This is a genomic window from Sphingomonas sp. DMC8 (genome assembly GCF_056314185.1).
This window is the reverse complement of record NZ_JBQUYV010000002.1, coordinates 113,097-342,873: the sequence shown is the minus strand read 5'-3', so window position 1 is coordinate 342,873 and position 229,777 is coordinate 113,097. Positions and strand designations below refer to the sequence as shown.

Below are 229,777 nucleotides of genomic sequence, written 5' to 3'. Positions count from 1 at the left end.
CGCGAGCGCGTCCGGATCGAATCCCTTTTCCCGCACCACGCGCCGGGCAATCGGCAGGCCCAGTTGCGCGATGGCATAGATGCCGGCCGCCCGCGGTGCGTAGCCGGTCCAGCCATGCGCATTGGCGCAGGCCAGCGCCGCATCATTGAGCCCGCGCGTGACGCTGGGATCATAATGCGGGCGCTCGCCGCTGGTATTCAGGTTGCGCTCAACGTCTGACTCGAGCTGGGCTTTCACGGCAGAATCCAGCTTCTCGGCAACGCAACCGATCGTAGAAGGATCAGCAGGCCGGGCAGCAGCCGGAGTGGCAAGGGCAAGCGCGGCAGCAGCCGCAACAACGAAACGCATGTTCATCCTACCTCCACGCCCCCCGGCATTCCCGAATCAGAGCATCGCCATTCCGCCGTTAACGTGCAATGTCTGGCCGGTGACATAGGCGGCCTCCTTGCTGGCGAGATAGACGACCGCTGCGCCGATATCCTCGCCCTCGCCCAGCTTTCCGGCAGGAATGCGGCCAAGCAGCGCCTCTTTCTGCGCATCCGGCAGAACGTCCGTCATAGCCGACCGGATGAAGCCCGGCGCCACACAGTTCACCGTGATGTTGCGGCTGGCGAGTTCCTGCGCCAGCGCCTTCGACATGCCGACCAGCCCGGCCTTGGAGGCGGCATAGTTCGCCTGGCCCGGATTGCCGGTCGCGCCGACGACCGAGGTGATAGAGATCATGCGGCCGAAGCGCGCCTTCATCATCGGCTTCGCGGCGGCGCGCATCAGGCGGAAGGCGGCTTCCAGGTTCACGGTGATGACCTGTTCCCACTCCTCGTCCTTCATCCGCATCGCGAGATTGTCGCGCGTGACGCCGGCATTGTTGACGAGGATGTCGAGCTTGCCGCCCAGCGCTTCCGCCGCCTGCGGCACCAGTGCATCGACGGCAGCGCGGTCGGAGAGGTTGCACGGCACGGCAACATGCTCACCGCCGAGTTCGGCACGAAACGCCTCGAGCTTTTCAGCATTGGAACCCGAAACCGCCAGCCTCGCCCCCTGCGCCGCCAGCGCCTTGGCAATCGCCGAACCGATACCCCCAGAAGCGCCGGTAACCAGCGCAGTCATGCCTGTCAGATCGAACATGTTCATCCTATCAATCAAGAAGAAGAAAGTGGTTGGTTCACGCGGAGGCGCGAAGACGCGGAGGGGTGATGGTCGTTGACCACACGTTTCAACCCCTCCTTCAGCGTTTCGCCTCCGAAATTCAGCAGCAGCCCTACGGGCTGCTTCATCAAGCGAAGATATGTCAGGAGCTGCTTGCTATGGACTGGGTTTAGTCGCTCGACTGACTTGATCTCGACGATCAACCGGTTCTCCACAAGCAGATCGATGCGGAAAGCCCCCTCGAACCTCAAGTCCTCGAACGCAATGTCCACCGGCAACTGCCGCTCGACCGAATATCCCATCCTCGCGAGCTTGCTGGCGAGAAGCGCCTCATACACGCTTTCAAGAAGGCCCGGACCGAGCTCACGGTGCAAGCGGATCGCCACATCGATCACATCGCCGCTGATCTGGTCGATATCCATGATGATGAACCAGCCCTCCGCGTCTCCGCGCCTCCGCGTGAACCACTCTATTCCTTTTTAAAGCACCTTAACCAGCGCCTCGATATCGTCCATCGACACCACGCTGGTGATGCCGGCATCGGGCGTGATGCGCTTCACCATGCCGCCCAGCACCTTGCCGCCAAGCTCGACGAAGTCATGGACGCCGCCCTCGAACATCGCCGCGACCGATTCGCGCCAGCGCACCATGCCCGTAACCTGCTCGACCAGCAGGGTGCGGATCGTCGCCGGGTCGGCCACCGGGGCGGCCGTGACATTCGCATAGACCGGCACCAGCGGCGCCTGGATCGCCACCTCGGCCAGCGCAGCCGCCATCGCATCCGCCGCCGGCTGCATCAGCGGGCAGTGGAACGGTGCCGAGACCGGCAGCAGCAGCGCCCGCTTGGCGCCATGTTCCTTGGCAATCGCAACAGCCCGCTCGATCGCGGCACGCGCGCCGGAAATGACGACCTGGGTCGGATCATTATCATTGGCTACGGTGCAGACTTCGCCCTCAGCGGCCGCATCGGCAATTGCCTGCGCCTTCACCAGATCCGCCCCCAGCAGCGCGGCCATCGCCCCCTCGCCTACCGGCACCGCAGACTGCATGGCGTCACCCCGGCGCCGCAGCAATTTCGCCGTCGTAGGCAGATCGAACGCGCCGGCTGCACACAAAGCGGTATATTCGCCCAGCGAATGGCCGGCGACGAAATCGGCCTTGTCGGCCAGGCGGATACCGCCTTCCTTCTCCAGCACACGCAGTACCGCAATGGCATTGGCCATGATCGCCGGCTGCGCATTGGCGGTCAGCGTCAGTTCGTCTTCCGGCCCCTCGGTCATCAGCCGGAACAGATGCTGGCCCAGCGCCTCGTCGACTTCCTGGAAGACTTCGCGAGCGGCAGGGCTCGCCTCGGCCAGCGCCTTGCCCATGCCGACGGCCTGGCTGCCCTGACCGGGAAAAATGAAAGCGCGCATTATCGTTGTCCCTCCTCGCGAGCGCCTTGAATGGGTGCGCGCGTTAGAACCGAAGCTCTGCACAGTGCAAGCCCGTCTCGCTCCTCCGCCGAAGCGTTCCAGCAACGGCTGCGTCGTTTCATTCCGAAACAAGAACCGCGAAAGTTAGTGATTTTATCTCCATTAATACATCGCTAACCAACAAGGCGATTTCTGGACACGGGGGAGTAGAGGCAATGGGTATCAAGACAAAGGTGGCGGCTGCGCTCGCAGCAATTTTCCTGCCGGCGGCAGCGAGCGCCGCCGTTATCGTTCCCGGCAAATGCGCGTCGGTCAACGCACCGGCCGGTTGCCTTTTCCTGGGCAACATCAACGGCAGCACCAACCCGCTCAACATCAACAGCTATGTGAACTCCGAGCTCGTTTACAATCTCTACAACAACTTCGTCACCAGCGCGCAGCCGAACATCAAGCTGAACTATCTGTTCGATACCAGCACCACCTCGGGCCTGATCACGGGCTTCGGCGGAGCCTCGGGCACCTGGTCCACGCCGGGTTATGCAATCGACTATCTCGCGGTGAAGGCGGGCAATTTCTTCGTGCTGTACGGCATCGCCGATGCCTCGTCCGGCACCTGGAACACCAACGACATCCCGCATGGCAAGAACCCGAAGGAACTTTCGCACATCGTCTTCTTCGGGCATGAGGCGGCAGCCGCGGTTCCCGAGCCTGCCATGTGGGGTATGCTGATTGGCGGGATGGGCCTGGCCGGTGGCGCCCTGCGCCGCCGCAAGGGCGCGGCAGCCATCGCCTGAATGGGCTTGCATTCCGGCGCCAGATACAGCATAGGCGACCCTTCGGAGCGGAGCAGCAATGCGTCCGCTCCGTTTGCATTAGGAAGACGACAGCCGGAGGGGCGTCCGCAAGGGGCGGCGTCAGCGATCGGCCAACAGGAAGAGAACGAATGGCTCTGTACGAGCATGTGTTCCTTGCGCGCCAGGATCTGGCACAGGCGCAGGTGGACGCACTGGCGGAAACCGCCACCAAGATCGTCGAAGACAATAACGGTAAGGTCGTGAAGACCGAGACCTGGGGTCTTCGCAGCCTGGCTTATCGCATCGCGAAGAACCGCAAGGCGCACTATGTCATGCTCGAGATCGACGCGCCGGCCGGCGTGGTCGCCGAGCTGGAGCGCCAGACGCAGATCAACGAAGACGTCATCCGCTACATGACCGTCAAGGTCGACGCGCATGAGCAGGGTCCGTCGGTGATGATGCGCAAGGGTGACCGCGAGCGTCGTGGTCGTCGCGAGCGCGACGGCGGTTTCGACGGCGAATAAGGAGCGATAGACCATGGCACGACCGTTTTTCCGCCGCCGCAAGAGCTGCCCCTTCTCCGCGAAGGATGCGCCCCGGATCGATTACAAGGACGTCCGCCTGCTGCAGGGCTTCGTCTCCGAGCGCGGCAAGATCGTCCCCTCGCGTATCACTTCGGTGAGCGCGAAGAAGCAGCGCGAGCTGGCCCAGGCCATCAAGCGCGCCCGTCACCTGGGCCTGCTGCCCTACATCGTTAAGTAAGGAGCGGATCCATGGAAGTCATTCTGCTGGAGCGCGTTGAGAAGCTCGGCCACATCGGCGACGTGGTGAAGGTGAAGGACGGCTTTGCCCGTAACTTCCTCCTCCCGCGCAAGAAGGCACTGCGCGCCAACGAAGCCAACCGCAAGGTCTTCGAAGCCAATCGCGAGCGCATCGAGGCTGAAAACGCCGCCCGCCGCGTTGAGGCCGAGAAGGAATCGAAGACGCTCGAGGGCGTTTCGGTGACCCTGATCCGCCAGGCGTCGAACACCGGCCAGCTCTACGGCTCGGTCGCGGTGCGCGATCTGGTCGATGTGCTGACCGCCGACGGCCACAAGGTCAACAAGGCGCAGATCGTCCTCGACCGCCCGATCAAGGCGATCGGCGTGTACGAAGTGAAGGTTGCGCTGCACCCGGAAGTGGCGGTGACGATCAAGGTCAACGTCGCCCGTTCGCCGGAAGAAGCCGACATGCAGGCGCAGGGCGTCGACGTGATGGCTGCGATGTTCGAACGCGAAGAAGCCGGATTCACCGAGGATTACGATCCGAACGCGGAACCGGGCGAAATCGCGACCGAAGCACCGGCCGAGAACGCCGAGGGCTGATCGCCGCTTCATCGCGACAAGAAAATGGGCCGCCCCGATCCGTTCGGGGCGGCCTTTTTCGTACGCCGCCCACTTCCGGGATCAGGGGCAAACCAGCCAGGCGCCGACCATCACCATCAGCGGCACCGCGGCGAACAAGAGCGATAGTATCTTCATGGTATCCAATCGCTTTTCCGTTTAGCCCGAGCAGGGAACGGGCCGCCGGGCCAATGGTTTCGCCACGGCCGCCGGAATGTGGTTAACGCCCCGCTAGGTATCCGCAGCGATCCCCGATTAACCCCATGGTGCGAGACTTCGCCGTCACTGTTCGGCGAAGGGGCGGGATTTGGTTCGGGCCATACGCATCGCGGCAGCGCTGATCGCAGCCTGCATCAGCGGTATTGCCACCCCGGCACTGGCGCAGACGCTGGAAGGCGCGGTGCTCGAACGGATCAATTTCGCCCGCGAACATCCGCAGGAATATGCGCAGCGGCTCCGTGAATATCGCCGCTATTTCAATGGCCAGATCCTGTACCTGCCCGGCGACGCCAATGGCGTTATCACGCGCGAGGGCCCTGCCGCGGTCGATGAAGCCATCGACTTTCTCGAACATCAGCCGCCGCTGCCGCCGCTGGATATGGGAACCATCCTCGCGCTTGCCGCCCGCGACCATGCTGACGCACAGGGCCGCACCGGCAACCGCGGCCATATCTCGCCCGACGGCAGTTCCCCCGGGGATCGCGTGCGCCGCCACGGCGGCGACATCTATGTCGGCGAGAGCATTTCCTATGGCTTTGCCGAAGCCGATGGTGTCGTCCGCCAGATGATCGTCGACGATGGCGTGCCCGATCGCGGCCACCGCGCGCTGCTATTCGACCGCAGCTTCCACTTTGCCGGCGTGGGCTGCGGCGCCCACCGGGCCTATGGCCATATCTGCGTCGTCGATCTGGCGGATACCCGCGACGGACGTGCAGACATGGCCCGCTGGGCGCAAGCCGCACGCTGACCCGGGATCACTTTCGGCCGAACAGCTTCTCGATATCGCCGTGCGCCAGCTTCACCCAGGTGGGGCGGCCATGGTTGCACTGGCCCGAATGCGGCGTCGCTTCCATTTCGCGGAGCAAGGCATTCATCTCGGCGACAGAGAGGATCCGCCCTGCTCGTACCGATCCGTGGCACGCCATGGTCGCGGCGACATGGTCGAGCCTCTCCTTCAGGCTGAGCGCCTCGTCGAAACTGGCAAGTTCGTCCGCGAGATCGGTAACGAGCCCCTGCACATCCCCCGTCCCCAGCGCCGCCGGCACGGCCCGCACCAGCATCGCGCGCGGACCGAAGCGTTCGAGTTCGAGACCAAAGGCGCGCAACTCGTCCGCACGGGCCTCCAGCCGGTCGCAACCGGGCTCGTCGAGTTCGACCACTTCGGCGAGCAGCAATGCCTGGCTGGGGACCGCCCCGCCCGCCATCGCGCGCCGCATGCGTTCGAGCACCAGCCGTTCGTGCGCGGCGTGCTGGTCCACCAGCACCAGCCCGTCCTCTGCCTCGGCTACGATATAGGTCTTGGCGACCTGCCCCCGCGCGACACCCAGCGGGAAGTCGGTGGCAAGCGGCGCCTCGTGCCGGGCCGGTTCGGCGCGGGCGGCGGGCGGCGCGGTGAAGAAGGTGCCGGAGTCGCGGACGGCGCCGGAGTAGCTTCTTAGCCCCTCCTCCTGGGAGGAGGGGTTGGGGTGGAGGGATTCCAGTCCAGAGGTTGGCCTCGGTGAGGCACCGCCCCACCCCATCGCCTCCCCTGAAGGGGAAGGGCTAACCGCCGGCGAACCCGCCTGCCAAAGCCCCAGCGCCGCCTCACTCGGCCGCTGGACGCTGCGATGCCCAGCCTCGTCGAGCGCCCGCCGCAACCCGCTGACGATAAGTCCGCGCGCCAGCGACGGATCGCGGAAGCGCACTTCGGTCTTGGCCGGGTGGACGTTCACATCGACGGCATCAGAGGGCACGTCGAGGAACAGCGCGACGACCGGATGGCGGTCGCGCGCCAGCATCTCGGCATAGGCGCCACGCACGGCCCCGGCGAGCAGACGGTCCTTCACTGGCCGTCCGTTGACGAACAGATATTGATGGTCGGCCACGCCGCGATTGAAGGTGGGAAGCCCGGCGACGCCGCCCAGCACAATCCCCTCGCGCTCGAAATCGATCGGCACGCAATTTTCCTGAAGCGCCCGGTCGGTCAGCGCAGCGACCCGCGCCGGCCGGCTCTCGCCCGCCTGCACGCTCAGCGCGCGGCGGCCCTCATGCTCAACCGAAAAGGCAATTTCCGGCCGCGCCATCGCCAGCCGCTTCATCACGTCGAGGCTGGCCGCATATTCGGCGCGCGATGAGCGGAGGAACTTCCGTCGTGCCGGCACGCGCGCAAACAGTGCCTCCACTCGCACCCGCGTACCGGGCGGGAGCGCCGCCGGTCCTTCGGCAACCACTTCGCCATTGTCGACCGTGCGCGCCCAGCCCTCCGCGCCGCGCACGCGGCTCTCCAGCGTCAGCCGCGCGACACTGGCGATCGAGGGCAGCGCCTCACCGCGAAATCCCAACGTCGCGACGCGATCGATATCGTCGTGCGGCAGCTTGGAGGTGGCATGCCGCTCCAGTGCGAGGGCCATTTCTGCCGGCGCCATGCCGCAGCCATCGTCGATAACTTCGATCAGGTCGATGCCGCCCGAAGCGAGTTTCACGGTGATGCGTGTCGCGCCTGCGTCGATTGCGTTTTCAACGAGTTCCTTCAACGCGCTGGCGGGGCGTTCGACCACCTCGCCCGCTGCGATACGATTGACAAGATGTTCTGGCAGGCGGCGTATTGACATGGCAATCGCTGTAGCCCAAGCGGCGGCATCCCGCGACCCGCATCCGCAAGGCACCAGGCCGGATTTCTCGTCCGTCCCGGGAGGGTTGGGGCTAAATTCTTGTGCGAACAGCCGGAACGGGGCTTCCTCCGGCAGGGACGGATCATTCAATGGCTTTCTCCCGCTTTTTCAAATTCATGTCCCACGACATGGCGATCGACCTCGGTACCGCGAACACGGTTGTCTATCTGCGCGGAAGGGGCGTGGTGCTGAACGAGCCCTCGGTCGTCGCGGTCGAGACGATCAATGGCGTGAAGAAAGTGAAGGCGGTCGGCGACGACGCCAAGCTGATGATGGGCAAAACCCCCGGCTCGATCGAGGCGATTCGTCCGCTTCGCGACGGCGTGATCGCCGACATCGATGTCGCCGAAGAGATGATCAAGCACTTCATTCGCAAGGTGCACGGCCAGCGCCGCTTCATGCGTTGGCCCCAGATCGTGATCTGCGTCCCCTCGGGCTCGACCTCGGTTGAACGCCGCGCGATCCGCGATGCCGCGTCGAACGCCGGTGCCAGCCAGGTGTGGCTGATCGAAGAGCCGATGGCGGCCGCAATTGGTGCCGACATGCCGGTGACCGAACCGATCGGCAGCATGGTCGTCGACATCGGCGGCGGCACCACCGAAGTCGCGGTGCTGAGCCTGCGCGGCCTTGCCTATTCCACCTCGGTTCGCGTGGGTGGCGACAAGATGGACGAATCGATCGTCTCTTATGTCCGCCGCAACCACAATCTCCTGATCGGCGAAGCCACGGCTGAACGGATCAAGCAGGAAGTCGGCGTCGCCAAGCCGCCGGTCGACGGCATCGGCCAGACGATCCACATCAAGGGCCGCGATCTGGTCAACGGCGTGCCGAAGGAAATCCAGATCAACCAGGGCCAGATTGCCGAGGCGCTGTCGGAACCGGTCAACACGATCGTCGAAGGCGTCCGCATCGCACTGGAAAACACTGCTCCCGAGCTGGCCGCGGACATTGTCGACCAGGGCATCGTGCTCACCGGCGGCGGCGCACTGCTGCAGGGTCTGGACGAGGTGCTGCGCGACGAAACCGGCCTTCCGGTGACGGTCGCGGAGGATCCGCTGACCTGCGTCGCGCTCGGCACGGGCCGGGCGCTCGAAGACCCGGTGTTCCGCGGCGTCCTCATCCAGGTCTAAGCGGGAGCGCAGGCGATGGCGCCGCCACGTAACCGGCGCCCGGGTTTCTCGCGGCGGGCGCAGGTTGGAGTTTTTCTAGGCTATGTGGCGTTGATCGGCGGAGCGCTGATCGGCGCCACATTATATATGCTGTCGACCTTCAACCCGCAGGCCTTCTCCACCCTGCGCCGAACCGTCGCCGAAGTGACGACGCCGGTTTCCACCGGACTCGATTGGATGCGCCGCGGCATTGGCGGCATTCCTGAAGGCATCGGCAGCTATCTGGGCGTTCGGTCGGAAAACCGTCAGTTGAAGGCGCAGCTCGAAAACGAGCGGGCACAGGTCATTCGCGCACAGACCCTGGAGCGCGAGAACAAGCGCCTGCGTGCCTTGCTCAAGCTGCGCGAAGGCGCGACAGATACGGTGGTCGTCGCACGACTGGTCAATTCCTCGATTTCGAGTACGCGCCGCTATGCGACGCTCAATGCCGGGTCGTGGCAGCATGTCGAAAAGGGCCAGCCCGTGCTCGAAGCCGCAGGCCTGATCGGCCAGGTTCTCGAAACCGGCCCCAATACCGCCCGCGTCCTGCTGATCACCGATGCCGAAAGCGTCATCCCCGTCCAGCGCGTAAGCGACGGGATGCCCGCGATCGCCACCGGGCGCGGCGACGGCACGCTCGACATCCGCTCGGCAAATGTATCCCAGTTGATATTCCGCAACGGCGACGCCTTCGTAACATCCGGGACCGGCGGTGTCTTTCCGCCGAACATTCCGGTCGGCCATGTCCGGCATGCCAGCCGCGACTTCGCCATCGCCCAGCCCGACGCCAACCCCGACACGCCCGACTTCGTGACGGTGCTGCGCCTGTTCCTGCCGGAGCCGGCCCCTGCCCCCACGCCGACGCCAACGCCAACGCCGACCGGGCGCAAGGCGAAGAAGTGATGGCTCTCGACCTCGCCCCCCTTGGCGAGACTCAGCCCCGGCCAAGGGCGCGCTGGCTTGCGCCACTCTCGGTGATGTTCGGATCGCTGATGGTGCTGATCCCGATAGTGTCGGTCGTGCCGTTTCTGCCGCCGTGCGGACTGATGATACTGCTCGCCTGGCGCCTGCTGCGGAGCGACGCGATCGCCGTATGGGCTGCCGTTCCGCTCGGCCTGTTCGACGATCTGGTCAGCGGCCAGCCGCTCGGCTCGGCGATGATGCTATGGGCGGCATGCTTCGTGATGATCGATGTGATAGAGACTCGCCTTGTGTGGCGTGATTTCTGGCAGAACTGGCTGATCGCAACCGGCGGCATGGCGTTCGCGCTGATCGCCGGCCGCTTCCTCACCACGCCGTTCGGCGCCAATGTCGATACCGCGATGCTGCTGCAGATTGCAGCTTCGGCTGCCTTGTTCCCCATGGCCTCGCGGTTGGCCGCCTGGCTGGACCGCGACGTCAGGAAACCCTGAGCGATGGCGCGTATCACCGAAGCCACGCAGACCTACAGCTTCTCGCGCCGGGCCGTGGTGCTGGGCGCGGCGCAGGGCGCGATCGGCATGGTGCTCGCCGGGCGGATGACGTGGTTGTCCGTGTTCGAGAACGAACGCTACAAGCTGATGGCGGAGAGCAACCGCGTCAACATGACCCTGATTCCGCCACGGCGCGGCTGGCTGCTCGATCGCGCTGGCAAGCCGTTGGCCAATAACCGCACCGATTTTCGCGTCGACCTGATTCCGGATCGCATCCAGGACAAGGAGAAGCTGCTCGGCACGCTCACCCATCTGCTGCGGCTGACGCCCGAAGATCTGCAGCGGATCGATACCGATCTTGGCCGCTCCAACGGCTTCCGCCCGGTGCAGGTGATGGAAAATCTCGACTGGGACCGCTTTGCGGCCGTGCTCGTCCGCCAGCCGGAGCTGCCGGGCGTGGCGCCGGCGCGGGGCTATGCCCGCAACTATCCGCTGGGCGCCGGCGTCGGCCATCTGATCGGCTATGTCGGCGCGGCGTCGGCCGAACAGTTCAAACAGGAAAAGGACCAGCTGCTCGTCACCCCCGGCTTCAAGCTGGGCAAGGACGGGCTGGAAAAGACGCTGGAGCACCGGCTGCGCGGAAAGCCGGGCGCCAAGCGCGTCGAAGTCACGGCGCATGGCAAGCCGGTGCGGGAACTGGAAACGCGCGCCGACCAGCCGGGCGAGAATATCCGCCTGACCATCGATGCCGGCTTGCAGGAATATACCGCGCGGCGGCTGGGCACCAATTCCGGTTCGGCGATCGTTATCGAAGTGGCGACCGGCGACATCATGGCGATGGTGTCGATGCCCGCCTATGACCCCAACAGTTTTTCCGACGGCATCACCCAGAGCGAATGGAAGATGCTGTCGGAGGACGACCACGTCCCCTTGATGAACAAGGCGCTGCAGGGCCTGTATCCGCCCGGTTCTACGGTGAAGCCGATGAACGGGCTGGCACTGATGCAGGCGGGCGTCGATCCGCACGACCGCGTCGTTTGCACGGGTGCGCTGCGCGTTGGTAACGGCGTGTTCCACTGCCACAAGAAGCATGGCCACGGCGCGCTCGATCTGAAGAACGCCATCATGCAGAGCTGCGACATCTATTTCTACGAAATGGTGCGCCGCATCGGCTATGATAAGGTTGCCCCGCTCGCGCGTCAGCTGGGCCTTGGCCAGAAGTTCGACCTGCCCTTCACCACCCAGCGATACGGCACCGTGCCGGACAGCGCGTGGAAGCTGCACAAGTACAAGCACCCCTGGACGGTGGCCGACTCGCTCAATGCCTCGATCGGGCAGGGATATGTGCTCGCCAATCCGCTCCAGCTGGCGGTGATGGCCAGCCGCCTCGCCTCCGGCAAGGTGCTGGTGCCGCGGCTTATCGCCAGCGATCCGATGCAGCCGGCCCAGCCCCTGCCGGTGACGCCGGAGCAGCTCGCGATCATCCGCGAGGCGATGTATGGCGTGGTCAACGCCGGCGGGACCGGCGGCGCGGCGCGGATGCTCGTGCCGGGCGTTTCGCTGGCCGCGAAAACGGGTACCGCGCAGGTGCGCCGCATCACCATGGCTGAGCGCAAGGTGGGCGTGCTCAAGAACGCCGCCTTGCCCTTCAAGCTGCGCGACCACGCGCTGCTGGTGTGCTTCGCGCCCGCCGACAACCCGAAATATGCCGCCGCGATCGTGCTCGAACATAATGGCCATACCGTGCGCAACCTCGACGCGCCGCTGATCGGCCGCGACATCATGACCTATTTGTTCGACCGGGACCGGGCGATGGCCACGCTCGCCGAAGTGGAGCCGACCTGGGGTGGCGACTATACCACCCGGATGAAGGCGCAGGCCGATGCCTTCCGCGCCGCGCAGGCCGCCCCGCCCCCGCCGGCGCCAGAAGACACCGAAGAGGCAGCCTCGACGCTCGCCTCCGAAGCCGCGAACGCGACCGCCAACACCACGGTGGGCGATGTCGCCCCCGGCGGCAGCCAGGACGGCGACTGATGGCACGCCCCGGCGACGGCATCGTCCCCCGCCAGCTTGCGCAACTGCCCTGGCGCATCCTGTTCCTCGTGACCGGCATCGCCGCCTTCGGCCTGGTCGTGCTCTATTCGGCCGCCGGGGGCCATGTGCAGCCCTGGGCGTTCAACCAGGGAATCAAGTTCGCCATCTTCATGGCCGGCGCAATCGTCATGTCGCGGCTGCCGGAGCGGTTCTGGGCCAATTCGGCCTTCCCCATCTACGTCACGCTGGTGGTGATGCTCGTGGGGGTGGAGGCGCTCGGTAAGATAGCTGGCGGCAGCCAGCGATGGATCAGCCTTGGCGGCTTTCAGCTTCAGCCATCGGAGCTGATGAAGCCGATGATCGTGCTGGCGCTTGCCCGTTTCTATGAAATGCTGCCAGCGAGCGAGATCCGGAAATTCGTTGCGGTGTGGCCCGCCGCGGTGCTGATCGGCGTGCCCGCGCTGCTGGTGATGAAGCAGCCCGATCTCGGCACGGCGCTGATGATCAGCGGCTGTGGCGCGATGGTGGTGTTCCTGGCCGGCGTGCCGCTGCGCCTGTTCATCGGCGGCGGCCTCGCTGCGGCGATCGCCGCGCCGCTGGCGGTCAATTTCCTGCTCCACGATTATCAGCGCAACCGCGTGCTGATCTTCCTCGATCCCGAGCGCGACCCGCTGGGCACCGGCTATCACATCACTCAGTCGAAGATCGCGATCGGGTCGGGCGGCGTGTTCGGCAAGGGCTTCCTGCACGGCACGCAGAGCCACCTCGACTATCTGCCCGAAGGCCAGACCGACTTCGCGCTGGCGACGATGATGGAGGAATGGGGCCTCGTGGGCGGCGTGCTGCTCATCCTGGCGTTCGGCGCGCTGATCTGGTGGGCGATCGGCGTCGGCCTGCGCGCCAAGACCCGGTTCGGGCGCCTGACGGCCGCGGGACTGGCCGGCACGATATTCCTCTATGTCTCGATCAACATGGCGATGGTGATGGGCCTGGCGCCCGTGGTGGGCGTGCCGCTGCCGATGATCAGCTTCGGCGGCACGGCGGTAATGACCTTCATGATCTGCCTCGGCATCCTGATGTCGATCGACCGTGAAAGCCGCGCAACGAGCCACTGGTGATTTTTTTTGAAATAGGGGCTTTACAAGCCGCGAAACGGGAGGCTAAAGGCGCGCCTCCGAACGGGCGGCGCCGCTACCAACGGCCTCGCAGAAACCCCGGAATGGACGCATAGCTCAGTTGGTAGAGCAGCTGACTCTTAATCAGCGGGTCCTAGGTTCGAGCCCTAGTGCGTCCACCATTTTCAATGACTTAACTGGGAAGTTCCCGCGCCGTCTGACTGGGACGCCGAGACCCTCAGGCGCGCGCTGTATCAGCAGATCCTTGAGGTTTTCGCGCCGCTCTCTCCGGATAGGGGCGAAGTCAGGCCAACGGTTGCGGAAATGCTCCGGCCTGTGTCAAAAACTGCTGCAGGCATATTCTCGATGGGAGCGAGTGCGCGTGCTGAATTTCCGCTGCGGAATAGTGGTTGTGGCAGCGGTCGCCCTTTCAGGATGCGCCAAGGAGCATTCGGGAAAGCCGATACTTACCCCCAAAGCCGCCCAACATATCGCCACCAAATAAGCGAATTTCCCCAATACCGCCGAGTAGCGCAGTCAGTCGGCCGGCAGCGGCTTGCTACATGCCGGCGTAACGAGAAAACGGGAGCGTGCGGTAAACGCGGCGGGGCGCTCGCGACGATCCCCGTTGGCGCCTTCCTGCACCGTAAGTTTATGAAGTTTACGGCTTCAGCGCGTTTGTGAAGTTTACGAAGTTTAGGCCTAAAGCACGTTTCTTGGGGCAGAGACTGATCCTCCATCGTCATGCCAGCGCACGCTGGCATCTCCCGCAGCAGCGCTGTTCCGGTTTCGCCGAGCCCCCGGGAGACCCCAGCGTTCGCTGGGGTGACGGCTGTGGAGAGCATCGCAAGGCGCGGATAAGGCCAAGCGTCGACGGGTGAAGTTTAGGAAGTTTACGGTCTCGCGCAGCGTGTGAAGTTTATGAAGTTTACACCCTCGCGCGATTGCGGGGCAGCTGCTGCGTTGACGGGTTCAAAGAGCCGGGCCGCCCGCAGGCGGCATGGAACATATAGCGAACACTTCCACGAAAACAAGGGAATTACAGGCCCCCGCTCCGCCTCGCCCGCTAGAAAAGCGGCTGCTGCTCCGGCGAGCGCGCGGCGGCATGGCGGCTGGGCATGACGGCAAAGGAGAGGCCGGTCACGATGCCCAGCACCAGGCCCGACGCGACGCCGCCCACCAGCCCGCGGAACGCGATCTCCAGCGATCCCGGTGCGCTGCTGCCCACGGACGCTGCGATATAGATGCACGGCAAGGCCGCGCCCCAGCCCACAGCATTGGTCGCCACCCACCAGTGCGCGTTGCGGGCGACGCCGCGCAGTACCAGCGCCTGTGCCGCGCCGAACAACAGCCCCACGCCCAAGCCGAAGCCGGCTGCGGTCAGGGCCGTCTGGAACAGGGTCTGCACCGGCGGCATCAGGTTTTCGCCATCGGCGGGGGGGAAGACCGCATACCAGGCGCCGATCGTCCACAACAGGATTGCAACCAGCGTCGTCACCAAGGCCCAGCGGCCGGGCCGCAACGCCGGGAACTGCCGGCGCAGGGCCCATCCCTGCAGAAACCCGAGCACGACGCCCTGTAGCAGCCCGCTCGCGCTCTTGGCGAGGAACATCGTAATTTCAGCGCCTTGCCCTACCGGGACAGGATCGAACCGGTCGACGGTGGTCCACCACAGCACGGCCGTGGCGATGCCGAGCAATTCACCCGCGGCGCACGCTTCCATCCATCGCGTGAAGCCGTCCTCTTCCTGCATCGTGCCCCTCCCGGTCCGGCAGCACCCGCGCAGGCCCGCCGGTACTTTTTGCCCCGGCCCGTTCTGCGACAATCATGCTTAACTCGGCAATCCCTGAAATAACCAAGAATGCCGAACGAGCTGCCTAAAAGGGCATATCGCGGGGAAGGTTCAGCGAGGGCGCGCGATCCTCATTCGAATTCGAGGATCGCCGCGTCCACCACGAGGCTGTCGCCGGCACCGAAATTCGCCGCCTTCACCACCCCGGCGCGTTCGGCGCGCAGGATATTCTCCATCTTCATCGCCTCGACGACCGCCAGCGGCTGGCCGGCCTCCACCTTGTCGCCGGCCGCGACGTGCAGGCGGGTGAGCAGGCCCGGCATCGGCGCGAGCAGGAACTTGCTCATGTCGGGCGGGATCTTCTCGATCATGTGGCGGCGATAGCCGGCGATATGCGGCGGATAAACTTCCAGCCGGTGGGCGGCGCCGTGGGCGGTCAGCTTCCAGCCCGTGCGTAGCCGGTCGACCGCCACGGCGAAGGGCACGCCGTCGATCGCTGCGGCGAACAGCGGCTCGCCCGGCCGCCAGCTGCCGGTCAGCAGGATCGGCGCGCCGGCACCTTCGACTTGCCAGCCTTCCGTCTGTTCGGTGACGTGCAGCGTCCATTCGCTCTCACCGAGCCGAACAACGCGCGCCGCACCGCTGGAGACGGGGCCGTCGAGCTGGCCGGAGATACCGGCGGCCCGCTCGGCGCGGATCCGGTCGAGCACCGCTGCGACCGCCACCAGCTTGCGCTGAAGCTCCGGCGCGGCCGGCGCGCCGTGGAAGCCCTCGGGATATTCCTCGGCGATGAAGCCGGTGGTGAGTTCGCCCGAGCGGAAGCGCGGGTGCTGCATGATCGCCGACAGGAAATCGATATTGTGGCCGATGCCGTCGATGCGGAACTGGTCGAGCGCCTGAACCTGCAGGTCCGCCGCAGCGTCGCGGGTCGGCGCCCAGGTGATCAGCTTGGCGATCATCGGATCGTAGAACATGCTGATCTCGGAGCCTTCGGTGACGCCGTCGTCCACGCGGATATAGCCCTCGCCCGCTTTTTCGGCCGCAGGTGGCCGGTAGCGCACCAGCCGCCCCGTGCTCGGCAGGAAGCCGCGATACGGATCCTCGGCATAGACGCGGTTCTCGATCGACCAGCCGTGGATCTTCACGTCGTCCTGGCCGAACGCCAGCTTTTCGCCCGCAGCAACGCGGATCATCTGCTCGACCAGATCGAGCCCGGTGATCGCCTCGGTCACCGGATGCTCCACCTGCAGGCGGGTGTTCATTTCGAGGAAGTAGAAGCCCTGCCCGGTCTTGTCGGCGCCCGAGACGATCAGCTCGACCGTGCCCGCGCTGTAATAGCCGACCGCCCGCGCCAGCGCGACCGCCTGCTCGCCCATCGCCTTGCGCATTTCAGGCGTGACGAAGGGCGACGGCGCCTCTTCGACCACCTTCTGGTGGCGGCGCTGGATCGAGCATTCGCGCTCGTTGAGGTAGACGATGTTGCCGTGCTGGTCGCCCAGCACCTGGATTTCGATATGGCGCGGGCTCTCGATGAACTTCTCGATGAACACGCGGTCGTCGCCGAAGCTGGCCAGCCCCTCCCGCTTGGTCGCCTCGAAGCCTTCGCGGACATCCTGCTCGCTCCACGCGAGCCGCATGCCCTTGCCGCCGCCGCCGGCCGAGGCCTTCATCATCACCGGATAGCCAATCTCTCCCGCGATCCGCACCGCATGCTCGGTATCCGCGATCTCGCCGACGAAGCCGGGGACGACGTTCACGCCCGCCTGCTTTGCGAGCTTCTTCGACTCGATCTTGTCGCCCATCGCGGCGATTGCGCCGGGCGGCGGGCCGACGAACGCGATGCCCGCCTCGGCACAGGCCCTGGCGAAGCTCTCGCGCTCGGAGAGGAAGCCATAGCCGGGGTGGATCGCGTCGGCGCCCGTCGCCTTGGCGGCCGCAAGGATCAGATCGGCCTTGAGATAGCTCTCCGCCGCCGGCGCCGGCCCGAGCCGCACCGCCTCGTCCGCCATCCGCACATGCGGCGCGCGGGCATCCGCATCCGAATAGACCGCGACCGTAGCGATGCCCATCTTCCTGGCGGTGCGCATCACCCGGCACGCGATTTCGCCACGGTTGGCGACGAGAATTTTCTTGAACATTAGCGGCTCCGCTGATGTGTAATGCTATTGGCAATCGTCTGCCCCAGCACCATGCTAAGGACAAAATAGGCAAATCCGCCGATTATCAGCGTCATGCCTCTCGCCTCCGGCGACCATCGCTCAAGAATGGTATTCGCCAGCAGGGTCCATATCAGCCAACCGAATACCAACATGGGGAGGGCTACTGCGAATTTGATCCATTTGATCCGATTCACTACTCTGCCGCCTCCAGCTCCACCTTGCACTCCGCTGCCATCGGCGTGAGCCCCAAGCGCGCGAACAGCGCGGCGTCCTTGTCGTCGCCGGCATTGCCCGCGGTCAGCAGCTTGTCGCCGGTGAAGATCGAGTTGGCGCCCGCGAGGAAGCAGAGCGCCTGGGTCGCGTCGCTCATGCTCTCGCGGCCGGCCGAGAGGCGGACCATCGAGCGCGGCATGGTGATGCGCGCCACCGCCACGGTGCGGACGAACTCGATATCGTCGATCTTGGCGAGCGGCGTGTCGGCCAGCATGTCGCCCAGCACCGTGCCCTTTACCGGCACCAGCGCGTTGACCGGCACGCTGCCCGGATGCACCGGTAGCGTCGCCAGCGCATGGATGAAGCCCACCCGGTCGCCGCGCGTCTCACCCATGCCGACGATGCCGCCGCAGCACACATTGATACCCGCCTCGCGGACATGCTCCAGCGTCTCCAGCCGTTCCTCGAAGCTGCGGGTGGTGATCACCTCGCCGTACCGCTCCGGCGAGGTATCGATATTGTGGTTGTAGTAATCGAGCCCGGCATCGGCGAGCGTCTTTGCCTGGCTGTCAGTGAGCATGCCGAGCGTCATGCAGGTTTCCATGCCCATCGCGCGGACGCCCTTCACCATCTCGACAATGGCGGGCATGTCGCGGTCCTTGGGGTTGCGCCAGGCGGCGCCCATGCAGAAGCGGGTCGAGCCATGGTCCTTGGCCTGCGCCGCCGCCTGCAGCACTGTGCGCGGGTCCATCAGCTTGGTCGCCTTCAGGCCGGTATCTGCGTGTGCCGACTGGCTGCAATAGCCGCAATCCTCCGGGCAGCCGCCGGTCTTGATCGACAGCAGCGTCGAGCGCTGGACCTGGTTGGCCGGGTGATTGGCGCGATGCACTTCGGCCGCGCGGAACACCAGTTCGGTGAACGGCAGGTCGAACAGCGCGGCGATTTCCTCGCGGGTCCAGTCGGTACGAATTGGCTGATTTTCAAACACAGATCGATCCATCAAATTGGAGAGGAGGCGCAGAGCGCCAGGCGAATCTCGCCGTCCTTGCGTTTAAGCCGCCTGTTGCATAGCAATTTCTGCACCTTCGCCGTCGACCGTTGCAGCAGGCCCGGGCTCTGCCGGGCCATAGCCGCGCCGGCGCGTTCTCCCTCAAGGCTGGACGGTGCATCGCGCTCGATTACCGGAAAAGGAAAAAGGGCGTATGGCGTCAATCCATTCAGCCAAAAGCGGCCCATTTCGTCATCGACGGGCATATCGATCGATCGAACCGTCGCCAGAAACCGCGCGGCAGCATCTTTTCGAATTAGATAGGCCTGCGTCCCATAGGGGTCGGTGAGGAAGCGGATGACGTTCCGCGTACGCCAAAGACCAAGAAATTCCGAACGCTTCCAGTATTTGGCGTACAGCCGCATGTAACCGATGTCGTTGCTGTCACAAAAGGCGGAAAGCGCTGCGAAGTCGAAAGCGGTATCGACCCAGACGTCATCCTCCAGCACCAAGAGCCATTGCGCGGGTGACGAACGGACAAAGGCATCCAGAACCGACAGATGGCTTTTCGCGCATCCGATTTCGCCGTTTGTCAACGTTCGTCCAAACAACTGCCTCTGGCGATCAACATCCGGTTCGACTGCGCAGGGCGTGTCCTTGTCGCAGGCATCGAAAAAATGCCACGCATGCGGAAATGCTTTGAGGGCATCTTGCACCGCCGAACGGCGCGCAGTTTGATTGCGCAAACTTATGACGCGCACGTCCAGCCCGCTCATTTCACAAGCCTCCGAGTAGTGGCATGTCCCGGTTTTACCGAGTTACGCCACCGGCAGCTAGCAGACAGGTGCGGGAGCGAGCTTGGGGTCACGCCGCCAGTTCCCCGGAGGGGGGCATGTTGTGCCCCAGCAAGCGGAGCACTTCTGCCGCCGCCTTAACGACATTCGTGCCAGGGCCAAAGATGGCCTGTACGCCCGCCGCACGCAGGAACTCATAATCCTGCGCCGGGATAACCCCCCCGGCGATGACGCGAATGTCGCTGCGCCCCGCTTCGCGCAGGCCGCGGATCAGCTCGGGGATCAGCGTCTTGTGCCCGGCGGCGAGGCTGGAGGCACCGACCACGTCGACGCCGCTCTCCAGCGCGAGCACGACGGTTTCCTCCGGCGTCTGGAACAGCGGGCCGCTGACGACCTCGAACCCCATGTCCGAAAAGGCCGAGGCGATGACGTTGGCGCCGCGATCATGCCCATCCTGCCCCATCTTGGCGACGAGCAGGCGCGGCTTGCGGCCGAGGCGGCGCTCGACCGCCTCGACGCCGCGCACCACTTCGGCCCAGCTATCGTCCTCGGCATAGGGGGCGGCATAGACGCCCTTCACCGGGGTGGGGACGGTGGCGTAGCGGCCGAAGGCATCCTCCATCGCCGCGCTGATTTCGCCGAGGGTGGCGCGGGCGCGGGCGGCCTCGACAGCCAGCTCCAACAGGTTCCCGCCAGCCCTGGCCCCGGCCCGGAGCGCGTCGAGCGCCGCCTGGCACGCCGCCTCGTCGCGGCCCGCCTTCACCCGCTGGATGCGGGCGATCTGCGCCTCGCGCACCGCCGCGTTGTCCACCTCGAGCGTTTCGAGCAGTTCCTCGTTCGGCAGCCGGTATTTGTTGACGCCGACGATCACGTCCTCGCCGCGATCGACGCGCGCCTGCCGCGCGGCGGCGGCTTCCTCAATCATCGCCTTGGGCCAACCCGCTGCCACGGCCTTCGCCATGCCGCCCTCGGCCTCGACGCGCTCGATGATCTCCCAGGCCTTGTCGACCAGCTGCTGCGTCAGGCTCTCCACATAATAGCTGCCGCCCAGCGGATCGACGACCCTGGTCATCCCCGTCTCTTCCTGCAGCACGATCTGGGTGTTGCGGGCGATGCGGGCGGAGAAGTCGGTCGGCAGCGCGATCGCTTCGTCCAGCGCGTTGGTGTGGAGGCTCTGGGTGCCGCCCAGCATCGCCGCCATCGCCTCGATCGTGGTGCGGATGACGTTGTTGTACGGGTCCTGCTCGGTCAGCGACACGCCGCTGGTCTGGCAGTGCGTGCGCAGCATCTTCGAGCGCTCGTCCTTCGCGCCCAGCTGCGTCATCACCCGGTGCCACAGCACGCGCGCGGCGCGCAGCTTCGCGACTTCCATGAAGAAGTTCATGCCGATCGCGAAGAAGAAGCTCAGGCGCCCGGCGAACTTGTCGATATCGAGGCCCGAGGCGACACCGTATTTCACATATTCCATGCCGTCGGCGATGGTGAAGGCAAGTTCCTGCACCTGCGTCGCCCCGGCTTCCTGCATGTGATAGCCGGAGATGGAAATGCTGTTGAATTTCGGCATCTTCGCGCTCGTATAGGCGAAGATGTCGGAGATGATCCGCATGCTCGGTTCGGGCGGGTAGATATAGGTGTTCCGAACCATGAACTCCTTGAGGATGTCGTTCTGGATCGTGCCTTCCAGCTTCTCCTGCGGAACCCCCTGCTCCTCGCCCGCGACGATGAAGAAGGCGAGCACCGGAATCACCGCGCCGTTCATCGTCATCGAGACCGACATCTGGTCGAGCGGGATGCCGTCGAACAGGATCTTCATGTCCTCGATCGTGTCGATCGCCACGCCCGCCTTGCCGACATCGCCGACGACGCGGGGATGATCGCTGTCATAGCCGCGATGGGTGGCGAGATCGAACGCGACCGACAGGCCCTTCTGACCGGCGGCGAGGTTGCGGCGGTAGAAGGCGTTCGATTCCTCGGCGGTGGAGAAGCCGGCATATTGCCGGATCGTCCAGGGCCGGCCGGCATACATCGAGGCGCGGACGCCGCGGGTGAAGGGCGCGAAGCCGGGCAGGCCGGGGTCGACATCGGCGACATCCTCGGCGGTGTAGAGCGGCTTGACGGCGATCCCCTCCGGCGTGTGCCACGTCAGGTCGGCGCCCTTCACTTCCTTCGCGGCAGCGGCGGACCATTGGTCGAGGGAGGGTTTGGTCACAACACCTCTCCCTTTGGGAGAGGGAGGGGCCCGCCGCCGCAGGCGGTGGGAGGGTGAGGGTGAAGGGCGAGCGAGAGCGTGCCACCCTCACCCTTCCCATCGCTGACGCGATGGGCCCCTTCCCTCTCCCAAAGGGAGAGGGAGATTTGCTCAATGCTCCCCACGCGGCGTCTCCATGATTTCGGTGAGCACCCCGCCCATGTCCTTGGGGTGGACGAAGAAGATCGGCGTGCCGTGCGCCCCGATGCGCGGTTCGCCGAGCACCTTGCAGCCCTTCGCCTCGAACCAGGCCTTGGCTTCGTGAATGTCCGGCACTTCATAGCAGAGGTGGTGCTGCCCGCCCGCCGGGTTCTTCGCGAGGAAGCCGTGGATCGGCGAGGCCTCGCCCAGCGGCTCGATCAGCTCGATCTGGCTGTTGGGGGTGTCGACGAAACATACCTTCACCCCCTGCGCGGGCAGGTCGAAAGGCTCGCGGATCACCGTCGCGCCCATCACGTCGCGGTAGAAGGCGATCGACGCTTCGATCGATGGCGTGGCGACGCCGACATGGTTGAGACGGCCGAGTTTCATATGCGCTCCCCGCCCGCTTGCGGGAGCCCCTCCCGCAAGCGGGAGGGGAACTCACAGCGGGATGTTGTCATGCTTCTTCCACGGGTTTTCGAGCTGCTTGTTACGCAGCTTGCGCAAGCCCAGCGCGATCCGCCGCCGCGTGGAGTGCGGCATGATGACCTCGTCGACAAACCCCTTGCTCGCCGCCACGAACGGATTGGCGAAGCGGCGCTCATACTCTGCCGTACGCTCGGCGATTTCCTCGGGCGTCTTGCCCCGGAAGATGATCTCCACCGCGCCCTTGGCGCCCATCACCGCGATTTCGGCGGTCGGCCAGGCATAGTTCAAATCGCCGCGCAGATGCTTCGAGCTCATCACGTCATACGCGCCGCCATAGGCCTTGCGAGTGATGACCGTGATCTTCGGCACCGTCGCCTCGGCATAGGCGAACAGCAGCTTGGCGCCGTGCTTGATGATGCCCGAATGCTCCTGGCCGACGCCCGGCAGGAAGCCCGGCACGTCGACAAAGGTGACGATCGGGATCTCGAACGCATCGCAGAAGCGGACGAACCGCGCGGCCTTCTTGGAGGCATTGATGTCGAGACAGCCCGCCAGCACCATCGGCTGGTTCGCCACCACGCCCACGGTGCGCCCCTCGATCCGGCCAAAGCCGATCAGGATGTTGCCGGCATGGCCCGGCTGCAGCTCGAAAAACTCGCCTTCGTCCAGCGTCTTCCGGATCAGCTCGTGCATGTCGTACGGCTGGTTGGCGCTGGGCGGGATCAGCGTGTCGAGGCTCTCGTCGATGCGATCCCAGGGATCGTCGCACGGCCGCTCGGGCGGCGCCTCGCGGTTCGAGGCTGGAAGGAAGTCCACGAAGTCGCGGGCCGCGAGCAGCGCCTCGATATCATTATCGAAGGCCACATCAGCGACCCCCGACTTCGTGGTATGCGTCACCGCTCCACCCAGCTCCTCCTGCGTGACGATCTCGTTTGTAACGGTCTTCACTACATCCGGGCCGGTGACGAACATGTACGATGAATCCTTCACCATGAAGATGAAGTCGGTCATCGCGGGAGAATAGACGGCGCCGCCCGCACACGGCCCCATGATGAGGCTAAGCTGGGGCACCACGCCCGAGGCGAGCACGTTGCGCTGAAACACCTCGGCATAGCCGCCAAGGCTGGCCACGCCCTCCTGAATGCGCGCGCCGCCGCTGTCGTTCAGGCCGATCACGGGCGCGCCGACCTTCAGCGCCATGTCCATGATCTTGCAAATCTTCTGCGCGTGCCGTTCCGACAGCGAGCCGCCGAACACCGTGAAATCCTGGCTGAACACGAACACCAGCCGGCCGTTGATCGTGCCCGATCCGGTGACCACACCGTCGCCGGGGATCACCTGATCCTGCATGCCGAAATCGGTGCAATTGTGCTCGACATACATGTCGAGCTCTTCGAAGCTGCCCTGGTCGAGCAGCACTTCGATCCGCTCGCGCGCGGTCAGCTTGCCCTTGGCGTGCTGCGCATCGATGCGCTTCTGCCCGCCGCCCAGGCGAGCGGCCGCGCGGCGGCGTTCCAGTTCCTCGATCGTCGACGACATCGGCATCTCTCTCCGTGGCCGCGCCTTCTGCAACGGGCCATGCCATGGCGGCAAATGCAATGTTGCAAAGTTGCGTTGATCGAGTTTGCGGAATATCAAGGCACATGGCCAGCAACCCCGCCATTGCGCCCCGCCGCCGCCTGTTCGAAGGCTTTCGCCTGCGCGAATTGCGGCGCCGGCTGGGCATCCCGCAGGCGGGCATGGCCCAGCGGCTGGGCATATCGGTATCCTATCTCTCGCAGATCGAGAATAACGACCGGCCGATCACCGATGTCGTACTGCTCGCGCTCGCCCGCGAATTTCCGGTCGAGGCAGCGGAGATCAACGGCGAGGCCGTGACCGCCGCGCTGCTCCGCGCGATCGACGCGGCGACCGACAGCAGCATTCCTGCCGACCGGATCGAGGAAGCCGATGTCCGCCGCGGCATCGAGCAGCAACCGCTGCTCGCCCGGAGGATGGTGGCGCTGCACGACGCCTGGCGCCGTAGTCAGGAGCAGTTGCGCGTGCTCGATGACCGGTTCGATACCGGCTCAGGCGATGCAGCCCCCCTGCCCTGGGAGGAAGTGCGCGACTGGTTTCAGGCCGAGGGCAATTATATCGACGCGATCGACCGATCGGCGGAAACGCTGGCCGATGCACTGGCGCTCGACGACGACAATATGATCCGCGCGTTCGAGGACCGGCTACGGCTGTGGCACGGCGTCCGCGTGATCGGCAGCACGCCCGAGAGCGGCGACCTGAGCCGGTTCGACGAGGCGACGCGCACACTCGCGCTCGATTATGCGCTGCCGCCCGAAAGCCGCGCGTTCCTGCTCGCGCACCGGCTGGTGCGCTACGAATTTTCGAACGAGATGCGCGCGGTGATCGACGGCGCCGGCCTTGCCTCGCCGGCCGCGCGCGAACTGCTGAGCGTAGGCCTCGCCAATTACGCGGCGGGCGCGCTGCTGATGCCCTATGGCCGGTTCCGCGCCGCCGCCTATGAAGTACGGCACGACATCGACCGACTGCGCCAGCGCTTCGCGGTCAGCTTCGAACAGGCATGTCACCGGCTGTCGACCTTGCAACGACCGGGCGCGCAAGGACTGCCGGTGTTCTTCTGCCGCGTCGACATGGCGGGCAACATCACCAAGCGGCATTCGGCCACGCGCTTGCAGTTCGCGGCCTTGGGCGGCGCCTGCCCCTTGTGGATCGTGCATGAAGCGGTGGCGATCCCCGACCGCATTCTCGTCCAGCTTGCCGAGATGCCGGACGGGACACGCTATGTCTCGATGGCCAAGGGGCTCGTAAAACCTTCAAGCAGCTTCACCCGGCCGCCGCGCCGCTATGCTGTGGCGCTGGGCTGCGAGGAGGAACATGCCGCGGACTTCGTCTATGCCGACGCGCTGCGCACCGGGGGTTCGGCAACGCCGATCGGTGCCTCGTGCCGCATCTGCCCGCGCATGGACTGCGACCAGCGCGCCTTCCCACCGGCGGGATCGGCGATCGAGATCGATCCCGACCGGCGGCGCGCGGTGCCATACGGGTTTCGGTAAGGGCAGCGCGTCACCCTCACCCTTCCCATCGCTTGCGCGATGGGCCCCTTCCCTCTCCCGCCGGGAGAGGGAGCAAGACACCTCTCCCGGCGGGAGAGGGAGGGGCCCGCTGCCGAAGGCAGTGGGAGGGTGAGGGTGACCGATGGCCCAATTGCCCTCCCCCGTCCTTTCATGGCATACCCGCCACTCGAAAATTACAATCCGGAGAGGTTCCATGGCCACCGCCCTTGCCCAGAAGCAGCAGGTCAGCGACGCCGAATGGGAAGCGCGACAGCAGCTCGCCGCCTGCTACCGCGTGTTCGACATGCTCGGCTGGTCGGAGATGATCTACAACCACATCACCGTGAAGCTGCCGGATCAGGAAGGCGCGTTCCTCATCAACCCGTTCGGGCTGCATTTCAGCGAGGTAAAGGCATCCAACCTCGTCAAGATCGACATCGACGGCAACAAGCTGGACGATTCGCCCTATCCGGTGAACCGCGCCGGCTTCGTCCAGCATGCGCTGTTCCACCGCCATTTGCCCGATGCGCATTGCATCATGCACAGCCACACCACTGCCGGCATGGCAGTCGCGTCACTGGAAGGCGGGCTGCGCGCGACCAATTTCTATGCCTGCAATTTCATCGGCCAGATTGCCTACCATGATTTCGAAGGCGTGACGGTGCGCGAGGAAGAGGGCGAACGGCTGCTCGCCAATCTGGGCGACAAAAGAGTGATGCTGCTGCGCAACCACGGCATCCTGGCAATGGGTCGCACTTTGCCCGAGGCATTCATCAAGCATTGGGCGCTCCAACGCGCCTGCGAGATCCAGGTCGCGACGATGGGCATGGGCGCACCGATCGAGATTTCGCCGGAGGTCGTCGCCGTCCACCAGCGCGACCTGCACATGGCACAGGTGCCCGGCGGCCCGGGCACGGCCGACTTTGCCGCGATGGTCCGGCTGGTCGACCGGATCGACCGGAGCTGGCGGGAATAGCCCGCCAGGCGCACGCATGGCGCCTCATCCCCCGGCGTCATGCCAGCGCAAGCTGGCATCTTCTGCAGCAGCACCGTTCCGGTTTCGCCCGGCCCCACGAAGACCCCAGCTTCCGCTGGGGTGACGGCTGGTGGAGAAAACCTCCAGCCGTCAGGCCGCTGTCAGGCTGCCGCCAGCGAATAGTTCTTGTACTGCTCGCGGATCGCCATTTTCAGCAGCTTGCCGGTCGCGGTGTGCGGCAGGCTGTCGACGAAATGGATTTCGTCGGGAAGCCACCATTTGGCGACATGGCGCGCAAGATGCGCCTGGATTTCCTGCGCGGTCACGCTGCTGCCCGGCTTGCGCACGACGAGCAGGATCGGCCGCTCCTCCCAGCGCGGATGATGCACGCCGATGGCGGCCGCTTCGGCCACGCCCGCGCAGCCGACCGCGCAATTCTCCAGTTCGACCGAGCTGATCCACTCGCCGCCCGACTTGATGACGTCCTTGGCCCGGTCAGTGATCTGCATCACGCCGTCAGGATGGAGCACGGCCACGTCGCCGGTGTCGAACCAGTTATCGCCATCGACCGCCGGCTTCTCCTCGCGATAATATTGCCCGATCACCCAGGGCCCGCGCACCTGCAACCGGCCCGAGCTCTTGCCGTCGCGCGGCAGCACATTGCCTTCGTCGTCTACCGTGCGCAGCTCGACGCCGTACGGCACCTTGCCCTGCTTGCTCACCTGATCGACCTGGGCGTCGAAGCTGAGTTCGTCCCAGTCGGCCGAGGGCGCGCCCATCGTGCCGATCGGACTCGTCTCCGTCATGCCCCAGGCGTGGTTGACGCGCATCCCCATGCGCATCAGCCGCTCGATCATCGCGCGCGGCGCCGCCGATCCGCCGATGGTGACGATTTTCAGGTATTTCGGCGCCTCGCCGGTCGCGTCGATATGCTGGAACATCGCGAACCAGACGGTCGGCACCCCGGCCGAATGCGTCACCTTCTCCTGGTTCATCAGCTCGCACAGCACCTTGGGATCGTTGACCGCGGAGAAGACCAGCTTCGCCCCCACCGCCGGCGCCGCCCAGGGCAAGCCCCAGCCGACCGCATGGAACATCGGCACGATCGGCATCGCGACCGACTGGGTCGAAAGATCGAACTCGGCGGGCTGCAACTCGGTGAGCGCGTGGAGCACCGTCGAGCGGTGGGTGTACATCACCCCCTTGGGATTGCCGGTGGTGCCGCTGGTGTAGCAGAGCATCATCGGTTCGCGTTCGTCGCCCTTTACCCAGGCATAGTCGCCATCTTCTTTCGCGATCCATGCCTCGAAGCCGTCGGGGCCGAGATCGTCGAAGCAGATATAGTGCTCGATCGTCTTCCACTGCGGCTTCAGCCGTTCGACCACGGCCGCGAACATGCGGTCGTAGAGCAGCACCCGGTCTTCGGCATGATTGGCGATATAGGCAAGCTGGTCGTCGAACAGGCGCGGGTTGATGGTGTGGATCAGCGCGCCCATGCCGGTCGCGCCATACCAGGCGATGAGATGGCGGCCATGGTTCATCGCCAGCGTGGCGACGCGGTCGCCCTTTTGGATACCCAGCCGCTCCAGCGCCTGCGCCATCCGCCGCGCGTCGTGCGCGATACCCGCCCAGCTGGTGCGGGTCTCGCTGCCATCGGCCCAGCGCGTGACGATCTCGCGCGGCCCATGTTCGCGCGCGGCGTGATCGAGGAGCGTGGATACCCGAAGTTCAAAATCCTGCATGCCGCCCAGCATATGCCTCTCCATTGCGTGGCTGTTTTGGCGGCAGGATACGCCTTCATCGGGGGAAGTCGAGAGGGCGAAGGGTTACATAGCATTTCCCGAAAGTACGTACCGGTTGTTGGATACGCACGCTCGCCCTCACCCTCCCGGCGCTTCGCGCCTCCCTCCCTCTCCCAAAGGGAGAGGGACTTACACACCTCTCCCCTTGGGAGAGGGAGGGGCCCGCCGCCGCTGGCGGTGGGAGGGTGAGGGTGAAAGACTGTGCCTACGCCGCCGCCGCCAGCTTCATGCTCGCCGGCATCAGCGACGCCGCCTTCACTCCCGGCATCGCCTCGATCCGCGCCGCCAGCTCGGTATCCAGCCGGAAGCCGCGGCCCAGCATCACCGTCGCCTCGCCGCCTTCGATCGGCGCGTGGACCAGAATTTCGCCCCTGCCCCCACCGCGCAACTCGCCGACCAGCTCCGCAAGCCGCGCCGGCACTGCCGGATCCTCGATGCGGATTTCCATCACGAGCTGGGTGGTACCGGCCAGCGTGTCGAAGGGCTGCACGCGCTTCACCGCCGCGCGCGGCGTGTCCTCGCCCGGTCGCTTGTCCAGCTCCAGCGTCAGGATCGCGCAGCCCGCGCCCTTGGCGCACTCCTCCATGTCCTTCGCGATCAGCTCGTCGAAGCAAGAGGTCTGTATCTGCGCGCTCCGGTCCGAAATTGACGCCATCAGATAGCGGTTGCCGCGCGCCGAGGTGCGATAGCGGCAATCCTCGATCAGCGCGGCGATCTGGGCGTTCACTCGCGCGCCTTCGGGAATGTTCATCTCCGGCAGCGAGGCGATGTCGCGCACGCCCTGGCCCCGGAACAGATGCTCGTACCGATCGAGCGGATGCGCCGAGAAATAATAGCCAAAGGCATCCTTCTCGGCGTTGATCTTGTCGGACATCGTCCACACCGCGTCGCGCGGTACGGTGACGCCGCCGCCCGCCGGCTCGGCATCGCCGAACAGGCCGCCCTGCCCGCTGACCCGGCTGGCATGGTCGCGCTGCGCAACCGCAAGGATCGTCTCCGCCGCCGCATGGACGCCCGCCCGGTTCGGCTCGATACTGTCGAATGCGCCGGCGGCCGCCAGCGTTTCCAACTGCCGCTTGTTGAGCACGCGCGGATCGACACGCTTGGCGAAATCGTCGAGGCTGGCGAAGCGGCCCTTGGCCTCGCGCTCCTCGACCAGCAGTTCCATCGCCCGCTCGCCCACGCCCTTCAGCGCGCCCAGCGCATAGCGCACCGCCAGCCCCTCGCCCTGCGTCTGCACGGTGAAGTCGGCTTCGCTTTCGTTGATGTCGGGCGGCAGCGCGTCGATGCCCAGCCGCCGCATATCGTCCGCGAACACCGCCAGCTTGTCGGTCTGGTGGATATCGTACGCCATCGACGCGGCGAAGAATTCGTGCGGATGATGCGCCTTCAGCCACGCCGTCTGATAGGCGAGCAGCGCGTACGCCGCGGCGTGCGACTTGTTGAAGCCATAGCCGGCGAACTTGTCGATCAAGTCGAACAGCTCGTTCGCCTTGGCGGCGGAGATGTCGTTCACCTCCTTGCAGCCCTTCACGAAAATGGCGCGCTGCGCGTCCATTTCCGCCTTGATCTTCTTGCCCATCGCGCGCCGCAGCATGTCTGCGCCGCCCAGCGTATAGCCGGCCAGGATCTGCGCGGCCTGCATCACCTGTTCCTGATAGACGAAGATCCCGTAGGTCTCCTTCAGGATCGGCTCCAGCAGGTCGTGCGGATAGACGATCGGCTCCCGCCCGGCCTTGCGCGCGCCGAAGGTCGGGATGTTGTCCATCGGGCCCGGGCGATAGAGCGAGACGAGCGCGACGATGTCGCCGAAATTGGTCGGCCGCACCGCCGTCAGCGTGCGCCGCATGCCTTCGGATTCGAGCTGGAACACGCCCACCGTGTCGCCGCGCTGGAGCAGGGCATAGACGCCCTCGTCGTCCCAATCGAGCCGGTCGAGATTCACGTCCACGCCGCGCTTGGCGAGCAGCACCACCGCCTTTTTCAGCACCGACAGCGTCTTGAGGCCGAGAAAGTCGAACTTCACCAGACCCGCGCCTTCGACATTTTTCATGTCGAACTGGGTGACGGGCATGTCCGAGCGCGGATCGCGGTACAGCGGCACCAGCTGGGCGAGCGGCCGGTCGCCGATCACCACGCCGGCGGCGTGCGTCGAGCTGTGGCGCGGCAGGCCTTCCAGCCGCATCGACAGGTCGATCAGGTTCTTCACATCCTCATTGCCGTTATATTCGGCAACGAACTCGCTGACGCCGTTGAGCGTCCGCTCCAGCGTCCACGGGTCGGTCGGATGGTTGGGGATCAGCTTGGCGAGGCGATCGACCTGGCCATAGCTCATCTGCAGCACGCGGCCGACATCCTTGATCACGGCGCGCGCCTTCATCGTACCGAAGGTGATGATCTGCGCCACATGATCGCGGCCGTATTTCTCCTGCACATAGCGGATCACTTCGCCACGCCGGGTTTCGCAGAAGTCGATGTCGAAGTCGGGCATCGACACACGTTCCGGGTTGAGGAAGCGTTCGAACAGCAGGCCCAGCTTGAGCGGATCGAGATCGGTGATGGTCAGCGCCCAGGCGACTGCCGAGCCGGCGCCCGAACCACGCCCCGGCCCCACCGGAATGTCGTTCGACTTCGCCCACTGGATGAAGTCGGCAACGATCAGGAAGTAGCCCGGGAACCCCATCTGGATGATGATGTCGAGTTCGAACTGCAGGCGCTGGTTATACACCTCCACTTCGGCCGGATCGGTGATGCCGGCGAAATCGAGCCGCTGGCGCAGGCCCTCCCAGCTACGCTCGCGCAGCATCGCCGCCTCGCCCTCGCGGTCGCCGGCGAGGCTGGGCAGGATCGGCTTGCGCTTCGGCGCGGCATAGGCGCAGCGCTGGGCTACGACGAGCGTGTTGGCGATTGCCTCGGGCAGGTCGGCAAAGTCGCGCTGCATCGTCTCGGCCGGCTTCAGCCATGCCTCGGGCGAGGAGCGCGGGCGATCGTCGCTGGCGATGTAGGAGGAATTGGCGATGCACAGCATCGCGTCATGCGCCTCGTGGAACCCGGAATCGGCAAAGCAGGCCGGGTTGGTGCCTACCAGCGGCAGGTTGCGCGCATAGGCAAGGTCGATCAGCTTTTCCTCGGCCAGCGTCTCGGCTTCCACGCCGCGCCGCGACAGCTCGATGTAAAGCCGGTCGGGGAAGAGCGCTTCCAGCGCGACAGCATAGGCCTCTGCGGCGCGATCCTGTCCCTCAGCATAGAGCCGCGCCAGCGCGCCCTCGCCACCGGCGGTCAGGCAGAGCAGCCCATCGGTCCGCCCTTCCAGCGCCGCGAAAGGCACATGCGCATCCTCTTCGATCGGCCGGTCGAGATGCGCCTGCGAGACGAGATGGCAGAGATTGCCATAGCCGGTCTCGTCCTGGGCATAGAGCGCCAGCCAGTCGATCGGCACATTGGCACCTTCGGCCAGGTTCGATCGCTTGACCGCCAGCAAGGTGCCGATGATCGGCTGGACGCCTGCCTTTTTGCAGGCATCCGAAAAGCTCATTGCCGCATAAAGACCGTTGCGGTCGGCAACGGCGATGGCGGGAAAGCCATGGCTTTTCGCGTGCTTGGCGATCGCCTTGGGGTCGATCGCACCTTCCAGCATGGTGAAGGACGAAAAGACCCTGAGGGGGACGAAACCGGAATGCGCCATGCCGGAACCTTGGGGTCCAGCGGGCGATTTGCCAACCCGCAAGCGCCTGCTGTCCACAGAAATTCACGATCGTTACGGGGTTATCCGTAACGCGCAGTAGCGGATGGGAACCCTCCGAACTGGCGACTCGGCGAGCCGCGCGGCACAATTTGGTTAACGGCCGGAAAGCTTTCCCTCCCTCGGCTTTCCGGCCGCCCCCTTCCCGATTTGTGCACGCGGGCACCGATCGTGACGGGTTGTACAAACGTTTGTGCTTCCCTGTCGGGCAGCATGGGTAAAGCGAGTTCGAGCCGATGAACGCCCTCTATCATGGCAGCGCGATTTGCGAAGTCGATGCGGAAGGTAAGGTACCGGTTCCCGACTTCGTCGCCGACGCGCTTCCCGCGGAAGCGGATGGTCTCGTCGTGGCCAAGCATGAGTCCGATCGTTGCCTTGTCGCCTATGGGCGCGGCCAGCTGAAACGCCTGCGGGCACGCGCCGAACGGCGGCGGCGGCTGGAAGAAAGCCGCGGTGATGATGCGCGCAATCACTATCGCCGGATGCGCCGCACCTTCGGCCTTTCCGACCGGCTGTCCTGTGATGCCGAAACGCTGCAAATTTCCCCCGCCATGCGCCATCTCGGCCGGATCGACGGGCTGGCGCTGTTCATCGGCACGGGCGACGGCTTCGAAATCTGGAATCCCGACATCGCGCTACAGAGCGAGGATGAGCAGTTCCGCAGCATCGCAGAATTCCGCCTGCGCACCCGCAGGCCTGTTCAACCGTCCCAAGGAGTATCGTAACATGACGCTGCTGTGCACCATGACCGGGCATGTCGCGGCGAGCGAGCATCGTCGCAATCAGGGCCTGGAATTCAGCCAGTGCCACCATTGCGGATGCGACCTGATCCGCACCGAACATGGCGACTGGACGCAGGTGCCGCGCGGCATGCGGGTGGTGTGGCGCGAAGCCTCGCGGTTCGGGGATTCGGCGGCAGTGGCCGATCGCATGCATCGCCTGTCGCGACCGCCGCGGCGGCGCGTGCCCCGCAACGGCCCTGCGACCAGCTATCGCGATCCGCGTGGCGGCTCGTTCGACGGCGCCACGGCGATGCTGTCGATGCTCGCCCATCTCGGCCGGCTGGTCAGCGGCGACGAGCGCGACGATGCCGCACCGCCGCCACAGCAGCAGCGCCCGATCCAGCTACCCGGCGCACTGCATTGAACGAAGGGGACTATCCCGAGTTGCGTCGATAAGAACCCATCGCTGCTCCGCAAACCGTCGCCCCGGCGAAAGCCGGGGTCCATTGGGACTTCGCTCTCGGCTCTTGCTGAGAACGAGAGGCGAATGGATCCCGGCTTCCGCCGGAGTGACGACGGAAAGCGGGATGAGTCCGGGCCGTTGCGCCTTGGGATTAGCGGCTGAACTTCGCCGCCAGTTCGATATGGGTCGACCAGCGGAACTGCCCCACCGGTTGCACCCAATCCAGCCGATAACCGCCCTTGCACAATGTCTCCGCATCGCGGGCGAAGGTGCTGGGATTGCACGACACATAGGCAATGTGCGGCACGGTGGATGCGGCCAGCGCCTCCACCTGCTCACGCGCACCGGCCCGCGGCGGATCGAGCACTACCGTGTCGAAATTTCCGAGTTCAGCCGATGTCACCGGGCGGCGAAACAAGTCGCGATGGTCGGCGAAGACCGTACGGCCCGCGCGTGCACCTGCCGCCTTCAGCGACAGGATCGCGTCGCGCGCCGCCTCGCCTGCATAGACGCGCGCGCCTTCCAGCGCGAAGGTGAAGGTGCCCAGTCCGGCAAACAAATCCGCCACGTTGCGGGCGCCCCCGACCACCTCGCGTACACAGGCGACCAGCGCCGCCTCTCCCTCTGGCGTCGCCTGCAGGAAGCTGCCGCTCGGCATCGGCACCGGCACGCCCCCCAGCGTGACTGTCACCGGCTCCGGTTCCCAACGCGCGGTGGGGCCGAAGCCTTCGTCGATCGCGAACCGCGCCAGCCGCTCTGCCTGGGCGAAGGCGGTGATCGCTTCCGCAGCGGCGAGGCCATCGGGATCGATGCCTTCGACCAGCACGTCACGGCCCTGATCGGTCTGGGCGAGGTGGACATTCACACGCCGCGCATCAGGCAGCAGCGTCATGAACAGCCGCCGCAGCGGGGCGAGCAGCGCGAACAGGTCCGGCGCCAGAATATGGCATTCAGTCAGGTCGATCAGCTTGTGGCTGCCCGCCTCGGTAAAGCCGATCCGCACCTGCTTGCCGCGCCGTTCGGCATGGAGCGTGGCCCGCCGGCGCGTGCGCGGGGCGGAGAGCAAAGGCGTACGAATCTCCGCCGACAAGCCCTGCGCCGCCAGCGCCGAGCCAACCCGATCGGTGATGAAGCGGCTCCAGGCCGCATCGTCGAGATGCTGGAGCTGGCAGCCACCGCATTGCGAGAAGTAGCGGCAGGGCGGCTGCTGGTGGTGGGGACCGGGCAGGACTTCGCCCGCCGCCGTCACGCGATCCCCCGGCGCCGTCAGCGGGAAATGCCGGCCGTCCGCTGTCACGCCATCGCCACGCGCGGCGACGCGCACCACTTCCACTTCGCTCACAGACATTCGGCAATCGCTTCCGGCAGTTGAGCGACGAGCTGATCGGCGAAAAACGCCGGCCCCGCAAGCTGCGCCGCGCGGCCATGCAGCCATGCCGCCGTCGCCGCCGCGGCAACCCCGCCGGCGCCGCCCGCCACCTGTGCGCCGAGCAGGCCCGCCAGCACATCGCCGGTGCCCGCCGTGGACAGCCAGGAGGACGCGCCCGACAGCACGCGGACCGTGCCATCCGGGCTGGCGATCACCGTGTCGGCGCCCTTGTGGACGACCGTGGCATTGGCGCGCCGCGCCGCCTCCAGCGTGCGATCGATCTTGCTGCCGTCGCCGGTGAACATCCGGTCGAACTCGCCGGCATGCGGGGTGATCCAGGTCGGTCCGGCGCGCCGCGCCAGCCAGTCGGGCGCTGTCGTGGCGAGCAGGCTCAGCGCGTCGCCGTCGAGCACCAGCGGCTTGTCCACCGCCATCGCCGCGCGCAGGAAGGTTTCCGCGCGCCGATCGCGGCCCAGTCCCGGCCCCAGCACCACGGCGTCGATCCGGTCCCAGCCCAGAAATTCGGTGAGATCCTCGACCGTGCCGATGCCGCGCCGCACCAGCGCATCCGGCCCGGGCCCGCCCACATCCGGCCCTGCGAGCACGACATAACCGGCGCCGCCCGCCATCGCCGCCCGCGCCGCCAGCCGCGCCGCCCCCGGCATCGCGCCTTCGACCACTGCGACAAGCCCGCGGCTATATTTGTGGCTTTGCGGCCCCGGCGCCGACAGCTTCGGCCGTGCGACGCTCTGCCACCGGCCGGTGACAGGGATGCCTATGTCCGCGAGCAGCACATGGCCGCACCGTGCCAGCCCCTCGTCGAGCAGGTGCGCGGGCTTGAGCGCGCCCAGCGCCACCGTCACGTCGATGCCGGAGGGGCAGCCGAGATCGGCGCCGGTGTCGGTATCGAGCCCCGAGGGAATATCGATCGCCACGCGAAACGCAGCCGCCCCGCACAACTCGCGGAAGATGGCACCCAGGCTGCGCTCCAGCGGGCGGGCAAGCCCGGTGCCGAACAGCCCGTCGACCAGCACCGGCCGCGCCTTGGCGGCATAGAGCGAGGTCGTCTCGCCGTCCCAGCGCGCGTGCATTTCCGCCGCAGCGCCGGCCTTGGGTGCGCCGGATGCAGCGACCAGCACGTCCAGCCCGGCCGCCTTCAGGTGTCGCGCGGCGACATAGGCATCGCCGCCATTATTGCCGGGCCCTGCGAGCACCAGCACCGGCCGCCCGGTGGCAAAGCGCACTACTTCGCGCGCCACGGCCGCGCCGGCCCGCTCCATCAATTCGGCCTGCGGCACCCCGCGCGCGAACACCGCCTCCTCGGCGGCGCGCATTGCGGCGGCGGTCAGGATGGGGGCGCCTGCGGGGATCATCGGCTCGCTACCGTGCGGATCGTCGCGGGCAGGCGATAGCGCATGTCGCCGATCGCCACTTCAATCTCATGGGGACCAACCGGCGTGACCTGCGCCGGTTCGGCGCCGTCGGCCGCGACCACGCCGCGCCCGTCCTGCGTCACCAGCAGCCGGCGGAACCCGCCGTCGGGGTGGCGCAGCGTCAGGAACAGCCCGTCCTGCGAATAGACCCGGTCGATGGCGCAGACGAAGGCGAATTGCGTGGCACCGGCGGCGGCGCAGGCGATCTTGCCCTCCGCCCGTGCCATCGCCTCGGCATTGGCCCGTTTGCGGGCCTCGGCGACCTTGTCGGTCACCTGGGCGCCGCAACCGGCCAGCAACAGGAGCAAACCTGCGCTAGATGTCCGCGTACACATGGGTTTCGGCGCTGGCTCCGGGGTGCGTCACCGCGCCCTTATACGCCGGGCCGACATTCTGGGAATAGCGCCACAGCGCCCCCGCCTGATAGTCGTTGGTCCGCGGCTGCCACCGCGCGCGGCGCTCGGCGAGCACCGCCGCCGGCACGTCGAGGTCGATGGTACCGGCCTCGGCGTCGATGCGGATCGTGTCGCCATTTTCGACCAGCGCGATCGGGCCGCCCTCGGCTGCCTCGGGCCCGACATGGCCGATGCAGAAGCCGCGCGTCGCGCCCGAGAAGCGGCCATCGGTGATCAGCGCCACCTTCTCGCCCATGCCCAGGCCATAGAGCGCGGCGGTGGTCGACAGCATCTCGCGCATGCCCGGGCCGCCTTTCGGCCCTTCATAGCGGATGATGATGACTTCGCCTTCGTTGATCTGGCGGTGCTCGACCGCCTGGAACGCATCCTCTTCGCAATCGAACACGCGGGCCGGCCCTTCGAACTGGAGCCGCTTCATTCCCGCTACCTTCACGATCGCACCCTCGGGCGCCAGCGTGCCGCGCAAGCCCACCACGCCGCCGGTCGGCGACAGCGGCGTCTTCACGTCGTAGATCACCTTCTGGTCGGGGTTCCAGGTGACCTGGTCGATATTCTCGCCCAGCGTCTTGCCGGTCACGGTCATGCAGCTGCCGTCGAGCAGGCCGTTCGCCAGCATCGTCTTCATCAGCATATAAACGCCGCCGGCCTCGTGCATGTCCTTGGCGACATAGCGGCCGCCCGGCTTGAGGTCGGCGATATAAGGGGTCGACTTGAACGCCTCGGCCACGTCGTGCAGGTCGAATTCGATCCCCGCCTCATTGGCCATCGCCGGCAGGTGCAGCGCCGCGTTGGTCGAGCCGCCGGTCGCCGCCACCACGCGCGCGGCGTTGATGAAGGCGGCGCGCGTCGCGATGTCGCGTGGGCGAATGTTCCTTTCAAGCAGGTCCATCACCTGCACACCCGCCGCAATCGCAATTTCCTCGCGGCTCTTGTACGGCGCGGGCACCATGTTGCTGTTCGGCAGCGAAAGGCCCATCGCCTCGCCGACGCACGCCATGGTGTTGGCGGTGAACTGGCCGCCGCACGCGCCGTGGCCGGGGCACGCAACCTTTTCGAGCGCGGTCAGATCCTTGAGCGGGCAGTTGCCGGCGGCGAACTTGCCCACCGCCTCGAACACGTCGACCACGGTGACGTCGCGGTTCTCATAGCGGCCCGGCAGGATCGAACCGCCATAGACGAAGATCGACGGGATATTGAGGCGCAGCATCGCCATCATCATGCCCGGCAGCGACTTGTCGCAGCCCGCGAACGCGACCAGCGCGTCATAGCAATGGCCGCGCACGCTGAGTTCGACGGAATCGGCAATCACTTCGCGGCTGACCAGCGAGGATTTCATCCCCTGATGGCCCATGGCGATGCCGTCGGTGACGGTGATGGTGTTGAACCGGCGCGGCATGCCGCCGCCGGCGATCACGCCCTGGCGGGCGGCATCGGCCTGGAAATCGAGAGTGGTGTTGCACGGTGCGCTGTCATTGCCGGCGCTGGCCAGCGCGACGAACGGCTTGGCGATATCCTCTTCGGGAATCCCCATGGCGTAATAATAGCTGCGGTGCGGCGCGCGCTCGGGCCCCACGGAGACGTGGCGGCTGGGGAGCTTCGACTTGTCGAATCGGTTGGTCATGGCGCGCAAGCCTATGTCGCGGGAACACCCTTTCGCGCAAGACTATTGCGCAAGAAATTTGCGAGGTCGGCGAGAATTTCGGCCCAGCGGGCAACGCCCCCGGCGTCGCGGATCAGATCGTTGCGGATTTCGATGGCAATCGACGGGATGCCCTGCCCCTCGGCATGGCGGTTGAGCGTCGCATTGAGCAGCCGCCCCGAATAGGGCTCGTTATCGCCGGTCACGAGGCCCCGCCCCCGCAGCCAGTCGATCGCCGGGCGTGCCGCGCGGGTATCGCGGTTATAGAGCACGCCCACCTCCCACGGCCGCGGTGTCCCGCCATGTTCGAGGCACGGCGTGAAGCTGTGGATCGACAGGATCAGCGCCGGCCGCTGGCGCCGCACCTGATCGCGGAGTAGCCGGTGATAGGGCGCGTGGAAGCGGACGATGCGGCCCGCGCGATCCACCGGCGCATTGCCGGGAATGAGGTGCCCGTCGCTGCGGTGGGGGATCAGGCCGCTATGGTCCGGCTCGCGGTGCAGGTCGATCACCAGCCGCGACACGGTGGCGAGGATCGCCGGCGCGTCGAGCCGCGCCGCCAGCGCGCGGGTGACATCGGCCGCGCCGATGTCGATGGCGATGTGCAGATCGAGCAGCGCCGGATCGATGCCCAGGTCGATACCGTCGGGCACGGCGTTCGAAGCATGGTCGCACAGCAGCAGCAGATCCTGCGCGCCGCCGCCCAGTTGTTCGGCGACACTCATGCGAAGCTCGCCGGCCGTCGGGCGCGGAATGCGGCAAGGCCCTCTGCCAGTTCGTCGCCGCCAAAGGCCGCTTCAAATTCGGCATCGAGCGCGGCGGTTGGCGCATGGATCGCCCGCTTGAGTTGCCGGATCGCCTGCGGGGCATTGGCGGCGATGACCTGCGCGCGCTCGGTCGCCGCCGCCAGCGCGTCCGCTGCGCGATGTTCGACCAGACCGATCCGTTCGGCGCGATCGGCATCGATCCGCTCGCCGCTGAACAGCAAGGCTGCGGCATGGCCCGCACCGACCCGAGCGACCAGCCGGGCGACATCGCCGCGCGGATAGCCGAGCCCCAGCTTTGCGGGCGTGACCGCGAACTGGGCGCCCTCGCCCGCAATCCGCAGGTCCGCCGCCAGCACCAGCGCCACGGCCGCGCCGAAACAGCCTCCATCAATCGCCGCGATCACCGGCATCGGCAGCGCAGCGATGGCCTCGATCCCGGCCTGCATCGCCAGGCGAAAGCGAGTCCGCATCGCCGGCTCCGCCTGCAACCGGGCGAACTCACCGATATCGGCGCCCGCAGAGAAAATGCCGGGAACGGCAGAGGCGATCAGCACCACGCGCGCCGCTGCAACCTGTCCGGCAGCCGCGGCAAGTCGGTCCCACCCGGCAATCGATATGGCATTGCGGGCATCGGCGCGCGCAAAGGCAATCGTGGCGACCGGGCCATCCCATCGGACATCAAACATGTCGAAGCTCTGCCCGATCGCGGGCGCCGAGTCACGGCATGGCGCGCGGGCGAGCCGTTTCCGACGCGCCCGCGAGCCACCGGCGAACGATGCTGGCCGGGCATGATCCGCTAGGGTCGGGCATAACGGCCTGCGGTCAAGTATCGCTTAGCAGAGAGGGTAAAGGTCAGCGCAACAGCGTCGCCGCTACCCACCAGCCGGGCCGGGCGACGGCGGCCGCAGCGGCATCCCGCGCGGCGGCACTGTCGAACAGCGCAAAGCAGGTGGCACCCGAACCGGACATGCGCGCCAGCACCACCCCGGGCTGGGCCGCGAGCGCAGACAGAACATCGTCGATCGCCGGCGCAAGCGCACGCGCCGGTGGCTCCAGGTCGTTGCGGCCAGAAAGCGCCACCGCGAGCAGATCGCCCGATCCGATCGGTCCACGATCCACCCCGTCCCATGCGCGGAAAACCTGTGCCGTGGACACCGCAACGCCGGGGTTCACGAGCAGCACGGGCATGCCCGAAAGCCCTTCCACGGCCTGCAATGCCTCACCCCGCCCCGATCCGAACGCCGTGCGCCCCAGCAGACATGCCGGCACATCCGACCCGAGCCCGTCAGCAATGGCGAAAAGGCGCGGATCGTCGCGCGGCACGTCGTGCAACCCGGCCAGCGCCCTGAGCGTGGCCGCCGCATCTGCCGATCCGCCGCCAATGCCAGAGGCGACCGGCAGATGCTTTTCGAGTTCGATCGCGTGGGCGCCCCCGCCAAATGCCTCGCGGAACCGCAGCGCGGCGCGCGTGACCAGATTGTCGCCCTCCCCCGCCAACGCCGACGCGAAGGGGCCGGTCAGCGCGAAACTGTCTTCTGCCGCCGGCGTCAGCCGCACCCGGTCACCATGGTCGACAAAGGCGAACAGCGTCTCCAGCGCGTGATAGCCGTCGGCCCGGCGATGGCGCACGTGCAGCGCCAGGTTGAGCTTGGCGGGGGCGAATTCGGCAATGGTCATGCCACCGCCCCTAGCGCGTTCAGGAGGTGCCCGTCAGCCCCTCTGCCAGCTTGCGTGCAATCCGGCCGGCCGCATCGGGGTCCGCATAGATTGCCGCCGCGCGCCAGGCATAGCGCGCCTCGTACCGGCGGCCGACCTGCCAATAGGCGTCGCCCAGATGCTCGTTCGCCACCGATCCGCCGGGATCGCCCTGCACCGCCTTTTCGAGCAGCGGCACCGCCCGCATCACCTCGCCCTGCTGGAAATAGGCCCAGCCCAAAGCGTCGGCGACACCGGCATCGTCAGGCTTCAGCAGGCGGGCGCGTTCGAGGAGGCGGATCGCCTCGGCCTTGTCGTCCGCGTGATCGAACAGCGCGACGCCCAGATAGCGCAACGGCTCCACCTGATCCGGCGCGAGCTGAACGGCGCGATCCAGTTCGGTTCGTGCCGCCGGCCACTGGCCGGCACGGTCCAGCGCCATGCCGCGCTGGAAATGGAGTTGCCAATCTTCCGCACCGCCATCCGCGATGGCGCTGGCATAGAGTTTGGCGGCGGCCTCGAACTGACGGGTCTGGAGGAGCAGGTCGCCGTAATTCTGCAGGTCGCTGCGGGTTGCGCCCGGCCCCTCTGCAAGCACGCGCGCCGCCGCAACCGCTGCGTCGATCTGCCCGGCATCGGTGAGCACACCCAGCCGCGCAGCAGCAGCACGCCGGCCATAGGGGCTATCCGGCGCAATCGCGTCCAGCGTGGCCAGCGCAAGGCTGGTCGCGCCTTCGCGATCGAGCGCACGCGCCAGGTACAACCGCGCCCGGTCCTCCTGCGGATCGAGCAGCAGCACGGCCCGCGACAGCGAGATCGACAGGTCGGGAAGCTGGTCGTTCGCGAGGTCCGCCGCCAGCATCAGCAGCAGCCGCGAGACGCCATAGCGGGCATCGGCGCGGCGCGGCGCACCCAGCGACTGCCCGATCGCCACCAGTTCCGGCGATCCGCGCCGCAACAGCGCCTGACCGCGCGCACCGCCCAGCAGTCGGGCGATGTCGATGCGTGCATCTTCGTTCGAGGAATCGGCCAGCGCCTCCGGCAGCAGCGCCAGAATCGCGTCGTCGCTGCGGCCGGCGGCAATGGCGAGCAGCACACGCTGCCGGGCGATATAGTGGCGGGACAGCGCGCTGCCCTTTTCACCGTCGAGCAGCGCCAGTCCCTTCTCGCCACGATCCTGTGCCAGCCATGCCGCGAGCACCGGTGTGATGAAGTCGAACGGCCCCTTGTGCAGGCGCGCAAGGGCAGCCTGCGCGCCGGCTGCGTCGCCCGCCTGCATCGCGGCAGTAAAGGCGATCAGCGCGGCGTCGGGCGGTGCCGTGCCCGATTTCTCCAGCACGGCGGCAGCGCGACCGGCAAGGCCGTAATCGCCGGCAACCAGCGCCTCGCGATAGGCCCTGAGCGCGACCACCTCGTCGCCCGGCGCCGCTGCCAGCGCCCGGGCATAACCCTGAACCGCCTGGGCGGAAGCGCCCTCCGCATCGGCGGCACGAGCGCGGACATAATCGCCCAGATCGGCCTGCGCCGCTGCCGGGGCTGCCAGCAGCAGCGCTGCGGCGAGACTACATGTTCGGATAATTGGGACCACCGCCGCCTTCCGGTACCACCCAGTTGATGTTCTGGGTGGGATCCTTGATGTCGCAGGTCTTGCAATGCACGCAATTCTGCGCGTTGATCTGGAACCGCAGATCATCGCCTTCCCCTACGACCTCATACACACCGGCCGGACAGTAACGCTGCGCAGGCTCTGCGTACATCGGCAGATTATAGTCAATCGGAATATCCGGGTCTTTCAGCGTCAGATGGACCGGCTGGTCCTCCTCGTGATTGGTGTTCGAGATGAACACGGAGGAGAGGCGATCGAAGGTAAGCACGCCGTCGGGCTTGGGATAGTCGATCTTGGGTGCCTGATCGGCGCGCAGCAGCTGCTCGTTGTCGCGGTGCAGCTTCAGCGTGAACGGCCAGCGGATGCCGAGATGCTCGCTCCACATCGCTGCGCCCGCGAGCAGCGTGCCCCAGGTGTCGCCGAACTTCTTCACCAGCGGCACCACGTTCCGAACGCCGCGCAGTTCCTTGTACACCCAGCTGGCTTCATAGGCTTCCGGATAGGCGGCGAGTTCGTCGCTGCTCCGGCCTGCCTGGATCGCCGCGAACGCCGCCTCGGCCGCCATCATCCCGCTCTTCATCGCGGTGTGGGTGCCCTTGATGCGCGGCACGTTGAGGAAACCGGCCGAATCGCCGATCAGCGCCAGACCCGGCGCGACCAGCTTAGGCACAGCCTGCCAGCCGCCGTCGGAGATGGCGCGGGCGCCGTAGGATACGCGCTTGCCGCCCTCCAGGATGGCGGCGATCTCCGGATGCGTCTTCCAGCGCTGCATTTCCTGGAACGGCGACAGCCACGGATTGCGATAGCCCAGCCACACGACGAAGCCGAGCGCGACCTGCCCATCTGCCTGATGATAGAGGAAGCCGCCCCCGTTCGCGCCGTCGGTCAGCGGCCAGCCCTGGGTATGGATCACCCGGCCCGGCACATGCTTGGCGGGGTCGATGTCCCACAATTCCTTGATGCCGATGCCATAGACCTGCGGCTGGCTGTCGCGATCCAGCTCGAACTGGCGGATCATTTGCTTCGACAAATGGCCGCGGCAGCCTTCGGACAGGAAGGTGTATTTGGCGTGGATTTCCAGCCCCGGCTGGTAATCGGGCTTGTGCGTGCCGTCCTTCGCCACGCCCATATCGCCGGTGGCGACGCCCTTCACGCTGCCGTCTTCGTTGAACAGCACTTCGGCGGCGGCAAAGCCGGGGAAAATCTCGACGCCCAGTTCGGCCGCCTTCTCGGCCATCCAGCGGCACAGATTGCCGAGGCTGCCGGTATAGGTGCCCTTGTTGTGCAGATAGGGCGGCGTGAGGAATTCAGGGTAAGCCGACTTGCCCTTCTCGCTCAGCACCCAGTGGTGGTTTTCCGTCACCGGCGTGCGCGCCAGCGGGCAGCCATCGTCGCGCCAGTTCGGCAGCAACTCGTCGAGCGACTTCGGATCGATCACCGCGCCGGACAGGATATGCGCGCCGACCTCGGAACCCTTTTCCAGCACGCAAACCGACAGTTCGGCACCCGCCTCGTTCGCCATCTGCTTCAGCCGGATCGCCGCGGAAAGGCCGGCAGGCCCCGCGCCGACGATCACGACGTCATAGGGCATCGACTCCCGTTCGCTCATTGTCAGTCCCCTAAGTCTATCGCCACACCCTCGCAGCCGCCTGTCGTCGCGCGAAGGAAACGTTCTGTCTTTCCCGCGATGAAGCCAGATTGACCCCGCCGTCAACCGGGATTCAAAGGATGGGTATGGGGGTCGAACCAGACAATAGCTGGCATCGCGCGCTCGCCGGTGCGTTGCAATGGTGGGACGAAGCCGGCGTGGACATGCTGGTGGAAGACACCGTGCGCGACTGGCTGGCGCGCCCTGCGCCGCTTCGCGCACCCGAGCCGGCCCAGCCTGCCGTAGCGACCCCGACGCCCGACGCCCTGCCCCAAACACTGGAGGCGCTGTTCGCCTGGCGCACCGGCGCGGCTGCCCCGGAGGCAGCCTGGATGGCGCCGAGCATTCCACCTGTGATCGTGCCGGGCGCCAAATGGGTGGTGATGACCGACATGCCGGAAGCCGAGGATCGCGACACGCTGCTCGGCGGCGCGGCCGGCCGGCTGCTCGACCGGATGCTCGTGGCGATCGGCCTGGCGCGCGAGTCGGTGCAGTTGCTGCCGCTCGCCTTCGCCCGCCCCGTCACCGGCCGCATCGCCCCCGAACAGGAAGCGCCGCTCGCCGATCTGGCACGCCACGCGCTGACGCTGGTGGCGCCCGAACGCCTGCTATTGCTCGGCCAAGCGGCCAGTCGTGCGGTTCTCGGGGCAGAAAGCTGGCCGCCGGCAAATAGTTTACACGTCGTTAACGATTTCGCGGCCAAAACAGCCGTGGTGGCGACATACCATCCGCGCTGGTTGCTGGAGCGACCCGCTGCGAAGAGCGAAACCTGGAAACATCTGTTGTTGCTGAGCCGGGGAACGAACCTGTGACGTTGCGTATCCTGCTTGCCGCCTCGCTGGTGGCGCTTCCGATTGCGGCCCATGCCGATAATCACGCGCCCGCAACCGGCGCAGCGAGCGACGACGATACCGGCGCCGCCGGTCGCCGCGAGGATGACGGCATTCCGCCGCAGCTCGATGCCGGGCAGAAGGCCGATTACCAGTTCGTCTTCGCCGCGATCCGCGCCGGCCGCTGGTCGGACGCGCAGATCAAGCTCGATTCGATGAAGCCCGGGCCGCTCCACGCGATCGCCCGCGCTGAGCTGTACACCGCCAAGGGCTCGCCCCGCGTCGAAGCCGGACAACTCGTCGCGCTGCTCAACGAAGCCCCCGAACTGCCGCAGGCCGAACAGCTCGCGCGACTGGCGCGGGCGCGCGGCATTACCGATCTGCCCCAGCTTCCGGCCGCCCAGCGGCTGGTGTGGTTCGATTCGGCGCCGATCCGCCGCCGCACCCGCTCGATCCGCAGCGACAACGCCGCGACCGAAGTCGCCATCGTCATCCAGCCTTATGTGAAAAGCGACAACGGCCCCGCCGCCGAGGCGGTGGTCGATCGCTTCGCCGCCGATCTGACGCACGAGGCGCTGACCGAATGGCAGCAGAAGGTCGCCTGGATCTATTACACCGCTGGCGACGACCTGAACGCCCGGCGCATGGCCGCCAAGGCGCAGCAGGGCACCGGCGACTGGGTTGCCGCCGCCGACTGGACCGAAGGCCTGGCCGACTGGCGCCAGCAGGATTGCAACAACGCCGCCGCCGCCTTCGACCGCGTCGCCACCCGCGCCGGCGATACCGAGCTTCGCTCCGCCGGTCTCTACTGGAGCGCCCGCGCCGAAATGGCGTGCGGCCGTCCCGACAAGGTCGCGCCGAAGCTGCGCGCCGCCAGCCAATATGGCGAGACCTTCTACGGCCTGCTCGCCCGCACCTCGCTCGGCATCGAGGAAAAGCCGCTGAAGGGCGACCGGCTGGTCAATGACGACTGGAAGCTGCTCGAGCGCCGGCCCAATGTCCGCATCGCGGCGGCGCTTTCCGAAATCGGCGAGGATTCGCTGGCCGATCAGGTGCTCCGCCATCAGGCGAAGTTCTGCAATCCGGGCGAGCACGCCGCGCTGACGCGCCTTGCCGCACAACTCAGCCTGCCCCAGGCCGAATTGTGGCTCGCCCATAACGGACCGCAGGGCGCCAGCCCGATCGTCGCGGCCCGCTATCCGGCGCCGAAATGGACGCCCGCCGGCGGCTGGCGCGTCGACAAGGCGCTGGTCTTTGCCCACACGCTGCAGGAATCGAACTTCCGCACCGAAGTCCGCAGCGCCGCCGGTGCGATGGGGCTGATGCAGGTGAAGACGAGCGCCGCCATCGATGTCGGCCGGCGCCACGGCGTGGCCTATGCCGTGTCCGACCTGACCAAGCCGTCGGTCAATATGGAGATCGGCCAGTCCTATCTGGAGCAGCTGCGCGACATGCCGCTGACCCAGGGGCTGCTGCCCAAGGTGATCGCTGCCTATAATGCCGGGCCCAGCCCGGTCGACCAATGGAACCAGGTCTCGCGCGACGGCGGCGACCCTCTGCTTTATATCGAGAGCATCCCCTATTGGGAGACGCGCGGCTATGTGATGACGGTCCTGCGCAACTACTGGATGTACGAGCTGCACGAGGGCCGCAAATCCGCCAGCCGCACGGCGCTGGTCGGCGGCATGTGGCCGCGCTTCCCCGGCATGCCGGGCGCGGCCGCGGTCAAGATCGCCACGCGCCGCGCTCCCGCGCTCGTTTTCCCGCCGGTGCAACAGTCGCCGCTGATCCAGCCGGCGCCGCAGGCGGGCACGGCAAGCACCGCCGTGACGCTGAGCGCCGCGACGATGCCGCTGGGGATTTCGCGTGGAAATCGATGAGAGCATTGCCTTTCGCCCGGTTCGCATTGCCGTTCTGACCGTCTCCGACACGCGGACGCTGGCCGAGGATCGCTCCGGCGACCGGTTGGTAGAGCGCCTGACCGGCGCCGGCCATCTCCTCACCGACCGCATGGTGGTGCGCGACGATGTCGACGCGATCGTCGCGCAGCTCGAAACCTGGATCGCCGCCCCCGGCGTCGAAGTTGTCCTCACCACCGGCGGCACCGGCGTCACCGGCCGCGACGTCACGCCCGAGGCATTGGCGCGGGTGTGGGACAAGGAAATCCCCGGTTTTGGCGAGCTGTTCCGCTGGCTCAGCTACGCGAAGATCGGCACCTCGACCATCCAGTCCCGCGCCGCGGCCGGTGTGGCCCGCGGTACCTATATCTTCGCACTGCCGGGTTCGACCGGCGCCGTTACCGACGCGTGGGACGGCATTCTCGCGAGCCAGCTCGACATCCGCCACAAGCCTTGCAACTTCGTCGAACTGATGGGGCGTTTGCAGGAACGCTGAGCCGCCCCTGCCCCTGCGCAAGCTGGGCAACGGCAGATCGAAGGCCACTCGTCACGCCTCCATCACCCACGCCGCCAGTTCGTGCCCCTGCGGGTCGCGGAAGTGAAAGCGACGCCCGCCGGGAAAAGAGAAGATCGGTACTGTCACCACGCCGCCGGCCGCCTCCACTGCGGCCAATGTCGCTTCCAGATTCTCCACCGCGATCACCGGCAGCAACAAGGTGCGCCCCTGCGCATCGCCGTCGAGCCCGACATCGGTGTCGCCCGAAGTCGTTGCCGCATAGCCCGGTCCGAAATCGGTGAAATGCCAGCCAAAGGCTTTGGAATAGAAGGCCTTGAGCGCCGGCACATTGCCCACCGGCAGTTCCAGATAATTCAGCCGCGCCATCACTCCCTCCATCAATGTTCTTGCTATGTTCTATCGCACGCACTAGCTTTGCGCAATGGCAAAGAGTCGCCCCGTGCGCGGCGCCACGCACAATGCGGAGAGCAGCCGTTTCAACCTTCCCGCGCGGGAGGCGGATGGCGATTGGCTCGACGCGCAGGACGTGATCGACGGCGCGCCGCCGCCGCTGCGCACCACCGTCACGGTCGAGACGCCACGGACGATCATCACCCGCAACCAGTCGCCCGACATCGGCTTTCAGCAATCGGTGAACCCCTATCGGGGCTGCGAGCATGGCTGCATCTATTGCTTCGCGCGGCCCAGCCACGCCTATCTCGATCTGTCGCCCGGGCTGGACTTTGAAAGCCGGCTGTTCGCCAAGCCCGATGCCCCCGCCCTGCTCCGCGCCGAACTCGGCAAACGCGGCTATGTCTGCCAGCCGCTGGCATTCGGCACCAATACCGATCCCTATCAGCCGATCGAGGCGAAATGGCGGATCATGCGGGGCTGCCTGGAGGTGCTTGCAGAATGTCACCATCCGGTGATGATTACCACCAAGTCGAACCGCGTTACGCGCGACCTCGATCTGCTCGCGCCGATGGCGGCGCAGGGGCTGGCGGTGGTGATGCTGTCGGTCACGTCGCTCGACCCGCGCATCGCGATGACGGTGGAGCCCCGCGCGCCCTATCCCGAACGCAGGCTCGCGGCAATCCACAGCCTGACCCAGGCGGGGATACCGGTATTCGTCTCCGTCTCGCCGGTCATCCCGCACGTCACCGATCACGAGCTGGAACATATCCTCGAACGCGCGGCGGAAGCCGGTGCGCGGGGCGCCTTCTTCCTGCCGGTGCGGCTGCCCTGGGAAGTCGCGCCGCTGTTTCGCGACTGGCTCGATACCCATTTTCCCGAACGCGCAGGCAAGGTGATGGCAACGATCCAGTCGATCCGCGGCGGGCGAGACAATGATCCGGGCTTCTTCAGCCGGATGCGCGGCCAGGGCCCGTGGGCGGATCTGCTCCGCACGCGCTTCACCCGCGCAGTAAAACGCTATGGCCTTGAAGGCGAACGCATTCGCCTGCGCACGGACCTGTTCCGTCCGCCGGCCGGAGCGCAGGGGGAACTGTTTTGAGCGGCAGGCTGGCCTGGAAATGCGAAAGCCCGGCCGCCTCGCCTGTTCGGCGGCGGCGCGAACGCGCAGGCGAGGGTCGCGCGCGCACGCGAGTCACCCTAAACTTCCTAAACTTCGCACTGTGCGTGAACGCGAAAAACCCGCCGCTGCCGGCGGCAGCAGAGCGCGTGCGGCCCCCGTTATCGCAGCAGCGCCAGCGGTACCGCCGCCGCCATCGCGGCATAGCCAGCCACCGACGGATGCAGGCCATCGCCGCTGTCATAGTCCTTACGCAACCGCGCCGGGTCGGCAGGGTCGCGCATCGCTGCGTCGAAATCCACCACCGCATCGAAATGCCCCGGCGTTCGGATCCAGCGGTTCACAGCCTGTCGATCCGCCTCATTCTGCGCATCGGGATGATAATAGCCCGATCCGCCATAGGGCATGATCGTCGCGCCGATCACGCGAATGCCATGGGCATGGGCACGGGCGATCATCTGGCGATAGGCGCCGATCATCTGCTCGACCAGCGCGCGGTGGGCCTCCGGCGTCGCCGGTGCCTCGCGGGTGAGCGTGCCAAGATCGTTCACCCCTTCCAGCACCAGCACATGGCTGACGCCCGGCTGGCTCAGCACGTCGCGGTCGAACCGCGCCAGCGCATTGGGGCCCAGCCCGTCGTTGAGCAGCCGGTTCCCGCCAATGCCCGCATTCAGCACTGCCACATTGCCCAGGCCGGGGGCGCGGCGCAGCCGCTGCTGCAGCGCATCGGTCCAGCGCAGGTTGGTGTTGGGCTTCACGCCATAGCCATCGGTGATCGAATCGCCGAACGCCACGATGGCGCGCGCGCGGGGCGCCACGGCTTCGATTCCCGCGATCTGAAACCAGTGGTCGGCAGTCTTGGCCCCGCTCAGGTCCGCATCGGCGAGATGATTGCCATGGACGAGATAGGAGGTGGCGCGCGATCCCGGATGGCCGGTCTGCTGCGCGGGGGGCTGCGCGAAGTAAAGCGACACCGCCACGTCGGCGCCGGCAGGCAGTGCGAGCGACACCGGATCGCTCCAATATTCGGCGCCGGCCGGAATGGTGACGGCAGCAGCGCCGCCGAACTGCAGGCTGCGGGCACTGTTGGCCTCGATCCGCGCGCCGGCCGCATCGCTCGCGCGGGCGATACCGGCACCATCGATCCGCAGCGGCGCATTGCCGAAGCAATTGGAGATGCGCACCCGCAGGCGCGTAGTCGGCAGTTGCACGCGGACGATCTGGCGCAGAGTTGCATCGGTAAGGTCCGCCGTCGCAAGCGCGTTCTGCCCGTCAACGGCCAGTTGCGACGTCGACCATATGGCCACCCAGCGTTCGCCCGGCGCAGCCTGCGCGGTGGCGGCAAACAACAGCGCCAGCAGCGCCCAGCGCAACGTCCGCACCATCGTTCCTCTCCCTTTGCTTATGGTATCGTTACCATAGCCATTCATGGCCTTGCGGCAAGGAGAACTGGCGATGTGGATACAGTGTACCATTGCAATAGGGCAGCTGGCACCATAAGCATCGCCAGTCTTCAAGAGGAACCCTGATGCGCGCCATTCTCTTCGCTTCCAGCGCCCTGCTCATTCCTGCCGCGGCGCTGGCCCAGACGCCGCCGCAGCCCACCGGCAAGCTGCCCGACGCGGCGACACCGGTTGCCTATCGGCTCGACTTCACGATCGTGCCGGAACAGGATCGGTTCAGCGGCCATACCGAAATCGATGTCGATCTGAAGCAGGCGGCGAGCGCGGTGTGGATGCACGGCCGCGGGCTGCATGTCAGCAAGGCGGTGGCGCGTGTCGGCGGCCAGCAGTTTGACGTGACGTTCACGCAAAAGAGCCCGACCGGCCTCGCGCAGGTGGATTTCGGCAAGACGGTCCCTGCGGGCCGCGTGACGCTGGCATTCGATTATGATGCGCCTTTCGGCCAGAGCACCCAGGGCATGTATCACCTGAACATCGCCGGTGCCTGGTATAGCTGGACGCAGTTCGAATCGATCGATGCGCGCGCCGCATTCCCGGGCTTCGACCAGCCGGGCTACAAGACGCCCTTCACGGTCTCGATCACCACCAAGCCCGGCTTCACCACCGTCAGCAACGCGCCGGAAACCGCCGTCACCAAGATCGGTGATCTGGAAAAGCACCAGTTCGCCCCCACCAAGCCGCTGCCGACCTATCTGGTCGCGCTGGTCACCGGTCCGTTCGCGACCGCCAGCACGACGGTCCCCGCCACGCCGCAGCGCGCCGAACCGCTGCCGCTGCGTGTCGTCGGCACCCAGCCCAATGCCGGCCAGCTCGCCTTTGCCCGCGACGAATCGGGCAAGATCGTATCGCTGCTCGAAAACTATTTCGGCCAGTCCTTCCCCTTCCCGAAGCTCGACCAGATTGGCTCGCCGATCATGCCGGGCGCGATGGAAAATGCCGGTGCCGATATTTATGGCGACGGCATCCTGTTCCTTGACGAAAAGGCCGCGTCGGAGCGCAAGCGGACCTTCGGCATGGTCGTCGCGCACGAGCTGGCGCACCAGTGGTTCGGCGACCTCGTCACCCCCGCCTGGTGGGACGACATCTGGCTGAACGAAAGCTTCGCCAACTGGATGGGCTATCGCATCGGCAATGAATGGCGGCCGGGCCTGCAGATCGAAGTCGATGCGATCGAGGAAGGCTTTCAGGCGATGGGCATCGACGCACTCGTCGCCGGTCGGCCGATCCACCAGCCGATCCTGAACGATGGCGATGTCGATGCCGCCTTCGACCAGATCACCTATGGCAAGGGCGGTCAGGTCGTGGCGATGATCGCCGCCTATATGGGCGACACCAAGTTCCGCGACGGCGTGCGCCTGCACATGAAGCGGCACGCCTATGGCAATGCCAGCACCGATCAGTTCTTCGCCTCGCTGGCCGATGCGGCGCACGATCCGCGCGTGCTCGCCTCGCTCAAGAGCTTCGTCGACCAGCAGGGCGTGCCGCTGGTGACGCTGCATCATGAAGGCGACAAGCTGGTCGCCACCCAGTCGCGCTACAGCTTCTTCGGCACCAATGCTCCGGCCGAGCAATGGCTGGTGCCGCTATGCCTGCGCCGCGGCGAAACCAAGAGCTGCACGCTGGTCGACAAGCCCAGCATGACGGTGGAAGCCAAAGGCAACGGCGCGATCATGCCGAACGCCGGCGGCTGGGGCTATTATCGCTTCGAGCTCGATCCCGCCGACTGGGATGCGCTGATCGCCGCAGGCCCCAGCCTGCCCGCGGGCGAAGCGCTGGCGCTCGACGACAGCGTCTGGGCCAGCTTCTATGCCGGCCGCAGCAGCATCGCCCGCCCGCTGGCGCTGGCGCGGGCAATGGCGAAGCACCCCTCGACCAAGATCATCTTCGATAATGCCAAGCGGCTGCGCGGCCTCGAGGGCCGCGGCCTGATCAGCGCAGCGGCGCTGCCCGCCTATCGCAAGCTGATCGTCGACCTGTACGGCCCGATGCTCGCCAAGCTCGGCTTCGACCCCAGCAACAACGCCTATGCGTCGGAAACCGCCGATCAGCGCGACCTGCGCGACGAGCTTGTGGAGCTGCTGGCGGTCACCGGGCACGACACTGCGCTGCGGACCAAGCTGACCGCCGCGCTCGACGCGCATCTCGCCGGCGACGCCAAGGCGATGGACTCGAACTATGCGTCGCTCGCCGCCCAGATCGCCGTAAACGAGCGCGGCGCACCTTTCGCGCAGCAACTGCTCGACAAGGCCTTGAGCAGCCACAATCCTGCGGCGATCGGTGCGACCTTGCAGGGCATCGGCGAATCGAACAATCCGGACGTGGCCCGCTGGTTCCTCAACGACTATAAGGATCCGCGGCTCGACTTCCGCACGCGCATGTTCACCGTTGCCACGCTGTTCCGGTCGCCCGCCACGCGCGATGTGGCGAGCGACTTCATGATCACGAACTTCGATCAGTTCGTGCAGGCCGGCGGCGGCGGCGGCGTATTTTCGGGCCGCGCGGCGCAGATGTTCGGCGCGCTCTGCTCGAATGCGCAGGCCGATGCCGTCGACGCGAAGCTGCGTCCGGCCACCAAGGGCAGCACGCTGAGCCTGGATCGCGCGGTGGAAACGATCCGCACCTGCGCGCGCTTCCACGACGCAAAGGCAGGCGAAGTCAGCGCGGGGCTGATCGGCGCCAAGTAACCGGGGTGCGCGGCGGCCGGTCCTTCCCGGCCGCCGCGCCCTTAACCGAAGCGGAAACCGCTGACGGCCCAACCCATCACATGGTCGCGATAGTCGCAGATGGCGGGCCCATCGCCGCCCGCGCCCAGCGCGACCATCAGCGGCAGCAGATGCTCCTCACGCGGATGCGCGAACTCGGCATAGGGCAGGCTGCGCCAGTCGGCGATCCGGGCCGCTCGACGCACCGGGTCGGGGTCGGTAGCGGCATCGACCAGCGCGGCGTCCCAGACATCGGCATAGGGCGTAACCTGCGGCCCACGCGCCCGCAGATTGTGGAAGCTCATGCCCGATCCGACGATCAGCACCCCCTCGTCGCGCAGCGGTGCCAGCGCCCGGCCGATCGCGATATGGGCCTCCGGATCGAGATCGCTGCGCAGCGACAATTGCGCCAGCGGGATGTCGGTACCCGGCACCGCGACCATCATCGGAATGAAGACGCCATGGTCCCAGCCGCGCTCGTGCTCCTGCGCCGTGGCGAAGCCGGCAGCGTCGAGCAGCGCCTGGGCCCGCAGCGCCACCTCGGGCGCACCCGGCGCATCCCAGCACAGGTGATAGGTATGGTCGGGAAAGCCATAATAATCGAACAGCAGCGGCTGACCGGTGCCGACATGCACCGTCACCTCCCGCGCCTCCCAATGGCCGGATACCAGCAGGATCGCGCGCGGCCGCTCGGGCAGAGCGTCGATCAGCCCGGCCAGATAGGCTTGCATCGGCCGCCACATCGGATCGGGCGGACCGCCCTGCGGATCCATGAAGAAGCAGGGGCCGCCGCCATGCGGAATGAACAATGCCGGTATCGTCATGGCGGAGATGTCGCGCCGGCAAGCGCCGTGCGCAATGGCGGTTTCGGAAACATGCCGTTTCCCGCTAGGATCGGGGCATGACTCGTTTCACCGTCAACAACCAGCCGGTGCATTACCGCATGGACCCGCAGACGCCGTTGCTATGGGCGCTGCGCGATGCCTCCAACCTGACCGGCACCAAATATGGCTGCGGCACCGGCGATTGCGGTGCCTGCACGGTCGATGTCGACGGCAGTGCGCGGCTTGCCTGCCAGGAACGGATCGGCGCGCTGGAAGGCACCTTCGTCACGACGATCGAGGGCCTTTCGCACGACCGCAGCCACCCCGTGCAACAGGCGCTGCTCGCCGCGAACATCGTCCAGTGCGGCTATTGCATTCCGGGCATGGTGATGGCCGCCGCCATATTGATCCGCGACAATCGTAATCCTTCGGAACAAGACGTGAAGGATGCGATTCCGAATATCTGCCGATGCGGCATTTATCCGCGACTTGTTGCTGCAGTGCAGGACGCCGCACGCATCGCCCGCGGTGATGCGCCGCTGCCCGATACAGCGCCGGAGGAAGATAAGGACAAGGACGACAACGCCACGTGATTCTTTCAATTGGCTGTCGATGGAGTTCAGCACAGACTCACGCGCGTTCGACTAGACCCGTTTTACTGGCGGGGCATTATGCCGGCGCGAACGGAGAGTTGAGACAATGAAGAGGATGCTCCTGGCGGCACTGGCCGCAGCGACAGCACTGGTCCCCGCCGCAATGGCACAGGACCGGGATCATGGCGGCGAACGCGACCATGGCGGCTGGTCCCGCCCGGCTCCGCCGCAGCGTCCATGGAATGGCCCGGGCGCTGGCGCGCCCGCGCCCCAGCAGCCGCAGGGCTGGAATCGCCCTGCCCCTCCCCAGATGCCCAATCGCGGCTGGGGGCAGGATCGCTCCCAATCGCCGACACCGCCGCCCCAGTTGGGGGTGCAGCCGGAGCAGTGGCGCGGCGGCCGCGACTGGAATCGGGGCCCGCGCCCCGGCTGGGGTCAGGACCGCCCGCAGCCGCCGCAGGCACAGCCGGGTGCGCGGCCCGAGCAATGGGGCGGTGGCAACTGGAATCGGGGGCCCCGTCCCGATGGTGGCCTGCGCCCCGATGGCGGCCCGCGCCCGGACTGGCGCCGCGACTGGGGCCGCGATCGCGACTGGAATCGCGACCATGGCTGGGACCGTGGCGGCGACCGCTGGGGCAACAACGGGCGCTGGGACAATGGCTGGCGCAGTGACCGCCGCTATGACTGGCGGGCCTATCGCGACTATAACCGCAGCCTGTACCGCCTGCCGCGCTATTACCCGCCCTATGGCTGGGGCTATGGCTATCGCCGCTTCTCAATCGGCGTGCGGCTGAACACGGTGCTGTTCAGCTCCAGCTACTGGATCAGCGATCCCTATTCGTACCGCCTGCCCGAGGTGTGGGGGCCGTATCGCTGGGTCCGCTATTATGACGACGCGCTGCTCGTCGACATCGAAACAGGCCAGGTGGTCGACGTGATCTACGGCATTTTCTGGTAAGAGACGGAGGAAGGCCGGTGCTGCGGCACCGGCCTTATCCGTACAACGCCGTCTTGCAATCGGCCTTCGCCTTGGCAATGGACAGGCGGTGAGCAAGAACCAGGGCAATATCTCCGGTCAGCCGTCGCAGCGCCGTGCGCAGATCGGCGTCGAAGTGGCGGCGCGGCTGGACGCCAATCCGAACGTCAAGCGGGCCAAGGTCGATCTGGCGCAGATCTATACCTATCCCGACTTCCTGACCGATGCCGAATGCGACACGCTGATCGCGCTGATCGATTCGAATTCGCGCCCCTCAACCCTGCTCGCCACCACCGACGATCCCGAATATCGCACCAGCGACAGTTCGGACCTCTATCGCTGGTCCGACGAGGTGAAGGCAATCGACGACCGCATCGCCCATCTGCTCGGCATCCCGCCCGAACATGCGGAAACGATGCAGGGGCAGCGCTATGCGCCCAACCAGCAATTCCGCGCACATTGCGACTATTTCCACGAACATAGCGGCTATTGGCAGCAGATGCTGGAAACCGGCGGCCAGCGCACCTGGACGGCGATGGCGTTCCTGAACGATGTCGAGGAAGGCGGCGCCACCTGGTTCCCGCGCGCCGGCATCCGCTTCAAACCGAAGCGGCGGACGCTGGTAATCTGGAACAATATGAGCGCCGACGGCAGCCCCAACTACGACACGCTGCACGAAGGCACGCGTGTGGTGGAAGGCACCAAATACATCATCACCAAGTGGTTCCGGGAGGAAGCCTGGATCAAGGCGCCGATCACCACCTATCGCTCCGGCGTAGTCGACACGGACGCCGACGCCGATTGACGCGGGGCCCTGCCCCGCGCACATCCGGACCATGTCTTCAGCCCTGAATGTTCACCGCTCGATCCTGGGCCAGCCGTGGCGCTGGCGCGGGCTGGCGGCGGATGCCCGCGATCCGAATTTCGCGCCCGACGATCTCGTCACCCAGTTGTTGCTCACCCGCGGCGTAGAACGCGACGATCTGGAACGGCACCGCACTCCCAGCATCCGCGCCTTCATGCCGGACCCGTCGATCTTCCGCGACATGGACAAGGCGGCCGAACGGCTCGCAGACGCGGTGGTCGAGCGCCAGCAGATTGCTGTGTTCGGCGACTATGACGTTGATGGCGCCACCTCTGCCGCACTGCTGATCCTGTTGCTGCGCGATCTGGGCATCGAGGCACGACCCTATATCCCCGACCGGCTGATGGAAGGCTATGGTCCCTCGGGCGAGGCGCTGGTGCGGTTGAAGGCCGAGGGGGCCGATCTGATCATAACCGTCGATTGCGGCGCCCAGGCGTTCGAGGCGCTCGAGATGGCTCGGGCCGCAGATGCGGACGTGATCGTCGTCGACCATCACAAATGCGCAACAGAATTGCCGGTCGCCCATGCGCTGGTAAACCCGAACCGGCTGGATGAGGATGAAGGCGCCGCGCACGGTCACCTCGCAGCCGTCGGGGTCGCCTTCCTGCTCGGCGCGGCACTGGTCCGCACACTTCGCGCCCGCGGCTATTTCGCCAGCCGGGCGGAACCGCGCCTGCTCGATTTGCTCGACATTGTTGCTCTCGGCACCGTCGCCGATGTCGCGGCGCTGAAGGGCCTCAACCGCGCCTTTGTCGCCCAGGGGCTGAAGGTGATGGCGGGGCGACGCAATATCGGCCTCAACGCGCTGATCGAAGCCTCGCGCCTCACCCGCGCGCCGACCTGTACCGACCTCGGCTTTGCGCTGGGGCCCAGGATCAATGCCGGCGGCCGCGTCGGGCGCTCCGACCTAGGCGTACGGCTGCTTACCACCCGCGACCCGGCCGAGGCGCGTGCAATCGCCGAGGAGCTCAGCCAGCTCAACGAGGAACGCCGCGCGATCGAGGCGGAGGTGCAGGCCGCCGCCGAACAGATGTGTCTGATGGGCGGCGACCGTGCCGTCGCGCTGGTCGCGGGCGACGGCTGGCACCCGGGTGTTATCGGCATCGTTGCCGGACGCCTGAAGGAACGGCTGGGCCGCCCGGCCATCGTGATCGCACTGGGGGAAGACGGCATCGGCAAAGGGTCAGGCCGCTCGATCCCCGGCGTCGATCTGGGCGCGGCCGTGCTGGCGGCGAAGGATGCCGGACTGCTGATCGCCGGCGGCGGCCACGCCATGGCATGCGGCGTTACCGTGGCGGCAGAACAGGTCGAGGCGCTTGCAGCCTTTCTGGAAGAGCGTTTGGCCGAGCGAATCACGCAGGCCCGCGGCGAACGGGCGCTGCTGCTCGACGCCGTGGTGTCCGCAGCCGGGGTGAACCCGCAACTGGTGCAGGCGATGGAAGCCGGCGGTCCCTATGGCATGGGCTGGCCTGCCCCCAGGATCGCTGCGGGCCCGGTGCGAATCATCAAGGCCGATCTGGTCGGCACCGGCGGCCATGTCCGCGCCATCGTGGCGGGCGAAGACGGCCGCGCAATCAAGGCGGTAGCATTCCGCCAGGCCGGCACCGAACTCGGCCAGGCGCTGCTCTCCACCCCTTCCCACAGGCGGCTGTGGCTGGCCGGACGCGCCAAGATCGACGACTGGGGAAGCCGCCCTGCAGCAGAATTGCACATCGAAGATGCCGCATGGGCAGATTGAGTGCTTGACCGCAGCCGAAACATCTCCTAACCGGCCGCTCCACGCAGTTGCATGGCCCCTTCGTCTAGCGGTTAGGACGCGGCCCTTTCACGGCTGAAACACGGGTTCGATTCCCGTAGGGGTCACCAAGTCTTTTCAAAGACTTAGGCGACGTTGCTACCAACGTTTCTGGCGATTTCTCTAAAATTTCTCTAATAAAGGTTCCGGGATTTCCGGGGACTGCCTCGGAAACGTGCTCAGCTCCGCGACCGCCGGGAATCAGAGCGCAATCCCAGCGGAGGGATTTGCGGTTCCTTCGTGCGCTTCAGCCTCGGTCATCAGTTGCTCGTAGCCGCGCAGAAAAATCTCATCGGCATGATGCTCAACAATGTCGAAAATCTGCTGCCAGACCGCGGCGAGCTCCGGAAAGCGCTGGCGCGCTGCCTCAGGGCCCGATGTCTCAGCAAGCAACTGAAGGAATTTCTCGAGGATTTCGGCTTTGCCCTCTACCTCGCCTTGGTACTTTCCCGCGCCGGCCATATAGCCGGCCCATCGGACCGGGCGCAGTTGCTCCGCCAGGGTGAGCGCTTCGCGTCCGAGATAAAGCTCAATCCCCGCAGCGCTACCGTTCACATCGACAGTGGCAGCTCCGGAGGGGCCGATGGTGGGGTACTGCCGCGCGAGATCGGTATCGGGTAGATGGGTGAGGAGGAAATTGCCGGGGAGCTTTAGCGCCATTGCCTGCACGTATGCCAGCAGACCGGCCGTGTCGTTATCGAAGACCGCTACCATCCGAGCGGTCATCCGGGCGCCGGCGAATGCCTTAAGAAATTTTACAAGGTACGCCGTTCCGCCGTCGACGCTAAACTCCGCGTGGTCGAAGAAGGAGAAATAGTCGACTAGCGCCGGATGCATCGTGGTCAGAGCACTGCGGAGAACGCGCAGATCGGTGCTGCCCTCGCCAAGGATGATGGTAGGGCCCAGCGAATCCGAACTGAATGGAATCCGCTTCCGCGCATCTTCGCAGATTTTCGTTTGCTCATCGTAATAGCCGGCATCGACCAGTTCACCGACATCAAGCCTGACTATCTCGACATCAGGGCAGGCCTCAAGCAGCGCGCGCAGCCCCACCAGGGACCCGTAACCCTCGAAGAAGAGAAAGCTGTCACCGTAATCGTAGAAGTGCCGCTCGAACCCGTCCCGTGGGCTCTCCACATCAAACTGGTAGCGGGTGTGTAGCGCCTCACAGGCGAGCCGTTTCCATTCGCCGAAGTCCAGCGCCATCAACGCGTCATAGGTCTGTTGCGCGCTCTCTCGGCTGCTATCAGACCAAGTCTGCGCATAGTGCCGCCAGTCTCCGCGCTGCCGTTCTAGCCAATGGATGAAGCTGGCCTGCATCGCCCATTCGCTCGCACCAAGCAGCGTCAGTCTCCGCAGCAACGTCGCGCGATCTGTGCGATATTCGATAATCCGGCGCGGAGGATCATCCGGCTCGGCATCCTCATCCGCCTGCAACTCCTCGTGACGATCGCTCTCTTGGAACAGCACCGCCCATTCTTCGGGAACATAAGATTTGGCGTCACAAATGCTCAGCGCATCAAAATGAAGTCCGCAGCTGCTTCCCATAGGCTCCAACCGTGCGGCAAGCATCAGCAATGATCAACCTATGTTCTCCGGCCGCGTCGGGATCAGATCGGCAGCGCCAGCTGATCCGTATCCACATCGGGCTCGGCGTGGTGCAATCGATCGACGATCGCGCGTGCCAGCTCCTCAGCGGCTTCCTCGCGCAATCGGTCATTCGGCATGGTGATGCCGACGCGCGCCCAACCTGGCGCATCGAGGATGGCGGAGGAGATGGCGGCGCGCGAGGCTTCGGGGGCGAATCGTTCCATGCTGCAGGAATGGCACAAAACAAGAACATGTGAAATGAGGGTCTCGCTCTGGACCCTCCCGGGATGCGATGAGTTGAGGCCGCTACTCGGACAGCAGATCCCGATCTACAATCCGCCTACGTACCGTTTCCCGCAAACTGGCGACGATGATCAGCGTGCTCCGGCGGTCCTTCGCGATCTGGATTTCACCGCAAGCGATCAGCTCGTAGATCCTCGATCGGCTTAGCCCGGTCATGGCGACGGCGGTGGGGATACGAACGCTGATCGGCTCGATCGAACCACTGGCGGTGCATTCCTCGTCCAGCTTGGGAGCGCCCATGGCAGTCACTTTCCACCAGACCGGGCTTTCGCAAAGGCCCGGTCGCTGTCGAGGAAGGAGGTCAACATGGATGGGATCAGGTCGGCGACCGCCTCTTCCTGACCATAGGCCTCCTTGTAAAGCGCTACGTATCGCGTGAGATCGGCGAAGAGCTGGGGGGTCACCTGGATGCTGATCTTCACCGGGGTGCGGTCGGGAAGCCGCGGAAGACGTAGGTCGGCCATCGCCATTACTCCATCCAGGGTTTGAGGATCAGGTCGTGATGCACCAGCAGCCGGACGGGTGCGCCGGGGCGAATGGTGATCGTCGGTTGAACTTGCAGATTCCGCGAGGTGAGCTGATCGCCAGCGCGCGAGACGCTTTGCTGGGTCGACTGCCTGACGGCCTGAACGAGATCGCTCTCGCCGGTGAACTGCAGTTCCGAACCGACGCCCAGTAGGGTCGATAGCACGACGCCCTTGAGCAGCGCCCAGGTATGGAAATCGACCTTGTCGGCCAGCCCGGCATAGCCAGAGGGATCGGCGGCCGGCGCGTTGTTCAGGCGGAGGGAGCTGCCGTCGGGGAAAAGAATCCGCTGCCATACGACGAGCGCCCGCCGTTGCCCGAACGCGACCACGCTGTCGTATGTGCCGATGAGCCGGGCACCTTGGGGGATCAGCAGGATGCCGCCGGTCGCGCTGTCGAAGACGCGTTCGGTCACCTGCGCGGTCACGAGGCCCGGCAGGTCCGACCTCAGCCCAGTAATCAGGCTCGCCGAGATCACGCTACCCGCGGACAAGGTGAACGGTGATGGCCGGGGCGTTACCGTATGCGGGTTGATGTCGCCCGCCTTGTCGGTGGCGCTAACAAAATCGGCTTTGCGCGCCTGACCGTTGGGATCGCGCTCGCCATCGATCGCGACCTTGGCGGCCTGATCGCCAGATACCGTCGATCCCGGCGTCGGACTTGCTGGCATCGCTCCGCCCTGCACCTGCTGGCCAGCGGTCTGGATCAGCAATCCGGATTCACGCGCCGCCTTGAGTTCCGCGGCGCGGCGTTGGCGGGCGTCCGTCGCGGCCTGCTGCGCTGTCGATACCGGCGGAACCGGCGGCATCCCCTCGCCGGCAAGCTGGCGCTGACGATCGAGGATGGGCTTGCCCAGATCGCCCGGCAGGGGCGGCCCCAGCTTCGGCACCGAACCGTAGCTCGCTGGGAGCGCGCCCAGTGTATCGGTCGGCGCCTTGGCCGCGAGGTTCTTGTCCTCGCCGTCCGCGGCGAGATGCAGCGCCCGAGGCTCGAGCGCGAACCAGGCGGTGCCGACGACACCGGCCGCAGCGATCGCGGCGAGCGATACGATCACGCCGCGCTTGAAGCGGATCGCGCGTCCGGGTCGGGCGCGCAGCACCAGGGTCTCGGGATCAACCTTCGGCGACGACAAGGGAGCGGCGCCGTCTTGCGCCTCGGGGTTTTCCGCGGTCACGACGCCTTCCCCTTCGCCCGGCCGCGGCGCCCGGCTTGGTCGATGCGGGTAAGCCGGACGATCTCCTGGCGCTTCGCGCCGAGGCGGAGCTCGGCAACGTCGAAAATCCTGTCGACCACATAATAGCGTCCGCGCAGGCGGTAGTTGACCAGCTGCGCCTCGCCCTTCGCGCCGACGAGGAACAGCGGCGGCGCTTCGCCGACCGCCAGGCTGGCAGGAAACTCGATATAGGTCTGCCTGCCGTCGTCGAACGCGCGCAACGGCCGCCATCGCGGCGTATCGCCGGAGATGGTGTAGTTGAAATGGAGCTGGTCGACGTCGAGCCCAGCCGCCACCGGCGCGGCGGCGGCCGCAGCTTCCTCGGATCGCTTGATCGCCAGCAACGCATCCTGCGGATAGGTCCAGCTCAGCGCCGACATGCCGACGCTCCGCACGCTGGCCAGCGCGACATGATAGGTGCGCCGATCGGTGGTGATGACGAGATTGGTGGAGAGACCCGCGGCAAAGGGCTTCACAAGGATATGGACGCGCTTGCCGGCCCCTGTTCCGCTAGTGGTATCGCCGATCACCCAGCGGGCGGTGTCGCCGCTCGCCACCGCACCCAGCACCTCACCCGGCTCGAGCGCGATGTCGGTCACGCGTTCGGGTGTGGTGTAGACTTGATAGATCGCGCCTTCGGCATAGGGCATGACCGCGGCGGCATTGAGAAAGGCCGGCGGCGATGGCTCGAGTGTGGCGGCGCGGTTTGCCGCGGCGATCGTCGACGTCGTCCGACGGACGCCATCTGCGTCGCGTGAACTCTGCGCAAAGGCGCTGGCGGGCACGATCAGCGCAATCGCCGTCGAAGACAGCGTAGACAAGATGCTGGGGCGTTTCATTGCCGGTTCTCCGGATTGGTGGGGATCGGGCGCGCGGAGGCAGCGCTATCAGGGGTGGCGGCGATCGGAATTTCGGGGCCAGGTGGTACCGCACGCGGCGGTGCCGGCGGCGCCGGATTGGCCGCGGGCTCGATCTCGCGGCTCCAGTCGATCGCATCGACATAGAGGCCGAGCGGGTTCTTCCGCAGTACCTCCGCCGAGGTGGGCGGCCTGAGCTTGACGGTCAGGATCCCGGTCCAGTGCGAGGTTCCCGTCTGCGCGCGCCGGTCGAAAGCGGTCTCGATCCATTTCACCTGAAACGACTGATCCGAGGCGCGAACCACGCTGGTGACCTGGACCGACACCGTCTTCTGGCCAATTGCGCCGAACGGGTTCGCCGATCGCGCATAGTCGCCGAGGAAAACCGCGCCGCGCTGGGTGGCGAAATCATAGGCCGATAGCCAGTCGCGCCGCATCAGCACCGGATCGAGCGAGACTGATCGCACCTTCTCGATGAAGCGGGCCAGATGCCAAGCGATCTGGGGGTCGGTGGGATGATAGCCGGCCTCGGCTTCGCTGATCGCGCGTGCCTCGCCGAGCCGGTCGACCTCCACGACATAGGGCGTCACGCGGCTCTGCAGCGACTGCCATATCAGCGCGCCCGACATGGCCGTGGTGAGCGCAAGCCCGCCAAACGCCATCAGCCGCCAATTGCGCGCCTGGACCCGCGCCGATCCAATCCGCTCATCCCAGAGCTGACCGGCACGATGAAAGGGCGTGTCGGGTTCAGGGGTCCGCCCGTAACGCTGGACGCTTCGCTTGAAGGGCATCGCTCAGTCCTCCTTTTCCTTGATGTCGGGTGTTGCGGACGCACCGCCGCGATCGCCCTCGCGGAGCGTATGGGCGACGACCTGGCGATGATGGCGCGCGTCCTGCTGGCGGCGCAGCGCCTCCGCCCAGGCCGGCTGTTGCTCGGTCGCCTGGCCGGATCCGCTGGCGGCGGGCGCCTGACGGTTGGTGAGTGCGTCAAAGGCGGCCTGGCGGCCCGAAGCTGCGGCCTCGCCGATGCCGAAAGCGCCGGCGGCGCGATTGCGCAACGCACTGCCCGCCGCGCTCGCGACGCCTTTGAGGCCCGCGCCGATGCTGGTGGAGCCCGCGCCCTCCTGACCGAGCTTATAGGCAGTCGATGCGGCAGAGCCCATCGCCGTGCCGGCGCGGACGGCGCCCAGAGCTGCTCCTCCGATGGAACGCCCACCGGCAAGGGCGGCACCACCGCCCAACGCAGCGATACCGGCAGCACCGAGCGCCGTTCCCGCGACCGCGCCGGCGCCGAGCTGCGGCGCGCCGGATACCAGGCCGGTCGCGATGCCCGGTCCGAAGATGCCGAGCCCGAATAAGGTGAGCGCGGCGAGCGCCAGGCTCATCGCCTTGCCGATGTCGGGTTCCTGTCCTTGCAGCGAGCCGACGAAATCGTTGAAATAGTTCGAGCCGATTCCGACGATGACGGCGAGCACCATCACCTTGATGCCGGAGCTGACGACGCTGCCCAATACGCGCTCGGCGAGGAAGCTGGTGCGGTTCCACAAGGCGAACGGCACCAGTACGAAGCCGGCAAGCGTGGTCAGCTTGAACTCGAGGATGGTAATGAACAGCTGGATCGCGAGGATGAAGAAGGAGAGGATCACCAGCGCCCAGGCGAAGAGCAGCACCGCGATCGTCAGGAAGTTGGAGAAGAAGGTGGTGAAGCCGAGCAGCTGCGAGACCTGATCGAGCAGCGGCCAGGCGGCCGAGAAGCCCGTGCCGGCAAGCCTGCCTGGTTTGAGCAGATCATCGGCCGAGATCGTGCCGCCGCCCGCGGTCAGTCCCGCCGCGGCGAACGAGTTGAAGACAATGGTCGCGAGCGTCGAGAAGCTGTTGAGGATGAAGGCGAAGGCGCCGACATAGAGGATCTTCTTGAGGAAGCGCCCCATCACATCCTGTTCGCCGCCCAGCGCCCAGAACAGGCCGGCCAGCGTGACGTCGATACCGATCAGCGTCGCCGCCAGGAAATGGACGTCGCCGCCCAACAGGCCGAACCCGCTGTCGATGTAGCGAATGAACGCCTGCATGAACTGGTCGATGACGTTGAGGTCGGTCATGGTCGTTCCCTGTCGGTGGGAAGAAGTCCCGCGGGGCGCGCTCGGGGAGCGGGGGACGCGCCCCGCGGGGTGGCGGCGGACCGGGGGCGATGCCCGCCGTCACGCTCGGACGGGAGGCCCCTAGCGAGGGTGGTAGGCCGTGCCGTCGCCGAGGAACTTCCGGGTAGCTGCCTGCGCCTCGGCCTCCGCCTGGGCGCGGCGGGACGCTTCGAGCGTCTCGGCCCGGTACTGTGCCGCCATCATGTTCTGGATCTGGAACTGCTGCTTGGCGGTGAGAGCGAGCAATTGGTTGGTGGCCTGCTGCGCCTGGAGGCCGCCCTCGGCGCCCTGGCTCTTCGCCACGATCGCGGCGAGCGCCTGTGCGTCGGCAGCGACATTGCCGACGACCTGCGCCTGCACCTGCATCGTCTGGTTGAACGCGGCGACCGAGGTATCGAGGCGCGCCCTGGCGCCGACGACTAGATCGTTGGTGGTCAGTGCCTGGTTGAAGCTCTGCGGAAACAGCCGCCGGAATTCGCTGTCGACCTGATCGACCCGGAAGCTGATCCCCTGCGCCTGGCCCATCAGCCCGTCGATCTGCTGGAGCGTTTGGGTCAGCGCCTGCAGTTCCGGAAAGTCGATCCGGGTCAGGTTCTTCGCCTGGTTGATCAGCATCGTCGCTTCGTTCTGGAGCGACTGGATCTGGTTGTTGATTTGGGTGAGCGTCCGCGCCGCAGTGAGCAGATTCTGCGAATAGTTCGACGGATCGAACACCGTGATCTGCGCCGACGCCGGCGACACGTACAGGGCCATGCCGAGCGAACCGGCAGACCCGAGCGCCAGCGCGGTCGCGACGAGATATTTCGAGAGGTGTCGGCGGAGGTTTCGCTGGGACATGGGGGTTCTCCTTTCGGCTAGAGGGTCAGCGAACCGGGGGAATGAAGTCGCCGAGCAGCGCAGCCGCCCAGGCGAGGTCGCGCGCGGCGAGGAATTCGGCGGCGAAGGCGCCCGCGCCATGCTCAGCGAGCAGGGCGTCGATCTGCTGCTGGCTGGCCGGATCGGAGGCGCCGCAGAGGGCAAGAGCGATCGGCCCCAGGCCTAGCTCGAACAGGCGATTTCCGCGGGCGGACTGGAGATAATAATGCCGCTTGGGCGTCGCCCGGGCGACGAGCTCGATCTGCCGCGCGTTGAGGCCGAAGCGCTGATAGGCGGCCTGGCTCTGCGGCTCGATCGCGCGGTCGTTGGGAAGCAGGATGCGCTGCGGACAACTCTCGATAATTGCAGGCGCGATGCTGCTGTCGGCGATATCCGCCAGGCTCTGGGTCGCGAACAGCACCGCTACGTTCTTCTTGCGAAGCGTCTTCAGCCATTCCCGGATGCGTGCGGCGAACAGCGGATGGTCGAGGAATATCCAGGCCTCGTCGAGGACCAGTAACGTCGGGCGACCGTCGAAGCGCTCCTCGAGCCGGTGGAACAGATAGGTCAGGACCGGCGCGACCACGCCGGACTGCGCCATCAGCGCCTCGGTCTCGAAGCACTGGATATCGGAAAGCGCGAGCGCCTGTTCGGCCGCGTCGAGCAGCCGGCCATAGGGTCCATCGAGCGTATAGGCGGTCAGCGCCGTCCGCAGCGCGTTCGACTGGAGCAACAGCGTGAGCCCTGTCAGCGTCCGCTCCTCGACCGGTGCCGAGGCGAGCGAGCCCAGCGCCGACCAGACCGCTTCCTTCACCTCCGGGGTGACGAGCACCTTCTCGTGCGCGAGCAGCGCCGCAATCCACTCCGCCGCCCAGCTACGCTCCTCGGTATCGCCGATATTTTGCAGCGGCTGGAAGGCGAGCCCGCTTCCCCCCTCCTGCCCCGCGCCGCTTCCCAAGCCGAGAGCGTGATGCGCACCGCCCATGGCGAGCACCGCGGCACGCGCGGAGAAGCCCTTGTCGAAGATGTAGATCTGAGCGTCCGGGTAACGGCGGAACTGCAAGGCGATCAGCGCCAGCAGCACCGACTTGCCCGCGCCGGTCGGGCCGACCACCAGCATATGGCCGACGTCGCCGACATGGGTCGACAGGCGGAACGGCGTCGACCCCGCGGTCTGGGCGACCAGCAGCGGCGGCCCGCCGAGATGGGCATTGGTGGCCGGACCTGCCCAGATCGCCGAGAGCGGCATCAGATGGGCGAGGTTGAGGGTGTGGACCAGCGGCTGGCGGACATTGGCATAGGCATGGCCGGGCAGCGACGACAACCATGCCTCGACTGCGTTGACGCCTTCGCGCACGCAGGTGAAGCCGAGGCCGTTGACGATCCGCTCGACCGCGCGGACCTTCGCGTCGGCGCGGGCACGGTCCACGTCCGCAACGGTGATCGTGACGGTCAAATAGCCGAACGCGACATGATCGGCGCCGAGCGCCTGCAGCGCCTGGTCGGCATCGACGACCTTGTTGTCCGCGTCGCTGTCGAGCAGCTGCGCCGGCTGGTTGTACATCACCTCGCGCAGCATCGCGGTGATCGACTTGCGCTTGTTGAACCATTGGCGCCGGATTTTCGTCAGCGCCTGGGTCGCATCGGTCTTGTCCAGTGCGATGAAACGCGTGACCCAGCGATAGCCGAAGTCCGACGCGTTGAGCGCATCGAGGATTCCAGGCCGGCTCATATTGGGGAAGCCGAGCACCGTGACGGTGCGCAGATGCCGGTCGCCGAGCTTCGGCTCGAGGCCGCCGACCAGCGGCGTGTCGGCGAGCAGCCCGTCAAGATACATCGGCGTCTCGGGTACCGCGACCGGATGGTGGCGGGTCGAGACGCGACCGTGGAGATAGGCGAGCGTCTCCTCGGAGGACAGACCGCGCACCTCGGGCATGAAGCCCGCGAAGAGATCGAGCACACGGTCCGTCTCGGCGACGAAACCGGCCAGCGCCGTGCGCCAGTCGCGGCCGCCGGCGTCTTCGCTGCGCTCGACCAGCGAACGGCCGGCGGCGTCGCTCGCGTCGGCCGGCGGCAGGAAGGTGAGCGTCAGATGATAGCGGCTCTCGTAATGCGCGCCCTCTGCTTCGAACGCGGCGCGACGCTCCTCGTCGACCAGCCAGGAAGCGGCATCGGGGAAGGTACTCGCCGGATAGCCGAGCGCCTCGACACGCTCGGCCTCGAAGAACAAGGCCCAGCCCGATCCGAACCGCTTGAGCACATTGTTGGCGCGGGCGCAGGCACCGACCAGTTCGGCCTCGGTCGCGCTTTCCAGATCCGGCCCGCGGAAGCAGAGCGTGCGCTGAAAGCTGCCGTCCTTGTTGAGCACCACGCCCGGTGCCACCAGCGCTGCCCAAGGGAGATGATCGGCGAGCCGGTCGGCGCGCTGGCGATATTCGCGCAAGCTCAGCATGCGAGATAACTCCTCTGACGGAGGTGGCGGAGAAGGACGGGCGCGAAGTCCGGGTCGCGGCGTGCCGCGAATACCGCGACGCTGTGCCCGACCGCCCAGAGGACCAGGCCGACCAGCCATTGCTGAAGGCCGAGCCCGACCGCCGCGGCGATCGTGCCATTGACGATCGCCAGCCCGCGCGGCGCACCGCCCAGCAGGATGGGCTGTCCGAGGCTGCCATGGATCGGGGCCTCGAACCCTTCGATGTGATGGCCGGCGGGCGTCGACATCAGACCAGCGCCCCGCCGCCAAAGCTGAAGAAGCTCAGGAAGAAGGAGGAGGCGGCGAACGCGATCGACAGGCCGAACACGATCTGGATGAGCCGGCGGAAGCCGCCCGAGGTCTCGCCGAAGGCGAGCGTCAGGCCGGTGGTGATGATCACCATCACCGCGATGATCTTGGCGACCGGCCCCTGGACAGATTCGAGCACCTGCTGGAGCGGCTGCTCCCAGGGCATGCCCGAGCCGCTCGCGAAGGCCGGCGCGGAAACGGCGAGTGCCAGCCCGAAAGCGAGCGCGGCCAGGGGAAGCAGAGGACGGCAAGGCACGGACAGGCGCATGATCAATCTCCTTGAGGTGCGCGGGTGAAATCGAGCGGGAGGTCGAGGAAGGCGTAGTTGCCATCGGGATCGAGGCCAGCGACCCGCGCGAGCGTGTCCACACGACGCGCCGAACCCCGGCCGGCGATGAACACGACCAGGTCGATCGCATCGGCGATCAGCCGGCGCGGTACGGTGACCACCGCTTCCTGGATCAGCTGCTCGATGCGCAGCAGCGCGGAGGCCGCGCTGTTGGCATGGACGGTCGCGATGCCGCCGGGGTGGCCGGTGTTCCAGGCCTTGAGCATGTCGAGGGCCTCGCCGCCGCGCACCTCGCCGACGATGATGCGGTCGGGGCGAAGGCGCAGTGTCGAGCGGACGAGGTCGGCCATGGTGACGTGGCCGGCGCGGGTGCGCAACGCGACGGTATCGGGCGCCGGGGACTGCAGCTCGCGCGTGTCCTCGATCAGGATCACCCGCTCATCGAGATGCGCCATCTCGGCGAGCAGCGCGTTCGCCAGCGTCGTCTTGCCCGAGCTGGTCCCGCCGGCGACGAGGATATTGCGACGTTCGACCACCGCCAGCGACAGCAGGCGCGCGACGTCGGCCGACATGATCCCGTCGGCGACATAGTCGAGCAGCGTGTAGATGCGGGTCGCGGGCTTGCGAATCGAGAAGCAGGGCGCGACGCTGACCGGGGGCAGCACGCCCTCGAACCGCTCCCCTGCCCCGCCTCCATGCGGCGGCAGTTCGGCCGAGACGATCGGCGAGGCAGCATGGACTTCGGTGCGTGCGTGACTGGCGACGAGCCGGATGATCCGCTCGACCTGGTCCGGATCGAAACGGGTGCCGGTATCGGTCCTTCCCTCGCCCAGCCGGTCGAGCCGCAGCGCGCCGTCCGGATTGATCATCACCTCGAGCACCAGCGGGTCAGCCAGCGCAGCGGCGATCATCGGTCCCATTGCGGTGCGCAGCATCGCGCGGCGCCGGCTTTCCGATACGGTATCAGCGCCGGCGCTCACGACCGTGCCTCCACCGGCTCGATCGGACCGAGGGTACGCTTGCCGCTGGCGAGTTGGCGTCCGACCTGCCCGACGAACTTCTCGAACCGGTCGAGCCCGACCGCGAGCGCGGCGCTGTCGGCCTCCGGCAAGGGGGCCGTCACTAACAGCTGATAGCGAACGAACAGCGCCAGGCTCTCGAGCACCACGTCGATGTCGCGGCGGACCAGGCCTATCTCGCGCGACATGCGGTCGAGCCGAACCTTGAGGAGGTCGTCGACCTCCTTCGAACCGCGCCGCGCGAGCCACGCGGCAACGGCATCGTTGACCAGCCTCGACTTGTTGGCGCCGGGACCGGCGGCGAGCGCTTCGAGCGCGTCGCTTAGCTCGCGGTCGATATAGAGGTTCTGGCGGACCTTCATCGCTCACAGCCCCGGGATGAGGTCGCCGTGTCCGGCGCCCTCGTTGATGCCGAAGCCGCGGACCGCCGGGGTCAGGTTGCGCGCCTGATCCATGGCACGCTGGTCCGCAGCGACATTGTCCTCATCGTCGAGCGCGACCTGTCCTGTGGCGTCGACCTCGGCCGGGCGCGCCGCCGCCTCTTGGGCGAGACCGGGATGACGCTGCTGCTGCATCCCGCCATCTTCCTCGCCGCCGTCCAGATCGGCGGCGCGCTCGAGCCTGACATCGGGCAGCCGCGCGAACCGGCCCCAATCGTTGGACCGCTGGCGCGGACGGTCCCCATAGACGCCCTCGCCCAGAACCGGTGCCGGCATCACCCGCCCGCTGAAATTGCGGTCCTCGAAATAGCGCAGCTTGGTGGCGCGGATCGGCGCAAGCCCCGAGACCAGCACCAGCTCATCGGTCGCCGGTAGCTGCATCACCTCACCAGGGGTCAGCAGCGCGCGCGCAGTCTCCTGGCGGCTGACCATGACATGGGCGAGCCAGGGGGCGAGCCGATGCCCGGCGTAGTTGCGCATCGCTCTCTGCTCGGTCGCGGTGCCGAGCGCGTCGGAAATTCGCTTGGCGGTACGCTCGTCATTGGTCGCGAAGGCGACGCGGACATGGCAGTTGTCGAGGATCGAGTTGTGCTCGCCATAGGCCTTCTCGATCTGGTTGAGGCTCTGGGCGATCAGGAAGGCGCGGATGCCGTAGCCAGCCATGAAGGCGAGACTGGTCTCGAAGAAGTCGAGGCGCCCGAGTGCCGGGAACTCGTCGAGCATCATCAGCAGCTGGTGCCGGCGCGGCGCGGTGCCGGCCCGCTCGAGCCGCTCGGTTAGGCGGCGGCCGATCTGGTTGAGCACCAGGCGGACCAGCGGCTTTGTCCGGCTGATGTCCGATGGCGGGATGACGAGGTAGAGCGAGACCGGCCGCTCGCCCTCGATCAGGTCGGCGATCCGCCAGTCGCAGCGCGAGGTGACCTCGGCGACGGTCGGGTCGCGGTAAAGGCCGAGGAACGACATCGCGGTGGACAGCACGCCCGAACGCTCGTTTTCGCTCTTGTTGAGCAGCTCGCGCGCGGCCGAGGCGACGACCGGATGGACCCGCGGCGCCTCCGGCGTGCCGAGATGGTTGGTCGACATCATCCGCTTGAGCGTCGCGACGAAGCTGCGCTGCGGATCGGACAGGAAGGTCGCGACGCGGGCGAGCGTCTTCTCCTCCTCCGCATAGAGGATGTGAAGGATGGCGCCGACCAGCAGCGAATGGCTGGTCTTCTCCCAGTGATTACGGCGTTCGAGCGCGCCCTCGGGATCGACCAGGATGTCGGCGATGTTCTGGACATCGCGCACTTCGTCGGCGCCGCGGCGAACCTCGAGCAGCGGATTGTATCGCGCCGAGCGCGCGTCGGTCGGATTGAACAACAGGCAGTGCGAGAAGCGCGACCGCCACCCGGCGGTCAGCGTCCAGTTCTCGCCCTTGATGTCGTGAACCACCGTCGAGCCGGTCCACGAAAGCAACGTCGGCACGACCAGGCCGACGCCCTTGCCCGAGCGGGTCGGCGCGAAAGCCATGACATGCTCCGGACCGTCGTGCCGGAGATACTGGCCGCCGAGCCGGCCGAGCAGCACGCCCCGGTCGCGGTGCAGCCCTGCCCGCTCGATCTCGTTGGGCCTTGCCCAGCGTGCCGAGCCATAGGTGGTGACGTTGCTGCGCTGGCGGGCGCGCCATAGCGACCCGGCGATCGCCGCGCCGCAGCCGAGAAAGCCCGACGCACCGGCGAGCATCCCCGCCTTGTCGAAGACGTGCGGCGCATAGGCGTCGTAATGATACCACCAGGAGAACAGCGCCCAGGGCCGGTAGACGGGAACCTGACCGACGATCAGCCAGGGCTGGCCAAGTTCGGGCTGATAGGCCAGCATCGCCGCCGCCCATTGCGTCGCAGCCCACAGCCCCGCGATCACAAGTCCGAAGACGATGAGGATCTGTCCGATCAGCAGCTTGGTGGGGGTCACGAAAAGGCTCCCGCCGGGGGAAATCCCGACGGGCAATGACTCTTCCAACCGAGCCGGAAATCACATGGTGCCCAGCGGCGCTGTAGAGCTTGTTGCGGCCATCTCGGCGATCCGACCAGGCGAGACTCGGCTCGCCCAGATCAGTGCGCGGGCGTTGGCGGGATCAGCGGCGGCATGGTGTGCGACGCCCGGACCGGCGCCGTGCTGGGGATGGTCACGAGCGCCTGACAACCGCGGAAGGAGTCAGCCTCCCCGATCACCTATGCGATTCCAAGGAAGGTGCTACGTCCCTTTTGGGACGCGATGAGCTTCGACGCTACCGATGGGACGCGCTCGAGATAGGCTCGGATGACCACGGCGACTTGTATTCACCGGCCGTTTCGCCCAAATTGCAGGCATGGCAACGCCCCCCGAAACCGTAGCGCCCAAGAAGCCCAAAGCCGTTGTGCTTGGCCGCAGCGCCGCGACGGGACGAGTCGTGCTGGCACCGGCCGTCACCAAGAAGGGGACGGTATCCGTGCAGCGCATCGAGGCCGCGGTCAAATCCGCGCTGTCCAAGAAGAAGTAAGCTTCGATGGCGGTTGAGGCGTCGGTGGACGACGTCTTCATCAATTGTCCGTTCGACGATGAGTTCGCGCCAAGCTTTCGTGCGCTCCTGTTCGCGATCATGTCATGCGGCTTCCGTCCGCGCTCCGCACGCGAGCTCGACGATGGCGGCCAGACTCGTATCGACAAGATCTACGGTCTGATCGAGGCGTGCCGGTACGGCATCCATGATCTTTCCAGAACCGAGCTGGACGCCGTCAACAACCTGCCGCGCTTCAACATGCCGCTCGAACTAGGGCTGTTCCTCGGAGCGAAACGCTTTGGCAACAAGACGCAGAAGCTGAAACGGGTGCTGATCCTCGATGTGGAGCAGCACCGCTATCAGCGGTTCATCTCGGATCTGGCCGGCATGGACATCCACGGGCATGGCGGCGATCCGATGCGCGCGCTCCGCGAAACGCGCGACTGGCTCGCCAACGTGTCCCGCCGCGAACTGCCGAGCGCAGAACGGGTGCAGAGAATCTATCAGGCCTTTCTTGAATCGCTGCCGGAGATCGCAGCGGCACTCGAATTCGACCCCGATCATATCCCGTACGTGGATTTCGAGCGCATTGCCGGGCAGTGGCTGATCTCGGCGCCAGAAGCGGTCGCGGAATGACGCGATGGGCCGCCGCCAGACCTATGTTTCCTGGTTTCGCACCAAAATCCGCGAAGCGCTGACGGACGATCGACCCGATATCCCAAGCGAGGATGCGGAAGCGGAGTTCGCCAAGCGGCGCACGATTTCGACTATACAGAGGCAGAAGCGGGTCTGGCCGGAAGCGTCCGACGCCTAAGCTTATTATGCCGCCGCGTGTAACTGCTCGAGGCGCTCGCGAGAGACCTGCTCGACAATGTTGCGCAACGACCGCACGCACGCCAGGATCGCGTTCAGTTCCTCGACCGTGATCTCGTAGGCGCTGGAATAGCGGGCCTCGACATAGGCGCGCTTGAGCAGCTGGAAGCGCCTGCGGTCGATGCGGGTGTCGCGCGGCCAGGCCTCGATCAGCCGGGGCTCGTTGTCCTCGGCGAGCGAGCGCAGGAACTTGATGTTGTGCGAGCGTGGGAAATAGAGGGTCCGCACCAGCAGGAAGCAGATGTACGCACGTTCGGTGGCTTGGTGGAGCGTGAAGGCAGAGTCCTTGAACTTGCCCTTCCCCATGTAGAATTCGGCACCCATCAGCGAGGTGTCGATCTTATCGATCCATTCTTCGTAATAGGCCTTCGCCATCTGGTAGGCATCGGCTTGCGTGAGCGGCATCGGCGTTGCCAGCGGATGGCAAGGCAGCTCGTATAGGACGATCCCGTCCCGGGCGATGTCGACCCAGAAATACTCGCCACGCTTGAGCGACTGGTTCACCTCGTCGAGCGAATGGACGATGATGTTGACCGGCCGCGCGATCGCCGCGTCGCGCAGGATGCGATCCTCCGCGACGTACCAGTAATGAGCAATGTCGGTCAGGTCGTCGTGGTTGACGATCACCAGCAGGTCGAAATCGGATTGATAGCCGTTCTCGGGTTCGTCGACCCAATCCTGTCGCGCATAGGATCCGAACAGGATGATTTTGAGGATCTTGCCATTCTTGCGGCTCGGCGTCGTTGCCCTGGAGATCGCTTCGGCAAACTCTTCCATCAGGACGCGCTGGACCCGCTCCAGCTCACCGCGTTGCACCTCAGGCAGATGGTCCAGATCGTTCTTCATCAAGGGAATCTTCGGCGAGCGCGGGCGGAATGGCAAGCGGGTTGGCACAACAAGCATTTCAGCGATAGGAAGAGCGCGTTCGGCGGCGTCGGATGGCCCTCACGGGCGTGCGTCTCAAGCGCAATTCTCAACTTCCGGGGCCGCCGGACACCCCAGCCGGGTCGCGCGAACGCGGTGGCGACTTTTGGGCCGATTGCGGCTAGTCAGCTTTTGGAAATCGAGGATCGCCAAGCGGACGCGCGTAAGCCACCTAAGTTTTGAACAGCGGGCTCGGCTTGGCCTTCGATACGACCAGCAGGAGTGATGTCGTCGCGCGGCTGAGCGCGACGTAAAGCTTCGCACGCGCCGCCTTGGTGTCCCCGAAATTCGCCCGGTCGCAGGGCAATAACATCACGTTGTCGAACTCGAGGCCCTTGGCCTTGTGGATCGTGCTAATCGCCTTAGCCGGGAGCTTCGGTCGCGCATGGGTCCGGCGGCGAGCGATCTCTGCAAAGCCGTCATCGGGGTCGTCGTATCGCCCAAGCTGGATCGCCTCGGCGAACTCGCGACCATGATCGAACTTCACATCGGAGAATGCCGGTTCGTTGGCGACGAGCCCGCGTAGATAGTCGAGCGCACGCGCGACCCCCCGGTGGTCCGGCGTCTCGACGATATGCCGTGCCATTGCCTGCAAATGGTGTGGCTTCCCGCTACAGGGTTTCGCGCATCCCTGCTGCGCCTCTGCTACGAACCGGTTGCCGAACGCGGTCGGTGAGAAGCCGGTGGCGACGCTGCCCATGAACGTGACCGTACTCTGTGCCAGCCCGGCGGCATTTCCCTGCTGGTTGCGAGCATCGGCGACCAGGCCGCTGAGACCGTCGCGAACATGCCCCTCCCAGATTGGCATGCGCCGGTTGAAGAAGGCCCGCAGCGCCATAACGCGATCATTGTGCCCGGTAAGGACGAGCATGGATTGAAGGTTCGCGCGTGCGTATATCGGCTGGCTCAGATTGCCCGCCACCCTGAACCCCATATTCTGCTGGGCGACATTGTCGGCGTAGTGAACGGTCAGGCCGGCCGGCAAGGCGCCGGTCAGGTCGATCTGGCCTCCGTCACGAAGTGCCGCCCGCACCTCCAGGATCCAAGCCCCCAGCGCCGGTTGCGCATTCGCCCAGCGGTGCGGGGTATCGAGCTCCTCGAAGCGATCGGCCGCGTTCTTCAGATCCGCCCAACGCTGCTCCGCTGCAGCCGTCTCGGCCGCCGTGCCGGTGAAGATCATCTGCATCGGATCGGCGAATACCCGGAGCATCGACCCTGCCTTGTGCAGGCTCATGACGACGGTATGTCGGTCGGCGCAGGCATCCTGATGCTCGTCGCAGATGATGATCGGATAACGCCGCGCGACGCACGATGCGATCATGGGATATCGAGCCAGCAGCCGCGCCGTGCGATCGGCGAGGACGGCATAGCCATTCGGATCGCGGCGCGCCCAGGCCCCGACATCGGCGGGCAGGCCGAGCGCCTGGTGATAGGCGCTGGCGATTTCGATGATCAGCCCGTCGATCGTGCGGATCTCAACCCGCCGGCTGAGCCCGCGGGTCCGCTCGGCGAAGACGTCGCACGCCGCATTCGTATGCGTGACGATGAGGAGCCGCCCTTCTCCCAGGCGGGGTGCCACGTCACGGGCATAGCTCGCGCCCTGATAGGTCTTGCCACACCCGCCCGGCGCTTCGACCACGACCAGCGGCGCGGCCGACCGTAAGGCTTCCGCGACCGTGGCGTCACTCATCAGTTGACCGTCTGCACCGTGGCGAGGCCGACCGCGGTTCGCACCGCATTGACGAACGGGAGCAACTGCGGCGACAAGTTCGGCCAGAGCCCGAGCGCAAACATTTTTTCCGCAAGCTCAGCGCCACCGGCGGTCGATTTGAACCAGCGCTGGCCGTGCTTCTTCCATTCCTTCTTCTGGTCGTTCGGGGCGTCGGGATCGGCGGGCGGGCTGCCACAAGCCGCCCCAACGATCAGTTGGCGGACATCGTCGGTCGCGGCGAGGATGGCCGCGAGCGATTTGTCCTGAATGCCAAGCCGATCCGCGAGAGTCCTAAGGCGCTCGCCGGCGTCGCCCTCGGGATCGGTAATGAAGGCTTCGATCTGATCGTCGCCGAGGTGCGGGACGACGTTGGTTTCGAGACAGCCAATGGGCCAGCGCATGAGGAGTTCGCCCAGCTTATCCTTGACCTGTTGCCACAAGCCCTCTTGGGTCCCTTCATTGTCGGCAAAGCCAGCGACCGCCAGTCCGCTCGCCGCTAGGCCACGCAAAACCGTCAGGGCTTCGGAATTGCTGCCCCCGTCGCTCACCCGGATGCCGTGCCGCCGGATGTCCTCGCCGATCGATCGCGTTAGCAAGGTCGTCACGAACCCGACCTCGGTTGCGCCCTCGGCGATCACTGCAAGCCGCGCGAGGAAGGTTTCGGGATCGCGCTTCTGCTGGGCCGCAACCGAGGCGGGCAAGCTGCCGACCTTGCCGCCGGCATCGACATACCAAAGCGCGGCACCGACCGCGGCGTTGACCGCGGGCGCGCTATGGGTGGTGACGAACACCTGGGACGGGTTCGCGATCAGCTCTTCCATCAGGATGCGCTGGCGATAGGATTCGAGTCCCCGTTCGATTTCATCGACGACGATGATCGGATGGTCGACCTGATGCAGGGCGGCGACCTCGAACGCCGCCAGCCGGCGTGTTCCCGCACCCCAGCTGGAGAGCGGCAGTTTCGTCCCGTCCTTGGTCGCCATGAGGCCGATCAGGGCATTCAGGGAAAATCCCGGCCCGCCGACCAGGCCAAGGCCGAGCTGGCTCGGGAGCAGCCGGAAGACAAATCGCTCATTGAGTGTGGCCAGCGCCGCTTTTGCCTCCACCTTGAGCTCGCCATCGACGTCGGTTTCGCCGAGCTTATCCGCGAGCCGCGAGCGCAGCGTCCGATCGCTCAGCAATCGGTCCAGCGCAGATCCCTGCAGCAGGCGCAGGTCGCGATCGTTGCGATCATCGCCGCTCAACCGCACCACGCCGATATTGCGGCGGACCGACACGGGGAAATGGTCGAAACTCTCGTCGGGCTGGCAGATTTCATGCTGGAGATCGAAATCGGTCGTGCCGCAGACCCGCACGCAGAACACCGGATCGTGCGGTTGCCCGTCATTGGCCTCGAGATCGGGCAGTTTGGCCCCGTCCCCACCCCATTCCCACGGCCAGACCGACTTACGCTGCTCGACGATACCGCAGGACAGCGGTAGCGCCATGACAGCCGAAATCTCGAACCCATCTTCGTGACGGCGCTGCCAATAATCGGCGTCCGACAAGGTCGTCGCATTGGTCGGGTTCAAGAGCAAAGCGATCGCTTCGAGGATCGTCGTCTTGCCGACATCGCCGCCGCCAAGCAGGACATTGACGCCCTTGGCGGGAAGCCAGGTCAGGTCTTCGATTCCCCTGAATCGCTTGATGCTCAGAAGCCGGATATAGGGCGCCTCGTCGGCGGGTTGCTGCGCATCTTCTGGCATAACGCTAAATTACGGCTCGGCGAGACGCTGGTCCAGCAACAGTTTGGTTCAAACGGACTAGGACCGATCATCCTCCTCGCCGAACTCCTGCGGCTGGATGAGCGGCCAAGGCGCCGATCGAAACGTCATGAGCGCCGCCGCGCCGAATGCCGGCTCGACCTGCGTTGCCCAGGCGATCAGCCCACGAACGTGATGGTAGAGGCTCGACGTCCCGGTCTTGCGAGCGAGCGCATGTTTGGCCGGCCCGTGATCCGGCGAAGTCAGATAATAGAGATGAAGCCGGATATTGTCCTTGAATTCGCGCGACAGGCGCGGTGTCGGACCATCGACCAGCAAGCCGAGGATAACCCGACGGGTACCGGGTCCGCGGATGACGGTCTTCCGGTGATTTGGACGGAAGCCCGCCTCATTCAGAATGCGGCAGACCTCGCGCTGCAGGCCGCGCATCTCGGCGATAGTGCGGGGCTTGTCCGACGAGAAGGCAAGATCATCGGCGTAGCGCGAATAGCGAAAACCACGGGCCTCAGCGAGCGCCGCTAGAAACGTATCGGTCCGAACCATGGCGAGATTGGCGAGCATGGGACTGGTCGGGGCCCCTTGCGGCAGGAAACCTTCGAAATTGCTCTGATAGAATGTGATGGGTCCGGGATGCGGCGCTGGATTGCGCCCCGGCCCGCGATCGAGGCCGATGGTGCACAGCCGCGCGAACTCGAATGCCAACAACCTGGGGAACCCGAGGCTCGAGAAGATCGCCGAGACCCGCCCTTCGCTGACGGAATGGAAGAAGTCCTCGATGTCGACCTTGAGCAACCACTGCGTATCGGGATGCTGCTCGGCCGCGAGAACCGGCGACGAGTCGGGATGAAAGGCGAAACTCGCCGGATGGGGCTCGACGTAGCGCAGGACATTATCGACCAGCCAGCGCTGGGCGGCTGCCAGACTTGGTGGCGGAATGGAGATCATCCGCATCGACGATCGGCCGGGAATGCGCTTGCGCAAGTAGACGAAGCGGTATCCGATGTGCGCGCGGCGAGCGACGGTCCGACGCAGGAACAAATAAGGGAGGCCGGTCACGACCGAGAAATGGCGCAGCGTCAGCACCGGCGTGATTCGCGGATCGGTTTCACGGATCCGGGCAAAAGCGGCGAGCGCGTTATCGACCGTAACCTTGGCGACTGCTTGCCGCCGACCGCCGGACAGATAGCGTTGAGGGCTCGGCGCTGGCATCTACTTCGGCCCACCGGGGTGGGTGGGACAGCAAGTCTCGTCCAAGACTCCGCCAGCCGAGACTTGCTGTCTCGCGCAGCGCGAAGGTCCTGCTCCAATACGCGGACTCAGGGAATCCCGAGCCCCAGGTCCCCAAGGGACCAGTCGCCGCTTGCGCGGCGCATTTCTAAATGCCCTCACCGGGCCCTCAACTGGGTCGGATAGTAATAGGGTTGCTCGGTCGAGGGAAGCACGACCGTGCGCGCGCGGCGCAATTGCAGACGGCGCAGCTCGCGTCGTCCCAGGGCGGTCAGCGTGCGGCGCGGGGACGTCCAATGGGCGATCTCTGTAAAGACGAGGATCTGCTCGACATCGGCGATTGGGAGCCGCGTGCGGGCCGACGCCGCAGCGGCGCTGCGCGCACCGTCGAGCAACGCGGCCAGCACAAGCATGGTCTCGACCCAGCGCCGTTTCAGCGGATCATCGAGAAACCTCTTGGCGGCGCGTAGCCGCAACATGCTCCGCGCCCGTTCGGCGAGCGCGTCGGCATTGTCAGCCGGAAACTGCTGGTCCGCCGCCAGGGCACTGCGATTGACGAACAACGGGAGCCAGCCGCCCTTGCGACTATGCAGGACCGGCGGCGCATTGTTCGGCATGCCGTGCCCGAACGCGATCAACGCGCCGCCATTGCCGTAGCCCAGCGGCGTTTGATGCTTCCTGGGATGTGCCCGACAGAGTGTCACAACATCCCTTTGTTCCTGACCTCCGAAAGAGCTCCACAAGGTCGGGCAGGCGTGAACAACGCGCACGCTTGGCTGGCTACGGTGCGATCGGACACGATCGAGCCCGGCTTCGGTCCCGGAATAGGCGACGACCGCCAATCGAATCCGACCATAGGAATCCCAGCTGCGAATGGTTGCGACGCGCCAGAACGCCTCGATCATCTCCCACACGCGCTGTCCCGACCCGATGAAGTCGGTGACGATAACGATATGGCTGGCCCGCCGCTCGCGCAGCGTATCGGGTCCGGGATGACTGATCACTAGGTCGCGATGCAGCCGCTGATAGCCGGTGATGAAGTTCGCGATCGCGCCTTCGCTGCCGACTTCCTGATCCTTGGGATCGATGACGATCGGTGGCACGCCCGGGCCCGCCGCCCGCCCCTCCTCGGTCCCCGGAAAAAAGGGAAGAACCTCGCTATACTCCAGCCCGTAATCGCCTTCGGCGTCGCGCGTTTCGACCTCGCGTTCGGCATAGAGCGCGATCGGGCGATCCATGTCGCTGTCGGGACGCGTCGCCAGAGTTTTGTCGAGCAACGTGCGCAAGCCACGATACAGAGCGTCGTGGCTAACCAGCATTACCGCGTCTGCCAGTCGCGCTGCGGTGCCGCGCTCGCTGCCCGGAAACTGCTCAAGCCAGGTGCGGGCAAATTCAGACTGAGAGACTGTCATATTGCACAGCATACCGCAACGAGCGAAGCTGCAAACTTATTCAGGCTGTGGAATAGGTCCAGAACCACCGTGATCACCAGCGCCGACCCGCCAGATCGCGTGCTGGCACTGCCACGACCGCAAGGCGCGGGGCGCTCTCACCGCCGCGGCTGGCGAGACGAACGAATGACTGCTTTCCGGATTAATTGCTCTCCAGTCGAATGACCGGGACTAGGGCGCGAGGCGGATAGAAAGAATGCGCCGAACCGCCCCCCCCCCCGTGAACGCCAACCGACTTCTGTCTACTTTCCAGCCTCCGCAGCGGTCAATCCGCAGTATCCCGCTGGCATCTCAGTCAATCATTGGCCCCTGTCGCCCCCTTCCAATCGACCAGTTGACCCCATCGCCGCGAAGGATCCCCGACACCGTCTTGCCGATCTGCCGCTCCAGCACCGGCCGCCAAGGCACCAGCGTGAATTCGCGCGACTTCTCGATGAGCGCGAACCGCCCGCTGACCAGGTCGATCCGGCGCCGCACCACGCCCTCGATCCGTGCACGCGCCGCGGGTTCGTCGAACGACAGCCCCAACTCCTCCGACAGCTGCCCGGCGACCCGCAGAAGCTCGCGCCGCTGCAGGGTCAAGAGCAGATCGGGGCCATAGGTCGTTGCAGCGCCGGCCTGCTCGGCCAGCCCCTGCGCGATCAGCCATTGCCGGCGGCGATCCTGCGCGTCGCGAACCTCGGCACCGAACCCCGCGTCGCGCAGCACCATGGGCTCGGCGGCGACCAGACTGCGATCGAGCCAACCCGCGGCGTCAACCTCGACCAACCGGGACAGCGGCTGCGAGGTCAGGATCTCAACCGCCACCGGCCGATCTCGCAACAGCCGCGCCTCATGCGCCGCGGCGCGCTCGAGATGATCGTTCGCGATGATCCATTGTCCGGAAGGCTCGCGGGTCACATTTCGGCTCAGCCGCCGCATCGCCTCAAGCCGCCGGACATGGGTCTCGGCGAAGGCCTGGGTCGCGCTCGGATCGTGACGAAGATGTGCGTCCGCATCGTAGCGCCCGCCATTGGCCGCAGCGACTGCCACGATGGTGCGGTCGGCCTCACGCACTACCGCGCGCAGAGGATCGATCCGCACCACCGCGCCCTCGGGCACGATATCGAGATCAGCGCCCTTGCCGATTGCCACGTAATGGCTGCGCCCATCGATCCCGTCGACGATCAGATAATGGTGATCGGCATGTTCATCGGCGAGGCCCCGTCCGACTATCCGCCCGACCAACGGGCGTGCGTCAGGCGATGACGGATCGTAGATCGCCTGGTCGGCGCCTGCCCGTTTCAGCCCGCGGCGGGTGAATTCGCGCTGCATCGTGCGGACGATGTCGCCGCGCTCACCCAGGCGCCGAAGCGTGTTGTCAAGTCCGGGCGCGAGCCGCCAGCTTGCGCCACCGATCGGCTCGGCGAGGCCGAGCCGCCGCAGCTTGGCCAGCCGGCCAGCGCGGAGCGCCTGATCGAAGGCATCGCCACGCGCGGCCGACACGATCCCGGCCTGCGCGTCGCGCAGCAACGACCGGTCGAGTGAGGTCAGCCGTTCCTGCTCGACCTCGGCGCACAGGCCCGCCTCGATCTCGCGGGTCGAGTGCGGCCCGAGATCGAGATCGACGAGCTCGCACGCCCGCTCCCGCATGCCGGTCGTCAGATAGTCGCGCGCGATGACGAGATCGGCGCCGAACTGATCCTTGCCGCGCACGACGATATGGGTGTGCGGATGACCGGTGTTGAAGTGGTCGACCGCGACCCAGTCGAGCCTGGTACCGAGATCCTCCTCGACGCGCGCCATCAGACGGCGCGTGAGTGATTTGAGGTCCTCATATTCGGCGCCGTCCTCGGCCGAGACGATGAAGCGGAATTGGTGTCGATCTTCATCCCAGCGCTCGCGGAAAGCCTTGCCGTCGACCGCATCCTCGTCGCGTCCGTAGAGCTGCCCGGGCTGACCGTCGCGCGTCGTGCCGTCACGCTGGAGATAGCGCAGGTGCGCGACTGCGGCGCCGGCTCCCTTTCCGGCAAGCTTGACGATGCTCGCCTTGATGATGACGCGACGTGCGCCATAGGCTGCGCGACCGACGCGCCGGGCAAGCACGCGCCCGACCCCGGCACCGCGGCCGATCCTGCTGCCCGAGAAGCCGGCGCGCTTTATCCCGAACGGCGCCGCCCCGCCCCGCGCGAGATTGGCCGCCGCGAGCACGCGCCCGAGATATTTCCGCACGCGCTTGCCGCCGGTGCTGCGCATACGGCCGAGCCGCGGTTCGAACTCGTTTTCGTCGGCCATGAGAGCCATTCCGCCATGCGTTTCGACCCAGCATGACGCGCCTCTGCTCAGCTGAAAACCGGTGCCACCGGAGCCCGCGGAAATCCGCCGATTCCGGCGGGCATGGCACTGGTGCTCGCCGGACAGTGCCAGGAAATCCCCTGAAAAACGATGTGCAGACAAACACTTGCGGCACCACCGGTGCCGCAGCTTTATCTTGCCTTACGCTGCCCTCTCCTCCTGACTGCCATCCGCGCCTCTTTGCGCCTTTCAACCTCTCCCGCCGAGGGCAGAAAAAGCCGGGACGCGATGCCTGTCCGACACCGCATCCCGGACGCAATTCCGCTCCGATTAATGCAGCGTCGCAAACGCCTTCCGCGCCGCCTGTGCCTTCGCGAAGCTGCGCCGCCCGACCATCCCGTGCGCGCTGCCATCGCCATCGACGATGCACACCGCGACGATCCAGCGCCCGTCCAACCGACCGATCATCGCCACCCGGTCGAGCTCGAAATCTTCGTCGCCGGGTGCCTCATAGGCGCCCAGCCAGCGCTCCTCGACCCGCGCATCCCAGGTGAAATCGCACTCCTCGGCCGCAATGAACCGTTCCGCCAGCCCCTCCGCGGCGCCGCGCCCGAACTCCAGCTCGAGCCCCGCCACAAGCGCCGCCATCACGCGATCCGAGCTGTACGAAATCGGTTGAAACATGGTCATGAGAACCTCCTGTCGCTTGACGTCCTCCACATCGAAGACAGCCTCTCGACGGCGGTTGCCGGCGTGCCTGTCAGGGCTGCCGGAGCGCAGCGCAGGCACCGCGCAGCGGCGGCGGAGGAACCGATTTTGTTGCGCTGAAACGAACAAACGCGCGTGCGCAGCACGCTCATTCTCGCGGCAAAATTGGAGGGGCCGCCGGCCTTGCACGGGCGCGCCGGCAGCCGCCATGCTGGGACGATCCGAGACGAGCCCCTTATCCACAAGCTTTGCGCCAGACCACCTTGCCGACGGCGATCGCCTGGCTAGGATACAACGCGGTTCCTCTCACCAGACCTATCGCCGGGTCCAAGCAGAGCAGTAGTGGCGTGACCTCGACAGCCGACCCTCGGGCCGTCTTGTAATCGGCGATAAGCGGCCTTCACGTGAGGACGGTTCGTCATGCCCCTGTTCATCCTGACCCAAGCCAATGTTGACGCTGCCAAGGCGTCTCTGCGCGTTTCCCTGCCCGAAATCCGCTCGGGACATCTCACCGAAGCGCTGGCCTTCAGCCTCGGTTTCAGCACGAATGCCGCGCTACGCGCAGCGATCGTCGCCGAGACGGGCAAGCCGCCTGCGCTTGCCGAAGCCGAAGCGAGGCAGTTTGCCCAGCGGCTCGAAGCCCTTGGTCATGGCGGCATTGCGGGGGAGGCTTTCCTTGCCGCGATGCGCGAGGATGTCCTCAACGAGACACCCTATACCTGGTTCAGGAAAGGCGATCTCGCTGCGAATAATCGTCACTATGACGCCTGTCAGGCACGCAACCGGCCGATGATGATGGTCAAGATGGCGCGGCACTATGCCGAGCTCGAATGGGACTGCATCACGATCGATTCCGATTGCGATGACCATGTCAGCGGGCCGCAAAGCAGCGAGCTGGTGCGGATCATGTTTCGCCTGTTCCAGGAGCGGGCGCGCGGGGCGCCCGGCAAGCCTCTATTCTATGCCAATGCGTTTACCGGCTCGATCAAGAAGCTGCTGCCGGACACCGCCCGTCAGCTCGCCGAGGACTATTTCAAGCTGCTCTATCTGCCGCTGCGCGACCTGCCGCCGCCCCGGCGTCGCGCGGCCTGATCCTATTCGAGCGGCGAGAGCCTGCCATTGCCATCGACCTCGATCGGCCCGTTCCAGCGGAGTGGGTCGTCGAGCAGCGGCTGGGCGCAATTGTCGCGGCCGACCAGCGTCGTCCAGAACAGGCAGACCGGTGCGGTGATCGGCTTGCCGAGTTCGTGCAGCCGCAACCGCGCCTTCACTTCCAGCCGGCCCTCGTCATTGTCGAAACCGGCGACCAACTCGGCCTTGCCGCCATCCTCCATCAGGACGGCCGATCCGTGCATGAGCGCGACGACATAGAGGGCAAGGAAGGAGGACATAGCGGCGAAGGCGTCGCGATCAGCTTGTTCGACCAGGCCCAATTTGGCGAGGACATAGAAGAGATCCTCGAACAATCCGGTGTCGGTGAAGGCAGGATTCCAGATGAACGCGCTACCGAGATAGTCGACGGTGCGCCGTTCGCGCAGGGTCGCTTCCTTGCCCTTCTCGGCTTTGCGGAGCGCCTGTTCCAGCACGGATTTTGCGACGCTGCGCTTGATGCCGAGCCGGCCTTCGATCTGGGCGTCCGTCGCAATCCGGAGATTGGCCGCGGAGACCTTGCGGATATCGGCCAGCGTGAACGGCTGCTCCGCCACACTGATCCGCGCCCAGGATTGGAAGCTCAGGAAGATATCCCTCGCCTTCTGAGTCACCGGTCCCTTTTCGCGCGTGTCCCGATGCGCGACGAAATCGCCAACCTCCCGGATGCTTTCGCGGCCGTGCGAGCGATCGCGCAGCGCGAGGAACAGCCGACCGAGATCGTCGGTACGGCGTTCGCCGCGCAGCAGCCGGCGCACCCGAAGGGCAAGATCCGCGTCCATCATGTGCAGCCAATAGCATGTTCGATGGCCGATGGAGCAGCGCGGGGATCGCAAGAAGGCGACCGGATCAGCGAGACACGCGGTCCCGTTCCAGGGTGACGAACAGCTCCGCCGCGCGCGGCGGCGCGGGCGCCTCCGGGCTTGCTGTGGTGCCCAGCGCGACGAACAAAGCGGGCTTGCGACGCTCGATGCGCACCGGAGCCGCGCTCGGACGATCGCCGCCCACCGCGGCGAGATAGGCGATCGTCTCGCCCGGCAGCGGCTGGCGGCCGGCCAGGTGAGCGGCATAGCGCCCAGGTCCGGCATTGTAGGCGGCGAACATGCCCGGATAGCCGAACCGGTCGTACATGCGGCGCAGATAGGCGGTGCCGGCGAGGATATTGTCGCGCGGATCGAACGGATCGCTACCGAGCCCGAGCGCGATCCGCATCTCAGTCCAGGTGCCGGGCATCAGCTGCATCAGCCCCATCGCACCGGCGCGGCTGACGATCGGCCGCCCGTCGAGCATGGTCTTGCCGCCGCTTTCGGCATGCATCACCCGCTCGATCCAGGCGATCGGCACACCGAACCGCTGCGATGCCTCGACCACGAACGGACGCCACTCGGCAACGGTCTGTCCAGACGCCGGGGATGCCAGCGCCAGCGACAGGGCGAGCGCGAGCAGCTTCAATGCACCCATAGCGCCGTCGCCTTGCCGATCACGTCCGCAGCCTCGGTCGGCCCGAAATAGCGCCCGTCGAACGAGTCGGGAGTGTCCGCCATCAGCAGGAACAGTGCGCCATCATGCAGGGTCCGGCAGCCGGTCCACCAGGGTAGCGGCCGCCCAAGCCGGTCGCTGGAGCGCCGCGTTGCGAGCACACGGCCGTTGACGGTAATGGCAGGTCCGATCGCACACACCAGGTCGCCCGGCATGCCAGCCACGCGCTTCACCAGCGGCACGTTCGCCGGAATATAGCGCCGGCTCGCCGCCAGCGCGCGCACCCTCAAGGGCGTCCGCGCGACCACCATATCGCCGCGAACCACGGCGCGGCCGGGCGCGACGCGATAGAGGCCGATCGGCGCGCTGGCGCTGGCATTCCAGAGCAATCGCGGCAGCGGCGGCGCGACGATGGTCGCGGCGACGCACAGGCAGCCGAGCGCCACTAGGGCCGCGCGGTGCCGCAATCGGCGACGGCGGCGCTTGCTGTCACGAAGCGCTTCGCCCCAGGCGAGCAGCGGAAGATCGCGGCGCTCAACCATGGTCGTCACCCTTGCGCCGGGCGTTCGACCAGGCCTCGATATCGTCGATATGATAGTACCACGCGCGGCCATGCAGGCGGCAAACCGGCCCACGCCCCTCGGCGCGCATGCCCTTCAGGGTGCTGGGCGCGAGCCCGAGATGGAAGGCGGTCTGCTTGGCGGTAAGGAAGGGGCAGATCTCGCGCGCCTGTTGGGCGCGCGCGGCAGTGTCGTCGGGGTCGGCCATGGATCGGGGTCCGCTGTGCGGCGGCCGCCGGATCGCGCCGCCCGGACACCCAACTGAACCTCGAAAGCCCCGCCCGGCAGGGTCGAAAACGGGCATGTGCGTTTTCGACCCCCGTGCCGGCCAGGCGATCCGCGCCCGGTCAGGGCGCGGATCGGACCAGCTCAGTCGGCCGGGTTCCAGATGATGGCGAAGGCGTCGTCATCGTCCTGGCCGGCGGCCCGGCCGAGATTGGCGTAGAGCCGGCGCGGCCCGAACTCGGGAGCGGCGAGGCTCAGCGAGACATAGTCGTTGCCGGACATCTCGCCGCGACGGTTCCAGCCGGCACCGAGCTCGACGCCGCCTGCCATGACGACATAGTCGGGCTGGGTATCCTTGGTCTTGCGGCTGTTCGGCACGATGGTGATGCCGGTGCGGATCGAGAGGGTCCGAAGCTCGCCCTTGAAGCCGTTTCCTTCGCGGGTGACATAACCGATGGCGGACATTGCAGGTCTCCTTGAGATGCTCGCCCGAACCGTTCCGGGCGATGGGCGGACCTCAGGGACGGCCAGACGGACACCCGAACCGGCAGGCCGAAGCGCCAGCGGAGGATCGGAGCCCAAGGCTTATTTGGAGCGCAGCGGCCGCGAGGAGCCCGCGCCAGCGGGCGGGGAAATAAGCCGGCGGGCGATGGTTTCGGGAGGATGGCGGCCGTTCCAGGTCGTGCGCCCAAGGAGCCGTGGACGGTGCGGGAAAGGAAATGCGGAGACCGAATCCGCCCCGATCTGAACCCCGCTCAAGGCGGCCAAGGTCACAGGATCTTGATCGGCCGCCTCACGCCGAGGACCGATTAGCCAGCCCATGGCTCTCCCGACAAATCGGGCTGCCCGACGGCACAGCGGGGCAGGCAAGCCGCCCTATGCGCGATGGCTTGCGGGCGGCTCGCGAAGCCACCATTTCGGCTCGCCAGGTTCGCGCCGTGCGGGCCGAGGACAAAATCGACCGAGCGGGATCTCGAAGGAAGAGGGGGCAATGGCAGCAAGCTGGGCGGATATCGAGGGTATGCGACGCGCGGTGCTTGCCGCGATGCCGCGCGACAGGTCCTGAAGACGATCCTAAAAGGCGTGATGCGGGCGGCCCGGGACAAGCAAAATCCGATCCGCGGCAACCTCGTGGCGAGCGGGCTGCGCGAACTGGTGACCCATGTGCTTCACACGCTTGCGCCCGACGACGAGGTACGCCGGTGCGTATGGTTCGAGCAGGCGAAGGACACCAGGACGGTCACTCGCGCGCAGCGAGCGCGCTACATCGTCCAGGCCGGCCTCCCCAATGCGTTCGTCAAGGAGAAGCTGAAGCTCGACGCCGCCGCGCTGGCCAAGCCCCTGCTCGAGGCGATGGACGGACTGCACAAGGCGACGCATGTCCGCGCCGACACGGTCGTGCACAAAGGATCAGAAGTGCGCGACATGCTTTATGACGTGCTTGCTGAAATCCCCGCGCTCCTCGACGATACCGAGGATGCTCGCGAGCGGATCAACGATGCGGTCGCGGGCGCGCTACACAACGCAGTGTTCGAGAGCATGATCCTGGATACGATCCAGGAGCTAGACGAGCTTTCGACGCACACCAGGGTCGATCATCACTGGATCGAGACGATCGAGATCAAGCGGCTCGATGCCGAGCATATCGATTTCGTCGTCACCGGTGAGGTCGAGGTCGAGCTGCAATATGGCTCTGATTCTGATGTCGCGAACGATATCGGCATGCGCTCGAGTGACAGCTATCCGTATCGCGCCAAGGTCAGCGGCGAAGCCGGCAAACCGCTTGAGATTGATCCTAACGCCATCCGCCTGAAGGTGGATACCAGCAGCTTCTACGAATAACCCTCCGCGCGCATCCTGGGATGGAACGGAAGACCAGCCCGACGCCCAGTACTCAGCGGCCGCGCAATTCGGCACAGACTCCGTCGAAGAGATCGAAATAGCGGCGCTCCAGCTCGCCCTCGCTCAACGCGAACAGGGCCGCGGCCAGCGGAAGGTCGAGGGCCGCCGCTGCCCGCGCGCCATCTGCGCGATAGCCGGGATCGAGATCACGCGCCGTGGCAAGATCGCCGGCATTGCGCATGCTGTAGTCGGCGATCCAGAAGCAATTGATCAGGCGCTCGCGCGGTGTCAGCGCCTCAAGCCCATGCGCGCGCTTCTTCTCGATGATGTCGTGCCCCGCATCGATCAACCAGGTCTGGTTGTCGATCTTCGCTCCCGATTCCCCGCTGTCCATCACCCTGCTCTAGCGGAGATGCCCCCCGCTCGCACCATACGCGAAAATCCGCGCGCCCGCGCCCGAGCCAATCAGGGCGAGGGTGCGGGCGCGCGACCGGATTTTGGCGGTTTCCAGCAGGCCGCCCCTCGCCGGAAACGCGCGGGGGCTCCCCCCGCGCGTCCTCTTCCCGGCTCAGGCGGCGAGCGGTTCGGGCGCTGCTGCACCATCATTCGCCGGTGCCGCACCCCCGCCCCGGTCGGGCTCGGGCGACAGCGCCGCGCCTTCCGGCGCGGTCGGATCGGGATCGCGATCCGGCTCGGCGCTGGCGTCCAGATCGGCCCGGGCGGCGCCGACCTTGGCGTTGGCGCGGACCGTGCCGACTCCGCCGCGCCCGGTATAGGCGGCGGGCGGGAACACCATCCAGCGCGGCACCCAGCGCTCGACCTTGGCGCGACCGCCGACGCCGTCGAGATGGTCGGTGACGATCCGCTTCAAGGTCTTGCCCTTCTCCTTGGCATTGGCGGCGGCGATCCGCTCGCCCGCGACCTCGGCGACCATCGCGCCCAGCACCTCCCTGTCGCGGAGCAGGTCGAAAAAGGCGGCGTCCGCCTGCCACCAGTCGGCCATGTCGAGCCCGAGGGTAAGCCCGACCGCCTCGACCGCCGCGTCGCCCGCCGCAAGGGTTTCGCCCATCGCGACGGTGACAACATCGCCCAGCGCTGCGTCGGGGAGGTCGAGCAGGCGCAGGAAAATGCCGACCAGCCGGCGGTCGTCGGCGCTGCTGCCGGTCACCGTCTCGCGCTCGGGGTCCATGCCGAGCAGCGCCAGTACTGCGCGGCGGCGCTCGTCGAACACGGCTTCGCCCCGGCAGGTCTCGACGCTTTCCTGCGTGGTCGCGTCGCGGTAGACGAGCGGCTGGCGGCGTACCGTCCAGAGCGACGATCCGGCGACGAGGTGCGCGACCATCAGCCGCAACGCGATGCCGGGATGGCCGGTTAGCGCGCCGCGGACAGCGGCGAAGCGGTGCAGGTCGAGATAGGTCTGCTGGGCCGAGGTCAGCTCGGGCCGCTTGGGTTTATCGGCCGGGACGGCATCGGCTTTCGGCACCCGCGCCGCCTCGCGGCGCGTGACATAGCCTTCGAGGAAACAGACCTCGCCGGTCGCGCGAACGTCGATATAGACGCGTCCGCCCTTGCGCTTGGGCCGCTTCTCATAGTCCCAGCTGGCGAAATGCTCGCCTTTGGGCACGATCACGACCTCCCCCCAGCCCTCGGCGAGATAGGCCTCGCGCCGGGCGGCAATGGCCGCCTCCTGCGCGGTCCAGAACGCCGCCGCGTCGGCGAAACAGCGATCCTCGCCGAACAGGTCGGCGACGGTGACGAGCCCGCTCGCCTCGACGTCGAACAGGGCAAGGCTCGCCGGGATCGTCTGCCCGCCGAGCAGCCATGCCTTGAGCTGCGCGCCGGTGGGCGCGCGCTGCTCAGGATCGTCGAGAAGCGCCAGCCAGTCGCGCTGCTGGCGCTTGCTCGCCATGGTCAAATGCCGGATCGTCGCGCGGTCGATCCTGTCGTCGGCATAGAGGGTGCGGATGCGCGGCAGCAGGTTGCCGAGCGCGAGGATGCGCTTCACGGCGAGATCGGGCAGGCCGAAGGTCGCGGCGATGTCGTCGGGTGTGCGGCCCTCCTTCACCAGCCGGGTGAAGGTCGCCCATTGCGTCACCTCGTCGGGATCGAAGCGGGCGACATTCTCGATCAGCGAGAGTTCGATGGCATCGGCATCGTCGCCGCTGTCGAGGATCGCGCAGGGCAGCATGTCGTCCTGCGGTTCGCCCTCGCCGCCCCCGGCCCGGCGCTCGGCGGCGACGATGCCCGCCGCCGTGAAGCGCCGCGCGCCCGCGACGATCTCATAGCCCCCTTCCTCGTCATCGGCGGGCACGCAATTGGGACGCACCACCAGCGGGACGATGACGCCGCGCTTGCGGATCGTCGGGAGGATGTCGGCGACATCGGGCGGGCGCTTGCCGTGGCGCATATTGGTCTTGCTGACGACCAGCTTGTCGAGGGGGATGAAATCGAGTCTCATGGGTCTGCTCCTTCAAGAGCGCCGGTCCCGTCGCTCCTTCCACGTATGACGGGACCGGCTGGGATGCGGCGGGAACGCGCCGCGCGTCAGCCGTCCAGCGGGTCGCCGGGCGGAAGCGGATCGGGACCGGACGCGCCTTGCGCGCCGTCCTGATGGGGCGATGACTGCGAGGACCGAGCAGCCGCCTCGATGGCACGGACGACCGCCTGCGCAGCGAGGATCGAGCCGGTGCCGCGCGCGGCCTCGGCCCAGACCGAGAGCGGCACAGTGGAGGAAAAGCCGATGTCGCGCTCGATACCCAGCCCGAACGGGAGGCGTAGCGCAGCAATCTCGGACAGGCTGAAAGTGCCGAGTTCGGGACAGCCGAAGCCCAGGTCGGCGAGCCCGAACAGCGTATCGCCATCGGCGTCGAGTTCGGTGGCGAGCCATGTCGCAGGCCCCATCGGATTGAAGAATTTGACGACGGGCACAGGATCGTGCGCGCCCTCGCCTCCCTCTCCCGCGCGCGCGGCGTGCGTGGCGGCATTGGCCTGCAAGGCCGTGCGCAAAGCGGATGTGAGCAGCTTCATGGCCGCAGCCCCGCCCCAGCGATGCCGGTGGTGATGGAATACATGGTCAGCCTCCTGCCCCGCCCAAAAAGCCCATGGCCTCCCCCGGAAGTGGGGGTGGGCGGCAAGAGCGACCGGAGAGGCCCGCCTCGAGCGGACCAGGCATCCCGAAGGGACCGGAACGGCAGTGGAGGAGCCGGGCGTCAGCCCGGCTTGCCGGGCACGCGGGCGGGCCTAGCAGGGCGCGCCGCCCACTCCCGCGCCACCGGGAGAGGCCACAAGTAACGCCGCCGCGCGAGCGGCGTCCGCTTCACTGTCGGCGGCCTGCCGCCGACCAACCATGGACGGGCTCCCGCGCGGCGCAGACGGATGAGCGGCGCAGGGTCGGGCTTCGCGCCCAAAGGCGGCACTTGTCGCCGGGCGCGAAACCGGGCGCGCCGCCCGGCTGCAGAGCGCGAGCGCCCGCGGGGCCGCGATCAGGCGCCGCACCCTGTCCGGCTGCGCAGCAGTCCGGCAGTGTGCGTCCTCGCCCCGCTCCGTATTCCAGTCGACAGCCCGGGCGCCGACGACTGGCTCGCGCCAGGGCCGAAGGCGACGCGCCCTCCATGCCGTATGAAAACACTTGAAAGCGGATCGCTTTCGGTGCCCATTGGCCCTTGGGGGATCCAAGCACAGCCATGAAAAAGCATCCGAAAGATAGTATTTCTTCGACCTTGGTCGGCGGCAATAGCTGATCGCCAGCGATGACGGAGGATCCCAACGCGAACACAGTCGCAGACAAGGCTTGGCCGTCGATCGATGACGTTGCACCCGCTGAGGAGGGCGGCCCCGAAGCGCGCAAGGGATTTAACTATCAGGATGAGGTCGCGGTAAGATTTCTACTCGAGATGATCGAGAATGCGCATCTCCTGAAAATTCATTTCGAGACCCATGACGATCTGGTACCCGTTCGCCAGGATCCAGCCATCGAGGCGGCGATCGCTGAATATGTCCAGGTCAAAGCCGGCGAGCCTGACAAATTATGGTCGGTCGCCGACCTGTGTGCCCGGGATGCGAAGAAAGTTGGCACGTCGATCTTCGAGAAATCCCTGACGCGCGACCAGCACAAGGAAGTCTCCCGTTTTCGGATCATCACGATGCGGCAGGTCGTCAAGGCGATCGAGCCGCTTACCTACAAATGCGGGTCCGAGGAGCGGAAGCTGGCCAAGGAGGCGATGGACGCGCTTCACGCCGAATTCGCCGAACGGATGAATGCCGTCACGTCGGACAAGGGCAATGGCTGTGCCTACTGGCTCGACAATTGCGAATGGGAGATCCGGCACGACCTGACCTCGATGCGCGCGGCGAATGCGAACCAGCTGCTACGCATGAGCATCACCGCAGGCCATCCCTTGCTGTTCGAACAGCTCGACAATTTGCTCGACGAATTGCGCCTCATGGCCAAGGAAGCCGGCGCGGCCAAATGGATTCCCGACAAGGCCAAGAAGATCGTGACACGGGCAGAGATCCTCACCTGGTGGACCACGCGCCTGGGTGACCTTGTCGCGCAATCCGCGGCGCAGGCCGGCACCAAATTGACCGAAAAGCTGGAGGCAGTCAGCTTGCCCGACGACGTCGTCGCGCTCGCGATCGATCTGCGGCGCGGCTATGCCGCCGCCACGCGCGCGTCACGCTATATGGAATCCGAAGAGGGCGTGCAGCTCGTCAACAGGGTCAAATCGGAAGCGGCGTCGCTTCGGTCGAAATATCTGGCTGGCGAACTTGCAACCAACGGCATGGAGTTCCACGCGCTCTGCCTCGCCAGGATGGACGAGATCAGCGCTCAGGTCAGCACGGGTCCGGTGGACCACGCCGCTTTTCTAAAGGGCTGCCTCTACGACATCGCCGACCGCTGCCTCCTGCGTTTCGAGCTACCCAAATGAAGTCGATCAACCGCCTTGCGACCCAGGCAGCCAGCGTCCCGCTTGCGGCGGACGATATCGTCGAATTCCACGCGGCGCGACTGCTGTTGCTCATGCTCGTCTGCGGCACCGCTGGTCGAATCGACGGGCTCACCAAGATGGCCAAGCTCGATTTTTTCAGCCGGTATCCCGACTTCTTCCTGGTCGCGCGCGCGGCCGAAGGCGAGCCGGAAAATCCCGGATCGGTGCCGGACGGCAACGTCGTCGAATCCTCGATGGTCCGCCATCATTACGGCCCCTGGGACAAGCGCTATTATCATGTTCTGGCGCATCTCGAGGCGAAACGACTGATCACCGTCTCAAAGGAAAAAAAGTCCTACCAGATCGCGCTGACGCCTCTTGGCAAGGAGCGTGCGAAGGCACTCGCGGAGCTACCGTCCTTCGCCGCCCTAGTGGACCGTCTCAAGCAAATCCGGGGAACATTCGGCAAGAAGACAGGCACCTATCTCAAGGACCTGATCTATCGCCTCTTCGACCGCGAGGTCGGACAACGCGAAATGGGCAAGGTGATACGGTCATGACCAGGCCATTCCTCTCGATTGCGCGCCTGCAGCGGCACCTCGCGACCGGGCAGCAGGAATCGCTCGACTTCGAGCCGGGAGTCAACGTGCTCGTGGGCAGGCCGAACACCGGCAAGACGAAGTGGCTGCAGACGCTCGATTTCCTGCTTGGCGATCCTGGCGGCAATCCGTTCGAAGGTGCCGACGAGAATGCGCTAGCGGAAAAATACGACGCCGCAGCCGCAGCCTTGCGGATCGGCACCGATGCCTTTCTCGTCGAGCGGCGCTGGCGGGAAAGTGGCGGCAAGGGAAAGGTCTATGTCGACGGCACGCCGATGCTGGCGAAGGACTTTCAGCACTGGCTGATGAAGGAACTCGGCATCCCTTTGCTGAGCTTCCCCAAGGGCAACCCCGCATCGGGCCAGACATGGCCGGAATTGTCCTTCCGCATCCTGCTGAGGCACATCTATCGCCAGCAGCGCTTTTGGGGCGACATTGCCGACAAGCAGCCCGAGGGCGAGCAGCATGCCAGCGTCTTGCAGTTCCTTGGCCTGGCAGAGCATATCTACAGCCCGGACTATGAGGAGCTTGTCCTGCTCAAGCGACGGGTCGACCAGCTCGCGGCCCGACGGGATCAATATGCCAACACGCTGAATGAACTCGCACGCGATCTGCTGTCCGACGAGGATGTTTCGGTCCATGTCAGCGTAACGACGATTGCGGCGGCGGCAGAACGTCTCGCAGCGGAGGCAGCGTCGCTGCACGAGCGCCGCATCGCGCTGCTAACCGCGGCGCAGGAAGAAGCGATTCCGACGGAACAGCGCAGTCACATCGCCGATCTCGCGGCCCGCCGGTCGAGCGCGCTCTCCAGGCTGGAGAATATCACTATCAAGCAGGGAAGCGTGGCCGAGCGCCTGTCAGACATTGCGCGCTACCGCGCGGATCTTGCCGAAGAGATCGAACGAATGGAGCGCGCCGAGGATGCCGGCGCGGTGCTTGCCGATTTGAAGATCACGCATTGCCCAGCCTGCGATCAGTCGGTGAACGCCCTCGCCTATCACGGTCATGATTGCTTCCTGTGCCATCAGCAACTGCCGCCAGAGCCGGTGATCGCCGACCTTGGCTCGGTCAGGTTGAGGTTCGAGCGCGACCGGCTTGCCGGCGAACTCGCCGAGGCGATCGAACTCGAAGGGGTCTTGCAGGCCGAGGTTGCCAAGCTCCTTGCGGACGCGGCCACCATCAAGGCGGAGATCGCCGAGGTCGACGCGGAGCTGACGCCCGCCAGAGAAGCAGTCGGCGCACTTGCCCAGGCAGAAATCAGCGCAATCGACATGGCATTGGGCCGCGGAGCCGAGCGCAAAAGACAACTGGACCGGGTAAGCGCGGCGCTCGAGCTTGGCGTCGAGATGACGAAGGAGATCGCACGCCTCGAAGAGGCGATAACGCCTATTCAGAAACGGGTCGACGATGCCTTCGCCGCAATTGATTTCCACTCGGCGGCGGCCCAGCTCGAAGACGGGATGAACTCCTATCTCGAAGCGCTGAATCATCCCGGACCGAAGGTCTGGCTGCACAGTCATGTCAATGTCGACATCAGCCGGAGCAACCTCTCGCTCCGCGTTGGCCGTCAGCGCTGGAGCGCCGCGCTGGGCGGTACCGACTCGCTCTATTTCCTGATGGCCTATCACTATGGCCTGATGACGCTGTCGGCCAAGGCGGGCACGCATTATCCGGGGTTGAGCATCATCGACGTGCCGGGCGAATTCTCGGGCGAGGCAGTGGCGGATAAGGAAAATTTTATTGTCCAGCCGTTCATCGACCTGCTCAAGCGCGATGAATTCACCGGCGCCCAGCTCATCATCACCGGCGCATCCTTCACCAATCTCTCCGGGGCACATTTCCAGAGGCTAACGCACGTCCATGTCGCGTCATGACCCTGGACGGTCTTCTCGGCGCACTGGCGCTCGGCGCCGCTCTGTTCGCCCTCGTACCGGCGGTGCAACGGCTGCGCGCATCGCTGGCGCTTCCGCTTCAGGCGCTGGTGGCGGCGACAGCGCTGTTGACGATATTGTGGCTCGAATTCCACGAGCCGGCGCTTTCCTGCCCCGCCCAGCTGGGTGGCGCCTGCGACTGGATCACCTTCCCTGGCGATAGCGGGAGCGTCGCCCGCAAGGATGCCTTCCTGCTGGTGCTCGCCTGGGGCGCAACGGCCTATGTGCTCCATCACTTCAGCCGGGTCGGTGTGGCGTCCGTTCCCGCCATGGCGGGCTTGGCCGCACGCCTGATTGACGAGAACCGGCTCGGCGAGGCCTTGTCCCTGCTCGCACCGCATGTCGACCTTTTCGTCGCAGCGAGCCGGCGCCAGGGCCGTTGGCAGCGGCTGCACGACCGGCTCGCTAATTTTGGCCTGCCCGACCCCTTTCCGCTAGACGACGAAGAGGAGCGTCGCTGGGGCGCAGGCTGGCCGGGCTGGCTTACGGCCGCCATACGCTCCAGCTCGCGAATCGTGCCGGCTCACATGCGCGCGGAGTCCGCGGCGCTCGACATCTTCCAGCTGGTGCATCGCTCGCCCCAGGTGATTGCCTATCTGGCCGAGCAGCGGCCGGACTTGGCCATCCCCTATCTGCGCGCAAAGACCTACAGCCGGGGCGACTTCTCGGATGCCTTTCTCGAGCATCTCATCGCGCGGCCCGGAGGTGCTCTCTATCAGGAGATCGAGCGAAACCAGAACCTGCTCCATCCGATCGGCTATGCATTGCCCGAACGCAATCGACTACTGCGCGCGTTGTTCGCGGACGCCAATTTCGCCGTGGAGATCGCCGCCTGGAAGCCCATCGGCAACTATCTCGAGCGCCTGCTCGACGGAATGGAGAAGCCGGGTCACGTCGCCTGGCTGAACGGCAGCGCCAAATGGTATGAACGCGAATGGTGGCGCGATCCCGCCTATGTCGCGCTCTTCTATTTCGACATCATGGTGACCTCGGCGATCGCGCAGGGCGTGCCGAACCACATGTGGCTGCATTATTTTCCACATTTCGCGGATCGGCTGGCGCGGACCTATGACGCGAATCAAGCGGACATCGACCGCACTGCCGAGTTCCCGACGCGGTCGGCACGCCTGCTCTTCGAAATAGTGAGCTATCTGCGAAAATGGATCGCTGTACTCCCCGACCTTCCCGATGGCTCACCGCACAAGACCTTGCCCGCCAACCGCGCCCAGACCGGAACCAATATCCCGTTCTCCGCGGCAATCGCGCTCGGGCGTACCTTCGCCGCGATCCTGCGCGCGGGCCAAATCGATCTCGCAGTGCTCGAGACACTTCATGACGTGGTGGCGCGGCTCATTCGCGACCTGCCTCACGATGGGCCTTATGCTCGTTTACGACAGTGGGTGATTGCCGAAATGGTATCCGGCGGAGACACCGCGACGCCTCGAGAATATCATGACGCATTGGCCGTCATGCTGATGAATACCGACCACGTGGTACGGTTGGAAATCGGGGATTATCGCGACGCGATCGATGCCGCCGTCGACCGCTAGATAGTGCGTCCAATCCGCTCCAAAGGACCCAAGCTTCCCTTCGACCCGGATTCGCGATAGAAACGGCCCAGGCCCCAAGGCAGGAGCCCGCCGCCCACCAGTAGCGAAGCTGCAAGCAGCACTGCCGCGACAATGACTTTTCCATGTCTCTCGGGCTCGAGGGGCGGTTGGTGGGCGACGCTTCGATACGGGCTGGAGAATGGCATGTCGTAGAAGTCCGTTCGGCCGTCGACGATCGACGGCATCAAGAGCCTCGCCAAGTCGATCAAACGCGACAAAGGCATCAAACATAGCGAAGCGCTGGATTGCGCCGCGCAAGCGGCAGGATTCAGCAATTTCATCCACGCCGGCCGGGAGCTTGGCGACCGACCCCGGCATTTCCTGTGGATCACCGCGCGGTGGTTCGATCGCGCGACAAAGGAGCGTGGCCAGGAGACGCTGAAGGTGGCCTTCGACCGACCTTATGCCGAGCTCGTATCTCCAAGCCAGGCGCGGAACGATCGATATCTCGGGAACGTGCGCGCCGAAGCGCCCGATCATCTCGTCATCTTGTCGATATCGGAGAGTATCGAGCTGGCCCGCCGGCATGTGTGTGAAGTTGCCCGAACGCTCCAGTTCATCGACGCGACGGGCTTGAAGCCGTCGGATGCAAACCGGGCATATCCGAAGGGCCGCTTCGACAACCGTGTGCCAGACCAGGACCATGCCTCGGTCTGGTGGGATCCGGTGCATCGCCGGCATGTGCTCGCCGACGAGCCCTATGTCCGCGCCGACGATCCGATCAGCGAGGAACGGCTCGCCTGGGCGAAGCGCTTTGGCTGGGAGATCGTCAAGCCGGCTTGGGGCAGCATCTATTGGACCGATGGCGGCTGCTGGCTGTTCCTGATGGCGGATCGCGCCAAGGGCCCGTCGCTCAAACCGCTGGCCGATGCGCTAGAAAAGGCGCCCAAGCCCGTCGCCGCGAAACGGTGGAGCGGCTTCTCCGGCGGCTATCACGCCGCGGTCGATACGCCGGGCACCCGGGCGCAGCTCGCCACGAAGGAAGCAGCTGTGGCCAAGGTCCGCAAACCGGCGCGCAAGCGAGCCTCGGTTGCCTACAACATGGCATTTGTCGGACGGCGTCTACGTCCGGACGCACGGATGCCAGTCGAGGCGCACCAACAGGTCGGTCGCCTGCTGAAATCCGTTCTGGTCGCGGCGGAGAAACGCGACGGCGCGCGCACCCGGATCGATCGGATGCGCAGCGAGCTCGATGAATGGGTGCAGCGCGAATATTCGCATACCGAACTGGATCAGGAGACGTTCTCCGACCTTTATTATCACGAGGACGATATCGACGGTTCCTCACCGATTAGCCGTGACGAGATGATCCTGAACATCGAGAAGGCGAAGTCGATCCTGACGCGCCACTATCCCGATTGTCCACCGCTCGACGAAGTGACGGGACAGGCGGATCGGGCAATTGCTTCGCTCAGGAGCTGGCGCATGTGACTTCGGTAACGGTGTAGGGTCGGCCGGCGTCCGCGCCGGCCCGCTCGCCAGCCGATCGTCACCGCCAGGCCGAGACCCGCGGCGCGGGGCTCGGTGGCCGGCCCCGCCGGCCATAGAGCGGCGGTCGCCCGGCACCGCCGGGCGAGGCGCAAACCGACTCGCTCAATCCCGCCGCCGCATCAGCACCCGGTAGCCGCCGCCGGCGAGCCGCCGCGCATCGGCGGCAAGCCGCCGCACCCGGGACCGGATCGAATCCGCGCGCCGGTCTCCCCCTCCCTGGCCCGATGCGTCGCCGAACAGCACCCGGGCGATCTCGCGATGGCTCGCGCCGGCCAGCACGGCATCATGGACGCGCAGCGCCAAAATCCAGCGCTCGACGCGCCGGTCGGGCGGATAGAGCGCGCGGGAGAAGCGCCCCTTGCGGCAGAGATCGAGCAGCCGCCGCAGCGGCGGGATCCGGGCTTCGGCGGACGCAACACCCTTGAGCCGGTATTCGAGCAGCACCGGCTCACCGCCGGTCAGGCTCCCCTGCTCGATGTCGAGCCGGATATGGTGCCAGCCGTCCGACAGCACGGCATGCTCGCCGTGCCGGTCGCGGACCACCGTCAGCCAGGGCGCGAGCAAGGCCGGATCGATCGCGTCGGGATCGCCGCGCCCGATCGGGCTGGCGACGACGCGCAGCGTCCCGGGATCGAAATCGGCATGCCAGATGATCCGCGCGTCCGGGGCCTCGACCTCCGGCCGCTCGGCGAAAGTGAATCCCCCATTGGACGGGGTCGTTGCCCGACCCGGGAAGCGGCGCGCCGGTGCCGCGCGTCGCCGTGCTGGCGCGGGCATGCCAGGCGATATAGCCGGGATCGCGGCGCAGCCACTCCCACATCAGGCCGGCACGGTCGAGCCCGCGCAGCCGTGCATAGTCGCGCGCATCGCGCCAGTCGCCTGCCATGCGATCAGCCCCGCCGGGTCATGTCGAGGAACAGTGCAACCAGAGCGGCGCCCAATCACTCCGAAATGGAGGATCAAGCCCCGCCAGACGATGCGGAATATATTGACAATATAAACTTGACTCCTTTGCCCTCCAAGTCACTGTTGCCGCGATGATTTGTGTGCGTATTGCCCGACGGCGGGGTGAGAATCCGCCGTCCGGCCCGAGAATGCGGGAAAGGTCGATCCGGGGGTCGACGGCAGCTTGAGATGCCGCCCGGGGTCGAGTGGGTGCCCAATGGGCATGCACGCAATGGGGCCATTCGTCCGGGCGGTCGAGGCAGCGACGAGCGCGGACGAGCTGGCGACGGCGATGGTCGAGATCTGCGCGATACTGGGGTTCGAGTATTTCGCGCTGACCCATCATGTCGACATGCCGAGCCCGACCGGCACGGATATCCGACTCCACAATTATCCGGAGCAATGGGCGGCCTATTATGACGCGCAGGCGCTCGGCGTGTCCGACCCGGTGCACCGGGCAAGCCATGTCACGAGCCTCGGCTTCCCCTGGTCGCGGCTGCACGACATGATCACGCTGACCCCGCGCGACCGGCACGTACTCGCGCTCGGCGCACAGCAGGGCATCGGCGACGGCTTCACGGTGCCGGCGAACATCCCCGGCGAGACGCTCGGCTCCTGCTCCTTCGCCAATACCGCCGGCCGGCCCTTGCCCGAGGCGATGCTGCCGCTGGCGCAATGGGCCGGGCTGTTCGCCTTCGAGGGGGCACGCCGGCTGTGGTCGACGCGCAGGATCGATACGAAGGCGAAAGCCCCGGTGCTGACCGACCGCCAGCGCGACTGCCTCCTGTGGGCCGCGCGCGGCAAGGGCGACTGGGAGATCAGCCGCATTCTCGGGCTCAGCGAGGAAACCGTGGCGCGCCATATCAAGCAGGCGTGCGAGCGGTACGGCGTGAACAAACGGACATTGGCGGCGATCCGGGCGCTGTTCGACGGAACGCTCACCTTCACCGACATCTTCAAGCGCTGACTATACCCCTTTTCCGGCATATCGCGACGGCGGCGCAATCGCGACCCTTGGTCTCCCAAATGACCAAGGAGCCAAGACCATGTTGCATGCGATGGGAGCCGGAGCCGCCCCGGTGCCGGACAAGGTGCTGCAGGGGATGTTCGCCGCGCGCAAGCAGGTGTTCGTCGACCTGCTGAAATGGGACGTGCCGGTGCTGGCCGGCGCCTATGAGGTCGACCAGTTCGACGACCCGCACGCGCACTATCTGGTGCTCGCCGACCGTGAGGGCGGCCATCTCGGCTCGGCGCGGCTGCTGCCGACGACGCGGCCGCATATCCTGGACAGCTTCTATCCCGAGCTGTGCGAGGGAGCGCCGCCGAGCGGTCCCGACATCTTCGAGGTGACGCGCTTCTGCCTCGACCGCAGCCTCACCGCCCGCGAGCGCCGCGGCGTGCGCGACACGCTGGTCACGGCGCTGGCCGACCATGCGCTCGCCAACGGCATCCGCCGCTACAGCGCGATCGCCGAGATGGGCTGGCTGCAGCAGATCCTCGCCTTCGGCTGGCGCTGCCGGCCGCTCGGCCTGCCGGTGACGATCGAGGGCAAGATGCTCGGCGCGCTCGCCATCGAGATCGAGCTCGACACACCGCGCAAGCTCGCCGCGGCGGGCATCACGCCCCTTCCCCATCTGCTGGGCGGCGACGGCCGCGCGGCGGCCTGATCCGGGAGGAGCACCGCTATGAACCCGAACCCGATGCTCGCCGCCGCGATCGACCAAACGCGCGGGCGGCTTGCCCGTGACGGCTGGTGCATCCTCCGCGCCGCCCTCCCTGCCGAGACGATCGCCGCGCTCGATGCGGACCTCGCGCCCGTCTTCGCGGAGACGCCCTTCTGCCAGGGCAGCTTCTATGGCGAGACCACCAAGCGGTTCGGCCGTCTGCTCGCGCGTTCGCAGCACATGGCGGCGCTGGTCCAGCACGCGGTCGTGCAGGGCGTGGCCGAGGCGGCGCTCGCGCCCTGGTGCGACTGCATCCAGCTCAACGTCGCCCAGGCGATCGCCATCCACCCAGGCGCGCCAGCGCAGATGCCGCACCGCGACCAGGACATGTGGCGGGCGCCGGCAGGCGAGGTCGAATATCTCGTCAACGTGATCTGGCCGCTGACGCCGTTCCGCGCCGAGAATGGCGCGACCCTGCTGTGGCCGGGCAGCCATGGCGCCGCCGCGCTCGACCCGCCGCCATCCTCGGCAGGAATCGCCGCCGAGATGGATCCCGGCGACGCGCTGCTCTTCCTCGGCTCGACGCTGCACGGCGCCGGCGCCAACCGCACCACCGGCGTCCGCCGCGGCCTCGTGGTCGGCTATTCGCTGGGCTGGCTCAAACCCTATGAGAACCAGATGCTGGCCTATCCGGCCGCGGTCGCGCGGCGTTTCGCGCCCGAACTCGCCGCCCTGGTCGGCTATCGACAGCACCGGCCCAATCTCGGCAACTATGAAGGCCAGTGCCCGTCAGTGCTGCTTTCCGATACCGTGCCCGGGCCGCTGGGCGCGATCGACGCGCTGCGGGCGGATCAGGCCATGGCAGTCGATACCCATCGGGCGGCGCAGGAACTGATCGCATGAACGCGGGTCCCACTTCTGAACGGGTGCTGGACGCGCTGCGCCGCGCGGTCCTCGAGCATCAATTCCGCCCAGGCGATCGCCTTGATCCCACGCAGCTGGCGGGAATGCTCTCCAGCAGCGTAACGCCGGTGCGCGAGGCCCTCTACGTCCTCGCCGGCGAAGGGTTGGTCGAGACACGAACCAGCGACGGCTTCCATCTGCCCCAACTCGACGAGCCGGCGCTGCGCGACCGCTATCGATGGAACCTGCAACTTGCCCGGCTGTCCCTTGCTAGCCACGAGCCCGTCCATAGCATCGTTCCCGTTTCGGCGGAGGACGATCTCGCCGGCCTCAGCGCAACGCTCATGGCGCGCATCGGGCGGCTCTCGGGAAATATTGAACTCCAGCGCGCCATGGCCTCGCTCAATGCCAGGCTACATGCGGCACGGATGGTCGAATCCGAGATCCTTGCCGGCGTGCGCGAGGAACTGGCGCAAATCGGCGGCGCGCTGGCGTCCGATGACAGGCCGCTGCTCCGCAATTTGGTCACGGCCTATTGCAATCGCCGCGAGCGCGCCGCCGCCGCCATCCTGCGCGCGCTCTATCGCAGCCCGACCGAGGGCTGAGATGCAACAATCGCGTTATAGGCGCCGTATAAAATTCGGATAGCGCATCGCGGGACCTACCTTCCTGGCCGCCACAAACTCGTGGCGCATCAGGAGAATGATCATGGAACGCGATTTCGAATCCCGTGACGATGTGATCGATCTCGGCGCAGCCAGTGTCGAGACCAAGGGCATCGGCGCCGTCTTCCACGACGAGGACGTGCTGCAGACCCTGCCCGGCCTCGCCGCCGAGTGAACGCGACGGCGCGCGGCCGGTAGGGTCGCGCGCCGTTCGTTGCACGTGGCGTCCCCTGCCCCGCAACAATCGCGTTATAGGCTCGGTATAAAATTCGGATAGCGCGCCGCCCGACCTACGCTTCTGGTTGCCACAAATTCGTGGTGCATCAGGAGACTGACCATGGAACGCGACTTCGAACCTCGCGACGAGGTAATCGATCTCGGCGCAGCCAGCGTCGAGACCAAGGGCATCGGCGCCATCTTCCACGACGAGGACGTGCTGCAGGCCATGCCTGGCCTCGCTGCCGAGTGAGCGCAACGGCGCGCGGCCATACGGCCGCGCGCCGTAGGCAAGCTAGCGAGGGCCAATATGGGATATAGGCTTCGAGACGGCGTTAGCTTCTGCGAAACCAGTGGCCGTCTGCTCTTCCTGGACGTCCGGCGGGACCGCTATTTCTGCCTGACCGGCCCGACCGAAGACGCGTTCCGGCGGCTCGTGCGTCGGGAAGCAAGGCATGGCGATGCAGCGCACCTCGCGGGGTGCATATCGGACGGGCTGTTGCTGCCGGCAGGAGACGGCATGATTCCCGAACCCTGCATCCTCGCGATGCCGGAGAGCAGCGCACTCGACGCGCCCGGCAACCGGCATCCCGCGTCGGGGATATTCGGTGCGGTTGTCCGCCTCGCCAGGTCGGAGCTCGCGCTGCGTGTCTGCAGGCTGCACGGCGTGCTGCGCGGCGTGGCGCGCCACAAGGCCCGCACGCCCGGTGCCGTCGCCGTGACACCGGCGATGCTGGCGGCGCCGGCCCAGATATTCCATGCGGCCGCTTTGCTCGCGAGCCCGCTCGACCGCTGCCTGCCGCGCGGTATCGCCACGACGCATCGCTATCTTTCGCTCGGGATCGCGGTGGACCTCGTGCTTGGCGTCAAGCTCCAGCCCTTCGCCGCGCATTGCTGGGTGCAGTGGGGGCCGGTCCTGCTGAACGACCGCATCGACACGGTTCGCAGCTTCACCCCGATCCTGGTACTATGACGCCGGCGCGCTTCGCCGGCGTCATCGCGCCGCGCTCCGACCGGCGCGCCGAGCTGGTCGAGCGGTTGTCGCGTGCGGCTTTGCCCTCGGACGGGTTCGGCCGGACGCTCGACAACGACCTGCTTGTCCTGTTGTCGCACTCGCCCACGCCGCCGCTGCTCGCGCGGGAAGAGGGAGCGATCATCGGTCCGCTCTTCTCCCGCGGTCAGGCAAGCGCACGAACCCAGCTCGCGCCCTCGGCGCAGACCATGATCGCGGCATCGGCCGGCAGTCATCTGTTCGATGCCTGGTGGGGCCATTATGTCGCGGTCCTGGCCGGCGGTGCCGGCCGCCGCGTCACGATCGTCCGGGCACCGATGGGCGCCCTTCCCGTCTATTGGCTCGAGACTTCTGACGGCGTGGTGTTCGGGTCGGATTTCGCGCTGCTGCGCGACGCGGGCTTCTTCACGCCGGCGATCGACCGCACCGCGCTCGCCCGGTTCCTCGTCGCCAACAATGTACGGACGCGCGAAACCTGCCTTCAGGGCCTGTACGAGGTCCAGGGCGGCGAACGGCTCGTGGTCGAGGAAAGCCGTGTAACCCTCGAGGCGGGCTGGTCACCCTGGGACTGGGCAGCGCGTGAGCGCGCGCTGCTCGATGCCCGCGAGGCGGCCGCGCGGGTCCGCGACGCGGTGCTCCACAGCGTCGCCGCGATGCGCGGTCCCCATGAGCGGGTCGTGCTCAAATTGTCGGGCGGGCTGGACTCGTCGATCGTCGCCGCCGCGCTGAAAGCCGCAGGGCGGCCCTTTACCTGCCTGACATTGGTCACCGCCAATCCGTCGGGCGACGAACGTGCCTTCGCGGCAGCCACCGCCAGGGCGGTCGGTGCCCCCCTGATCGAGCGGATGCGCGATCAAGCGCTGGTCGACCTCACGCGGTCCGAAGCGGGAAACCTCCCGCGACCGACCATGCGTGCCTTCATGCAGGCTTCGCGGGCGCTCGCAGCCTCGGTCGCGCGCGAGACCGGCGCCACGGCTATCCTCGATGGCAGCGGCGGCGACGGCGTCTTCTGCTCGCTTCAATCGGTCCGGCCGGTGCTCGACTGCTTGCGCGCGCCCGAAGGCCGACCCGAACTGAAGCGGGTCGTGCGCACCCTGGCCGAGGTCAGTCAGGCCGGTATCCCCCAGATCGCATGGCGCACGCTGCAGGCGTTTTGGCGGCCGGCATCCTATCCGGTCCTGCGCGACGATCGCTTCCTGTCGCGTGTCGCCCTCGACCTTTCGGACGAAGCGGGCGCGCATCCCTGGCTGGTCTGTCCTGCGGATGCGCTTCCAGCCAAGGCCGCGCATGTCGCCATGATCGTCACAGCCCAGAGCGTCGCGGAGGCAGCGGATCCGCTCGATCCGCTGCCTACCTTATCACCGCTGATGGCCCAGCCGGTCATTGAAACCTGTCTCCGGGTGCCGAGTTGGCTCTGGCTCGACCAGGGCCGCAACCGGGCGGCCGCACGGCATGGCTTCGCCGACCGGCTTCCACCGGAAATCGCGTGGCGGCGCTCCAAGGGCACCCCGGACAGTTTCCTGATCGATCTGTTCGAGACCCACCGTGCCACGATCCGCGCACTGTTGCTGGAAGGCGTGCTCGCGGGTCTGGACCTGCTGGACACCGCGGCACTGGCGCCGGTGGTCGACGACCGCCGGCCAGTCACCGGCTATGATTTCGTCCGGGTCATGCGCCTGGTGGATGTCGAGGTATGGGCGCGTGCGATGCAGGCGCGCGAACGATGATGCTGAACACGGCGCCTACCCGGTCGCGCGCACCCGCACCCCGATCCCGGCGGTTCGCTTTTCACCGGTTGGCTGCCGATCGACCGGGGCGATCGTGCACCGCACGCATTGCCTGCCAACGCGCAAATTGCGCCTGCTTGGCGGGGTCCGGATCGACCTCGCCCCGCAGCCAGAAGGCGAACCAGTCGACAGCGCGCGTGTAGACCGCCAACCGATGCACCGGCTGCCACTTGCCGTGAAACTCGTCCGGAAAGACGCGCATCTCGACCGGCTTGCCTGCCTCGCGCAGCGCCTGGACCGACTCCAGCGCGAACAGATATTCGGAATCGGCAAGCTGCAGCAGCAGGGGCGTGTCGATGCGCGTCGCATTCTGTGCCAGCGACATCGAAGCCCAGAAGCCAGGGTCGGGCCTCATTGTCGCCGGATAGCCCAGCCTGGCATTGGCATCGGCAAGCGCGATCCCGCCATAGATCATCGCCGTCCTGCCCTCGACACAGCAGGTGCTGATTGCCGCGGCCGCAAAGCGGTGCGAGTTGATCAGTGCGAAGCGGGTCAGGGTTGCGCCATCGCTGAGCCCGGTCAGTCCGATACGTGCGGGGTCGACCGTGCCCGTGGCGATCGCAGCGTCGATGCCGGTCATCAACGACGAGAACAGGCTGCGATGCTCCGCCCAGTCCTTCTGGTTCGCCGCGATCATCGCCTCGTTCGAACTTAGGTCCGGGTACAAGGAGGCAATCGCGGTCGGCCGCTCGAGGCTCAGGACCGCGAAGCCGTGTGCGGCAAGAAGATAGATCGGATACTCGTCATTGGTGCCGCCGCGCAAAAAGCCCCGGCTATGATATTGCACGACGACCAGCGGCAGCCTGGCACCTGGCCGATGGCCGGGCGGCAAGACGAGGTCGCCCCAGGCCTCGAGCCCGCGATCGTTGCGCCATTCGAGCCGCGTGACCGTGCCGAGATCGAGATCCCGGAATTCGGGATTGGGATCGAAGAGCAGGCGGTTCCGGCCCGTTGCCGGGTCGAATAGGATCAGCCGCCGCGGCGTCCGCGCATTCTCGTACAGGCACACCCACTCCGCCTGCGCGGGAACGCAGCCCTGGATCGTATCGTCGGTTGTCAGGATCCGACGCGGCGGGACATGCCCAGGGCGCCAAGTATAGAAGCTGGTGCGCGCGTTGTTCCAGCCGTCGCGGCGCTGGAAGACGACGCTGGATCTGGCACCATCCCAGAATAGCAGCGAGAGCCGGCCGCTACAGGCCTCGCCGGCGCAAGCGACACTGCGTCCCGCAGGATCGTGCAGAATGAGCCGCCTGGGACTGAACGGCGACGGTGCCGTCGATTCGAGCGTGGCGGTCCAACCCGCGCGCGACCGCGCGACGGTGCCGCTCCAGGCCGCTTCCATCCGGTCGAAGGCTTCCCGCTGCGCTGGCGTTGCCGCGCTTGTGGTACCCGCCACCGGGTCAAGGGCATGGATTTCCCGCGGCGCATCCGCGGGCCGGACCTGCGGGCGGGCACCGACATTGGGGAGAATCCTGGCATCGTAAAGCCAGCCCGAGCGGCCTTCGGCATCGATGGCGGCATCCACCGCGGCCCGGGCCGGCCGAGTCGCGAAGAGAAGCGCCCCGGGCTCCGGCCATAGTAGAGCCTCGACATCGGTGGTGCCCGCGATGTCCCGCGGGGCGCCCTCGCCGTCTGCCCGAACCAGTGAGATGCCTGTGCGGCCGTCGATACGCTTGAGATAGGCGATCCATTGTCCGTCCGGCGACCAGACGGGCGTCACCGTAGCCGGCGGTCCGATCCGCGTGAACAGGCCGCGGACCGCGATTTCGGTCATCAGATAGGCGCCGCCGCGATCGACGATCCGGATGCCGCTCTTCCCGTCGAGCGACTGCACCACCAATGCCCGGCAATATCCGTTGGTGGCCGGATCAGCCCGGGTGAGGACGAATGCAACCGAGCGGCCGTCGGGCGAGACGGCGAGCGGCCCGGGCATATCGGGATTGGCCGGCTCCGGGCCACCGACATCGCGAAGCCGAACGAGATCGATCGCGGTGATCGGCCGCAACGCGGCCGCGCCGGTCGGTGACGCGGGCAGCAGATCGTCACAGGCCGCCTGCGCGGCGCTGCCAAAGGACAGCGCCGCGAGGGTGGCCAGCGCAGAGACACCGGCGCGCGAGCGCGCCGGCCTGCTCGCCAGCCGGGCTCTCACCACGTCTTGCGCACCGTGAAGCTGACAAAGCGGCCGACCGGCGAATAATTAGTCGAATCATAGGGTGTATCGCTGAACTGGGTCGTCGCGATCCGCGTCGGCTGGTCGTTGAACAGGTTGAGCATCGCCACCGACAGCTCGATATTACCGAGCAGCCCGTGCCCGCCTGTCCGGTAATGGGCCGCGACATCGATCGTCTTCATCGAACCGACCCGGAACAGGTTCGCCGCCCGCGGGTCGTCGACACCGCCGATATAGTTCAGGCTGGTGGTGAGGTTGAACGGCCCATGGTCCCAGCTGATGCCGGCCCGGGCCCGGACATGCGGCGGGCTGAAGATCTGGCCCGCCAGCGGGACCACCGGCTGGGTGCTGCTGATCTGCTGATTGCTTTCGAGATAGCTCGCATTGACCGTGGCCGCGAGGCTGTCCGCGGCGCCGAGGCGGGTGCGGTAGCGGAACAGGACATCCATGCCGCGAATCGACTGGCGGCCGGCATTGATGCTGCTGTCGTCGATCAGTACCGCCACCTTGGCCGGGTCGTAAGGCGCCCCGGCGGCATTGACGAAGCTCAATGCACCCCCGACGATGTCGGCCAACAACGCTGCTGGCGGGTTCATCGTCGCACGGTCGCGATAGGCGGGATTGCTGAGCGACTGGGCGATGAAGGCGATCGGGGTCACCACGCGATCGCGATAGGCAATGTCGAAATAGCTCAACTCGAGTCCGGCACCGGCGAGGCCGCGCGGATGGATCGCAAGCGTGGCCGACCAGGTCCGCGCCCGTTCGGGCTTCAGCGTCGGATTGCCGCCCTGGACGAACAGCGCCGTCGCACCCGCGGCATAGCCGGTGCCACCGAGCGCCGATGGGGCGATCAGCACGAGCGAGCGCGGCTGGTATTTTTCGAGCAGCGTCGGCGCGCGGAAGGATCGTCCCCAGCTCCCCTTGATCTCGAAATCGGGCGTGGGCGCATAGACGATGCCAAGCTTCGGCGTCGCGATGTCGCCGATCCCCGGGTAATTCTCGTAGCGAAGCGCGGCGCTGAGCTCGAGCCGATAGGCCAGCGGCATCGCCATGCCCGGCGACATGAGCGGCAGGCTCAGCTCGCCATAGCCATAATAGCTGTCCTGGGTGCGATCGATGTTCTGGGCATTGCCCGGACCGTTGTCCCGGATGAAGGTGTTGCTCCGGTAGCCGCCGCCGACGGCGAGCCGTACCGCCCCGGCCGGCAGCGAGAAGAGCGGGCCGTCGGCGCCGATCTCGCCAGTCGCGGCGCTGTTGCAATAGCAGATCTCGGGCGGCGCGGTGGGCACGCCCTTCGCCCAGGTCGTGACCGTGAAGCGGGTATGATCGCGGCCATAGGAGCCGGTCGCGACTGCGCGCCATGCGCCGAGGTCCAAACGCAAGGTCGGCGCGATCGCCAGCGATTCCGTCGTATAGTCATTGACGATGCCGCTGAGCTTGACGTCACCGGCGGCATTGTTCGCGACGGACTTGATGCTCCACCGCCGGTTGTAGAGCGCGTCCAGCTCGAAGGTCAGCCCGTCCAAAAGTTCTTGGTGGCCGCTTAGCACCGCGCTGTGATTCCGGATGGGCGGGAAGAGCGTCAGGGCCGGGCTTTTGTCCTCGGCATAGCTTCGGTCGCGGCCGTAGATCGCCGTGGTCCGCGCAAATTCGTAACTTGCGATCAGGCCGCCCGACGTCCAGCGCTGGCCGGCCGAAACACCGTAGCGCTGCTCGAAATTGCCGCCATCGGTCGACGTGCCGAGGCGCGCGCTCATGTCGATGGCATCGCTGTCGCGGCGCAGGATGACATTGGCGACACCGGCGACGGCGTCCGACCCGTACAGCGCCGAGGCACCGTCCGGTACGATCTCGATCCGTTCGACCGCCGCCAGCGGGATCGCCGAGACGTCGATGCTTTGCCGAGATGAGCTGTACGACAGCCGATGGCCGTTCAGCAGCGTCAGCGTCGCGTCGCTGCCGATGCCGCGCAGATTGATGGACGAGCCCCCGCCGACATTGACGCCGCTCGTCGACGGCACGTTCGCGCCGACCCCGGGATTCTGTCCGCCTCCAAAGTTCTGGGGAATGCTTCGCACGACGTCCCCTAGAGCGGCCTGGCCCGCGTTGCGCATCTCCTCTTGTGTAATACTGAGAACCGGCGATGCCCCCCGCGCGCCGCGGATCCGGCTGCCGGTGACGGTGATCGCCTCCCCGCCATCGATCGGCGCCGCGAGCGCCTGCGGCGCGGCCGGCACGATGACGAACGCCGCACCCGAATGCTGCGCCTGCAAGCCCGACCTGGCCAGCAGCCGATCCAGCGCTTCCTCGACGGAGAATACGCCCTTCAGCGCTGGCGCCTGCCGATCCGTGACCAGATCGCTTGGCGCGACGATGCTCTGTCCCGTCGCCGTCGCAATCGCCTGGATCGAGCGCGCGAGCGGCTGGGCGGGAAGGTCATAGCCTCGCCGCCCGGCTTCCTGCGCGCACGCGACGGTCGCGCTCGTCGCGACCATCGCCGTGCCGCCCAGAAACAGTGCCAATAATTCTGTCGTCCCCCGCATGTGTCTTTCTCCCCATCCTGGCATCCTTGCTGGTGCCATTCGGTGCGAAGACGACGCGGGCGGGCATCACCCTATGGTTTTTTGCACGTCCCTATTGCAGCGCAATCGAAGCATCGGGCTGGGTGCGAAGCTCGAGCTGGAACATCGTGGCGGCGGATTTGGCGAACCCTGCCGGATCGTCTGCGGCGAAGGCACCGGTGACGCGCAGGTCGCCGATCCGCGCGGAGCCAAGCGCCAGCTTGGTGTCGTTGCGGCGGTTGAAGCGCGCTATGGCCTCGCGCAAGGGCGTTGCGTCGAACGAGAGCATGGCGTCGGGCCAGGACGTGTCGGCGGGGTCGGCCGTGACGGGCGGCGACGGCGCCTTGCCATGGCCATAGACCAGCGCCTGGCCCGGCATGAGCATCCGGCTTGCGGCACCCTTTGCGACCGTGGGGTCGGCGCGCACCTCGACCGACCCGCGCAGCAGGACGACGCGCACAAGCGTCGGCTGGAGTTCGACGTCGAAGATCGTCCCATGGGCGACGACCGCGCCCCCGTCGGCACGGACCAGGAATGGCCGCGCGGGATCGTGCGCAACCTCGAAGCGCGCGCGGCCCTTGAGAAGCTCTATCCGGCGCTCGGAGGCGCTATAAGCCACGCGGACGGCGCTGTTCCGGTCGAGCGTCACCCGCGACCCGTCTGCGAGGGCAATCGCGCGGACCGCATCGGCCTTGCCGGCATAGGCGACCGGTGCCGCTGCCGGGTCCGATCGCATGCCGCCGTGCAGCCACAGGCCGCCGCCGACGATCAGCACCACAAGGGCGGCGACCGCCGCGGCGCGCACCATCGGTTGCCGGTACCAGACGCTGGCACGGGAAAGGTCGCGTCCCCGCCCGAGACGGGTGTTGGCAAGGAACCTGGACTGGTCCCATTGGCGCGCGAGCCGGTCATAGGTCTCGCCGTTCAGGGCATCGGCACGCCAGACCTCGAACGCATCAAGCTCCGTTCCGCTCGCGCCGGCGCGCAGGCGCGCGAACCAGTCGGCAGCCTCCTGCCGCGCGCGTGCGGCGGCGCCTTCCTCCCCCGCCGATCCGGTCATCGCAGGGACGAATGGCCGTCGATATAAGCGATGGCACGGCTCATATGCTTTTCGACCGCCTTGATCCCGAGCCCTGTGCGGGCCGCGATCTCGGCATAGCTATAGCCGTCGATACGATGCGCCAAGAAGATCTCCCGTGTCCGCGGCTTGAGGCGCAGCAGTACCGCCTCGAGCCGCGCGAGCATATCACGCGCTTCGAGCGCGGCGACCTGATCCGGCGCCATAATGGCGACGTCGTCGACGGGAACGTGCAGATGCACCGCATGGCGGGTGGCGGCCTTGGCCTCGTCCTTCAGGAGATTGACCGCGGTGCGGTGCAGATAGGCGCCGGGGCTTTCGAGTCCGTCGACGACATCACGGTCGAGCGCGGCAAGCCGCGCGAACGCCTGCTGGGTCAGGTCCTCGGCGGCGTCGCTGGATGTGCGGCGCAGGAGGAAGCGCAGCAGCCGCGGCCGGTGCTCGCGGAAGAGCGTCTCGAGCCGGCCGGTGACCACCGGCACGACGCGGTCCTCGGGCGGCAGCGGATCGCCTTCGCCGATGGCGCCGGGCAGTTCATGTGCCAGCCTCATGCTCTCGAGCATGGTGCCTCCGTCCGCCGACGGGACCGGACTGGAAGTGGAAACCTCGCCATCGTGCCGCTCCGCTCTTTCGAGGCGGAGCCGGCCGGAGCCGGGTGTTGAGAACATGCTTAAGACACGCGCCGACGCTTTTAGCCGCAAGCGGCCTGGACATGAGCGGCGGCCACCCGGCGAAGCGCCGTGCGAGACCATGGTTTCTCAAGCGAGGTTCTCACGCCTCGGCGCCGCCGTGCCGACGACGCGAGGCAGAGGATAAGGCCGTCCCATAATTTGGCAACTCCGCACGCCGCCGGCGCAAAAGCCGGGTGTTGAGAGCATGCTTGAGACATGCGCCTTCGCTTTTAGCCGTTACCGGCCTGGACATATGCGAAGGCCACCCGGCCGCGTGGAAGCTGGCTGCCGGGACCAGCTCGTCGGCGCATGACGCATCAATTTCTCCATCGGATCGCGGCCGACGGCAAGGCCCCGCGCAGTGGCCTCACCCCGCCCGCATCGTCAGCTCCCCGGCGTTCGCGGTGTTCGATGATGGCAGCTCGCGCCGTCCGAACCGGGCATAGAGCGTCGGCAGCACGAACAGGGTCAGCAACGTCGCGGAGATCAGCCCGCCGATCACCACTGTCGCGAGCGGCTTCTGCACCTCGGAGCCCGCACCATGGCCGAGCGCCATCGGCACGAACCCGAGCGAGGCGACAAGGGCAGTCATCGCCACCGGCCGCAGACGGAGCAGTGCGCCCTCGCGACTGGCCCGGGCACGGTCCATGCCGCTGCGCATCAGGTCCTGGATCGAGGCGACCATCACCAGCCCATTGAGCACGGCGATACCAGACAACGCGATAAACCCGACCGCCGCCGAGATCGAGAACGGCATGCTGCGCAGCAGGAGCGCCGCCACCCCACCGACCAGCGCCAGCGGTATGCTGGCGAACACGATCCCCGCATCGCGCACGCTGCCAAGCGCGGCGTAGAGCAGCAGCAGGATCAGCGCGAAGCAGGCGGGCACGACCAGCATCAGGCGGTTACGCGCCGAAGCGAGGTTCTCGAACTGGCCGCCCCATTCGAGGAAGATGCCGGCGGGGAGCCGCACGTTCTTCGCGATCGCTGCCTGAGCATCGGCCACCACGCCGGCAACGTCGCGCCCGCGCACATTGGCCTGGATTACGACCCTGCGCTTGCCGTTCTCGCGGCTGATCTGGTTAGGGCCGTCAGCGACGCGGATGTCGGCGACGCTGGCGAGCGGCACGAACGCGCCCGAAGGGGTCGGAACCGGCGTCTGGCCGAGCGTCTCGAAATTTGCCCGTTCGGCATCCGACAGGCGGATGACGATCGGGAATTTGCGGTCGCCTTCGAAGATCACGCCAGCCGGATGGCCGCCGACCGCCGCCGCGATCACATCCTGCACATCCTTCGCCGTGACGCCCAGCCGGGCCGCGGCGTCGCGGTTGAACGCGATGTCGAGCATCGGCAGGCCCTCGGTCTGCTCGACCTTGACGTCCGCGGCACCACGGGTGCGCCGGAGCAACGCTGCGATCTTGTCGGCGGTGGCGTTCATCTGGGCGAAGTCGTCGCCGAACACCTTGACCGCGACGTCGCTGCGGACGCCGGCGATCAGCTCGTTGAACCGCATCTGGATCGGCTGGGTAATCTCGTAGCTATGCCCGGGCACCTGCGCGAGACGCTTCTCGATCCGCTCGACGACATCGGCCTTAGTCTCGCCCGGATCGGGCCATTCGCTGCGGGGCTTCAGCATCACGAAGGTGTCGGTGGCATTAGGCGGCATCGGATCCGATGCCAGCTCGGCGGTGCCGGTGCGCGAGAACACGACCCGGACCTCGGGGATGCCCGATAATGCTCTCTCGATCTGGAACTGCATCTTCTGGCTCTGGTCGACCGAAGTACCGGGCACGCGGAACGCCTGGACCAGAACATTGCCCTCGTCGAGCTGTGGCAGGAACTCCTGGCCGAGCGTCGCATAGCCGGCGCCGGCCAGCACCAGTGCGGCGATTCCGATGGCGAAGGTGCGCGTGGGCGCCTGCATCGCACGGTCGAGCCCGGGCTCGTAGCGGCGGCGCAGCCACCCGACGATCCGGCCCTCCTTCTCCTCGACCGGCTTGCTCAGCCAGACCGCGATCGCGGCAGGCACGAAGGTAAGCGACAGGACGAACGCGAACACGAGGGCCATGATGACGGTGAGCGCCATCGGTTCGAACGTCTTGCCTTCCACCCCCGAGAGCGTGAGCAGCGGCACATAGACGAGGATGATGATCGCCTGACCGAAGACCGAGGGGCGGATCATCTCGCGCGCGGCCTGCGCCACCAGCGACAGGCGCTCTTCCCGTTCGAGCGGTCGCCCGAAATGGTGCTGCCGCTCGGCGATGCGCCGCAGCGCGTTCTCGACGATGATCACCGCGCCATCGACGATGAGCCCGAAATCGAGCGCGCCGAGGCTCATCAGGTTGGCGGAGACGCCCGCCTGAAGCATGCCGAACCCGGTCAGCAGCATGGTGATCGGAATGACGGCCGCCGCGATCAACGCTGCGCGGAAATTGCCGAGCAGCGCGAACAGAACGACGATGACGAGCAGCGCGCCTTCGCCGAGATTGCGCGCGACCGTCGCGATCGTCGCGTTGACGAGATCGGTGCGGTCGAGCACCGGCTCGATGACGATGTCGGGCGGCAGCGACGGCCCGATCCGCCGCAGCCGCTCGGCAACGCCGGTGGAGACGGTCCGGCTGTTCTCGCCGATCCGCATCACCGCGGTGCCGGTCACCACCTCGTGGCCGCCTTCCGAAGCCGAGCCCAGCCGAATCGCCTGTCCGAGCCGTACCTCGGCGACCTGACCCAGCAGGATCGGCGTGCCTTCGCGCGTGGCGATGACGGTATTGGCGAGCTGCGCAGTACTGACGATCCGCGCATCGGCGCGCACCGCAAGGCCCTCGCCGTTGCGGTCGACGATGCCGCCGCCGATCGCACTGTTGTTGGCCTCGAGCGCGGCGGCCAGCTGGCCCAGTGAGAGCTTAAGCGCGGCGAGCTTCTGCACGTCGGGGACGACGAGATATTCTTTGTCGAACCCGCCGAGCGAATCCACGCCCGCGACCCCGGCCACCGACTTGATCTGCGGCGCAACGATCCATTCCTGGACGGTGTGGAGATAGGTCGCCTTGTCGGCCTCGCCCACCAGCCGATCGCCTTCGGGGGTGATATAGCTGCCGTCCGGCTGGGTGCCGGGCTCGCCCGGCTTGTGCTGGTCGTGGCCGCGATCCTGATAGCGGACGGTCCACATATAGATATCGCCAAGCCCGGTCGCGATCGCACCCATTTCGGGGGTCACGCTCTCGGGCAGACGCTCCTTGGCATCGTTGATCCGCTCGGCGACCTGCGCCCGCGCGAAATAGATGTCGGTCGAATCCGAGAACACCGCCGTGACCTGCGCGAACCCGTTACGGCTCAGCGAACGCGTGCTCTCGAGCCCCTTGATCCCGGCGAGCGCAGTCTCGACGGGAAAGGTGACCTGCTTCTCGATCAGCTCGGGCGAAAGCGCGGGCGCGCGGACGTTGATCTGGACCTGGTTGTTGGTGACGTCGGGCACCGCGTCGATCGGCAGGCGCCAGAGCGAGGCGGCGCCGACGATGGCGGCGATGGCAGTGAGGAGCAGGACGAACCAGCGCCGCTCGACCGCAAGGGTGACGATACGGTCGATCATGGCTCAGTCCTCGTCCCCGCCCTCGCCCTTGCCGAGTTCGGCCTTGAGCGTGAAGCTGTTGGCGGCGGCGACCTGTTCGCGCCCGGTCAGCCCGGAGAGGATCGTGACCGAAGCGCCATGGGTCTGGCCGAGCGTGACGGAAACCGCGCGGAACCCGGTTGCGGTGCGGACGAACACCACCGGCTTGTTCTCGACCGTCTGGACGGCGGTCGAAGGCACGCTGATCACGCTCTCCCCGCCACTGCCGGCGAGCAGGATCGCCGCCTGCACGCTCTCGCCGACCCGCCACTGGTCGGCGCGGTTGTCGAGTGTCGCGATCACCGGCACGAGCCTCGTGGCCTGGTCGAGGATCGGCGAGACGAAGGTGACGCGCGCCGTCGCCTGGCGGCCCGGCGCGCTCACCTCGACGGTGGCGCCCGGCCGGACCCGGCCGGCATCGGCCGCCGCCAGCGACAGAGTCAACGATACCGAGGAAAGATTGGCAACCCGAAACAGCTCGGCATCGGCCGCGACGGTCTGGCCGAGCGTCACCGAACGCGCGATCACCTGCCCGCCGATCGGCGCGCGGATCGCGATACGATTGAGCGACCCGCCGCCACCGCCGGCGGCGGAGACCTGCTGGCGCGCGAGCCGGAGCGCGATATCCGCTTCGCGCGCCGCGGTGCGTGCGGCGATCAGATCCTGCTCCGCCGATACGCGCTCGTCGAACAGCCGTTGCTCGCGGCGCAGATTGGTCCGGGCGAGCGCGGCACGCGCTTGGGCCGCCTCGACCTCGGCGTTGAGCTGGGCGGCCTCGCGGCTTTCGATCACCGCCAGCGTATCGCCGCGACCGACTGGCTGGCCGAGATTGCGGGTCAGCGCGACCACGCGGCCGCCGATTGCCGCCGAGACGACCTGGGTGCCTTGCGGATCGCCTTCGATCGTCGCGGGCAGCTCGATCGCGCCGGCGCCGCCGACGGTCGGGCGGACGAGCTGGATGCCGGTGCTCGCGATCTGCTGGGGCGATAGCTTGATGATGCCCTCGGCCGGCGCGTCGGTACCTTCCTTGGCTTCGGCTTCGGCCTTTTCTTCGGCGGGCTTGGTGCCGCCACAGGCGGAGAGCGTGGCGACGAGCGCGAGCGGCAGCATCGTGCGCAGGAGTTGCGTGTTCATCGGTTCAGTCTTTCGTGATCGGGGGGACGGCGCTGGTCAGGCGCTGGAGGCGGGCCCTGGCATCGTGCCAGGCAACGAGCGCGTCGATCGCGGCGGCGCGGGTCTCCGCCAGGGTGCGTTCGGCGTCGAGCAGGTCGAGCTGGCTGAATTTGCCCTCGCGATAGCCGATCCGCGCGATACGCGCGGCCTCGACGGCACCGGCGAGCGCGGGGCCGGTGGCGTTGCGCGCATCGGCGGCGGCGTTGGCGACATCGGCTTCGGCCGAGGCGATCGCCTGTTCGGCATCGAGCTTGACCATACGCCGCCGCGCATCGGCCCGATCACGCTCGGCACGGGCCTGGGCGACGCCGGCACTGCCATTATTGAACAGGGGCAGCGGCACCGACACGCCGAACACGGCGGCAGTGTCGTTGGTCGCCTCGAGCCGGCGGGCGCCCGCGCTCAGCGTCACATCGGGAATGCGCTGCGACCGGGCCAGCCGCACCTGGGCATCGGCGGTGGTGACCTCGGCATCGGCGGCAGCGAGCGCCAACGTGCCGTCGGTTCCGGCGTGCACGCTCGGGCCTAAGCTGTCGATGCGGTCGAACCAGGCAAGGTCGAGCCCGGCCGAGACCGGGCCGCCGATAAGCCGGGCGAGCGCATCGCGCGCGACCGCTGCATCGCGCTCTGCGCGGGCCGCCGCCGCCTCGGCATTGATCCGGAGCACATCGGCACGCTGCGCCTCGATCGGCGAGGCGTGTCCCGCGCGTACCCGGACGCTTGCCGCCCGGAACGCCTCCGCGGCGATCCCCGCCCGCTCGCGCGCGACGCCAAGCCGGCGTTCGCCGGCCGCCGCCGCAATGTACGCCTGGGTGACGCGCAGCGTGAGGTCCGCCTCCGCGATCGCGGCGTCTACCCTGGCGCGCGCGCCTTGCGCCTCGGCGACGCCGAGCCGCGCCGAGCGTTTGCCGCCGAGCTCGATCGGGAGGGCGAACCCGATCGTCGTCTCCGCGCTGTCGAAGCCGCGATAGGCGCCGCTGCCGGTGACATTCTCGGTCTCGGCCTGGAGCGAAGGGTTGGGGCGCAAGCCGGCAACGGTGCGTGCCGCGCTGCTGACGCGCAGATCCGCCGAAGCGGCTTCCAGCGCGGGCGAGGTCTGCCGGGCAGCGGCGAGCGCTTCTTCAAGCGTGAGCGGCGGCGCGTCCTGCGCGGCGAGCTGGCTGGAAAAAAGAACTGCGGCGACGACGGCCGCGAACATACGGAACATGAGGATCGGTCTCCTGACGACAGGCTGAGGATTCCGCCGCAATGAAACGGCGGATGCGCGGCACGTCAGGCGATTGGAGGCCTCAGGTCGCGTGCGCCCGGTATCGCGTCGAGTTCGGTCGCGGGAGCGATCGGCCGTGCCACCGGGGATAGCGGGGTGAGCGCCATAAGTCCGCCGATCGCAGGCACGCTCAGAGGATGATTGTGACAGCTTCCATGGTGATGCGGCGCGGGGTTGTCGGCGTCGCCCGGTACTTCATCGCTGTCACCGGCGACATGCGCTCCGAGGTCGTCGGAGAGCACGACACAACCGGTCGCTTCGGACGCGTGCGCCGCGGACGTCGAAAGGCCCAGCCCCATGGTCAGGACGAGCATCAGGCCGGCGATAAGGGCGAGCGATTGCCGCATCGACCCGATTCGTAGCCGGATGCCGCCGCGATGCATAGCGGCGCGGCGCCGTTGCGCTCCCTTCCCCGCTTTCGCCATCCCCTATTTCCCTCCAAGGATCGGTTGCCCAAGCAATGCCCGCTCCGATCGCAGTTCGGCCCCTGCCTGACGCATGATCTGGACACCGCCGCTGATCCCGAGGGCGGCGAGGATCGCGGCGACGGTCAGGTCGGGCCAGCCCGTTCCGGTGCCGAATACGCCGAAGGCCGCGGCGACCACGGCGATATTGCCGATCGCATCGTTGCGCGAGCAGATCCACACCGAGCGCATATTCGCCTCGCCCGTGCGGAAGCGGTACAGGGTCAGGGCGACTGCGACATTGGCTGCCAATGCGAGCCCCCCGATGATCCCCATCGTCTCGGCCTTTGGGAGTGTGCCCGCGAACGCGGCATAACCCGTGCTGGCGATCACCCAGATGCCGAGCGCAAGCAGGGTCGCGCCCTTGAGCATCGCTGCCCGCGCGCGCCAGCTCAGCGCCAGCCCAGCGACACCCAGGCTGATCGCGTAGTTGGCGCTGTCGCCGAGAAAGTCGAGTGCGTCGGCCTTGAGCGCCGCCGAGTGCGCGGTGACGCCAGCGAAGATCTCGACGCCGAACATGGTCGCATTGACGGCCAGCGCGATCCAGACCGCGCGCCGCCAGCCTCTATCCTTGATGCGCTTCGTCTCCGCGCAGCATGATCCGCAATCCGCCATGTCGTCTCGCTTCCTGAGTCGACATGCTCTATGCACCCTCTAGTCACTAGAGGGTCAAGCGATGAAAATCGGCGAGCTGGCAAAGGCGACCGCGACCAAGGTCGAGACGATCCGCTATTATGAGCAGACCGGGCTTCTGCCGTCGCCGGCGCGGACCAGTGGCAACTATCGCAGCTATGGCGAGACGCATCTTGCGCGGCTTTCGTTCATCCGTCGTGCCCGCGATCTCGGCTTCTCGATCGAGCAGGTGCGCGCGTTGATGGCGCTTTCGGATGACCGTGATTGCGATTGCCGGACCGTCGACAGGATCGCGACCGCCCATTTGCACGAAGTGGATCGCAAGATCGCGGATCTCACCGCGCTCCGGCGCGAGCTGAGCGCGGTCATCGCATCCTGCGGGGGCGGCACCGTCGCCGAATGCCGCATCCTCGAAGCGCTGGCGCCGGCCGCCGCGGCACCCACAGGCACCGCCTGACGGCCGGCGGAGCGATCATCGCTTTGAAATCGCCGTCACCTCGCCCCCATTGCCCTCGAGCTTCAGGTCGAACGCGACCTTGTCGCCCACCTTCACCCTGTCGAGCAGCGCCGGCGCGGCCTTGAACGCCATCGTCATCGCCGGCCAGTTGGCTTCGGCGATCGGGCCATGCTCGAGCGTGACCGTGCTCGCGGCCTTGTCGATCGCCTTGACCGTGCCCGTGGCATGGGCGGTCTTCGCGATCGGCATCGCCATGTTGCCCATTTCACCGGACATATTGTCCATGCCGGTCATGCTGCCCGAGGCTTCCGCCGACGCGGTGTTGGCAGGCGCGGTCGCGTTGGTCGCCGCTTTCTCCCCGCAAGCGGCGAGCAGCGCAGCGATGCCGAACGCGGGGATCAGATAGACGGTCTTCATCATAGTCTCCTTGCAGGTTGAACGGTGGTTTGAGGAGTTTGCGCCGCGCGCCGCCGCCGCATCAGCAGCCAGGCGGCGGGGATGACGAACATCGAAAGCAGCGGCGCGGTGAGCATCCCGCCGATCATCGGGGCGGCGATGCGGCTCATTACCTCCGAGCCGGCGCCGGTGCCGACCAGGATCGGCAACAGGCCCGCGATGATCACCGCCACGGTCATGGCCTTGGGCCGGACGCGGAGCAGCGCGCCTTCGCGGACCGCCGACTGCACCGCATCCGCATCGGGATCGGGGCCGCGCTCCTCCAGCGCGTGGCGCAGATAGATCAGCATCACCACGCCGAACTCGGCCGCGACACCCGCGAGCGCGATGAACCCGACCCCGGTCGCGACCGACTGGTGATAGCCGAGCAGGTAAAGCAGCCAGAAGCCGCCGGTGAGCGCGAACGGCAGGGTGACCATGATCAGCGTCGCCTCGCCGACGCGCCTGAAGATCAGGAACAGAAGCAGGAAGATGATCGCGAGCGTTGCCGGCACGACCAGCTTGAGCCGGTCGAGCGCGCGCTGGAGATACTCGAACTGCCCCGAATAGGCGATCGACACCCCTGGCGAGAGCCTCACCTGCCGCGCCACTGCCCTTTGCAGGTCGGACACGACCGACGCCAGGTCGCGCCCGCGCACATCGACATAAACCCAGGTCGAGGGCCTCCCATTCTCGGTCTTGAGCATCGGCGGTCCGTCGGCGACGGCGATCTTCGCGACGGTACCGAGCGTGATCTGCTGGCCCGACGGCGTCAGCACCGGCAGGTCACGCAGGGCGTCGGGACTGTCGCGCAGCTCGCGCGGGTAGCGCACGCTGATCGGATAGCGCGCCAGCCCCTCGACGGTCTGGCCGATCGTCTCGCCGCCGATCGCGCCGGAGACGATCGCCTGCACATCGGCGATGTTGAGTCCGTAGCGCGCGGCCGCGCCGCGATCGATGTCGATATCGACATAGCGCCCTCCGGTAAGCCGCTCGGCGAGCGCCGAGCTGACGCCGGGAACGGTCTTCGCCACGCCTTCCACATCGCGCGCGATGCGGTCGATCTCGGCGAGATCGCTGCCCGACACCTTGACTCCGATCGGGCTCTTGATGCCGGTCGCGAGCATGTCGATGCGATTGCGGATCGGCGGCACCCAGATATTGGCGAGCCCCGGCACCTTTACCGCGCGGTCGAGCGCCTCCACGAGCTTGTCCGGCGTCATGCCCGGCCGCCACTGGTCGCGGGGCTTGAAGCGGATGGTGGTCTCGAACATCTCGAGCGGCGCCGGGTCGGTCGCGCTCTCGGCGCGCCCGGCCTTGCCGAACACGCTTTGTACCTCGGGCACCGTCTTGATCATCCGGTCGGTCTGCTGGAGCAGCTCGGACGCCTTGGCGGCCGACAGGCCCGGCAGCGCCGAGGGCATGTAGAGCAGGTCGCCCTCGTTCATCGCCGGCAGGAACTCGCCGCCCAATCGCGATGCCGGCCAGGCCGTCGTCGCGAACACCAAAGCGGCGATCACCAGCACCGTCTTAGGCCGCCTGAGCGTCCAGTCGATCGCGGGCCGATAGGCAGCGGTCAGCACGCGGTTGACCGGGTTGGCCTGCTCCGACGGAATGCGTCCGCGAATCAGCCAGCCCATCAGCACCGGCACCAAAGTCACCGACAGGATCGCCGCGGCCGCCATCGTCCAGGTCTTGGTGAAGGCGAGCGGCGCGAACAGCCGGCCTTCCTGCGCCTGGAGCGTGAACACCGGCACGAACGAGAGCGTGATAATCAGCAGGCTGAAGAACAGCGCCGGCCCGACTTCGATCGCCGCCTGGGTGATCACCCGCCAGCGTTCGGCGCCCTCCAGCTTGGCGGCCGGATGCGCCTCTTCCCAATGCTCGAGACGCTTGTGCGCGTTCTCGATCATCACGATCGCCGCATCGACCATCGCGCCGATCGCGATGGCGATGCCGCCAAGCGACATGATGTTGGCGTTAACCCCCTGGAGCCGCATCACCACGAACGCGGCGAGCACGCCGAGCGGCAAGGTCACGATCGCGACCAGCGCCGAGCGGACGTGCCAGAGGAACAGCGCGCAGACGAGCGCGACGACGACAAATTCCTCGATCAGCTTGTGGGTGAGATTGTCGATCGACGCGTCGATCAGCTGCGAGCGGTCATAGGTCGGGACGATCGCGACCCCGGCGGGCAGGCTCTTCTTCAGCTCTTCGAGCTTGCTCCGGACCGCGGCGATCGTGGCGCGCGCATCGGCGCCCGAGCGCAGGATCACGACGCCGCCCGCCACCTCGCCGTCGCCGTCCAGTTCGGCGATGCCGCGGCGCATCTCGGGGCCGACCTGGACGGTCGCGACCTCGCCCAGGGTCACCGGGACGCCGCCGGCAGAAGTCTTGAGCGGGATCGCGCGGAAGTCGTCGAGCGACTTCAGATAGCCCGAGGCGCGGACCATATATTCGGCCTCGGCCAGCTCGACGACCGCCCCGCCCGCCTCCTGGTTGGCGCGCTGGATCGCTTCGACCGCCTGGCTATGGGTGACGCCGTAGCCGGCGAGCTTCATCGGATCGAGCACGACCTGATATTGCCGGACCATGCCGCCGATGCTCGCCACCTCGGCGACACCGGGCAGGCTCTTCAGCTCGTAGCGCAGGAACCAGTCCTGGAGGCTTCGCAACTGCGACAGGTCGTGCCCGCCGGTACGGTTGACCAGTGCATATTCATAGACCCAGCCGACGCCGGTCGCGTCCGGGCCGATCGCGCTTCTTGCCGTCTCGGGCAGCCGGCCTTGCACCTGGTTGAGATATTCGAGCACCCGGCTGCGCGCCCAGTAGAGGTCGGTGCCGTCGGCGAAGATCACATAGACGAAGCTGTCGCCGAAGAAGCTGTAGCCCCTGACCGTCTTCGCGCCCGGCACCGACAGCATGGTGGTCGCCAGCGGATAGGTGACCTGGTTCTCGACGATCTGGGGTGCCTGTCCGGGGAAGCTGGTGCGGATGATCACCTGCGTGTCCGAGAGATCGGGCAGCGCATCGATCGGCGTCGCCCGCACCGCCCACAGCCCGGCGGCGACCAGCGCCAGCGCGCCGAGCATGACGAACAGCTTGTTCGCGACCGACCCTTGAATGAGGCGCGCGATCATTGGCCCGTCTCGCGCGTCACGCGTCGCAGCGTCGGCCCCTCGGGCGGCTGGTCGAAGCCGAACCGCACCCGGTCGCCGGTCTTGAACCCGCGCGCGAGCGCCGGATTGCCGAGCCGGAACGTCATGGTCATCGCCGGCCATTTGAGCGCCGGCACGGGGCCATGGCTCAAGGTGACGCCGCTTGCGTCGATCTTATCGATCCGGCCCACGCCTTCGTACAGCGCAGGCTGGGCCGCCGCCGGCGCGGTCGCGCCGCCGATGGGACGCGCGGGCACGCTCGACAGGCTCGCTTCGGAATCGAGCAGGAACTGGCCCGACGCGACGATCTTCTCGCCTTCGGAGAGGCCGGCAAGGATCTCGGTCCTGCCGCCGGCCTCGCCGCCGGTCTGCACCTCGGCGGGCTGATACCGACCGCCCGCGAGCGCCAGCATGACGAGCGTGCGCTTGCCCGTGCGGATTACCGCTTCGGATGGCACGAGCAGCGCCGGGCGGCTGCTCCCGCCGAAATCCACGCTGGCGAACATGCCGGGCCGCAGGCGCCCGCCGCGATTGGGCAGCTCGATGCGAACGGTCAGCGTGCGGCTCTCGGTCTGGACGTCGGGCAGGATCGCGGCGACGCGGCCCGTAAACCGCTCGCCGGGATAGGCGGAGAGCGTCGCGGTCGCGCCCTGGCCCGATCGGAGCTGCCCGGCCATCGCCTCGGGCACCGCCGCGTTCAGCCAAACGGTGCCCAGCCCGTTGACCTCAGCGAGCGTCTGTCCGGCAGCGATAGTCATGCCCTGTCGCACGCCGAGCGTCTTGATCGTGCCGCCGGTCGGCGTCGAAACCGTGATCACGTTGTGCGGACGGGCGCTACGCTCGACCGTGGCGATCGTGCCCGGCGGCATGCCGAGGAGCGCGAGCCGCTGGCGCGCCGCATTTGCCAGCGCGGCGTTGCCGGTGCGGCGGACCGCGAGATATTCGGCCTGGGCGCCCGCCCATTCGGGCACGAGCAGGTCGGCGAGCGGCGCGCCCGCGCCGATCATATCGCCCGGCGCGCGCGCATAGACGCGGCTGACGAAGCCTGCAGCGCGCGCCTGGATGATCGCGACGTCGCGCTGGTTGAAATCGATCGTCCCGGTGGCGGTCAGCCCGCTCGCCAGCGCGCCGCGCTCGGCGGCGACGACGCGGACGCCGAGATTCTGCACTCGCGCCGGATCGATCGCCACCCCAGCCATGCCCTCGGCATCGCCCGCATATTTGGGCACGAGCTGCATATCCATGAAGGGCGACTTGCCCGGCTTGTCGAAATGCTGGCTCGGCACCATCGGGTCGTACCAGTAGAGGACCTTGCGCCCGTCCTGGCTGGCCTGTTGCTGCGGCGCATCGGTCCGGCCAAGCTGGGCGATGCCGTAGCCAGCACCGCCCGCGACGAGCGCGATCGCCGTTGCCGCAAGCCCCAGTCGCGTGCGGTTTGAAATTCGGATCGTCATTGGTCGCTCCCATAGGTCAGCACCAGCCGCGCGGCGTCCCGTGCGACGGTGGCTTCGCGATCGAGCGCAAGCAGCGCGGCGTCCGCGAACATCGACTGTGCCTGGATCAGGTCGAGCAGGGTCGCGCGCCCGGCGGAATAGCTGACCGTCTCGAGATCGACGCGCTGGCGCGCGAGCGGCAACAGCGTGTCCTGCGCCCGCATCCACTGCTCGTGATGCATGACATGGTCGGCAAGGCTCGCATCTAGATCGGCGCGCAGCGCGCGCCGCACATCCTCGCGCTGCGCCAGCACGGCACCTTCCGTCGCGACCGCCGCGTCGATCCTCGGATCCTGACGCTTCTTGGTGAACAGCGGCAAGCTCATCGTCGCGCCGAGCGAGACCATGTCGCCATAGCCGTTGCCACGCTTCTGATAGGCGAGCTCGAATCCCCAATCGGGGCGCTTCTCGGCCCGTGCCAAGGTGACGTCCGCCTCGGCGGCGTGCACGCGCGCGATCGCGGCCGCGAGATCGGGATGCCGATCGATTGCCGCGCGCAGCGCGTCCGGATCGATCGCAAGTTCCGGAACCGCGCCTGCGACTTCGGGATCGGGGTCGCCTGTCCAGCGCGAAAGGATCGCCCGTGCCCGGGCGACTTCGGCCGCCATTTCGCTGCGGCGGTCCTCGAGGGCCGCGACCGCCTGGCGGATGTCCAGCGTCTGGGCGGGACGTGCCGAGCCCGAGGTCACGCTCGCGGCCGCCGGAGAGACATAGCCCGCAAGCGCCGCGAGCGCCTTGTCGACGGCGGCGAGGCGCCGCTCGGCATAGGCAAGGTCGATCCAGGCAAGCGCCGTCGCCACCCGCACCCGGCGCAGTTCGGCCTCGGCATCCGCTTCGGCGACGCCGATATCCGCATCGGCCTTGCCGGTGCGCGCGCGGCGCTTGGCCAAATTGGGCACGTCCTGGCTGATACCGAGCCGCGCCATCGTCATCTCGTCCCGATCGAGGCTGAACGCGGGAGGTCCCGAGATCGGATAATTGTCGAGGCCGATGCCCAGCCGGGGATCGGGCAGCTGGCCTGCGGCCGTCGCGGACGAGCGCCGGGCCGCGACATCGAGCCCGCGCGCCTTGAGCGAGGGCGCCTGCGCGGCTGCGGCGGCGAGCGCCTGGTCAAAGGTGAGCGGATCGGCGAACGCCGCGCCGGGAAGCGCCGCGAGCAGCGACGCCAGTAGAAAAATGCGCATCACGGTCTCCTGACTGGGAGCCGAGCCGGCAATGCCGGCGGGACGAACACCGCCCCGCCGGCATCGGCTCAGCCGGCCTGGCCGCGCAAGGGTGCCATGCAGTCGGCGCGATCCGCCGCCATCATCGGGCAATCGCGCGAGGCCGCCTGCACGGTATCAGCAACCCAGACGCGACGCGGGCCCGCAAGCGGCGCGCGCGGTCCAAACTGTGGCTGGACGCGCCATTCATAATGGCCGGACGTGACAGGTTGCTCGGCGGCCTGGGCAGCGGCGGGCAGGACCGTGGCCGCCGCAAGCGTCGCGGCGAGATAGGCAAAACGACTCATCGGATTCATCCTTGAACTGAATTCGTGGGTGCGCGGCACAGTGCGCCAGGGATCGGCGCGATCCCTTCCAGCGCGCAGCGACGCGTTGTTCGAAATCAGATCAGGACGGTGGGCGGCTCGGGTTCCGGGCCATAGGAACGACCGGCAAGCGGCGCAGCACGCGCCGCCAGGAACAGGATCGGTGTGGTCGGCGACAAGACGGCAGGCGCCGGGCCGTCGCCAAGCAGGACGGGCACGGTGCAACCCATCTGAGCGATGCAGGCGAGCGTCATGCCCTTGCAGGGCTGCGGCCCCTTTTCAGGCGGTTGGGACTTGGCCGGCGCCATCATCTCGGCGCAGTCCATCCCTGCCATCGCATGATCGGTTGTCGCGATGGGCTTTTCGACCGCCGCCGGCTTCGCCAGCGCCGGACCGAATGCCAACGCCGCCTGCGCACCGAACAGGCCGGTCAGGGCTCCTGCGAGGAGCAGCAAGGCAAGCAGACGTTGCACCACGCGACCTTATTCGATCTCCGTCGTGCCGGCAATCGGCACACGACTCGCCATAGGGTTTGACACCGTGTCAAGGTCAAGGCGCGGCGGCTTCCGCCCCGACATTCACTCAACTCCTTGCGAGGATCGCCTTCATCTGCTCGATCTCCTCTGCCTGCGACTGCTTGATCCGCTCGCAGAGCGCGATGATCTCAGGATCGCCAAGCTTGGCTTCGCGGCACATCAGGATTGCACCCGAATGGTGCGGGATCATCGAGCGGAGGAACTGGACGTCGCCGATCGTGGTCTGCGTGCGGATCAGCGCAAAGCTGCCGACGAAGACAAGCGCGGCGCCCACCAGCAGCGCCATATTGGCGGCCTTGGACGGAAACATGTGCCGCATCGCGAGGATCATCAGCACCACCATCGGCGCGACCATCATCAGCGTCATGTATAGCATGTTGAGGTTGTTGTAGAAGCTCCCCAGGCCGTCGATCATCACGAACATCACCAGGTACATGGCGATGGCGCTGATGATGGTCTGCAGCGCGAGGCTGGCATAGGCGTTCTTCATCATCGTTTTCCTCCTTGCCCCTTTCGACAATGATCGGGGCGCCGAAGCGCTCCGGCCGGTCGATGCCCGTCAGAACCAGAGCCGCACGCCGGCGACGAAACTCGTGCCGGTGGGTTTCTCCCCATCCGCGCGCGCGAAATCGGCGGTGCGGCCGGTCTTCGCCTCATAGGCAACGCCGACATAGGGCGCGAACCGGCGCGAGATCTCGTAGCGCAGCCTGAGACCCAGCTCGGCATCGGTCAGCCCGGCACCGATGCGGTTCTCGGGGACGTCCTGCGCCGCGAGGTTGAGTTCGACGCGCGGCTGCAGGATCAGCCGCTGGGTGATCCGCTGGTCGTAATAGCCTTCGACCCGGCCGAGCAGGTCGCCTTTGGTCGAGAGGAACAGCGCGCCCCCGACTTCGAACATATAGGGCGCGAGCCCCTCGAACCCGATTGTCGCGTAGGTGCGGTTCGGCCCGCGTCCGAAATCCTGGCGGATGCCGGCCTGGAAGTTGAAATAGGGATCGATCGCGCGGCTGTAGAGCAACTGGGCCTCCGCCTTCTCGAGCGGTTCGCCGAACGCGCCCTCGCCCTCGGACTTGAGCCAGAGGCGGTTGATGTCGCCGCCGACGAACGCCTCGCCGTCCCAGTGATAGCCGTCGCGGCCTGCGCGCGCGCGATATTCGGCGAGGTTGAACATCACCTGGTAGAAGGCCTGCCCGCCCTGCTCGCGCATCATGCGCTCGCGCGCCCGCGCCATCTCGTCCTTCGGGAACTGGCGGTCGGCATAATGGTCCATCGGCGGCGGGGGCGCCGGGGCATCGCCCGCGGGCAATGCGGTCCCGGTCATCGCCATCCCGCCATGCGCCCCGGCGGGTGCGGCGCCGTGCTGGCTATGGTCCTGCATGTCCATGCCGGGCATCGCCTCGCCGGGCTTGGCCTGGTTTGCGGCAGGCGGCGTCTGGCCCATCGCGTCATGGCCTGAATGATCCATGCCCTGCATGTCGTCGCCCGGCGCCTCGGCGGGCTTCGGCGCTGCCTTGGCAGCGGGCTTCGGGGTCGGCTTCCGGGGAGCGGGCTTTCTGGGTGCGGGCTTCTTCGGCGCCGGCTTGCTGGCGGGTGCGGGCTGCTGCATCCCCGGCATGTTCATGCCCTGATGTTGCGAATGATCCTGCGCGAGCACCGGCTGCGCGAACGCGATCGCGGTGGACGCCATGAGGGCGACGACGGGCCGGTTCATGCCGCCTCTCCCTTCGGCCGCACGCTGACGATCCGCATCATCCCCGCCTCCATGTGGTAGAGCAGGTGGCAGTGAAACGCCCAGTCGCCGACCGCGTCGGCGGTGAAATCCCAGGTTACCTTGCCGCCCGGCTGGACGATCACGGTGTGCTTGCGCGGGCCGTGGTCGCCGTGCCCGGTGACCAGCTCGAAGAAATGGCCGTGAATGTGGATCGGGTGGCTCATCATCGTGTCGTTGATGAGGTTCACCCGCACCCGCTCGCCTTCGATGAACGGGATCGGTTCGTGCTTGTCCGACATCTTCTCGCCGTCGAACGACCACATGAACCGCTCCATGTTGCCGGTCAGGTGAATGTCGATGCTGCGCGACGGCGCGCGCACGTCCGGGTTGCGGTCGAGCGCCATCAGGTCCTTGTAGACGAGTACCTTGTGCCCGACGTCCTCGAGCCCCTGGCCGGGCTCGCCGGTGCGGTCCATCGGCATCGGCGAGATCGTCTGCACGCCGGGGCCGCGCTTGATCTGCGGCGCGTTCGAGAAGTCGCGCATCTTCATCGAGCCCATGTCCATGCCGCCATGGTCCATGCCCTGCATCGCGCCGTGATCCATTCCGGGCATCGCGCCGTGGTCCATGCCGGGCATCGTGCCGTGGTCCATGCCGGGCATTGCGCCGTGATCCATGCCACCCATCGGCGCTGCGGCGCCGGTCGCGAGCCTCGCCGACGCGTTCTGCTCCGCGGTGGGATCGAGCCCGCGGGCGCCGGCGGACATGTCCATGCCTTCCATGCCGGGCATGCTCGACATGTCCATGCCCATGTCCTTCATCGTCGCGAGGGGGCGTTTCCTGAGCGGCGGCACTTCGCCGGCAATGCCGGCGCGCGGCGCAAGCGTGGCGCGCGCCATTCCCGACCGGTCGATCGCCTCGGCGACGATCGTGTACGCCTTGTCCTCCGTCGGAGTGACGATGGCGTCATAGGTCTCGGCGACCCCGATCTGGAATTCCTCGACCTCGACCGGATGCACGTTCTGGCCATCGGCCTGGACGATCGAGAGCGTAAGCCCCGGCACGCGCACGTTGAAGCTGGTCATCGCCGAGGCGTTGATGACGCGCAGCCGGACGCGCTCGCCGGGCTTGAATAGACCGGTCCAGTTGTCGCGCGGACCATGGCCGTTGACGATATAGGTGTAGGTCGAGCCGGTGACGTCGGAGATGTCGGTCGGGTCCATCCGCATGCGGCCCCAGTCGAGCCGGTCCCTCGACTTCTGGTCCTTGCCCGAGAGCAAGCCCGCAAGCGTCTGGCGCTGGAAGTTGAAATGTCCGGGATCGACCTTCATCCGGCGGAAGATCTCCTGCGGCGAAAGCGGGCTGTGGTCGGCGAGCACGAGCACATGCTCGCGGTCGTACTGGACCGGGTCGGCGCCGGCGGGATCGATGACGATCGGGCCGTAATGGCCGAGCTGCTCCTGAAGCCCCGAATGGCTGTGATACCAATAGGTGCCGTTCTGCCGGATCGGGAATTCGTAGAGGAAGCTCGATCGCGGCTTGATGCCCGGAAAGGAAACGCCGGGCACGCCGTCGAACTGTGCCGGCACCAGCAGCCCGTGCCAGTGGATCGAGCTGTCCTCGTCGAGGTCGTTGACGACGTTCAGGCGCACCGTCTGCCCCTCGCGCAGGCGAAGCAGCGGCGCGGGCACGGTGCCGTTGACCCCGATCGCCCGCATCTTGCGTCCGTCGATGGTCATGGTCTGCCGCGCGATTCGGAGCGTGATGTCCTCACCCGTCAGCGTCGGAAGCGGACGCACGATCCCCGCCGAGTTGGTCTGCGCCCAGGCGGGCATCCATGCGGCAAGGGCAAGGCCGCCTCCGGTAAGGGCGGCGCCCCGCAGCAGCTGGCGGCGGTCGATGGTGTCGGTCATGCTGTTCCCTGGATCCCGTCTTCAATCCGGACGTCTGAAAGGGCCTACGCATCACACGCGAGCGCCCCTCGGATTCGATGCAAACAAAAATGGGGTTTGACACCGTGTCAGGGTCAAGGGGTGCAGATTCAGCCTGTGCCGAGCCGCTCTGCCAGCTTCAGGCGTGCCCGGCGGATGCGGGTCTCCACCGCCTTCTCGCTGATCGCGAGGATCGCCGCAGTCTCCGCTTGGCTCAGATCCTGGAGCGTGTGCAGGACGAGCGGCTCGCGAAGTGCCGCAGGCAGATCGGCGATCGCGCGCGCGACGCGCGCCATTTCCTCGCGGTCGGCGACCTCGTCGTCCGGCAGCACGCGATCCTCGGCGACCAGGCTGCTGGCATCGTCGAGCGGGAGCGCGAAGGCAAACAGACGCCTGACCGCACGCCGGCGCCGCCAGTCGCGACATTTGTTGAGCGCGATGGTCGCAAGCCAGCGCCGCATGGGGCGGTCCGGGTCGTAGCGGACGAGCGCGCGATGTGCAGACACGAAGGTTTCCTGGACGAGGTCGAGCGCTTCGTCGGGATTCCCGATATTGCCGGCAATGATACGATAGATCGGCTCGCGGTGGCGGCGCATGATCTCGGCAAAGGCAGCGTCGCGTCCGGCAATGCTGAGCGCTGCGAGCTCGCCGTCGGTCAGGCTGGCGGGATCAAGGCTCACCGCGCGTCGACGGTCAACGCCTTCACCACCGCCTGGTCGAATTTTCGCGCCTGGTCGGGCCGGAGAATCTGCCGCATCGCGAAGATATGGGCGAGCGTCTCCTTCTGGAGCTCGCCCATTGCCGCGTGCGATGCATCGACCGCCGCGGAAACCTGGGGGCCGTTGCCATGCTCGGCCTCGATGGCACCGGCCAGCCGCGCGTTGGCGGCGCGCAACTCGAGCTCGAGCTGGCGGCGCCGTATCGCGAATTGCTGCTCGAGCGCCTCCAGCCGCGCTTCCTGGCCAGCATCGAGTTGCAGCTGATGGTGTAGGACTTCGTGCAATTCGGCGCCTTGCGCTGGCGGAGGCGCGATCAAAACGCGGCCCACCAGCACGCCGGCGATCCCCGCCAGAAAGGCGATGACCGCGATGCCAATCGCCCAGCGCGTCGGCTTCACCGGCTTGCCGTCAGCAAGGTGGACGGTGCGAGCGGGCTCGACGGCCCGAACGGCGACAAGGTGCCCTGGGCTGCTGTTGCCGGCACCGAACCGCCAGCCGCGACGCCGAGAATCAGCGCGCCGGCCGCGGCGATTGCGCCGATCCCGATTCCCTGGCGCGTGGAGTTCGTCGCCTGATGGCGGAGCCTGCCAAGCACTGCGCCTTCGATCGAATCGAGACCGGGGTGCAGCGGTGCGGCCGAGAGGCGCCGCAGGGCCGCGTCCAAATCGTGTTCCATAATCATGCTCCGCTCACCCCTTTGTCGCTCTTACGCAGGCAATCGCGCAATCCCTCAAAGAATCTGGCCGCCATGCGGATCGGAAAAAATTTCGCCGCGTTGACGAGGGTTGCGGTTGGGATCCGCGTATTCCCCGATGCCGGCACGTTGCCGGCTTTCGGAGAACCTATATGCGTTTCGCACCGATCGTCGCCGCCGCGCTGCTCGTCGCCCCGGTTGCGGCTTATGCCCACCCCAAGCTCGTTTCCGCTACGCCGGCACCGAACAGCGTCGCCGCACCGACCGCGCAGCTCAAGCTGGTCTTCTCGGAATCGCTGGTCGCCCAATTCTCGGGCGCCGATCTGGTTATGACCGAAATGCCGGGCATGAAGATGAACGCGGCGATGAAGATGCCGGCCAGGGCCGCGCTCGCAGCGGACGGCAAGACGCTGGTCGTCACGCTGCCCAAGGCGCTGCCGACCGGCAGCTACAAGCTCAGCTATCATGTCGTGTCGACCGATACGCACCGCGTCGAGGGCAATTTCAGCTTCAAGGTCAAGTAATGGCCGACATGGGCGGCATCGCGATCAGGCTCGGGCTCTATCTCGACCTGATGGCGCTGTTCGGGCTCGCCGCGTTCGCACTCTATGCGCTACGCGGCACGGAGCGGCGCTTCGATGGCGCGATCGCGCTCGACCCGTGGCTGTGGGGCAGTGCCGCGCTGGGCGTGGTGCTGTCGCTTGTCGGCCTGGTGACGCTTGCCGCCGGCATGGCGGGCGTCCCGCTCGCCTCGGTCGATCTCGCCTCCATCCAGATGATCCTGGGGGGTACAAGCATCGGCACCGCCTGGCTGGTCCGGATAGCAGCGCTCGCCCTTGCACTCGTGGCGCTATTCGCACTGCGGCGGCGGGCGGCGCTTGCCTTGACGCTCGTCGCCGCAGCCGGGGCGACGGCGCTGGCGAGCCTGGCCTGGGCCGGGCACGGCGCGATGGACGAAGGCGCGCTCGGCTGGCTCCACCTCGTCGCCGACATCGTCCATCTCTGGGCCGCCGGCATCTGGGTGGGCGCACTGGTCGCGCTGATGCTGCTCCTGTTCCGCCGGCGCGAAGCGGCGCATCCCGACCATCTCCTCCTGTCGCACCGCGTACTCGCCGGTTTCTCGCTGGTCGGTACGATCGCGGTGGGCGCGATCATCGTCTCCGGTCTGGTCAATAGCTGGCTGCTGGTCGGTCCTGCCAACGTCCTCAAGCTGCCGGAGAGCCACTACGGCCAGTTGCTGATCGCCAAGCTCGTTCTGTTCGGCGCGATGGCGGCGCTGGCTGCGGGCAACCGGTTCCGGCTGGTTCCGGCCTTCGAGCGTTCGCTCGCGGCGGCCGACCATAGGGGTGCGCTCCGCGCGCTCCGCCGCAGCCTGACGATCGAAACCGGCTGCGCGATCGCCGTGCTGGCACTGGTTGCCTGGCTGGGCACGCTCGAGCCGCCTGCGTCCACGATGGGATTGCCCGGCTGAATAGGGGGTCTTGACCCTGACATGATGTCAGACCCTATCTGCAGTGGCGTTGGAGGAATCGACACATGAATCACGACCACCACGCCCATCACGATCACGCCAGGACCTGCTGCGCCGGCCATGGCGCCTCCGCGGCGGACGCCGCGGCGCAGGTCAAGGATCCGGTCTGCGGCATGACCGTCGACCCCGCCACGACCCCGCATCATGCATGGCATGACGGCGCGGAATTCCATTTCTGCAGCGCCGGCTGCCGGACCAAGTTCCTGGCCGACCCCGAGCGCTACCTTGGCGACACGCCGCGCCCCGAGCCCGAGGCCACACCCGGCGCGATCTGGACCTGCCCGATGCATCCGCAGATCCGGCGCGAAGGCCCCGGCACCTGCCCGATCTGCGGCATGGCGCTCGAGCCAGAGGCGCCGACGCTCGACGACAGGCCCAACCCCGAACTCGTCGACTTCACGCGCCGGCTTTGGGTCTCGGCGATCTTGAGCGTGCCGCTGCTCGCGGTGTCGATGGGCGCGGAAATGCTCGGACTGCATCTGGTCAGCCCGATGGCCTCGCCCTGGGTCCAACTCGCGCTGACCGCGCCGATCGTGCTGTGGGGCGGCCTCCCCTTCTTCGAGCGCGGCTGGGCGTCGCTCAAGTCGCGCCACTACAACATGTTCACGCTCATCGCGCTCGGCGTCGGCGCGGCGTTCCTCTACAGCCTGGTCGCGACGGTCGCGCCGCAGCTCTTCCCGCCAAGCTTCCGCCAGCACGGCATGATGGTACCGGTCTATTACGAGGCCGCGGGTGTGGTGGTGACGCTCGTTCTGCTCGGGCAGGTGCTCGAATTGCGCGCTCGCGCCGCCACCGGACGCGCCATCCGCGCGCTGATGGATCTGGCGCCCAAGCTCGCGCGCCGGATCGGCGCGGACGGTAGCGAGTCCGAAGTGACGCTCGCCGATATCGTCGCCGGCGACCGGTTGCGCGTGCGCCCGGGCGAGGCCGTGCCGGTCGACGGGATCGTGCTCGAGGGCCGCTCGTCGGTCGATGAGTCGATGCTGACCGGCGAGCCCGCGCCTGTCCTCAAGGAAGCCGGGGCGCAGCTCACTGGCGGCACGGTCAACGGCACCGGCAGTCTGGTCATCGAGGCGCGCGCGGTCGGCTCGGACACGGTGCTCGCGCGCATCGTCAAGATGGTCGCCGAGGCGCAGCGCAGCCGCGCCCCGATCCAGGCGGTCGCCGACAGCATCTCGGGCTGGTTCGTGCCGCTGGTCGTGCTGATCGCGATTCTGGCCCTCGTGGTCTGGAACCTCGTCGGTCCGGAGCCCGCCTTCGGTCACGCGCTCCTCAACGCAATCGCCGTGCTGATCATCGCCTGTCCCTGTGCGCTCGGCCTCGCCACCCCGATGTCGGTGATGGTCGGCACAGGACGCGGCGCCCATGCCGGGGTGCTGATCAAGAACGCCGAGGCGCTCCAGGCGCTCGAAAAGGTCGACACGCTGGTGATCGACAAGACCGGTACGCTGACCGAGGGCCGGCCGAAGCTGGTCGCGGTCGAGCCCGTCGCAGACACGGCCGAGGACGCGCTGCTCGCGGCGGCGGCTGCGGTGGAAAGCCGCTCGGAGCATCCGCTCGCCCATGCCATCGTCGAGGCGGCCGAGGCGCGCGGGTTGACGCTTGAGGGCGTCGAGGAATTCGACTCGCAGACCGGCCTCGGCATCAGCGGGCGCGTCGGCGGGCGCACGGTCGTGGTTGGCAACGCCGCCCAGATGCGCCGGGTCGGCGCCGATCCCGTGCCGCTCGAGGCTGCCGCCGAACGGCATCGCAGCAGCGGCGCAGGCGTGATGCTGGTCGCGATCGACGGCAAGGTCGCCGGACTGCTCGCGGTCGCCGACCCGATCAAGGAAACGGCGCGGGGCGCGATCGCGGCGCTTCATGCCGAAGGGCTGCGCATCGTCATGCTAACCGGCGACAGCCGCGGCACGGCCGAGGCGATCGCTCGCACGATCGGCGGCATCGACGAGGTGCATGCCGACCTTCGCCCCGAGGACAAGGCGCGGATCGTCGGCGAGCTCAAGGCCAAGGGCGCGCGCGTCGCCATGGCCGGCGATGGCATCAACGACGCCCCCGCGCTCGCCGCCGCCGATGTCGGCGTGGCGATGGGGACCGGCACCGACGTCGCCATCGAAAGTGCGGGCATGACGCTGACCAAGGGGGATCTCTCGGCGATGGTGCGCGCGCGCCGGCTCGCCCATGCGACGATGGCGAACATCCGCCAGAACCTGTTCTTCTCTTTCCTGTTCAACGGCATCGGCGTGCCGGTAGCAGCCGGCGTGCTCTATCCGGTGGCGGGCATCCTGATGTCGCCGATGTTCGCCGGCGCCGCGATGGCGCTGTCGAGTTTCACGGTCGTCCTCAATGCGCTGCGGCTCAACACGGTGAAGCTGTGAATATCGGGCAGGCCTCCAAGGCGAGCGGCGTCTCGCAGCGGATGATCCGGCATTATGAGAAGCTCGACCTGATCCCGGCGCCCCCTCGCCGGGACAGCGGATATCGCGACTATTCGGAAGCCGATCTCCACCGGTTGCGCTTCATCGCCAATGCGCGCGATCTGGGGTTCCCGATCGAGGAGATCCGCGTGCTGCTCGACCTGTGGAACGACCGCAGCCGGGCGAGCGCCGAGGTCAAGGCGCTGGCAACGGCCCGCGCCGAGGAATTGCAGCGCAAGGCCGCTGCGCTGGAGGCGATGCGGCGCACGCTGGTCGATTTGGCCGAGCGCTGCCATGGCGACGCGCGCCCGGACTGCCCGATCATCGAGGAACTGGCCCGCGATAGCTAGAGCGCACGCCGCTCAGGCCGCGATCGGCAGCAGCGGCACGACGGCGCGTGCCACGAGCTCGTCCAGGCCTTCGGTGATCCAGCGCGAATAATGCCGCTCGATCATCGCGACCGAGGTGTCGTGGAGGGCCGCGACCAGCCGGATCGGCAGTCCCGCGCGAAGCCCCCGCACGATCGAGCTATGCCTTAGCGCATAGGGGATGATCGCGGCCGGCAGCCCCGCATCGGCGACCGCGCGCTTCCACATCCGGGTCATTTCGGAGGGCGCGCTCCAGGGCGCGCGGTCGACGCGCTCCCATTCCATCGGGCCGGTCTGGCGGTGGCGCCAATGTTCGAGCAGCGGCGCGGAGAGCGCCCTGCCCTCTGTCACCGGCCGCAGCGCGGCGAGCGTGTCGGCGCCCACCTGCACCCGGATATATTGGAGCTGGCGCTTGCGGCCCTTGAAGGATTGCGGGATCATCAGCCGCGAATGCTCGGCCTGGACGTCGCCGACGCTCATGCGGGCGAGCTGCGAGAAGCGCGCGCCGGTGGCGGCAAGCAGCACGACCAGCCGCCCGAAATCCTCCTCGAGCGCGATCGATGCCGCGATGATGCGGCGGACCTGGTCGTCGCTGAGGATCTGGTTGTCGCGCGCGGTGGTGATCAGCACTTCGGGGGTGTCGATCTTGAGGCCGTATTTGATCGTGGTCGGCAAGTCGGCCGGCAGCACTTTCCGATGCTCGACGAAGGCCGCGTTGAGCGCGGCCTTCAAATCGTTGACGATGCGCTGGATGCTGGACGGCTTCTTGCGGGCGAGGCGCAGCTGCCAGGCGCGCAGGTCGCTTTCGCTCAGCGCCGCCATCGTCACCGAGGACAGCTTCAGGTCTTCGAGCACGAAGCTGGTGAGCTTGTAATGGGCGTCGGAATTGAGGGGGCGCCCGGCCTGGCTGGAGCGGCGCGCATCGCGCATCGCGACATAGGCGCTGACCACGTCGCCGACGGTCATTTCGGGATCGCTGGTGGCCGCGGGTCCGTTGAGCTCGATCTCGATCCAGTGCAGGGCCGCATCGAAGGCCTGTTTGTAGCTGAGGATGTCGCGGCCATTGGCCTCGCGCACGTCGTCGGCCTCGCCGAGCGTGCCCGTCACATAGGCCAGCGTTTCGGGGTCGTGGTACCGGGCGATCCAGGCGCCTTTCAACTTGCCGCGATAATAGCCGAGGAACTGGCCCTGCGAGAGCTGGCGCCAATAGGGCCGCTTGCGCGGGCTCAGCCGCGCACGGGCGGTGCGGTCCTGTATCCGGGCTTCGACGGCGGAACGAGCCATGAGACAAGCGGGCCTCGATTTTTTCTCTCTTATCCTAGCCGGATTTGCCCGGATCGGCAAGGATGCAACTTCGCTAAGGTATTGTAATCATTAGCGTCCGAGGACGTCCGAACACGTTTTGTTCTATGGCTTTCACGGCTGAAACACGGGTTCGATTCCCGTAGGGGTCACCAACTTGCCTTCCCAAGGCATTCCAGAACATGCCATAACTGGCTGTTTTCTGCGGGTTTTTGGTGGTATAAGTCTCTCATTCAAGCTGGCAGAATGCCACTACATACCAGCAAGCTGATGGTATTTTTGATGGCATGTGCCGGTCGCTTCGACGGGAGATACCATCATGGCGCTTTCGGTGGCTGCCATCAAAGCCGCAGAGATTCGCGGCAAGGCTTACAAGCTAAGCGATAGAGACGGGCTCTACCTGCTCGTGACACCATCCGGCGGACGCTATTGGCGGATGAACTATCGTCATTATGGGAAGCAAAAGACCCTCGCTTTCGGGGTTTGGCCCGACACCGGCTTGGCAGAGGCACGCGCCGAATGTGATGCCGCGCGGAAAGTGCTGGCCCGCGGCGAAGATCCCGCCGAGCGGATCAAACTCGATCGGGTAGCGGCGACCGTCGCTGCCTCCAAAAGCTTCGAAGCGGTCGCGGACGAATGGCTCTCCAAGGTTGAAAAGGAAGGCCGCTCGCCGGTCACGATGAAGAAGCTGCGCTGGCTTCTCGGTTTCATCAACGCGTCGATCGGCAAGCGCCCGATCGCTGCGATCTCCGCACAGGAGCTGCTTCTGATGCTGCGGAAGATGGAAGGCAACGCGCGTTACGAGACGGCGAAGCGACTCCGCAGCACCTGTTCGCAGGTATTTCGCTATGCGATTGCGACCGCCCGCGCCGAGCGCGACGTCGCCGCCGACCTCCGCGGCGCACTGATCGCGCCCAAGCCAGCACATCGCGCCGCAATTACCACGCCAAGGGCCGCAGGAGAGCTTCTGAGGGCCATAGAGGGCTTCCAGGGGCAGCCGAACACCCTCGCGGCGCTGCGGCTCCTGCCACACGTCTTCGTGCGCCCTGGCGAGCTACGTTTCGCAGAATGGCAGGATTTCGATCTGGAACGGGCGATCTGGACCATTCCGCCGCACAAGACGAAGATGCGGCGAGCCCATGCGACCCCCCTCTCCCGCCAGGCGCTCGCGATCCTTGCCTTGATCGAGCACGACGCAGACTATAGCAGCTATCTCTTCCCATCCCTCCGCTCCATCCGAAAGCCGATGTCGGAGAACACGATCAATGTAGCACTCCGCCGGATGGGATATGCGCAGGACGAAATGACCGGCCACGGCTTCCGCGCAATGGCGGCCACGCTGCTAAACGAAATGGGTCTATGGCACCCCGACGCCGTCGAACGACAGCTCGCGCACTGCGACAACAATGCCGTCCGCCGCGCATACACACGAGGCGAGTATTGGGACGAACGCGTGCGCATGATGCAGCACTGGTCCGACCACCTAGATTTCCTGCGCGACGGTGCGAAGGTGTTGAACGGGAAGTTCGGACAAGCGGCTGAGAATCGAGGTTAGCCGGATGGGAGAAGCCGCCACCGCCGATCAGCAGCACGCGGAGGCCGCAGTCGACCAGAGCCAGTCGTTCAACCCTGTTCCAACGAATGACTTGTTCTGATGAAAACTGCCGTTTTGGCCGCCGCAAGGTTGTCGATAGAACGCTGCTTTAAGGTTTTGCATCGACCTCCCGGCGGCCCGATCGGGCTGTAAGCCTGCTTCTGGTTGACTTATACCGCCAGTTCGCCAGGCAGCTAACGCGCTGCCACTGAGGGGCTATCGCCATTTGCGTCTCTAAACAGTGGCAGTCCCATTATTTCCCGATCCTTGTCCGAACCGTAGTTGCGGACGGCTGATCGCAAAGCACGGTCAAGCTCGTCTTGAAACTCAGATTTCACACGAGTGAGAGGGTTATTCGTCCAGAATGGCCCCAAATTTCGCTTTGCAGCTTCGTTGCAGAGCTTCTGCATTTCGCTTTCAACCCAGTTGAAAAAGATACGAGCGATCTCCTTACGAGTCCTAAACTTAGTTACAAGATTCCTCTCAGAATAAACCTGCTTCATTGATGTTTTTACCTGCTGCCAGACTACGTCGTCGTAGATAAAGGTGTCAAATATCGTAGTTTCAATGAACACAAATCTCGCAACTAGGTCCCGTACGATATATCCACACAATCTCGAAGGCACTAGAACACTGTCGGCGCCATAGTCCTGATGAGATCGAGAAAAGCACAGCCTACCCGCAATGAGGTCAGTAATAACTTTGTCTGTAATGCGTTTGCTAAAGCCGAGCTTCTCAAGAGAGGTTACAATCTCTCCGGCCTCTAAGCCCTGAAAGGCTTTCGTCGACGCTGCCCAAACTAACGCCGACATGATATAGAGGCGTAGAAATTGACTCTCCGACCGTCCCGTTTTTGCGTCGAATGGATTGATGAACGGCGAGAACTCATCGCGATAGATCGACTGATTTCCGAACATGATAGCACGCATTGCCTCATGAACAGGGAATTGATAGCGACGGGTGTTTTGAAAAGCCAAGTACGACTTGTAGGAGGTAGAGTATCCAAACTGGAGAAATTGCTTGGTCATGCTAAGCGCCAAGCGCACATCACCAGTCGCAGAAACTTCTATTAGATTGCCAACCTCGGTGCCTAACACGCTAGCGCTAAGCATGTCGATGACAGTCGACGCATCCGTCACAGTGACCCGGGCCCCACCATCGCTGGTCATCTCGAACTTTTTGCCCTTGAGCAGATGTTCAGCTATCGCAAAGCGCTTAGATAGCACTGATTGAATATGTGGCGCGTCGATATATATGGCGTCAAAAGTAAAAGCATCAAATACGGCCGAAGACCTGTTTTTAACGTAGGTCGCGTCGCGCATTGCGAGGACTAGATTCATTCCAGCCTCTCTGGCGATAGCCACAGCTTCGAGAAAAATATTCTCTTGGATGTTGGCGTCTTCCTGTTGGTCGACGTTATCAATGACAAGAAAAAGTGGCGTATTCCCCGAGATGTAGGAAAGTATTCTCTTGCAATAAGGAGCCTTGGCTTCGTAATCCCTCATTAGGATTTCGGCTATCTTTGCGTCGATCGCCTCCTGATTGCCCTTCATAACGGCCAACGGTCCTCGCATCAACGCCTTCATCTCATCCGCGTAAGCCTTCTTTATAGTTTTCTCGTAGTCACCTAGAACTGTATTTTCAGAGATGTACTTGAAGATGGAATCAAATATGTAATCTCTGGGGTTGATGGATTTAGAATAATCTCTGAAATCTATATACAACCAATGAGCTTGCGGTTCTGTATGCGTCTGGTTAAAAAAGTCTTTTCCACTCACCTTTTCTACATAGTTTAAAAAGGTGGTTTTGCCCGCACCCACTAAGCCTAGTGCCAACAAGGCCACGGGCTGGCTCTGAATACGAGTTGAGAGAATCTTTTCTGCTGCCGGTCTGACGCCGGCCCGTCCAACTGGCCTGATTGGGCGCGTATTGATCACCTGTGCACGCCTCAGAACGGCCATTTTCACCCGGTCATCAAACTTAATTCGGTCGGCTGTTTCGACGTAGGCCTTTTCAAGTAGCGCGGGATTCTTCGAAACCAGTTCTTCTGAGAACGCAGTTACAATCTCGTCCTCGATACTGGAAAACATGGTCGTCCGATTAATCTTGGAGAACGACGTGTCGTAAATCTTGTTGAGGCGGCGGTTTTCCAGCTGATTGCTATCTCCGCCAAGTAGTTCGCGCTCTAGTGAACCGTCGATAACCGAATCTCGTGAGAGTAGCGCAGAGAACTCCTCAGCGTCGGAGTCGAGCGCCGTTTCGGCGTCCGGAAAAATCACTGCGTATGTGTCTTCGAAGCTGACTAAGTCACGCCGGTTTATCGGGAAGATTATCCAAGCATCGCCGTTCGTTACGGCGCAAAAGCCCACGCCCTTCTTTCGGCCATAATCTCGCGCCTGTATGATCGCCTTCTTCAAATCGCCTGTCATCCATGACCCTTTGAGTGCGGCACGGCGGCGAGAGGGAAGCTTCGAGAAGTCTACCTGAGCGCGTTTGGCCTCCACAAGCAGCGAGGTCTGGGCGGTTTTGATCAAGTAATCCAAGTAGAAGTCCGCTCCATCTTCCGAGACCCGTTCCTCGTGATGGAAGTCGTTCTTATCCCAACCCAGAATGGAACAGAGCACGTCGTCGATCACTTTGAATCGCGTATCGGCTTCATTCCCGCCGCTGGTGCGAATGTCGCTCAACCGGTCGATGAGCTCCTTTGATTGCTTCACGGTCATCAGTTCCTCGAAAGCGGCTGTTGGCCGCAGGCGGCCAGAGATCGCGTAACATGGTCCTGCTGCCAAGCCTCCTGTCAAGCTAGGCCTGCGTGAGCTATCGAATGTCTGACATCCTGAAGCCGACATTTCGCAGACAACCCAGTTGCAGCTGCCCTGCGAAGGCTATCCAGCGAACGCTGAATGTCGGCTCGCGCCAGGAGTTGACGTTCAGGCCGGAACTCGGAAAAGGCGGCTTTGTCCCAAGACACGTCGGTGGCGGTTTCCCGTGCGCGGTGGTCACGTACCGCCCCGAGATGGCGCTCCGGTAGTGGCTGCCCGAGCTCCCGCTCCGGTCGACGCTTTCGCGGACGGTGGTGCGGGGGCTGGCCTTGCCATGCTTGGCGGTGACGTACCGCCCACTAGTCGCGCTGCGGTAGCTCCCGCCGCCTCGACCTTCGCTCATATTGGTTCTCCATCGTTGATGCGACTCGTGTTCATCGCGAGTCGCAACGTGGAGCATCGAAGCGACAGATCGTGTCGCATCGGTTGGATGGTCGAGTTGTTCGCCGCTTCCCGAAGGACGAAGCGGCATAACCCCAGCAATTCGGCTGCTAGCGTCTCGTTCTGTTGGCGGAGGCCGCGTGGCCTACAGCAAGGGCCCGCCATCTAGCGGAGGCAGCTTTCAGCGATCCCACATTGAAAGCTGACCGGCAGAAAACGGCCCAGAAGCGGCCCCACCCGCATCAATCGCTCTTTGCTTGGTGGATCTCGATGGAGCACTTTATCGGTTCACTGAGCTGCTCTGCACGTTTACGGCATCCTGCGAGCACATCCGCATTGTCCTTCGCGAGCCGGGCGGCGTCGGCCAGTGCCCGCGCCTGCTGCGGATCGGCAACCTGCATAAGCCGCACGCCCGCGTCCCAAGGTGTTCGCCTGAGGATCGCCGCAGCCCGTTCCTCTGGCCAATGCCAGCTCTCGGGCGCGAGCTGAGCGATAACCGGGGGCACAACAGTGCCAAACGCAAAGCCGATCAATAGCGCCAAAGCGGCTGCCCCCGCGATCCAAAGCTGCTGGGTCTCCGCGGAATGGGCCGACGCGACAATCACCTTCAATTCCTGGACTGTGCCGGCAAGGGCATGGCTGGCGCCGTTCCATGCGCGATGATCGTCCGCTCGTCCCTGCGTGCCAGCCGCCTCGATCTGCTTAGCGACATCCTGCGGCGTCAATGCCATCGCAGGCCGCTTGGCCAGGATGTTGATCGCACCGCATACCTTCTCATAGCCGTCGCGGATCTTCTTCAAGTCCGGTCCATAGTCGCGCGCATGCAATTCCTGCTGCCGCGCGGCGAAGCCGTCGACCGCAGCGGTCAGCCCAGCAAGCTTGCGCGACATGTCGTTGAACGCCTGGACGGTCTGGTCCGCTTCTACGGGAGGTTCGTGGATACCCATGGCTACATTCCAATCCCAAGACCCCGATCGCGATCGATCGAGAAGGTGAGCTGACGGATGATCGAACGGGTGCGGGCATCGTCGCCGAGGGCCCGGCCCACACCGCCATCGCGGCTGCCCGGTGCCCATTCCGGCGACCACTGCCGGCCGATCAGCTCGCTGCCGCGCCGACTGAGCGCGGCGCCGAGCGCCGGGTCCTTCTCCAGCCCCTTCGCCATCGATCGCATGGCATTCTCGACACCAGCCCGCTTCTCTTCATTCTCCCACCCGCTCAGCTTGCCCCGACGCGCCTGGAGCTGCTGCCAAGCCTGGACGAACCGATCCGCGCGCATCTCCGGATTGGTGCGCACTTCTGCTTCGAGCTGCATCTGGCGAATGGCGTTGGCGGTGCGACCATTGGCCGCTTCGCTGACCAGGCCCGGCGTTCGCTCGAAGGCCATATCGAGATCGCGTGCGCCGTGGGGATACAGCGCGTTGACCGCCTCGGCAGTGCGCGCAAGTGCCGCCTTCTGCACTTCAAGCGGCGCGCGGCCCTGGCCGGTCATGCGGCCTGCATCCTGCACGGCACGCGCATAGCCTTCGACCGCCCGCTCCAGCTTCTGGGTCGCGGACGCCTCGGGCGCAGCCGCCGGCACCGAGATTTTGAGCCCATCGAAGCGCAGCTTGGTTGGCGCCCGTTCGGGCTCGGGTATGGACAGCCGCAATCCGTCGAACATTCCCCGGCGCCGGGCGGGTGCAGGCGCGCTACGCTCGGATTCGGCAAGCGGCTCCCTGGCAAGCGTATCGAGGATGCGCGACCGCTCGACACCGCGTCGTATGGCGAAGCGCTCGGCGGCTGCCTCATAGTCGAGGGCATTGTCCTTGGGCCGGTCGCGCGACAGCGTGCGGGCCAGCTTGCCTTGGTCGGCGAAGTCGTCCCGACCATAATGAAGCTGCACCGCATCGCGGTGCCGCGACAGCGCGACATAGGCAGCGTGCCGGTCGAGCCCTGGCGTCGCCAGCACATGGACGCGGTCGACAGTAACACCCTGCGCCTTGTGGATCGTGGCGGCAAAGCCATGGGTGACGTCGCCATAGTTCTTGTGGTCGAAAGCGACCTTGCGACCGTCGTCGAGCCGCACGGCCATGCGGGCGTGATCGACCTGTTCGATGGTGCCGAGACTACCATTCTTCACACCGAGGCTGCGTTCGTTGCGCAGGAACATGACCCTGTCGCCGGCCCCGAACAAGCGTTCTCCGCGCGTGGTTTCGACAGCAATATCAGTATCTAACGCCCCACTACGTTTCATCGCATCCCGGGCCAGCGCATTCAGTTCATCGCATTCTTGGTTGGTGTGGGTCAGAATCATGCGCGACGCTGCCGGATCGGCGATTCGCTCGCGATCCCAGCGCTCGATCAGCGCCGATCGCGCCTCGACTCGGGTCTCCGAGTCGAGGACCATGCCGGCTTCGGCATAAGCCTCCAGCGCCTCGGCCGTTCGGCCGGTCGCTAGCTGGCGCGTCGCCAGCCGCTGCCAGTCGTCGCGCTGTCGGCGAATGTCGGTGATCTCGATGGCGCCGTGCCGCTCGGCGACCGACCGGAACGCCGCCCCCGCTTCGATCGCCTGCAACTGCTCCGGATCGCCGACCAGCACCACCTTGGCGCGGCGCTTCTCGGCTTCGGCGATCACCCGCTCCATCTGGCGCGTGCCGATCATGCCGGCTTCGTCGATCACGAGGATCGATTTGTCGGTCAGTAGTTCACGACCCTGTCCCCATTGATGCTCGATGCTGGCAATGGTGCGCGACGTGATGCCCGAGCCGCTTTCGAGATTCTCGGCGGCGATGCCGGACAGCGCCAGCCCGTGCACCTGATAGCCAGCGCTCTCCCACGCTTCGCGTGCCACCCCGAGCATCGCCGATTTGCCGGTGCCGGCGTAGCCGACGACCACGCCCAGATCCCTGCCGCTGGTGACATGATCGAAGGAACTGCGCTGTTCGCTCGACAGCACCAATCCGCGCATCTCGGCGCGTGCCAAGGCAAGCTTGCGATGCGGCTCGTCCATGCCATGGCCGCGACGGGCGCCGAGCTTCACCGTCGCGCGCTCCAGCCGCGCTTCAGTCTCGATCATGTCACGGCTGGTGAAGCGATCTTCGCCGCGTCCGTCCTTGCCCAGTTTCACCAGCTCGGGCACCGCGCGCACCGCCGCCATCACTTGGTCGAACTGCTCCTTCCCTTCGCTATGGCGATGCACGAACATCGCCAGATCGCGGTTGGTGAAGGTCGCCTGGGTGCGGGTGATCGCGTCGAGCGCCAGCGCCGGACTGGCGAGCAGCTTCTCGCCATTGGCACGCGCGATCTCGTGATGCTCTTCCAGGCGCTCGGACGACAGCCCCTGTTCGGCCATCCGCGCCGCAGCCGGGCCGATCTTGTGCTGCGGCTCCAGCTCGATCCCCTGCGCTTCCAGTGACCGGTGATCGACACGTGCGTCGATATCGAGTTCGGCCAGTCGCGCATTGACGTGCCCGGCCCAGCGCTCGCGCCATGTCTCCAGCAGGTCGGGACGGTTCCAGTCGCGGTTCTTCTTGCCGAAACCCTCGGCATCCACCTCGCGCAATGCCAGCATGATATGCGCGTGCGGCTTGGGCTCGCCATCGGCGCCGATATCCCAATGGACATTGAGATCGGCGACCATCCCGCGGTTTACTAACTCTGCCTTGACGAACTCCCGCGCCAGCCGAATGCCCTCGGCCTGGTTCAGCTCGCGCGGGATGGCGAATTCGATCTCGCGCGCCAGTTGCGCGTCCTTGCGCAGTTCGACGGCCTCGACGGCATTCCACAGTTTCTCCCGATCGGCGAGATGCTCCGGCGCGCCGTCCGGCAGCAGCACTTCGGAATGGACGACGCCGGCCTTGTTCGAGAAGTCGTGATGCCGATCGAGCCGCTGATCGTGCAGCCGCGATGCGGAGCGATAGGCGGCAGCGGCAAGCGCCGACGATCCGCTGGCGCGGCTGATGATCTTGGCCGAGAAATGGTAGATCGCCATAGCGGCAATCCATTTACACCAAACAAGCGACGTCGGCACGACGTATAAGCGCGCCCTCAAAAGATTTCATCTTTTTCGCGACGTGATAATCCCAAGATGTTTCACGAAATTTGCGCTGATCGACACGGTTCCTAAATCACCGAACATCACCCATCAACTGTGGAGATTTCGATGCGCAAACCACGGGACTTTGATTCGGAACTGAAGGCGCTCGACAGAAAGGCACGACAGCTCAAACAAGCCAAACTCCAGCAGTTCGGCGAGCTGGTGGTCGCGACCGGTGCCGATGCGCTACCGGTCGAGCAGCTGGCGGGCGCTTTGCTCGCGGCTGTCGACGCGTCCGACATGATCGCACGGGAGGACTGGCGCCAGCGTGGCGCGGCCTTCTTTCAACGGCAGGGAAAAACTCGCGGCGGCGCTCGTTCGCGTGCGGCATCGGCTGCGGCAGCTGACGGCGGCACGGCACCGGCTGGAAGCGCAACAGGCGCGGAATGATACGCGGGAGTGGATGGTGAAGCGACGCGAGCGAACGCGTCAGCTGATCGAGCTCGGTGGCCTGATTGCTAAAGCCGGATTGGTCGAACTCACCGACGACGATCGCGCTGTATTGTTCGGTGTGATGATCGACGCTGCTGCCACGCTGAAAAGCGAACAACGTGATCAGGCGCTGACATTATGGCGACGACGCGGGCGTCGCGCCTTCGAGCAGCTGCAGAATGAGTAGTCCCCCCGCATCTTCCAACATATTTTAGCAGACGCTTTACATACGCTCCTATAATCCTACTGCCGGCACTATGCCGCAAATCAAGGAGCAGGGACGCAGAATGTCTGAGCAGAGCAATACAGACCCCGTTGAACTCGCAAGCGACCTCACCATTGCCTGGTTATCGAACCCGAACAATCGCGCGACGATGGACGATGTCTCCACGTTTCTGCGGAAGATGCATGCAGATGTGATTGAACTTTCGGGTGGGGTCGTGAACGCGGAAGTTGCGAGCGAAGAACCTGCGTCGGAAGAATTCACGCCGGCCGTCTCGGTCCGCAAATCGCTGGCCTCGAAAGACCACATCATCTCGCTGATCGACGGCAAGCCCTATCGCACCCTGCGCCGGCATCTGAGCACGCACGGCCTAACGCCCGAGGAATATCGCGCGCGCTACAATCTGAAGTCCGATTATCCGATGGTGGCGCCGACCTATTCGGAGCAGCGCCGCGCGATGGCGCACAAGATCGGTCTGGGCGCAAAGGGCCGTGCAGCACGCAACGCGCCTGCCGAAGCACCTGCCCCGAAGCCGGCGCGCAAGCCGCGCGCGAAGGCGGCACCGGCTGCCTGAATTCAATCGCGCGCCGAGGCTCGATGCCTCGGCGCGCGACGATCATGCGGCGGCAGCTTGCTTCAGCGCCGCGATGCGTTCTTCGCAGATCACCTGCACCGCCTGACCCAGCACTTCGACGCGTTCGCCCAGCCACGCCAGTTCCTCGGCGCTGATGCGGTAATGCTTCGAATAGCGCGCCTTCACATAGGCTTCCTTCAGCTTTTCGAAGCGCGAGCGGTCGACGCGCTGATCGCGTGGCCAAGCGTCTATCAGGCGCGGATCGATCCGCTCGGCCTGGGTGCGCAGGAAGGCCAGATTGTGCACATGCGGGGTGTAGAAGGTGCAGACCAATAGCACGCAGTGGTAGAGGCTTTCTGCGGTCTGATGCAGGTCGAACGCTGCCTGCTTGGAGTATTCCTTTTCGATTAGGAAGCGGGCCGCTTCAAAGCGTTTGATGGCTGCGGGGAACCACTCGTCGAAGTACTCCCGCGCCATCGCTAGCGCCTGCGTTGGTGTCTTCGGCTTAGGCTGGTGTAGTTCGCTAGGATCGCTCTGGTACAGCGCAATGCCGTCACGGGCGACGTCCATGAAGAAATAGCGGCCATGCGCCAGTCCATCGTTCACCTCTTGCAGCGTGTGCACGATGAAATTGACGGGCGTGCGCAGCGTCTTCGTGATCGCCAGTTCGCGGTTCAGCCGGTCCTCGGCGGTTGCCCAGAACTCCACCCGATCGGTAAGTTTGTCGCTGTTGACGATGACCAGAAGGTCGAAGTCCGACTGATAGCCCTTGGCGGTATGCGGTTCGTCGACCCAGCCGCCGCGCGCATAGCTGCCGTACAGGATGACCTTGAGGATGCGCGCCTGCTTCTTCCAGTCCGACGTGGCGATGGCGATCGCGTCGCCAAACTCCTCGAACAGGATCTGGACGACACGCTCCAGCTCGCGCTGCTTGGCTGGGGGCAGATGGTCGAGGCTAGTCCTCATGGATCGATCCTAACGCGCTGATGCCGCGGCGTACACCTCGCCCGGCGCGGCCGGGCGAGGTGTGGACTCTGTCATAGTCATTTGCCCCTCAGGGCGCGGTCGAGGGTAATGATTACGCGGGTGATGGTCTCTTCCACGTCCCCTACCGTGCAGCCATGCCGCCTGGCCGTTTCGATATAGTCCAAATCGTCGAACCGCACCGATCCGAAGATCGCCCGGTCCCGCTCGGGTAGTGCCCGAAACGCACGGCGCATCCGCCGTAGGCGAAGCCAGCGCATCATTGCCCCGCCTCCCCGTCCGAGACGAACCCGAGCAGGTAATCGGCCGCCTTGCTGGCAGCGCTCGCCGCGCGGAAGATCGCCTTTTCGTCCTCGCGCAGCACGGCCAACCAGCTGCCGATATAATCGGCGTGCCGCACCGTCGGCCGGATCGCCAGCGACGCGCAGGTGAACGCGCTCGTCATCTCGGCAACCAGCTCTTCCCGACTATAGGCGGCGCTACCGAACGCCCCAGACTGGTCGCGGTCGAAGCGCGAACCGTGCCCGGTCCAATGCCCCAACTCGTGCAGCACGGTGCGATACCAGTTGATGCGATTGTAAAACGCCAGCTGCGGCGGCACAGCGACATAGTCCCCCGCCGGGCTGTAATAGGCCTCCCCGCCCCCGATCCGGATATCGGCGCCGCACGCTTCCATCAGCGCATGCGCAGCCTGAATGCGGTCGGCCTCGGCCACAGATTCGCCCTGCTGCACCGCAGTCAGTCGCTCGGGCAATCCCTCGCACTGGTCGACATTGAACACGGTGAACCGCTTCAGAAACGCCAGCTGCCGCGCCTCGCGATCCTCGTCGCGCGCCCGCTCGGCCTCGTCCTTGGGCGTGAAGCGATCCGCATAACATATCGTCGTGCCCCGCTCACCCCGCCGCACGGTGCCTCCGGCCGCCTGGGCCTGTCGAAAGGTCAGCCAGCGCTGCGAGCCATACCGCCCCTCGATCACCGCCGCCCAGAGGATCAGCACATTAATCCCCGAATAGCGCCGCCCGGTCACCGCATTGGCCGGCATCGCACAGCCACATGCCGCCGCATCCCAAGGCTGCACCCAGGGCAGCCGCCCCTGCTCCAGTTCGGCAATCACCCGTCCCGTCACCTCGGCATAGAGGCTCGCGCGGTTCTCTTGTCCAACACCCATGGTCCTGCTCCTTCCAAAACACCGCAACCGGCGCCGGAAGGGCGGGGGGAGCGGCAGGAGCGAACCGGCAGTCCTGCCGTCGGAGGCAGGCCGCACCCGCAGGGCCGGAACACCGTGGAGGAGCCGGGCAAAGCCCGGCTTGCGGCATGCCGCGGCAGGACTAGAGGCGAGCGACGCTCCCCCTGCCCTTTGCGCGTGCCGGCGCACCAACGCCGCCGCGCCGCAGCGCGGCGACCGCCCTGTCAGCGCACCCGCGCTGCCGGGCGCCAGCGGCGCCCGGACCAAGAACCGCACCCTTGCAACCGGGCGGGCCTGCATGGGCGGCGTGCGCGCGCCACCACGTGCGCCAGCCGCCGCCCGTGCCTCCCGCCCGGGCAAGTGTGCCACGCGGGCACCAATACCTCGCGCGCCCTGGGGTCGCCGCAGGCGTGCGCCAGCGCGCGCACCACCCCCGCGTTCCGCTGCCGGCACCTGCCGGCCGCCGGTCCGCAGGATCGGCCAGCGTCCGCGATCAAAACCCGCAGGGCCGAGACGGCCATTCCGACTCGGCGCCGCGTCAGCGGCGTGCGAGCGCAGTCACGCCGCTGGCGTGGGACGCCATGAGACCGCCGCCCCCAATTCGCGAGCAATCTTGCGCAGCAATTCGGCGGGAAGAGTCCCCAGAACGACCTCTTCTTACCCCAGCAAGGCTCTTTTGCCGACCACCCCGCTCGATGCAAACTTGTCCCGGGGCGCTCCACCAACCCGCAAACGATGCAAGGTAATAGCAATGCAGATCCATCCCGACCCACCCGACCGCATTCTCCGGATCAAGACCGTGCTCGCACGCACCGGCCTGACCCGCTCCACCCTCTACCGAAAAATGGCAGCCGGCACCTTTCCCAAGAACATGCGGATTAGCACGCGGTGCATGGGCTGGCGGGAATCGGCGATCGCAGCGTGGCTCGACAACCCGATGCACGGGTCCCCAAACCAAGTTTCTGATTAGGGATGGCCACTACCCAAGCAGCCGACAGCCTGAGGATCAGATCCGATCCGTCACGAGCATGCTCCTGCGATCCGGGCTGGCGCACGGCAGGGTGACAGCCTCCCACCGCTCGAGCAATGCGCCGAACCAGGCGGCCAGCGCGCAGCGCTGTCCGCATGCCGGCGAACCGCCGGCCCTTGCGTTAGCGATCGTCACCGCGCCAGCGGCCGAGACCCGCCAGGGGCTCGGTGGAGCGTAGCGGCATAGAGCGCGGTCGTGCCAGTGGCGCGAAACGTCCTTCGCCCTTTTCTCTACAGCTTGTCGAAACCTACCTTTTCGGTCGCTCAGCGCCAGCCGATGGCAGCGAGAATGCTTCCCATGCAGCAAGGAACAGCGCCGCGATGATCGGCCCTGCGACAAAGCCGTTGAACCCCATCAACTCGAAGCCGCCCAGCGTGGCGAGCAGCACGATATAGTCCGGCATGCGCGCGTCATGGCCGACCAGGATCGGACGCACCACATTATCGACGCTGCTGATGATGAAAAAGCCGCACGCGAACAGCAACGTCGCCTGCCACACGGCCCCAGTGGCGAACAGGTAGAGGCTGATCGGCACCCAGATCAGCCCCGTGCCGATTGCGGGAAAGAGCGAAAAGACACCCATCGCCACCCCCCAGAACAGCGCGCCTGGAATCCCCAGAATCCAGAAGGTCAGACTGCCGGTGGCGCCCTGAAGGACAGCGACGATCAGGCTTCCCTTGATGGTGGCGCGGATCACGGCGAGAAATTTGGCGACGAGAATCGCGCGCTGCGGGCCCTCGATCGGCAAGGCACGCTCGATCCGTCCCGCAATCTCGCGGCCGTCGCGCAGCAGGAAGAAGGTGAGATAGAGCATCACGCCCCAATCGAGGAAAAAGCCCAGTGTGCCCTGGCCGACGCTCAGCACCCGGGCCGCCACCGCCTGGAAGCCGGTTGCAAGACCCTGGCTGAGCTTGGCGCGCAGCCCCTCCATGTCGCTGAGACCGACATCGCCGAGCCAGGCCCGCGCCCAGGCAGGCAATTCGCGCTGCAGGCCGGCAAACAGCCGGTCGAAATCGACGTCGCCGCTCTGCGTCCGCGCATAGAGCGCCTTGGCTTCGCCCAACAGTGCGCCGCCAAGCACTACTGCCGGCACCACCACCAGCGCGATGATCGTCAGCAGCGTGACAAGCGCAGCCAGATTGCGCCGGCGCGGCATGGCGCGCAGCAGGTGCGCATTGAGCGGCTCGAACAGCACCGCCGCGATCACCGCCCAAAGGATGGCGCCCGAAAACGGGGTAACCAGCCAGACAAAGGCAAGCGTCGCAACGGCGAGCAGCGCCAGTGCAAAGGCGCGGGCGAACGTCATGGGCACATCCTCATGTAGCGCCGCCCCGCGTGCGCGCCGGCCGGGATGCGGCACGCGCGATCCCGCGGAGGCGTGGCTTGCAGCTTTCGAGCGCGAGCAGCAAGGCGATGCCCAGCGCGACGGCGAAGGCCATGTCGCTCCATGCGATCGATCCGAATTTGAGCAGCGCCTGCGCCCAGGGAGCGAACAGGATCACCCCGGTCACGCCGAGGATCGCGGCGGCGATATACCGCAGCGCCATGTTATGCCGAACGAGTGCAGTACCGAGCGCGGCGCTGAACGCACGGTTGACCAGCACCAACGCAACGATCTCCGCGATCAGGGCGAAGAAAATGAGCGCGCGCAGTTCGGCCTCGGGCATGCCCGACCAGGTCTCGACCAGGAAGACCGTCGCCAACATCGCGAAGGCGAGGCACCCCTGGAAGACGCTCCACGCGATCATTGGCAGCGAGAAGAGCGGCTCGTCGGGTGCACGCGGGGGGCGCCGCATCACGTCGCCCTCCGCAGGTTCGGCTTCGAACACCAGCGCACATACGGGATCGATCACCATTTCCAGCAGCGCGATGTGGATCGGCCCGAACAGGATCGGCAGCCCGAAGAACAAGGGCAGCAGCGCGAGCCCTGCAATCGGCACATGCACGGCGAAGATGAAGGCCATGGCTTTGCGGATATTGTCATAAATCTGCCTGCCGAGCCGCACCGACCGGACGATCGACCCGAAATCATCGTCGAGCAGGACGATGGCCGACGCTTCGCGCGCCACGTCGGTGCCACGCTTGCCCATCGCGATGCCGATATGCGCGGCCTTGAGCGAGGGGGCATCGTTGACACCGTCGCCGGTCATCGCAACGATTTCGCCATCGGCCTTGAACGCCTGCACGATCCGCAGTTTCTGCTCGGGCATGATCCGCGCGAAGACGGTGACACTCCGGAGGCGCGCGGCGAGCGCAGCATCGTCCAGTGACGCCAGATCGGCCCCGGTGAGGACATCCCCCTCGGCGATCCCCGCCTGGGTCGCGATCGATCGTGCGGTCGCGGCATAATCCCCCGTGATCATCACGACGCGAATCCCTGCAGCCCGGCATTCCGCCACCGCAGCGGGAACGCTGGTCCGCAACGGGTCCGCCAGCCCGACCAGACCCGCCAGTGCATAGGCATAGTCGTGCTGGGTCGCCGCCCAGTTGCGGTCGCTCGGCGTGGCATTGGCAACCGCGAGCACGCGGATGCCCTCCGCCGCCATTGCCTCGACCGCCGCCGCCATGGACGCAGCATCCGCGGGCGCCAGCCGGCACAGCGTCGCGATCGCTTCCGGCGCTCCCTTGGCGCAGAGCGCAAGTTGCTCGCCATCGTCCCAGATGTTCGACATGGCGAGCAGTTCAGGGCGGAGCGCATAGGCATGTGCCACGGTGCCGCCACGACCGGACGCTGGCACCTGCGCACGCGCCGCGTGCAGCGCAACTTCCATGGGGTCGCTCGGCTCGACGGCGCTGGCGAGCGCCGCCGTTTCGATCAGTGCGTGATAGTCGGGCGGCACCGCGTCATCGCCGCGCACGCGGATCGTATCGCCAGAGGGCAGCCACAGCCGGGCGACCGACATACGATTTTCGGTGAGCGTGCCCGTCTTGTCGGTGCAAAGCACGGTCGCCGAGCCAAGTGCCTCGATGGCGGCGGCACGCCGTGTCAACACGCCAACCTTGCCCACCCGCCAGGCGCCCATGGCGAGGAACACCGTCAGCACGACGGGAAACTCCTCCGGCAACATCGACATGCCGATCGCAATGCCGGCAAGCGCCGCCTCGATCCAGCCGCCGCGCAACAGCCCGTAGAGCAGCACCACGAGCGCGGCGATCACGCCGCCGCCGATCCCGCACCAGGCGACCAGCCGGGCGGTTTCGCGGCGCAGACGCGGGGCGTCGGTGTCGAGCGTCGCGAGCGACTGGCCGATCCGGCCAATCTCGCTGCGCGGGCCGGTTGCCAGTACCCGCCCGACCCCGCTGCCGCGCGTCACAAGCGACCCCGAATAGACAAAGGGCTGACCTTCACCGCCCGGCCGGCGGGCAGCGTCGGTGCTGTCCGGGCCGGATGCGGTCTTGCCCACCGGCAGCGATTCGCCCGTCAGCAGCGATTCGTCGGTCTGCAGATCGGCGGCTTCGAGCAGGATCGCGTCCGCAGCTATCCGGTCGCCCTGTTCGAGGACGATCAGATCGCCACATACCACTTCGCGTCCCGGAATGCGGACGCGGACACCGTCGCGAAGCACCAGCGCGCGCGGTGCGGACAAGTCGCGCAGCGCTTCGAGCACATGCTCGGTGCGGGTTTCCTGGACGACGGTGACCACCACCGAAAAAGTCGCGAAGGCCAGAAGGATCAGGGCCTCGGCACGATCGCCGAGCAGCAGATAGGCGATGCCGCCGAGCAGCAGCAGCGCCAGCATCGGCTCGCGCAGGACTTCGACTAGGATGCGGAGCAGCGAGCGCTGCCCCGCACGCGGCAGCTCGTTCGGGCCTTCCTCGCGAAGCCGGGCCGCCGCCGCTTCGGTGCTCAAACCTTCCAGGGGTATGCTGACTGGGGGTGCTGTCACGACCGCCCGCGCCCGGCGCGACAGAGGCCAAGCCGCATTTGCGACGTGTCAGGCACGCGGCGTTGGCCCCGTACGGTCATGGGCAGGCACATCATTTTCCCTCTCGATCGGGCGCAGCCGGCGCATTATGACACCCCAGCCGCCGCAGCGTTCTTGGGTAATCTACCTACTGCTGCACCAGCCGATCGGTGGGAGAAGATGCATGGGCGCCCCTTCGCGGGGCTTTGCGACGCAGGGGAACGGTACGGCAGACAGGCGCGCAAGATCGTCCTCCTGCGTGACGACGGCATGCCACATCGTGTCGACGCCCCGTTCGCGGAGATAGTAAACTAAGTTCGGCTGATCGATGATCAATTCACCGCGGATGGGCCGAACCAGAAATGGACAGCGGGCTACATCCCTCCATTTCCCGATGAACGTCAGCGGCCCAGCGATCAAGCGCCTCCCGCTTCTCAGGAGCGTAGCTGTGAAGCGCGTAGACTCTCGCCGTGATGCCCTGCACGGCGTGGTTCAGCACTCGACCAACGATTGTCTCCGTGACGCCCAAGCGCACCATGTGCGTCGCCGCAGTTCTGCGCAAATCGTGGAGCACCCATGGCTGCAACGCGCCCCCAGATGCGGCGAGAAAAGCATCGAGCCGCTGCTTAAGTTTTGCGAAACCACTGATCGGGCTATTGCCGTCACTGGTCCAGACGTAATCCCCAAGCCTGGGTACGGACCGGAGCAACCGAACTGCGAGAGCCGAAAGAGGCACCAGATGCGGCCTGCCTGACTTCGCCGATTCCGATGGAATCACCCAAACCCCTGCGTCCAGATCGATTTGGTCCCAGCGCATCTCCGCCACCTCAGTTCGGCGTTGTGCTGTAAGTAGAAGCATTTTGATGAAACCACCGGCAGGATAACCGAGCAGGTCTGCACCAACGTAAACGCGCCGCACCTCATCCATCTCGAGGACACGATCGCGCGGATTCTCGATCTTCGGCTTGGCAATTGCCTCCGCTGGTGACGACTCTATCCAGTCCCGCGAGACAGCATATCGAAGAAGCGTGCGGATCAAAGTCAGATTCCGGTTCGGCGACACCTCGCCCTCAATCGACTCAATGAGTTCGCGCACATCCGCACGGCGGATAGTATCCAGTTTCCGGTCACCCCACTTTGGCAGAACGTGGATCTCCAAGCGCCGCTTTTGCAGCTGCCAGGAGCGGTTGTTTGGCTTGGCTACCTTGTCCAACCAATCCTCTGCCAGCTGACCGAACGTCCGGTTCACTCGCGGCGTGCCAGTCGTCGCCAAATCCTCAAGAAACCTGCGGGCCTCTTCGCGCGCCTTGCCCACGCCAAGCGTCGGGTAGGTGCCGAGCGTCTTATTGAGCACCTTAGTGCCCGCTCGCGTTCGCACGATCCATGCCTTCCGGCCACCTGCTCCGATGCGGAGCCGCAATCCGGTGACGAGATCGTCAGGATATTCTGCCTGTCCAACCGTAGGCGGCTTCAACGCGGCTACGCGAGTATCGGTCAACCTGGCCATGTTACCTATCGCTCCGTCAGGTAACGTTTTAGGTAACAGGAAATGAGACACTCCGCAATATTGGGGGATCTTCTGTACCCTTCCCTCTCTCCTAGAAAGACAGTTTCAGACGTCCTCGGAAGCCTCTTACCACGCCTTCTAAGCTTGGGGCCGCTGGTTCGAATCCAGCCGGGCGCGCCATTGCTCCCCCATCAGCGCGCCGCGTGCATCAATCGCACGCCGAAGACCGGGCCGGCGGTGTGGCCGGCGTGCGGCTCGAACCGGATAACGACCTGTTGCTTGCCGCGGGTCAGCGTCTCGGGCACCGGATAGTCGATGTCGACGAACACGCCCGGCTGGCTGGCATGCAGCGTTTCGGTGGCGACGCGAACCCCGTCGACCAGAATGTCGAACGCGCGGTTGCGCTCGTCGCCCCAATAGGTTGCCTGCAGCACCAGCGGCCCCGCTGCCGCCTTCATCCGGAACTGGAGGAAACCGCCGCTGCGCGCATCGCGGCCGTTCCGGCCGCGATACACGACGGGGTAGGAAATCGCGGAGATCAGGTCATGGTCCCGCTCGGGCTGCATCTCGCCCAGATGCATCACATCGACGGATCGCGCGGCGATGTCGGCGCGGCGTGCCTGTTCGGCGGCGTACACCGTCTTTTCCCGTTCCCAGCCGGCATCGGTGAAGCGCTTGAAATAGACTGCGCTGCGGCGGTCCCAGCCGCGATAGAACGGCGCGAACTGCAGGTCGCCGGGCCGTCCGACCCCACGGGCAACGAACCGGCTGCCCCCCTCCCCGGCCGGCACGAACCCGGCCAGGATGTCGCCCCCCACCAGCGCCGGTGCCGCTGCGTCAGGTGCATCCTTGTCCGCCGGCCCCAGATCGGCGGCCAGCACCAGCGGCCCGCGCAGGATGGCGACCTGATCGGGCGTCCCCGACGCCGGCTCTGCCCTAAGCGCGAGCGGCAGCGTCATGCGGAGCGTATCCCCTGCCTGCCACCGGCGCCGCACGATTGCATAGCCAGCCGCCCGCTCGCTCTGCACCGGCGCGCCATTGACCTCCAGCGTGGCGGAAGCGGCCCAGCCAGGCACGCGCATCGCCACTGCGAAATGGTCAGGCTTTGGCAGCGCGGCGAGCGTCAGCGTGACGGCGCCGTCATCGGGATAGGCGGTGGATAGCGTCCATTCCGCCTGCCGCGTCGACCAGCGCGCATGGGCGGGGATGAACAGGTTCACGAGCAGCGTGTCGCCGCCGTCCCAGAAGATAGATTCGCCATGCTTCGCATGGCTCTCCATGCCGCTGCCGACGCAGCACCAGAAATCCTCGGTCGGCGAAGACCATTCGCGGCGGCTGCCCGCCATCAGCGGCATCATATAGGCGAACATGCCCGTCGCCGGATTCTGCGCCGCCAGAATATGGTTGAAATGGGTACGCTCGTAATAGTCGAACAAGGCGCCGTCGGGCTGCCAGCCGAACAGGTGCCGGGTCAGCTTGAGCATGTTGTAGCTGTTGCAATGCTCGCAGGTCTGCTCCGTCACATGCAGGCCGACCGTGTCGGGCGCGAAGAAATATTCGCGGTCGGCATTGCCGCCGATGACATAGCTGTGATGGGTCGTCACCGTCTCCCAGAAATACCGCGCGGCGATGGCGGGCGTGGCACGGCCGGTCAGCTCGTGGATGCGCGCCATTCCGATCAGCTTGGGGATCTGGGTGTTGGCGTGGTGGTTGGCGAGATCGTCCTGCCGCTGTTCGAGCGGATCCAGCACCTTGTCGTCGTGGATGCGTTCGGCAACCAACATCCATTGCCGGTCGCCCGTACGCGCGGAAAGCTCGGCGAAACTTTCGTTCAGGCCGCCATATTCGCACCCGAGCACCGTCTGCAGCTGTTCAGCGCTGAGGCCGGCGAACAATCGCTTGAAATAGCCTGCGAGCCCGGTCGCCACCGTCAGTGCCTGCGCGTTGCCGCACAGTGCCTGCGCATCGAGAAGCCCCGCAAAGGTCTTGTGGATATTGTAGAGCGGCGACCAGGCCCCGTTCAGATCGAACCCGCTGGAGCGAATATCGCCAGCCGCGATTTCGCGGAAAATCTCTTCGCCATCGACCAGCGTGCCGTCTTTCCGCTTGCGCAGCAGCGCACCGACATAACCGGTGCCGCGGGCCTTTTGCGTCTCGGCGAGTTCGGCAACGATATAGTCGGCACGGCGCTTCGCCTCCGAATCTCCGGTCTGGGCATGGAGTAGCGCCAGCGCGGACAGATAATGGCCCAGGCAATGGCCGGCGATCGTATCGCCTTCCCAGCCGCCATAGACAGCACCCTTCGGGGTTAGCCCCGCCCCTTTACGGAAATGGTGGAGCAGCCGATCCGGTTCGAGGCTGTAGAGATAGCGCCGGTTTGCCTCTACGGCGGTCAGGAACGGAGACGGGAGCAACCGAACATCGCTGAGCGGCAACGGCGTGGCCCGGTCCGGCAACGTCCCGCGTACATCCATGCCGTGCGCCGTGCCGGCGACCACTGCCGCCACGCCGGCGCCGATCATCCATTCGCGCCGGTTGCTGGTCACGCACGCCATATTCCAACTCCCCATAACAAGCATACGTTATACGATCAGACCTTGATCCGGCAACCACACACCTACCAGGCCGATGCAGCCGCTTGCCTGAGACCGCGTCGCTGGGGCAATGCGGATGAACCGCCATGCGAGCCCACTCGTATTCGGCAGTCAGGTCAACCGGGGGGAATGCAGGAATGAGCGAAGCGGCCACGCCGACCTTGTCGAAAGGACGCTGGTACGTCGTCCTTATCCTGGCGCTCGTCTATGCACTGAACATCGCCGACCGCTATGTCGTCTCGACGGTGCTGGAGCCGATCCGCGTCGAATTCGGGCTTAGCGATGCCGGGGTCGGCTGGCTGACCGGGGTGTCGCTGGCCCTGTTCTATATCACGGTGGGGCTGCCCATCGCCCGGGTCGCCGATCGAGCGAACCGGCGCAACATCGTCGCCAGCGCGATGATCCTCTGGTCGGCGATGACGGCATTGCTTGGCCTCACCCAGAACTGGTGGCAATTCCTGCTCGCACGGATCGGCGTCGGCATCGGCGAGGCGGGCGGGACGCCGCCTTCCACTTCGATCATCGCCGACAATTTCCCGCGCGGGCGCCGTGCCTATGCGCTCACCATCTACGCGCTGGGCCTGCCGCTGGGCGCGTGGCTGGGGTCAAGCGTAGCGGGGGAAATCGTCGGCCATTTCAACAACTGGCGTGCCGCCTTCATTGCGCTTGGCGTGCCCGGCGTCCTTTTCGGCTTCGTCATCCTGCTGACCGTGCGCGAGCCGGTGCGCGGCCGGTTCGAGCTGCTGACCGAAGACAGTGCCCCGCCCGCCAGCTTTGTGGAAACCTGTCGCTTCCTGTGGACCCAGCGTTCGGCCTGGCACATCAACGCCGCCGGCACCGTGATCTGCCTCTGGGGCTGGGGCCTGCTGTTCTGGACCCAGACCTATTTCGAGCGTGCCTTCCACCTCTCCACGGCCGATGCCGGCCAGCGGCTTGGCACGATCTATTTCTGGGCAGGGACCGCAGCGACGATTGCCACCGGCGCCATTCTCGCCCTGCCGAAGATGGAGGAGCCGAAGTGGATCGCGCGTTTCCTGGGCGTGATCGTGCTGCTGTCAACGATCCCTTCGTTCCTCATCTACTGGACGCATTCGCTGACGGTGGCGACGGCGATGCTGTGGATCGTCGTCCCGGCAGTCTATCTCTATGTCGGCCCGACCATGGCGCTGCTGCTCAACTTCCTGCCGGCAACGATGCGCGCGCAGGGCATGGCGATCAGCCTGCTGACCGCCAATGTCGCCAATCTGATCATCGCACCCGCCAGCGTCGGCTGGCTGAGCGATCTGCTGGCGGGGACGATGGGTAACAACACCGAATCGCTCCGTTATGCGCTGCTCGCCCTTTCGTTGACCGGGTTCTGGGCCGCCTATCATTACCTCACCAGCGTACGCACCTATGGCCCCGACGACGAGCGCGTCCGCGCGGCCAGCATTGCCCCGCGCACAGCCGGCATTGGCGCGGGAGAATCTGCCCTGTGAGCGTGCTGGCGCTGCTGCTCGCCATGGCCTCCGGCATCGCGGCACCGGACTATAGCCGCGGCGAAAACTGGCTATGCCGGCCAGGCCGGGCTGATGTGTGCGGTGACGACCTGGCGATGACACGCATCGCCGCCAACGGCAGCGCAAGGAGGGTGCCGGCACCGCGACAGCGGCCGCGCGATGTCGATTGTTTCTATCTCTATCCCACCGCCTCGCTCGACCCTGGCGACAACAGCGACTTGACGCCGGGCGAAGGCGAGAAAGGCCAGACGACCGCGCAATTCGCGCCATTTCGCAGCGTCTGCCGCCCCTTTGCTCCCATTTACCGCCAGGTCACGCTCACCGCGCTCCGCAAGGCGATGGGCGGAAACGGTGCGTCCCTCGCCGCAGCACTCGACTTCGCCTATCGCGACGTGCGCGCGGCGTGGCGAAGCTATCTGGCACGCGACAATGGCGGACGGCCCTCCGTGCTGATCGGGCATAGTCAGGGTTCGCTGCTGCTGAAACGGCTGATCGCCGAGGAAATCGACGGCAAGCCCATCCAGAGGCACATGCTCTTAGCGATTCTGCCGGGCACCGCCGTGCAGGTGCCGGTGGGTGGCGATGTCGGCGGCAGTTTCCGCACGGTGCCCTTGTGCCGCGAGGCAGGTCAGCTCGGCTGCGTCGTCACCTGGGCTAGCTATCGCGCCGACGCCACCCTGCCCGCCAACGCACTGTTCGGCCGTTCCGAAGCGCCCGGGCAGGAAGCCGGCTGCACCAATCCCGCGCGTCTCGCCGGCGGCACGGCGCCGCTCGATCCGATCCTCGGCTTTCCATGGTGGAAGGGCGGCTATGCGCAATATGCAAAGCCGGCGACCGGCTGGCCGGTGGCAACGCGCTTCGTGCAAATGCCCGGTCTCCTTTCGGCGACCTGTGTCCGGGCGGGCGGGTTTCACTATCTGGCGGTGCAAGTGGCCCCCTCGGCAGCGCCCGCCCTTGCCGATATCGTCGTCGGCACCGGCGCGATCGGCGACACCGCCTTTCCCGACTGGGGCATGCATGTCGCCGATATGGCAATTATCGGAGGCGATTTGCTACGCCTGGTTTCCGCCCAGCGCGCTGCCTGGCGCCGCCGCTCGCAAAGGCACTGAAGCCGCCGGCCGGGTCGAAACCCGACCGGCAGCAAGCCTCAGAACTTCACCTTCGCGCGTACACCGATGGTGCGCGGGCGAGCGACAGTGATGCGGCTGCCCGGCTGGTACACCTGATAATAGGTGGCGCGGGCGATGTTGGTCACGCCGACGCCGTTGACCAGATTGTTGCCGTACAGCCCGAACTCCAGATTGCCGATGTCATAGGCGACGGCGGCGCTCAGATTGTGCGTCTCGGGGATCACCGCCCAGGTCTGGCTCGGCCCGGTGGCCGCCAGCTTGCCGTTCTGGAACGTCGTGGTGAAGTTGTTGAACGTGGTGTTCTGCGTCGACTGGTACTGATAGCCCGCCTGGACGTGCAGGTCGCCCTTCGCCATGCGCCGGTCATAGAAAACCTGCGCGCTGGCGGTCCATTGCGGGTAATAAGGTGTACGGTCGCCGTCGAAGGCGCCGACCGTCGGAATGTCGCCATTGGCCCGCGAATCATTGTACGATCCGCTCAGTTGCAGCGTCACGTCCGGCGTGGCCTTGACCATGGTTTCGACTTCCAGCCCCTTGCTGGTGATCTTCCCCTTGTTGTCGGTGAAGAAATAGGAGCAATTGAGCCGCAGCCGGGTCTGCACGTCGCTCCAGTCGATATAATAGGCGCTGGCATTGAGCGTCACGCGCCCGTCCGCCAGCCGCGCCTTTTCGCCGATGGTGTAGTTCCACAGCTTGTCAGGACCGAAAGTGAGCGGCGCCGAGCGATAGCCATAGCCGGCCAGGTCCGACGAGCACTGCCCGGCGATGCCGGCGGTGCCCAGCGGCACCGGCTGGTTGCCGCCGCCATAGCGGAAGCCCTTGGCCACCTCGCCATAGACCATCAGATTGTCGTTGACCTTGTAGGAGATGTTACCGCGCGGGTTCGCCCCCGTGGAAGACAGCGTGGCATTGGTCGTCAGCGGCAGATGGTCGACCACGCCGTACACGCCGCTTTCGAACAGGTAATATTTTTCCCGGAAATCGAAGTAGCGAAGGCCGGCGGTAAGATCGAGCTTGCTGGTGGCGTGCCATGTGCCGTCGGCATAGACCGCGACCTGCCGCTCATCGACATCCTGCAGGCCCGAGAAGATGTCGTCAGGCTGGAAGGCCGCATCCACCGTCTGCGAATTGTACAGCTTGTCCGGCGTGTTGAACGGGCCGTAGAACAGATTCTGGTACGAAAGCTTGTCGAAGCCCGGCGTCGGAATGTCCTGGCGCAGGTGCCGCTTCTGCTTTTCGTAATAGACACCGACCGTCCAGGTGACGGGGCCGCCCGGCTTCGAAACCAGCCGCCCTTCGAGCATATAGTCTTTAAGCCGCTGGTCGATCTGGTAGAGCTCGGCCGGCAGTTTCAGCGCGATGTCCTTGCTGAAGCTGGTCGGTGCCTTGAACAGCGGGTAGGTCGTGCTGCTGATCGGCAGGCCGCTGTTATAGTCCTGGAAGAAATAGGCGATCTGCGGTTCCACACTGGCGTCGAAGCCGATGGTGCGATCGGTATAGGCGCCCGATACGACGATATCGGCGATGCCGGCATCATAGTCCGCGCCAAGCGTATAGAGGCGGAAACGATCCTCCGTGCCTTCGGGGCCATTGGTCAGGATAGTGTGCCGGTTGAGGCCGTCGAATGCGACGTTCAGGCCCATGGCGCGGCTGCGCTCATAGGTGAACGCGGCATCGACCGTGAGCTGGGGATCCGGCGTCCAGCGCAGCGCGACGCGGCCCTGATAGGTGTCGTTGCGGTTGGCGTCGGTCTGGTTGTGGCGACCGATATTGTCGATCCATCCGCCATCGCGGGCAGCGTAGACATTGGCACGAACCGCCAGCGTGTCGTTGACCAGCGGCAGGTTGAGCATAGCCCGGCCGTTGAAGCTCGCCTCGCCATGCTCGGTCGTCGCGGCCCCCGCCTCGGCCGTGCCGAAAAAGCGGTTCATTACCGGCTTGGCTGTCACGAAGCGGACCGTACCGGCCATCGAGCCGGCGCCGTACAGCGTACCCTGCGGCCCGCGCAGCACCTCGACGCGCTCGAGGTCATAGACCTTGAGGTCGGGCGTCTGGCCCTGCACGGAAATGGGCGTGTCGTCGAGATAGACCGCCACCAGCGACCGGTCCGAGGTGTCGGACGTCGCATAGGGGCCCGTCGACAGGCCGCGCATGTTGAATTTCTGGAAGCCCGGCGCGCCCTCGGTGATCGACAGCGACGGCGTGAACTTGGCGATATCTACCAGATTGCCCTGGCCGCCGCGGGTGATCTCCTGCACGTTCACCACAGCGACCGCCATGGGCACCTTCTGCAGCGATTCCGCGCCAGAGCGGTTGGCGGTGATGACGATTTCGCCAAGCGCCGCACCGTCACGCTGCGCATCCTGGCTCTGGTCGGCAGGCGCCGCGCCGGACTGCGCCAAGGCTGCCACCGGCAGTACGAAGCCCATAGCTGCCCCCGAAAGCAGCATAGCCGTCGTCCGGGCGAGACGCGCTCCGCCTACGCCCGCGTCGAAACCAATCATCCTTCTTCTTCTCCCCTGCCCCGATATGCGTTTCCGCGCCGGTCCCGCAAAACAGCGCGCCTGGGGACGAACCCAAGGATGGTCCCCGCGCCAGCTCGCCCGAAAGACCGGCAGGCGAATACGAAAGCGGCAAAGGCCCTATCCAATATTGTCACAAGATGGAAATGAAACTGTCAGGCTAAGCGCATGTCTTCCGGCGGGAACCGGGCACATCGCTTGCCCTTAGCGCGGAATACGTTATACAAATTCGCTTTTATGGGAGAAGCAGGCGTGCAGGGTTCCAAAAAGCGGCTGGCAGCTTGTCTGGCATGGAGCGCGTCTGCCCTTTGCGTCCCGCAAGGCACGGCCCTTGCTGCCCCGCATGCACCCACGCACCGCACCGCCCACAGCGAGGATCAGCGCTTCCAGGCAATCTACACAGCGGAATGGAAGTGGCGGCAAAGCTTCGACTCGGTCGATGAGGATAGCGGCGACACCGTTCCCGCCCATCTGCCCGATGTGAGCACCGCGACCCAGGCTGCCAAGTTGCGCACGTGGCAGGGCGTGGCGGCAAAGCTCGCGACCATCCGCCCGGAGCGCCTGTCTCCCGCCAACCGCATCAACTTCGCCGTCTATCGCTATCAGATCGACAGCCTGCTCGCCGCGCAACGCTTCCGCGACTATGAAAAGCCGCTGACCGCCGACACCAGCTTCTGGAGCGATCTGGCCGGCGTCGCGCGCCAGACCTTCAAGACCGAACGCAATTATCGCGACTATCTGTCGATGCTGGCGGACATGCCGCGCCATTTTGACCAGCAGATCGCGAACATGAGGGCGGGGCTGGCCCGCGGCTTCACCCCGCCGCGCGTTACGCTTGCGGGGCGCGATGCGGGAGTTGCGGCGGTAGTCGATCCGAAGACGCCCGAAGAAAACCCCTATTACGCGCCGTTCAGGCAGATGCCCGCCACGATCCCGGCGGCCACCCAGACAGCATTGCGCAGCGCCGCGATTGCCGCGATCCGCGACAAGGTGCTGCCGGCGCACCGCGCCCTGCTGGCCTTTCTGCGCGACGACTATATCCCGCACAGCCGCACCGCGCTCGACGCCACCTCGCTGCCCGACGGCAAGGCCTATTACCAGGCGAAGATCCGCGAATTCACCACGCTGGACCTGACGCCCGACCAGATCCACCAGATCGGGCTCGACGAAGTCGCCAAGATCCGCGCGCAGATGCAGGACGTGATGCGCGAGGTGAAGTTCGGCGGCGATCTGCCGGCCTTCCTCGCCTTTCTGCGCAGCGATCCGCGCTTCTATGCCAAGACCCCCGAGGAACTGCTGCACGACGCCGCGTGGATCGCAAAGACGTTCGACGGCAAGGCAAAGGACTGGTTCGGCCATCTGCCGCGCAGCCGCTTCGCGATCGTGCCGGTGCCGCCGGAAATCGCGCCTTTCTATACCAGCGGACGCGGGGGGCCGGGCGTCTATCTCGTCAACACCTATAACCTGCCGGCGCGCCCGCTCTATTCGTTGCCGGCGCTGACGCTGCACGAAAGCGCGCCGGGACACGCCTTCCAGATGCCGCTTGCGGCCGAGAACAAGGGCCTGCCGCCCTTCCGCCAGAACAGCTATATCTCGGCCTATGGCGAAGGCTGGGCGCTCTATTGCGAGTGGCTGGGTCAGGAAATGGGCATGTATGAAACGCCCTATGACCGGTTCGGCATGCTCAGCTACCAGATGTGGCGCGCGGCGCGGCTGGTCGTCGACACCGGCATCCATGCGAAGGGCTGGACCCGCGAACAGGCCCAGCGCTACCTGCACGACAATACCGCGCTTGCCGATCACGAGATCGAAACCGAAGTCGATCGCTACATCGCCTGGCCGGGTCAGGCGCTGAGCTATTATCTGGGCGAGAAAGCCATCCTCGACCAGCGCGCCCGCGCCGAAAAGGCGCTCGGCAGCCGCTTCAACATCCGCGCCTTTCACGATGCGGTGCTGGCACTGGGATCAGTACCGCTGCCGGTACTGACGACACGGGTCGACCAGCTCATCGCAGCAGGCGGCAAAGGCCCCTATCCCGACGAGGAATAGGTGGCCGGGGGGAGAGGCCCCTCGGGATCGCGAAAACCCCTCCCCCTTTCGCCTCTTTACATCAACCGGTCGATCGCCGCCTGCGGCTCCGTAAACCAGCGCGGGCCGGCTTCGGTTATGTAGAAATGATCCTCGAGCCGGATGCCGAAACGTTCGGGCACGACGATCATCGGCTCGTTCGAAAAGCACATGCCGGTGTCGAGCGGCGTTCGATCCCCGCGCACCAGATAAGCCGGCTCGTGGATCGACAGGCCGATGCCGTGGCCGGTGCGGTGCGGCAGGCCCGGCAGGCGATAATCGGGGCCGAGCCCTGCACGCTCCAGTACTGCCCGGGCTGCGGCGTCCACGGCCTCGCAGGGAACGCCCGGCCGCGCGGCCGCGAAGGCGGCGGCCTGCGCCTCCTTCTCCAGCGCCCAGATCGTCTGCACCTCGTCCGAAACGCACCCGAAGGCATAGGTGCGGGTGATGTCGGAATGATAGCCTTCGACGGTACAGCCGGTGTCGATCAGCACCAATTGGCCTTCCTCCAGCGCCTGCTCGCCCGGCAGGCCGTGGGGAAACGCCGTCGCATGACCGAACTGGACGATGCAGAAGGTGGAGCCCGCGGCGCCCAGCGCGCGATGTGCCTCGTCGATAAAGCGTTTGACGGCACCTGTGGTGATACCCGGCGCCAGGATGCGGGCGGCGCGGCGATGCACCTCCAGCGTCATGTCCTTCGCCTGCTGCATCAGCGCGATTTCCGCAGGCGACTTGCGCATCCGGCACCCGTCGATCGCGGGTCCGCCATCGACCAGCGTGACGGTGGGCGCGGCCCGCCGCAGCCGCTCGGCCATCTGGAACGGCAGCGCGGGATCGATCGCGATCGTGGCAACGCCGCCCAGTGCATCGGCGACCAGCGCGAAGGGATCCTCGTCTTCTTCCCAAAGCCGCAAATCGCCCTCGATCTGCAGATCTGCCATCAGCGACCCGAGCTCAAAGCGCGGACAGATGAAAATCGGCTCTCCCTCCAGCCGAAGCAGCATCGCCACCAGCCGTTCGCTCGCGCCCCAGGGCACGCCGGCAAAATAGCGCAGCGAGGCACCGGCGTTGACCAGCAGCGCGTCGACGCCCATCGCCTCCATCCGGGAGCGCACCTGTGCGATGCGGCCCAGCCGCTCGTCGCGTGTGATCGCATGGGCCGTTTGCGTCCACCGCCCCAACGCAGCGAGTTCGGCCGCCGCATTCGATCCGCCGATGGTCATCGTCCTTGCACTCCTTCAAATCGATCCAGGGAAAAGCCGGCGACAGACGCGGCGACGGGCTGATCGCCGACCATTGCGGCCATGATCTCGCCCGTCACCGCAGCAAGGGTCAGCCCCAGATGCTGATGCCCGAAGGCATAATAAAGATTGTCGGCGCGACTGCTCCGCCCGATCGCGGGCAGATAGTCGGGCAGCGTCGGCCGCGCGCCCATCCAGCGCGTATAGGGTCCGCGGATCGGCAGCCCCAGCGCCGCGATATGCGCCTCCAGCCGCGCCCATTTTGCCGGATCCGGCGGTGTATCCTGGCCAGCGAACTCGACGAAACTCGCCACCTGCACGCAGTCCGCGTAGCGCGTGACGATCATCGAACGGTCCTCGAACACCAGCGGCGGCAGTCCGGCGGGCCAGTCATGATCACTACTACGCAAATGATAGCCACGCTCGGCGATGATCGGCGCGACATGGCCGAACGGTTCCAGCAGCGCAGCCGAGCGGACGCCAGCCGCTACCAGGATCGTGCCAGCATCCTCGACCGGAACCCCGTCCAGCATCAGCACCGCACGACCGGACTCCGCCGACAATGTTGCACAACCGGCGCGGATTTCACCCCCGGCAGCCTGCAGGGTGGCGCGCATCGCCGTTGCCAGTTGGCCAAGATCGGCGATCTGCCCGGTATTGACGAAGCGGATTGCGCCTGCGGGCGCACCCGGCAGCATGGCGCGTTCCGCCGGGGTCGCATCGCGAAATGTGGCCGTGCCGATGTCGGCGCTTTCCCAATTGCGCCAGCCCGCGCAAACCTTATCCGGAGTGGACCAGCCGACATAATGCCCCGCTTCCAGCAACAGGTCGGGATCACCCAGTCCGGCAGCAAGCCGCCGCCAGGCGGGCATGGCCTCGCCCAGCAGTGCGCCCAGCGCCGCCTTGCCCGCACGGAAACGCCGGGGCGAGCCGGCGCGGATCAGCCGCAGGCCGAAGGGAAGCCAGTATCGCCACGCGCCGGGCGGCAGCGAAACGGCCCCGCCGCGTGGGAACAGCCGGGCAGGCATGCTGCGCACCGTTGCCCAGGATGCGAGCGGTTCGACCTGTTCGATCGCGATATGACCAGCATTTCCCCACGACGGCGCCTGGCCGTCCACATCGTCATCGACGACTAGGACGCGGTGGCCGGCACGGATCAACGCCAGGGCGCTCGCAAGCCCGATGACACCGCCGCCAATTACTGTTATAGAACACCGCATCACTACTTCTTGCCCGGCTTAGCTGCTACGTATACAGTATTTGGAAGCAATCCCTGTCTTACAACTTTAGGATTGCTGCCTTTCGGAGAATGTTCGCCCTGATGAGTATCGTCGTCCGCACCCTGTCTGAGCAGATTTTCACGATCGTTCGCGAGCAGATCGTCACCGGCAAGCTGCCCGTCGATCAGGCAATCCGCCAGGATGCGCTGGCGCAGACCCTTGGTGTGAGCAAGATTCCGCTGCGCGAGGCGCTCGCCCGGCTGGCGCACGAAGGGTTGCTGGTCGGACAGGCCAATCGCGGCTATTTCGTCCGCCAGATGTCGGCCGGCGAGGCGGAGGAAATTTACGCGCTGCGGCTCGCGATCGAACCCGACGCGATGGCACTCGCGGCGGAAGCGGCCACCGATGAAGATCGGGCGGCAGCGCGCGAGGCGTTGTCGGCGCTCGATGTGGCGGCGGCGGAACGGCTGGATGACGTCGCGCGGTGCAATCGCGAATTTCACATGGCGCTGGTGCGCCCCAGCAAGCGCCTGCTTACCATCCAGCTTGTCGAGCGGCTGCAGATCCTGGCGGAGCGCTATGTCCACAAGCATCTTGAGCCCGCCGGACGCGAGGACCGCGCCCATCTCGAGCATGCGGACCTGTTTGCCGCCTGGGAAAGCGGCGACGCCAAGCGCGCCCGCACGCTGGCGCGAGCCCATATCCAGGGCACCCTGTCCGACCTTCGCCGTCAATTGATCAGCTGATCGCAGCGGGCGCCGCGCGCTTCTGGGCCAGCAGGCTCCGCGCGCGACCATAGAACAGATAGACGAGCAGCCCCGCGACGTTCCAGGCGAGGAAACGCACCAGCGTTTTCTCGGGCAGCGACCAGAGAAGATACAGGCACCCGAGGACGGCAATCGTGCCCACCCAGTAGGGTGCGGGGCAGCGGAACACGCGCGCAGCGTCGGGCGCACGGCGGCGCAGCAGCATCATGCACAGGCCCACAGCGATGAACGCCAGCAGCGTGCCTGCATTGGCAAGTTCTGCAATCTCGTCGAGCCGCAGGAAGCCCGCCACTGCCGCCACGAACACGCCGGTGATCCCCGTGACCAGCACCGGCGATCCGGTGCGCGGGGATACGCGGGCGAGCAGGCGCGGCAACAACCCGTCGCGCGCCATTACGAAGAAGATGCGGCTCTGGCCGTACATCATCACTAGGATAACCGACGGCAGCGCGACCAGTGCCGCCGCCGCAATCGCCCAGGCGGCAAAGGGATGGCCCAGCGTTCGCAACACCAGCGCCAGCGGCTCGGGCGAATTGCCGAGCGCGGTGTATGGCATCGCGCCCACCGCCGCCAACGCAACCAGAATGTAGATGGTCGTGCACAGCGCCATCGATCCGACGATGCCGATCGTCAGATCCCGTCCGGGCCGTTTCGCTTCCTCTGCCGAGGTCGCAACCGCGTCGAAGCCATAAAAGGCGAAGAACACGATTGCGGCGGCCGCCATCACGCCGCGCGTGCTGCTGCCGTCCGCATGGGAAGCAAAGCCATAGGGCATGAAAGGATGGAAATGCGCCGGATCAAAGTCGGGCAGCGCGAGCGCGACGAACACCGCCAGCGCTACCAGCTTGATCGCGACCAGCACGATGTTGAGCGTGGCGCTCTCGCGCGTGCCCGCCATCAGCATGCCTGCAATGCCCAGCGAGACCAGCACCGCAGGCAGGTTGACCAGCCCACCGGCATGCGGCCCCTGCAACAGCAGCGCAGGCAGATGCACACCTGCCGATTGCAGCCAGCCCACGAGATAGCCGGACCAGCCGACCGCGACGGCCGAACAGGCGAGCGAATATTCGAGGATCAGGCTCCAGCCCACCACCCACGCAACCGTTTCGCCCAGCACCGAATAGCTATAGGTATAGGCGCTGCCGGCCGCCGGCATCATCGTCGCCAGCTCGGCATAGGCGAGCGCAGCACAGGCACAGACCGCACCGGCGATCACAAATGCCAGGATCACCGCAGGCCCTGCCCGCTCGGCGCCGACGCCGGTGAGGGTATAGATGCCGGTGCCGACGATCGCACCGACGCCCAGGGCGATCAGATGCGGCCAGGAAAGGCTGGGACGCAGCCGGTGCTCGGCATGGGGCGTCGCGCTCGCAGCAATCGGCTTTACCGGCCCCCAGAATCCCATATGCGCGCGCCTCCCCCTGTGTCGCAAAGCTGGTCAGACGACCGAAAAGCCAGCCCAGAACGGGTCTTCGCGGTCGATCCAGATTGTGTTGAAGCCGGTCGCCACGGCCGATCCCTCGATCGAGGGGATGATGCCCGGAAGGTCGCCGACGGTCGTGATTTCCTCGACCCGTCCGATGAATCGGCTGCCGATATAGCTTTCATGGACAAAGCGATCGCCGGCCTTCAGACGGCCCTTGTGCACCAGATGCGCCAGCCGTGCCGACGTGCCCGTGCCACAGGGGCTGCGGTCGATCGCGCGTTCGCCATAGAATACCGCGTTGCGGCCGTCGGCGCCCTCGCCCTTCGGCGCATCGGCCCACAGCACATGGCTCACGCCGCGGATCCGGTCGTCGAGCGGGTGCACCGGCTCGACAGCCGCCCGCATCAGGGTCCGGATCGTGCGGCTGAGTTCGACGATCCGCGACGCGCCCAGATCGTCCAGCCCGGCATAGGCGCCCTGCGGCTCGATGATCGCATAGTAATTGCCGCCATAGGCGACATCGATGCTGAGCGGCCCGAAGCCGGGCACCTCGATCCGCACATCGGTGGCGGCAACATAGGCCGGCACATTGCGAATCCGCACCCAGCGCACGCGGTTCCCCTCGGCGCCATAGGCGATATCGATCACCCCGGCCGGCACCTCGATACGCAACTGGCCGGGCGTGCGCGGCGTGATCAGGCCGTGCTCAAGTCCGAAGGTGACCATGCCGATCGTGCCATGGCCGCACATCGGCAGGCAGCCCGACGTCTCGATGAACAGAATGCCGCAATCGGCATCCTCGCGCGTCGGCGGGTAGAGAAACCCGCCCGACATCATATCGTGCCCGCGCGGTTCGAAGCAAAGGCCGGTACGAATCCAGTCGAACCGTTCAAGAAAATCCGCCCGGCGTGCCAGCATGTCCCCGCCACGCAGCAGCGGTGCGCCACCAGTTACCAACCGCACCGGATTCCCCGCGGTGTGGCCATCGATGCAGAAGAAATGGTGGCGCATCACGGTCAGGCTGCGACCTGCATGCGAAGGCTCGGCCGGGTTGCCGCAGCTTCCTCGACCCAGCGGATCACCTGCGCGCGGCGTTCACCGGCCAGCGGCAGGCGCGGCATGCGCACGCGCTCGCTGCCGCGGCCCATGATCTGCTCGGCCAGCTTGATCGACTGGACGAGGTCATGTTCGGCATCGAGGTGGAGCAACGGCATGAACCAGCGATAGATTTCGCGCGCTTCTTCCCAACGACCTTCGTTGAAGGCTGCGACCAGTCGCACCGACTCCGCCGGGAAAGCGCTGGTCAGGCCCGAAACCCAGCCCGACGCGCCGAGCATCAGCCCTTCCAGAGCAATATCGTCGAGACCGGCCATCACCGTATAACGATCACCGAACCGGTTGAGCACGTCGGTAAAGCGACGCGGATCGGGCGCGCTTTCCTTGACCGCGACGATATTCGGGACGTCGGACAGCCGTTCCAGCGTCTCGAAATCGATCTGCACGCGATAGGCAGGCGGATTGTTGTAGAGCATGATCGGCAGCGAAGTCGCCGCCGCAACCGCGCGGAAATGCGCCTCCAGTTCGGCCACCGTCGGCACATAGACCATCGCCGGCAGCACCATCAGCGCGTCGACACCGATCGCCTCTGCCTCGCGGGCATAGGCCACGGCACGCGCCGTCGTGAGCTCCGAGACGCCGGCGACCAGCGGAACGCGGCCACCCACTGCCTCAACACCAGCCTTCAGAACGGCGCGCTTTTCTTCCGGCTCAAGCGAGTTGTTTTCCCCACAGGTGCCCAGCAGAATTAGCCCGTCGACTCCGTCATCGACCAGCGCCGTCTGCGTCGCCTGAGTCGCGCCGATATCCACCGAAAGGTCTTCGGCAAACTGCGTCGTCGCAGCGGGATAGACGCCCGTCCACAGCGTCGGGGAAACACTCATTGAAAACTTGCTCCTAAATCTGAGCTATTTCGTATACCGTATTCACGAAAATTGGCAAGCAATTGATTACAGCTACGCGACCTTGCACACGATCCGAGCGGGATGCAAAAGGAATACTGTATTCCATATGGAGAGGAGCTTGCATGCGGATCGGTCGGCGGGAAGCGTTGCGCGCGTCGGGCGCACTGTGCGTTGCCGGGCTCGCCCGTCCGGCCGAGGCGGCGCCATCGCCAACCACGCAAGGCGACTGGCAGATGGCGCTCTGCCCCGACTCCGCGGTACTGATTCAGCTTTCGCGCGCCGACACACCCGGTTTCAGCTTCGTCCCGCTCGTGAAGGGCAAGGCGGAGGCAGGCCGCTATGCGCTGGGCGATTGCGATATCCGCTATGATGCAGGGGATGGCTGGCGCGACGTGTCGACCGCGTTCCACCGCACGCCGCTGCCCGCGCTGCCGCTCGCCGAGGGCGAATTCGCCGCAGTCGATGTGACCCCCGCCTTGCCTGCCAGCGTCCCCCTCGCCATCGAGCGTCGCTGGGCGAAGGAGGGAGACGCGCTGGTGTTGCGCGTGCTGCTGCGCAACCGGTCCGATCGGTCCATCGAAATCGGCGGACTCGGCTTCGCTATGGCATTCGACAACATCCTGACCGAGCGCACGCTGGAGCAGGCGCACGCAGCCACGAGTTTCACCGACCCCTATATCGGGCTGGATGCCGGCCATGTGCAGGTCACGCGCCTGAACGGCAAAGGCCCGGCGCTGCTGGTGCTGCCGGAACGCGGCACGCCACTCGAGGCATGGGCGCCGATCAGCGATGGCGACGGGCTGTTGCGCGACCGGACGAAGCGCAGCCTGACCTTCGAAGGCTTTTACCGCTGGATGGTGGCCAGCAAAGGCTTTACCGACCGTGAATGGCAAGGCGCCGAGCAGTGGAACACCCCGACCAGCTTCACGCTGGCCCCCGGCGAGACGCGCCACTTCGGGCTGCGGCTCGTGGCGTCGCCGTCGATCCGTGCGCTGGAAGAGGCGCGTGCTCGTGCCGGTATGCCGCTGGCGATCGGCGTACCCGGCTATGTCGTCCCCACCGACTTGCCCGCCGACCTGTTCGTCAAGGCGTCCGGCCCGGTGCGATCGATGGAGGTACATCCCGAAGGCGCACTGGCGATCTCTGCCTCCGAGCCAGCCGGCACGTGGCAGCGCTACCGCATCACCGGCCATCGCTGGGGGCGGGCGCGGCTGACACTCGTCCATCACGACGGCATGCGCCAGACGATCCATTATTTCGTCACCAAGCCGTTCCAGACCGTGGTGGGCGATCTCGGCCGCTTCCTGTTCACCCGGCAATGGTACGAAAACCCCGCCGACCGCTTCGGCCGCAGCCCGTCGGTCATGAGCTACGACCGCGAGCGAAACGCCGTGGTCACGGAGGACAAGCGCGTATGGATCGCCGGGCTGAGCGACGAAGGCGGCGCCGGCGGCTGGCTGGCTGCGATCATGAAGCAGCTCGACAATCCCGAGCCTGCCGAGGTCGCGAAGTTCGAACGCTTCCATGTCGAGGTGATCGAACGCAGGCTGCAGGTGCCGGACGGACCGGCGGCCTATGGGGTGCGCAAGAGCCTGTTTCATTATGATCCGGCGCGACCGCAGGACTATGATCCGGCAATCGACTGGTCCACCTGGGCAAGCTGGAAGCCGGATCAGGCGGATTCGGTCGTCCGCTCGTTCAACTATGTGCACGTCGCCGCTGCGCAATGGGTGCTATACCGCCTTGCCCGCAACCATGTCGGCCTTGTCCACGCCCATGACTGGCGCTGGTATCTCGACCGCGCGCTACAAACGACGCTCGCCATGGCGCGACTGGCGCCCGATTATCTGCCCTTCGGCCAGATGGAAGGCGATGTCTTCGTCGCAATCCTCGCCGACCTGCGCCGCGAGGGCTGGACAGAAAAGGCCGACGCGCTGGAATCGATGATGCGCACCCGTGCCGATCGCTGGCGCGGCGAGGCTTATCCGTTCGGCAGCGAAATGCCGTGGGATTCGACGGGTCAGGAGGAAGTCTATGCCTGGATGCGCCATTTCGGCGACGATGCGAAGGCGGCACTGACCCGCGAAGTGATCCTGGGGTATGACCCGCTGGTGCCGCACTGGGGCTATAATGGCAGCGCCCGGCGCTATTGGGACTTTCTGTATGCGGGCAAGATCCCGCGGATCGAGCGCCAGCTCCACCATTATGGATCGTCGATCAACGCGCTGCCGCTATTCGATTCCTATCGCCGCGACCCCAGCGACTTCCATCTGCTGCGCGTCGCCTATGGCGGGCTGATGGGCTCGCTGACCAATATCGATCAGGACGGCTTCGGCGCGTGCGCCTTTCATTCCTATCCGGACCTGATGCGGTTCGACGCCTATTCGGGCGACTACGGGATGAGCTTCTTCGGCCACGCCTTTGCTGCAGCAAGCTATCTGGTGGAGCATCCCGAATGGGGCTGGATCGGCTTTGGCGGCACGGTGCGCCAGCAGAATGCGCAGGTCGTGATGGAGCCGCGCGACAGCGCCCGCACCCGCATCTTCCTGGCACCGCAGCGCCTGTGGCTGGAGCTGGAGGCGGGCAAGTTCGAAGCGGTCGCGCTTGATCGCAGCACCGGTGCGGTGACGCTTACGCTGGCTGCTGCGACTGCGAACTGCCCGAAGGCGCGGCTGGCTATCAGGGGGAATTACGAGCCCGAGAAGGTCGCCGCCACGGACCGGGGGGCGCTTGTTATTCCTTTGAGCAACACACTCCAAAATATTGTCTTATCGCCCAAATAGCCTAATCCATTTCGGCTTCGCGTAAAACGCTGTAACAGAATTATGTCCTGTTAGTTTCCAAACCGTTTCCAAAACGCAACGCAACTTACATATTGCACCGCCAGAAAAGCTCCCGATTCGAAACCGGGGGACTTTCCATGATCATCGTCAATTCAACTGCGGCCCGCCTGCTTGCGGCCACAGCCCTCACCTTGTCGCTCGGCGCCCTGCCGGCGTTCGCCAACGACCATGAGGAAACCAAGGCAGCTGCGAACGCAGACAATGACGATAATCAGGGCCTGACCGAAGTGGTCGTGACCGCCCAGAAGCGCCCGGAAAATCTTCAGAAGACCCCGATCGCGATTTCGGTTCTCGACAGCAAGGGCATCGAGAACCGTCACGTCCAGTCGCTGGTTGATCTGGGCGACGGCGCGATCCCGTCGCTCAAGGTCGCGCCCTTCTACTCGCGCAACTCGGCGCTGATCGTGAACATTCGCGGCGTTGGCGTGCTGTCCGACAGCAACCAGCCGGCGCGCGACCAGGGCGTTGGCGTCTATATTGACGGCGTCTATCTGGGCCGCGCCCAGGGGCTCGGCGCCGCGATCTATGACGTGCAGAGCATCGAAGTGCTCAAGGGCCCGCAGGGCACGCTGTTCGGCCGCAACACCGAAGGCGGCGCCGTCAACATCACCACCAAAAAGCCGTCGGGCGAATTTCACCTGAACGCCACCACCGGCGTTGGCAACTATGGCGCCTATAAGGGCGAAGTGCATCTGGACTTGCCAGCGTTCCAAAACATCGCGGTCAAGATCGATGGCCTTGTGACGCATCGCGATGCGCTGGTGAAGAATCGGCTCGCTGGTGCCTATGGCTTCAACTATTACGATAAGCGCGGCCTGCACGCTCAGGCGCTGTGGCAGCCGATCGACGGCTTCAGCGCAGATTATTCGTTCGACATTTCGTACGACGCCTCGACCTCGCTCTACCTGCAGCTGCTGGCGCCGGGTTCGCTGCCAACGGCCGCTGCTGCGACGGTGCAGACCAGCCGCGCCACCACGGCGAATGTCGGCGTGCCGGAACAGCCCAGCGTCGGCAAAGCGCACGGCCATCGCCTGACCCTCAACTATCAGCTGATGCCGGGCCTCCAACTCAAGTCGATCAGCTCTTACCGCGAACTTACCCAGAGCCAGTATGACAATGGCTCGGCCGCAACGACGATGATTACCCAGCCCAAGAAAGACGGGACTGTCGATTTCACCGGCACCACCTTCAGCCGCTACAGCCTGGCGATGTTCAACCAGGACCAGTATAGCCAGGAACTGCAGGCGATCGGCGACATGGGCCGCGTCCAGTTCGTCGCCGGTGCGCTCTATTACCACGAATATGTCGACGACAACGCCCAGGCGTTCGCGACCAACCAGTTCACCGATGCCGCTGGCAGCGTCTACAAGATTCTCTCGGTCGATTATGCGTCGCAGCGCATCGACCGCGCCAGCCGCGTCAAGACGACCAGCTATGGCGTGTTCGGCCAGGCGACCTATACCCCGCCCGTGGCGAACGACATTCTCCACCTGACGCTGGGCGCCCGCTGGACCAACGACAAGAAGAAGGGCCAGCTCTTCATCATCAACGGCGCCACGCCACAGGTGAACGGCGTCACGGCGCCGCTGAACCTCAACGCCTCCTGGTCGCGCGTCGACCCGCTGGTAAATCTGGCGGTCGACGTGTCGCGCGATGTGCATGTCTATGGCAAGTGGAGCACTGGCTATAAGTCGGGCGGCGCCAATTCGCGCTCGCTTTTCTACGCGCCGTTCAACCCCGAAACGCTGTCGATGTTCGAAATCGGCGCCAAGACCGAGTTCTGGAACCACCGCGCGCGCCTGAACCTGGCCGCCTACACCGGTGCCTATAAGAACATCCAGCTCGACTTCAGCGCCCAGTACCAACAGTTTGATGCGCAGGGGAACCTGCTCACCACGCTGCGTACTACTACCGAAACCTATAACGCGCCCGGCACCGGGCGCGTGAAGGGCATCGAAGCCGACTTCACCGTCACCCCGGTGAACGGCCTGACGCTGGGTGCGAGCTATTCGTACAACAGCGTCAAGATCCCGGCGACCAAGAACCCGTTCCGCCAGAGCGACGGCACGGTCATCCCCTTCGCAATCCCGATCTATCCGGTTTATACGCCCGAGCATTCGGCCAGCGGCTCGATCGATTACATCGTGCCGATGAACGGCTATTCGATCGCCGCGCACCTCGATGCGAACTATGACTCGGGCTATTACGCCAATTACAACGACCCGCTGTTCAATACGAAAACCGGCCAGGTCGTGGTGTCGCAGCCCAAGGGCGACAAGGCGCTGCTGTTCAATGGCCGCCTCAGCGTGGCCGATATACTGGTTGCGGAAGGTACCCGGGTCACCTTCTCGGTCTGGGCACGCAACCTCTTCAACGAGCAGCACCTTTTCTACAAGTCGCTGAGCACCACGGCTGGCCTGCAAGGCTTTTTCAACGAGCCGCGCACCTGGGGCGGCGAAGTCAACCTGCGCTTCTGATCGCGCACCAACGGGGAGGATGCCATGCGCAACCGGGTACGTTTCATCCTGCTGACTGCATCGTTGCTGGCGAGCCCGGCTGCGCATGTTCTCCCCGCATCTGCCCAGACAGCGGCAGCACCGGTCGCGCATGACCGATTGCTGCCGCTCCAGGGCGGGCGCAATTTCCGCGACCTGGGCGGCTATCGCACTGCCGATGGCCGCATGGTCAAATGGGGCCTGCTGTTTCGATCGGGCTCGATGCATGGCCTTACCGACAGCGACTTCGGCTATCTGGAACGACTTGGCATCCGCGTGGTGTGCGACCTGCGCGACAGCCGCGAGCGCGCTGCCGAGCCTGTGCATTGGCCGAACGCGGACATGCCGCGCGTACTGAGCGACGATTATGCGCTCGACCTGCACTTCCTGCCCGCCGGCAGCCCCAAGGACTGGACGCCGGAACAGGTGCAAGGCGCCATGGCGGCGTCCTATCCGCGCATGCTTGCGCAGTTCAACGGCCAGTATCGCCGCATGTTCGGCGAGTTGCTGGCCGGGCACGCTCCGCTCGCGTTCAACTGCTCGGCGGGCAAGGACCGCACCGGCATCGCCGCCGCGCTTCTGCTGACGGCGCTGGGCGTGCCGCGGGAAACGGTGATCGAGGACTATCTCCTCACCAACACCTATCTCGATCCTGCCAAGCTCATGGGGGGCGCTCCCAATCCGGCCAATCCGCTGGCATCGCTGCCGCCGGCGGTAATGCGCCCACTGCTGGCCGCCGACCGCAGCTATATCGAAGCGGCATTTGCCGTACTCGACGCACACAAGGACGGCGCGGACGGTTATCTGCGCGACGCGCTCGGGCTGGGGCCGGTCGAACGCCGCAAATTGCAGGATCTCTACCTTACCCGCTGACCGCCGCCGGCAAAAAACGCGCGAGGGGCGGTGCACAGCCGCCCCCGATCGGCTAGGCGGGCGACATGGCCGTCACCGACATCGCGACCCGCACCTACAACCATAATTTCCGGCTCGACCCGATCGTCCGCAGCCTGCTCGATACCGATTTCTACAAGTTGCTGATGCTGCAGATGATCCGCCATCTGCACCCGGACACCCAGGTCACTTTCTCGGTGATCAACCGCACGCAGACGGTGCGGCTTGCCGACAGCATCGACGAGGGCGAGCTGCGCGCGCAACTGGACCATGCCCGCAGCCTGCGTTTCGGCAAGAAGGAACTGATCTGGCTTGCCGGCAACAGCTTCTACGGCAAGACCCAGATGTTCGCGCCGGATTTCATCGCCTGGCTGGCCGATTTCCGGTTGCCCGACTATCATCTCGAAAAGCGCGACGGCCAGTATCTGCTCCAGTTCGTTGGCCCCTGGACGCACACGACCATGTGGGAAATCCCCGCGCTCGCCATCCTGAACGAGCTGCGTTCGCGCGCCGCGATGCGGGACAAGGGCAAGTTCGCGCTCGATGTGCTCTATGCCCGCGCCAAGGCGAAGCTGTGGGACAAGGTGGAACGGCTGCGCCTTCTGCCCGATCTGGTCCTGTCGGACCTCGGCACCCGGCGCCGGCACGGCTTTCTGTGGCAGCGCTGGTGCGTCGAGGCGCTGAAGGAAGGGCTTGGCCACCGCTTCATCGGCACATCCAACGTGCTGCTGGCGATGGACGCAGACCTCGAGGCGATCGGCACCAACGCCCATGAACTGCCGATGGTGGAAGCCGCCCTTTCGCCCGACGATACGGCGCTGGCAGATGCGCCCTACCGCGTGCTCGAACAATGGCGCCGACATTATGGCGGCAACCTGCTGATCGCCCTGCCCGATGCCTTCGGCACCACCGCCTTTCTGCGGAACGCGCCCGATTGGGTGGCCGACTGGACCGGCTTTCGGCCCGACAGCATGCCGCCAATCGAGGGCGGCGAGCAGATCATCCGCTGGTGGCAGGCCAGGGGCCGCGATCCGCGGAGCAAATTGCTGATCTTCTCCGACGGGATGGACGTGGATTCGATCGAGCGTACCTATCGGCACTTCACCGGCCGCGTGCGCATGAGCTTCGGCTGGGGAACCAACCTGACCAACGACTTTCGCGGCTGCGACCCCGATGGCGACGCCGGGCTGGAGCCGATCTCGCTGGTCTGCAAGGTGAGTGCGGCGAATGGCCGCCCGGCGGTCAAGCTGTCTGACAACCCGGCCAAGGCGACCGGCGATCCGGAAGTGATCGCGCGCTATTTGCGGGTGTTCGGCACGGAAGGCCGAAGTGAGCGCGAAGTGGCGGTTTAGGCGCCGCTAGCGTTCACGCACATAGGTAGCAGGTGCGCGGCGCGGAGGGCGGACCATGCCACCCGTCGCCGCGCTGGTTTTACTTGCGGTCCTTGCGGCCACCACGCCAGTAAAGCAGACCCGCGACGACTGCAGCCGATCCGACACCGATCGCCGCGCCCATGCCGATCTGGCGCGTGGTCGGCATGCGGCGCTTCTTGGCTTCCGCGATTTCCTTCACTGCGGTCATCGCTTCGCCATCGCCACTCGATTCCGTCTTTTGCGGCGTGTTCTGGTCCTTCTGGACTGGCGACTTGCTGGTCATGGGTATCCTTTATTCAACGCACGATACGCAACGGGCCTTCCATGCGGCCACTGAGCCTACACTTGCAACCCGCAAGCGCAGCCCGCAATAGCAGACTGCGATGAACCCGATCTATTCTTCGATGGGCACAACCATCTTCGAAGCCATGTCTGCCCGCGCGCGAGCGCGCGGCGCGATCAACCTGGGACAGGGCTTTGCAGATGGACGCGGGCCGGAGGCGGTGCTGGAGGCAGCCGCGCGCGCCGTACTCGAGAAATCGAACCAGTATCCACCGATGGCCGGCCTGCCCGAACTGCGCCAGGGCGTGGCCGATCACTATGCCCGGCACCAGGGGCTGGACCTGTCGGCCGAGGAAGTGATCGTCACTTCGGGCGCGACCGAAGCACTGGCGGCGGCCCTTTTCGCGCTGATCACCCCGGGCGACGAAGTGCTGTGCTTCCAGCCGCTCTACGACGCCTATGTCCCGCTTATCCGCCGTGCGGGTGGCGTGCCGCGCTTCGTGCGCCTCAGCCCGCCCGAATGGCGGATCGAGCGCACGGCGCTGGAGGCGGCGGTGACGGCGAAGACCCGCCTTGTCCTGCTCAACAATCCGTTCAACCCCGCCGCAACGATGACGAGTGCGGCCGATCTGGCGATGCTCGCCGACTTCTGCGTCGCGCACGACCTGACCGCGATCTGCGACGAGGTATGGGAGCATGTCACCTTCGACGGCGCCCGGCACCTGCCGCTGATCGGCTTTCCGGGCATGCGCGAACGCACCGTGAAGATCGGCAGCGCGGGCAAGATCTTTGCGCTGACCGGGTTCAAGGTCGGCTGGATGGTCGCAGCGCCGCCGCTCGCCCGCGTCGTCGCCAAGGCGCACCAGTTCCTTACCTTCACCACACCGCCCAACCTGCAATGGGCAGTGGCCGAAGGGCTGGCGACGCAGGATGACTGGGTGCAGGCGGCGCGCCACCGGTTCCAGGCCGGGCGCGACCGGCTGGCGGCAGGACTGCGCGACGCGGGGCTGGCGGTACTGCCGAGCGCGGCGACCTATTTCCTGTCGGTCGATCTGACCGCGTCGGAACTGGCGATGGACGATGTGACGTTCAGCGAGCGACTGGTCGACGAGGCAGGCGTGGCGACGATCCCCGTATCGGCCTTCTATGCCGAGGATGCAGTGACGAACGTGGTGCGCTTCTGCTTCGTCAAGGAAGACGCGGTGCTGGAAGAGGCGATCGCGCGCGTTCGGGACTGGCGGACGCGGCAGGGGTGAAGCCTCAGATGCGGTCCAGCACCCCGCGCTCGGTGATATAGCCGGTCACCAGCCGCGCCGGGGTCACGTCGAACGCCGGATTCAGCGCGGGAGAATCCGTGACCCGAACCGTCGCGATGCGGCCGCTTTCGTCCGGGCCGGTCAGCCGGGTGACTTCCTCTGCCGCGCGGTTCTCGATGGGAATGTCGGCGCCGGTCGCGGTCGCGGGATCGAACGTCGTGTAGGGCAGCGCGACATAGAAAGGCACACCGTTGTCGTGCGCCGCCAGCGCCTTCAGATAGGTGCCGATCTTGTTGCAGACATCGCCGTTTGCGGTCACCCGGTCGGTCCCGACGATCACCGCGTCGACCTGCCCCTGCATCATCAACAGGCCGCCGGCATTGTCCGCGATCACCGTGTGCGGCACGCCGTGGTTGCGCAGCTCGAACGCGGTGAGCAGCGCCCCCTGATTGCGGGGCCGCGTCTCGTCGACCCAGACATGCACCGGGATGCCGGCATCATGCGCGAGATAGATCGGCGCAGTCGCGGTGCCATAATCGACCGTCGCCAGCCAGCCGGCATTGCAATGGGTGAGGATGTTGAGCGGGCGATCTGGGTGCTTCGCATGAAGCTCGCGCAGCAGGCCCAGCCCATGCTCGCCGATCGCGCGGCAAAGTTCGGCATCCTCATCGCAGATCGCGTCGGCACGGGCGAACGCGGCAGCAGCGCGCTCGGTCACGGGCAGCGGCTGCACCGCTGCCCGAACCTGATCGAGCGCCCAGCGCAGGTTGATCGCTGTCGGCCGGGTTTCGACCAGCGTCGCATAGGCGGCATTGAGCCCGGCGTCGCTGGCATCGACGGAGAGTGCCATGGCGAGACCATAGGCAGCGGTCGCTCCGATCATCGGCGCGCCGCGTGTCCACATCTCCCTAATCGCGACAGCCGCCGCATTCAGGTCGCGCAGTTCGACCCAGCGGATTTCCCAAGGCAGCTGCCGCTGGTCGAGGATGCAGACCCCCTGCCCGTCTGCGGTGCGCGCGATCGAGCGGGTGTGCTTGTCTTCGAGGATCACAGGCGAATCTCCGCGAGCGAGTGGATGTCGGCGGGGCCGCCCTGCCGATCGATCAGCAGCGCGCCCAGCCCGGCAGCGCGGGCGGCATCGACTTCCGCCTGCATGTCCGAGACGAACAGGATTTCCGGCGGCGCGAAGCCGGTCGCGTCAGCGATCTTCGCATAGCTGGCCGCTTCGCGCTTCGGGCCGGTGGTCGTGTCGAAATAGCCCGAGAGATACGACGTCAGGTCACCCGCGATTGAGCGGCCGAAGATCAGCTTCTGCGCCGCGATCGAGCCCGAGGAATAGATGAATATCGCCACCCCGGCGGTGAACCAGCGGCGCAGCGCCTCCGGCGTGTCGGGATAGACATCGCCCTGAAGCGTGCCATCGGCATAGCCCCGTTCCCAGATCAACCCCTGCAGCGTCTTGAGGGGCGTTTCCTTGCGGTCCTCGTCGATCCATTGCAGCAGCGTCGCAACCTTGTCGTCGCCCGGCACCGCGGCGAGGATCGGTGCCACCGATTCCGCATGGGTGGCGACATAGCCGGCCAGATGCGCGCGGGCATAGGGGAACAGCACATCCGCCACAAAGGCGATGCTGCTGGTTGTCCCCTCGATATCGAGCAGGACGGCCTTGGGCTGGGTCATGAACAAAAACTCGGCTGGCTGCGCTCAGGCGGCAACGGGCTCATGGCGCGGGAAACGATCGGCGATTGCATCCCCAGTGAACTGGGCGATCCAGCCATCGGGGTTGGTGAAAAGCCGGATCGCCGTGAAGAACGGCGCCGGGCCCATGTCGAACCAGTGCGGCGTGCCCGCCGGCACCGAGATCAGATCCCCTGCCGTGCAGAGCACCGCATAAACACGCCCGCGGGCGTGCATGGTGAACAGCCCCTCGCCTTCGACGAAAAAGCGCACCTCGTCCTCGGCGTGGCGATGTTCGGACAGGAACTTCGCGCGCAGCGTCGCGCGCTCGGGATGATCGGGCACCATCCGGACCACGTCGACCGACTGATAACCTTCGCTCGCCTTCAACCGGTCCACTTCGGGCGCGAACGCACCGAGTACCGCATCCTGATCGGCGTCGACAGGGATCGCGCGCAGCGGCCATTGCTCGAACCGGACCCCGATCGCGCCCAGTTCTTCCGCGATCGTGATCGGGTCGCGGGTGTCGAGCAGCGGTGCGTCACCCGTTTCGGCGAACATTCGGAGTTGGCTCATCGCATCCACGCCTGTTTGAAGCCGAGTTCGGCAAGTTCTGCGGCGATCATCCATTCGGTCGCCTCCAGCACGCGCTCTGCCTCGTCCACGTCCTTGCCCCAGGCGTAAAGCCCGTGGCTGCGGATAAGATAGGCGGGAATCGCGCCCGGCGCCAGCAATGCGGGACGCACCGCTGCTTCAATGACTGCCATGTCCTGGCTGTTGTCGACGATCGGCAGACGCACTTCGGCGGCATGCGTAGTGTGGCCCGGATAGGCCTTCAACATCTCATGGCCCGCCAGCACCCATGCATCGACCTCCGTCGCGGCGCGGCTCAGCCCCACTGCCTGCGGCGAATGGCCGTGCAGCACGGCGCCAGTCTCGGGAAACAGACGATAGACTGCCAGATGCAGCTCGGTCTCCGCAGAGGGTTTGCCCGGCGTGAGGCCTATTCCTTCCCCGTCGATCCGCATGATGCCGTCGGGCGTCAGTCGCCCCTTATGGCGGCCCGACACGGTTAGCGCGAAACTGCCATCGTCGAGCCGCACGGAGTAGTTGCCGGAGGTCGCCGGGGCCCAGCCGCGCGCATCCAGTCGCCGCCCGACATCGATCAGCGCCGTCACTGCCTGGGAATAGCTCATCGTCATATCCGCGCCTCTAGCCGATCCGGAGAAAATCGCGTGCGTAAATTTTCTTGAGGTCAGCGCATCGCCGGATCGTCATCGGTCACCCATTCGGCCGTGCCGACCGGGGGATCGCCCGCCATGGTCAGGATCTCGAACGCCGCACCGTTCAGCGCCCGCGTATCGGCAACCAGAATCGGCTGCGGATAAGGAATGGAAGGAAGCGGCGCGGAAGCGACCGCATTCTCCCACCGGCGCGGTGCACGCTGGGCGACCTGCACCGGCGGCGGGAACGCTGCCGGCGGCACTGCGTCGATCCGGTGATTCACCACCGTAACCGCCGCGCCGATTTCGGTGAGGTCATACAGCGTACGGGCAAAGGCGCGGGGCATGCGGATGCAGCCATGCGACGCCGGATAGCCCGGCAAATGCCCGGCATGCAGGGCGATGCCGGTCCAGGTGAGCCGTTGCATGTAAGGCATCGGCGCGTTCGAATAGAGGTTCGAGCGATGGAACACCTGCTTCTGAAGGATCGTGTACTCGCCCGGCGGCGTGCCATGGCCGCGCATGCCGGTGGACACGGTGGTCACGCCGATCAGCCGCCCGCCCAGATAGACATAGGCGCGTTGCTCTGGAATGCTGACCGCAATCGAGACACCGCCGGCAACCCCGCCGGTGCGAAGCATTACCGGTGCCTCGAACCAGCGATATTGGCCGTTGCGCAACGCGAGCCGCTGCGCCGCCGCGGGCGTCGCAGCGCAGGCCAGTAGCAGCAGGATCAGCAGGCCGCGCATCAAGCCGCGCATCGCGAAACCCGAACTCCCCCAATTCCGTGCGAAGCCCCCAAGGCCCCCGCATCGTGGTTAACGCAGATTTACGGCTTTGCCGAATCGCAAAGCGGGAAGCGAGGGGTGGCGGCGCAGCCGAACGTCCCCTTTCGGCACGCTGCTTCGGCGAACCGGGTGTCAGTTGCGCCGAGTCGCAGCCGGAGATGGAATCCCTTAGGCCCCCGCTAAGTCCCTTTTTGGTATAGGGTGTTTCCGGGGCTAGTATATTGTAGCGGGCGCAACACACAGTGATGGACAAGTTCGGATCGGCGCAATCGCGCCGCGCGCTGCTCAGGTCAGCGCTGGTGATGGCAAGCGGTGCAGTGGTTTCTTCCTGCGCATCACGGACGGTGGGTATTGCGGCAGCAGCCGCGCCGGTTCCGGTGCCACCGCCGGTAAAGCCGGTTGAAGTTGCCGCCATCCCGAAGGCGCCCACCGTGGCCGCCGCCGCCCGTGCCACCCCGCCGGGCATTCGGCCGGAATTGTTCCGGCAAGTGACCGCCGCGCTCGACCGCCATTCCATGCGCGTCGACCGACACGATCGCGTCGCCATCGCCGATTTCTCGAAGTCTTCGTCCGAGCCGCGTTTCTACCTGGTCAATATGGGCACCGGCGAAGTAGAAAGCTTCCTGGTCGCGCACGGGATCGGTTCCGATCCGGGGCATACCGGGTTGCTGCATCGCTTCTCCAACGAAGTGAATTCCGAAGCGACCTGCGAAGGCGCGTTCCTGACCGCCGATTATTATGTCGGCAAGCATGGGGATTCGCAGCGGCTCATCGGCCTGGACCCGACCAACGACAAGGCGCTGGAACGCGCTATCGTGATCCATTCGGCATGGTACGCAAACCCCGACATGATCGCCAAGCACGGCAAGCTCGGCCGCAGCCAGGGCTGCTTCGCCGTGGGCGAGCGCCAGCTTGCCAAGGTGTTCGAGCGGCTCGGGCCGGGGCGGATGGTCTTTTCGGCCAAGGTCTGAGGGGGAGCACGCTCCCTTCCCTGCCGGATCAATCCAGCGCCCGCGGGGTTGGCATGGTCTTGTCCCCGGCATAGGAGACGGACATGGCCGATCCGCATCCCTTTTTCGCGCTGCACCGCCACGGCATGATCCGCGCTGGCGTGTGCACGCCGGTCGGCACGGTCGCCGATCCCGCCGCCAATACCCGCGCCACGATCGCGCTGGCGCAGCAGGGCGATGCGCAGGGGGCGGACATCCTCGTCTTCCCGGAGCTGAACGTCACCAGCTACGCGATCGACGACCTGCATCTGCAGGATGCGGTGCTGGCCGCGACCCGCAAAGGCATTGCGGAGATCGTAGAGGCGAGCCGTGACCTAAAGCCGGTGTTACTGGTCGGCGCGGCGCTGGAGCGCGGCGGGCGGCTATATAATTGTGCGGTGGCAATCGCGCGCGGGCGCATCCTCGGTGTCGTGCCCAAGACCTATCTGCCGAATTACCGCGAATATTATGAGAAGCGCTGGTTCGCCTCTGGCGCAGGACTCAGCGACCTCGACATCACGATTGCCGGCCAGACCGTGCCGTTCGGTCCGGATCTGCTGTTCGCGGCAACCGACCTGCCCGACTTCGTCTTCCACGTCGAAATCTGTGAGGATTACTGGGCGCCGCAGCCGCCTTCGACCGAAGGCGCGATGGCGGGGGCGCTAGTGCTGTGCAACCTCTCTGCTTCCAACATCGTGATCGGCAAGGGGCGCGAGCGCGAATTGCTATGCGCCTCGCAAAGCTCGCGGACAATTTCCGCATATCTCTATTCCGCATCGGGACCGGGCGAGAGCACCACCGATCTTGCCTGGGATGGCCAGGGCCTGATCTATGAATTTGGCGAAAAGCTGGCGGCGTCGGAGCGGTTCGAGCTGACCACCGAAATCACCTATGCCGATCTCGACCTCGAGCGGCTGCGGCTGGAGCGGATGCGCGACGGCACGTTCAACGACAACGCGCGCAATGCCGGCCACCCGGAAACCCGCTTCCGCCGCATCGCCTTCGACCATCAGCCTGACTTTGCCGATCGCGGGCTGATCCGGCCGATCCGGCGCTTTCCATTCGTGCCCAATACACCCGCAGCGCTCGAAGAGGATTGCTACGAAGCCTTCAACATTCAGGTCGAAGGGCTGCGCCAGCGGCTCGCCGCGACCCGGAGCAAGACGCTGGTGATCGGCATTTCGGGCGGGCTCGATTCCACCCATGCGCTGATCGTCGCCGCCAAGGCAATGGACAGGCTGGGGCGCCCCCGTACCGATATTCTGGGCTATACCATGCCCGGCTTCGCCACGAGCGACGGCACCAAGTCGAACGCTTGGGCGCTGATGCGCGCAATCGGCATCACCGCTGCCGAAATCGATATTCGCCCGGCCGCACGCCAGATGCTCGCCGATCTTGGCCACCCCTTTGCCGGTGGCGAGCCGGTCTACGACATCACGTTTGAGAATGTGCAGGCGGGCTTGCGCACCGACTATCTGTTCCGCCTCGCCAACCAGAATCACGGCTTCGTGCTAGGGACCGGCGACTTGTCGGAGCTGGCGCTGGGCTGGTCGACCTATGGCGTCGGCGACCAGATGAGCCATTATAGCGTCAATGCCGGCGTACCCAAGACGCTGATCCAGTATCTGATCCGCTGGAGCGTCGAGAGCGGGCAGTTCACCGGGGCGGCGGCGGAGGTGCTGCTGTCGATCCTCGATACCGAAATCTCTCCGGAACTGGTGCCCGCCGATGCAGACGGCAAGATGCAGAGCACGCAGGACCGCATCGGCCCCTACGAGTTGCACGATTTCTTCCTGCACCACATCGCGCGGTTCGGACTGAAGCCTTCGAAAGTGGCATTCCTCGCGTGGCACGCATGGAAGGATGCCGAGGCAGGCGCCTGGCCGATCGGCTTTCCGGCCGAGGGGCGCAACGCCTATGATTTGGCGACGATTGCCAAGTGGCTGGAAACGTTCCTGTTCCGCTTCTTCCAGATCAGCCAGTTCAAGCGGTCGGCACTGCCCAACGGACCCAAGGTTTCGCCCGCAGCAGCGCTGAGCCCGCGCGGCGACTGGCGGGCACCGTCGGATAGCGTGGCGACGACCTGGATCGAGGAGTTGCGGCGGGCGCTGCCGTAATCCCGTTTAGCGTCGCATCACCTGGCTGATTCTGCGCAGCAATTCCTGTGATTCGAACGGTTTGCGCAACACGGTCACATTTCCGTCGGCAATCGCGTCCAACCGGCTGGAATCGGCAAAGCCGGTGGCCACGATTACCGGAAGTCCGGGATCGACTGCCTGAACCTGCTCGGCCACGTCGCTGCCGCTGAGCCCCGGCATCGCGAAATCGACCACAAGGACATTGAACCGCCCGGCGCGGACCAGCGCGATGCCGCGCTCACCATCGGGAGCCTCTTCCACCAGCGCCCCGGCAGCGCGCAGCGTGTCTGCCAGTGTCGCGCGCACATGATCGTCATCGTCGACCAGCGCCACTCGCGCACCTTCGATGCTGACACGCACGTCGTGCGCAGCGTCGTCGCCGGTATCGCGGCGCGGTTCGGCAGCGGCAAGCGGCAGGAACAGCGTGATCGCCGTCCCCCGCCCGGGTTCGCTGTCGATGGTCAGCGTGCCGCCCGACTGACGCATCACGCCGAACGCCATCGACAGGCCCATGCCCGTGCCCTTGCCGACGCCCTTGGTCGAGAAAAACGGCTCGACCGCACGCGCGGCGACTTCGGGCGTCATGCCGGTGCCGGTGTCGGATACCGTTACCGCGACATAGTCTCCGTCGGCCAGGTCCGGCGCAGGCCGGCCGCTGCGCAATTCCGCCTCGATCGTCAGCACGCCGCCTTCGGGCATTGCATCGCGGGCGTTGAATGCAAGGTTGAGCACCGCGAGTTCGAGCTGCAGCGCATCCGTTTGCACATTCCAGACGGGGTCGATCCGCTCCATCCGCACCCGGCTAAGCGGCGCGACGGCACGCTCTACCAGCCCCGCCATGCCGCCCAGCAATTCGGCAAGCCGGACCGACTTCACATCCAGCCGCTGCTTGCTGGAAAAGGCCAGCAACTGGCCGGTGAGCAGGCGCCCGCGCTCCACCGCGTCGAGTGCACTCGACGTCCAGCGAACCACCCGGTCCTCATCGCCGGGCTTGCGCGCGATCAACTCGAGATTGCCGGCGATCGCCTGCAGCAGGTTGTTGAAGTCATGCGCGATACCGCCGGTAAGATGCCCCACCGCCTCCAGCTTCTGCGCTTGCAACAGCGCCGCCTCCACCGCCCGGCGCTGCTCCGCCTCCTGCTGCAACTCACCCAGCGCAGCATCGCGCTGCGCCACTAGTGCAGCAAGTTCTTCGTTTGCTTCCCGTAACTTATCCGCAGAAGGTAAGGCGATGGCACGCGGCAGTAACGGCCAAATAAGAATGGCCGTCGCAATGGACGCAATTGCGGTAACGACCTTTATCAACGCCTCCAGCCCGTAGAGCGGAACATAGAGCGTCACAATCGACATCACATGCGTGAACCCACACGCCATGATGAACAGCGCAAAACACCAAAACGCCCAGCCAAACGCCAAGTCACGCCGACGCCGGATGAGCAACACCAGCACGACGGGAATGGAGAAATAGGCGAGAGCGATCAGCGCGTCGGCCACGATATGGGTATAAAGCAGTGCGGGCTGCCAGAAAAGACAATAGCCATGCGGCGAATAGTTGCCGCTCCAAAACGCACTGAAAAGGCTTTGCATGGCGATCCCCGTCCCGGGCCTCCCGCCCGCTTCTGCCTCAACACTTAACCGATTGGCGCGTCGACCGAAACTACGGAGAAAGACCGTAAAGGTCAGTCAGATCAGAGGGAAAATTCACATTCGGAAGCGGATCGGCCCACGAAATCGGTATCGCCCCGACGGAATCTGCCCAGCTGCGCACGGCCCTGCTCTTACCTGAAGCCAGATAGGCATCAAGGGCGCTCCCCAACGGTGCAGGCCAGAAACCCAGCAGCGGCAGTTGGGCAACATAGGCCGGCTTCCGTGCGCCCGTGAGCAAATCCAGAAGTGCGGGTGGCAGGATCGGCGTGTCGCAGGGGCTGGCAAGCACGGCGTCAAATCCGTCGGTGCCCGCAACATGCAATGCCGCATTGATCCCGGCGAGCGGCCCCAGCCCCGGCCCAGGCCGATCGGCCAGGTCATCACGCCCGCAGATCCGCACTGCGGCACAGCGGGGCTCGAGTGCCGCAACCACATGATCTATCAAGGGCTTGCCGCGCAGCATGGCCATGGCCTTGTCTGACCCAAAGCGGCGCCCCTCGCCGCCCGCCAGCACGGCGCCCAGCAATTTCATGCCGCCGCCCATAACAGCGAATCGCGCCGCACCAGCACCGCCAGCGCCATGCCGGCCGCCCGCGCCCGCTCCACCGCCAATTCGGTGGGTGCCGAGATCGCCGCCAGCAACGGGCATCCCGCAAGCACAGCCTTTTCCACCAGCTCGAACGAACAGCGCGCGCTGACCAGCGCAAATCCGCCGTCCCAGCCAAGCCCCGCGCGCAACATCGCGCCGATTAACTTGTCCATGGCGTTGTGGCGGCCGACATCCTCGCGCGCCAGCCGGATCGTGCCGTCGGACGCACAGAGCGCCGCCGCATGGGCCGCACCCGTCGCGCGGTTGAGCGGCTGAAAGTCACCCAGCGCATCGGCCGCGCAGAAAATGGCCTCGGCCGTCGCCGCACTCGTCGCCGTTACTGCAGGAAGCGGGCGCATCGCCGCCTCCAGCGCGTCGACCCCGCACAGCCCACAGGCGGAATCGGTCGTGCGGTGCCGCACCCGTTCGATCACCATCGCCGGATCGTCGAGCGTGACACGCAGCAGCATACCCGTTTCCGCACGATGGACCTCGACCTCCGCCACCCTGCCCAGCCGCTCGGCCGCAACAAAGCCATACGCGAAATCCTCAAGATCCGCCGGTGTCGCCATCATCACGGCATAGCCGATGCCATTCAGTTCGACTGCAACGGGCACTTCCTGCGCCAGCGGGCGTTCCATGCGCTGTTGCGATCCGTCGCGATCGATCCGGTCGAAGCTTCCATCCACCGGTACAGATAGGCAGATCGGGTCCGCCCGGTATAGTGCGGATGCGTTGGACAAGGAGCAGAACCGGATGGCCAGAGCGAAAGACGGCACGATCCACTACTCGGGTGCCGAAGGCGGCTGGGGATCGGTTCGGGGCATGGCGCTGGTTGCCGGTGCCGAAAAACCGAGTGCCGAGGCGCTGTCCACGCTGCTGCGCCAGAACAAGCCCGGCGGCGTGATGTGCACCTCCTGCGCCTGGACCAAGCCGGCCAAGCCGCACATGTTCGAAATCTGCGAAAACGGCGCCAAGGCGACGATGTGGGATCTGACCTCCCGCCGCGCGACGCCCGACTTCTTCGCGCAGCACACGCTCACCGAACTGCGCGGCTGGAGCGATTACGATCTGGAACAGGCCGGGCGGCTCACGCATCCGATGCGGTACCACGGTGCCAGCGACAAATATGTCCCCTGCACCTGGGAAGAGGCGTTCGGCGACATTGGCGCGAAGCTACGAGGCTATGCTCCGCGCGAGACGATCTTCTACGCCTCAGGCAAGGCCAGTCTCGAAACCAGCTATGCCTGGGCGCTCTTCGCGCGGCTTTATGGCCATAACAACCTGCCCGACAGCTCGAACATGTGCCACGAGACCACCTCGGTTGCGCTGAAGACAACGATCGGCGCGCCGGTCGGCACCTGTCTGCTGGAGGATTTCGACCATGTCGATGCGATCTTCTTCTTCGGCCAGAACACCGGTACCAACAGCCCGCGCTTCATCCACACGCTAACCCGCGCGGTGAAACGCGGCGCGAAGATCGTCACCTTCAACCCGATCCGCGAGAAGGGCCTGCTGGAGTTTCGCAACCCCCAGAGTCTCCAGATGATGACGGGCGGCAAGACCAAGATTTCGTCACAATATTATCAGCTCAAGCCCGGTAGCGACATCTCCGCGATTCTGGGCATCTGCAAGCATGTGCTGGCCGAGGAGGACCGGCGCGGCGGCGTGATCGACCACGCCTTTATCGCCGCGCACACGCATGGCTTCGACGGTTTTGCTGACAAGGTGCGCGGCACGAGCTGGGAAGCAATCGAAGCGGAGACCGGCCTGCCCCGCGCCGACCTGATCGCCGCGGCCGAAGTCTATATCCATGCCGAACGCGCCATCGGGATCTGGGGCATGGGACTGACCCAGCATGTCCGCGGGTTCGACAATGTCGCCAGTGTCGTCAACCTGATGCTGCTGCGGGGCAATATCGGCCGGCTGGGGGCGGGCGTGTCGCCGGTGCGCGGCCATTCGAATGTGCAGGGCCAGCGCACCGTGGGGATTGCGGAGAATCCCGAACTCGTCCCGCTCGACCAGCTTTCCGAGCAATATGGCTTCCAGCCGCCGCGCGACCATGGGCTGGGCACCGTCACCGGCTGCCAGGCGATTGTCGAGGGCAAGGTGCGCGCTTTCCTGGGGCTGGGCGGCAACTTCCTGCGCGCGGTGCCCGACCACGGGCTGATGGAAGGCGCCTGGACCGGCATGGACCTGACCGTGCAGATCGCCACCAAGCTCAACCGCGGCCAGCTGTTCTGCGGCGAGACCGCCTATCTACTCCCCTGCCTCGTCCGCTCTGAAGAGGATGTGCAGGCGACCGGTCGCCAGGTGGTGACGATGGAGGACAGCCTTAGCTGCATCCATGGCTCGGTCGGCAAGGCCAAGCCCGCCAGCCAGCACCTCAAGTCCGAAATGGCGATCGTCGCGGGGATCGCGAAAGAGACGCTGGCCCCCAATCCCAATGTGCCGTGGGACGCATGGGTGGGCGACTATGCGCTGGTGCGCGACGCGATCGAGACGACCTATCCCGACAAGTTCCGGGATTTCAACAAACGCCTGTTCACGCCCGGTGGCTTCTTCAAGGGCAACAGCGCACGCGACCGCAAATGGCTGACGAAAAGCGGCAAGGCCGAGTTCACCGTGCCCGGCGCGCTCAACGCGACCGGCTTTGCCGATGCCGACGGTCGGTACCGGCTGATGACGCTGCGCTCGAACGACCAGTTCAACACCACTGTCTATGGCTATTCGGACCGGCTGCGGGGCATCGAAGGCAAGCGCGACGTGGTGCTGATCAACCCGGAGGAGATGGCCCGCGCCGGGCTGGTGGAGGGCCAGCGCGTGGCGCTGGTCAGCGACGCCGACGACGGCGTGGAGCGCGTAGTCGAGGGGCTGGAAGTCCTCCCCTTCCGCCTGCCTGACGGTTGCATCGCCGGCTATTACCCTGAGCTCAACCCGTTGATTGCGCTGGATCATCACGACCAGGCATCGAAAACGCCCGCCGCCAAATCGGTGCCTGTGCGCATCCGCATCTGAAGCAACCATAATACCAGCAATGACTGGCATGCGCCTGCGCATTCGCTTATGCTGGCCAAAAGACAGCGTTGACAGAATCCGGAGGAGAGGACGAAATGACACGCCAAAAGATTGCCTGGACCAGCTCGATGGTCGCAATCGCCGCCCTTTTCGCCGTGCCGGGCCAGGCTGTGGCGCAGCAGGCCGGCCATGCCTGGATGAACAGCAAGCTGGCGCCCGATGCGCGCGCAGAACTGGTGCTCGCCCAGATGACCGAGGACGAGAAGCTGACACTGGTTTTCGGCTATTTCGGCTCCACCTTTCCGCCCAAAGACTACAGCTACCCGACCGGCGCGCGCGAGGGTTCGGCCGGCTATGTTCCGGGCATCCCGCGTCTTGGCATTCCGGCGCAGTGGCAGACCGATGCAGGCGTGGGCGTAGCCACCCAGGGTTCGGCAGTGCACAAGCGGGGGCGCACCTCGCTACCGTCCGGACTCGCTACTGCGGCGACCTGGGATCCGGCACTGGCCTTCAAGGGCGGGGCGATGATCGGTGCCGAGGCGCGCGCCTCTGGCTTCAACGTGATGTTGGCCGGCGGCGTCAACCTGCTGCGCGAGCCGCGCAACGGCCGCAATTTCGAATATGGCGGCGAAGATCCGCTGCTCGCTGGCACCATGGTCGGCGCGCAGATCGCCGGCATCCAGTCGAACCACATCATCTCGACGATCAAGCATTATGCGGTCAACGATCAGGAGACCGACCGCTTCAAGATGGACGCGGTGATCGACCCCGCCGCCGCGCGGATGAGCGACCTGCTCGCCTTCGAGATCGCGATCGAGAAGTCGAACCCCGGCTCGGTCATGTGCGCGTACAACAAGATCAACGGCATCTATGCGTGCGAACAGCCCTGGCTGCTGAACGACGTGCTGCGCCGTGACTGGGGCTGGCCGGGCTATGTGATGTCGGACTGGGGCGCGACCCATTCGACGATTGCCGCCGCCAATGCCGGGCTGGAGCAGCAATCAGGCCACCCGTTCGACGAGAAGCCGTTCTTCGGCCCGCTGCTCAAGGAAGCCGTGGCGAAGGGCGAGGTGACCAAGGCGCGGCTGGACGAGATGGCGCACCGCATCCTGCGTTCGATGTTCGCGCACGGTCTGTTCGATCACCCGATCGCGGGCGCGCCGCTGGACCTTCCCGCCGATATGCTCGCCGCCCATGCCGCCGTTACCCGCGCCGACGCCGAGGCGGGCATCGTGCTGCTGCAGAACAAGGGCAACGCCCTGCCCTTGGCGGCAGCGGCGAAGCGCATCGTCGTGATCGGCGGCCATGCCGACAAGGGCGTGATGGCGGGCAGCGGATCGTCGTTGGTCTATCCGGTCGGCGGCAACGCAGTGCCGGGTAAGGAGCCGACGAGCTGGCCGGGGCCGGTGATGTACCACCCCTCCGCCGCGCTCGCCGCGCTGAAGCGGCAATTGCCGGGCGCGACGATCACCTATCTCGACGGCAGTGACCCCGCCGCCGCGGCAGCCGCCGCCAAACAGGCCGATGTCGCGATCGTCTTCGCCACGCAATGGGCTGGCGAGTCGTTCGATCCGTCACTGACGCTTGCCGACAAGCAAGATCAGCTGATCGAGCTGGTCGCGGGCGCCAGCGGAAAGACGGTGGTGGTGCTGGAAACCGGCGGACCGGTGCTGATGCCCTGGGCCGACAAGGCCGCCGCGATTCTCGAGGCCTGGTACCCCGGCACCGCCGGCGGCGAAGCGATTGCCAATGTGCTGACGGGCAAGGTCAATCCGTCGGGGCATTTGCCCGCGAGCTTCCCGCGCAGCCTGTCGCAGCTGCCCCGCCCCGCGGAACCGAATGACGGCGAAACCCGCTACACCGAAGGCGCCGCGGTCGGGTATAAATGGTATGACGCAAAGGGCGACAAGCCGCTGTTCGCGTTCGGCCACGGCCTCTCCTATACCAGCTTTACCTATAGCGGGCTGAAGGGCGCAGTTGCCGGCGGCACAGTGAGAGCCAGCTTCTCGATCCGCAACACCGGCGCGCGTGCCGGTGCCGATGTGGCGCAGCTCTATGTTTCTGGCGAGGGCTGGGAAGCACCGAAGCGGCTGGGCGGCTTTGAGAAAGTGACGCTGACGCCCGGCGCGTCGAAGAGCGTGACGATCGAAGTCGATCCGCGTCTGCTGGCGGTGTTCGACGACGCATCGCATAGCTGGAAGATCGCCGGTGGCAGCTACAAGCTGCTGCTCGGCCATGCATCCGACGACATTGTCGCTACGGTGACGGTACAGGTGCCCGCGCGTACCTTGCCGGCGAGCTGGCACCCCTGAGGCCCCACAGGCGGGGGCGCCGTTGGCCCCCCGCCGCATTGGTTCAGAGCAGCGCCTCGATCGCGCCCGCAATGTCGCGTGGAGACGTGGTCGGCGCATAGCGTTCGACGACGTTGCCGGCGCGATCGATCAGAAACTTGGTGAAGTTCCACTTGATTGCCTGCGTACCCAGCACGCCGGGCGCCGCCGCCTTCAGGAAGCGGAACAAGGGCGCAGCGTCGTCGCCGTTTACGTCGACCTTGGCATAGACCGGAAAGGTCACGTCATAGGTGAGCGAGCAGAAGCGCGCGATTTCTTCGGCATCGCCGGGTTCCTGCGCGCCGAACTGGTTGCACGGGAAAGCCAGCACGGCAAAACCGCGATCACGATACTGGCGCCACAGTGCCTCCAGCTCGGCATATTGCGGGGTGAAGCCGCATTTCGATGCGGTGTTCACCACCAGCAGAACCTTGCCGGCATAATCGGCCAGGCTGGTCTCCTGCCCGTCTGCGGTCTGTACCGCTATTGTGGTAATCGCTTCGGTCATATGCCCTCCCGCTATTGCAGCCGCCCCTCGTGCAGGCGCAGCACCCGATCCATCCGCGCCGCGAGCCGCTCGTTATGCGTGGCGACGAGTGCCGCCGAGCCTTCGTTGCGGACGAGGTTGAGGAATTCGCCGAATACCCGGTCCGACGTCGCCTCGTCGAGATTGCCGGTGGGTTCGTCCGCCAGCACCAGCGCCGGGCGATTGGCCAGCGCACGGGCAACCGCGACGCGCTGCTGCTCGCCGCCCGAAAGCTGGTTCGGGCGGTGGGTGAGACGATGCTCCAGGCCCAGTACCGCCAGCAGCGCCTCCGCCCGCACCGCCGCCTCGGCCCGGGTCGTGCCCCGGATGAGCTGCGGCAGAACGACATTCTCGGTCGCGTTGAAGTCAGGCAGGAGATGGTGGAACTGATAGACAAAACCCAACTGGTCGCGCCGCACCTCGGTCCGCGCACTGGCCGATAGCTTCGATGCCTCGCGCCCGGCGATGCGGATCGAACCCTCGAACCCGCCTTCGAGCAACCCAACCGCCTGCAGCAGCGTCGACTTGCCCGAGCCGGACGGCCCGAGCAGCGCGACGATCTCGCCGGGCTGGACATCCAGATCGACGCCGCGCAGCACCTCGATCACCACGCCGCCCTGTGAGAAGCTGCGCCGCAGGTCGCGCGTCTGGAGAACCGGCTCACTCATAGCGCAGCACCTGCACAGGATCGGTACCCGCTGCCTTCCAGGCGGGATACAGCGTCGAAAGGAAGGCGAACAGCAACGCCATCGCGCAGATGGTGAAGGTCTGGACCGGGTCGGTCTTGGCCGGCAGCTCGGTCAGGAACCGGATTTGCGGATCCCACACCTTCTGGCCGGTCACGACGCCGATCAGCCACACGACCTGCTCGCGATAGGTGATGAAGAAGAAGGCAAGCACGCCGCCCGCCGCAACCCCCAGCGCGCCGATCGTCGTTCCCACCGTCACGAAAATGCGCATCAGCCCGCCGCGCGTCGCCCCCATGGTGCGCAGCACGGCAATGTCGCGCGTCTTGGCGCGCACCAGCATGATCAGCGACGAGATGATGTTGAACGACGCGACCAGCAGAATGATCGACAGGATGGTGAACGAGACCACGCGGTCCATCGCTAGCGCCTCGAACAACTCGCGGTTCATCTGGCGCCAGTCGGTGATCTGGCCGACATCGCTGATCTTGTCCGCCAGCGGCGCGAGAATCTCGCCCACCTTGTCCGGGTTCACCGTGTCGATCCGCACCATGCCGACCGAATCGCCCATCAGCATCAGCGTCTGGGCGTCCTGCATCGGCATGATGATGAAGGCCTTGTCATAGTCATAGACGCCGACCTCGAAGATCGCCGCGACCTTGTACTGGACGATACGCGGCATGGTGCCGAACGGCGTCGCCGCGCCCTGCGGGTTGATGATCGAGATCTGGCTGCCGAGCGTAACGCCCAGCGCCTCCGCCAGACGCGAGCCGATCGCCACCTGTTCGCTGCCCGGCTTCAGCGCCTTCAGCGAGCCGGCAATTTCCTTGCCCTTCAGCGTCTTGTTGGTGAGGATGTCTTCCATCCGCATCCCGCGGACCAGCGCGAATTCGACCCGGCCGTTATAGCCCGCGAACAACGGCTGCTCGATCAGCGGCGTCGCGCTGGTGACGCCCGGCGTGTGCTTCGCTTCATCGGCAACACGACGCCAGTCGCGCAACTGGTTGTTATAGCCCTGGATGACGGCGTGGCCGTTCAACCCGGAAATCTTGTCGAACAGTTCGGCGCGGAACCCGTTCATGACGCTCATCACCACGATCAGCGCAGCGACGCCCAGCATGACGGCGACGAGGCTGAACCCCGCAACGACGGCGATGAAGGCTTCGCTGCGCCCGGGCAGCAGGTAACGGCGGGCAATCATCCGCTCATAGCGCGATAGCAGCATGCCCCCCCTCTAAGGCCACCAGGGGGCGAACGGAAGCGCGGACTTGCAGCGGACCGCAGTTACCCTGCTGTTGCGGAATCATCACAGGGTGCCGCCAATCGGCAAGACGTGGTTTCTGAACCGGTGACAAACGGATCGGCGGCTCGTACCAAAAAACCGTCGAAGCGCAGGCAAAAAGGCCGTGGTTCGGGGAGGCTCTCAGCTCCGTTCGCGAAAGCGAGGCGTCAGAGCGAGGGTCTGTTCAAGGGGGCTGACGAGCATTCGTCACGCAGGCGCCCGGGCTGGAAACGGTCCGGGCGTTTGCTTTTTTGCGACCCGTTCCCACCATGATTTCGGGCGGAGCAGGTTTCCCCGCCCCGCCCGCCAACCTCCCCCGGCCAAAGCAGGAGGTCAGTGCGTTACCCGATCAGAACGAACCGCTGATCGTGAAACCCCAGGTGCGCGGATCGCCCGGCTGGCCGACGATCAGGCCCGTGCTGCCCGACTGAACCGACAGCAGCTCGAAATAGTGCTGGTCGAAGGCGTTGCGGACCCAGGCAAACGCATTCACCCGTCCCTGGCGATAGCCGAGCCGGAAGTTCGACAGCGAATAGGCGTCAATCCAGGTATAGGCAGATGGCGACGGGTTGGACGAAAAGCGCGAGCGCCAGCTGCCGTCATAACCCAGATACACCTGCCCCTCGCCCACCGGCACATTATATTCGGCGCCATAACCAGCAGCCCATTTCGAAATGCCGGGCAGCACCTGGCCGGAAATGTCGCAATTCACCGGGCTGACACCGCCGGGCGTCCCGGGGGCGCTGGGCGTGGCACCGCTCGATCCGCCGGACAGCTCGGGCGGGCACGGCGCATCGCGGAAGTGGACATATTTGGCATCGGTGAAAGCGCCATTTGCATAGACGCTGAAGCGCGGGCTCGGCTGAAAGCGCGAATCGAATTCGACACCACGCACCCGCACCTTTTCAGCATTGGCGAGATAGCCGCGAATCACCCCCAGCTGTCCGTTGGTCACGGTCGCCTGATAATCCTTCACCTCGGTCCAAAAGCCGGCGAGGTTGAAGGTCGCACGGTGGTCGAGGAACTGGGTCTTCAACCCCACTTCGAAATGATTGACCTTTTCCGGCTTCACCGTCGCGGCTGCCAGGATCGGGTTGTTATTGGCATCGAGCGGCAGGCCCGACAGGTTGATGCCGCCCGATTTGAAGCTGCGCGCATAGGTGGCATAGCCATGGACGTCGGCAGCGAAGTCATAGGAAAGCGTGACGTCGCCGGAGACGTTCCAGTCGCTGAACCGCGGCGAATAGCTTTGCGGCGCCAGCACACCGCGCTGATCGCTGTTGAGCGTGGTGCTGCCGGTTCCCGTCGTCACCGTGGCGACATAGGAACCGCTCTTCTTGTCATAGTTCAGCCGAAGGCCGGGCTGCAGCCGCAGCTTGGGCAGCACTTCCCAGTTCAGCTTGCCGAACACGGCGAAGCTGGTGTTGTCGAAGCTGATCGCATTTTTCGAGGTCAGCCCGTTCAGCACCGCCGGGTTGCAGGCATTGGCGGTCGGCGACGCGCAACCGCTCGATCCCGGCGCGACATTGCCCGGGTTGAGCAGCCAGCGGCTGGCGGCGGGGCCCTGCACCTGCGATCCCTGCGTGTCGATCGTCTGGTGGAACAGGAAGATGCCAGCCGTGTAATCGAGCCGGTTCTTGCCGTTGGAGGCTATGCGCAGTTCCTGCGTCACCTGTTTCTGCTGCGACGGATTTTGCGACACGGTGGTGATCGGCAAGCCCACGAAATCGCGGTCGTTCGCCGGCTTCCAGTCCCAATAGCGCCATGCCGTCACCGAAGTGATCGTCGCCGGCCCCACATCCCAGTTGCCGAGCAGCGACACGCCGCCGATTTCCTGCCGCGAATTGATGTCGGCATCGAGGTCGGTCTTGCGGTCGAACGGGTTAGTGCTGGGCGGTGCGTAGCCGAACGCCGCCGCCAGCGCAGCATATTGGCGGTTGAGCGGCCGCTGGGTCGCGCCGGTGCGCACATAATATTGCACGCAGCACAAGGGGTTCTGCAGGTTGAAATCGCCCGACAGCGTGAAATCGATGCCCGGTGCCGCGCGCCACAGCAACTGCCCGCGCACGCCATAATTGTCGAGCCGGTGCAGGTTGGTGTTGCTCTTTGTGTCGTAGATCGTGCCCTTGCGGCTGGTTACCGACGTGGAAATCCGCACCGCCAGCTTGTCATCGGCGATCGGCGCCGAGGCCGAGGCCTTCAGCTGCAGGAAGTTGTAGTTTCCGGTGCTCGCTTCATAGCGGACCTCGGGCGTGAAACTGGGCGCGCGGGTGGTGATGTTGATCGCGCCAGCGGTGGTGTTCTTGCCATAGAGCGTACCCTGCGGCCCGCGCAGCACCTCGACCCGCTCGACATCGACAAAGTCGAAGGTCGATGCGCCGACCCGGCCGATATAGACGCCGTCGACATAGAAGCCGACGCCCTGTTCGATGCCGTCATTGGTCAGGCCGAACGGCGCGCCCAGGCCGCGAATGTTGATCGCGGTGTTGCGCGGGTTGCTCGAATAGAATTGCAGCGCCGGCTGCGACTGCTGGATGCGGGAGACGTTGAACGCGCCGCTATCCGCGAGCGTCTGACCGCTGATTACCGAAACGGCGAGCGGCACTTCCTGCACGCGCTCCTGCCGCCGGCGGGCAGTGACGACGACTTCGCCGGGCGTTTCCTGCCCCGCATCGGCCGCTGCTGGCTGGTCGCTGGCGGGCTGGCCCTTGTCCGGCTGCACGTTCGGCACCGCCACGCGGGCAGGCGCCGTATTATCGGGGTCTGGCCCGATCGGCGCAGTACCGGCGAGCAACAGCAGCGTCAGTGAAGATAGACTCATTCCCGTCCCCCAATTCTGGTTGACGACAATCTCCACCAACAAAGTGGGAATTTACTAACAAGCAGTTGTTTAGGGCAACGAAGCGGCTCTTGTTGGAGGCTTGAAACCGTCGGCGCGCTTCCCAACATTGGTGTTGCACGGTGCCGATACGGGCCGTGCACAGGGCGCCGCGGATGGTCCGGGCGCCGGATAAGACGTTCATTTTGCTCAATGGAGGATTTGAAGATGCGTCAATTTGATTTTACCCCGTTCCGCCGTTCCGCCATCGGTTTCGATCGCCTCTTCGACCTGCTCGAAGCCAGCGCGCGCCAGGCGGGGAGCGAGAATTATCCGCCGTTCAACCTGGAGCGTCTGGCCGAGGATCGCTATCGCATCACGATTGCGGTGGCCGGCTTCAAGGCGAACGAAATCGACATCACCGCGCAGCAGAACCTGCTGCTCGTCGCAGGCCGCAAGGCGGGCGAGAACGAGAATAACCAGGGCAATTTCCTGCATCTCGGCATCGCCAACCGCAGCTTCGAGCGCCGCTTCGAACTCGCCGATTTCGTGCGGGTGGAGAGCGCCGACCTGACCGACGGCCTGCTCACGATCGAGCTGGTCCGTGAAGTGCCGGAAGCGATGAAGCCCAAGAAGATCGCCGTGGGCACCGGCAGCGAACCGACCCCGATCGAGCACCGCGCCGACGCGGCCTGATCTTCTTCACGCGCGCGCGGCGCCCACTCCCTTTGGCGCCGCGACGGGGCGCTCGGGCTTCGGCCCGGGCGCCTTTTGTTTGACGCCCGCGGGAGCGGTCGTGGTGTACGCCACCAGCGATCGCAACCGCTTCAGGCGCGCGCAGGTACACTAGCGATGGAACGCACGCATCCGGCCAGTCGATGGCCGATGACTTTGGCAGCGTCCGCGTGCAGGGACGATCACTCTTTCCGTTCGTCTATCAGTGCACGTAGCCGCTCGGCGTCGTCCGCGGACGCGGGATTGTAGACAATCACGCCGAGCTCGGGCCTTCCTTCGACGGCGAAGGACAAGAAATCCATCGCCAGCAGCCCGGCATTGGGATGATGAATGTGCTTGGTACCCTCTCCGTGCGAGATCACATCGTTGTCGTGCCAAAGCGCCTCGAATTCGGGACTGAGGCGGGATAGCTCTGCGACCAACTTGGTGACTTCAGCGCTGGTGATGGCACCGGCGCGCGCCACGTCGGCGCGGAAGGCACCCACCACGAATCGCGCCATCGCTTCGAAATCCACATTCAGCGCCCGGGCGCGGTTGCTGCCGAACATTAGCCGCAGGATGTTGCGTCCCTCACGCGGAAGCTTGGCATAGTCCGTGAACAGCACTGCTGCGGCTCGGTTCCAGCCGACAACATCCCACATCGCAGTCTTTACGATCGCTGGGCTGAGCGCCATGCCGTCCAGGAATCGCTGCAATCTCGGCGAGATGCCGTCCACGAGCTGGTATCTTGCTTCCGGCGGACGGCCGAGACCTAGCATGTAGATGTGCTCCCGCTCGGACTCGGTGAGCATCAGACCTTTTGCAATTCGATCCAGTACATCGGGCGACGGCGCCCCGCCGCGGCCCTGCTCGAGCCACGTATACCATGTAGGACTGATATTCGCCCGAATCGCGACCTCTTCGCGGCGTAAGCCCAGTGTGCGACGTCGTCCTTTGGAAAATCCGAAGGACGCAGGGTCGAGGCGCGTACGGCGATCGCGCAAATAGGTACCAAGCGGATTGCGCGGATCGCTGGCCATCGAACATCCTGTTGGCGGTCATACTAGGATAACGTCACGACTTTAACACGTTTGGCGACGGCCGGATATCACCCATGGGTAAGAAGGAGATTTCCCATGCGTGTATTCCTTACCGGTGCAACGGGCTTCATCGGCTCTCACGTCATTCCCGAACTACTCGCCCACGGCCACCAAGTGCTCGGGCTGGCGCGCTCGGACGCGGGCGCCGATCAGTTGAAGTCGACGGGTGCCGAGGTCCACCGTGGAGACTTGGAGCGACCCGAAACGCTCGCCAGCGGCGTCGCAGCAGCCGACGCGGTCATCCACTGCGCATTCGACCACAACTTCCAAAATTTCGTTGCAAACACGCGCAAGGATGCGCGCAACATCGCAGCGATGGGGGAAGCGCTGGCGGGCACGACCAAGCCGATACTGATCACGTCGGGGGTGGGCAGCGGCTCACCGCGAAACGGCGGACCTGCGACCGAGGACATCCTCAACCCCTTCCACGGCAATCCGCGTATCGCGACCGAACTTTCCGGCGCAGCGTTGATCGCGAAAGGCATCGACGCCCGCACGATACGTCTGCCGCAGGTGCACGATACCACCAGGGCAGGACTTATCACGCCGTTGATCGTGGAGGCGTCGCGTGCCGGGTCGCTGGCATATCTGGGTGAGGGTCGCACCCGCTGGGCTGCAGCACATGTCAGCGACGTCGCCAAGCTCTACGTCCTCGCGCTCGAGAGAGGCGAACCCGGCGCGCGATATCATGCATCTGCCGAGGAGGGCGTAGAAGCGCGCGCTATCGTGGAGACGCTCGGCGAGCGCACCGGCCTGCCGGTCCGATCGGTCGAGAAGAACGAAGTCGAGCGCTATTTTGGCTGGATGGCGCCGTTTGCCGGCCTCGACATGATTGCTTCGAGTTCCTGGACGCGGGAACGGCTGGGATGGCAGCCGGCAGGCCCCGATTTGCTCACCGACCTTGCCGCGATGGAAATGCCCGTCCGCACGCCTGCATAATCGAACGCCGCTGCACGCGGGCTGGCGGAGTCGTCAGGTTCGTGTGCAGCAGCAGGCTTGTGCCTACTACCGAGGCCGGAGGCATTCGCCGACATTTCGGTTCTTCACCCCGCCGGCTTTACCCCCAGCAGCCACGGCCGCACCCGACCGGTCGGGCGAGCGACGCCGTCGAGCCGTTCGGCGCGCAGGATCGTCACCGGCTTCAGGATCATCTGCCCCTTCATCGCATCGCGCCCGCCGCCGGAGGGCAGCGCGAGGATGCGCTTCACCACGTCCATGCCGGCGGCGACATGGCCGAACGCCGCAAAGCCGCGATAGGCGCCGCGCGCGTCAAGGCCGGGATTGTCGCCGACCATGATCGAGAAATTGCCATTGGCCGAATCGGGGTTCGGCCCGTGCGCCATCGATATGGTACCGTCGGTGTGGCGGATGCCGGTCTGGCTGGTCGGCTCGAGCGGCAGCGGATCGAGCATCCGCCGCGCATCGGTGCCGACGCCGCCCTGGACGAAGCCCTTGCCCGGATCGCCCTTGCGCCGCGCGGTGCGGTAGAATTGCGTGCCCTCGAACCGGCCGTCATCGACATAGGCGAGGAAGTTGGCGACGGTCTTCGGCGCGCGCTTCGCATCGAGCGCGACGGTGATCGCGCCCATGCTCGTCACCAGCCGCACGCGCACCATGCCGGGCGCCGCAGGTCTTTGCGGCGCCGGCGCCGCCGACACGGCGAGCAGCGCCAGCCCGGCAACGAACGCGCGGCGCAACACGATCAGACGAGCCGCGAGTGCTTCAGCGCCGCCGCAATGAAGCTGGCGAACAACGGGTGCGGATCGAACGGCTTCGACTTGAGCTCGGGGTGGAACTGCACGCCGACAAACCAGGGATGGTCGGGCCGCTCGACGATTTCGGGCAGCGTGCCGTCGGGCGACATGCCGGAAAAGACCAGCCCGCCCTGCTCGAGCACCGTCTTGTAGGCGGTGTTGACTTCATAGCGGTGGCGGTGGCGCTCGCTGATCGTGTCGCCGCCATAGATCGACGCGACAACGCTGTTGCCGCCAAGCTTGGCGGTATAGGCGCCCAGCCGCATCGTGCCGCCGAGGTCGCCGCCTTCCTCGCGCTTCTGCAGACCGTCGGCGGTCATCCATTCGGTGATCATGCCGACCACCGGCTCTTCGGTCGGGCCGAATTCGGTGGTCGAGGCGTTGGCGATGCCCTCGGCGCGGACGCCTTCGATACACGCCATCTGCATGCCGAGGCAGATGCCGAAGAACGGCACGTTGCGCTCGCGGGCGAAACGGACGCCGGCGATCTTGCCCTCGCTGCCCCGCTCGCCGAAGCCGCCTGGGACGAGAATGCCGTGCATCGGCTCGAGCAGCGCGGTGACTTCGGCGTCGTCCTGCTCGAACAGTTCGGCGTCGAGCCAGCGGATATTGACCTTTACCCGGTTGGCGATGCCGCCATGGACCAGCGCCTCGGTGAGCGACTTATAGGCATCGGGCACGCCCATATATTTGCCGACGACGCCGATCGTGACTTCGCCCTCGGGATTTTCCAGCCGCTCGACGATGCCGCTCCAGCGGCTAAGATCGGGCGCGGCGCCGGGTTCGATGCCGAAGGCCTTGAGCACTTCGACGTCCAGCCCCTCGCCATGGTACTGCAAGGGAACGGCATAGATGCTCTTCGCGTCGAGCGCCGGGATCACCGCCGAGGCGGGAACGTTGCAGAACTGGGCGATCTTGGCGCGCTCGCCGACGGGCAGCGGCCGCTCCGCACGACATACCAGCACGTCGGGCTGCACGCCCATCGCTGCGAGTTCGCGCACGCTGTGCTGGGTCGGCTTCGTCTTCAACTCACCCGCCGCCGCAATATACGGCACCAGCGTGACGTGGATGCTGACGGTCTGGCCGCGGCCGAGATCGTTGCGGAGCTGACGAATCGCTTCGATGAACGGCAGCGATTCGATGTCACCCACCGTACCGCCGATTTCGCACAGCACGAAATCGAGATCTTCGGTTTCCGCCTGGGCAAACGCCTTGATCGCGTCGGTAACGTGGGGGACGACCTGCACCGTCGCGCCCAGATAGTCGCCGCGCCGCTCGCGCTCTATGATCGTCTTGTAGATGCGGCCCGAGGTGACGTTGTCCGCCTGGCGCGCCGTCACGCCGGTGAAGCGCTCGTAATGGCCGAGATCAAGATCGGTCTCCGCCCCGTCGTCGGTCACATATACCTCACCATGCTGGTGCGGTGACATGGTGCCGGGATCGACGTTCAGATAGGGATCGAACTTGCGGATGCGGACCCGATAGCCGCGGGCCTGGAGCAACGCCGCGAGGCTTGCCGCCATAAGACCCTTGCCAAGCGAGGAGACCACGCCGCCGGTGATGAATATGTACCGCGCCATGGGAGGAAACGCCTAACGTCAATAACCGCGCACCGGCAAGCGTTCGAATCCCGCCGGCGCACGATTTTTTGTGGATGGATCGCCGCCGGGGCGACGAACTACGGAAAATTACTGGCTGAACGGAACCTGGCTGTTGCCGGCCGGGGCAGCATTACCCGTGGGCGAAGCAGTCGGTGCCGGGACCGGTGCCGGCGTCAGCCCCGGAATGGAGCTGACCGGCGCGGCCTTGCGCTGCAGGTTCGGATCAATCGTGGTCGAGTGCCGGTTCGCCGCGAGAAAAGCGAGCAGAATGCTCATCGCGATGAAGGCCGTGGCCAGTATCGCGGTGGTCCGCGTCAGGAAATCGGCCGCGCCGCGCGCGGACATCAGGCCCGAGGGGCTGCCGCCCGTGGTCAGGCCGCCGCCTTCCGACTTCTGCAGAAGAATCACCCCGACCAGCATGGCGGCGATGAGGAACTGGACGACGAGGAGGAAGGTGAACATGAAGCCCGGAGCCTGTTGGTGAAGGGCGCGACATAGGGGAGCAGCCCCCCGCAATCAACCGCCTGTTCCCGCCAAGGCTCAGCCAGCTTGCCGCAATGTCCTTTGTGACAGGCTGGCAAACATTTCGCACGCGCACTGAAACCTAGTCGCGAAACGGGCGTTTCCCCCTCTAATTCAGGGCCATGCCGCGCTCGAAACGTGTGAGTAGAACCGGTGAACGCAATGTCGGACAAACCACTTTATTCGTGGAAGAACACCCTGATCGACTATGTGCGGTCCGGCGAACCTGATCTGACGAATCGCCAGATGGCGCTTCTGATGCTTGTATATCTTGATCCCGGCCCCCATACGGTGCGCGGATTGGCGCGGGCTTTGAACGTCTCGAAGCCGGTAGTCACACGCGCCTTGAATCGGTTGGGCACGCTCGGCTATCTGCGCCGCCAACGTGACGATACCGACAAGCGCAACATCTTTGTTGCGCGTACGGCTGAAGGGGCAGAGTTTCTTGCAGAGTTCGGGCATTTCCTCGCTGGCAACCACCTCAGCGAGCCAGTCGCCCACAGCGCCAGCGCGTAAGCGATTCGCCCTGCGGGGGCGATCGGAAGTGATCGACCCGCGTACCGAAGCGGTCCGGCCCGATCTGGCCGATGTTCGCCTGGCCGATCGCGTGTTCGCCCCGCATTATGCGGCGCCGATGCCGCGCGTGATCCGCGTTGCCACGGAAATGCGCGCAGCCCCGCAGCCGGGCACTGATTCGCTCGCGTCGCTGGCCGCCGGCGACGTCTTCGAGGTCCTGGAACTGGCCGGCACACATGCCTGGGGCCGCGCCCCGAGCACCGGATTGGTCGGCTATATCGATGCCGCTGCCCTGGAAGGTGCCGCATGATCTCACGGGTCTTTATCGACGGCGCGGTGGGCACCACCGGGTTGGAAATCCGCGAGCGGCTGGCGGGGCGCCCCGAAATCCAGATGATCCTGCTCGACGAACAGGATCGCAAGGATCCCGCGCGGCGCGAGGAAGCGCTGAACGAGGCCGACTTCGTTATCCTGTGCCTGCCCGACGACGCAGCGCGCGAGGCGGTGGCGATGATCCGCAACGATCGCACCCGCGTGATTGACGCCTCCACTGCGCATCGCGTCGCGGCGGACTGGACCTATGGCTTTGCCGAGCTGGAACCCGGCCAGGCCGCAGCCATCGGCGAGGCGGCCCGGGTCAGCAATCCTGGCTGCTATCCCACAGGCTTTCTGGCGCTGGTGCGGCCGCTCATTCGCGCCGGACTGATCCCGCATGACTATCCGCTGAGCGTGAACGCCACGTCGGGCTATTCGGGCGGCGGTCGGTCGATGATCACCGAGTTTGAAAGCGGCGAGGCAGGCACGGCGTTCCGCCCTTATGGCCTCTCGCTGGCCCACAAGCATGTGCCGGAAATGCAGAAGCATGCACGGATCGAGCATCCGCCGATCTTCATGCCGGCAGTGGCTAACGCCTATCGCGGGATGATCGTCGAAGTGCCGCTGCCGCTCCATGCCTTTACCCGCAAGCCGTCAATCGAGTCGCTCGAAAACGTGCTGCGCGAGGCGTATCGCGATTCGCCGGTGGTGAAGGTGCTGCCGGCAGACGTGCCGGTACTGACGATCGAGGAAAATGCCGGCACCGACCGGCTGAGCCTGCGCGTGTTCGGCAATGACGAGACGCGCCAAGCGCGGTTGGTGGCGACGCTCGACAATCTCGGCAAGGGCGCAGCCGGCGCGGCGGTGCAGAACCTGAACATCATGGCCGGGCTCGATCCCGTCGCCGGACTGGTGCTTTAACCGGCGCCGGTTCGGGACGGATTAACCGGCGCGCAGCAATCCCACCGCAGCATCGCGCTCGAACAGGTACAGCGCCACCCGCGCCGCCTGCCCGCGCTCGCCCTTCAGCCCACCATCCCGATCGACCAGTAACCGGGCGTCACCATTGGCGGCGGGCAGCAGATCGCCAAGCATCTCGGGTGCGGCCAGCCGGAACTGCATGTCGCCGGATTGCCGCGTGCCGAGCAGTTCGCCCGCGCCGCGTAGCCGCAGATCCTCCTCGGCGATGCGGAAGCCGTCATTGCTCTCGCGCATCAGCGCCAGCCGCGCACGCGACGTTTCGCTGAGCGCATTGCCGCGCAACAGCAGGCACACCGAGCGCCCCCCGCCCCGCCCCACCCGGCCGCGCAACTGGTGGAGCTGCGCGAGGCCGAACCGGTCTGCATGCTCGATCACGATCAGGGTCGCGTTGGGCACGTCCACGCCCACCTCGATCACGGTCGTCGCGACCAGCACACCCAGTTCGCCGGCAGCGAAGCGCGCCATCACCGCGTCCTTTTCCGGCCCCTTCATCCGGCCATGGATCAGCCCGACCTTGCCGGGGAAATGCGCCTCCAGCTCGACGGCGCGCGCCTCGGCGGCGGCCATGTCGATCTTCTCGCTCTCCTCGACCAGCGGGCATACCCAATAGGCCTGGCCGCCGCCAGCAAGGTGACGCCCCAACCCGCCCACCACTTCACCCAGGCGCTCCTCCGAAATCACGCTGGTTTCGATCGGCTGGCGCCCCGGCGGCATCTCGTCGAGCCGGCTGACATCCATCTCGCCATATTGCGCCAGCGTGAGGGTGCGCGGGATCGGTGTGGCGGTCATCACCAGCAGATGCGGCGGGCGTTCGGCCTTGGCCTGCAGCATCATCCGCTGGGCGACGCCAAAGCGATGCTGCTCGTCGACGACCACCAGCCCTAGATCCCGATAGGTCACGCCTTCCTGAAATATCGCATGCGTGCCGATCAGAATGTCGATCTCGCCCGAGGCGAGGCCCATCAGCGTCGCTTCCCGCGCACGGCCCTTGTCCCGGCCGGTAAGGATCGCGACGTTCACCCCCAGCCCGGAAAGCGTGCGGCGCAGCGTCTCATAATGCTGTCGCGCCAGGATTTCGGTCGGCGCCAGCAGCGCGCCTTGTGCGCCTGCTTCCGCTGCGATCAGCAGCGCCATCGTCGCCACCAGCGTCTTGCCCGAGCCGACATCGCCCTGAAGCAGCCTCAGCATGGGTTGGGACTGCGCCATGTCGCCCTCGATTTCGGCGATGGTGCGGCTTTGTGCGCCAGTGGGGGCATAAGGCAGCTTCAGCGCGTCACGCAGCCGATGGTCGCCGGCCAGAGCCCTGCCCCGCTTCGCCCGCGCCTCGCCGCGCACCAGCAGCAAGGCGAGCTGGTTGGCGAAGATTTCGTCATAGGCGAGCCGCTCGCGCGCCTTGGCGTCGGCCGGATCGGTGTGAATCCGCACCAGCGCGTCGCGCCAGTCGGGCCAGCCCTTCTGCGCCCTGAGGCTCGGCTCGATCCATTCGGGCAGTTCGGGTGCGCGCTCGATCGCCTGCGCGGCCAGCGCGGCGATGCGCTTGGAGGTGATGCCTTCCGAACAGGGATAGATCGCCTCGCGCCCGCCGACGCTTTCTACCTGGTCGAGCGGCAGAACATGGTCCGGATGGACCATCTGCAGGTCCTGTCCATAATGTTCGAGCTTGCCGGAAACCCAGCGTGGCTCGTTCAGCGGCAGCAGCTTCTTCGCCCAGCCGGAATTGCCGCCGAAATAGACCAGCGTGACGTGATTGCCCTTGCCGTCCACCGCCTGCACCCGCGCCGGCGAGCGGGGGCCACCGCCGAAGCGATATTGCACCGGCGTAAGGGTGATCGCGATCACCTTGCCCGAATCGGCCATGTCCAGTTCGTCGCGCGGCAGGCGGTCGACGAACCCGGTCGGCAAATGAAACGCCACATCGACGACGCGCGCCAACCCCAGCCGCTCCATCGGACGCGCCAATGCCGGGCCAATGCCCTTCAGCGCAGTGACCTCGGCGAACAGGGGATTGAGAAGCTCGGGCCGCATAGCCCCTGCCCTATCCGGTACAGGGGCGGCTGACAAACCTCAGCGCGGCCAGGGCCGCCAGCATATTATACAGCTTCGATTGCCTGTAGCACTTCGGGAACGGAGGAGCCGATCACCACTTCATGATCGTTGCCAAAGGAAATCACGCCGAACTCGGTTCCTTCCATATGGATGGTAGAGACGGTGCGGATCGATGCGACGTTCACCAGCATCGGTTCCCCGTTTATCGATTTCAGCATCACGAACCGAGGCCGGGTATGCGTCTGCTCAGTCATTCGAATCGCCTCGTTCATTCACGGTAAGGTCGGCATAGAAGCCCAAAATGCTTAATAACCTGTCCAGCCGGTCGTACTGAATCTCCCGTAGCGTTTCGGCGCTCTCCTCCCTATCTGGGCTGCCAACCGAAACCCGTCGCCGACAGTGCCTCTTTTGCACGCCGTCGGCTATTTGTCGTTGGAGCGAACATGGACCGTGAAACCCGCCTCAAGCGCCTGCGCTTTCGCTCCTGGCATCGCGGCACCAAAGAGGCCGATCTGCTGATCGGCGGCTTCTTCGACCAACATGGCGAAGGCTGGAGTGACGCGGAGATCGCGTTGTTTGAAACGCTGCTGGAAGAACAGGATGTCGACATCATGGCCTGGGCGATGGGAACCGCCGAGGCGCCAGAGCGCTTCCGAGGGACGATCCTGGATGCACTCAAGACGCTGAATTACGTACCGATTTCCGAGTGAAATAGCTTTAGCCACCCTCACCCTCCCACCGCCTTCGGCGGCGGGCCCCTCCCTCTCCCAAAGGGAGAGGTGCAAAAGTCCCTCTCCCTTTGGGAGAGGGAGGGAGGCGCGAAGCGCCCGAAGGGTGAGGGTGACCAGGCCAACCTATCGACACGAGACCCCATGCCCGAACTGAAGACCATCCTCTCCGCCCAGCATCCGCTCACCCTTGCCGGGGTCCCGGAGGGATTCCTGCCCTGGATGCTGGCAGACCTGGCCCGCGCCAGTCGGACGGCAGTGTTCATCGCAGCGGACGAAGCGGCCATGCGTGCGGTGGCGGGCACAGCGGCCTTCTTCGCGCCGGAGCTGGAGGTGCTCACCTACCCCGCCTGGGATTGCCTGCCTTACGATCGCGCTAGCCCGACCCTCCGGGTGATGGCGGAGCGACTGGCGACGCTCCATGCGCTGCAAGGAAAGAGCGAGGCACCGCGTCTGCTCGTCACCACCGTCAATGCAGCGACCCAGCGCACGCTGACGCCGTTCCGCATCCGCCAGCTCGTGGCGCGCCTCGCGCCCGGCGAGCGCATCGGGCTCGATCGTCTTGCGGCGCTGCTACAGGCAAATGGCTATGTCCGCGTCGAGACGGTCAATGATCATGGCGAGTTCGCGGTACGCGGCGGGCTGGTCGACCTGTTCCCGAGCGGCGCCGAACAGGCGCTGCGACTAGACTTCTTCGGTGACGAGATCGAAAGCGTCCGTACTTTCGATCCGCAGGACCAGCGCACTACCGGCCGCGTCGAGGGCTTCACTCTGCTGCCTGCCAGCGAGGCGCTGCTCGACGAAGAAAGCATCAAGCGCTTCCGCAGCGGCTATCGCGACCGGTTCGGCGCCACCGCCACCGGTGATCCGCTCTACCAGGCGATTAGCGAGGGTCGCCGCCTCGCCGGCATGGAGCACTGGCTGCCGCTGTTCGAAGAACGGCTGGAGACACTGTTCGAGCATCTGCCAGACAGCGCCGTGATCGTACGCGACAGCGGTGCGCCGGCGGCGGCCGAACAACGCTTCGAGGCGATCAAGGACTATCAGGACAATCGCATCAAGGCGCAGTCGTCCGATCCTGGCAGCTATCGCCCGCTCAAGGCCGGCGACCTCTATCTGCTGGCGAAGGAATGGCAGGCCAAGGTCGAGGCGTTGCCGATGCACCTTGCCACGCCTTTCCATGAACCAGAATCGGATCGTGTGGTGGAGTTCGGCGTCGACGGCCCCCGCGACTTCGCGCCCGAGCGTGCTGCCGGCAGCAACGTGTATGAGGCGGTCGTCGCGCACCTCAAGGCGCTGCGCAAGGACGGGCGCAAGCCGGTGCTCGCCAGCTATTCCAACGGCGCACGCGAGCGGCTGAAGGGCCTGCTGGAAGATCACGGCCTCACCGGCGCGGTGCCGGTGGATGGCTGGCAGCCGGCTTTGGGCGTGGCGAACCCCAATGGCAGCGGCCTACAGGTGGCGCTGGTCGTCCTCCCGCTCGATCATGGCTTCGCTGCGCCTGACGTGGCGGTGCTCACCGAGCAGGACATGCTCGGCGACCGGCTCGTCCGCCGCTCGAAGCGCCGCAAGAATACCGATGCGTTCCTCCAGGAGCTGGCGACGCTGTCGCCCGGCGATCTGGTCGTGCATATCGACCATGGCATCGGCCGCTATGAGGGGCTGACCCAGATCCCGGTGCAGAAGGCGCCGCACGACTGCGTCGCGCTCGAATATGCCGGCGGCGACAAGCTTTACGTGCCGGTCGAGAATCTCGAAGTGCTGAGCCGCTATGGCTCGGGCGAGGAAGGCGCGAGCCTCGACAAGCTGGGCGGCGAGGCCTGGCAGCGTCGCAAGGCGCGGATGAAGGAACGCATCCGCGAGATTGCCGGCGAGCTGATCGCCACGGCGGCCTTGCGCGCCACCCGCGGCGCCGAGATCGCCGAGCCCGATCATGGCGGCTATCCGGCGTTCGTCGACCGCTTCCCCTATGAGGAGACCGACGATCAGGACCGCGCGATCGGCGACGTGCTGGCGGATCTTGCCGCCGGTCGCCCGATGGACCGGCTGGTGGTCGGCGATGTCGGCTTCGGCAAGACCGAAGTCGCGCTGCGCGCCGCCTTCGTCGCAGCGATGGCGGGGATGCAGGTGGCGGTGGTGTGTCCCACGACCCTGCTCGCCCGCCAGCATTACAACAACTTCAAGGCGCGCTTCGAAGGCTTCCCGATCGAGATCGGCCGCCTCTCCCGCCTCGTCACCGCCAGCGAAACCAAGGCAGTGAAGGAAGGGCTCGCCGCCGGCACGATCGACGTGGTTGTCGGCACCCATGCGGTGCTCGCGAAGAATATCGACTTCAAGCGGCTCGGCCTTGTCATCGTCGACGAGGAACAGCGGTTCGGCGTGACGCACAAGGAGCGGCTGAAGGCGCTGAAGACCGATGTTCACGTCCTCACCCTCACCGCCACGCCGATTCCGCGCACGCTGCAGATGGCGATGAGCGGGTTGCGGGAACTGTCGGTGATCCAGACCCCACCGATCGATCGTCTCGCGGTGCGCACGTATGTGATGCCGTGGGATCCGGTGGTGCTGCGCGAGGCGCTGCTGCGCGAACATTATCGCGGCGGCCAGAGCTATTTCGTCACCCCGCGTATCGCCGACTTGCCGGAGATCGAGGAGTTCCTGCGGAACGACGTGCCGGAGGTGCGCTATGTCGTGGCGCACGGCCAGATGTCGCCCACCGAGGTCGAGGAGCGGATGTCCGCTTTCTACGACAAGAAGTTCGAGGTGCTGGTTTCCACCACCATTGTCGAAAGCGGGCTGGACATCCCGAGCGCCAACACGCTGATCATCAACCGGGCCGACAAGTTCGGTCTTGCCCAGCTCTATCAGCTACGCGGGCGCGTTGGCCGAGCGAAGACGCGCGCCTATGCCTATATGACCACGCCGCCCGAGCGACAGATGACCGAAGCCGCGGAGAAGCGGCTGAAGGTGCTCTCCGACCTCGAAAGCCTGGGCGCGGGCTTCCAGCTTGCCAGCCACGATCTCGACATTCGCGGCGCGGGCAACCTGCTCGGCGACGAACAGTCGGGCCACATCAAGGAAGTCGGCTACGAACTCTACCAGTCGATGCTGGAAGAGGCGATTCTCGACGCCAAGGCCGGCGGCCTGCGCGACGAAAGCCGACCGAAGGATCTGTCACCCCAGATCACTGTCGACGCGCCCATCCTGATCCCGGAGGAGTATGTCCCCGATCTGGACCTGCGCATGGGCCTCTATCGCCGCCTCAACGAGATCGAGGAAACCGACGGCATCGAGAGCTTCGCCGCCGAACTGATCGACCGGTTCGGCAAGTTGCCCGAGGCGACCGAGAATTTGCTGCGCTTGATCGAAACCAAGCTCAACGCCAAACGCGCCTGCATCGCCAAGCTTGATCTGGGGCCGAAGGGCGCGCTCGTCTCCTTCCACAATGACAGCTTCCCCAACCCCGCCGGGCTGATCGCCTATGTCGAAAAGCTGGGCGAAACGGCGCGGCTGCGTCCGGACATGAAGCTGGTGATCAACCGCGCCTGGGCCAACCCGGCGGCGCGACTGCACGGCGCGTTGCAATTGTCGCGCGGACTGGCGCGCGCGGCGGGATGACCGTCTAGCTGCTGTGGTCGGCGATGATCTTCCACCCACCGGCCTCGTGGTGAAACACCAGGCTGGTCGGGCCGGAAGCGCTATGGCCGTCGGGATAGCGCAGCGTGTAGTGCCCGATATACAGCGCGTAGTCCGGCCCTAGCGCACGATAGTCGAGCCGCTCGATCGTCAGCGTACCACGCTTCGATGGATCGCCGAAGTCGTACTTCGCACGATAGCGGGCCGTCATCGCCGCCTTGCCGCGCACCAGCCCGTCGCCCGCGACGAAGCTTGTTTCGGGTCCGGGGGAATAGACCGACATGAAGCGGTCTACATCGCCTGCATTCCACCCAGCGACGCTCTCCGCCATCGCTGCGTCAACGGCCGCCCTTTCGCGTGCATCAACATCCTGTGCGGCAATCACTAGCCCGAGTGCAAACCACATGCTCGTTTTCCTTATCTTATGCGCATAAATGAATATCACACCAGAATTGTGTTCGGCCGTTTCAAGAGAGGCGGGGCCTACGAATTAACCAAGAACATTGGGAAATTTACTTAGAAAAATACCGTGGGATAGCTTTCCTCCTATTATGGAACGGAGCCGCGTTCGGTCGATCGACGAACATTTACCATAGCCCGCGTACCTAGGAGGGTACTTTGTCCGACCATATGACCTCTCGTCTGACCTTCATGGAAATGGATGAAGCACAGCGGGGGGCGCTGCGATCGACTCAATCGCAGATCAGGTCGTTGATTGGCGGTGCACTCGACCGCTTCTACGCACGCGCAAGCATCACGCCGGAGACCGCGCGCTTCTTTCGCGATCCCGCGCATATGCGCCAGGCCAAGGCTGCACAGGAAAAGCATTGGGACCGCATCGCCTCCGGTGAATTCAGCACCGGCTATTATGAAAGCGCCCGGCGGATCGGCGCCACCCATGCCCGCATCGGCCTCGAACCCCGCTGGTATGTCGGCGCCTATGCGATTGTGCTACAAGAGCTGATCGCCGGCTTGTCGGGCAGCCGTTCACCTCTCCGCTTCCTGACCCGCTGGTTCAACCGCCGCAAGGAAACCGCCACCATCGCGGTCGTGAAGGCGGCGCTGCTCGACATGGAAGTGTCGCTCTCCATCTATTTCGAAGAAGCGCAGGTCGAACGCAATGCAGCGATCGAGCGGCTGGAAAACGCGCTCAAGACGCTGGCCGGCGGAGACCTGAGCCAGGATCTGCGCGGCATGCCCACCAGCTTCGCCTCGCTGGAGCGCAGTTACAACGAAACGCTGCTGCGCATCCGCGATATGATCGGCGGCGTGACCGAAGGCACCCATCGCATCCGCTCGGGCATCACCGAAATTTCCGATGCCTCGAACGATCTCGCCCGCCGAACCCAGAGCAACGCCGCGTCGCTCGAAGAAACCACGGCCGCGATTTCGCAGATGGATGGCCGTATCCGGGCGACAGCGGAAGCGGCGCGCAACACCGTCAACCGCGCCGACCAGACCATCTCCACCGTGGGCGAAGGCCGATCGGTGGCGGATCAGGCCGTGCAGGCGATGGGCCGCGTTTCCGAAGCCGCCAAGGGTACCGACAGCGTCATCGAAGGCCTGGACAAGATCGCCTTCCAGACCCGCGTTCTGGCGATGAACGCCGCTGTGGAAGCCGGCCGCGCCGGTGAAGCAGGCCGCGGTTTTGCCGTTGTCGCCGATCTGGTGTCGGCGCTGGCAATGCGCGCCGAAGAGGAAGCCGGCCGCGCCCGCGAACAGCTGACCATGACCCAGGCGGAAATCGTCGTCGCGGTGGATGCGGTGCAGAAGGTCGACGGGGCTCTCGCCAATATTTCGGGCGATGTCGGCGTGGTGCATTCCCTCCTCTCCACCATGGCAACGGACAACGAAGCGCAATCGAGCGCGATCGGCGAAATATCCAAGGCAATCGGCGAGATGGACCGGGCGACGCAGCAAAATGCCGCGATGGTCGAGGAAACCTCCGCCGCTGCCCAAAATCTCACATCGGAAGTAGCCGACCTCGCCAACCTGGCATCGCAATTCCACGTCCAACCGGCCGGCCACAAGGATCCTCTACCGGGGTTCAAGCCGCTGCCCACCGGTGCCGTGTCGGCACTGACGCGACCGGACCTCTGATCGAGCGCCGGCCCTATCGCACCAGCGCTGCCAGCGCGGGCACGTCGATGGGGCCGGAACAGAGATATCCCTGGAAATACTGGCAACCTTCCTTCGCCAGCATGTCCAGTTGTTCCTCGGTCTCCACCCCTTCGGCGACCACCGCCAGTCCCAGCGAACGCGCCATATCGATCACGCCACGAACCACGATCCGGTCGCGGGCCGATCCAGTGATATCGTGCGACAGCTTCTTGTCGATCTTCAGATAATCGAGCGGCAGCGCCTTCAGATAGGCGAGACTGGAATAACCGGTTCCGAAATCGTCGATCGCCACCCGGCAGCCGGCGGTGCGCAGTTCGGACAGCAGTCGTGCAGCTTCGCTCAGATCGGCCATGATACCGCTTTCGGTGATTTCCACCGTCAGTCGTCCGCGCGGGAAGCCGGTGGAATCAATCCAGCCGAGCAGACTGTCGACGAACCCGCTCCGCGCCACATCGCCGGCGGTGACGTTGATCGAGAGGCGAAGGTGCTTGAGCGATTGCGGCCAGTGCGCCGCAACCGTAAGCGCACGCCGCTGGACATGTTCGCTCAGCACCGCCTCCAGCCCGGCGCGCTCGGCCGCAGCGAACAGCAGTTCCGCACCGATTTCGCCATGATGCGGATGTTGCCAGCGCGCCAGCGCCTCCACGCCGGTCACCTGCCCGGTGGCAATGGCCACCTGGGGCTGGAACAGCACACCGATCTCGCCGCGCTCAATGCCGCGCCGCAGGTCACCAATCAGCGATTCGACCGACGGGCCGCTGTGCGATTGCTGGCTGCCGTCGCCAAGCAAGGCTTCGCTAGCGCGCCGAATCAGGCTGCCGGCAGTATCACCGGCAACGCTTTCGGCAATCGCCACCCGCGCGCCCAGATGCGCCAGTTCGCCCCCTGCAACGAAGGGACGAGCAAGCGCCTCCTCCATCCGCCGCGTCGCGCCGCGCATCGCCGTGAGGCCAGGATCAATTGCAGCAGCAAGAAAGTCCGATCCGCCGACACGCGCGACAATCGCATCGCCCCCCAGCGTATCGCGCGCGACATCGGCGACACGGCGCGACACGCCGCGCAGCAGCTCGTCACCGGCGGCGCGGCCATAGGCGGTATTGACGGTATCGAAGCGCGTAAGACCGATCAGTAGCAGCCCCACGCGCGATCCGCTTTCAAGCTGTCGTTCGATCCAGCGCCGCGCGCTGGGCCCGTCGCGCGATCCCGTCAGCACATCGCGCACCGCCGCGCCGGGGTCGGGCGCCATACCCAGCGGCTCGACCAGCGCATCGACCCGGTGTGTTTCGGGATCATATTGCAGATGCTGCACCACCCGCCCTTTGCCAGGCAGGTCATGGGCGAATGCGGTCGAGCCCGCCTCGCGCAGCCGCTTCAGCGCGGCGCGGGCCAGGCGGCGGTCGGCCGGGTCGAGCCGCGCGAGCAGCGCCCGCAGGCCTGGCGCCTCCGGCAGCTCCAGCATTTCGGCGAGCGCCGGCGTCAGTTCCAGCGAACGCAGGCCGCGATCGAAGTGCCAGCCCAGCGGCTCGGCCTGACCACTCCCCTGCCCTAACCAGCCCGACAGCCGCTCGACATGGCGTTGGGCAAAGCGGATCGCATGCGCCATCGCCGCCGACGACATGGGACTTCCCAGAAAATGAGTGGCGCCGGCATCGTAGAAGCGGCCCATATGCACGGTGTCGCTCTGGGAGACGAGGATCAGCATCGCCGCGCCGTGCGCCCGTACCACCGGCCCCAGCATTCGCGCCGCCTCCAGCCCCTCGCTGAACGCGCCGCGTGCGTCGATCACCGCGACCGAGGCACCACTCGCCAGGAAGCGCGTCTCCAGCCCCTCGCTGCGCCGCGCCGCGACCACGCGCCAGCCGCCGCCCGCAGCAGCGGCCGCCACTTCGTCGCGCTGCCGGAAAGACAAAATGAAAACCGGCGTTTCGGGCGCGGCGTTGTTAGTTTGTACGACGGTGAAACCTTCATCCATACGATACCGATAGCGACTCCTTTCGCCCGCCGCCATCCAAGGCTTGTTTCCCGTCGCACAAGCCCTTACGTCCATCGTATGGCCAGCGCCCACGCCCCCGCGACGCCACCCATGCTGGTCGATCGCCATGGGCGCGCGATCCGCTATTTGCGGATTTCCGTTACTGACCGGTGCGATCTGCGCTGCCGCTATTGCATGTCGGAAGCAATGACGTTCCTGCCGCGTTCGGAGGTGCTGACGCTGGAAGAGCTGGCACTGATCGCCGAACGCTTCATCGCACGCGGCGTGACCAAGATTCGCCTTACGGGTGGCGAGCCGCTGGTGCGGCGCGACATGATCGAGCTGGTACGGCGGCTGGGCCGTCATGTCGGCATCGGCCTGCACGAGCTGACCCTGACTACCAACGGCACGCGGCTGGCGGATCATGCCGAGGCCCTGTTCAATGCCGGCGTCCGCCGCGTCAATGTAAGCCTCGATAGCCGCGATCCCGAGATTTTCCGCCATATCACGCGCCACGGCGACGTGGCCGACGTGCTGGCGGGCATCGCCGCGGCGCGGGCGGCGGGCCTGCAGATCAAGATCAACATGGTCGCACTCAAGGGACTGAACGAGGACGAAATTGCGCCGATGCTCGCCTGGGCGGTGGCGGAAGGACACGATCTGTCGCTGATCGAGACGATGCCGCTCGGCATGATCGACGAAGATCGCGCCGATCGTTTCCTGCCGCTGACCGGCGTGCTCGACCAGCTTCGGTCGCTTTTCGCGCTAGAGCCCGATGCGCATGACAGCGGCGGCCCCGCCCGCTATTGGCGCGTCGCGGGAACGGCGACGCGGCTGGGGCTCATTTCGCCGCTCACCGGCAATTTCTGCGCGAGCTGCAACCGCGTGCGGCTATCTACCGACGGGCGACTGCATATGTGCCTTGGCCATGACGATTCGATCGATCTCAAGGCTGCGATTCGCACCGGCGGGCTGGCTGCGGTGGATGCGGGGATCGACGCGGCGATGGCCGCCAAGCCCGAGGCGCATGACTTCCGCATCGCGCGCGGCGCTGCTCCTGCGGTGTCGCGTCATATGAGCGTTACCGGCGGATGAGCGGCGTCGCACGCGCATTGCTGGCATCGCCGACGCCGCCTGCCCAGGTGGCGGCCGAAGAGCTGCGCCAGGCCTATGACTGGGCACCGCTGGAGGAGGCCGAACAGGTCGTCGCCCTGGGCGGCGACGGGTTCATGCTCCAGACGCTCCACGCGATGCTGGAACGGCGTCGTATCCTGCCCGTGTTCGGCATGAACCTCGGCACGATCGGCTTCCTCATGAACGACTGGGCGCTGGAAGGGCTGGAGGCGCGGCTGGAGCGCGCGCGACCGTTCCGGGTTTCCCCCCTGTCGATGACCGCGGTGACGGTGGAGGGCGAAAGCTGTGTGCTTCCTGCCATCAACGAAGTCTCGCTGCTGCGCGAAACGCGCCAGACCGCCAAGCTGGAAGTAACGGTGAACGACCGGGTGGTGATGCCCGAGCTGGTGTGCGACGGCATTCTTGTGGCAACGCCGGCGGGTTCGACCGCCTATAATTTCTCGGCACAGGGCCCCATTCTCCCGCTCGGCTCGGCGCTGTTGACGCTGACTCCGATCAGCCCCTTCCGCCCCCGCCGCTGGCGCGGAGCGATTCTGCCGGAGAAAACCCGAATCAGCCTTCGTGTGCTGGAGGCCGACAAGCGACCGGTGAGCGCCGTTGCCGATCAACGCGAAGTTCGTGAAGTCGCCCGCGTCGACGTGGCGATTGACCTGATGCGCAGCCTGACCCTGCTGTTCGATCCGGAGCATGCGCTGGACGACAGAATCACGATGGAACAATTCATCGCGTAATACCCCTTGCAAAGTCCGAAAAGCCGCTGCTATAGGCGCGCCTCCCGACGCGGTGACACACCGCCTAGGGGTTGGACACCAGGTGTTCCCCGATAGCTCAGCGGTAGAGCATTCGACTGTTAATCGAATGGTCGTAGGTTCGAATCCTACTCGGGGAGCCACCTCTTTTTTGTCCGCCCGGTTCGGCCTTCCCATCCCAAAAATTGCGCCCCTAAGGGATAATCGCAAACCCTACTCCTATAGGGAAAAACCCGGGACACACGCTGTGTCACTATGGGTAATATCCCGATGCACCTTCGTACACTTCCTAAACCTCGATCCTATAATCCGTTGAGAACGCACAATGAAAAACGTGTCGGGAATCGCAGATAGGGAGACGTGGAATGGAACGGTTCAAGGCCGACTTCCCGATTAGAAAGAAACTGCAGGTCGCATTCGGTATCATGGTCACGCTGATGGCGGTGATGACGATTGCCACGCTGGCCTCCGGTGCCTGGGTTGCTGCCGGCCTGAACCTGGCGATGACGATCGTCGCGCTCGTCCTCGCCGTCCAGTTTCGCGCCGCTATCGCCGATCCCTATGTGGATACCGTAGTGCGGATGGAAGGGCTGGCCGCAGGCGACCTGACGAGCTCCATCGCCTATACCAACTACACCGACTGCGTTGGCCGCATGACCAAGGCGATGATGACCTTCCGCGACAACGCGCTCGAACAGCAGCGCACGGTTGCGGAACAGACCGAGGTGGTCGCCCTCCTCGCAGACGCTCTCGGCCAGTTGCGCCAGGGCGATCTGACCGCGACGATCGACAAGCCGGTTCCGCAATCCTACATGGCGCTGCGCGACGACTTCAATCTCGCACTGGCGAGCCTGCGCGACCTGATCGGCGCTGTGTCGGTGAGTGCGCACACGATCGAGACTGGGTCGGCCGAAATCGCGCATGCTTCCGAAGATCTGGCACGCCGCACGGAGGCCAATGCAGCGAGCCTGCAGGAAACCACAACCTCGATCGCGGAAATGGACCAGCGCCTGAAGCAGACTGCGCAGGCCGCAGCCCGCACCGTCAGCCGTGCAGACGGCGCGATGGGTACGGTTTCGGGTGGTCGCGTCATTGCCGACGAAGCAGTGTCGGCGATGGGCCGCGTGTCGGAAAGCGCCAAGGGCATCGACAGCGTCATCGAAGGGCTCGACAAGATCGCCTTCCAGACGCGCGTTCTGGCGATGAACGCCGCGGTTGAGGCGGGCCGAGCCGGCGAAGCGGGACGTGGTTTTGCCGTGGTCGCCGATCTGGTTTCGGCACTGGCGATGCGCGCCGAGGAAGAAGCCGGCCGCGCCCGCGACCAGCTCACCTCGACGCAGAGCGAAATTCTCTCGGCAGTCGAAATGGTCCGCAAGGTCGATGACGCGCTGGTGGCGATCTCCAGCGACGTTGCCGAGGTGCACGACCTGCTCGGCAATATGGCCAATGACAACAATGCCCAGGCGAGCGCGATCACGCAGATCAGCAGCGCGATCGGCTCGATGGATCACGCCACGCAGCAAAATGCCGCGATGGTTGAACAGACCTCGGCCGCAGCGCGTAACCTCGCTTCGGAAGTGAATGAACTCGCCAGCGCGGCTACGCGCTTCAATATCGGCAACAAGGCCCCGACGGCGCGTGCCAAGCCTGCACCCGCCGTAGCCCCGGCCCCCGCGCGCACCGCGCCCAAGGCCAATGGCTATGTGTCGCCCGTGAAGGCATTGCCGGTCGCGGCGATGGCCGGTGGCGACGACTGGAATGCCTTCTGATCTCCCTCCCCGGCCGCCCAGGCGGCCGGGGTATTTCCTGCCGCCTGAACGCAGACGCCCCTGACGGCAAGCGTTGCGCTTGCGACTCGTCTTCCCCCCTGCGATGCTGGGGCGATGGACGATCTCGACGCTTTCATCGCCGGCCTGCCCAAGGCCGAACTGCATCTCCACATCGAAGGCAGCCTGGAACCCGAGCAGATGTTCGCATTCGCCCGGCGCAATGGCGTGGAGATTCCGTTCGATAGCGTCGAGGCGGTCCGCGCCGCCTACAGCTTCTCCAATCTCCAGGACTTTCTCGACATCTATTACGCGGGCGCCAACGTGCTGCGCACCGAAGCCGATTTCCGCGACCTTGCCCTCGCCTATTTCGAGCGCGCCGCCGCCGACGGCGTGGTCCATGCGGAGATTTTCTTCGACCCCCAGACCCACACCCAGCGCGGGATCGCCTTCGGCACCGTGGCCGATGGGCTGCTGGCGGGCATGGCCGAAGCAGAATCGCGGCTGGGGGTAACGTCGAAGCTGATCCTGTGCTTCCTGCGCCATCTTGACGAGGAAGATGCCTTCCGCACCCTGGCAGAGGCGGAGCCCTGGCTCGATCGCATCGCCGGCGTGGGGCTCGACTCGTCCGAACTGGGCCACCCGCCTTCCAAATTCGCCCGGGTCTTCGCCGCCGCTGCCGAAAAGGGCCTGAAGCGCGTTGCCCATGCCGGGGAGGAAGGACCGGCAGCCTATGTGCACGAGGCGCTGGACCTGCTGGGCGTGGATCGGATCGACCATGGCAATCGTAGTCTCGACGATCCCGCGCTGGTCGCCCGGCTGGCACGATCTGGAATGACGCTCACCGTCTGCCCGCTGTCCAACGTGAAACTGTGCAACGTTGCCTCCATCGACACACACCCCATCGACCGGATGCTTGAACTCGGCCTGCGCGCGACCGTCAATTCGGACGACCCGGCCTATTTCGGTGGTTATATCGGCGAGAACTACCGCGCCGTGGCGAAAGGGCGCGGGCTGAACAAGGCGGCGCTGGCAATGCTGGCGCGCAACAGCTTCCTCGGTTCTTTCCTGCCCGATGCCGAGGTTGCGGCGCATCTCGCCCGCATCGATGTGTGGATGGCGGAGGCGGCGTGATGGGCGACATCGTCTTTACACACTTCGCTCATGACGAGATGGTGTCCGGCATCCACAGCATTGCCGGTGCGATCGGTGACTGGGCGCCGACCTTGCTGGTCGGCGTCGGCCGCGGCGGCCTCACGCCTGCGGTGTATCTGTCGCACCGGATCGGTCTTCCCTTGGTGTCGATCGATTATTCGACGCGCATCGCCCAGTTTGCAGAGGAGCTGGTGGCGGTGCTCGCCCGCCGCACTCGCGACGGCGACCGGCTGCTGTTTGTCGAGGACATCAACGACAGCGGCAAAACTATTGGCGAACTGCGCGCCGCGCTGGCAGCGGAGGGTGCGATGATGGCGCATATCCGTTTCGCCGTGCTGCTCGATAATATCCGCTCGAGCCAGCGCGTGGACTATCGCGCACGCACCATCGACCGCACGGTCGACAAGGACTGGTTCATCTTCCCCTGGGAGGCGATGGCACCACACAAAGCGGTGGAAAAGGACGCGCGGGCGGTGCCCGACCGGCTCGCCTGAATGCTTTGTTCAGCTACGGTCAATCGTGCGAATGCCACGGTTCACCGCGTGGACGCGCGGACACTTTTCGCCGGTGCGCGCGTTCGAGGGGCAGGCGGCGAAGGAATACCCTCAAGTGTCGGAGGAAAAATGTTAATTCAATCAAGCAAGGGCCGGAGAATCGCGGCGTTGGGCCTCGCGGTCGCAGCCAGCCTGTCGCTCGCTTCGTGCATGACCGCCACCCCCTATCAGCCTGCATCGGCCAGCGGATCGGTGCGCAACGGCTATTCGGACGAGCAGATCGAGGAAAATCGCTTTCGCGTAACCTTCTCGGGCAACAGCCTGACGTCGCGCGAAACGGTCGAGCGTTACCTGCTGTACCGGGCGGCCGAACTGACGCTGCAGAACGGCTATGACTATTTCGTGCTCTCCAACCGGGACACGGAAAAGAAGAGCGAAACCTATGCGACGCCGTCCTTCGGACCGGGGCCGTGGGGCTATTGGAGCCCCTATTGGCGCTATTATCGCCCGCACTGGGGCTGGCGGACCTGGGATCCGTTCTGGGGTGATCCGTTCTGGGATCGCGATGTCGATATCCGCACCGTCGACCGGTACGAGGCGATGGCAGAGATCGTGATGGGCAAGGGCCCCAAGCCGGCTGACAACCTGCGCGCCTTCGACGCGCACGAGGTCAAGGAACGGCTCGGCCCGAAGATCCAGATGCCGCAGACGCACTGAGCGGCAGAGCCTTGAAAACGAGGAAGGCGCCGGGGGAACCCGGCGCCTTCCTTTTTGTACCTCCCGCTTGCTCCCCTCCCGCACGCGAGAGGGGGCGCAGCGCGATTATGCCACCTGACCGTGGCAGTGCTTGTACTTCAGCCCCGAGCCGCACGGACAGGTCGCGTTACGGCTGACCACGCCGACCCACGAGGCGGGATCATCGCCCAGTGCCTCACCCGAAGGCTGCGGGATCGACAGCGGTGGCAGGCGCGTGGTGACGAGGCCCGCCGAACCGCCGTCCCAATCGGCGCTGTTGTCTTCGCCGGTCAGCGGATCGATTTGCGACGTGAGGAACGCCGGCAGCTCGGGCAGTTCGGGCGCTGGTGCCATGCGGAACTGGGCGAAGGCCAGCGTGCGCGTCACGTCCTCGCGGATATTGTCCAGCATGCGCTGGAACATCGCAAACGCCTCGTGCTTGTATTCGTTGATCGGCGTCTTCTGCGCATAGGCACGCAGGTGGACCACCTGACGCAGCGCGTCGAGCATCGCGAGATGCTCTTTCCAGTGATGGTCGAGATTCTGGAGCAGGATCGACTTTTCGATGTTGGTCCAGGTTTCCGGATCGAGATCGTCCGACTTTGCCCGCACCAGCGCATCGGCCTCGTTGCGGACGCGCTCCTCCAGAATTTCCGGATCGATCGCCTCTTCGTCCTTGATCCACTGGTCGACCGGCAGTTCGAGATTGAGCGTGTCGGACAGACGGGCCTTGAGCGCCTCGACATCCCATTGCTCTGGATAGCTGTTCGGCGGGCATGCCTCGCCGACGATCGCGTTGACGGTCTCGTGGCGCATATCCTCCACCACGCTGCCGACCGTCTCGGCGTCCATGATATCGGCGCGCTGTTCGTAGATCACCTTGCGCTGATCGTTCATCACGTCGTCATATTCGACGACCTGCTTGCGGATGTCGTAGTTGCGCGCCTCGACCTTGCGCTGCGCGGTCTCGATCGCCTTGGACAGCCACTTGCTGCCGATTGCCTCGCCATCCTCGATGTTCGAGCGCATCATCCGTGCGAACAGCGTGTTCGAGCCGAAGATGCGCAACAGATCGTCGTCGAGGCTGAGGTAGAAGCGGCTGAGACCCGGATCGCCCTGACGCCCCGAACGGCCGCGGAGCTGATTGTCGATGCGGCGGCTCTCGTGACGCTCGGTGCCCAGCACGAACAGGCCGCCCGCGGCCTTCACCTTTTCCTTTTCCTCGGCGACTTCGGCCTTGATCCGTTCGATCGCGGCGTCGCGTTCCGGCCCCTCGGGCATGTCGCGCAGTTCGTCGGCGACGCGGAACTCGACGTTACCGCCAAGCTGAATGTCGGTGCCGCGACCGGCCATGTTGGTGGAAACCGTCACCACGCCCAGCCGGCCCGCCTGGGCGACGATATGCGCTTCGCTTTCGTGGAAACGGGCGTTCAGCACCTCGTGCTTCACCCCTTCCTTGTGGAGAAAGGCGGAGAGCAGTTCCGACTTTTCGATCGAAACCGTACCGACCAGCACCGGCTGACCCTTCGCGGCATGATCCTTGATCTTCTTGGCGATCGCCGCGAATTTTTCCTCGGTCGTCTTGTAGAACTCGTCTTCCTCGTCGACGCGCTGCACCGGCAGGTTGGTCGGGATGGTGACGACGTTCATCTTGTAGATATCGTAGAATTCCGCCGCCTCGGTCGCAGCGGTGCCGGTCATGCCGCCCAGCTTGGGGTACATGCGGAAATAGTTCTGGAAGGTGATCGAGGCGAGCGTCTGGTTCTCCGGCTCGATGTTCACGCCTTCCTTGGCCTCGACCGCCTGGTGCAGACCTTCCGACCAGCGCCGGCCGTCCATCATGCGGCCGGTGAATTCGTCGATGATGACGACCTTGCCGTCCTTCACGATATAGTCGGTGTCGCGCTTGAACATCACGTTCGCGCGGAGCGCCTGGTTCAGGTGGTGGACCACCTGGGTATTCTCGAAATCATAGAGATTGGCGCCGACCAGCAGGCCGGCCGATTCCAGCATCCGCTCGACCTTTTCGGTGCCTTCCTCGGTCAGCACGATCGTGCGCTGCTTCTCGTCCTTCTCGTAATCGGCCGGATCGAGCTGCTTCACCACCGCATCGACACCGATATAGAGTTCGGACTTGTCGTCGGTCGGGCCGGAAATGATCAGCGGCGTGCGCGCCTCGTCGATCAGGATCGAATCGACTTCGTCGACGATCGCGAAATTGAACGGCCGCTGCACCATCGACCCGCGATCATATTTCATATTGTCGCGCAGATAGTCGAAGCCGAACTCGTTGTTGGTGCCATAGGTGATGTCGGCGGCATAAGCGTCGCGGCGTTCCTGGTCCGACAGGTTGGGCACGATCACCCCGGTGGTGAGGCCCAGAAAGCCGTAGATCTGGCTCATCCACTCGGCATCGCGGCGGGCCAGATAGTCGTTGACGGTAACGACATGCACGCCGTCGCCCGGCAGCGCGTTGAGATAGGTGGCGAGCGTCGCCACCAGCGTCTTGCCTTCGCCGGTGCGCATCTCGGCAATCTCGCCGCGGTGGAGGACGATGCCGCCGACCATCTGCACGTCATAATGACGCTGGCCGATCACCCGGCGCGCTGCCTCGCGCACCGTGGCGAAGGCCTCGGGGAGCAGATCGTCAAGCTTGGCGCCGTTGGCGAGCTGTTCGCGGAACTTCACCGTCTGCGCGGCAAGCTGCGTGTCGTCCATCGCCTGCAGCGCCGGTTCGAAGCCGGCGATCTTCTGGAGGATCGGGTTGAGCGACTTGACGTAGCGATCGTTGGACGAACCGAAAAGCGTCTTGGCAATGGCGCCGAGCATGGAAATTCCTGACCTGTTCTGAATGGGTTCGGGCGGACGCGACCGGAACGGCACGGCATCCGCCGGCGTGCGCCGCACTGGGGCGGCTGCAAAGGGATAGGCCCGCGCGCGCGGCGGGCCGGATCGCTATTCGCGCCGCTGCTCGAAGGCGAGGCGCAGCTGCGGCAGCGGGGCCGCGGCGAGATAGGCGAAGGTCTCGTTCGCGACACGAGGTAGCGCCGGCGCAACCGCCGCCGCTGCGATGATGTGCCGGGCCGGCTGGACTACGGCCTGCGCAACCTCGGCCACGCGCACCACCGCCACGCCCTGCACCGGCCGCACGCCGCGCTCGCCCGACACGCCGGTCAGGCTGGCGAAAAGTGCAGTGAGGAGCAGCAGCAGTTCCAAGGGAAACCCTGATTTACACAGCGACGGCATCGTACCCGATCCGGGCACAACGCACGTCACATAGGGAATGGTACACGGTTCGTCTAATCAAAAGCTAAGGCTTGGCTGGTGCGGCAGCCTGAAAGGAGACGATATACTCGGCAGCTTTGGCTTCCGGCTTACCAAACTTTGGCGACGGAGCGGCAGCAAAGCGAAGTTGCCGACAGGCAGCGCGGTCGACCGCCGCGCTTCCGCTAGACTCCTCCACCTGGCAATCAGCAACGCGTTGGTCCTTGCCGAAGTGGAGCAGCGCCTTTACCGGCTGTCGATAGCCAGCAGGCAGCGTTACCACCTTGAGATCGAAAAGGCTGGGGCCTGTCGGCTCCTGCGAACCTGCGCTACCGTCGATCCCTATGCGAGCAGGGGCCGAATGGCCAAGATGCCAGCTAAAGCGACCGACAAGCGTCGATTCAACGGCAGCGCCGCTGCTGTCATGTGCAGGACTGAAGCTTCCCCTACGCATCATCAGCAGGCACACAGCCCGGTCAAGCCCCGGATAACCCCTGGAAGCGGTCACACCGCATTTCGCTCCGCGCCCCGACGCATCGACAGATAACACAAACTCCACCTCACCCTCATGACGCTGGCGCTGCTCGGACGGCGGATAGTCGTCGTTCGTGATCCAGGGAAAATTGCCAAGCGGCAAGGCTTCCGTCGCCCCGCCCACATCCTGCGCCTGCGCCGCGAGCAGCGCCATCACCAAAAGCATTGATCTTT

General features: G+C 65.9%; 198 protein-coding genes and 3 tRNA genes (1 of these 201 running past the window's edge). 81 read left to right on the top strand and 120 right to left on the bottom strand.

Features of this window, described 5'->3' with window-relative positions; translation table 11 throughout:
• The 4 genes in view from ACT53K_RS05605 to fabD are tightly spaced (at most 57 nt apart) and all read right to left on the bottom strand, a layout consistent with a single transcriptional unit that may run on beyond the window.
• Positions 1-354, bottom strand: the 5' portion of a protein-coding gene (locus ACT53K_RS05605; protein ID WP_476227569.1) for a hypothetical protein. 186 nt of this gene lie to the left of the window's left edge; 354 of the gene's 540 nt are visible here — the first part of the coding sequence; its start codon is at positions 352-354; its stop codon lies beyond the left edge, outside the window.
• Positions 355-384: 30 nt separating this feature from the next.
• On the bottom strand, positions 385-1,125 hold the full coding sequence (gene fabG, locus ACT53K_RS05600; RefSeq protein WP_476227568.1) for a 3-oxoacyl-[acyl-carrier-protein] reductase: 741 nt from the start codon (positions 1,123-1,125) through the stop codon (positions 385-387).
• 14 nt (positions 1,126-1,139) lie between these two features.
• Positions 1,140-1,568, bottom strand: a complete 429-nt coding sequence (locus tag ACT53K_RS05595; protein ID WP_476227567.1) for a GxxExxY protein — start codon at positions 1,566-1,568, stop codon at positions 1,140-1,142.
• 57 nt (positions 1,569-1,625) lie between these two features.
• The gene (fabD, locus tag ACT53K_RS05590) at positions 1,626-2,561 is read right to left on the bottom strand and encodes an ACP S-malonyltransferase (RefSeq protein ID WP_476227566.1); all 936 of its coding nucleotides are present in this window, start codon (positions 2,559-2,561) and stop codon (positions 1,626-1,628) included.
• A gap of 215 nt (positions 2,562-2,776) precedes the next feature.
• On the opposite strand from fabD, the gene ACT53K_RS05585 reads away from it, so the two are divergent.
• The 5 genes from ACT53K_RS05585 to ACT53K_RS05565 all read left to right on the top strand — a co-directional run bounded on the left by ACT53K_RS05585 (position 2,777) and on the right by ACT53K_RS05565 (position 5,704).
• Positions 2,777-3,355 carry a PEPxxWA-CTERM sorting domain-containing protein gene (locus ACT53K_RS05585; protein WP_476227565.1) on the top strand — a complete coding sequence of 193 codons (579 nt, stop codon included), beginning with the start codon at positions 2,777-2,779 and terminating at the stop codon, positions 3,353-3,355.
• Positions 3,356-3,504: 149 nt separating this feature from the next.
• On the top strand, positions 3,505-3,879 hold the full coding sequence (gene rpsF / locus ACT53K_RS05580) for a 30S ribosomal protein S6 (protein ID WP_476227564.1): 375 nt from the start codon (positions 3,505-3,507) through the stop codon (positions 3,877-3,879).
• A 13-nt stretch (positions 3,880-3,892) separates the two neighbouring features.
• Positions 3,893-4,117 carry a 30S ribosomal protein S18 gene (rpsR, locus tag ACT53K_RS05575; protein ID WP_010543816.1) on the top strand — a complete coding sequence of 75 codons (225 nt, stop codon included), beginning with the start codon at positions 3,893-3,895 and terminating at the stop codon, positions 4,115-4,117.
• An 11-nt stretch (positions 4,118-4,128) separates the two neighbouring features.
• On the top strand, positions 4,129-4,719 hold the full coding sequence (gene rplI, locus ACT53K_RS05570; RefSeq protein WP_476227563.1) for a 50S ribosomal protein L9: 591 nt from the start codon (positions 4,129-4,131) through the stop codon (positions 4,717-4,719).
• Positions 4,720-5,044: 325 nt separating this feature from the next.
• Positions 5,045-5,704: a CAP domain-containing protein gene (locus ACT53K_RS05565; protein WP_476227562.1), complete on the top strand. Its 660-nt coding sequence runs from the start codon at positions 5,045-5,047 to the stop codon at positions 5,702-5,704.
• A 7-nt stretch (positions 5,705-5,711) separates the two neighbouring features.
• Here ACT53K_RS05565 and mutL read toward each other — a convergent pair whose 3' ends face one another.
• Positions 5,712-7,547: a DNA mismatch repair endonuclease MutL gene (mutL, locus tag ACT53K_RS05560; RefSeq protein WP_476227561.1), complete on the bottom strand. Its 1,836-nt coding sequence runs from the start codon at positions 7,545-7,547 to the stop codon at positions 5,712-5,714.
• Positions 7,548-7,696: 149 nt separating this feature from the next.
• Between mutL and ACT53K_RS05555 the strand changes: the two genes are divergently transcribed.
• The 6 genes from ACT53K_RS05555 (at position 7,697) to ACT53K_RS05530 (ending at position 13,498) form a co-directional block, all read left to right on the top strand.
• Positions 7,697-8,737, top strand: a complete 1,041-nt coding sequence (locus tag ACT53K_RS05555) for a rod shape-determining protein (protein ID WP_476227560.1) — start codon at positions 7,697-7,699, stop codon at positions 8,735-8,737.
• Positions 8,738-8,821: 84 nt separating this feature from the next.
• Positions 8,822-9,658 carry a rod shape-determining protein MreC gene (gene mreC, locus ACT53K_RS05550; protein WP_476227559.1) on the top strand — a complete coding sequence of 279 codons (837 nt, stop codon included), beginning with the start codon at positions 8,822-8,824 and terminating at the stop codon, positions 9,656-9,658.
• A complete protein-coding gene (gene mreD / locus ACT53K_RS05545; RefSeq protein ID WP_476227558.1) occupies positions 9,658-10,167 on the top strand; it encodes a rod shape-determining protein MreD in 510 nt (169 codons plus the stop codon). Before mreC ends, mreD begins: the two co-directional genes overlap by 1 nt.
• A gap of 3 nt (positions 10,168-10,170) precedes the next feature.
• Positions 10,171-12,201 (top strand): penicillin-binding protein 2, encoded by a 2,031-nt coding sequence (mrdA, locus tag ACT53K_RS05540; protein WP_476227557.1) that lies wholly within the window; start codon positions 10,171-10,173, stop codon positions 12,199-12,201.
• On the top strand, positions 12,201-13,319 hold the full coding sequence (gene rodA / locus ACT53K_RS05535; RefSeq protein WP_476227556.1) for a rod shape-determining protein RodA: 1,119 nt from the start codon (positions 12,201-12,203) through the stop codon (positions 13,317-13,319). Before mrdA ends, rodA begins: the two co-directional genes overlap by 1 nt.
• 103 nt (positions 13,320-13,422) lie before the next feature.
• Positions 13,423-13,498 (top strand) — tRNA-Lys (locus tag ACT53K_RS05530).
• An 884-nt stretch (positions 13,499-14,382) separates the two neighbouring features.
• On the opposite strand, the gene ACT53K_RS05525 is transcribed toward ACT53K_RS05530, so the two are convergent.
• The 7 genes from ACT53K_RS05525 to ACT53K_RS05495 form a co-directional block, all read right to left on the bottom strand.
• Positions 14,383-15,069, bottom strand: coding sequence for a hypothetical protein (locus ACT53K_RS05525; protein ID WP_476227555.1), 687 nt, complete (start codon positions 15,067-15,069; stop codon positions 14,383-14,385).
• Positions 15,070-15,239: 170 nt separating this feature from the next.
• Positions 15,240-17,246 (bottom strand): acetyl-CoA carboxylase biotin carboxylase subunit, encoded by a 2,007-nt coding sequence (locus tag ACT53K_RS05520; protein WP_476227554.1) that lies wholly within the window; start codon positions 17,244-17,246, stop codon positions 15,240-15,242.
• 214 nt (positions 17,247-17,460) lie between these two features.
• Positions 17,461-18,468, bottom strand: a complete 1,008-nt coding sequence (bioB, locus tag ACT53K_RS05515; protein WP_476227553.1) for a biotin synthase BioB — start codon at positions 18,466-18,468, stop codon at positions 17,461-17,463.
• 11 nt (positions 18,469-18,479) lie between these two features.
• A complete protein-coding gene (locus ACT53K_RS05510; protein WP_476227552.1) occupies positions 18,480-19,244 on the bottom strand; it encodes a glycosyltransferase family 25 protein in 765 nt (254 codons plus the stop codon).
• Between the two features lie 88 nt (positions 19,245-19,332).
• Positions 19,333-21,471: a methylmalonyl-CoA mutase gene (gene scpA, locus ACT53K_RS05505; protein ID WP_476227551.1), complete on the bottom strand. Its 2,139-nt coding sequence runs from the start codon at positions 21,469-21,471 to the stop codon at positions 19,333-19,335.
• A gap of 150 nt (positions 21,472-21,621) precedes the next feature.
• Entirely contained in the window at positions 21,622-22,041 is a 420-nt protein-coding gene (gene mce, locus ACT53K_RS05500) for a methylmalonyl-CoA epimerase (protein ID WP_476227550.1), read from the bottom strand.
• A gap of 51 nt (positions 22,042-22,092) precedes the next feature.
• Positions 22,093-23,619, bottom strand: coding sequence for an acyl-CoA carboxylase subunit beta (locus tag ACT53K_RS05495; RefSeq protein ID WP_476227549.1), 1,527 nt, complete (start codon positions 23,617-23,619; stop codon positions 22,093-22,095).
• Between the two features lie 104 nt (positions 23,620-23,723).
• Here ACT53K_RS05495 and ACT53K_RS05490 point away from each other — a divergent pair, with 104 nt between their 5' ends.
• Complete coding sequence (locus ACT53K_RS05490) at positions 23,724-25,151, top strand: helix-turn-helix domain-containing protein (protein ID WP_476227548.1); 1,428 nt, start codon at positions 23,724-23,726, stop codon at positions 25,149-25,151.
• Between the two features lie 214 nt (positions 25,152-25,365).
• Positions 25,366-26,127 (top strand): class II aldolase/adducin family protein, encoded by a 762-nt coding sequence (locus ACT53K_RS05485; RefSeq protein ID WP_476227547.1) that lies wholly within the window; start codon positions 25,366-25,368, stop codon positions 26,125-26,127.
• Positions 26,128-26,288: 161 nt separating this feature from the next.
• On the opposite strand, the gene ACT53K_RS05480 is transcribed toward ACT53K_RS05485, so the two are convergent.
• Together ACT53K_RS05480 and dnaE are read right to left on the bottom strand one after the other, a co-directional pair.
• Positions 26,289-27,881: a long-chain fatty acid--CoA ligase gene (locus tag ACT53K_RS05480; RefSeq protein WP_476227978.1), complete on the bottom strand. Its 1,593-nt coding sequence runs from the start codon at positions 27,879-27,881 to the stop codon at positions 26,289-26,291.
• A gap of 253 nt (positions 27,882-28,134) precedes the next feature.
• A complete protein-coding gene (dnaE, locus tag ACT53K_RS05475) occupies positions 28,135-31,614 on the bottom strand; it encodes a DNA polymerase III subunit alpha (protein ID WP_476227546.1) in 3,480 nt (1,159 codons plus the stop codon).
• A gap of 293 nt (positions 31,615-31,907) precedes the next feature.
• Between dnaE and ACT53K_RS05470 the strand changes: the two genes are divergently transcribed.
• Together ACT53K_RS05470 and ACT53K_RS05465 are read left to right on the top strand one after the other, a co-directional pair.
• A complete protein-coding gene (locus ACT53K_RS05470; protein ID WP_476227545.1) occupies positions 31,908-32,396 on the top strand; it encodes a hypothetical protein in 489 nt (162 codons plus the stop codon).
• Position 32,397: 1 nt separating this feature from the next.
• Positions 32,398-32,817, top strand: a complete 420-nt coding sequence (locus ACT53K_RS05465) for a hypothetical protein (protein WP_476227544.1) — start codon at positions 32,398-32,400, stop codon at positions 32,815-32,817.
• A 190-nt stretch (positions 32,818-33,007) separates the two neighbouring features.
• Here ACT53K_RS05465 and ACT53K_RS05460 read toward each other — a convergent pair whose 3' ends face one another.
• From ACT53K_RS05460 to ACT53K_RS05420, 9 genes are all read right to left on the bottom strand, one after another.
• On the bottom strand, positions 33,008-34,198 hold the full coding sequence (locus tag ACT53K_RS05460; protein WP_476227977.1) for a class I SAM-dependent RNA methyltransferase: 1,191 nt from the start codon (positions 34,196-34,198) through the stop codon (positions 33,008-33,010).
• A complete protein-coding gene (locus tag ACT53K_RS05455) occupies positions 34,195-35,598 on the bottom strand; it encodes an NAD(P)H-hydrate dehydratase (protein WP_476227543.1) in 1,404 nt (467 codons plus the stop codon). The genes ACT53K_RS05460 and ACT53K_RS05455 overlap by 4 nt, the downstream gene beginning before the upstream one ends.
• The gene (locus ACT53K_RS05450) at positions 35,595-35,966 is read right to left on the bottom strand and encodes a hypothetical protein (protein ID WP_476227542.1); all 372 of its coding nucleotides are present in this window, start codon (positions 35,964-35,966) and stop codon (positions 35,595-35,597) included. Before ACT53K_RS05450 ends, ACT53K_RS05455 begins: the two co-directional genes overlap by 4 nt.
• A gap of 7 nt (positions 35,967-35,973) precedes the next feature.
• Positions 35,974-37,695 carry a dihydroxy-acid dehydratase gene (ilvD, locus tag ACT53K_RS05445; RefSeq protein ID WP_476227541.1) on the bottom strand — a complete coding sequence of 574 codons (1,722 nt, stop codon included), beginning with the start codon at positions 37,693-37,695 and terminating at the stop codon, positions 35,974-35,976.
• A gap of 11 nt (positions 37,696-37,706) precedes the next feature.
• Entirely contained in the window at positions 37,707-38,438 is a 732-nt protein-coding gene (locus ACT53K_RS05440; protein ID WP_476227540.1) for an N-formylglutamate amidohydrolase, read from the bottom strand.
• The gene (locus ACT53K_RS05435) at positions 38,435-39,166 is read right to left on the bottom strand and encodes an enoyl-CoA hydratase/isomerase family protein (RefSeq protein WP_476227539.1); all 732 of its coding nucleotides are present in this window, start codon (positions 39,164-39,166) and stop codon (positions 38,435-38,437) included. The genes ACT53K_RS05440 and ACT53K_RS05435 overlap by 4 nt, the downstream gene beginning before the upstream one ends.
• 166 nt (positions 39,167-39,332) lie before the next feature.
• A complete protein-coding gene (locus ACT53K_RS05430; protein ID WP_476227538.1) occupies positions 39,333-40,157 on the bottom strand; it encodes a 4-(cytidine 5'-diphospho)-2-C-methyl-D-erythritol kinase in 825 nt (274 codons plus the stop codon).
• Positions 40,158-40,176: 19 nt separating this feature from the next.
• Positions 40,177-41,763 (bottom strand): tetratricopeptide repeat protein, encoded by a 1,587-nt coding sequence (locus tag ACT53K_RS05425; RefSeq protein WP_476227537.1) that lies wholly within the window; start codon positions 41,761-41,763, stop codon positions 40,177-40,179.
• A complete protein-coding gene (locus ACT53K_RS05420) occupies positions 41,738-43,390 on the bottom strand; it encodes an electron transfer flavoprotein-ubiquinone oxidoreductase (protein WP_476227536.1) in 1,653 nt (550 codons plus the stop codon). The genes ACT53K_RS05425 and ACT53K_RS05420 overlap by 26 nt, the downstream gene beginning before the upstream one ends.
• A gap of 125 nt (positions 43,391-43,515) precedes the next feature.
• Between ACT53K_RS05420 and ACT53K_RS05415 the strand changes: the two genes are divergently transcribed.
• From ACT53K_RS05415 to moaB, 3 genes are read left to right on the top strand one after another with little or no spacing between them, the layout of a single operon-like run.
• A complete protein-coding gene (locus ACT53K_RS05415) occupies positions 43,516-44,241 on the top strand; it encodes a uracil-DNA glycosylase family protein (protein WP_476227535.1) in 726 nt (241 codons plus the stop codon).
• Positions 44,238-46,139, top strand: coding sequence for a lytic transglycosylase domain-containing protein (locus ACT53K_RS05410; protein ID WP_476227534.1), 1,902 nt, complete (start codon positions 44,238-44,240; stop codon positions 46,137-46,139). Before ACT53K_RS05415 ends, ACT53K_RS05410 begins: the two co-directional genes overlap by 4 nt.
• Positions 46,126-46,653 (top strand): molybdenum cofactor biosynthesis protein B, encoded by a 528-nt coding sequence (moaB, locus tag ACT53K_RS05405; protein WP_476227533.1) that lies wholly within the window; start codon positions 46,126-46,128, stop codon positions 46,651-46,653. Before ACT53K_RS05410 ends, moaB begins: the two co-directional genes overlap by 14 nt.
• A gap of 51 nt (positions 46,654-46,704) precedes the next feature.
• Here moaB and ACT53K_RS05400 read toward each other — a convergent pair whose 3' ends face one another.
• Positions 46,705-47,040, bottom strand: a complete 336-nt coding sequence (locus ACT53K_RS05400; protein WP_476227532.1) for a VOC family protein — start codon at positions 47,038-47,040, stop codon at positions 46,705-46,707.
• Positions 47,041-47,095: 55 nt separating this feature from the next.
• On the opposite strand from ACT53K_RS05400, the gene ACT53K_RS05395 reads away from it, so the two are divergent.
• The gene (locus tag ACT53K_RS05395) at positions 47,096-48,166 is read left to right on the top strand and encodes a PA0069 family radical SAM protein (RefSeq protein ID WP_476227531.1); all 1,071 of its coding nucleotides are present in this window, start codon (positions 47,096-47,098) and stop codon (positions 48,164-48,166) included.
• Between the two features lie 179 nt (positions 48,167-48,345).
• Here ACT53K_RS05395 and ACT53K_RS05390 read toward each other — a convergent pair whose 3' ends face one another.
• On the bottom strand, positions 48,346-49,569 hold the full coding sequence (locus ACT53K_RS05390) for an SGNH/GDSL hydrolase family protein (RefSeq protein WP_476227530.1): 1,224 nt from the start codon (positions 49,567-49,569) through the stop codon (positions 48,346-48,348).
• 143 nt (positions 49,570-49,712) lie between these two features.
• Here ACT53K_RS05390 and ACT53K_RS05385 point away from each other — a divergent pair, with 143 nt between their 5' ends.
• Positions 49,713-52,331 (top strand): M1 family metallopeptidase, encoded by a 2,619-nt coding sequence (locus tag ACT53K_RS05385; protein WP_476227529.1) that lies wholly within the window; start codon positions 49,713-49,715, stop codon positions 52,329-52,331.
• Between the two features lie 41 nt (positions 52,332-52,372).
• On the opposite strand, the gene ACT53K_RS05380 is transcribed toward ACT53K_RS05385, so the two are convergent.
• Entirely contained in the window at positions 52,373-53,173 is an 801-nt protein-coding gene (locus tag ACT53K_RS05380) for a DODA-type extradiol aromatic ring-opening family dioxygenase (RefSeq protein ID WP_476227528.1), read from the bottom strand.
• Positions 53,174-53,250: 77 nt separating this feature from the next.
• Between ACT53K_RS05380 and ACT53K_RS05375 the strand changes: the two genes are divergently transcribed.
• The 5 genes from ACT53K_RS05375 to ACT53K_RS05355 all read left to right on the top strand — a co-directional run bounded on the left by ACT53K_RS05375 (position 53,251) and on the right by ACT53K_RS05355 (position 57,473).
• Positions 53,251-53,766 (top strand): (2Fe-2S)-binding protein, encoded by a 516-nt coding sequence (locus tag ACT53K_RS05375; RefSeq protein WP_476227527.1) that lies wholly within the window; start codon positions 53,251-53,253, stop codon positions 53,764-53,766.
• 106 nt (positions 53,767-53,872) lie between these two features.
• Complete coding sequence (locus ACT53K_RS05370) at positions 53,873-54,724, top strand: RcnB family protein (RefSeq protein ID WP_476227526.1); 852 nt, start codon at positions 53,873-53,875, stop codon at positions 54,722-54,724.
• 88 nt (positions 54,725-54,812) lie between these two features.
• Positions 54,813-55,547 carry a 2OG-Fe(II) oxygenase gene (locus tag ACT53K_RS05365; protein ID WP_476227525.1) on the top strand — a complete coding sequence of 245 codons (735 nt, stop codon included), beginning with the start codon at positions 54,813-54,815 and terminating at the stop codon, positions 55,545-55,547.
• A gap of 31 nt (positions 55,548-55,578) precedes the next feature.
• Positions 55,579-57,345: a single-stranded-DNA-specific exonuclease RecJ gene (recJ, locus tag ACT53K_RS05360; protein ID WP_476227524.1), complete on the top strand. Its 1,767-nt coding sequence runs from the start codon at positions 55,579-55,581 to the stop codon at positions 57,343-57,345.
• Between the two features lie 53 nt (positions 57,346-57,398).
• A tRNA-Glu gene (locus tag ACT53K_RS05355) sits at positions 57,399-57,473 on the top strand.
• A 130-nt stretch (positions 57,474-57,603) separates the two neighbouring features.
• Here the strand turns inward: ACT53K_RS05355 and ACT53K_RS05350 are convergent.
• From ACT53K_RS05350 to ACT53K_RS05280, 15 genes are all read right to left on the bottom strand, one after another.
• On the bottom strand, positions 57,604-58,974 hold the full coding sequence (locus ACT53K_RS05350; protein WP_476227976.1) for a HEPN/Toprim-associated domain-containing protein: 1,371 nt from the start codon (positions 58,972-58,974) through the stop codon (positions 57,604-57,606).
• 38 nt (positions 58,975-59,012) lie between these two features.
• A complete protein-coding gene (locus ACT53K_RS05345) occupies positions 59,013-59,216 on the bottom strand; it encodes a DUF6771 family protein (protein ID WP_476227523.1) in 204 nt (67 codons plus the stop codon).
• 82 nt (positions 59,217-59,298) lie between these two features.
• Positions 59,299-59,535, bottom strand: coding sequence for a hypothetical protein (locus ACT53K_RS05340; protein WP_476227522.1), 237 nt, complete (start codon positions 59,533-59,535; stop codon positions 59,299-59,301).
• Positions 59,536-59,540: 5 nt separating this feature from the next.
• Entirely contained in the window at positions 59,541-59,765 is a 225-nt protein-coding gene (locus tag ACT53K_RS05335) for a DUF2274 domain-containing protein (RefSeq protein WP_476227521.1), read from the bottom strand.
• A complete protein-coding gene (locus ACT53K_RS05330; protein WP_476227520.1) occupies positions 59,765-60,994 on the bottom strand; it encodes a TraB/TrbI/VirB10 family type IV secretion system protein in 1,230 nt (409 codons plus the stop codon). The genes ACT53K_RS05335 and ACT53K_RS05330 overlap by 1 nt, the downstream gene beginning before the upstream one ends.
• Complete coding sequence (gene trbG / locus ACT53K_RS05325; RefSeq protein ID WP_476227519.1) at positions 60,991-61,872, bottom strand: P-type conjugative transfer protein TrbG; 882 nt, start codon at positions 61,870-61,872, stop codon at positions 60,991-60,993. The genes ACT53K_RS05330 and trbG overlap by 4 nt, the downstream gene beginning before the upstream one ends.
• Positions 61,869-62,681 (bottom strand): conjugal transfer protein TrbF, encoded by an 813-nt coding sequence (gene trbF, locus ACT53K_RS05320; protein ID WP_476227518.1) that lies wholly within the window; start codon positions 62,679-62,681, stop codon positions 61,869-61,871. Before trbF ends, trbG begins: the two co-directional genes overlap by 4 nt.
• 3 nt (positions 62,682-62,684) lie before the next feature.
• Positions 62,685-63,989 carry a P-type conjugative transfer protein TrbL gene (gene trbL / locus ACT53K_RS05315; RefSeq protein ID WP_476227517.1) on the bottom strand — a complete coding sequence of 435 codons (1,305 nt, stop codon included), beginning with the start codon at positions 63,987-63,989 and terminating at the stop codon, positions 62,685-62,687.
• A gap of 120 nt (positions 63,990-64,109) precedes the next feature.
• Positions 64,110-64,865: a P-type conjugative transfer protein TrbJ gene (gene trbJ / locus ACT53K_RS05310; protein WP_476227516.1), complete on the bottom strand. Its 756-nt coding sequence runs from the start codon at positions 64,863-64,865 to the stop codon at positions 64,110-64,112.
• A 25-nt stretch (positions 64,866-64,890) separates the two neighbouring features.
• On the bottom strand, positions 64,891-67,335 hold the full coding sequence (trbE, locus tag ACT53K_RS05305) for a conjugal transfer protein TrbE (protein WP_476227515.1): 2,445 nt from the start codon (positions 67,333-67,335) through the stop codon (positions 64,891-64,893).
• Complete coding sequence (locus ACT53K_RS05300) at positions 67,329-67,604, bottom strand: VirB3 family type IV secretion system protein (protein WP_476227514.1); 276 nt, start codon at positions 67,602-67,604, stop codon at positions 67,329-67,331. Before ACT53K_RS05300 ends, trbE begins: the two co-directional genes overlap by 7 nt.
• Positions 67,604-67,933: a TrbC/VirB2 family type IV secretion system protein gene (locus ACT53K_RS05295; RefSeq protein ID WP_476227513.1), complete on the bottom strand. Its 330-nt coding sequence runs from the start codon at positions 67,931-67,933 to the stop codon at positions 67,604-67,606. Before ACT53K_RS05295 ends, ACT53K_RS05300 begins: the two co-directional genes overlap by 1 nt.
• Positions 67,934-67,935: 2 nt before the next feature.
• Entirely contained in the window at positions 67,936-68,889 is a 954-nt protein-coding gene (gene trbB / locus ACT53K_RS05290; protein ID WP_476227975.1) for a P-type conjugative transfer ATPase TrbB, read from the bottom strand.
• Between the two features lie 41 nt (positions 68,890-68,930).
• Positions 68,931-69,335 (bottom strand): CopG family transcriptional regulator, encoded by a 405-nt coding sequence (locus ACT53K_RS05285; protein ID WP_476227512.1) that lies wholly within the window; start codon positions 69,333-69,335, stop codon positions 68,931-68,933.
• 3 nt (positions 69,336-69,338) lie between these two features.
• Positions 69,339-71,366, bottom strand: a complete 2,028-nt coding sequence (locus ACT53K_RS05280; RefSeq protein ID WP_476227511.1) for a conjugal transfer protein TraG — start codon at positions 71,364-71,366, stop codon at positions 69,339-69,341.
• 397 nt (positions 71,367-71,763) lie between these two features.
• Here ACT53K_RS05280 and ACT53K_RS05275 point away from each other — a divergent pair, with 397 nt between their 5' ends.
• From ACT53K_RS05275 to ACT53K_RS05265, 3 genes are read left to right on the top strand one after another with little or no spacing between them, the layout of a single operon-like run.
• Positions 71,764-71,934 carry a hypothetical protein gene (locus tag ACT53K_RS05275; protein ID WP_476227510.1) on the top strand — a complete coding sequence of 57 codons (171 nt, stop codon included), beginning with the start codon at positions 71,764-71,766 and terminating at the stop codon, positions 71,932-71,934.
• A gap of 6 nt (positions 71,935-71,940) precedes the next feature.
• Positions 71,941-72,570, top strand: coding sequence for a hypothetical protein (locus ACT53K_RS05270; protein ID WP_476227509.1), 630 nt, complete (start codon positions 71,941-71,943; stop codon positions 72,568-72,570).
• Positions 72,571-72,574: 4 nt separating this feature from the next.
• Positions 72,575-72,748 carry a hypothetical protein gene (locus ACT53K_RS05265; RefSeq protein WP_476227508.1) on the top strand — a complete coding sequence of 58 codons (174 nt, stop codon included), beginning with the start codon at positions 72,575-72,577 and terminating at the stop codon, positions 72,746-72,748.
• A gap of 5 nt (positions 72,749-72,753) precedes the next feature.
• Here ACT53K_RS05265 and ACT53K_RS05260 read toward each other — a convergent pair whose 3' ends face one another.
• The 7 genes from ACT53K_RS05260 to ACT53K_RS05230 form a co-directional block, all read right to left on the bottom strand.
• Positions 72,754-73,653, bottom strand: coding sequence for a HEPN domain-containing protein (locus tag ACT53K_RS05260; protein ID WP_476227507.1), 900 nt, complete (start codon positions 73,651-73,653; stop codon positions 72,754-72,756).
• Between the two features lie 250 nt (positions 73,654-73,903).
• Positions 73,904-75,421 (bottom strand): ATP-dependent helicase, encoded by a 1,518-nt coding sequence (locus ACT53K_RS05255; RefSeq protein WP_476227506.1) that lies wholly within the window; start codon positions 75,419-75,421, stop codon positions 73,904-73,906.
• A complete protein-coding gene (locus ACT53K_RS05250) occupies positions 75,421-76,989 on the bottom strand; it encodes an ATP-dependent nuclease (protein ID WP_476227505.1) in 1,569 nt (522 codons plus the stop codon). Before ACT53K_RS05250 ends, ACT53K_RS05255 begins: the two co-directional genes overlap by 1 nt.
• Positions 76,990-77,244: 255 nt before the next feature.
• On the bottom strand, positions 77,245-78,414 hold the full coding sequence (locus ACT53K_RS05245) for a reverse transcriptase family protein (protein WP_476227504.1): 1,170 nt from the start codon (positions 78,412-78,414) through the stop codon (positions 77,245-77,247).
• 176 nt (positions 78,415-78,590) lie between these two features.
• Entirely contained in the window at positions 78,591-79,844 is a 1,254-nt protein-coding gene (locus tag ACT53K_RS05240) for a phosphoribosyltransferase-like protein (protein ID WP_476227503.1), read from the bottom strand.
• Positions 79,845-80,174: 330 nt separating this feature from the next.
• Complete coding sequence (gene rlxS, locus ACT53K_RS05235) at positions 80,175-82,157, bottom strand: relaxase/mobilization nuclease RlxS (protein ID WP_476227501.1); 1,983 nt, start codon at positions 82,155-82,157, stop codon at positions 80,175-80,177.
• Positions 82,158-82,487: 330 nt separating this feature from the next.
• Positions 82,488-82,847, bottom strand: a complete 360-nt coding sequence (locus ACT53K_RS05230) for a hypothetical protein (RefSeq protein WP_476227500.1) — start codon at positions 82,845-82,847, stop codon at positions 82,488-82,490.
• 438 nt (positions 82,848-83,285) lie between these two features.
• Here ACT53K_RS05230 and ACT53K_RS05225 point away from each other — a divergent pair, with 438 nt between their 5' ends.
• Positions 83,286-83,957, top strand: a complete 672-nt coding sequence (locus tag ACT53K_RS05225) for a hypothetical protein (protein ID WP_476227499.1) — start codon at positions 83,286-83,288, stop codon at positions 83,955-83,957.
• A gap of 2 nt (positions 83,958-83,959) precedes the next feature.
• On the opposite strand, the gene ACT53K_RS05220 is transcribed toward ACT53K_RS05225, so the two are convergent.
• The 5 genes from ACT53K_RS05220 to ACT53K_RS05200 all read right to left on the bottom strand — a co-directional run bounded on the left by ACT53K_RS05220 (position 83,960) and on the right by ACT53K_RS05200 (position 86,743).
• A complete protein-coding gene (locus ACT53K_RS05220) occupies positions 83,960-84,799 on the bottom strand; it encodes a hypothetical protein (protein WP_476227498.1) in 840 nt (279 codons plus the stop codon).
• Positions 84,800-84,863: 64 nt separating this feature from the next.
• Positions 84,864-85,475: a lytic transglycosylase domain-containing protein gene (locus tag ACT53K_RS05215; RefSeq protein ID WP_476227497.1), complete on the bottom strand. Its 612-nt coding sequence runs from the start codon at positions 85,473-85,475 to the stop codon at positions 84,864-84,866.
• On the bottom strand, positions 85,463-86,035 hold the full coding sequence (locus tag ACT53K_RS05210) for a S26 family signal peptidase (protein WP_476227496.1): 573 nt from the start codon (positions 86,033-86,035) through the stop codon (positions 85,463-85,465). The genes ACT53K_RS05215 and ACT53K_RS05210 overlap by 13 nt, the downstream gene beginning before the upstream one ends.
• Positions 86,028-86,261, bottom strand: coding sequence for a helix-turn-helix transcriptional regulator (locus ACT53K_RS05205; RefSeq protein WP_476227494.1), 234 nt, complete (start codon positions 86,259-86,261; stop codon positions 86,028-86,030). The genes ACT53K_RS05210 and ACT53K_RS05205 overlap by 8 nt, the downstream gene beginning before the upstream one ends.
• Before the next feature lie 161 nt (positions 86,262-86,422).
• Positions 86,423-86,743, bottom strand: a complete 321-nt coding sequence (locus tag ACT53K_RS05200; protein WP_476227493.1) for a DUF736 domain-containing protein — start codon at positions 86,741-86,743, stop codon at positions 86,423-86,425.
• Between the two features lie 621 nt (positions 86,744-87,364).
• Between ACT53K_RS05200 and ACT53K_RS05195 the strand changes: the two genes are divergently transcribed.
• Complete coding sequence (locus tag ACT53K_RS05195; RefSeq protein ID WP_476227492.1) at positions 87,365-88,120, top strand: pPIWI-associating nuclease domain-containing protein; 756 nt, start codon at positions 87,365-87,367, stop codon at positions 88,118-88,120.
• A gap of 52 nt (positions 88,121-88,172) precedes the next feature.
• Here the strand turns inward: ACT53K_RS05195 and ACT53K_RS05190 are convergent, their stop codons facing one another.
• From ACT53K_RS05190 to ACT53K_RS05180, 3 genes are all read right to left on the bottom strand, one after another.
• On the bottom strand, positions 88,173-88,514 hold the full coding sequence (locus ACT53K_RS05190) for a hypothetical protein (protein WP_476227491.1): 342 nt from the start codon (positions 88,512-88,514) through the stop codon (positions 88,173-88,175).
• Positions 88,515-88,688: 174 nt separating this feature from the next.
• The gene (locus ACT53K_RS05185) at positions 88,689-90,578 is read right to left on the bottom strand and encodes a ParB/RepB/Spo0J family partition protein (protein WP_476227490.1); all 1,890 of its coding nucleotides are present in this window, start codon (positions 90,576-90,578) and stop codon (positions 88,689-88,691) included.
• Positions 90,579-90,664: 86 nt separating this feature from the next.
• The gene (locus ACT53K_RS05180) at positions 90,665-91,147 is read right to left on the bottom strand and encodes a DUF2958 domain-containing protein (protein ID WP_476227489.1); all 483 of its coding nucleotides are present in this window, start codon (positions 91,145-91,147) and stop codon (positions 90,665-90,667) included.
• 722 nt (positions 91,148-91,869) lie between these two features.
• On the opposite strand from ACT53K_RS05180, the gene ACT53K_RS05175 reads away from it, so the two are divergent.
• The 5 genes from ACT53K_RS05175 to ACT53K_RS05155 all read left to right on the top strand — a co-directional run bounded on the left by ACT53K_RS05175 (position 91,870) and on the right by ACT53K_RS05155 (position 98,619).
• Entirely contained in the window at positions 91,870-93,048 is a 1,179-nt protein-coding gene (locus ACT53K_RS05175) for a dsDNA nuclease domain-containing protein (protein ID WP_476227488.1), read from the top strand.
• Positions 93,045-93,608 (top strand): hypothetical protein, encoded by a 564-nt coding sequence (locus tag ACT53K_RS05170; protein ID WP_476227487.1) that lies wholly within the window; start codon positions 93,045-93,047, stop codon positions 93,606-93,608. Before ACT53K_RS05175 ends, ACT53K_RS05170 begins: the two co-directional genes overlap by 4 nt.
• A complete protein-coding gene (locus ACT53K_RS05165; RefSeq protein WP_476227486.1) occupies positions 93,605-95,521 on the top strand; it encodes a hypothetical protein in 1,917 nt (638 codons plus the stop codon). The genes ACT53K_RS05170 and ACT53K_RS05165 overlap by 4 nt, the downstream gene beginning before the upstream one ends.
• The gene (locus tag ACT53K_RS05160; protein ID WP_476227485.1) at positions 95,518-97,128 is read left to right on the top strand and encodes a hypothetical protein; all 1,611 of its coding nucleotides are present in this window, start codon (positions 95,518-95,520) and stop codon (positions 97,126-97,128) included. Before ACT53K_RS05165 ends, ACT53K_RS05160 begins: the two co-directional genes overlap by 4 nt.
• A gap of 444 nt (positions 97,129-97,572) precedes the next feature.
• Complete coding sequence (locus ACT53K_RS05155; protein WP_476227484.1) at positions 97,573-98,619, top strand: DUF5623 domain-containing protein; 1,047 nt, start codon at positions 97,573-97,575, stop codon at positions 98,617-98,619.
• Positions 98,620-98,781: 162 nt separating this feature from the next.
• Here the strand turns inward: ACT53K_RS05155 and ACT53K_RS05150 are convergent, their stop codons facing one another.
• Both ACT53K_RS05150 and ACT53K_RS05145 read right to left on the bottom strand, forming a co-directional pair.
• Positions 98,782-99,123 carry a DNA -binding domain-containing protein gene (locus ACT53K_RS05150; protein ID WP_476227974.1) on the bottom strand — a complete coding sequence of 114 codons (342 nt, stop codon included), beginning with the start codon at positions 99,121-99,123 and terminating at the stop codon, positions 98,782-98,784.
• 4 nt (positions 99,124-99,127) lie between these two features.
• Positions 99,128-99,499, bottom strand: coding sequence for a transcriptional regulator domain-containing protein (locus tag ACT53K_RS05145; RefSeq protein ID WP_476227973.1), 372 nt, complete (start codon positions 99,497-99,499; stop codon positions 99,128-99,130).
• Between the two features lie 342 nt (positions 99,500-99,841).
• On the opposite strand from ACT53K_RS05145, the gene ACT53K_RS05140 reads away from it, so the two are divergent.
• The 8 genes from ACT53K_RS05140 to ACT53K_RS05105 all read left to right on the top strand — a co-directional run bounded on the left by ACT53K_RS05140 (position 99,842) and on the right by ACT53K_RS05105 (position 105,811).
• Positions 99,842-100,591: a LuxR family transcriptional regulator gene (locus ACT53K_RS05140; RefSeq protein ID WP_476227483.1), complete on the top strand. Its 750-nt coding sequence runs from the start codon at positions 99,842-99,844 to the stop codon at positions 100,589-100,591.
• A gap of 79 nt (positions 100,592-100,670) precedes the next feature.
• On the top strand, positions 100,671-101,291 hold the full coding sequence (locus ACT53K_RS05135; RefSeq protein ID WP_476227482.1) for an acyl-homoserine-lactone synthase: 621 nt from the start codon (positions 100,671-100,673) through the stop codon (positions 101,289-101,291).
• A gap of 18 nt (positions 101,292-101,309) precedes the next feature.
• On the top strand, positions 101,310-102,191 hold the full coding sequence (locus ACT53K_RS05130) for a phytanoyl-CoA dioxygenase family protein (RefSeq protein ID WP_476227481.1): 882 nt from the start codon (positions 101,310-101,312) through the stop codon (positions 102,189-102,191).
• A complete protein-coding gene (locus tag ACT53K_RS05125; RefSeq protein WP_476227480.1) occupies positions 102,188-102,796 on the top strand; it encodes a GntR family transcriptional regulator in 609 nt (202 codons plus the stop codon). Before ACT53K_RS05130 ends, ACT53K_RS05125 begins: the two co-directional genes overlap by 4 nt.
• 103 nt (positions 102,797-102,899) lie before the next feature.
• The gene (locus ACT53K_RS05120) at positions 102,900-103,031 is read left to right on the top strand and encodes a benenodin family lasso peptide (RefSeq protein WP_476227479.1); all 132 of its coding nucleotides are present in this window, start codon (positions 102,900-102,902) and stop codon (positions 103,029-103,031) included.
• Between the two features lie 162 nt (positions 103,032-103,193).
• Positions 103,194-103,325, top strand: a complete 132-nt coding sequence (locus ACT53K_RS05115; RefSeq protein WP_476227478.1) for a benenodin family lasso peptide — start codon at positions 103,194-103,196, stop codon at positions 103,323-103,325.
• A 57-nt stretch (positions 103,326-103,382) separates the two neighbouring features.
• Positions 103,383-104,045 carry a lasso peptide biosynthesis B2 protein gene (locus ACT53K_RS05110; RefSeq protein WP_476227477.1) on the top strand — a complete coding sequence of 221 codons (663 nt, stop codon included), beginning with the start codon at positions 103,383-103,385 and terminating at the stop codon, positions 104,043-104,045.
• Complete coding sequence (locus ACT53K_RS05105) at positions 104,042-105,811, top strand: asparagine synthase-related protein (RefSeq protein WP_476227476.1); 1,770 nt, start codon at positions 104,042-104,044, stop codon at positions 105,809-105,811. The genes ACT53K_RS05110 and ACT53K_RS05105 overlap by 4 nt, the downstream gene beginning before the upstream one ends.
• A gap of 61 nt (positions 105,812-105,872) precedes the next feature.
• On the opposite strand, the gene ACT53K_RS05100 is transcribed toward ACT53K_RS05105, so the two are convergent.
• From ACT53K_RS05100 to ACT53K_RS05060, 9 genes are all read right to left on the bottom strand, one after another.
• The gene (locus ACT53K_RS05100) at positions 105,873-108,023 is read right to left on the bottom strand and encodes an Atxe2 family lasso peptide isopeptidase (protein ID WP_476227475.1); all 2,151 of its coding nucleotides are present in this window, start codon (positions 108,021-108,023) and stop codon (positions 105,873-105,875) included.
• Positions 108,017-110,584, bottom strand: coding sequence for a TonB-dependent receptor domain-containing protein (locus tag ACT53K_RS05095; RefSeq protein ID WP_476227474.1), 2,568 nt, complete (start codon positions 110,582-110,584; stop codon positions 108,017-108,019). The genes ACT53K_RS05100 and ACT53K_RS05095 overlap by 7 nt, the downstream gene beginning before the upstream one ends.
• A gap of 91 nt (positions 110,585-110,675) precedes the next feature.
• Complete coding sequence (locus ACT53K_RS05090) at positions 110,676-111,662, bottom strand: FecR family protein (RefSeq protein WP_476227473.1); 987 nt, start codon at positions 111,660-111,662, stop codon at positions 110,676-110,678.
• Positions 111,659-112,243, bottom strand: a complete 585-nt coding sequence (locus ACT53K_RS05085; RefSeq protein ID WP_476227472.1) for an RNA polymerase sigma factor — start codon at positions 112,241-112,243, stop codon at positions 111,659-111,661. The genes ACT53K_RS05090 and ACT53K_RS05085 overlap by 4 nt, the downstream gene beginning before the upstream one ends.
• Before the next feature lie 475 nt (positions 112,244-112,718).
• Complete coding sequence (locus ACT53K_RS05080) at positions 112,719-115,940, bottom strand: efflux RND transporter permease subunit (protein WP_476227471.1); 3,222 nt, start codon at positions 115,938-115,940, stop codon at positions 112,719-112,721.
• A 3-nt stretch (positions 115,941-115,943) separates the two neighbouring features.
• The gene (locus ACT53K_RS05075; protein WP_476227470.1) at positions 115,944-117,092 is read right to left on the bottom strand and encodes an efflux RND transporter periplasmic adaptor subunit; all 1,149 of its coding nucleotides are present in this window, start codon (positions 117,090-117,092) and stop codon (positions 115,944-115,946) included.
• A gap of 4 nt (positions 117,093-117,096) precedes the next feature.
• A complete protein-coding gene (locus tag ACT53K_RS05070) occupies positions 117,097-118,338 on the bottom strand; it encodes a TolC family protein (protein WP_476227469.1) in 1,242 nt (413 codons plus the stop codon).
• Between the two features lie 65 nt (positions 118,339-118,403).
• Positions 118,404-118,823, bottom strand: coding sequence for a hypothetical protein (locus ACT53K_RS05065; RefSeq protein WP_476227468.1), 420 nt, complete (start codon positions 118,821-118,823; stop codon positions 118,404-118,406).
• Between the two features lie 3 nt (positions 118,824-118,826).
• Positions 118,827-119,477, bottom strand: a complete 651-nt coding sequence (locus ACT53K_RS05060) for a cation efflux transmembrane domain-containing protein (RefSeq protein WP_476227467.1) — start codon at positions 119,475-119,477, stop codon at positions 118,827-118,829.
• Positions 119,478-119,538: 61 nt separating this feature from the next.
• On the opposite strand from ACT53K_RS05060, the gene ACT53K_RS05055 reads away from it, so the two are divergent.
• Complete coding sequence (locus tag ACT53K_RS05055) at positions 119,539-119,952, top strand: MerR family transcriptional regulator (RefSeq protein ID WP_476227466.1); 414 nt, start codon at positions 119,539-119,541, stop codon at positions 119,950-119,952.
• 15 nt (positions 119,953-119,967) lie between these two features.
• Here the strand turns inward: ACT53K_RS05055 and ACT53K_RS05050 are convergent, their stop codons facing one another.
• The 12 genes from ACT53K_RS05050 to ACT53K_RS04995 form a co-directional block, all read right to left on the bottom strand.
• Positions 119,968-120,369, bottom strand: coding sequence for a copper-binding protein (locus tag ACT53K_RS05050; protein ID WP_476227465.1), 402 nt, complete (start codon positions 120,367-120,369; stop codon positions 119,968-119,970).
• Positions 120,369-123,527: an efflux RND transporter permease subunit gene (locus ACT53K_RS05045; protein WP_476227464.1), complete on the bottom strand. Its 3,159-nt coding sequence runs from the start codon at positions 123,525-123,527 to the stop codon at positions 120,369-120,371. Before ACT53K_RS05045 ends, ACT53K_RS05050 begins: the two co-directional genes overlap by 1 nt.
• Positions 123,524-124,999: an efflux RND transporter periplasmic adaptor subunit gene (locus ACT53K_RS05040; RefSeq protein WP_476227463.1), complete on the bottom strand. Its 1,476-nt coding sequence runs from the start codon at positions 124,997-124,999 to the stop codon at positions 123,524-123,526. The genes ACT53K_RS05045 and ACT53K_RS05040 overlap by 4 nt, the downstream gene beginning before the upstream one ends.
• Positions 124,996-126,222, bottom strand: coding sequence for a TolC family protein (locus ACT53K_RS05035; protein ID WP_476227462.1), 1,227 nt, complete (start codon positions 126,220-126,222; stop codon positions 124,996-124,998). Before ACT53K_RS05035 ends, ACT53K_RS05040 begins: the two co-directional genes overlap by 4 nt.
• 68 nt (positions 126,223-126,290) lie before the next feature.
• Positions 126,291-126,548, bottom strand: a complete 258-nt coding sequence (locus ACT53K_RS05030; protein ID WP_476227461.1) for a hypothetical protein — start codon at positions 126,546-126,548, stop codon at positions 126,291-126,293.
• A 95-nt stretch (positions 126,549-126,643) separates the two neighbouring features.
• On the bottom strand, positions 126,644-127,039 hold the full coding sequence (locus ACT53K_RS05025; RefSeq protein ID WP_476227460.1) for a hypothetical protein: 396 nt from the start codon (positions 127,037-127,039) through the stop codon (positions 126,644-126,646).
• A 109-nt stretch (positions 127,040-127,148) separates the two neighbouring features.
• Entirely contained in the window at positions 127,149-127,595 is a 447-nt protein-coding gene (locus ACT53K_RS05020; protein WP_476227459.1) for a DUF305 domain-containing protein, read from the bottom strand.
• A 66-nt stretch (positions 127,596-127,661) separates the two neighbouring features.
• Positions 127,662-128,813 (bottom strand): copper resistance protein B, encoded by a 1,152-nt coding sequence (locus ACT53K_RS05015; protein WP_476227458.1) that lies wholly within the window; start codon positions 128,811-128,813, stop codon positions 127,662-127,664.
• A complete protein-coding gene (locus ACT53K_RS05010; protein ID WP_476227457.1) occupies positions 128,810-130,726 on the bottom strand; it encodes a copper resistance system multicopper oxidase in 1,917 nt (638 codons plus the stop codon). Before ACT53K_RS05010 ends, ACT53K_RS05015 begins: the two co-directional genes overlap by 4 nt.
• A gap of 128 nt (positions 130,727-130,854) precedes the next feature.
• A complete protein-coding gene (locus ACT53K_RS05005) occupies positions 130,855-131,424 on the bottom strand; it encodes an RNA polymerase sigma factor (protein ID WP_476227456.1) in 570 nt (189 codons plus the stop codon).
• Positions 131,421-131,861: a periplasmic heavy metal sensor gene (locus tag ACT53K_RS05000; protein WP_476227455.1), complete on the bottom strand. Its 441-nt coding sequence runs from the start codon at positions 131,859-131,861 to the stop codon at positions 131,421-131,423. Before ACT53K_RS05000 ends, ACT53K_RS05005 begins: the two co-directional genes overlap by 4 nt.
• Entirely contained in the window at positions 131,858-132,139 is a 282-nt protein-coding gene (locus ACT53K_RS04995; protein ID WP_476227454.1) for a hypothetical protein, read from the bottom strand. Before ACT53K_RS04995 ends, ACT53K_RS05000 begins: the two co-directional genes overlap by 4 nt.
• A gap of 170 nt (positions 132,140-132,309) precedes the next feature.
• Between ACT53K_RS04995 and copC the strand changes: the two genes are divergently transcribed.
• The 4 genes from copC to cueR all read left to right on the top strand — a co-directional run bounded on the left by copC (position 132,310) and on the right by cueR (position 136,452).
• A complete protein-coding gene (copC, locus tag ACT53K_RS04990; protein WP_476227453.1) occupies positions 132,310-132,681 on the top strand; it encodes a copper homeostasis periplasmic binding protein CopC in 372 nt (123 codons plus the stop codon).
• On the top strand, positions 132,681-133,628 hold the full coding sequence (gene copD, locus ACT53K_RS04985; protein ID WP_476227452.1) for a copper homeostasis membrane protein CopD: 948 nt from the start codon (positions 132,681-132,683) through the stop codon (positions 133,626-133,628). The genes copC and copD overlap by 1 nt, the downstream gene beginning before the upstream one ends.
• Before the next feature lie 65 nt (positions 133,629-133,693).
• Positions 133,694-136,063, top strand: coding sequence for a heavy metal translocating P-type ATPase (locus tag ACT53K_RS04980; RefSeq protein ID WP_476227451.1), 2,370 nt, complete (start codon positions 133,694-133,696; stop codon positions 136,061-136,063).
• Positions 136,060-136,452, top strand: coding sequence for a Cu(I)-responsive transcriptional regulator (cueR, locus tag ACT53K_RS04975; protein WP_476227450.1), 393 nt, complete (start codon positions 136,060-136,062; stop codon positions 136,450-136,452). The genes ACT53K_RS04980 and cueR overlap by 4 nt, the downstream gene beginning before the upstream one ends.
• Before the next feature lie 12 nt (positions 136,453-136,464).
• On the opposite strand, the gene ACT53K_RS04970 is transcribed toward cueR, so the two are convergent.
• A complete protein-coding gene (locus tag ACT53K_RS04970) occupies positions 136,465-137,754 on the bottom strand; it encodes a tyrosine-type recombinase/integrase (protein WP_476227449.1) in 1,290 nt (429 codons plus the stop codon).
• 337 nt (positions 137,755-138,091) lie between these two features.
• Here ACT53K_RS04970 and ACT53K_RS04965 point away from each other — a divergent pair, with 337 nt between their 5' ends.
• On the top strand, positions 138,092-139,327 hold the full coding sequence (locus tag ACT53K_RS04965) for a tyrosine-type recombinase/integrase (RefSeq protein WP_476227448.1): 1,236 nt from the start codon (positions 138,092-138,094) through the stop codon (positions 139,325-139,327).
• 233 nt (positions 139,328-139,560) lie between these two features.
• On the opposite strand, the gene ACT53K_RS04960 is transcribed toward ACT53K_RS04965, so the two are convergent.
• The 3 genes from ACT53K_RS04960 to traA form a co-directional block, all read right to left on the bottom strand.
• Entirely contained in the window at positions 139,561-142,089 is a 2,529-nt protein-coding gene (locus ACT53K_RS04960; RefSeq protein WP_476227447.1) for a hypothetical protein, read from the bottom strand.
• Between the two features lie 722 nt (positions 142,090-142,811).
• Positions 142,812-143,516 (bottom strand): DUF6118 family protein, encoded by a 705-nt coding sequence (locus ACT53K_RS04955; protein WP_476227446.1) that lies wholly within the window; start codon positions 143,514-143,516, stop codon positions 142,812-142,814.
• Positions 143,517-143,518: 2 nt separating this feature from the next.
• Complete coding sequence (gene traA, locus ACT53K_RS04950) at positions 143,519-146,542, bottom strand: Ti-type conjugative transfer relaxase TraA (protein ID WP_476227445.1); 3,024 nt, start codon at positions 146,540-146,542, stop codon at positions 143,519-143,521.
• 171 nt (positions 146,543-146,713) lie between these two features.
• Between traA and ACT53K_RS04945 the strand changes: the two genes are divergently transcribed.
• From ACT53K_RS04945 to ACT53K_RS04935, 3 genes are all read left to right on the top strand, one after another.
• Positions 146,714-147,037 carry a conjugal transfer protein TraD gene (locus ACT53K_RS04945; RefSeq protein ID WP_476227444.1) on the top strand — a complete coding sequence of 108 codons (324 nt, stop codon included), beginning with the start codon at positions 146,714-146,716 and terminating at the stop codon, positions 147,035-147,037.
• Between the two features lie 13 nt (positions 147,038-147,050).
• The gene (locus ACT53K_RS04940) at positions 147,051-147,266 is read left to right on the top strand and encodes a conjugal transfer protein TraD (RefSeq protein ID WP_476227443.1); all 216 of its coding nucleotides are present in this window, start codon (positions 147,051-147,053) and stop codon (positions 147,264-147,266) included.
• Positions 147,267-147,366: 100 nt separating this feature from the next.
• Positions 147,367-147,876: a Ros/MucR family transcriptional regulator gene (locus ACT53K_RS04935; RefSeq protein ID WP_476227442.1), complete on the top strand. Its 510-nt coding sequence runs from the start codon at positions 147,367-147,369 to the stop codon at positions 147,874-147,876.
• A gap of 42 nt (positions 147,877-147,918) precedes the next feature.
• On the opposite strand, the gene ACT53K_RS04930 is transcribed toward ACT53K_RS04935, so the two are convergent.
• The 3 genes from ACT53K_RS04930 to ACT53K_RS04920 all read right to left on the bottom strand — a co-directional run bounded on the left by ACT53K_RS04930 (position 147,919) and on the right by ACT53K_RS04920 (position 150,028).
• The gene (locus tag ACT53K_RS04930) at positions 147,919-148,842 is read right to left on the bottom strand and encodes a HEPN domain-containing protein (protein WP_476227441.1); all 924 of its coding nucleotides are present in this window, start codon (positions 148,840-148,842) and stop codon (positions 147,919-147,921) included.
• A 77-nt stretch (positions 148,843-148,919) separates the two neighbouring features.
• Positions 148,920-149,123 (bottom strand): sigma factor-like helix-turn-helix DNA-binding protein, encoded by a 204-nt coding sequence (locus ACT53K_RS04925; RefSeq protein ID WP_476227440.1) that lies wholly within the window; start codon positions 149,121-149,123, stop codon positions 148,920-148,922.
• Complete coding sequence (locus ACT53K_RS04920) at positions 149,120-150,028, bottom strand: ArdC family protein (RefSeq protein WP_476227439.1); 909 nt, start codon at positions 150,026-150,028, stop codon at positions 149,120-149,122. Before ACT53K_RS04920 ends, ACT53K_RS04925 begins: the two co-directional genes overlap by 4 nt.
• Positions 150,029-150,797: 769 nt before the next feature.
• Here ACT53K_RS04920 and ACT53K_RS04915 point away from each other — a divergent pair.
• Positions 150,798-151,016, top strand: coding sequence for a helix-turn-helix transcriptional regulator (locus ACT53K_RS04915; protein WP_084581907.1), 219 nt, complete (start codon positions 150,798-150,800; stop codon positions 151,014-151,016).
• A gap of 307 nt (positions 151,017-151,323) precedes the next feature.
• On the opposite strand, the gene ACT53K_RS04910 is transcribed toward ACT53K_RS04915, so the two are convergent.
• The 4 genes from ACT53K_RS04910 to ACT53K_RS04895 form a co-directional block, all read right to left on the bottom strand.
• A complete protein-coding gene (locus ACT53K_RS04910) occupies positions 151,324-152,382 on the bottom strand; it encodes an AI-2E family transporter (protein WP_476227438.1) in 1,059 nt (352 codons plus the stop codon).
• A 10-nt stretch (positions 152,383-152,392) separates the two neighbouring features.
• Positions 152,393-154,936, bottom strand: a complete 2,544-nt coding sequence (locus ACT53K_RS04905; RefSeq protein ID WP_476227972.1) for a cation-translocating P-type ATPase — start codon at positions 154,934-154,936, stop codon at positions 152,393-152,395.
• Positions 154,937-155,318: 382 nt separating this feature from the next.
• The gene (locus ACT53K_RS04900) at positions 155,319-156,488 is read right to left on the bottom strand and encodes a tyrosine-type recombinase/integrase (RefSeq protein ID WP_476227437.1); all 1,170 of its coding nucleotides are present in this window, start codon (positions 156,486-156,488) and stop codon (positions 155,319-155,321) included.
• Positions 156,489-156,679: 191 nt separating this feature from the next.
• Complete coding sequence (locus ACT53K_RS04895) at positions 156,680-159,043, bottom strand: beta-L-arabinofuranosidase domain-containing protein (protein ID WP_476227436.1); 2,364 nt, start codon at positions 159,041-159,043, stop codon at positions 156,680-156,682.
• A gap of 176 nt (positions 159,044-159,219) precedes the next feature.
• Between ACT53K_RS04895 and ACT53K_RS04890 the strand changes: the two genes are divergently transcribed.
• Both ACT53K_RS04890 and ACT53K_RS04885 read left to right on the top strand, forming a co-directional pair.
• Positions 159,220-160,560, top strand: a complete 1,341-nt coding sequence (locus tag ACT53K_RS04890) for a spinster family MFS transporter (RefSeq protein ID WP_476227435.1) — start codon at positions 159,220-159,222, stop codon at positions 160,558-160,560.
• The gene (locus ACT53K_RS04885) at positions 160,557-161,690 is read left to right on the top strand and encodes a DUF3089 domain-containing protein (protein WP_476227434.1); all 1,134 of its coding nucleotides are present in this window, start codon (positions 160,557-160,559) and stop codon (positions 161,688-161,690) included. Before ACT53K_RS04890 ends, ACT53K_RS04885 begins: the two co-directional genes overlap by 4 nt.
• Positions 161,691-161,728: 38 nt before the next feature.
• Here ACT53K_RS04885 and ACT53K_RS04880 read toward each other — a convergent pair whose 3' ends face one another.
• The gene (locus ACT53K_RS04880) at positions 161,729-164,140 is read right to left on the bottom strand and encodes a TonB-dependent receptor (protein ID WP_476227433.1); all 2,412 of its coding nucleotides are present in this window, start codon (positions 164,138-164,140) and stop codon (positions 161,729-161,731) included.
• Between the two features lie 345 nt (positions 164,141-164,485).
• Between ACT53K_RS04880 and ACT53K_RS04875 the strand changes: the two genes are divergently transcribed.
• The gene (locus tag ACT53K_RS04875; RefSeq protein WP_476227432.1) at positions 164,486-166,282 is read left to right on the top strand and encodes a DUF885 domain-containing protein; all 1,797 of its coding nucleotides are present in this window, start codon (positions 164,486-164,488) and stop codon (positions 166,280-166,282) included.
• Between the two features lie 56 nt (positions 166,283-166,338).
• Here ACT53K_RS04875 and ACT53K_RS04870 read toward each other — a convergent pair whose 3' ends face one another.
• Both ACT53K_RS04870 and ACT53K_RS04865 read right to left on the bottom strand, forming a co-directional pair.
• Complete coding sequence (locus tag ACT53K_RS04870; protein ID WP_476227431.1) at positions 166,339-167,523, bottom strand: M24 family metallopeptidase; 1,185 nt, start codon at positions 167,521-167,523, stop codon at positions 166,339-166,341.
• Entirely contained in the window at positions 167,520-168,761 is a 1,242-nt protein-coding gene (locus ACT53K_RS04865; RefSeq protein ID WP_476227430.1) for an NAD(P)/FAD-dependent oxidoreductase, read from the bottom strand. The genes ACT53K_RS04870 and ACT53K_RS04865 overlap by 4 nt, the downstream gene beginning before the upstream one ends.
• Positions 168,762-168,862: 101 nt before the next feature.
• Here ACT53K_RS04865 and ACT53K_RS04860 point away from each other — a divergent pair, with 101 nt between their 5' ends.
• Complete coding sequence (locus ACT53K_RS04860) at positions 168,863-169,507, top strand: GntR family transcriptional regulator (protein WP_476227429.1); 645 nt, start codon at positions 168,863-168,865, stop codon at positions 169,505-169,507.
• Here ACT53K_RS04860 and ACT53K_RS04855 read toward each other — a convergent pair.
• The 3 genes from ACT53K_RS04855 to ACT53K_RS04845 are packed head-to-tail and all read right to left on the bottom strand — an operon-like array spanning position 169,500 to position 172,894.
• On the bottom strand, positions 169,500-170,933 hold the full coding sequence (locus ACT53K_RS04855; protein ID WP_476227428.1) for an amino acid permease: 1,434 nt from the start codon (positions 170,931-170,933) through the stop codon (positions 169,500-169,502). The two genes, ACT53K_RS04860 and ACT53K_RS04855, sit on opposite strands and share 8 nt — an antisense overlap.
• A gap of 33 nt (positions 170,934-170,966) precedes the next feature.
• Positions 170,967-171,965 (bottom strand): 4-hydroxyproline epimerase, encoded by a 999-nt coding sequence (locus tag ACT53K_RS04850; RefSeq protein WP_476227427.1) that lies wholly within the window; start codon positions 171,963-171,965, stop codon positions 170,967-170,969.
• Positions 171,966-171,970: 5 nt separating this feature from the next.
• Positions 171,971-172,894 (bottom strand): dihydrodipicolinate synthase family protein, encoded by a 924-nt coding sequence (locus tag ACT53K_RS04845; RefSeq protein ID WP_476227426.1) that lies wholly within the window; start codon positions 172,892-172,894, stop codon positions 171,971-171,973.
• Between the two features lie 143 nt (positions 172,895-173,037).
• Here ACT53K_RS04845 and ACT53K_RS04840 point away from each other — a divergent pair, with 143 nt between their 5' ends.
• From ACT53K_RS04840 to pncB, 4 genes are all read left to right on the top strand, one after another.
• On the top strand, positions 173,038-175,698 hold the full coding sequence (locus ACT53K_RS04840; RefSeq protein ID WP_476227425.1) for a DUF5695 domain-containing protein: 2,661 nt from the start codon (positions 173,038-173,040) through the stop codon (positions 175,696-175,698).
• A 137-nt stretch (positions 175,699-175,835) separates the two neighbouring features.
• Positions 175,836-178,235, top strand: a complete 2,400-nt coding sequence (locus tag ACT53K_RS04835; protein WP_476227424.1) for a TonB-dependent receptor — start codon at positions 175,836-175,838, stop codon at positions 178,233-178,235.
• 24 nt (positions 178,236-178,259) lie between these two features.
• Positions 178,260-179,126 carry a tyrosine-protein phosphatase gene (locus ACT53K_RS04830; protein WP_476227423.1) on the top strand — a complete coding sequence of 289 codons (867 nt, stop codon included), beginning with the start codon at positions 178,260-178,262 and terminating at the stop codon, positions 179,124-179,126.
• 65 nt (positions 179,127-179,191) lie between these two features.
• Positions 179,192-180,496: a nicotinate phosphoribosyltransferase gene (gene pncB, locus ACT53K_RS04825; protein ID WP_476227422.1), complete on the top strand. Its 1,305-nt coding sequence runs from the start codon at positions 179,192-179,194 to the stop codon at positions 180,494-180,496.
• A 79-nt stretch (positions 180,497-180,575) separates the two neighbouring features.
• Here the strand turns inward: pncB and ACT53K_RS04820 are convergent, their stop codons facing one another.
• Positions 180,576-180,800, bottom strand: coding sequence for a hypothetical protein (locus tag ACT53K_RS04820; RefSeq protein ID WP_476227421.1), 225 nt, complete (start codon positions 180,798-180,800; stop codon positions 180,576-180,578).
• Positions 180,801-180,900: 100 nt separating this feature from the next.
• Here ACT53K_RS04820 and ACT53K_RS04815 point away from each other — a divergent pair, with 100 nt between their 5' ends.
• Positions 180,901-182,055, top strand: a complete 1,155-nt coding sequence (locus tag ACT53K_RS04815; RefSeq protein ID WP_476227420.1) for an aminotransferase — start codon at positions 180,901-180,903, stop codon at positions 182,053-182,055.
• 4 nt (positions 182,056-182,059) lie between these two features.
• Here ACT53K_RS04815 and mtnA read toward each other — a convergent pair whose 3' ends face one another.
• Genes mtnA through ACT53K_RS04790 form a run of 5 tightly spaced genes read right to left on the bottom strand, consistent with a single transcriptional unit; the run spans position 182,060 to position 185,716 of the window.
• The gene (mtnA, locus tag ACT53K_RS04810; protein ID WP_476227419.1) at positions 182,060-183,106 is read right to left on the bottom strand and encodes an S-methyl-5-thioribose-1-phosphate isomerase; all 1,047 of its coding nucleotides are present in this window, start codon (positions 183,104-183,106) and stop codon (positions 182,060-182,062) included.
• Positions 183,103-183,735 carry an acireductone synthase gene (gene mtnC / locus ACT53K_RS04805; RefSeq protein ID WP_476227418.1) on the bottom strand — a complete coding sequence of 211 codons (633 nt, stop codon included), beginning with the start codon at positions 183,733-183,735 and terminating at the stop codon, positions 183,103-183,105. The genes mtnA and mtnC overlap by 4 nt, the downstream gene beginning before the upstream one ends.
• Before the next feature lie 24 nt (positions 183,736-183,759).
• The gene (locus ACT53K_RS04800; protein WP_476227417.1) at positions 183,760-184,308 is read right to left on the bottom strand and encodes a 1,2-dihydroxy-3-keto-5-methylthiopentene dioxygenase; all 549 of its coding nucleotides are present in this window, start codon (positions 184,306-184,308) and stop codon (positions 183,760-183,762) included.
• Positions 184,305-184,934: a methylthioribulose 1-phosphate dehydratase gene (gene mtnB, locus ACT53K_RS04795; protein WP_476227416.1), complete on the bottom strand. Its 630-nt coding sequence runs from the start codon at positions 184,932-184,934 to the stop codon at positions 184,305-184,307. The genes ACT53K_RS04800 and mtnB overlap by 4 nt, the downstream gene beginning before the upstream one ends.
• Positions 184,935-184,987: 53 nt before the next feature.
• Positions 184,988-185,716: a L,D-transpeptidase family protein gene (locus ACT53K_RS04790; RefSeq protein WP_476227415.1), complete on the bottom strand. Its 729-nt coding sequence runs from the start codon at positions 185,714-185,716 to the stop codon at positions 184,988-184,990.
• Between the two features lie 272 nt (positions 185,717-185,988).
• Between ACT53K_RS04790 and ACT53K_RS04785 the strand changes: the two genes are divergently transcribed.
• On the top strand, positions 185,989-186,714 hold the full coding sequence (locus ACT53K_RS04785) for a murein L,D-transpeptidase catalytic domain family protein (RefSeq protein ID WP_476227414.1): 726 nt from the start codon (positions 185,989-185,991) through the stop codon (positions 186,712-186,714).
• Between the two features lie 83 nt (positions 186,715-186,797).
• Positions 186,798-188,849 (top strand): NAD(+) synthase, encoded by a 2,052-nt coding sequence (locus tag ACT53K_RS04780; RefSeq protein WP_476227413.1) that lies wholly within the window; start codon positions 186,798-186,800, stop codon positions 188,847-188,849.
• A 6-nt stretch (positions 188,850-188,855) separates the two neighbouring features.
• Here the strand turns inward: ACT53K_RS04780 and ACT53K_RS04775 are convergent, their stop codons facing one another.
• From ACT53K_RS04775 to fdhD, 3 genes are all read right to left on the bottom strand, one after another.
• Positions 188,856-190,457: an ATP-binding protein gene (locus tag ACT53K_RS04775; RefSeq protein ID WP_476227412.1), complete on the bottom strand. Its 1,602-nt coding sequence runs from the start codon at positions 190,455-190,457 to the stop codon at positions 188,856-188,858.
• A gap of 70 nt (positions 190,458-190,527) precedes the next feature.
• Positions 190,528-191,049: a molybdenum cofactor guanylyltransferase gene (locus ACT53K_RS04770; protein ID WP_476227411.1), complete on the bottom strand. Its 522-nt coding sequence runs from the start codon at positions 191,047-191,049 to the stop codon at positions 190,528-190,530.
• On the bottom strand, positions 191,046-191,747 hold the full coding sequence (gene fdhD / locus ACT53K_RS04765) for a formate dehydrogenase accessory sulfurtransferase FdhD (protein WP_476227971.1): 702 nt from the start codon (positions 191,745-191,747) through the stop codon (positions 191,046-191,048). Before fdhD ends, ACT53K_RS04770 begins: the two co-directional genes overlap by 4 nt.
• Before the next feature lie 115 nt (positions 191,748-191,862).
• Here fdhD and ACT53K_RS04760 point away from each other — a divergent pair, with 115 nt between their 5' ends.
• Both ACT53K_RS04760 and ACT53K_RS04755 read left to right on the top strand, forming a co-directional pair.
• Positions 191,863-194,124, top strand: coding sequence for an FdhF/YdeP family oxidoreductase (locus tag ACT53K_RS04760; protein WP_476227410.1), 2,262 nt, complete (start codon positions 191,863-191,865; stop codon positions 194,122-194,124).
• Between the two features lie 95 nt (positions 194,125-194,219).
• Entirely contained in the window at positions 194,220-196,436 is a 2,217-nt protein-coding gene (locus ACT53K_RS04755) for a beta-glucosidase (RefSeq protein ID WP_476227409.1), read from the top strand.
• 43 nt (positions 196,437-196,479) lie between these two features.
• Here ACT53K_RS04755 and ACT53K_RS04750 read toward each other — a convergent pair whose 3' ends face one another.
• The 4 genes from ACT53K_RS04750 to ACT53K_RS04735 all read right to left on the bottom strand — a co-directional run bounded on the left by ACT53K_RS04750 (position 196,480) and on the right by ACT53K_RS04735 (position 201,769).
• On the bottom strand, positions 196,480-196,962 hold the full coding sequence (locus tag ACT53K_RS04750; RefSeq protein ID WP_476227408.1) for a glutathione peroxidase: 483 nt from the start codon (positions 196,960-196,962) through the stop codon (positions 196,480-196,482).
• A gap of 11 nt (positions 196,963-196,973) precedes the next feature.
• Positions 196,974-197,648 carry an ABC transporter ATP-binding protein gene (locus ACT53K_RS04745; RefSeq protein WP_476227407.1) on the bottom strand — a complete coding sequence of 225 codons (675 nt, stop codon included), beginning with the start codon at positions 197,646-197,648 and terminating at the stop codon, positions 196,974-196,976.
• A complete protein-coding gene (locus ACT53K_RS04740) occupies positions 197,641-198,891 on the bottom strand; it encodes a lipoprotein-releasing ABC transporter permease subunit (protein WP_476227406.1) in 1,251 nt (416 codons plus the stop codon). The genes ACT53K_RS04745 and ACT53K_RS04740 overlap by 8 nt, the downstream gene beginning before the upstream one ends.
• A gap of 406 nt (positions 198,892-199,297) precedes the next feature.
• Positions 199,298-201,769 carry a TonB-dependent receptor gene (locus ACT53K_RS04735; protein ID WP_476227405.1) on the bottom strand — a complete coding sequence of 824 codons (2,472 nt, stop codon included), beginning with the start codon at positions 201,767-201,769 and terminating at the stop codon, positions 199,298-199,300.
• 225 nt (positions 201,770-201,994) lie between these two features.
• Between ACT53K_RS04735 and ACT53K_RS04730 the strand changes: the two genes are divergently transcribed.
• Positions 201,995-202,462: an Hsp20 family protein gene (locus ACT53K_RS04730; protein WP_476227404.1), complete on the top strand. Its 468-nt coding sequence runs from the start codon at positions 201,995-201,997 to the stop codon at positions 202,460-202,462.
• A 221-nt stretch (positions 202,463-202,683) separates the two neighbouring features.
• On the opposite strand, the gene ACT53K_RS04725 is transcribed toward ACT53K_RS04730, so the two are convergent.
• Positions 202,684-203,520 carry a helix-turn-helix transcriptional regulator gene (locus ACT53K_RS04725; protein WP_476227403.1) on the bottom strand — a complete coding sequence of 279 codons (837 nt, stop codon included), beginning with the start codon at positions 203,518-203,520 and terminating at the stop codon, positions 202,684-202,686.
• Positions 203,521-203,616: 96 nt separating this feature from the next.
• Between ACT53K_RS04725 and ACT53K_RS04720 the strand changes: the two genes are divergently transcribed.
• Positions 203,617-204,519 (top strand): SDR family oxidoreductase, encoded by a 903-nt coding sequence (locus ACT53K_RS04720; RefSeq protein WP_476227401.1) that lies wholly within the window; start codon positions 203,617-203,619, stop codon positions 204,517-204,519.
• A 104-nt stretch (positions 204,520-204,623) separates the two neighbouring features.
• On the opposite strand, the gene ACT53K_RS04715 is transcribed toward ACT53K_RS04720, so the two are convergent.
• The 3 genes from ACT53K_RS04715 to secG form a co-directional block, all read right to left on the bottom strand.
• Positions 204,624-205,280 (bottom strand): peptidylprolyl isomerase, encoded by a 657-nt coding sequence (locus ACT53K_RS04715; RefSeq protein WP_476227400.1) that lies wholly within the window; start codon positions 205,278-205,280, stop codon positions 204,624-204,626.
• Between the two features lie 2 nt (positions 205,281-205,282).
• Positions 205,283-206,914: a CTP synthase gene (locus ACT53K_RS04710; RefSeq protein ID WP_476227399.1), complete on the bottom strand. Its 1,632-nt coding sequence runs from the start codon at positions 206,912-206,914 to the stop codon at positions 205,283-205,285.
• Positions 206,915-207,022: 108 nt separating this feature from the next.
• On the bottom strand, positions 207,023-207,397 hold the full coding sequence (secG, locus tag ACT53K_RS04705; protein ID WP_476227398.1) for a preprotein translocase subunit SecG: 375 nt from the start codon (positions 207,395-207,397) through the stop codon (positions 207,023-207,025).
• A 222-nt stretch (positions 207,398-207,619) separates the two neighbouring features.
• Here secG and ACT53K_RS04700 point away from each other — a divergent pair, with 222 nt between their 5' ends.
• Genes ACT53K_RS04700 through argC form a run of 3 tightly spaced genes read left to right on the top strand, consistent with a single transcriptional unit; the run spans position 207,620 to position 209,209 of the window.
• The gene (locus tag ACT53K_RS04700; protein ID WP_476227970.1) at positions 207,620-207,973 is read left to right on the top strand and encodes a MarR family transcriptional regulator; all 354 of its coding nucleotides are present in this window, start codon (positions 207,620-207,622) and stop codon (positions 207,971-207,973) included.
• Between the two features lie 28 nt (positions 207,974-208,001).
• Positions 208,002-208,283, top strand: a complete 282-nt coding sequence (locus tag ACT53K_RS04695; RefSeq protein WP_476227397.1) for an SH3 domain-containing protein — start codon at positions 208,002-208,004, stop codon at positions 208,281-208,283.
• On the top strand, positions 208,280-209,209 hold the full coding sequence (gene argC / locus ACT53K_RS04690) for an N-acetyl-gamma-glutamyl-phosphate reductase (protein ID WP_476227396.1): 930 nt from the start codon (positions 208,280-208,282) through the stop codon (positions 209,207-209,209). Before ACT53K_RS04695 ends, argC begins: the two co-directional genes overlap by 4 nt.
• Positions 209,210-209,230: 21 nt before the next feature.
• Here the strand turns inward: argC and recG are convergent, their stop codons facing one another.
• Together recG and ACT53K_RS04680 are read right to left on the bottom strand one after the other, a co-directional pair.
• Complete coding sequence (gene recG / locus ACT53K_RS04685; RefSeq protein WP_476227395.1) at positions 209,231-211,294, bottom strand: ATP-dependent DNA helicase RecG; 2,064 nt, start codon at positions 211,292-211,294, stop codon at positions 209,231-209,233.
• Positions 211,295-211,359: 65 nt separating this feature from the next.
• Entirely contained in the window at positions 211,360-211,569 is a 210-nt protein-coding gene (locus tag ACT53K_RS04680) for a hypothetical protein (RefSeq protein WP_476227394.1), read from the bottom strand.
• A 189-nt stretch (positions 211,570-211,758) separates the two neighbouring features.
• Between ACT53K_RS04680 and ACT53K_RS04675 the strand changes: the two genes are divergently transcribed.
• Complete coding sequence (locus tag ACT53K_RS04675) at positions 211,759-212,025, top strand: FAD assembly factor SdhE (RefSeq protein ID WP_476227393.1); 267 nt, start codon at positions 211,759-211,761, stop codon at positions 212,023-212,025.
• Positions 212,026-212,187: 162 nt separating this feature from the next.
• Complete coding sequence (gene mfd, locus ACT53K_RS04670) at positions 212,188-215,661, top strand: transcription-repair coupling factor (RefSeq protein ID WP_476227392.1); 3,474 nt, start codon at positions 212,188-212,190, stop codon at positions 215,659-215,661.
• 4 nt (positions 215,662-215,665) lie between these two features.
• On the opposite strand, the gene ACT53K_RS04665 is transcribed toward mfd, so the two are convergent.
• On the bottom strand, positions 215,666-216,085 hold the full coding sequence (locus tag ACT53K_RS04665) for a YybH family protein (RefSeq protein WP_476227391.1): 420 nt from the start codon (positions 216,083-216,085) through the stop codon (positions 215,666-215,668).
• A 224-nt stretch (positions 216,086-216,309) separates the two neighbouring features.
• On the opposite strand from ACT53K_RS04665, the gene ACT53K_RS04660 reads away from it, so the two are divergent.
• Positions 216,310-217,779, top strand: coding sequence for a methyl-accepting chemotaxis protein (locus tag ACT53K_RS04660; RefSeq protein WP_476227390.1), 1,470 nt, complete (start codon positions 216,310-216,312; stop codon positions 217,777-217,779).
• Positions 217,780-217,792: 13 nt separating this feature from the next.
• On the opposite strand, the gene ACT53K_RS04655 is transcribed toward ACT53K_RS04660, so the two are convergent.
• Positions 217,793-219,772 (bottom strand): putative bifunctional diguanylate cyclase/phosphodiesterase, encoded by a 1,980-nt coding sequence (locus ACT53K_RS04655; protein ID WP_476227389.1) that lies wholly within the window; start codon positions 219,770-219,772, stop codon positions 217,793-217,795.
• Between the two features lie 78 nt (positions 219,773-219,850).
• On the opposite strand from ACT53K_RS04655, the gene moaA reads away from it, so the two are divergent.
• From moaA to ACT53K_RS04620, 7 genes are all read left to right on the top strand, one after another.
• The gene (gene moaA, locus ACT53K_RS04650; RefSeq protein WP_476227388.1) at positions 219,851-220,867 is read left to right on the top strand and encodes a GTP 3',8-cyclase MoaA; all 1,017 of its coding nucleotides are present in this window, start codon (positions 219,851-219,853) and stop codon (positions 220,865-220,867) included.
• Positions 220,864-221,637 carry an NAD kinase gene (locus tag ACT53K_RS04645; protein WP_476227387.1) on the top strand — a complete coding sequence of 258 codons (774 nt, stop codon included), beginning with the start codon at positions 220,864-220,866 and terminating at the stop codon, positions 221,635-221,637. The genes moaA and ACT53K_RS04645 overlap by 4 nt, the downstream gene beginning before the upstream one ends.
• A gap of 86 nt (positions 221,638-221,723) precedes the next feature.
• Positions 221,724-221,798 (top strand) — tRNA-Asn (locus tag ACT53K_RS04640).
• Positions 221,799-222,020: 222 nt separating this feature from the next.
• Positions 222,021-223,424: a methyl-accepting chemotaxis protein gene (locus ACT53K_RS04635; RefSeq protein WP_476227386.1), complete on the top strand. Its 1,404-nt coding sequence runs from the start codon at positions 222,021-222,023 to the stop codon at positions 223,422-223,424.
• 114 nt (positions 223,425-223,538) lie between these two features.
• On the top strand, positions 223,539-224,555 hold the full coding sequence (locus ACT53K_RS04630; protein WP_476227385.1) for an adenosine deaminase: 1,017 nt from the start codon (positions 223,539-223,541) through the stop codon (positions 224,553-224,555).
• A complete protein-coding gene (locus tag ACT53K_RS04625; RefSeq protein WP_476227384.1) occupies positions 224,555-225,070 on the top strand; it encodes a phosphoribosyltransferase in 516 nt (171 codons plus the stop codon). The genes ACT53K_RS04630 and ACT53K_RS04625 overlap by 1 nt, the downstream gene beginning before the upstream one ends.
• A gap of 168 nt (positions 225,071-225,238) precedes the next feature.
• Positions 225,239-225,787, top strand: a complete 549-nt coding sequence (locus tag ACT53K_RS04620) for a CC0125/CC1285 family lipoprotein (RefSeq protein ID WP_476227383.1) — start codon at positions 225,239-225,241, stop codon at positions 225,785-225,787.
• 105 nt (positions 225,788-225,892) lie between these two features.
• Here the strand turns inward: ACT53K_RS04620 and secA are convergent, their stop codons facing one another.
• The 3 genes from secA to ACT53K_RS04605 form a co-directional block, all read right to left on the bottom strand.
• Positions 225,893-228,634 (bottom strand): preprotein translocase subunit SecA, encoded by a 2,742-nt coding sequence (gene secA, locus ACT53K_RS04615; protein WP_476227382.1) that lies wholly within the window; start codon positions 228,632-228,634, stop codon positions 225,893-225,895.
• A gap of 126 nt (positions 228,635-228,760) precedes the next feature.
• Positions 228,761-229,021 (bottom strand): hypothetical protein, encoded by a 261-nt coding sequence (locus ACT53K_RS04610; RefSeq protein WP_476227381.1) that lies wholly within the window; start codon positions 229,019-229,021, stop codon positions 228,761-228,763.
• Positions 229,022-229,115: 94 nt separating this feature from the next.
• Positions 229,116-229,757 carry a TonB family protein gene (locus ACT53K_RS04605; protein ID WP_476227969.1) on the bottom strand — a complete coding sequence of 214 codons (642 nt, stop codon included), beginning with the start codon at positions 229,755-229,757 and terminating at the stop codon, positions 229,116-229,118.
• Positions 229,758-229,777 lie beyond the last annotated feature (20 nt).

Excerpts from the sequence above, each read along its gene's own strand:
- fabG (WP_476227568.1), bottom strand. The coding sequence starts at position 1,125 with ATGTTCGATCTGACAGGCATGACTGCGCTGGTTACCGGCGCTTCTGGG.
- ACT53K_RS05595 (WP_476227567.1), bottom strand. The coding sequence starts at position 1,568 with ATGGATATCGACCAGATCAGCGGCGATGTGATCGATGTGGCGATCCGC.
- fabD (WP_476227566.1), bottom strand. The coding sequence starts at position 2,561 with ATGCGCGCTTTCATTTTTCCCGGTCAGGGCAGCCAGGCCGTCGGCATG.
- ACT53K_RS05585 (WP_476227565.1), top strand. The coding sequence starts at position 2,777 with ATGGGTATCAAGACAAAGGTGGCGGCTGCGCTCGCAGCAATTTTCCTG.
- rpsF (WP_476227564.1), top strand. The coding sequence starts at position 3,505 with ATGGCTCTGTACGAGCATGTGTTCCTTGCGCGCCAGGATCTGGCACAG.
- rpsR (WP_010543816.1), top strand. The coding sequence starts at position 3,893 with ATGGCACGACCGTTTTTCCGCCGCCGCAAGAGCTGCCCCTTCTCCGCG.
- rplI (WP_476227563.1), top strand. The coding sequence starts at position 4,129 with ATGGAAGTCATTCTGCTGGAGCGCGTTGAGAAGCTCGGCCACATCGGC.
- mutL (WP_476227561.1), bottom strand. The coding sequence starts at position 7,547 with ATGTCAATACGCCGCCTGCCAGAACATCTTGTCAATCGTATCGCAGCG.
- ACT53K_RS05555 (WP_476227560.1), top strand. The coding sequence starts at position 7,697 with ATGGCTTTCTCCCGCTTTTTCAAATTCATGTCCCACGACATGGCGATC.
- mreD (WP_476227558.1), top strand. The coding sequence starts at position 9,658 with ATGGCTCTCGACCTCGCCCCCCTTGGCGAGACTCAGCCCCGGCCAAGG.
- mrdA (WP_476227557.1), top strand. The coding sequence starts at position 10,171 with ATGGCGCGTATCACCGAAGCCACGCAGACCTACAGCTTCTCGCGCCGG.
- rodA (WP_476227556.1), top strand. The coding sequence starts at position 12,201 with ATGGCACGCCCCGGCGACGGCATCGTCCCCCGCCAGCTTGCGCAACTG.
- ACT53K_RS05525 (WP_476227555.1), bottom strand. The coding sequence starts at position 15,069 with ATGCAGGAAGAGGACGGCTTCACGCGATGGATGGAAGCGTGCGCCGCG.
- ACT53K_RS05520 (WP_476227554.1), bottom strand. The coding sequence starts at position 17,246 with ATGTTCAAGAAAATTCTCGTCGCCAACCGTGGCGAAATCGCGTGCCGG.
- ACT53K_RS05510 (WP_476227552.1), bottom strand. The coding sequence starts at position 19,244 with ATGAGCGGGCTGGACGTGCGCGTCATAAGTTTGCGCAATCAAACTGCG.
- mce (WP_476227550.1), bottom strand. The coding sequence starts at position 22,041 with ATGAAACTCGGCCGTCTCAACCATGTCGGCGTCGCCACGCCATCGATC.
- ACT53K_RS05495 (WP_476227549.1), bottom strand. The coding sequence starts at position 23,619 with ATGTCGTCGACGATCGAGGAACTGGAACGCCGCCGCGCGGCCGCTCGC.
- ACT53K_RS05490 (WP_476227548.1), top strand. The coding sequence starts at position 23,724 with ATGGCCAGCAACCCCGCCATTGCGCCCCGCCGCCGCCTGTTCGAAGGC.
- ACT53K_RS05485 (WP_476227547.1), top strand. The coding sequence starts at position 25,366 with ATGGCCACCGCCCTTGCCCAGAAGCAGCAGGTCAGCGACGCCGAATGG.
- ACT53K_RS05480 (WP_476227978.1), bottom strand. The coding sequence starts at position 27,881 with ATGCTGGGCGGCATGCAGGATTTTGAACTTCGGGTATCCACGCTCCTC.
- dnaE (WP_476227546.1), bottom strand. The coding sequence starts at position 31,614 with ATGGCGCATTCCGGTTTCGTCCCCCTCAGGGTCTTTTCGTCCTTCACC.
- ACT53K_RS05470 (WP_476227545.1), top strand. The coding sequence starts at position 31,908 with ATGAACGCCCTCTATCATGGCAGCGCGATTTGCGAAGTCGATGCGGAA.
- ACT53K_RS05465 (WP_476227544.1), top strand. The coding sequence starts at position 32,398 with ATGACGCTGCTGTGCACCATGACCGGGCATGTCGCGGCGAGCGAGCAT.
- ACT53K_RS05455 (WP_476227543.1), bottom strand. The coding sequence starts at position 35,598 with ATGATCCCCGCAGGCGCCCCCATCCTGACCGCCGCCGCAATGCGCGCC.
- ilvD (WP_476227541.1), bottom strand. The coding sequence starts at position 37,695 with ATGACCAACCGATTCGACAAGTCGAAGCTCCCCAGCCGCCACGTCTCC.
- ACT53K_RS05440 (WP_476227540.1), bottom strand. The coding sequence starts at position 38,438 with ATGAGTGTCGCCGAACAACTGGGCGGCGGCGCGCAGGATCTGCTGCTG.
- ACT53K_RS05435 (WP_476227539.1), bottom strand. The coding sequence starts at position 39,166 with ATGTTTGATGTCCGATGGGATGGCCCGGTCGCCACGATTGCCTTTGCG.
- ACT53K_RS05430 (WP_476227538.1), bottom strand. The coding sequence starts at position 40,157 with ATGACCATTGCCGAATTCGCCCCCGCCAAGCTCAACCTGGCGCTGCAC.
- ACT53K_RS05420 (WP_476227536.1), bottom strand. The coding sequence starts at position 43,390 with ATGAGCGAACGGGAGTCGATGCCCTATGACGTCGTGATCGTCGGCGCG.
- ACT53K_RS05415 (WP_476227535.1), top strand. The coding sequence starts at position 43,516 with ATGGGGGTCGAACCAGACAATAGCTGGCATCGCGCGCTCGCCGGTGCG.
- ACT53K_RS05400 (WP_476227532.1), bottom strand. The coding sequence starts at position 47,040 with ATGGCGCGGCTGAATTATCTGGAACTGCCGGTGGGCAATGTGCCGGCG.
- ACT53K_RS05395 (WP_476227531.1), top strand. The coding sequence starts at position 47,096 with ATGGCAAAGAGTCGCCCCGTGCGCGGCGCCACGCACAATGCGGAGAGC.
- ACT53K_RS05390 (WP_476227530.1), bottom strand. The coding sequence starts at position 49,569 with ATGGTGCGGACGTTGCGCTGGGCGCTGCTGGCGCTGTTGTTTGCCGCC.
- ACT53K_RS05385 (WP_476227529.1), top strand. The coding sequence starts at position 49,713 with ATGCGCGCCATTCTCTTCGCTTCCAGCGCCCTGCTCATTCCTGCCGCG.
- ACT53K_RS05380 (WP_476227528.1), bottom strand. The coding sequence starts at position 53,173 with ATGACGATACCGGCATTGTTCATTCCGCATGGCGGCGGCCCCTGCTTC.
- ACT53K_RS05375 (WP_476227527.1), top strand. The coding sequence starts at position 53,251 with ATGACTCGTTTCACCGTCAACAACCAGCCGGTGCATTACCGCATGGAC.
- ACT53K_RS05370 (WP_476227526.1), top strand. The coding sequence starts at position 53,873 with ATGAAGAGGATGCTCCTGGCGGCACTGGCCGCAGCGACAGCACTGGTC.
- recJ (WP_476227524.1), top strand. The coding sequence starts at position 55,579 with ATGTCTTCAGCCCTGAATGTTCACCGCTCGATCCTGGGCCAGCCGTGG.
- ACT53K_RS05350 (WP_476227976.1), bottom strand. The coding sequence starts at position 58,974 with ATGCTTGCCGCACGGTTGGAGCCTATGGGAAGCAGCTGCGGACTTCAT.
- ACT53K_RS05345 (WP_476227523.1), bottom strand. The coding sequence starts at position 59,216 with ATGGAACGATTCGCCCCCGAAGCCTCGCGCGCCGCCATCTCCTCCGCC.
- ACT53K_RS05340 (WP_476227522.1), bottom strand. The coding sequence starts at position 59,535 with ATGGGCGCTCCCAAGCTGGACGAGGAATGCACCGCCAGTGGTTCGATC.
- ACT53K_RS05335 (WP_476227521.1), bottom strand. The coding sequence starts at position 59,765 with ATGGCGATGGCCGACCTACGTCTTCCGCGGCTTCCCGACCGCACCCCG.
- trbG (WP_476227519.1), bottom strand. The coding sequence starts at position 61,872 with ATGAAACGCCCCAGCATCTTGTCTACGCTGTCTTCGACGGCGATTGCG.
- trbF (WP_476227518.1), bottom strand. The coding sequence starts at position 62,681 with ATGCCCTTCAAGCGAAGCGTCCAGCGTTACGGGCGGACCCCTGAACCC.
- trbL (WP_476227517.1), bottom strand. The coding sequence starts at position 63,989 with ATGACCGACCTCAACGTCATCGACCAGTTCATGCAGGCGTTCATTCGC.
- trbJ (WP_476227516.1), bottom strand. The coding sequence starts at position 64,865 with ATGTCCCAGCGAAACCTCCGCCGACACCTCTCGAAATATCTCGTCGCG.
- trbE (WP_476227515.1), bottom strand. The coding sequence starts at position 67,335 with ATGCTGAGCTTGCGCGAATATCGCCAGCGCGCCGACCGGCTCGCCGAT.
- ACT53K_RS05300 (WP_476227514.1), bottom strand. The coding sequence starts at position 67,604 with ATGTCGACGCCCGCCGGCCATCACATCGAAGGGTTCGAGGCCCCGATC.
- ACT53K_RS05295 (WP_476227513.1), bottom strand. The coding sequence starts at position 67,933 with ATGCGCCTGTCCGTGCCTTGCCGTCCTCTGCTTCCCCTGGCCGCGCTC.
- trbB (WP_476227975.1), bottom strand. The coding sequence starts at position 68,889 with ATGCTGCGCACCGCAATGGGACCGATGATCGCCGCTGCGCTGGCTGAC.
- ACT53K_RS05285 (WP_476227512.1), bottom strand. The coding sequence starts at position 69,335 with ATGAAGGTCCGCCAGAACCTCTATATCGACCGCGAGCTAAGCGACGCG.
- ACT53K_RS05275 (WP_476227510.1), top strand. The coding sequence starts at position 71,764 with ATGGCAACGCCCCCCGAAACCGTAGCGCCCAAGAAGCCCAAAGCCGTT.
- ACT53K_RS05270 (WP_476227509.1), top strand. The coding sequence starts at position 71,941 with ATGGCGGTTGAGGCGTCGGTGGACGACGTCTTCATCAATTGTCCGTTC.
- ACT53K_RS05265 (WP_476227508.1), top strand. The coding sequence starts at position 72,575 with ATGGGCCGCCGCCAGACCTATGTTTCCTGGTTTCGCACCAAAATCCGC.
- ACT53K_RS05260 (WP_476227507.1), bottom strand. The coding sequence starts at position 73,653 with ATGAAGAACGATCTGGACCATCTGCCTGAGGTGCAACGCGGTGAGCTG.
- ACT53K_RS05255 (WP_476227506.1), bottom strand. The coding sequence starts at position 75,421 with ATGAGTGACGCCACGGTCGCGGAAGCCTTACGGTCGGCCGCGCCGCTG.
- ACT53K_RS05245 (WP_476227504.1), bottom strand. The coding sequence starts at position 78,414 with ATGCCAGCGCCGAGCCCTCAACGCTATCTGTCCGGCGGTCGGCGGCAA.
- ACT53K_RS05240 (WP_476227503.1), bottom strand. The coding sequence starts at position 79,844 with ATGACAGTCTCTCAGTCTGAATTTGCCCGCACCTGGCTTGAGCAGTTT.
- rlxS (WP_476227501.1), bottom strand. The coding sequence starts at position 82,157 with ATGGCCGACGAAAACGAGTTCGAACCGCGGCTCGGCCGTATGCGCAGC.
- ACT53K_RS05230 (WP_476227500.1), bottom strand. The coding sequence starts at position 82,847 with ATGACCATGTTTCAACCGATTTCGTACAGCTCGGATCGCGTGATGGCG.
- ACT53K_RS05225 (WP_476227499.1), top strand. The coding sequence starts at position 83,286 with ATGCCCCTGTTCATCCTGACCCAAGCCAATGTTGACGCTGCCAAGGCG.
- ACT53K_RS05220 (WP_476227498.1), bottom strand. The coding sequence starts at position 84,799 with ATGATGGACGCGGATCTTGCCCTTCGGGTGCGCCGGCTGCTGCGCGGC.
- ACT53K_RS05215 (WP_476227497.1), bottom strand. The coding sequence starts at position 85,475 with ATGGGTGCATTGAAGCTGCTCGCGCTCGCCCTGTCGCTGGCGCTGGCA.
- ACT53K_RS05210 (WP_476227496.1), bottom strand. The coding sequence starts at position 86,035 with ATGGTTGAGCGCCGCGATCTTCCGCTGCTCGCCTGGGGCGAAGCGCTT.
- ACT53K_RS05205 (WP_476227494.1), bottom strand. The coding sequence starts at position 86,261 with ATGGCCGACCCCGACGACACTGCCGCGCGCGCCCAACAGGCGCGCGAG.
- ACT53K_RS05200 (WP_476227493.1), bottom strand. The coding sequence starts at position 86,743 with ATGTCCGCCATCGGTTATGTCACCCGCGAAGGAAACGGCTTCAAGGGC.
- ACT53K_RS05195 (WP_476227492.1), top strand. The coding sequence starts at position 87,365 with ATGCGGGCGGCCCGGGACAAGCAAAATCCGATCCGCGGCAACCTCGTG.
- ACT53K_RS05190 (WP_476227491.1), bottom strand. The coding sequence starts at position 88,514 with ATGGACAGCGGGGAATCGGGAGCGAAGATCGACAACCAGACCTGGTTG.
- ACT53K_RS05185 (WP_476227490.1), bottom strand. The coding sequence starts at position 90,578 with ATGAGACTCGATTTCATCCCCCTCGACAAGCTGGTCGTCAGCAAGACC.
- ACT53K_RS05180 (WP_476227489.1), bottom strand. The coding sequence starts at position 91,147 with ATGAAGCTGCTCACATCCGCTTTGCGCACGGCCTTGCAGGCCAATGCC.
- ACT53K_RS05175 (WP_476227488.1), top strand. The coding sequence starts at position 91,870 with ATGACGGAGGATCCCAACGCGAACACAGTCGCAGACAAGGCTTGGCCG.
- ACT53K_RS05170 (WP_476227487.1), top strand. The coding sequence starts at position 93,045 with ATGAAGTCGATCAACCGCCTTGCGACCCAGGCAGCCAGCGTCCCGCTT.
- ACT53K_RS05165 (WP_476227486.1), top strand. The coding sequence starts at position 93,605 with ATGACCAGGCCATTCCTCTCGATTGCGCGCCTGCAGCGGCACCTCGCG.
- ACT53K_RS05160 (WP_476227485.1), top strand. The coding sequence starts at position 95,518 with ATGACCCTGGACGGTCTTCTCGGCGCACTGGCGCTCGGCGCCGCTCTG.
- ACT53K_RS05145 (WP_476227973.1), bottom strand. The coding sequence starts at position 99,499 with ATGTGGGAGTGGCTGCGCCGCGATCCCGGCTATATCGCCTGGCATGCC.
- ACT53K_RS05140 (WP_476227483.1), top strand. The coding sequence starts at position 99,842 with ATGGGCATGCACGCAATGGGGCCATTCGTCCGGGCGGTCGAGGCAGCG.
- ACT53K_RS05135 (WP_476227482.1), top strand. The coding sequence starts at position 100,671 with ATGTTGCATGCGATGGGAGCCGGAGCCGCCCCGGTGCCGGACAAGGTG.
- ACT53K_RS05130 (WP_476227481.1), top strand. The coding sequence starts at position 101,310 with ATGAACCCGAACCCGATGCTCGCCGCCGCGATCGACCAAACGCGCGGG.
- ACT53K_RS05125 (WP_476227480.1), top strand. The coding sequence starts at position 102,188 with ATGAACGCGGGTCCCACTTCTGAACGGGTGCTGGACGCGCTGCGCCGC.
- ACT53K_RS05120 (WP_476227479.1), top strand. The coding sequence starts at position 102,900 with ATGGAACGCGATTTCGAATCCCGTGACGATGTGATCGATCTCGGCGCA.
- ACT53K_RS05115 (WP_476227478.1), top strand. The coding sequence starts at position 103,194 with ATGGAACGCGACTTCGAACCTCGCGACGAGGTAATCGATCTCGGCGCA.
- ACT53K_RS05110 (WP_476227477.1), top strand. The coding sequence starts at position 103,383 with ATGGGATATAGGCTTCGAGACGGCGTTAGCTTCTGCGAAACCAGTGGC.
- ACT53K_RS05105 (WP_476227476.1), top strand. The coding sequence starts at position 104,042 with ATGACGCCGGCGCGCTTCGCCGGCGTCATCGCGCCGCGCTCCGACCGG.
- ACT53K_RS05095 (WP_476227474.1), bottom strand. The coding sequence starts at position 110,584 with ATGCGGGGGACGACAGAATTATTGGCACTGTTTCTGGGCGGCACGGCG.
- ACT53K_RS05090 (WP_476227473.1), bottom strand. The coding sequence starts at position 111,662 with ATGACCGGATCGGCGGGGGAGGAAGGCGCCGCCGCACGCGCGCGGCAG.
- ACT53K_RS05085 (WP_476227472.1), bottom strand. The coding sequence starts at position 112,243 with ATGCTCGAGAGCATGAGGCTGGCACATGAACTGCCCGGCGCCATCGGC.
- ACT53K_RS05080 (WP_476227471.1), bottom strand. The coding sequence starts at position 115,940 with ATGATCGACCGTATCGTCACCCTTGCGGTCGAGCGGCGCTGGTTCGTC.
- ACT53K_RS05075 (WP_476227470.1), bottom strand. The coding sequence starts at position 117,092 with ATGAACACGCAACTCCTGCGCACGATGCTGCCGCTCGCGCTCGTCGCC.
- ACT53K_RS05070 (WP_476227469.1), bottom strand. The coding sequence starts at position 118,338 with ATGTTCCGTATGTTCGCGGCCGTCGTCGCCGCAGTTCTTTTTTCCAGC.
- ACT53K_RS05065 (WP_476227468.1), bottom strand. The coding sequence starts at position 118,823 with ATGGCGAAAGCGGGGAAGGGAGCGCAACGGCGCCGCGCCGCTATGCAT.
- ACT53K_RS05060 (WP_476227467.1), bottom strand. The coding sequence starts at position 119,477 with ATGGCGGATTGCGGATCATGCTGCGCGGAGACGAAGCGCATCAAGGAT.
- ACT53K_RS05055 (WP_476227466.1), top strand. The coding sequence starts at position 119,539 with ATGAAAATCGGCGAGCTGGCAAAGGCGACCGCGACCAAGGTCGAGACG.
- ACT53K_RS05050 (WP_476227465.1), bottom strand. The coding sequence starts at position 120,369 with ATGAAGACCGTCTATCTGATCCCCGCGTTCGGCATCGCTGCGCTGCTC.
- ACT53K_RS05045 (WP_476227464.1), bottom strand. The coding sequence starts at position 123,527 with ATGATCGCGCGCCTCATTCAAGGGTCGGTCGCGAACAAGCTGTTCGTC.
- ACT53K_RS05040 (WP_476227463.1), bottom strand. The coding sequence starts at position 124,999 with ATGACGATCCGAATTTCAAACCGCACGCGACTGGGGCTTGCGGCAACG.
- ACT53K_RS05035 (WP_476227462.1), bottom strand. The coding sequence starts at position 126,222 with ATGCGCATTTTTCTACTGGCGTCGCTGCTCGCGGCGCTTCCCGGCGCG.
- ACT53K_RS05030 (WP_476227461.1), bottom strand. The coding sequence starts at position 126,548 with ATGAGTCGTTTTGCCTATCTCGCCGCGACGCTTGCGGCGGCCACGGTC.
- ACT53K_RS05020 (WP_476227459.1), bottom strand. The coding sequence starts at position 127,595 with ATGATGAAGAACGCCTATGCCAGCCTCGCGCTGCAGACCATCATCAGC.
- ACT53K_RS05015 (WP_476227458.1), bottom strand. The coding sequence starts at position 128,813 with ATGAACCGGCCCGTCGTCGCCCTCATGGCGTCCACCGCGATCGCGTTC.
- ACT53K_RS05010 (WP_476227457.1), bottom strand. The coding sequence starts at position 130,726 with ATGACCGACACCATCGACCGCCGCCAGCTGCTGCGGGGCGCCGCCCTT.
- ACT53K_RS04995 (WP_476227454.1), bottom strand. The coding sequence starts at position 132,139 with ATGGAACACGATTTGGACGCGGCCCTGCGGCGCCTCTCGGCCGCACCG.
- copC (WP_476227453.1), top strand. The coding sequence starts at position 132,310 with ATGCGTTTCGCACCGATCGTCGCCGCCGCGCTGCTCGTCGCCCCGGTT.
- copD (WP_476227452.1), top strand. The coding sequence starts at position 132,681 with ATGGCCGACATGGGCGGCATCGCGATCAGGCTCGGGCTCTATCTCGAC.
- ACT53K_RS04980 (WP_476227451.1), top strand. The coding sequence starts at position 133,694 with ATGAATCACGACCACCACGCCCATCACGATCACGCCAGGACCTGCTGC.
- ACT53K_RS04970 (WP_476227449.1), bottom strand. The coding sequence starts at position 137,754 with ATGGCTCGTTCCGCCGTCGAAGCCCGGATACAGGACCGCACCGCCCGT.
- ACT53K_RS04965 (WP_476227448.1), top strand. The coding sequence starts at position 138,092 with ATGGCGCTTTCGGTGGCTGCCATCAAAGCCGCAGAGATTCGCGGCAAG.
- ACT53K_RS04960 (WP_476227447.1), bottom strand. The coding sequence starts at position 142,089 with ATGACCGTGAAGCAATCAAAGGAGCTCATCGACCGGTTGAGCGACATT.
- ACT53K_RS04955 (WP_476227446.1), bottom strand. The coding sequence starts at position 143,516 with ATGGGTATCCACGAACCTCCCGTAGAAGCGGACCAGACCGTCCAGGCG.
- traA (WP_476227445.1), bottom strand. The coding sequence starts at position 146,542 with ATGGCGATCTACCATTTCTCGGCCAAGATCATCAGCCGCGCCAGCGGA.
- ACT53K_RS04945 (WP_476227444.1), top strand. The coding sequence starts at position 146,714 with ATGCGCAAACCACGGGACTTTGATTCGGAACTGAAGGCGCTCGACAGA.
- ACT53K_RS04940 (WP_476227443.1), top strand. The coding sequence starts at position 147,051 with ATGGTGAAGCGACGCGAGCGAACGCGTCAGCTGATCGAGCTCGGTGGC.
- ACT53K_RS04935 (WP_476227442.1), top strand. The coding sequence starts at position 147,367 with ATGTCTGAGCAGAGCAATACAGACCCCGTTGAACTCGCAAGCGACCTC.
- ACT53K_RS04930 (WP_476227441.1), bottom strand. The coding sequence starts at position 148,842 with ATGAGGACTAGCCTCGACCATCTGCCCCCAGCCAAGCAGCGCGAGCTG.
- ACT53K_RS04925 (WP_476227440.1), bottom strand. The coding sequence starts at position 149,123 with ATGATGCGCTGGCTTCGCCTACGGCGGATGCGCCGTGCGTTTCGGGCA.
- ACT53K_RS04920 (WP_476227439.1), bottom strand. The coding sequence starts at position 150,028 with ATGGGTGTTGGACAAGAGAACCGCGCGAGCCTCTATGCCGAGGTGACG.
- ACT53K_RS04915 (WP_084581907.1), top strand. The coding sequence starts at position 150,798 with ATGCAGATCCATCCCGACCCACCCGACCGCATTCTCCGGATCAAGACC.
- ACT53K_RS04910 (WP_476227438.1), bottom strand. The coding sequence starts at position 152,382 with ATGACGTTCGCCCGCGCCTTTGCACTGGCGCTGCTCGCCGTTGCGACG.
- ACT53K_RS04900 (WP_476227437.1), bottom strand. The coding sequence starts at position 156,488 with ATGGCCAGGTTGACCGATACTCGCGTAGCCGCGTTGAAGCCGCCTACG.
- ACT53K_RS04895 (WP_476227436.1), bottom strand. The coding sequence starts at position 159,043 with ATGGCGTGCGTGACCAGCAACCGGCGCGAATGGATGATCGGCGCCGGC.
- ACT53K_RS04890 (WP_476227435.1), top strand. The coding sequence starts at position 159,220 with ATGAGCGAAGCGGCCACGCCGACCTTGTCGAAAGGACGCTGGTACGTC.
- ACT53K_RS04880 (WP_476227433.1), bottom strand. The coding sequence starts at position 164,140 with ATGGGCTTCGTACTGCCGGTGGCAGCCTTGGCGCAGTCCGGCGCGGCG.
- ACT53K_RS04870 (WP_476227431.1), bottom strand. The coding sequence starts at position 167,523 with ATGACCATCGGCGGATCGAATGCGGCGGCCGAACTCGCTGCGTTGGGG.
- ACT53K_RS04865 (WP_476227430.1), bottom strand. The coding sequence starts at position 168,761 with ATGCGGTGTTCTATAACAGTAATTGGCGGCGGTGTCATCGGGCTTGCG.
- ACT53K_RS04860 (WP_476227429.1), top strand. The coding sequence starts at position 168,863 with ATGAGTATCGTCGTCCGCACCCTGTCTGAGCAGATTTTCACGATCGTT.
- ACT53K_RS04855 (WP_476227428.1), bottom strand. The coding sequence starts at position 170,933 with ATGGGATTCTGGGGGCCGGTAAAGCCGATTGCTGCGAGCGCGACGCCC.
- ACT53K_RS04850 (WP_476227427.1), bottom strand. The coding sequence starts at position 171,965 with ATGCGCCACCATTTCTTCTGCATCGATGGCCACACCGCGGGGAATCCG.
- ACT53K_RS04845 (WP_476227426.1), bottom strand. The coding sequence starts at position 172,894 with ATGAGTGTTTCCCCGACGCTGTGGACGGGCGTCTATCCCGCTGCGACG.
- ACT53K_RS04840 (WP_476227425.1), top strand. The coding sequence starts at position 173,038 with ATGCGGATCGGTCGGCGGGAAGCGTTGCGCGCGTCGGGCGCACTGTGC.
- ACT53K_RS04835 (WP_476227424.1), top strand. The coding sequence starts at position 175,836 with ATGATCATCGTCAATTCAACTGCGGCCCGCCTGCTTGCGGCCACAGCC.
- ACT53K_RS04830 (WP_476227423.1), top strand. The coding sequence starts at position 178,260 with ATGCGCAACCGGGTACGTTTCATCCTGCTGACTGCATCGTTGCTGGCG.
- pncB (WP_476227422.1), top strand. The coding sequence starts at position 179,192 with ATGGCCGTCACCGACATCGCGACCCGCACCTACAACCATAATTTCCGG.
- ACT53K_RS04820 (WP_476227421.1), bottom strand. The coding sequence starts at position 180,800 with ATGACCAGCAAGTCGCCAGTCCAGAAGGACCAGAACACGCCGCAAAAG.
- ACT53K_RS04815 (WP_476227420.1), top strand. The coding sequence starts at position 180,901 with ATGAACCCGATCTATTCTTCGATGGGCACAACCATCTTCGAAGCCATG.
- mtnC (WP_476227418.1), bottom strand. The coding sequence starts at position 183,735 with ATGACCCAGCCCAAGGCCGTCCTGCTCGATATCGAGGGGACAACCAGC.
- ACT53K_RS04800 (WP_476227417.1), bottom strand. The coding sequence starts at position 184,308 with ATGAGCCAACTCCGAATGTTCGCCGAAACGGGTGACGCACCGCTGCTC.
- mtnB (WP_476227416.1), bottom strand. The coding sequence starts at position 184,934 with ATGACGATGAGCTATTCCCAGGCAGTGACGGCGCTGATCGATGTCGGG.
- ACT53K_RS04790 (WP_476227415.1), bottom strand. The coding sequence starts at position 185,716 with ATGCGCGGCTTGATGCGCGGCCTGCTGATCCTGCTGCTACTGGCCTGC.
- ACT53K_RS04785 (WP_476227414.1), top strand. The coding sequence starts at position 185,989 with ATGGACAAGTTCGGATCGGCGCAATCGCGCCGCGCGCTGCTCAGGTCA.
- ACT53K_RS04780 (WP_476227413.1), top strand. The coding sequence starts at position 186,798 with ATGGCCGATCCGCATCCCTTTTTCGCGCTGCACCGCCACGGCATGATC.
- ACT53K_RS04775 (WP_476227412.1), bottom strand. The coding sequence starts at position 190,457 with ATGCAAAGCCTTTTCAGTGCGTTTTGGAGCGGCAACTATTCGCCGCAT.
- ACT53K_RS04770 (WP_476227411.1), bottom strand. The coding sequence starts at position 191,049 with ATGAAATTGCTGGGCGCCGTGCTGGCGGGCGGCGAGGGGCGCCGCTTT.
- fdhD (WP_476227971.1), bottom strand. The coding sequence starts at position 191,747 with ATGGAACGCCCGCTGGCGCAGGAAGTGCCCGTTGCAGTCGAACTGAAT.
- ACT53K_RS04760 (WP_476227410.1), top strand. The coding sequence starts at position 191,863 with ATGGCCAGAGCGAAAGACGGCACGATCCACTACTCGGGTGCCGAAGGC.
- ACT53K_RS04755 (WP_476227409.1), top strand. The coding sequence starts at position 194,220 with ATGACACGCCAAAAGATTGCCTGGACCAGCTCGATGGTCGCAATCGCC.
- ACT53K_RS04750 (WP_476227408.1), bottom strand. The coding sequence starts at position 196,962 with ATGACCGAAGCGATTACCACAATAGCGGTACAGACCGCAGACGGGCAG.
- ACT53K_RS04745 (WP_476227407.1), bottom strand. The coding sequence starts at position 197,648 with ATGAGTGAGCCGGTTCTCCAGACGCGCGACCTGCGGCGCAGCTTCTCA.
- ACT53K_RS04740 (WP_476227406.1), bottom strand. The coding sequence starts at position 198,891 with ATGCTGCTATCGCGCTATGAGCGGATGATTGCCCGCCGTTACCTGCTG.
- ACT53K_RS04735 (WP_476227405.1), bottom strand. The coding sequence starts at position 201,769 with ATGAGTCTATCTTCACTGACGCTGCTGTTGCTCGCCGGTACTGCGCCG.
- ACT53K_RS04730 (WP_476227404.1), top strand. The coding sequence starts at position 201,995 with ATGCGTCAATTTGATTTTACCCCGTTCCGCCGTTCCGCCATCGGTTTC.
- ACT53K_RS04725 (WP_476227403.1), bottom strand. The coding sequence starts at position 203,520 with ATGGCCAGCGATCCGCGCAATCCGCTTGGTACCTATTTGCGCGATCGC.
- ACT53K_RS04720 (WP_476227401.1), top strand. The coding sequence starts at position 203,617 with ATGCGTGTATTCCTTACCGGTGCAACGGGCTTCATCGGCTCTCACGTC.
- ACT53K_RS04710 (WP_476227399.1), bottom strand. The coding sequence starts at position 206,914 with ATGGCGCGGTACATATTCATCACCGGCGGCGTGGTCTCCTCGCTTGGC.
- secG (WP_476227398.1), bottom strand. The coding sequence starts at position 207,397 with ATGTTCACCTTCCTCCTCGTCGTCCAGTTCCTCATCGCCGCCATGCTG.
- ACT53K_RS04700 (WP_476227970.1), top strand. The coding sequence starts at position 207,620 with ATGTCGGACAAACCACTTTATTCGTGGAAGAACACCCTGATCGACTAT.
- argC (WP_476227396.1), top strand. The coding sequence starts at position 208,280 with ATGATCTCACGGGTCTTTATCGACGGCGCGGTGGGCACCACCGGGTTG.
- recG (WP_476227395.1), bottom strand. The coding sequence starts at position 211,294 with ATGCGGCCCGAGCTTCTCAATCCCCTGTTCGCCGAGGTCACTGCGCTG.
- ACT53K_RS04680 (WP_476227394.1), bottom strand. The coding sequence starts at position 211,569 with ATGACTGAGCAGACGCATACCCGGCCTCGGTTCGTGATGCTGAAATCG.
- ACT53K_RS04675 (WP_476227393.1), top strand. The coding sequence starts at position 211,759 with ATGGACCGTGAAACCCGCCTCAAGCGCCTGCGCTTTCGCTCCTGGCAT.
- mfd (WP_476227392.1), top strand. The coding sequence starts at position 212,188 with ATGCCCGAACTGAAGACCATCCTCTCCGCCCAGCATCCGCTCACCCTT.
- ACT53K_RS04665 (WP_476227391.1), bottom strand. The coding sequence starts at position 216,085 with ATGTGGTTTGCACTCGGGCTAGTGATTGCCGCACAGGATGTTGATGCA.
- ACT53K_RS04660 (WP_476227390.1), top strand. The coding sequence starts at position 216,310 with ATGACCTCTCGTCTGACCTTCATGGAAATGGATGAAGCACAGCGGGGG.
- ACT53K_RS04655 (WP_476227389.1), bottom strand. The coding sequence starts at position 219,772 with ATGGATGAAGGTTTCACCGTCGTACAAACTAACAACGCCGCGCCCGAA.
- moaA (WP_476227388.1), top strand. The coding sequence starts at position 219,851 with ATGGCCAGCGCCCACGCCCCCGCGACGCCACCCATGCTGGTCGATCGC.
- ACT53K_RS04645 (WP_476227387.1), top strand. The coding sequence starts at position 220,864 with ATGAGCGGCGTCGCACGCGCATTGCTGGCATCGCCGACGCCGCCTGCC.
- ACT53K_RS04635 (WP_476227386.1), top strand. The coding sequence starts at position 222,021 with ATGGAACGGTTCAAGGCCGACTTCCCGATTAGAAAGAAACTGCAGGTC.
- ACT53K_RS04630 (WP_476227385.1), top strand. The coding sequence starts at position 223,539 with ATGGACGATCTCGACGCTTTCATCGCCGGCCTGCCCAAGGCCGAACTG.
- ACT53K_RS04625 (WP_476227384.1), top strand. The coding sequence starts at position 224,555 with ATGGGCGACATCGTCTTTACACACTTCGCTCATGACGAGATGGTGTCC.
- secA (WP_476227382.1), bottom strand. The coding sequence starts at position 228,634 with ATGCTCGGCGCCATTGCCAAGACGCTTTTCGGTTCGTCCAACGATCGC.
- ACT53K_RS04605 (WP_476227969.1), bottom strand. The coding sequence starts at position 229,757 with ATGGCGCTGCTCGCGGCGCAGGCGCAGGATGTGGGCGGGGCGACGGAA.